The following is a 228,413-nucleotide window of genomic DNA, read 5'->3' as shown; positions in this document are numbered from 1 at the left end:
TCTCGTCTCCTCACGGTTCAATCGATGGTCAGGACGATCTTGCCGAAATGCCGACTCTCCATCATGTAGGCATGGGCTGCATGGATGTCGTCCAGCGCAAAACTGCGGTCGATGGCCCAGCGGATGCGGCCGTCCTTCAGGAACGGGAGCATGTCGCGCGCGCAGGCCTGCACACACTGGATTCGCTGCTGTTCGGAGCGGGTGCGGAAGGTGACGCCGATCAGCTTCAGGCGCTTGAGCCAGAGCTGTTCGAGGTCGAGCTGCGCGTTGCGCCCTCCCAGCCTGGCAATGTTCACGTAACGCCCCCCTACCGCCATGCTCTGCACGTTGGCTTCGAACACCGGCGCGCCGACCTGGTCGATCACGACATCGACGCCGCGCTTTCCGGTTGCGGACATCACCTGCTCGACCTGCGACTGGCTCGACGAATCGATGCCCACATCGACGCCGAACTGCGCCAGGCGCGCCAGTTTTTCTGCCGAGCGGGACATCGCCATCACGGGACGGGCCGGCCAAAGCGCAGCGATCTGCAGCGCCGCCCAGGCCACGCCGCCTGATGCGCCATTGACGAGGATCGACTCGCCCGGCTGCAACTGTCCGTTGGTGATCACCGCATCGTGCGCGGTGATGAATGCATTCGGAAACGACGCCGCCTCGATCCAGGAGACGGTGGACGGCACCGGCATGATGGCCAGCGGATCTGCAAGGACGAATTGCGCCTGGCACGCGCGCCCATGTCCCATGACGCGGTCGCCCTCGCGCCATGCAGTGACTTCGCTGCCGACTTCGGCGACTTCGCCGGCAAATTCCACGCCGACCGTCATCGGGTCGCCGGCGCGCCTGTCTCTGGCCTGCGTGATCTCGCCGCGGTTGAGCCCGGATGCGCGTGCGCGCACGAGCACCTGGCCAGGCCCGACCGTGGGCCGGGCGATCTCCTGCACTTCGATGCGCCCGCCATCGGGATGCGCAATGACTCTGACTGCTTTCATGTATTTCTCCAAGGGTTGCAGGTTGCCGGCGTCACGCGGCGCGAGCGCGGGCACGTATCGATTCGAGCAGCGAGAGGGCGCGCTGCGCGGCCTCGCTTGCGCCCGCGTGCGCGCCCCGCACATAGGCCGGGCGCAGGTCTTCGATGGCGCCGAGGGCCGCGACCGCCTGCGCGTCGGCCACACTCAGCCGGCGCAACTCGTTCACGACGAGAAGGTAGGTGTGCACCACATCTTGCGCGGGCTGCGTGGCGCCCAGCCGGTGCAGATGGGCATTGAGCCAGTGTGAGCCGGCGAGCATCGCCGCCTCGATGAGGATTTCATGCTCGTCCAGGCCGCACTTGCGCATGGAGCGCTCGATGCGCCGTGCTGCTGCTTCATGGTCCTCGGGCTTCATGGCTTACTCCAAAGGGCAGAGGTCCAAAGGGCAGAGGCGGTTCAGGACGGCCATGCATTGCCCGTGCGCCTGCGCGCAGGCGTCGATGATTTCCGGTGTCGGCTTGCAGCCCTCGCGCACGCACGGATCGCGGTGCTCTTCGATGCGCTCCATCGCGTGCATCATCTGTGCGACATCCTCGGGAACCGGGGCCTCGATCACCGGGCGCCCGACATGCAGCACATCGCCGAGCGCGCCGAACTTCGGCACCAGGCGGCCGTCGGGCTGCGGCACCAAGTAGACACCCGGTTGCATCGCGTAGGCCTCCACGGGATCGGTCACGCCGCAGCGATGAAGCGCCGCATTGACGGCATGCGTGCCCGACATCATGGTGGCCCAGAACCAGAGCTCGAAATCATCCAGCGGGTCGAGCCGCGCCCGCAGCCGGTTCAGCTTGACGACCTTGTTCAGATGACCCGGGATCTGCATGACTTCACTTTCAGACGATGGCGGCAACTGTAGTCGGCCGATTCGACCGAGTCAACAAGTCCTATATAGGACAAACACCTATGTACCGATACGAAGTTCCTCTGTTTACTTGCCATAGAGTGAAGGCGCTGTGCCCATGCTTACCTCATCCTATATAGGAGTATTCAACATCATGCCAAGAGGCATCATCCTGCACACGGCCGATAACGTCGCCACCTTGATCGACCCCGCCAGGGACGGCCAGACCTGCACACTGCAAGGCGAGGTTGCTGGCCAGGTCATCGCGCGGCAAGACATCGCGTTCGGCCACAAGATCTGCATCGCGCCGATCCCCTTGGGCGCCAACGTGCTCAAGTACGGGCAGGTCATTGGCCGTGCCACGCGGGCCATCGCTGCGGGAGAGCACGCCCATGTGCACAACGTCGATTCGGCGCGTGCCCGCGGCGACCGGCAGGAACGCCAGGAAGTTCGGCCATGAGCAAGACATTTCTCGGCTTTCGGCGCGGACACGGTCCCGCCGGCGTGCGCAACGGGATCGCCGTCATCTCTGTGATGGACAACTGCAATCCGGCGACGCGCGCGATTGCGCAAGCCGTGGACGCAACCCTTGCCGTCACCACGTCGTTCGTGCGCGGCCAGTTCGGCGCCGATCTCGAGTTCGCTCTCGATTCGCTGGCGGGACTGGGGCGCAATCCGAACATCGCAGGCGTTCTGCTGGTGGGTCTCGAAGAATCGTCCACGGAAGAAGTGGCGCGCCGCATCCGTCCGGCGGGCAAGCCGGTGGAGGTCGTGCACCTGCAGCCCAATGGCACGATCGAGTGCGTGGCGCAGGGAACGCGCCTTGCGGCGCGCATGGTGCGGCAGGCTTCGCAAATGAGGCGCCAGCCCTGTCCGATGTCGGACCTGGTCATGGGCGTCGAGTGCGGAGGGTCGGACACCACGTCCGGCCTGAGCTGCAACCCGACGATCGGGCGTGCCGCCGACCGGCTGATCGATGCCGGCGGGACGGTCATCATCTCGGAAACCTCCGAGTTCATCGGCGCCGAGCATCTGTTCGCAGCCCGCGCGGTGGACGCCACGGTCAGGCAGGCGTTCCTGAATGCCGTGCAGGGCATGGAAGCCATGGCGGTGGCGCGCGGCGTCGATATGCGCGACTCGCAGCCCGCGCCCGACAACAAGCGCGGCGGGCTTAGCACCGTCGAGGAGAAGGCGCTGGGCGCATTGGCCAAGGCGGGCAAAAGCCCGCTCGTGGGCGTGCTGAGCTATGGCCAGGCGCCGGCGCGCAAGGGGCTGCACTTCATGGATGCGCCCTCGGGCGCGGTCGAGAACCTGACGGGCCTTGCCGCCGGCGGCTGCCAACTGATCTGCTTTGGCACCGGCGTCGGCAACCCGATCGGCAACATGGTGGCGCCAACGATCAAGATCTGCGGCAACGTCAACACCGTGCATTCGATGCGCGACAACATCGATTTCGATGTCAGTGCGATCTTCGAGTCCTCGGCCAAAATTGCGGACCTGGGCGACCAGCTCTACGACTACGTGGCCGAGGTCGGCTCAGGCACCCGCATCAGCAGCGAGATCCTGAACATCCGCGAAACGGCCGTCAGCCGGTTCGAACGCAGCCTCTGAGTGTGCCGGCATGACCAAGCTCGAGCGCATCTCCAACGCCATCATCGAAGCCATCGAATCGGGCGCATTGCGCGAGGGCCATCGCCTGCCGTCCGAGGAAGAGCTCGCCGTGCAGCACCGGGTGAGCGTGGGCACCATGCAAAAGGCGCTGGCGCGGCTGGCCCACGTCGGGCTCATCCGCCGCGAGCATGGGCGCGGGACTTTCATCTCCGGGCACAAGGTGGCCCCGGCCGACGTGCGGCACCTGCGCTTTCTCGACGAGCAAGGCCATCCGCTCACGTCCTACGTCCACGCCCATGGCGTCAAGCGCATGAAGCGCAAGGGGCCCTGGTCAGATTTTCTGGAAGGCCAGGCGTTCGTGCGCGTCGATCGCACGATCAACATCGGCGGAAAGTTCGACCTCAGCAGCGAATTTTGGCTGCGCGAGGAAGATTTCGACAAACTCGGCGGCGTGGAGCGCCAGGAACTGGAAAGCAATCTGCGCGAACTCCTGCTGCATCGGCTGGCCCTGCCCACGCTGCGGGTGGATCAATGGATCCGCTTTGCGCCGCCCACGGCGGTTGCGGTCCGCGCGCTCGGTCTGGACCCGGAAAAGCCGGGCTTTCTGATGGAACTGCGCGGCTACACGCTCAGGGACAAGCCGCTGTACTACCAGCGCGTCTGCGCAGGCCCCTTTTCCGAGCGGCTGGTGATCGTGCGCCAGGGTCCTCAGGTCGATGGCCCGCCATGACGAACCATTCCATCGCGACCTTGACGGACTGGAGCGCCCAAATCCTGGCGTCGTGCCAGGTCCCGGCCGAGGATGCGCTGCAGGCGGCGCAACTGCTGGTGCGCAGCGAACTGCGCGGCTACGCGACCCACGGCATGGCGCGCCTGCCATCGTATGTCGAGCGCCTGCTGGCCCAGGATTTCAACCCGAGCGCGCGCTTGCGCCAGCGCGAGTTTCCCGGCGGGGTCGTGCTCGATGCCGACGGCGCGATGGGCCAGATCGCCGGCGCCCGCGCCGTGCGGCTCGCGTTGCAGGGGCTCGAGCGCAGCGCCAGCGTGCTGGTGGCCATCCAGTCCTGCGGCCACATGGGCGCGCTCGGTGTCTACGCGCTGCTTGCCGCCGAAGCCGGCGCGATGTGCCTGGTCGGACAACGCACGCCGCCGCTGCTCGCGATGGAGGGCTTCACCGGCGCAGCGATCGGGCATAACCCGATCGCGTTCGGCTGTCCTGCGCCGGGCGGGTCGCCTATCGTCTTCGACATCGCCTGCAGCGTGGCGGCGCGCGGGCATGTGCTGGTGGCCGAGCGCGAGGGGCGCGACATTCCCGCTGGCTGGGCTCTCGATTCCCAAGGGTGCCCGACCACCGATCCCCAGGCGGCGCTGGCCGGCGCGCTGCTGCCGATGGGGGGGCACAAGGGCATCGGCATCGCGATGGTGGTCGAGTGCCTGGCCGGCGCACTGGCGGCCAGCGCCGCGTCGTTTGCGCCGCAGTGGCAGCAGGTGCCGACTTCAGGCGCCGTGGGCCGGCAAAGCGCATTCATCTGGATGCTCAGGCCGCAGGCGTTCGCGCCACAGCCCCTGCGGGACGACTACATGCGCCAGTGGATCGACCACTACCGCGCTTGCGGCGGCGCACACGCGCGCCTGCCGGGGCAGCGCGCTGCCGAACAGGAGCAGCGGGCGCAACGGATGGGCATCGAACTGCCCGAGCGCCTGGTGCATCAATTGCGCGCGCTCGGAACGAGTCGGCAACTGGCTTTTCCCGCCTGAGCGTCCCATCCATACGAGACATGGCCAGCGAGACATCCCCATGAACGCACCGGTTTCCCCACTGCATCGCCAAGCTATCGAGACAGCGACCCTCGACGACCGCTACACCCTTGCCACCGGGCGCGCGTTCATGAGCGGCGTGCAGGCCCTCGTGCGGCTGCCCATGCTGCAACGGATGCGCGATGCGAACGCCGGCCACCACACCGCCGCGTTCATTTCCGGCTATCGCGGATCGCCGCTGGGCGGCTATGACCTGGCGCTGTGGCAGGCGAGCGAGCATCTGGCCAACCACCATGTGGTCTTCAAGCCCGGCGTCAATGAGGAACTCGGCGTCACCGCCGTGTGGGGGTCGCAACAACTGGAGTTCGATGCGGCCAGCAAGAAGTACGACGGCGTGTTCGGCATCTGGTACGGCAAGGGACCGGGCGTGGATCGCAGCGGCGATGCGCTCAAGCACGCCAACCTGGCCGGCACCGCGCCGCTGGGCGGCGTGATCGCCGTGGCTGGCGACGACCATGTGTCCAAGAGCAGCACGCTGGCGCACCAAAGCGACCATACGTTCATGGCATGCGGACTGCCGGTGTTCTTTCCCGCCAACGTGCAGGACATTCTCGACCTTGGCGTGCATGCCTTCGCCATGAGCCGCTTCAGCGGACTGTGGGCCGGCATGAAGACGGTGCAGGAAGTGGTGGAGTCGGGCGCATCGGTGCTGACCGGCGCAGACCGTGTCCGCATCGTCCTGCCGGAAGACTGCGCCATGCCCGAGGGCGGCATCCATATCCGGTGGCCCGACGACCCGCTGGGGGCGGAGGCGCGCATGATGGAGTTCAAGTGGCCGGCTGCGCTGGCCTATGTGCGGGCGAACCGCCTGAACCACGACGTGGTGGCGAGCCAGAACGACCGGCTGGGAATCATTGCCAGCGGCAAGGCCTATGGCGACACGCGCCAGGCGCTGCTCGACCTCGGTCTGGATGACACGGTCTGCCGTGCGCTCGGCATCCGGGTGCACAAAGTCAGCGTGGTGTGGCCATTGGAGCCGGCCAGCGTGCGCGGGTTTGCCCACGGCCTGCGCGAAATCCTGGTGGTCGAAGAAAAGCGGCCCATCATCGAGCAGCAACTCAAGGATGAGCTGTACCACTGCCCGCCGCAGAATCGCCCCGCCGTGTTCGGCAAATACGGCCACACGGAAGGCGTCGGCGGCGAATGGAGCCACGGCAGGCCCGCCGACAGTTGGCTGCTGCGCGCCAAGGCCGACCTGTCGCCGGCGCTGGTGGCGCAGGCCATCGCCCAGCGCCTGAAACTTCTTGGCGTGCCGCCCGATGTGGCCGCCCGCATGGACATGCGCCTGATGGCAATCGAGGCCAGGCAGCAGCAGTCCGCCGCGCAGGGCGACAGCCGCAGCACCGACCGCCTGCCATGGTTTTGCCCCGGTTGCCCGCACAACACCAGCACGCGCGTGCCGGAAGGCTCCATCGCCATGGCCGGCATCGGCTGCCACGGCATGGTGACGTGGATGGACCGCTCGACCACCTCGTGGACGCAGATGGGCGGCGAGGGCGTGCCCTGGATCGGCCAGGCGCCCTTCAGCAAGCGCAAGCACATGTTCGCCAATCTGGGCGACGGCACATACCACCACTCGGGCCTGCTCGCAGTGCGCCAGTCGATCAACGCCGGCGTCAACCTGACCTACAAGATCCTTTTCAACAGCGCCGTCGCCATGACCGGCGGCCAACCGGTGGATGGCGGCCAGCTCGGCGTGCCGGCCATGTCGCGCGAACTGGCGGCCGAGGGCGCGCGCCAGATCGTCGTGGTGACCGACGAGCCGGCCAAGTACCGGGGCGTCACCGATCTGGCGCCGGGCGTGACCATCCGGCACCGCGACGAGCTCGACACCGTGCAACGCGAACTGCGCGAGGTGGACGGCGTCACCGTGATCATCTACGACCAGGCATGCGCGACCAAGAAACGCCGTGAGCGCAAGCGCGGCACCATGGCCGAGCCGGTCAGGCGCGTGCTGATCAACGAACTGGTGTGCGAAGGCTGCGGCGACTGCTCCGTGCAGAGCAACTGCCTGGCTGTGCTGCCGGTGGAGACCGATTTCGGCCGCAAGCGCAAGGTCAACCAGAACACCTGCAACAAGGACTTCTCCTGCGTCAAAGGGTTTTGCCCGAGCTTCGTGACGGTGGAGGGCGGCCAGTTGAAGAAGCCGGCCGCCGCCGGCAACGGAAGGGCCTTGGTCCCGGACGCCATTCCCATTCCCATGCCCGACCTGCCGGACGCCGCCACGCCGCGACGCATCGTCGTGGCTGGCATCGGCGGCACCGGCATCGTGACCATCGGCGGCGTGCTCGGCATGGCCGCGCACCTGGAAGGCAAGGGCGTGATCACGCAAGATGCCACCGGCATGGCGCAGATGGGCGGCGCTACCTGGAGCCATATCCAGATCGCCGCCAGTCCGGATGCGCTGCATGCCAGCCGCGTCGATGTCGCCATGGCGGACCTGGTGATCGCCTGCGATACGGTGGTTGCCGCCAGCAAAACCACGCTGGCCACGATGTCGCCCGGACGCACCTGGGTCGTGCTCAATAGCCATCCCACGCCAACCGCGGCCTTTGTCAAGAACCCGGACTGGGACGCGCAGGCCGATCAGGCCGTCGCAAGGATCGCCCAGGCTGTCGGCCACGGCCAAGTGGCCAGCTTCGATGCCGAACAGGTGGCCACGCAACTGCTGGGGCAGTCGATCTATGCCAACCTGCTGCTGCTCGGCTTCGCTTGGCAAAAGGGCAAGGTACCGCTGTCCCTGGCATCGCTGATGCGCGCCATCGAACTCAATGGCGTGCAGGTGGAGAGCAACCAGGCCGCCTTCGAGTGGGGGCGCCAGTGCGCGCACGACATGTCCAGGGTGCCCTTGCCAGCGGCCAACGCCCACGTCATCGAATTCACGCGCCAGCCGTCGGTGGGCGAGCTCATCGGCAAGCACGCGCAATTTCTTGCCGGATACCAGAGTCGCGCCTACGCCGACCGGTATGAGACCTTCATCGCCAGCGTGCGCAGCAGCGAGTCGGTCGTCGGGAACACGCGCCTGACCGAGGCGGTCGCCCGTTCGCTGTTCAAACTGATGGCCTACAAGGATGAGTACGAGGTGGCGCGCCTGCATACCGGCGCGGCATTCCGCAAGCAGATCGAATCCATGTTCGAAGGCAAGGTGCGCCTGGTGCACCACTTGGCACCGCCGATGTTCGCCCGGAAGAAGCGCGACGGCGAACCGCTCAAGGGCGAGTACGGCCCGTGGATGCGCAGTGCGTTGCGCGTCCTGGCACGGCTCAAGGGCCTGCGCGGCACGGCCTTCGACCCCTTCGGCTACGCGCAAGAGCGCAGGCGCGACAGGGCGCTCATCGTTGAATATCGACGCAGCATCGAGGAACTGTTGCCAACGCTGTCGGCGCAGAACCTGGACCTGGCCCTGGAAGTTGCCAGGATACCGGAGGAGATTCGTGGCTACGGCCATGTCAAGGCGCGCAACGCCGCCGCTGCGAACACCAAGCGCGAGCGCCTGATGGCCCAGTGGCGCGACCAGGGGGCGCAGCCTCAGCGCAGGAAGTCGAACGCGGCGGCCTGAACGGGGCAGCCATGCAGCACGCCATGCCTGGCCGCAACGACGGCCCGGCGAGCGCCCCATCCCTCCAACACCGACCCGCGCAGACCCACACCGACCCACCGACCCACCGACCCACCGACCCATAGTGCGGCGAACCAGACCGCACCAGCAACCATCTTGAATGACAAAGTCAAACCGCTTCAGCAAGCTCGTTGCGCCAAGGCGACTTGGTGCGAGCGATGGCGTTCAAGATGACCAACAACTTGTGCATGCAGGCGACCAGAGCGACCTTTTTGGGCTTGCCGGCGGCCAGCAGCCTTGCATAGAAGGCTTTGAGCACGGGATTGAAGCGCGTGCCTACCAAGGCGGCCACGAACAGCACGCGGCGCACGTCGGCGCGACCACCGAAGATGTGGCGCTGCCCACGCAGCGTGCCCGAGTCCCGATTGATGGGGGCCAAGCCCACCAGCGAGGTGATCTGCTTGCGATTGAGCTGGCCCAACTCGGGCAGTTGCGCCAGCAGCGTGCTGGCCGTGGTGGGACCCACGCCCTTGACCGAGGTCAGCAAGGCCGCCAGATCGGCGTGGTGTGCCAGGACATGCTCCTTGAGCTGCCCGTCCAGGTCGTTGAGTTGCTCGGCAATGGTAGCCATGATCCGCAGGATGCTGGGCTTGGCCTTGGGATGTGCCAGGGCCAGTCGCTGGCGTTCGGCCACCAGCATGGCCACGAGTTGGCGGCGGCGCACCACCAGGGCGGTCAACTCGCGCTGCTGCTCGTCGGCCAGCATGCGCGGCTCGTGACCCTGGGCGTCCAGCAAGGCTGCAAAGCCGCGCAGCGCCTGCGCATCGATGCGATCGGTCTTGGCCAGTTTGCCCATGCAGCGGGCAAAGTCGCGTGCTTGGCGCGGATTGATCACCGACACACGCAAGCCTGCCGCGGACAAGGCAAGCGCCAGGTCCTGCTCGTAGCCGCCAGTGGCCTCCAGCAGCACCAGGCGCGGCGACAGCGGCGCCAGCAGTTGGCACAACTGGGCATGCCCGGCCTCATCGTTGCCAAGACTGAAGGTCTGTGCTTGACCAGTGGTGGCCACCTCGAAGGTGCGCTTGGCCACGTCGATACCTACATAAACGGGTTCACTCATACAAGTCCTGTGGCTCCCAGCCTTATGAATACGAAATGTGTTCGGTCAACCATTCGGGATGCGGCAGAACAAACAGACCACCACCGTGCGCCCTGGGCTGAAATTCGAGCTCGGGCTCGCAGGAGACACAGGCTGCACGGTGGTGAGTCAACCAGTTCAGCAATCAAGGCTGGCAACCACGCCTTGACCACTGAAGTTTGAATGATCTGAAAGATATAAGGAGACAACGATGTTCATCGCCCGCGCCCCATGCCTGACCATGCTGTGCCTGGCTCTTTGCGCGATTCAGGTACCGGCCCAGGAGGCGGTCCCTTATCCCAGCCGGCCACTGAAACTGGTGGTCCCCCTCACACCCGGGACGACGACCGATCTGGTCGCCCGGGAATTTGCCGACCGCATGTCCAGGAAACTCGGGCAACCGGTGGTGGTGGACAACAGGCCCGGTGCGGGCGGGATCATCGCCGCGCAGGCAGTGGCCAAGTCGGCGCCCGACGGCTACACCATCCTGATGGTCAACTCTCAGCACGCGATCAATCCCGCCGTGTATGCCTCGATGCCCTACGACACCTTGCGCGACTTCACCGGCATCGCCCTCATCGGGGACGCGCCGGCAGTCATCACCGTGCCGACCGCGCTGGGCGTGCGCAACCTCGCCGAGTTCGTCGCCCTGGCCAGGCAGCACCCGGGCGCGATCAACTACGGCTCGTCGGGAATCGGCAGTCAGACCCATCTGGCCGGCGCCTATTTCGCAGCCCAGGCCGGGGTGGTGATGACGCATGTCCCGTATCGGTCTTCGGAAGTGATAACCGACCTGGTCACCAATCGGATCCAGTCGGTCTTCACGCCCTCCGCATTCGTGCTCGGGCAGATTCGCGAAGGCAAGCTCCAGGCCCTGGCCGTCACCGGGCACGAGCGACTGAGCCTGCTCCGTGACGTTCCCACCACGAGCGAAGCCGGCCTGCCGGCGTACCAGTTCGCGATGTGGTTCGGCTTCGTGGCGCCCGGCAAGGTGCCGGCACCGATCGTGGGCCAGTTGGCGCGAACGATGCAGGCGGTGCTCGACGAACCGACCCTCAGGCAAAAGTTCGCCGAGCAGGGCCTCACCCCGAGGCTTCTCATGCTTGCGGAATTCGACGCATACATCAAGTCCGAGATGGAGCGCCTGGGCCCGATCGTGAAGGCCTCCGGCGTCCATGACAGGCCCAGGGAGAAGCGTTGACATGCCGGCGCCGAGGGACAGGGGCAATTGAGGGCGCGCGCGCACAAGCTCGCCGGCAAGGGCATCACCGTGCAGCACACCATTGACCCGGTGGCGGACATGATGGTCTTGGGCGACGCCAGGAAGGTCGCCGAAAAATGGCCGAGGCGATCGCGTGGGCAACACCAACGCACCAATGCACCGACGCACCAACGCGCCGACGCGCCGACGAACGATCGAGAGACAAAGGAGCCGTCATGAGAAACCCGATACGCCGTGCGCGCCTGGCATGGGCCGCCCTGTGCTGGGCCGTTGCCAGCGCGGGCGCCTGCGCACAAGCCGTGTACCCACAGCACGCGGTCAAACTGATCGTTCCGTGGCCTGCCGGCGGCAGCGTGGACATCGCTGCGCGTGTCATTGCCGAGCAGTTGTCGGTCAATCTGGGGCAGCCTGTCATCGTGGACAACCGACCCGGCGCCGCCGGAAACATCGGCGCGACGATGGCGGCCCAATCCGCCCCCGACGGATACACGCTCCTGATGGCGACGACGCCGATGATCATCAACCGCAGTCTCTACCGCAATCTGCCGTTCGATCTGGCGCGAGACTTCACGCCGGTCAGTCAACTCGTCACGCTGAGCTACGTCCTGGTGGCCCACCCTTCAGTGGCCCATTCGGTGCCGGAACTGATCGCAAAGGCCAAGGCGAGTCCCGGACAACTCAGCTATGCATCCTCGGGGCCCGGAACGCAACTCCACCTGATCGGCGAAGGTTTCAAGCGACAGGCCGGCATCGACATCGTTCATGTGCCTTACAAGGGGGCGCCGCCGGCGCTGGCAGACATGCTCGGCGGCCATGTTCATTTGATGTTCCCGGGCTTTCCCGTGGTCGAGCCGCTGCTCAAGTCTGGTCAGCTCAAGGCGCTCGCGGTGGTGAGCAAACGCCGGCTGGCGCTGCTGCCCAACGTTCCGACATTGGCCCAGGCAGGTGTGCCGAACCTTGATTTCACCGAGTGGTACGGCGTGGTGGCGCCTGCGGGCACGCCCGACAAGATCGTGGCGCAGCTCAACGGCGAGATCGTGAAAATCCTCAAAATGCCGGACGTGCGGCAACGCCTCGCGGGCCGTGGTTTCGATCCGGTCGGCGGCACATCGCAGGAATTTGCCGAACTGATTGTGGAAGAGCAAAAGAAATGGGCTGCCACCGTCGCGCAATCAGGCGTCCGTGTCGATGAATGAGTGTGCGGAAAATGACCGGCCGACGCGGACGTTCCATGGGTGATCGCCGGCACGGCTGCGGCAGACGGCATCACCGGAACCACTGGCGACGACGTGATCGATGGCCAGGCAGGAGCCGACGTCATCGATGGGGGGCATGGCAACGACACCTCGAGCGGTGGTGCACCAGCACGCGCGATGGAGCGACCATCTTGTTTGACCATGATGCCGATGGCGTCAAAAATACCGCTCATCGCACATGGCAATCAATGATCTCGATCTGGCATCGACCGACGATACAAAGGAAACATGTGCCATGCCATGCGCGGGAAGGTTGGGCAATATCATCGCGAAGTCAAACAGACGCCCGGAATGGAGAAATGCCAATGCAGATCGATCAGAGCGCAGCGCAATCATATTGATTGGAATAGGTACTGGCTTGGTTGTGTAAATTGTGTTTTGTAAGGAGAGAACCGTGAATCAATTAAAATGCACTGTCTTTTCATTGATTTTTACCATTTGTGGTTACGTACATGCGCTCGATTCTGATTCTGTAAGTCACCCCGTCGAACAGGCTTCTGCCGGCGATCGAATCGCGTGTCCTTCGCAGGATTTTGATAAATTCATACAAGTATTTTCCGAAAGCAAGGACGTTCAAATGAAATTCATAAAATATCCGCTCAAGCAGCTACAATTGAATCTAGCTGCAGAACCTGAGCCAAAGCCTATTGTGCGAGAACTTTGGCGTGATCAAGTTCTATTCCCAGTTATGCCTAACGAGATCGAGAGAAAGCAAAAATCGCTCGTTTTGCGCATCGACGATCGTAAGTCAAATCATGTCGAATTAATTCTAGAGAAGAACGATACTGATTATAAGATTAATTATTTCTTTAACCGAAATTCGTGCTGGTACTTGGAACGAATTGAAAATTGGTCGCTTTAAAATGGCACAGCACCACACGTTACTGGCAACTATGGTGAGAACCGAGGTAGTTCGAGTCCTCACGGCGGAGTTGATTTTAATTACCAAGGTGGACAATCAGGAATTAACCTGACAAACCCGACAGTTTACTCTCCTATTGGTGGAACAGTAACTTTCGTGGGCGGCCGATACGGCACCATCAGGATTCGTGATGCAGGTGGGAATAGTCACGAGATTCTCCATACTTATTCACAATATGTCACAGTCGGGGATGCGGTGAAGGCAGGTGATGCCATTGGCACGATGGGCGGCAGGGGTCCAAAAGGTGCCAGTGAGTTCAGACAGCATGTGCATTACCAAATGAAAGATCCACAAGGTCGACAAATCAATCCCCAAGATTGGTGGGATAACCACCACCAGCCTGGCGGTGGCGGCGATGCTGCCGATGGTGCGAGCGGCTCCGGCGGTGCTGCCGATGGCGCGGGTGGCTCCGGCGGCGGCGGCGGTGCTGCTGGTGGTACAGGCAGGACTGGTGGCAACGCAGGCGCAGATGGAACCACGCCCCCGCGCCGCGACCCGCTGGTTCTCGACCTCGATGGCGACGGCATCGAAACCACAAGCGTCCGCGACGGTACCGTCATTGTGTTCGACCACGATGCCGATGGCGTCAAAACCGGCACCGGCTGGGTCAGACCTGATGACGGCTGGCTGGTATTGGACCGCAATGGCAACGGCACCATCGATTCGGGCCGTGAACTCTTTGGCGTGGACACGCTCCGCTCAAGAGCAACGGTCAATGGGCCACCGACGGCTTTGACGCACTCAGAGACCTGGACGCCAACCAGGACGGCAAGATCGATTCCGCAGACAGCGTCTTTACCAATCTGCGCATCTGGCGCGACCTGAACCAGGACGGTATCAGCCAAACCAACGAGTTGACCACGCTCAGCGCCAACGATGTCGTTGCGATTGGCGTCAACACGAGCGTAATGCGCACCGACTTGGGCAACGGCAATGCACAGACAGCGGCAGGCACCTTCACCCGATTCGACGGCACAACGGGCCAGACCAACGGTGCAGCAGCCAATCTGGACTTGATGGTCAATACCTTCTATCGGCAGTTTACTGATCATATTCCGTTCACCGACCAAGCCAAGGGGTTACCGACGCTGCGCGGCTCCGGCCAGGTGCGCGATTTGAACGAAGCCATCAGCCTCTCGACCGATCTCGGCGATTGGGTACAGACCTACACCCAACAAACCACCCGCCAAGGGCAGATCGACAAGCTCGACGGCTTTATCGAAAAATGGGCCGACACATCCGATCTGCAATCGCTGAAGGCGCAGGCCGATGCCCTCGCCGGCAGTGGCGTCAGATTGACTTAGCACTTGACGGGGCTGACCGCAGGCACGCAGGCCTACGACGAATTCGTCCGCAAACTGGGCGTGATCGAGCGCTTTATGGGCTTCACCTACGGCGGTGCCAACGGACAAGCCCGGCTCACGCCATTGGATGCCAGTTCCGGCAATATCACGGTAACGCTGGCCGCCGAGCAGATCGCCAGCATTTCCTTGGCCTATGACCGATTCAAGACGGACATTTATGAGTCATTGTTATTGAGAACGAGGCTGAACCCATATTTCAATACGATTGATATCGTAGTTGCTGATGGGAGCATGTCATTGTCCTATCTGCGACTTGAGGCAGCCTTCGAGCAGGCAGTTGCAGCCAGTCCACGCGATGGAATCATTGATCTGGTCGAATTTCTGAGCGCTGCGGGAGAAACCCGGCTGAAGAATCTTGGCTGGAACGCCATCGACTTCCTGATCACCCAAATCAACGCCACCCCCGACCTGGGCGCATTCAGCGAAGAACTGAGCAGTTGGACAGTCCGCTTCGCTGCGTCCACCGAACACAACCTCACCGGCACCTCGCGGCCGGATTTATTGGTGGGGACGGCGGAGGTGGATTACCTCTATGGCCGCGATGGCAATGACATCTTGTCAGGCAAGGGCGGTGACGATCACATCCATTCCGGGAACGGAGATGACACGCTGGACGGCGGCGCCGGCAGCGACACACTGAACGGTGGCTATGGCAACAACATCTACCAGTTCGGCAAGGGTGACGGCCAAGACCTGATCTCCGGCAACACCAACGACACCACGGCAGGCAAGCGCAGTACGCTGCAGTTCAAGGAGGTGTGTCCACGGGAGAGATCGTGCTCAGGCGGGTCTACGACAACTACTGGGGCGGTAACGGTGCGCTGGAAGTCTCGATCGCGGGCACCACCGACAAGATCGTCATCAACGGGTTCTTCTACAGCAATGACCCGGCGAACGCCTACAACCCGGTGCAGCAGTTCAGGTTTGCCGATGGCACCACCTGGAACCTGGCCGCGATCATGGCCAGGATCCCGGGTGGAACCAATGCCACCAACGGCACCACGGGCACCAACACGGCCCGCAGAGGGGAAAGCAATGACATGCCGCAGGGTCAGGGAGGCGATGACGCCCTGGGCGGTGACGAAAGCAGGGCATCCACTGAGGGCGCCACCGACAAGTCCGCCAACGATGGCGCCTTGCATGAAAGCGACCCGGCCAACGACGACATCGCCGCGCAGTTCCCGCTGACCGATGGCGGCATTCTGGACATCACGGAAATCCTGGCCAAACTGGGCAATGCAATCCATGGTTCCAAGAGCAGCAACGGCACCACGGGCAATGGCACGCCGAGCGCTCCGGGGGACTATGACAACCTGTACCTCCGGGACGCAGTCGCTGATGGTGCCAGCGCTTGCGGCACCACCGCTGATCCGCCCTGGCCCGGCAGGGCAGGCCCGGAACTGGGCTTCGTCGGCGTTCCGGATTCCACGGGATCCGACGCATGGCTGCTTTGACAGCAGCGCACACCATCTGAGGGTAGGCCCGACAGTCGTGTCACCAACCGCCATCTGGCCGTAAAACGATCGGGCAGGGCCGGGCGGACGACGCGATGGCGCTGCGGCACGCCAGCCGCTTGGCGCATCGCCTGCGTGCACAGGGGCTGATCGGCTGCGCGGCGCCCGAGTGCCTGCCGGCAGTGCGCGATCTGCGCAGTCTGTGCCAGGCCATGGGGGGGCAGGCGAGCTGGCCAATCCGCGCGCCGAACCCGTCAGCGCGCCGTTGCGCTGTCCGTTCGGGCCGCGATCAGCACCACCAGGTCCTGACCGGCGACTACGGTCGTGCCTTCGGCACAGCGGATCTGCCAGACATGGCCGGCGACGGGGGCGCAGACGGCAAACTCCATCTTCATCGACTCGACGACCACGAGCAGATCGCCGGCGCTGACCCGCTCGCCTTGTTTGGCCGCGACCTTCCAGACGCTGCCGGGCAGCGGGCTGACCACGCTGTGGGCCTCCGGCGGGAGCGCGGCTGGCGCATCAGGCAGCCCGGCGTGCTCCTGCGGCGCGGCGCAGACTTCGGGCGCGGCAGAGTGCCCGGACTGCTCCGGCCCGTGCCAGCGCTCGCGCTCGGCGTCGAAGGCCCGCTGCTGGGTCGACTTGAATCGGGCGATGCTGGCGCCGTTGTCTTGCAAAAAAGCCCGGTATTCACGCATGCTGAACCGGCCGTCCTGGATGCGCAGCGCGTGGCGTCCTGCGGGAAAGTCGCGGCGGATTTGCAGCAGTTCCTGCTCGCTGACCGGATAAAAACGGATCTGGTCGAACAGGCGCAGCAGCCATGGCCGGCCCGGCTCGAAGCCGGATGCGCCGGCGCCGGCATCCGGCCAGCGGTTCCACATTTGCAGCGTTCGCCCGACGAACTGGTAGCCGCCCGGGCCTTCCATGCCGTAGATGCACATGTAGGCGCCGCCGATGCCGACGGCGTTCTCCGGCGTCCAGGTGCGTGCCGGGTTGTATTTGCTCGTGACCAGGCGATGCCGTGGATCGACCGGCGTGGCCACCGGCGCGCCGAGGTAGACATCCCCCAGGCCGAGCACCAGGTAGCTGGCGGCAAAAACCACGCGGCGCACTTCGTCGATGCTTTGCAGGCCGTTGATGCGGCGGATGAACTCGATATTGTCCGGGCACCATGGCGCGTCGGTGCGCACCGACTGCATGTACTTGGCGATGGCCATGCGCGTTGCGCTGTCGTCCCAGCACAGCGGCAGATGAATGGTGCGCGAGGCAAGCACCAGATCGTCGGTATCGCCCAGCGCCTGATCGGCGGCCAGCAGCCGGTCGATCAACTGCTCGCGCCGGACCAGCGCCGGGTCGAAGTGGATCTGCAGCGAGCGGATGCCCGGGGTCAGATCGATGATGCCGTCTTGCGCGCTGTCGCGCAGCGACATTTGCATTGCGTGGATGCGCATGCGCAGCATGATGTCCAACTGCGGCCCGCCCCACTCGACCAACAGGTAGCAATCTCCCGCCTGGCGCATGACCATGCCGCAGGGGTCTGCTGCGGCCCGGCGGGCGCAAAGGATGGGCGTGCCGGGGTGCGTCAGCGGCGTTCGGTCGACCGGCGCCGCAGCGGTCAAGGTGGCGATGTGCCGTTGCTGCGCCGCCTGGAGTGCGGCCGCCACCTCTGGCGCAACGCAGCGCAGCCGGACTTTGTCCCCCGGGCACAGCTGGCCCAGTTTCCAGCGCTCGGCCGCGACGACCACGGCCGGGCAGACGAAGCCGCCCAGGCTCGGGCCATCAGGCCCCAGGATCACCGGCATGTCGCCGGTGAAGTCGATGGCCCCGATGGCGTAGGCGTTGTCGTGGATGTTCGACGGATGCAGGCCCGCTTCACCACCGTCGGGCCGTGCCCAGACCGGCCGGGGCCCGATCAGACGCACGCCGGTGCGGCTGCAGTGGTAGTGCACCTCCCAGGCGCTGTCGAAGAGCATGCGCATGTCGGCGTCGGTGAAAAAGTCCGGCGCGCCCTGCGGGCCGCAGAGCACGGCGATGTCCCATTCCTGCCCCGGCCCGGCGTAGCGCGCAATGGCGTCGGCCGGCAGCGCTGCGCCGATGCTGCCCGGCGGCTCGGCGCCGATGTGCAGCATGTCGCCGACCTGCAATGTGCGCCCGGCATGCCCGCCAAACCGGCCCAGCGTGAAGGTGGCGCGGCTGCCCAGGTAGGCGGGCACATCGATGCCGCCGCGCAGCGCCAGATAGCAACGGCTGCCGCCGCCGCCCTGAACGGCGCCGAGCGCCAGCACGCTGCCGGCGGCGACGCTATGCGCCCGCCACAGGTCCAGCGGCTTGCCGTCGAGCGTGCACTGCATCGCCGCGCCACACAGGGCCACCACCGCAGCGTGGTGAAAGCGCAGGGTCGGGCCTTTGAGCGTGCATTCCAGGCCGGCCGCCGCGCTGTCGTTGCCCACCAGGCGGTTGGCCAGCCGAAACCCGAGATCGTCCATCGGGCCCGATGGCGGCACGCCGACATCCCAGTACCCCTGGCGGCCTGGCCAGTCCTGCACCGTGGTCTGCAGGCCCGGCTCCAGCACCTCGAAGGCGCGGGGGCGGTAAGCGAAGTCCGCCAGCGACCCGGTGGCGATTCGGCCCGCGCAGAACATCGGCGATGCGGCAAGCGCCCGCAGGTAGCGCAGATTGGTTTCTATGCCCGCCAGCCTGGTGGCTGCCAGCGCGGCCTGTAGTTTGCGCACCGCATCGGCACGGTCGGCGCCGGTGACGATGAGCTTGGCCAGCAGCGGGTCGTAGTGCGCGCTGACTTGGCTGCCGCTGGCCACCCAGGTCTCGGTGCGCGCTTCGGGCGCGAAGTGCACATCGGTCAGCAAACCCGCGCTGGGCTGAAAATTGCGCGCCGGGTCCTCGGCGTACAGGCGCACCTCGATCGCTGCGCCCCGGGGTGTCGGCAGCGGCATCGGGAACCCGTCGCCGCAGGCCCGCTGCGCCAGTTGCACCATGGCGCGCACCAGGTCGATGCCCGTGACCTGCTCCGTCACGCCATGCTCGACTTGCAAGCGGGTGTTGACTTCGAGAAAGTAAAACTGCTGGCTCGCCGCGTCCAGCACGAACTCCACCGTGCCGGCCGAGCGGTAGTTGACCGCCCGTCCCAGCCGCAGCGCCGCATCGATCAGCGCAGCGCGGGTGCCGGCCGCCAGATGTGGCGCCGGCGTTTCTTCGATGACTTTCTGGTTGCGCCGCTGGGCCGAGCAGTCACGCTCGCCGAGCGCGACCACCCGGCCTTGGCCGTCGCCGAACAACTGCACTTCGATGTGGCGCGCCGGTTCGACGAATTTTTCCAGAAACAGGCCGGCGTCGTTGAAGTGGGCGCGCGCCAGGTGCGCGACGGCCTCGAACGCGGCAGCCAGTTCCCCGGCGTCGCGCACCAGCCGCATGCCGATGCCGCCACCGCCGGCGCTGCTTTTGAGCATCACCGGATAGCCTATGCGCCGGGCTTGGGCGACGGCCTCGGCAAGGTCTGCCAGCAGGCCCGTGCCCGGCAGCAGCGGCACGCCATGGGCCTGCGCCAGCGCGCGCGCCTGGTGCTTGAAGCCGAAGGCCCGCATCTGCGCGGGCGTCGGGCCGATGAAGACCAGGCCGGCGGCTTCGCAAGCCTCGGCGAAGTCCGGGCTTTCCGACAAAAAGCCATACCCGGGGTGGATCGCGCCGGCGCCCGATTCGCGGGCCGCCGCCAGAATGCGGTCGGCATCGAGATAGCTGCGCGCCGCCGCTGCCGGCCCGATGCACAGCGCCTGATCGGCCTGCGCCACATGGGCCGAGTCGGCATCGGCTTCGGAGTACACGGCCACCGATCCGAGGCCCAGGCTGCGCAGGCTGCGGATGATGCGGCAGGCAATGGCGCCCCGGTTGGCAATCAGTACCTTGTCGAAGCCAGGAGGGGTGGGCATGGGGGTGGGGGTGTTTTCTCGGGGCGGGGGGGCGTCCTGCCGGTCCGCGCGTCAGGCGCAGGGATTCCAGACGATGAGTTCGATCGCCGTCGGCTCGTAGGCATTGCAAGGGTTGTTCAGTTGCGGGCAGTTCGAGAGCAGCATCCAGACATCCATCTCGGCGCGCAGTTCGACATACTTTCCGGGGCCGGACACGCCGTCGGCAAACTGCAGCCCGCCTTGCGGCGTGACCGGAACGTTCATGAAGAAATTGATGTTCGGCACCAGGTCCCGCTTGCCCAGACCGATGCCGGCATCGGCGATGGCCAGCAGATAGTTGTCGCGGCAGGAGTGCATGAATTTCTTTTGCAGCGCGTAGCGGACGGTGTTGCTCTCGGCGGCGCAGGCGCCGCCGAGCGTGTCGTGCCTGCCGCAGGTGTCGGCGACGATGGTCAGCATCGCGCGCCCTCGTGACGACATCAGCATCGAGTCGCTCGTCAGGTAAACGCCGCCCTGGTGCAAGAGCGTTTCGGCCATGCTGTAGTGCTCGGCCAGGTCATGCCGGTTGTAGAAAAGCGCATCGACCGCCTGATTGCCTTCGAGGTCGACGATGCGAACGATCTGGCCGGCCCCGATCTCGGCCAGATAAGGCTCGCCCGCAGGCTGCCGATGCCGCGTTGCGGCGCTGGCCACATCGAGGCGGCTTTCCCGAAGGGAGGCCGTTGCCGCGCAGGCAGGGGATGGGAAAGCGGTGGGTGTTGCCGTGTGCATGGTGTGCATGGTGTTTTCCTGGGGGGTGTGGCGCCGTCAGCAGCGTGCAAACACATCGCTGTTGTGCATTGCGCGCGCGCATTGCGGGCGCCAGTTGCGGCAAAAGTCCTCGGGCGCGGCCGGCCCCGAGCGCCAGGCGGCGATGCCCAGCGGGCCTGGCGCGTAGTCCGGGCGCGGGTCGAGCGGATGGGGCGCGCAGGACAGGGCGACGATCAGGTCGATGTCGCATCTGAGTTCCACCGAGTGCCCCAGAACCCTGCGCCGGGCATCGAAGTCGAACCGGCCTTCGGGGTCCACCACCACGCGGCTGAACAGGTTGACCGGCGTGATCAAGTCGCGCGCCGACAGGCCGTATTTGCCGATCTCGATCAGCAGTCCGTCGCGCCCGCTGCGGTGCATCGCATTGCGCTGCGTCTCGAAGCGCTGCCGGCCGTACTTGGCCTGCATCCGTGGCGTGTCCAGCAGTGCGCCGAAGGGGTCATGCCAGCCCAGCGAATCCTGTGTGATCGACGCCATCGCGCGCCCCATGTCGCTCATCAGCACATGGCCGCGGGTCAGGTGCGCGGTATGCAGCGCCTTGCAGGTGTCCGGCATGTTGTAGCGCTCCAGATGATCGTGCGCCGCATACAGCACCAGCGCGCAGTTGGCGCGTTCGCCCAGCGCGCCAAAGCGCAAACGGGTGCCCCGCGACAGCCGCCAGCTCCAGTGGCCGCCGCCGGGAATGATCTCGCTGCACAGCACGCTCCCGGGCGCGAGATCGGGGGCAAAGCGCTGCCACGAAGGGGGGGCATCCACGGCCTGATCAGCGGCCTGATCGACGGCCTGATCGACGGCCTGGTCTTCGGTGCTGGCGTGGCGGTTTGGCATGGTTTTTTCACAGGTGGGGGTGGTCGTTCGTTGGCGCGGGGTCAGTCGCCCTGCGGGGCACTGGCGCCGTTGCGGCTGAGTTGGTCGAGCAGATCGAGGTCGGTCTCGATGCCCGAGGTGTCCCGGATGCGGTCGAGCAGTTCGCGCTTGAGCGCCAGAAACTGCGGCGCATGTTTCATGTCCCTGGTGCGCTCGCGCGGCAGCGGCACCTCGTAGATGCTGTCGATGCGGCCGGGCCGTGGCGCCATCAGCACCACCCGGTGGCCCAGGTAAATCGCCTCCTCGACATCGTGCGTGACGAAAACGATGGTGCTTTGTTCGAGCCGGTGCACATGCAGGATCAGGTCGTGCATCACTTCGCGGGTCTGCGCATCGAGCGCGCCGAAAGGCTCGTCCATCAACAAAATCTCGGGCCGGCCCATCAGCGCGCGGGCAATGGCCACGCGCTGCTGCATGCCGCCGGACAACTGGTTCGGGTAGGCGTCGATGCAGGCGGCGAGCCCCATCAGCCGCACCAGCGCATCGGCACGGCCGGACGCGGCCTCTACGCTGGCACTGGTGCTGTGCCGGCGATGCACATCGAGCCGGCGGCAGAACTTGATGTTGTTCAGCACCGTAAGCCATGGGTAGAGGCTGTAGTGCTGAAACACCAGCGCGCGGGCAATGCCGGGGTCTGTCACATGGCGGCCGTCGATCAGCAACGCCCCCTGGTCTGCGCGCTCCAGCCCGGCGAGCATGCGCAGCAGGGTCGATTTGCCGCAGCCCGAAGCGCCCACCAGCGTCACGAATTCGTTGTGCTGCACCTGCAGCCCGATGTTGTCGAGCGCAGTCAGGCGCTGCGCCCCGGCGCCAAAGAACTTCGACAGGTTTCGACACTGGATTTTCATCGCTCAACCCCGGGCGTGCAGCCATGGAAACGCCCGCCGGTGCGCCAGGCGAAAGAGCTGGTCGCTCAGCAGTCCGATGGCGCCGATGAGCAAGATGCCGGCAAAAATCTTGTCGGTCTGCAAAAAGCGCTGGGCCTTGAGAATGGCAAAACCAAGACCCGAATTGGCTGCCACCAGTTCGGCCACGACCAGGTAGGTCCAGGCCCAGCCCATGGTGATGCGCAAGGTGTCGAGCAGCGCCGGCTTGGCCGCAGGCAAGATCACGTACTGGACAATCTCGCCACGGCTGGCCCCCATGGTCTGCGCCGCCTCGATCTGCGCCATCGGCACCAGCCGCACATCCTCGGCCACCATCAGCACCATCTGAAAAAACGTGCCGATGAAGATGATGGCGATCTTCGCGCCCTCGTCGATTCCGACCCACAGCATCACCAGCGGCACGAAAGCCACCGCCGGCATGTAGCGGATGAAGTCGATCAAGGCTTCGAGCAGGGCCTGCACCGAGCGCCAGGTGCCTATGCACAAGCCCAGCGGCAGCGCCACCAGGGCCGACAGCGCCCAGCCACCGACGACGCGCAGCACGCTGATGCCGGCATCGGCCAGAAGAGCGTCTTGCGTCATCCAGGAAAAGAGTTGGCCCAGCACCGCCGCCGGGCCGGGCAGGAACACGGGGTCTGCCAGACCGCTGCCGGCGGCCAGCACCCAGCCGAGCAGCGGCACGAGCAGGCCGGCGACGGCGAGCGCCCCGGTGAGCCGGCGCCCCAGGTTTTGGCGGATGGCCCAGATGGAGCCAGCGCGGCAGGCTATCGATCCCGGTGAAGATGATTCAGACATGGCAGGCTCCAAACGGATTCGACGAAGGCAGGGAAACCACCTCGAAGCGAAGTGCATCTCCCGGGCTTTTGTCCCGCCGTGGAGCCTGGGCGCGGTCGTGCGCGCCTGAGGCCGGTTGCTCTCGGACCAGCGCCGCATCGATGTGTGCGACCGGAACCCTAGCGACCCTTCTGGTCGTTCACCTGAGCAAGCACGATGCCAGGCTGGCCCTAGTGTCGCGTCACCGGTCGCGTCACCGATCAGATGTCGTAGGCTGCGCGCAGCCATCGGAGCGCAGCGCAAGGCGCATCGCGCAGCCCATACCGAGCTGTATTGGCAAGCGATGCAACGCCGCGATGCGCTTCGATGGCCAGCGCAGACCGACAGATGATCGGTGACGCGACACCAGGCCCGCCGAGGCATTGGCGCGCCCGTTGGCACCCATTGGGGCGTTGCGGCCGCCGCTGGCGCCGGTCCGGCATTTCTTTGGTGCATCGATGCGCCAAAGACGGGCGCGCGGGCCACGAGGTGTGAGGCCAAGGCCCCGGACCAAGCCCGGGACCAGGCCCGGGATCAGGCCCGGGATCAGGCCCGGGACCAAGCCCGGGACTTGAGGCTCGGCGCGGCATTCGCGGTGGCGCAAGTACACTGCGGCCTCCAATACCGTAGCGCTTGCTGATTACATTTTTGAGCCATGGCTCTCGCCGCCGAACGACCTGCCACCCCCGATGCGCGCCCACGCCCGCGCAGCCCCTCCGATCTGTTTTGGTCATTCACCTGGCTCGCGTTGCAGGGCTTCGGTGGCGTGCTGGCCGTGGTGCAGCGCGAGTTGGTCGAGCGCAAGCGCTGGATGAGCAATGAGGAGTTCGTCGAGGACTGGGCCGTGGCGCAGGTGATGCCCGGCCCCAACGTGGTCAACCTGAGCATCATGATCGGCGACCGTTACTTCGGCCTGCGCGGCGCCTTGGCTGCGCTGGCAGGCATGCTGACATTCCCGCTGGTGCTGGTGCTGGTGCTGGCCGTGGTGTATGCCAGGTTCTCCAGCCACCCGGCCGTGGCCGGCGCGCTGCGCGGCATGGGCGCCGTCGCGGCAGGGCTGATCGCCGGGACCGGCGTCAAGCTGTTCATCTCGATCCGCCAGCACCCGCTGGGCCGCCCGCTGTGCGCCGTGCTGGCGGCGCTGACCATCGCGGCCATGGTGCTGCTGCGCTTGCCGCTGTTCTGGACCCTGCTGGCGCTCGGGGGCGCGGCCTGCGTGCTGACCTGGAGAAAGCTCGCGCCATGACCGCCGCCGTGCAGGCAGCGCAGGCCGTGCACACCGCGCAAACCCTGCCCTTGGCCGCCTTTGCTGCGACCGACTGGATCAATCTGCTGCTGTACTACATGTCGCTGTCGCTGCTGACCGTCGGCGGCGCCATCGGCACCACGCCCGAGATGCACCGGTTTCTGGTCGAGCGGCAGGGCTGGCTGACCGACTTGCAGTTCAACGCCTCGGTTGCCATCGCGCAGGCCGCCCCTGGCCCGAACGTGCTGTTTGTCGCCCTGCTGGGCTGGAACGTGGGGATCAACGCCGGCGGCGCGGGCCTCGAGGGCTGGCTGCTGGGGGGGCTGGGCATGGCGCTGAGCATGGCGGGGGTGATGCTGCCCAGCAGCTTGCTGACCTGGAGCGCCACCCGCTGGGGCCAGCGCAACCGCGAGCGGCGCGCGGTGCGGGCCTTCAAGCAGGGCATGTCCCCGATCGTGATCGGCCTGCTGCTGTCCACCGCCTGGGTGCTGGTCCGCGCCCATGGCACGCCGATCACCAACTGGCCGGTGTGGCTGCTGACCGCTGCCACCACGCTGCTGGTGTGGCGCACCAAGCTGCACCTGCTGTGGCTGCTGGGGGCGGGGGCCGTGCTGGGGGCACTGGGGTTGATCTGAGCATCGGGCGAGCAGGCGCCGGGCCACCCGGGCGCCCGATGGCGGCGGCTGCAGGTCGCTACAAACCGATGCAAACCGCTACAGGCCGCTACAGGTCTGGCCGAGCGCATCGGCCTGCGTTGCCTTCTGCCCAGGGTCCGAACGACGCCCGTTCAGCGCCTGTCTCAGGCCCTCAACACCCGCCCCGGGTTCATGATCCCCTGCGGATCCAGGGCCTGCTTGATCGCGCGCATCAGCGTGAGCGCCACCGGCGATTGGTAGCGTTCGAGCTTGTCGACCTTCAGCGAGCCTATGCCGTGCTCTGCCGAGAAGGAGCCGCCGAACTCGGCCACGGCGGCATATACCAGTTGGTTGATGGCCGGCTCATGCTCGCGCAGGAAGGCTTGGGGGTCGCCGCCGGCGGGGGCCTGCACGTTGTAGTGCAGGTTGCCGTCGCCCAGGTGGCCGAAGTTGACCAGGCGCACGCCCGGGATGCTGCGCTGCAACAGCGCGTCGGTGTGCGCAACGAATGCCGGGATGCATGAAATCCGTAGCGCGATATCGTGTTTGACGTTCGGGCCTTCTTCGGCCTGGGCCAGCGGAATGCTTTCGCGGATCTGCCACAGTTGATTGGCCTGCGCCAGGTTTTCGGCGACCACGGCGTTGCTCACGCAGCCGGCGTCGAAGGCTGCTTGCAGCAGCGCTTCAAAGCCCGCCCGGGCATGTTCTTCGGATTCGCTGTCGCAGTTTTCCAGCAGCACGCACCAGGGCGCGTTGCGCTCGCCCAGGAAGGGCACGCGCAACTGCGGCATGCGCTTGCCCACCAGGCTCAGCGCGAACTGGCCCATGACCTCAAAGCCGGTCAGGCCCGCAGCCAGCCGCTGCCGGGCCAGGCCCAGCAGGGCCACGGCTTGTTCCAGCGCGGGCACGGCGGCCCAGGCGGTCAGGCGGGCTGCGGGCTGCGGGTAGAGCCGCAGCGTGGCGGCGGTGATGATGCCCAGCGTGCCTTCGCTGCCGATGAACAGGTCGCGCAGGTCGTAACCCGTGTTGTCCTTGCGCAGGCCGCGCAGGCCGTCCCAGCACTGGCCCTGCGGCGTGACGACTTCCAGGCCCAGGCACAGCTCGCGCGCATTGCCATAGCGCAGCACCTGCGTGCCGCCGGCGTTGGTGCCCAGGTTGCCGCCGATGGTGCAACTGCCCTGGGCCGCCAGCGACAGCGGAAACAGCAGCCCCGCGTCGTGCGCCGCAGCTTGCAGGTTGTGCAGGATGCAGCCGGCTTCTGCGGTCAGCGTGAGGTTGTCGGCGTCGATGCTGCGCACGGCGTTCATGCGCGTCAGGGCGAGCACGATCTGCGTGCCCGAGGCGTCGGGGATGGAGCCCACGGCCAGCCCGGTGTTGCCGCCTTGGGGCACGATGGCGGTGCCCGCTGCGGCGCAGGCCTGCACCACCGCAGCCACCTGCTGCGTGTTGGCCGGGCGCACCACGGCCAGGGCTTTGCCGCGCACGCGGCGGCGCCAGTCCTGCTCCCAGGCGCAAAGATCGCCGTCGGTGATCACATGGGCCGGGCCGACCAGGGCGGCAAGGGTGTCGAGCAAGGGGGTCATGGGCGGGGTTCTTTTCTTCAGTGGGCGGGCGGCGCGGCGCGCTCGGGTGTCTCGGCCTGCGAGCGGGCCGGCGCCACCGGCGCGTGATTGCGCTGGCGCAATCGCACATGCGCTGCGCAAGCGGCAAACAGCACCAGGCACAGCGCCGCCTCGCCCCAGGCCAGCCATTGCGACGGGGGCCTGTCCCCCCAGCCGCGCACCACGCCTTCGGTGAAGTAAAGCCAGACCACCAGGCTGACCCAGCGGTAGGTGTACATGCGGTTCTTCAGCAGGCCGGCCAGCGGCAGGCACAGTGCCAGCGCCTTGAGCGCCAGCCATGAGCCGCCGGGCCGCAGCGGCGCCAGCACCAACTCCCAGGCCAGGCACAGGGCGATCAGCGCCAGCAAACTGCCGCTGGCCAGCCAGCGTGTGGCGGTGACGCCGTGGTTGCAGCGGGCCGAATGCGGGGCAGGGCGTGGGGCGGCAGGGGATGCGGTCATGGTGTGGTGGCATCATATCGGTCATGTCCTTGCCTTTTTCGTTGTCGGTGGCGGCCCGGCGCATCGAGGCGCTGCTCGGCGATCTGTCGCGCTTTCCCTGGAAAACCACCGCCCAGACCCTGCGCGAGCGCTTTCGCGCGGACCATCTGGGGCTGACGGCCAGCAGTCTGACCTTTACCACCATCCTGGCGCTGGTGCCGTTTTTCACGGTGGCGTTGGCGGTGTTCACTGCGTTTCCGATCTTTGGCCAGTTGCAGGATGCGCTGCAGGGCTGGCTGGTCAGCAGTCTGGTGCCCGACAGCATCGCGCGCCAGGTGCTGGGCTATCTGACGCAGTTTGCGGCCAAGGCCAGCGGCCTGGGCCTGGCGGGTTTCAGCGTTTTGCTGGTCACGGCCCTGGCGCTGATCCTGACCATCGACCGCACGCTCAACGACATCTGGCGTGTGCAGCGCCTGCGGCCGCTGGGGCAGCGGGTGCTGATCTACTGGGCCGCGATCACGCTGGGCCCGTTGCTGTTGGGCGCGAGCCTGGCGCTGACCTCGTATGTGATGTCGGCCTCCGGCGGGCTGGTCAAGCGCCTGCCGGACGGGGTGCGGTTCCTGTTCGATTCGCTGCAGTTCATGGTGCTGGCCGCCGGCATGGCGCTGCTCTACCACTATGTGCCCAACACCCCGGTGCGCTGGCGGCATGCGTGGAGCGGGGGCTTGTTCGTCGCGCTGTGCATCGAACTGGCCAAGAAGGCGCTGGCGCTGTACCTGGGCCGGGTGCCCACTTATTCGGTGGTCTACGGGGCCTTTGCCACCTTGCCGATCCTGCTGGTGTGGATCTATATGGCCTGGGTGATCGTGCTGCTCGGGGCGGTGGTCACGGCCTATCTGCCCAGTCTTTTGGCCGGGGTGGCGCGGCGTGGCACGGTGGCGGGCTGGACGTTCCAGTTGGCGCTGGAGGTGTTGCAGCAGTTGCACCGCGTGCGCCACGATGCGGGCAAGGGCTTGCGTGCCGGCCAGTTGGCGCAGTTGCTGCGGGTGGATGTGCTGCAACTCGAGCCGGTGCTGGAGTCGTTGACGGCGCTCGATTGGGTGGGGCAGGTGAGTGCGGTCGTGGTGGCTGCGTCGGACCCGCCGGAGCCCCGCTATGTGCTGCTGGCGGACCCGCAGAGCACCCTGCTGGAGCCGCTGGTGCACAAGCTGCTGCTGGAGCGCTCCGAGAGCCTGGGGCCGCTGTGGGACAAGGCCGGGCTTGGGCGCTTGCAGATGGCGGATGTGCTGGCGCGGTGAATGCCACGGGTGCCATGGGTCATGGGCACCATCGGCGCCAGCGGCACCAGCGGCACCAGCGGCAGTCCGCTCTCCCGGGTGCGCCACTGCATGGCTGCCCCGCGCGTCGATCCGGTCAGAACAGTCAGAACAGTCAGAATTTACCCGGCCAGAAAAGCGCGCAGCGCGCACAGCGTTTCTTCCGGCGCTTCGGTCATCGGGTGGTGCCCCACGGGCAGATGGGCGATCTGCACCCGTTGGCCGGCGGCTTGCGCAGCACGGATCAAGCCCTGGGCCGCCTGGGGCGGGGTCATCCGGTCTTGCGCGCCGAGCGCAAACAGCACCGGGCAGCGCAGTTGCGCGATGGCGGCCGCGCCGTTGGCGTAGCTGTCGCAGGCCAGCAAACCACGGTGGAAAAGGTTGACCGCCGAATGGTTGCGCAGCAGCTTGCGCCCCAGGGCCATGCTGGCGCCGAACACCCAGGTGCCAGGCCCCAGGGCCGACGGCGGCGCTGCCAGCGTGCTGCGCGACAGCAGGTTGACCATGCGCAGCGCCTGGTGCGGGTCATCGAGCGCGGCCGCCATCAGCGCCGGCGCGACCTTCATCGGAAAGGCCGTGCCCACCAGCGCCAGGCGGCTGATGCGCTCGCGCAGCCGCGCCGCAGCCTCCAGCGCGATCAGCGATCCCCAACTGTGGCCTACCAGGGCGGCGCGCTGCGCACCCATGCCGCCCGGCAGCGCGCCCACTGCGTCCAGCAGCGCCAGCACAAAGTCCGCCCCCTCCTCGACCGTGGCGGGCGCAGCGCCAGCGCTGCGGCCATGGCCCGGCAGGTCGATGGCCAGCACGTTCCAGCCATGGTGGGCCAGGTAGCGGCTTTGCAAGGCCCAGACGCTGTGGTCGTTCAGAACGCCGTGGATGAAGACCACGGTGGGCTGGGCCGCAACCAGGGCCTTGCCGCCGGTGTAGCCATAGATCGGGTGGCCGTCGACATCGATGTGCATGGTCAGGCCCCTGCTTTCTCGGCGGCCCTGAGGGCGCGCTGCAGGTCGTCGATCAGGTCGTCGGCGTCTTCCAGCCCGATCGACAGGCGGATCTGGCCCTGGGTGATGCCGGCGTCTTGCAGCGCCTGGGCACCCATGCGCGAATGGGTGGTGCTGGCCGGGTGGATCACCAGGCTGCGGCAGTCGCCGACATTGGCCAGGTGGCTGAAGACCTTCAGAGTTTCGACGAATTTCTTGCCCTGCTCGCGGCTGCCCTTCAGGTCAAAGCTGAACACCGACCCCGCGCCGCGCGGCAGCAGCTTTTGCGCCAGCGCATGGTCGGGGTGCGATGCCAGCATCGGGTGGCCCACGCGCGCGACGAAAGGCTGCGCGGCCAGAAACTCCACCACCTTCGCGGTGTTGCGCATATGGCGCTCCATGCGCAGCGGCAGGGTTTCGATGCCTTGCAGAATCAGCCAGGCGGTATGCGGGCTCATGCACGCGCCGAAGTCGCGCAGGCCCTCGCGGCGCGCGCGCAACAGGAAGGCCCCGACGCTGCTTTCTTCGCCAAACACCATGCCGTGAAAGCCATCGTAGGGCTGGGTCAGTTCGGCAAACTTGCCGGCCGAGCGGGGCCCGTCCCAGTCAAAGCCGCCGCCATCGACCACGATGCCGCCGACCACCGTGCCATGGCCCGAGAGGAATTTGGTGGCCGAGTGGCAGATCAGATCCGCGCCATGCTCGAACGGCTGCATCAGCCAGGGCGAGGTCAGGGTGGAGTCCACCAGCAGCGGCACGCCCGCCTCATGCGCGATGGCGCTCACGGTGGGGATGTCGAGCACGGCCAGACCGGGGTTGCCCACCGTCTCGCCAAAGAACAGCCGGGTGTCGGGGCGCACGGCCGCGCGCCAGGCGTCGATGTCGCCCGGCTTGACGAACGTGGTCGCTATGCCAAAGCGGCGCAGCGTGTAGTGCAGCAGGTTCTGCGAGCCGCCATACAGCGCGCTGCTGGCCACGATATGGCTGCCAGCGCCCATCAGCGTGGCCAGCGTCAGATGCAGCGCCGCCTGGCCGCTGGCGGTGGCGATCGCGCCGGCGCCGCCTTCGAGCGCGGCGACGCGCTGCTCGAGCACCGCGTTGGTCGGGTTGCTGATGCGGCTGTACACATGCCCGCCGCGTTCGAGGTTGAACAGCGCGGCGGCATGGTCGCTCGACGCGAAGACGAACGCGGTGCTCAGGTGAAGCGGTACGGCGCGCGCGCCGGTGGCCGGGTCGGGGCTGGCGCCAGCGTGCAGCGCCAGCGTGTCAAAACCGGGGTCGAAGTAGCCGGGCATTTTTGTCTCCGAGCGGGCCAATAATCGCCCACAATGCACTAGTGTCGCGTCACCGATCATCTGTCGGTCTGCGCTGGCCATCGAAGCGCATCGCGGCGTTGCATCGCTTGCCAATACGCTCGGTATTGGCTGCGCGCAGCCTACGACATCTGATCGGTGACGCGACACTGGCTGCCATTGTGGGCGATAAGTGAACCCCCTCCCGTTTTGCCTGCGCCCCGAGGGGGCGGCGCCCGCATGTGCCATGAGAAACTACAACCCTTTTGGAGACTGGCCATCATGAAAGTCACCGACATTCTTCGCGTCAAAGGAAACACCCTCTACACCGCCGCGCCGGACGAGCCATTGGCCGGCGCCGTCGAACTGATGGCCGAGCGGGACATCGGCTCGCTGGTGGTGATGGAGTCGGGCGACCTGGTGGGCATGCTCACCTTTCGTGAGGTGATACAGGCCATGGTCAAGAACGCCGGCAGCGTGGGGTCGCTGCAGGTGCGATCGGCGATGAACGCCGCGCCGCTGATCTGCACGCTGGAGACCGACATGGACGAAGTGCGCCGCATGATGCTCGAGCGCCATGCCCGCTACATGCCGGTGATGGAGCAAAAGATGCTGATGGGCGTGATCAGCTTCTACGATGTGGCCAAGGCCGTGGTCGATAGCCAGAACTTCGAGAACAAGATGCTCAAAGCCTATATCCGCGACTGGCCCGAAGAAAACTGAACCGGGCGGCAAACGGGTGGTTACCGTTTCGTTTTTCAAAAAAACAAGCGCGCAGCAAAAACCGTCGGCGTTTGATTAAAGTCGATGCCTTGCTCCATCGGCTCCCCTGATGGCGCGCACGCCACGACGGCATGGATGACAGGTATCCGGAGACAACGGCCATATGGACATACTCACCATCGATGCAGGGACCACCAACACCCGCTCGACCCTCTGGAGAAATGGTATCCCTTCGTGCCAGGCCGAACGCCCCGTGGGGGTGCGCGACACGGCCGTCACCGGTGACAAGAGCGCGCTGCAAAACGGGGTGCGCGAGAGCATTGCCGAGGTTTTGCAGCAGGCCAGGATCGGCATCGCCGACCTGGGCCTGTTGCTTGCGTCTGGGATGATCACGTCGAATGTCGGCCTGTTCGAGCTGGCGCATTTGCCGGCGCCCGCCGGCCTGAAGGAACTGGCTGCCGGCATGCAGCAGGCGTTGCTGCCGCAGGTCTGCGCCAGGCCGATCTGGTTCGTCCCGGGAGTGCGTAACCCGGTGGCGGACGTCGGCCTGCACGACTGCGAAGCCATGGACATGATGCGCGGTGAAGAGGCCGAAACCATGGGCCTGATCGAGCGCCTGAAGATCGCCGCGCCGGCGCTCATCGTCTTGCCCGGCTCGCACACGAAATTCGTGCTCCTCGATGCGCAGCAGCGCATCGCCAACTGTGTCACCACGCTGTCGGGCGAACTGCTGCAGGTGATCACGCACGACACCATCGTGGCCGATTCGCTCGGCAGCGATTTCGCCGACCGGATCGAGCCCGAAATGCTTTTCGCTGGCGCCCGTTCGGCCCGCAGCCTGGGTCTGGGCCGGGCGTGCTTCATGGTGCGCACCCTGGGGCAATTCACGCGCCATGACCGCAATGCGCGCGCGAACTTCCTGCTGGGCGCGGTGTTGGGCGCGGACCTGCTGACGCTCGAGCACAGCAGCGCGCTGCGCCTGCGCCCCGAAACCCGCTGCATCGTGGCCGGCAAGCCCACGCTGCGCCAGGCGTACAGCCTGCTGCTGGCAAACGACGATTTCTTCTCGGCGGCGGTGACCACCGTCTCCGATGACGAGCAGCACAGCCTGGCTGGCTTCGGGGCCATCCGGTTGGCGCAGGAGCGGGGCTTGGCTGGAGGCGGTCCGACCTTGGCCGCCTCGGGGCGGGTGCCCGGGTAAGAAAGGTGAAATTTGGCAACGCAACAGGAGAGACAGATGGCATCGAAGATTCACAAGTGGGTGGGAGCATTGGGCATGGTGCTGGCATCGATCGGCACGGCGGCGCAGGCTGCGGACGAGCCCAAGATCGGTTTTCTGGTCAAGCAGGCAGAAGAGCCGTGGTTCCAGGATGAGTGGAAGTTTGCCGAGCAGGCGGCGCGGGAAAAGGGTTTCAAGCTGATCAAGATCGGGGTGCCCGGCGGCAGCGAGGTGTTGACGGCCATAGACAACCTCGGCGCGCAACAGGCGCAGGGTTTCATCATCTGCGTTCCCGATGTCAAACTCGGCAGTGCCGTGGTGGCCAAGGCCAAGCAGAACCGTCTCAAACTGATGACGGTCGATGATCGGCTGGTCGATGGCGCCGGCAAGCCGATCGAAAGCGTGCCCCATATGGGGATCTCGGCGCAAAAGATCGGCGAGTTGGTCGGACAAACCCTCGCCGACGAGATCAAAAAACGCGCCTGGAAACCCGAAGAGGTCGGCGCCATCCGCATTTCTTATGACCAACTGCCCACGGCCAAGGAGCGTACCGATGGTGCCAGCGCCAGCCTGACCCGGGCGGGCTTTCCCGCCGCCAATATCCTGAATGCGCCACAGTCCAAGACGGACACCGAGGCGGCCTTCAACGCAGCGGCCATCGCGCTGACCAAGAACCCCAGGTTCAAGCACTGGATCGCGTTCGGCCTCAATGACGAGGCCGTGCTGGGCGCCGTGCGTGCCGCCGAAGGGCAGGGCATCAAGGCCGACCAGATCATCGGCGTCGGCATCGGCGGGAGCAAATCGGCGCTGAACGAGTTTGCCAAGCCTGCGGTCACCGGATTTTTCGGCACCGTGCTGATCAGCCCCAAGCGCCACGGCTATGAAACTGCGGTGAACATGTACGACTGGATCAAGTCCGGAAAAGAGCCGGAAAAACTGATTCTCACCGCGGGCAGTCTGATGACCCGGGACAATATCGCGGCAGTCAAAAAGGAGATGGGGTTGGACTGAACCATGACCCCGGGCCGTGCCGCTGGCGCGGCCCGGGGCCGGATGACCGGAAAAAATACCATGCCGCCCGTACTTGAGTTTCGCAATATTGGAAAGAATTTCCCTGGCGTCCGTGCGCTTGCCGATGTGTCGTTCAGTGTGCCGGCGGGAACGGTGCATGGCTTGATGGGTGAAAATGGTGCCGGCAAATCAACGCTGCTGAAGATCCTCGGCGGCGTTTACCAGCCCGACGCCGGGGAAATACTGCTGCACGGGTTGCCGCAGCGCTTCCAGAATGCCCGTGCCGCCATTGACCAAGGGATTGCCATCATCCATCAGGAACTGCAATATGTGCCCGAAATGAGCGTGATGGAAAATCTGATGCTCGGCCACTTGCCGCACCGCCTGGGATTCGTCAGGTCGCGGCAGTTGCAAGCCGGGGTGCGTGAGCAGTTGCAAAAGATCGGGGTGGACTTCGATCCTCTGGCGAAATTGAAGCACCTGTCGATTGCGCAGCGCCAGATGGTCGAGATATGCAAGGCGTTGTTGCGCAATGCCCGGGTCATCGCTTTCGATGAACCCACCAGTTCCCTGTCGCATCGGGAAGCGCAAATCCTGTTCGGTCTGGTGGCATCGCTGCGCTCACAGGGCAAGGCGATCATTTATATCTCGCACCGGATGGATGAGATTTTCCACCTGTGCGACGCCTGCACCATCTTTCGCGATGGACGCAAGGTGGGCGAGCATCTGCAGATGCAGGAATTGACCCGCGACACCCTGATCAGTGAAATGGTCGGGCGCGAGATCGGGGATATCTTCGATTACCGCAGCCGCACCCTGGGCCCAGAGCGGCTGCGCGTGATCGACATCGAGGGGCGCAAATTGTCTGCGCCTGCCAGTTTTGCCATCCGCAGCGGGGAAATCCTCGGCTTCTTTGGTTTGGTAGGCGCAGGCCGCAGCGAGCTGATGCGCTTGATTTATGGTGCCGACCGCTGCCGCAGCGGGCGCTTGGAACTCGATGGCCAGGCGCTGCCACTGTGCGGCATTCCTGAATCGATTCGCCGGGGCATCATGTTTTGCCCGGAAGACCGCAAGGAAGAAGGCATCGTGGGCTGTCGCCCGGTGTCCGAGAACATCAATATCAGTTGCCGCCGCCATCACCTGCGTTGGGGGCTGTTCGTCGACCAGCGGGCCGAGTCCCGCATTGCCGATGAATTCATCGGGCGCTTGCGTATCAAGACGCCCCACAGGGAGCAGAAAATCCGCTTTCTCTCGGGCGGCAATCAGCAAAAAACGATTCTTGCGCGCTGGCTTGCCGAAACCGGGTTGAAGGTGCTCATCATCGACGAGCCGACACGCGGCATCGATGTCGGGGCGAAAAACGAAATCTACCGGATTCTTTATGAACTGGCCGATCGAGGCGTCGCCATTGTGCTGGTCTCCAGCGAATTGCCGGAGGTCATGGGAATATCGGACCGGTTGATCGTCATGTGCCAAGGGCGGATCAGCGGCGTGCTGACACGCGCCGAAGCGACCGAGGCCAAGGTGCTGCAACTGGCGTTGCCGGGCAGTGCTCCCGTGGGGGCGACGGTGGGGGCGCCGGCATTGGCGGCACGGCGGGCCTGAATGTCACTGAAAAACCGGAAATCAGATGAAAGACACGAAACTCTTGCGCTTTGTCGAAGACTTCAGCCTGCCGCTGATCTTCGTGTGCCTGTTTGTCGGCCTGTCGCTGTCGGTGAAGTATTTCTTTTCGATGCAAAACATGATCGGCCTGGCATTGTCGGTTTCGCAAATCGCGATGGTGGCATGCACGATGATGTTTTGCCTCGCCGCGCGCGACTTCGACCTGTCCATTGGCTCGACGGTCGCATTCGCCGGCGTGCTGTGCGCGACCGTCATCAACGGCACCGACAGCGTTGCGCTCGGGGTGGGCACCAGTTTGCTGGCAGGCGCAGCGATCGGCTTTGTCAATGGCGCCGTGATCGCCAAGCTCAGGGTCAACGCATTGATCACGACATTGGCGACGATGGAGATCGTGCGCGGGCTGGCTTTCATCACTTCGGGGGGGCAGGCGGTCGGTGCGTCGACGCAGGCTTTTTTTGCACTGGGCAACACCGTTTTGTTCGGCATTCCCAGCCCGGTCTGGATCGCTGCGCTGTGTTTTCTGGTGTTTGGCGTGCTGCTGAACAAGACGCTCTATGGCCGCAATACCTTGGCGCTGGGCGGCAATCCCGATGCGGCCCGGCTGGCGGGCGTTGCGGTGGATCGCACGCGCATCATGATCTTTCTGATCCAGGGCCTGGTGGCTGCGCTCGCTGGCGTGATCCTGGCGTCGCGCATCACCAGCGGACAGCCGAATGCGGCCATCGGTTTCGAGCTGAACGTGATTTCGGCCTGCGTGCTCGGCGGCGTGTCCTTGATGGGTGGCCGCGCCAGCATCAGCGGGGTGCTGGTCGGTGTGCTGATCATGGGCACGGTGCAGAACGCGATGAATCTGCTCAATATCGATGTGTTCTACCAATATCTGGTGCGTGGCGGCATCTTGCTGGCGGCGGTGCTGGTCGATCAGTTGAAAAGCCGTGGCGAGCAGGAGTGAATCCACGATGAAACCCCGCCTGGAAAACAAGGTGGCCCTGGTCACCGGCGGCGCGCAGGGCATAGGCGCTGCCACGGCGGCCTTGTTTGTCGAGCATGGCGCGCGCGTGATCGTCAATGTGCGCGAGCACACGCCGGCGGCACAGGCTTTCGCACTATCGCTCGGCGCACCGGACGAGGTGCTGCTGCTGGCCGCCGACGTCAGCCGACGCGCCGAGGTCGAGGCCATGGTGGCGCAGGCGGTCAGCCATTTCGGCCGACTCGATGTGCTGGTCAACAATGCCGGAATCAACGTCTTCGATGACCCGCTGCACTTGAGCGATGAAGACTGGGCCCGGTGCTTTTCGGTGGACCTCGAAGGCGCCTGGCATTGCGCGCGTGCGGTGCTGCCGCATATGCTGGCGCAGCGCGCAGGCAGCATCGTCAACATCGCCTCGGTCCATGGGCACAAGATCATCCCGAACGCCTTCCCCTATCCTGTCGCCAAGCATGGATTGATCGGCCTGACCCGTGCGCTGGGCATTCAGTACGCAGCGCAGGGCATTCGCGTCAATTCGGTCTCGCCGGGGCTGATCCTGACAGCGCTCGCAGAAAGCGTCTTTCTGGCCAGCCCCGACCCGCAGGCCGAGCGCCGTCGTCAAGAGCAGTTGCTGCCATGCCAGCGGATCGGCGAGGCATCCGAGGTGGCCTACACCGTGCTCTTTCTGGCCAGCGACGAAGCGCGCTTCATCAATGCGACCGACATCTTGATCGATGGCGGCCGCTCCCATCTCTACCACGAATGAAGGTACCCCTTGGACGCTACTCAACTCCCGTTCCGGCTACCGCTCATCGCCATTCTTCGGGGCCTGCGGCCGGATGAGGCGCTGGCGCATGTGGCCGCGCTGGTCGAGGCCGGATTTGACGCCATCGAGATCCCGCTCAATTCCCCCGACTGGAGCAGCAGCATCGCAGCGGCAGTCAGCGCCTTCGGCAGCCGCGCGGTGATCGGTGCCGGCACGGTGCTACAGGTCCGGCAGGTCGAGGCTTTGCAGCGTATTGGCGCGCGGATGATCGTCACCCCGAACACCGCGCCACCGGTCATCGCCCGCGCCCGCGCGGCAGGCATGTGGACCTGCATCGGCTGCATGAGCGCCACCGAAGCCTTCGCCGCACTCGATGCGGGCGCCCAAATGCTCAAGATATTCCCCGCGTCGGCACTGGGGCCGGCCTATATCCGGGCGCTGAAGGCCGTCTTGCCGCCGGCTGTGCCGGTGTTTGCGGTGGGCGGAATCAGCACCGGAAACTTGCCCGACTACCTTGCTGCCGGCTGTGCCGGAGCCGGTCTTGGCGGGGAACTGTACCGGGCCGGACAGGACGTGCAGCGCACACGGGAACAGGCGCAGGCTTTCGTTCAGGCTTTTCGGGAGCTGCCGCGATGAAAATCACGCAACTGACGACCTACCGGGTGCCGCCGCGTTGGATGTTCCTGCGCATCGAGACGGACGAGGGCCTCATCGGCTGGGGCGAACCGGTGGTCGAAGGCCATGCGCGCGCCGTTCAAGCGGCAGTGCATGAATTGGAGCCTTACCTGATCGGGCAAGACCCGGCACGCATCAATGACCTCTGGCAAGTGATGTACCGTGCGGGCTTTTACCGTGGCGGAGCGGTCTTCATGAGCGCCATCGCCGGCGTCGATCAGGCCCTGTGGGACATCAAGGGCAAGGCGCTCGGCGTCCCGGTATACCAGTTGCTCGGCGGCTTGGTGCGCGACCGGATGCGCACCTACGGCTGGGTCGGCGGCGATCGCCCCGCCGACGTGATCGACGGCATTCGGCAGCGGGTCGATGCCGGCTTCACCCACTTCAAGCTCAACGGTTGTGAAGAACTGGGCATCATCGATTCGTCCCGGGCGGTCGATGCTGCCGTAGCGCGGGTCGCGCAAATTCGGGCCGCGTTCGGCAACACGGTGGAGTTCGGCCTCGACTTTCATGGCCGGGTATCGGTCGCGATGGCGGCCGTGTTGATCAAGGAACTGGAATACTTGCGCCCGCTCTTCATAGAAGAGCCGGTGCTGGCCGAACAGGCCGAGCATTACCCGAAACTGGCCGCCAAGACACATCTGCCGCTGGCGGCTGGCGAGCGCATGTACTCCCGCTTCGAGTTCAAGCGGGTGCTTGCCGCCGGCGGAATCGCCATCTTGCAGCCGGATTTGTCCCATGCGGGCGGCATCAGCGAATGCTTGAAGATCGCCGCCATGGCCGAAGCCCATGACGTGGCCATCGCGCCCCACTGCCCGCTGGGGCCGATTGCGCTCGCGTCCTGCCTGCATGTCGACTATGTCAGTTGGAACGCCACGCTACAGGAACAAGGCATGGGCATGCACTACAACCGGGGCGGCGAAGTGCTCGACTATGTGCTGAACCCGCAAGACTTCCGGCTCGACAACGGCTTTATCGCGCCATTCACCAAGCCCGGCCTGGGCGTAGAGATCAACGAAGCGCTGGTGCTCGAACGCAGCCGCGATTGCCCCGACTGGCGCAATCCGGTGTGGCGCCATGCTGACGGCAGTGTGGCGGAGTGGTAGGCCGCTGCGGCGCGTTCCACTGGGGGCTTCATTCATCGACAGGGAAGATTCATGACACCGGCACGACTGCGCGGACAACAGACCCCGCGCACCTGCGCGGATATGCACGCTGGGCTACACTGGCCGGGCACATTCAAACCCACGGATCCACAGCGGGTTCCCACTGTGACCCGAATCATTACCTGAGGTACAGGGGAAAACCATGATCGACATATACAGTTGGGCCACGCCGAACGGCCACAAGGTCCACATCATGCTGGAAGAATGCGGGCTGGACTATCGTGCCCACGCGATCGACATCGGTGCCGGCGAGCAGTTTGCCAAAGCATTTCTGGAAATTTCGCCGAACAACAAAATCCCTGCCATCGTCGACTCCGATGGGCCGGACGGCAAGCCGATGTCGCTGTTCGAATCGGGGGCCATCCTGATTTACCTGGCAGGCAAGACCGGCCAGTTTCTCGGGGCCAGCGACCGCGAGAAATTCAATGTCCTGCAATGGCTCATGTTCCAGATGGGCGGTCTCGGCCCGATGCTCGGTCAGGCGCATCATTTCCGCATCTACGCACCGGAAAAAATTGATTACGCCATCAACCGCTACACCAACGAAGCCAAGCGCCTGTATGGCGTGCTCGACAGGCAATTGTCCAAAACGGCCTACCTCGCCGGCGACGAGTACACCATCGCCGACATCGCCTGCTTTCCGTGGACGCGCTCGTGGAAAAATCAGGGCCTGGAACTGAGCGACTTTCCCAGCGTGCAGCGCTGGTTCGACGCCATCGATGCCCGCCCGGCGGTGCAGCGTGGCGTCACCGTGCTGGCCGACAAACGCCGGGCGATGACCGACGACAAAGCCAAGGACATCCTGTTCGGCAAGACGCAATACGAAAAGCGCTGACACCAGCGCTGCATCGGTCTTGGCGGACAACGCAATATGGGGGCGCTTCAGAAAACGGAAAACAAAGCACGCTCGCCGCTCATCCCATTTCGAAATCGTCCGTGAAAGCGAAGGCGGGGCGCAGACAGTACAAATGGACGGCAAGCGACACCGACAAAGTGCACGGATGATTCAGGAACGGCATCAGGCCAGGCAAGCCCATTCGTGACTCAGCAAGGGAATACGGGATCCAGGGGCAAGGTCACCTGCCTTGCACCACCGCTTGAAGATACGCGGCTGCGCCGCGAGCGCCAAGGGCATTTCGAGCAGGACCCGGGCGACATCGGGATTGGCCAACGTGCGGGTGCGATGCTGGTGGTGAACGCACCAAGTGCGCCGCCTTCACCCCGCGCTACACGGCACTGCTGGAGCATTACGACATGGCCGGCACGCGCAACAACCGAGGCGTGGGCCACGAGAACGGCAGCGTCGAGTCCTCGCACCGATTCCTGAAGGATGCGATCGAGCAGGCCCTGTTGTTGCGTGGGCACCGCGACTTCGATGACCGGGTGGCCTACGAGGGCTTCGTGCGCGAGGTCGTGATGCGCCGCAACCGGCGCAATGCGGCGGCGTTCCGCATCGAGCGCGAGCATCTGAAGGATCTGCCCGTGCGGCGCACCACCGACTTCGTCGAGGAAGAGGCGCGCGTCACGCGCTGTGGCACCTTCACCGTGCGCTCCATCCTGTAGAAGCCCGGCCATGCCCCGGTGATCGACAGCATCACGAAGAAGGGCACGATCATCTACCGCGCCGGCAGCTCGGCCGTGCGCGATGACGGCGAGCGCCTGGCCGTGTCCAGCCAGGCCGACCGCGCCGGCGTGGTGGTGTGGTGGCGGCGCTGCGCCTGGCGAAGGAACGCTATGGCGAGCGCATTACCAGTCAGCGGCAGCGTGGAGTTCAAGGCCGCCGCGATCCGGGCGGCCGTCGATGTCCAGCGACCCATCACCTTTGCCGATCCGGCACTGGAAAGCCGGCGGCAGGCCGAGACCACAAGGCCCAGGCCAAGCGCCGGCCTGGCGTGTCACCCGTCGGCCAGAAGCCACCACCAGGTCGCCGGAACGGCCTGCACACACTCGGCCAGCCCGACCAGGTGCGCATTGAGGCCCAGCGGCCGGTGCAAGCGCCGACCCAGTCCACCCCGACGCCGCCGGCGGCCAAAGTGCAGCAGCCGACCAGGCCCGCGCCGTCCGAACTGGAACAGCGCGAGGCGCGGCTACGGGCGCAGATGGAGGCCAAGAAGGCGAAACGCCAGGACAAGGGCAATGGGTGCGGTCGATGATTGCGCGGTTGCTTGCATTCTTCTAGAGTGCAATAATCTGCATCACAATGAGGTTTTGAAACATGCCATCCGTTACCGTCCGAAATGTGCCTGATGAAGTGCATCGCGCTATCCGTGTGCGGGCCGCTCGACACGGCCTCAGCATCGAGGCCGAGATGCGTGACATCCTGGAAACTGCCGTGAAGCCGCAGGGCCGGATCAAGCTGGGTTCGCTGCTGTCCGAGATCGGCCGCAAGGTCAAGCTGACCGAAGAAGAGTTCGCCATCTTTGAGAACGTGCGCGACAAAACCCCGGCCCGTGCTGCGAGATTTGAATGATCCTGCTTGATACGAACGTCATTTCGGAGCCGCTGCGCCCATCGCCAGAGGCTCGCGTCAGTGACTGGATCGACGCGCAGCCGTTGGAAACGCTGTACCTGTCGGCGATGACTGTGGCCGAACTGCGCGCCGGTGTCGCGCTGATGCCGACCGGCAAGCGCCGGACGGCGCTGCATGAGCATCTGCAAAAGCGCGTTCTGCCGATGTTCGCGGGGCGCGTTCTGCCTTTCGATCTGGCTTGCACAAGCGCCTATGCCGAGCTGATGGCGAAGGTTCGCAAGGCAGGCATCGGCATCGAGACTGCCGATGCCTGCATCGCAGCAGTCGCCTTTGCCAACGGATTTACCGTTGCTACACGCGACACAAGCCCTTTCCAAGCTGCCGGCTTGGACGTTATCAACCCTTGGGAGGACGCATAAGGCCAGGGGCACCCCATAAGGGCCAAGGACAGAACCACCGAAGTCCGGACCGCAAGGTCACCCGAGCCTGTCGCGGAAGCTCCGAAGCCCGTAGCCCCCGATCAACGGCCGCCTCTGACTCATGCCGACAAAAATTTGACCTTCTGCCGCCCAGCCTCCGAGGCCAGAACGCATCCGGCAACAGCAGCTCAGGCCTTCTGGCTGCCGAGAAACCGTGCGACAAGGGGACGTACGGTTTTCCTTGTCACCCTGAATATCTGGGCTCTCATGGGAAATGAGGATGGCAGCGGGCGCAGCACGATTCCCCTGCGAGGCGTCTTGCCAAGACTTTGCTGAACGATCGCGAGTCCAACTCCTGCATCCACGAGTCCAAGCACGACGGACGGCTCTGCCGCTTCGAACCGAACGTTGGGGATGAAGCCGGCGCTTGCGCACGCGCCCATCAAGCTCAGACGCGCCTCCGGGGAGTCTTTCTCGGGAAGGGCGATGAATGCCTCCCCATCCAACTTGCGTGGATCGAAACGCCCCTGGGCAAGCGGATGATTTCTGGGCATCGCGACAGCAAATCCTTCATCCGCGATCTGTTGCGCGACAAGCGTGCTGCTGCGCACGGGCGGTGAATAGGTGAAGCCGACATCGATTCCGCCGAACTGCAATGCCTCGAACTGCTGTCGCGAGCGCAGGTTCTTCAGTTCGATCCTGGCTTGTGGCGCGACATTCAAGAAGCGTTTGATGGCCGTCTGCAGGGCCCCCACATGAATGGCACCTTCCACGAAGCCAAGCGTCATGGCGCCCGTCTTCCCCTCCGCCTCATCCCGGATGCGATCTTCCAGTTGCTGCGCATGCTCGATCAGGGCCTTTGCCTCGTCCAGAAACTGCCGACCCGCATCCGTCAGTTGAAGCCGCTTTCGCTCGCGGGAGAAGAGGGCCGTTCCCAGTCGCTCCTCCAGGGCAATGATCTGACGACTCAGCGGTGATTGCGATATGTGCAGCAGCGTTGCCGCTTTTCCAACGTTCAGCGTCTGTGCAACGGTGACGAAATAGTGGAGTTTCTGGAGCTCGATCATCAGACCTTCTACGTCTCATAAGATGCAAAAACAGACATAGACAATCTTATCCATTACGCAAAGAATCGTTCGAAACAAGGTTACTCAATTGAATTCGCCGAGCCGGCCGCCCCAATGCGGCGACCCTAGTGTCGCGTCACCGATCATCTGTCGGTCTGCGCTGGCCATCGAAGCGCATCGCGGCGTTGCATCGCTTGCCAATACGCTCGGTATTGGCTGCGCGATGCGCCTTGCGCTGCGCTCCGATGGCTGCGCGCAGCCTACGACATCTGATCGGTGACGCGACACTAGGAATTGTCTTGAGGTAGGCATGATTCGGAAGGAGTTTTCGCGTGAAGTTGAGAAGCAATGCCGTGGACATCGACGGCGGATGTCGATCGATCTGTGACTGCGTCAGGCTGAGAGGAGTGAACGACCAAGACCGGGTTGCCTATACCTTCTTGCACGACCCGGACGACAAAAGCTCGTACCAGAGGATCACATACGGAGAACTGCTGGAGCGCGTGATCGCGTTCTCGGCACGGCTTGAGCAGGCGGCCATGCCGGGCGACCGCGCGATTGTTCTATACCCCCCTGGAATCGACTACATCGTTGCTTTCAGCTGTCGGAAAACAGTCCCAGTTCCTCCCCTTCACCGTCGTCATCGTGGCGCCGGGCAGAACGCTGAAGACTTCCAGCGGGAAGGTCCAGCGACGCCTCGCTCGCCAATTGCTGGAGCGTCAGGAGATGGAGGTGTGGGCGCAGTGGACGCAACCTTCGAGTGAAGGCAACCACTCCGAACTCCACGATTCCCTCGCAATTGCCGTCGAAAGCTAGACAAATGCTCACTCCAAATGCCCCGAGCCAAGCGCTCCTGAGACAACGCGTGCGCACCAGCAGGCGGGAACTGATCTTGGCGCTGACAGCCAACATGGTGCCGCTGCCGGGAACCGTTTGCCTGCTCGTCTCGATCTTTGCATTCAGGATGCCGGTCCATCTGTTCGACATCGCGCTGTTCGCAGCGTGCTATTTCCTCGCGATGCTCGGGCTGGAAGTAGGCTTTCACCGGTACTTCGCCCACAGGTCGTTCAAGACATCGAAGCCCATGGAAATGCTGTTGGGCATCCTTGGGTCGATGAGTTTTCAGGGAGGGGTGATTCTCTGGACCGCGACCCATCGGCGTCATCACGGAAACACGGATGAGCCCAGCGACCCTCATAGTCCCGTTGCTCCGGCTGGCAGTAGCCCTGGCCGCCGCTTCGCCCAATTCATGCATGCGTACATCGGCTGGATGTTCGACCCGAATTCGCTCAAACCCAAGGGCTGGGAGCGCATGACGCCCGACATCAGCGCAGGAGTTGCTCGCCCATGATGTTGCCGACGCAATGGCATTCGGTCGCCTGTACATCGCGAATCCGGATCTCGTGGCCCGCTTTGCCAGCGCCGCTGGCTTGAACCCGGCCGAACCGTCGACCTTCTATTTCGGCAATACCAAGGGATACACCGACTATCCGGCAATGAGCGAGCCGTTCGCTGCAGCAACAACCACGCCGCAACCACTCGAAACTTCTTCAGTTCGTGGCTAAATGCCCTCACGAGATGCAAAACGACCCGGGCACACGAGGTCGATTCCGTCCCCGCATGCTTTCTGAAATCGAGAAGCAGCGGGGCCTGAGCGGGCCGAGTTTCTGCGAGAGCGGATCGAACGGTTATGGCCCCGGCGGAAATCGTGCATGGAGGTTGCAGGGGTGCTACCCATCAGCGATTGCGGCTCCAGCAGTCGCGACTCTTGCAGGCAGGACGCCTGGCGCGGTGGTCCGCTAAATCGGAAGCAAGCAGTCGCAATTGGCGCCTCTTGTTCCAAAGCTCTCATTCAACGCACACAAACGGAGAACAAGCTCATGGCCCTCACCAAATTCGGATTCATCGTAACCGGAGACCGCTTCGTTCAGCATCAGGGAACCGATAAATTTCAGATGAAAGTGGTGGGCGTCGCAACAGCCTCCGAGGGCATTGAGGTTGCCCAGGAGATGGTTCGGGAGGGCGTGCAGCTCATTGAGCTCTGTGGTGGATTCAGCCCGGTGTGGGCGGGCAAGATCATCGAGGCCATTGATTACGCCGTGCCCGTTGGCGTTGTCGCGTACGGGCCGGAGTCGATCGACTCCATGCACCGACTGTTCTCCTATTGATTCGGCATTGAAATATTGAACTATTTGCGTCCATCGAAGCCACGTAAGGTATGGACACAATTGACTCTCGAACCTTGTCGGTGGATGCGCTCGACGAGCGGCGCCGGCGCGCAGTGAAGATGAGGCTGGATGGCGTGAGCCTGAAGGACACGGTGGCGCAATGCGAGATGTCGCGCACGACAGTGATCGCGGCGCTCAAGGCGCATGCCGAAGGTGGCTGGAGGGCAGTACATCACGCGCCCCGGCCGTCCCGCAAGCACGGGGCGCACGCTGACGGCCAAACAGGAGCGCGAAGTGCAGCGCTTGTCGAAGTCCACATATTCGGCCAGGAGTCTGCGCGGTAGAACGTTTCCAAGCTTGCGCGGTATCGGCATGGTGTGTTTTGGACAATGATGGACGACATCTCCAAAGAAAAAGCCCCGGCGCGTATACGGCGCGGGGCTTTGGTGGACTGGCTTGGGCCACTTCTGGCGGAGAGGGTGGGATTAAAAAACTTATATAAATCAATGGTGTTCTTAAAAAATACCATTTTCAATCCCATTGAATGCATTCCCGGCAGCATGAAGGCGTTGTTATGCAAGGCAGTGGGGGTAGTCAGGACGATCTTGGCCTGCGGGTTCAGCGCGGCATGGGTGACGTCGTAGCTCAAGGTGCCCAAGCCCTTGAGCAGGGTACGGGAACTGTGCAAGCAGGAGGCCGTCGCGTCCATGCTTGCAGCCCCGCCGCAATGGCTGCACAGGCCAGCGCCGTGCGCCGGTCGTTGGCGGCAGGCACCGGTGACCAACTTGGCATAGCCCGAACGGGACATGCCCAGGGCCTCGGCGGCGCTCTCGTAGGTAAAGCCCACGGCGGCCTGCCAAGCGCGCAGGTCGGCGACGGTCATAGCTCGACGAACGCCCAACCGGACAACATGCCCATGTGCACGCTGCCCAGGGCCTGCAGGTGCCGCACCGTGGGCGCGAGTACAGGCTCGTCGATGGCAGTCTGCGCATCGGCTCGGGTGGGACCGTCTTGGCCGCCGAAGTCCGGCAGCATGTCGGCCAAATAGACGATGTCCACCAACTGCCCGGCCACCGTGGCCGCCAGGGCGTAGCCAGCGCCGTGGTACTTGTCGGCCAGGCTTTGCGGTACTTTGAAAACATTCATGGTGTTGTGCCTCACACGATCGACGATCCAGTCGGTCAGCGTCACGCCTGGTTGCGGCCATCGCGCACCCACCATGCCTTGAGCGCAGCGGGCACACGCAGGTGGATGAAGGCGTCGCCGCCCCTGCCTGGGGATTCGTCGAATTGGTCGCGCCCGTTTGGCCGATCGTTCAATCATCCCCCAGCAATTCAGATGCGCCACATTCGCGGACGAATTCCAGGGTAGTGCGGTTCAGGGATAGCGTCAGCCGTGGGCGAGTCAGGGCAACGTACAACAGGTTCACTTCCTGGCGATCGAGTTGATCTGCTTGCAGCGGGGCGCCGGCCGCGTCCAGCAGTTCGGGAAAGTCGTCGGCCAACTCCACATGGTCCAATGTCAGACCCTTGGCTCTGTGGGCCGTGGCGAGCACGATGAAGGCTTTGCTCAGATCGGTCTGGGCCGACTGGTGGATGCTCGGTATCAGGGTTTCGAGTTCGTCGCCATAGGCCAAGACGGCCTCGATCTGGCGCTTTGCCTCCAGGTCGCCGCTTTGTTTGCTGTACTCCATGAAGTGAGAAAAGCTCGGGAAAGTCCGGATCAGGTCATCGCGGATCCGATCGTGGCGCTCTTGCGCCAAGTGATTCACGTCGAGCAATTTCTCGAAGCCGTAGGCGTTGACCCCTCCCGCGAAGCCGAGGCTTTGCCCGCAACGGATCGCTTTGACGGCGTGTTGAAAAACCGTGGCATTGGTGCGGGCCAGGATTGCGCGGGGCGAGCCCTGCGGTGTGGCCGTGATCAGCGTGTCGGGGCCGAGACCTTCGATGGCAGCCTGCTCACGGTAGAACATCCGCAGCAGATCGGTGGCGATGCGTGCAACGCGCGGACCGAACCGGAAGCTCTGTGTGAAAGGGTACTCGCGATCGGCCTTTGCGATCTGCATGGCGTTGATTGCGCCACGGAACTGAAAAATCGACTGGTAGCGATCGCCGACGATGACCAGCGGGCATGCCTGGCAGCGCACGATGGCCCACGTCACGGGATTGGTGTCCTGGCCTTCATCGAGCATGATGAGGTCGGCGTCGATGCGAGGCTGGCTCAGTTGGAACAGCTTGAGATAGCCGTCGTGCGACATGGGCATATCACCGGCCGGGTCGCACATGCGCTGCCATGCCTGCTTGGCGATGCCTGCCGCCTGCGCGAGCATCGAAGGCGTGCCCGTCAGGGTGCCATTGACGGCGCATGCGCTCTTGGGAAACTCCTCCCAGTCGCTCACGCACCATGCACCGATGGTCTGCACCACCGCATCGGCGAGCTGCCAGTTCCAGGGGATCCCCATCCGGCGGATGATGTCGATGCTGCGGGGTTGGCCGAGCTTGTGGACGTACTTCTTGCCGAAGCTGGCGAATGCCAGGCCGTGGATGGTCAGGCACCGTGCACTGCTTGCGAACCTCTTGGACGCATCCATCTGGGCGGCCTTGGAAAAGGCCAGGTAGAGGCAGCGTTTGTCGGCATGGCGGGATGCGAGGGCGCACAAGGAAGTGGTCTTGCCAGCGCCAGCGAATGCGTTGACTTTGATGATGCCTTCAACAGGCCCATGAACGAGCGCTGCTTGCTGGGCGGTGATGGGCGGCAAGGCTTTCCGGACGGCCTGCGCCCGGAGGCGCCCGCTCGTGATTTCTTTGAGGTAGGACATGGATCCATCCTGCATTGAAAGTGCGCGATTTCAAGTTTGAATGTGAGGCATTCGATGAACGCCTCGCAGAGCCGAAGCAAGGCAGGCGATCACGGCGTTGCGCTTGGGGAAAGGGGATCACCTGCTTCGGTATCACTTGAGGCCGGCCAGCACCGCGTCGCGCGAAGGTGCGCCCGGGAATCGCTCGATGGCCGCGAGCATCGCCTCCTGGTGCGGGCGAGAAGGTCTGGCCGAAGCCACAAGCCGGGCACAGCACTGCAGGCACTGCATCCGGTAGCAGCCCCAGCCCTTGTTCGTTTGGGCCCGTTGGCATTGCTCACACTCTGTGGTGGAGGTCATTGGCGGCCCCTTGTGCAACCCCGGCAGCGGGCGGGCGTTGTCGCGGACAATCGGCAGACTTTGCGCGCTCATGCAATCAACCTTTGTTGCGCCTGCTGCCCGATCAGCGCGGCACTGCAAGGCGGATTCAGCCAAAGGCACTCGACGCGCTGTCTGGCGCCATCGGCAAACACATGGCGTTCGATGCACTGCCAATCCGGAAAAAGCCGCGCATAGAGCCGATTCGGGTAGCCGCTGAGAACCACGAAGCCTTTGACCCGATGCAGGGTTTGCGCCAGGCTCTCGTGATCTGCATCGGTCATCTCGTGCCGGTAATCGTGGCCCTTGTCCCGGGTGGATAAGACATAGGGCGGATCCACGTAGAAAAGAGTGCCATCTCCATCCATCTGCCCGATGAGCGAGACGGCATCCTTGCTCTCGATGACAACACCGCGCAGCCTGTCGATGACCTGCTCGAGGGCCTGCGGGTAGTTGGCCCAGTCGTGCGCTGGCGTGGTGCCGCAGCGGTTCGAGTTGTTTCTGAAGCCCGAGCGCTTGTTGTGCGAGTTCGAGCCAAACCCCATGAACGAGCGCACAACCGTGCGCCGCGCCTGCTCCAGACAATCACTGCTCGGCTGATAGCTGTCGATGAATTCGCGCCGGGCAAACGGCGTCAAGCGCAGGGCTTGACTGAGCGCCGGACCTCGGTCGCGGGCCACATGGAACAAGTTGACCAACTCGCCATCCAGATCGTTGTAGACCTCGGCGTATGCGCGCGGCTTGCGCAGCAACACCGAGCCGGCGCCACCGAACGGCTCGACATAGACCCGGTGGGCCGGAAAATGACCGATGATCCACGGCGCCAGGCGCCATTTGCCGCCGTGGTAGCGCAGCACCGGGCGGGCAGGCGCAGTCATTCGCAAAGCCCGTAAGCCGATGCGCAGGCCGCCGGGGCGTCCAAGTCGGCGAGCAGATCAAACTGGCGCCCGCCGCGGGTGGTCTTGGACCACTCGACGCGCGCCCAAATATTCAAATCGGCAAACACCTGGCGTCGATCTGCCGCATCGTGCGCGTCGGACAGGAACGTGCTGAACCCGCGCTTGCTGGCCTGGCCGACCAAATGCTCCCACTCGGCGATGCGCTCGATGTGCGCAGGAAAGCGGCTGGCGATCTGGCGCAACTCGGCTTTTTTGACGTTGATGCAGGGCATGCAACCGACCCGGCTCATGCCCTGTTTGTACAGCGGATTGGGCTGTATGCCTTTGGCCGAGCAGAATCTGAAAACCTCATCGGACGTCCACGCAACGATGGGCCTGAACGCCCACAGCCCGGGGCCGATGCGCTCGGACAATTTAGCTCCCCGCCGCTGGTGCGACTCATCACGACGCACTCCTTGCCATGACAACACGCGAAAGCCTTGCTCGATCAAATCGAGCTGGAATGCCACCGCCATATCGCGTTTGAGTTCCTGCGTGCAGAACCGCGCGGTGCTACTGGGAAAGCGCCCCTTCCACAAGCAAAGGTCGAGAAACGGGTTGCCGGTGGGCATCAACACGGCGAGCGCCCTGCGCTTGGCCTTGTTGCTCCAGCGCAGGCGCCGCCCGCTGCCGACCTTTTTGGTCTTTTGCACCGGCTCGGCGACCTTCACACCATTGCGCGTGACCGTGCGCATCACGATGTTGCCGCGTGTATCGCGCTTGGAAACTGGATTGCCGCAGGCATCAAAAACGACGGCGCTTTCGTACACCCGGCCCGTGCGCTGGTCACGGGCAATGAACATGCGCTTGGTCGCAAGCTGCGCAGAAAACTCCGCCTTCAGGCGATGAATCCTGATATCCAGCGCCTGCTCCAGATAGGCCAGGTATTCGTAGGTCTGCTCGTGCTCGTTGCCGGTGTCGCAGAAGATCGCGATGATGTCCTCGCGTCGGCAGCGTTCGAGGGCGATCAACAATGTGGCGGTGCTGTCCTTGCCGCCGGATACGCTGATGACGTGCTTGAGGCTCACAGCAGCACCCCCTGCCCGACGACCGGCAGGCCAGGCAATGGCTGCGCCAAAGTCAGGCCGCTCCCGCTCGGGACCGAGCAGACCCATCGATCATCTGCGCCGCTCATGCTCACGCCATCCACCCACCCACCATGTCCCAGGCACGGTTGATGTAGTACCCGGCATCATTGGTGTTGCCCACCAGCCGTTCCGCAGCGTCGTGCAGCTTCTTCATGGCGTCATAGCCGTCGTAGAACGCCGCCGTGGCGCCGATCAGGCGCAACTGCGCATACAGCTCATCGCGGCGGATTTCCGCCTTGGGGTTGCGCTGGCCGCACAGCTTGTTCAGCTCGCGCGTGATCTCCACGATGGTTTGCTCGATGGGTTGTTCCATTTCAAAGTCCTTCACGTCCTCATTCGAATTTGCGATATCGCCATCCACCAAGTTCACGTCACCTGCGCAAAAAGATCCCCCGCACAGCCACTGAGGGCGCGCTCGCAGGTGGGGTTGAGCCACACCACCTCGGTGCGCAGGGCAGTCCCGCGTCCACTGCTGATACGCGCCCGTGTCCTGAACGAGCGCCAGCCGGGCAGGCGCGCTTCGTACAGCGCACAGGGATAGCCGGACAACACGATCATTCCTTTGAGTTTCTGCGCCATGTCCAGTAGTTCGCCGTGGTCAGCGGCGCTCATCTCGTGTGCGTAAGCGGCATCTGTCACCCTGGTGCTGGGAACATATGGTGGGTCGATGAAGTGCAGCGTGTCGGCGCTGTCATGCTGCTCCAGCACATCGATGGCCGGGCGGTTCTCGATCAGCACCGCCTGGAACCGTTCGGCAACCTGCAGCAGCACACTCGGGTACTTCGCCCAATTCATCTGCGCAGTGGTGTATTTGCGCATGGTGTCAATGCGCAGCCCTACGCGGCCCTTCGTGGCGCCGCCAGAGCCAAAGCCCATTTGGGCGCGTATCACCGTGCGACGGGCCTGCTCGACAATGTCCTGCTCCGGCGCCGGCTCCCATGCCAGCTCGAACTCGGCGCGTGCATAGGGCGTCAGCGTGATCGCCTGCACCAGTTCGTCGCGCTTGTTCGGCTCGCGCAGGCAACGAAAGAACGCCACGATGTGGCCGTCCAGATCGTTGTACACCTCGCCGTGGCTGCGTGGCTTTTGCAGCAGCACCCCAGCCGCACCGCCATAAGCCTCGGTGTAGACATTGTGGGGCGGGAAAAACTTCATGATCCACGGAGCGAGCCGGAATTTGCCCCCGTGGTAGCGCAACGCCGGTCGGCTCGGGTGTCTCATGGGAGTTCTCACATCACCATCAGCACAAGGGGCCGGCATGGATCTCTCGACAGCATTGAGGTGGGGCATGGGTCCATCCTGCAATGAAACGCAGACAGTTCAAGCTCGAATGGCGCTGCGTTCCGTCGATCTGCGATTGGGCATGGCCTCTGATCTGTCTGGCCATCAAACAAAGAAACCGCCCGAAGGCGGTTTGATGGTTGCAAAACAGAAATCACTTCTTCTGTGCCACGCAAATTGGACATTTGCTACTGACTTCTTCGACATGGCCCAGATAGAGCGTGCCGCAGGACTTGCAGCGCCGAGTCTGGAGATTGCATTTGCGCTGTCCATCCGACAGTGTTTCGTCGGTGTAGAGAAGCGTCAGGAAATGCGCCCGCAAAAACGGAATGACATAATCGTCCTCGCTCTGCCGGAATGCGGGGTCGCCTTGCCAAGTCGAGCGCGGCGCCAAGCCGGCCGTCAACCGGGCGTAATGGTAGTAAGCGTGGGTGAATGCGGCATGCGGTGGCATGGCTTTTTGCGCGCGCGCATACAACTGAAGAATCAGTGCCCCATGCATACGCCGGAGAGGCGATTTCAGGAACCACTGATCATCGTTGGGCTGCTGCCCGCTCGGGGAGCTTCGCCCCATTTCGTCGTGCCAGATTTTCCGGGTATCGGCGATTGACAGGCCGGTGATGCGGCTGATGACACAAGCGCGAGCCTGCATCTTGGCCATCACCTTTGCCGTCTCGTAGAGTTGGAGATCGACTCTGCGGGCCATCAGCGCCTCCTTGCCTTCGTCATCAATTCCAGCGGCATGGACTTCAGGACGATCGATATTGCTTCCTGTGATCCGAACCCGGACTGAACGATGCTTTGAAGGGTCTTGGCATCCTTGATGCGCAACTCGACCAGAGGCAGGCCCATGGCCTGGGCCGCGAGCATCTGGGTCGCGCCCGCATTGCGCAACTCCTGAATCGCCTCATGGCTCAGGCCCAGGATGACCTCGGCCAGCGGCTCGCTCTCGCCAAGAATGGCCGCCAGGTTGATCAACTTGAGGAATTCGCGATTGACGACTTCGATCTGCTCCTGAAACGCCGGGCCGACAAGACCCTCACGAATGGGTGAAATGGGTGAAAGATTTGCGTTTGCTGTGGTTTTCTCGTTCGCGACCATGGCGCCCTCCCTAGACCAGGGTCGCAGAGAGTTGGTCGGCCAGAGCGCGCAAGCCGTTGGCGAGCCTGTCGAGCGTCTGGATATTGTTCCGGTCGGCGCTACGGATCTTCTCGACCAGCACCTCGGTGTACTTCATAGTCAGTGCCTTGAGGTCACCTTCGAGGGATTCGAGTGCGTTTTGCGCATGGGCGCGCAGCGCGGCTTGCTGCTGCAAACGCTGGTGCTGATCGCGCAGTTTGGTGATCTCGGCATCGGTGCGCATGAGTTCGTCGCGCTTGGCCGTGATTTCATCTTCGATCTGCTGCCTCAGCGCTTCTGCGTCCTTGACGCCCTTGGGCAGTTGATGAACGACTTCCTGCGCCTGGTTCTGCAGGCGACGATGGAGGCGGTCGATTTCTTCGCGCGCTTGCGATGCTTCGGTTTCTCGCGCCTGGAGCGCCGTGTTCAATCGGTAGATCGCGGCGTCTTTTTCTTTCAGCAGCCCGGCCTTGTCGGAGACTTCAGCGGACAGTTCCTCGACGCGCTTTTTGATTTCATCCGCCGTGGGTCCCTTTCCCCGGTCGTGAATCGTCTCTTTTACGTCGGCCAGGAGTTTTTCCTGCACATCCACCGGGGCATCGCCAAAAGCAAAAAGGGCTGCGCGGCTCAGTTGAGCCAATTCGGTCGAATCGTGCCCTTTGTGCCCAAGGTTCGCCAGGACTTTCCCCGTGCGGATTGCAGCGCGGATGCCGGATTCGTGAAGCCCATATTTCTTGAAATTGCGCTCGCAAAACATACCCCAAGTTTTGTCGCCGACCACATCAAATTCCTGGCGCAACAGGAACATGTGCAGACACATGGCCATGGCGTTGGCCTGCATCGCTTCCAGATGAGTAATCACCGATGTGGTGTGCTGGATGATGTTCAACTGATTCAGACGCGCGTCTTCGAATCCAAAGAGATCCAGCGTCATGTTCCCGTGAATCGCGGGCAGTGGGCTGCCGGGTCGAAGTTTGCTCATTTTGTCGTCTCCTGCGGTAAGATGGAATGAGCAAGGAATTGCCTTGCTTTTTGATTCTTACAGTGGGATAACAGATATCAAATTCAAAAACTTCGCCATTCCGCAAAGCATTTGAAAAAAGCAAGCGTGCAGGCATGGGCAGTCTGCCCGGATGCACTCGAAACCCACCACGCCCAAGACTCTTTTCGAAAAGCTTGTCGGCCCCAGGCACTTCCCGGAACTGCTGGTTGCCACGTCGCTGGGCAGAGCGCAGTTCCTTGGCGAATATGTGCCCGTCGCAGAGCGCTTGGCCATGTGCGTTCAGGACTTGCCGCTCACGCCGGATGTTTTCAAGCAACCCGGGGGAGCGTTGCAATGCGGGCTGCAGGCCGGGCTGCTTGCCGTGCGCGCCAGCGATGCCACGATCTTCCTGCCCAAGGCAACGGCCCAGGAGCGCCAGAAAAACGATCCGATCTTCCGCTGGCTGGCCTACTGCGCGGCGCTGGCAAGCACCTACCTCATCTGCTTGGGGCAGGTCGAGGTTGTGCTCGACGGCGGCGAGACGTTCTCGTTTGCCAGTCATGTCCCGCTGTCCCAGGCAGGCAAGGGTTTCACAGCGAATTGGAAGGCAAGCCCTTCAGGGGTGAATGAGGCAGGACTGATCTATCTGCAGTCGTTTTTCTATTCAGGCCAGTTCGCGCATCTGGAGCCACCGTCCATGGTGGCCGCCCTGGGCGGGGCCATCAATCCCCTGCTTGCCGCGACGCCCCATGAATCCCCGTTGGGACGGGTGGTCAGGACTTCGCTCGCCCTGGTGATCGAGGCGCAGCGCCAGCGTGAGGCTGCGTCGATTGCCGATGCCGAGCCGGTGGCCATGGGCGATGTTCCTGTGCAAGGCAAGGCCGTGGCAAGCGCTCGCTTGGCGCAGGCCGATGCGCTTCGTCCTGCGCAGGCACCGGCAAGTGAGGTGCAAGCGGCGGTTGCGGCTCCAGCAGTTGCTTTACGGACATCTCAAGCTGCCACGAAGCAGGCCCCTCTGACAATCAATTCAAAGGTCGTGGAGTGGGCGCAGGCATTGGCCCTGATCGAGTCGATGGACGGGGAGATCACGGTCGATGACAAGGGTATCCGCTTGAGCCGCAAAGCGCTGGGATTCGGTGCAACGCCCAAGGAGAACTACACGGCACTGTACGAGGCCGGCGTGGTGATCGAAAAAGGCGCTGACTTCGCGCTTTGCAACAGGGCGCTGGCGGACGTGTACGCACAAGCGAAGAAGAAGGTGTCCAAAGCATGAAACACATGGGCTTTTCTCGATCTTTCGACCGGCTAAATTTAGCCGGTCACTTCGGCGCCCGTGAAGGCCGACCATGAGCGTGCGCAAGTACGAAGACTTGTTTCGCAAGGCTTACGAGGGCTACGCGGCCATGGCCTGGGGTGCGGGCGCTGTGCTCTTGATGGTGCATCGGCCGCCCTGGTGGCATCTCATCGTGCCAGTCCTGGTGCTGTTGTCGGTATCCCGGGCGTTACAGGTCAAGCGCCTGTGGTCGTTCCGCTTGGCGCTGTCACTCGCGCGCGGGCGCACGATCACCTTGGCAGATTTGATGCAACGATCGCGCTTTTACTGCAAACGCGGCATGTTGTCCCTGGGGCGCGGATATTCGTGGACGCAGCGGCACGCGGAAATCGCTGACCAGATCCTCAACCGGAACGTCGATGAGCTTCCGGATTTGCCGCTGTTCGTTCGAGAGGCGATGCTGGAGCTGGAGCACAAGCCCAGGGATGCGTTGACCAAGATCGATAAGATGAAGCTCGCGGTGATCAGGAAGATCCTTCCGTCGAACACGAAACCTGTGCTCGATTCGGATATCGGTGCGCCATGGATTCACGGGATCGGCATCGAGCAAGAGCAGGACCTGGGTATCCCGTTCACATCGTTGGCGGGGCATACGCTGATCACAGGAACCACGCGCGCAGGCAAAACGCGCCTTTACGAGAGCATCACTGCGCAGATCGTTGATATTGGCAGTGCGCTGATCGTCATCGACCCCAAGAAGGATATCGATTGGGTGTCGATGCTCAAACTGATGTGCCGGCTCAAAGGGCGCAAGTTTCTATATTTCGACCCGGCCCAGCCCTCCAAGTCCATCCGGCTGCAACCACTGCAGAACTGGAACACCAAATCCGAGCCGGCCACCCGCATCGGCCAACTCGTCGATGCCGATGGCTCGTTCGCTGCGTTCGCCTGGAAAACCCTGTACCGCGTGCATCGCGCCCTGATCGCGACCGGTCAGCGGCCCACGATTCGCAACACCAAGCGCTATGTGCAAATGGGCGTGGAGGGGCTGGCCGAGAAATTGCTGTCCATACACTTTGCGGACAAGCACGGCCCCGAGTGGGATCGCGATTTGAAGAACTTGCCCAAGGACGGCAAGACAATGACCCGCCTGGATTGGTGCATCGCCAAGTTCATTGCCGATGGCGAATCCGATGACATCATCGAAGGCATCATCTCGATGGTCAAGCACAGCAAAGAGCATTATTCGAAGATGGTGCAAGTGCTGGAGCCCATTTTGGAAATGCTGGGATCCGATGAACTCGGGGATCTGCTCTCGCCGGATCACCAGGACTTGACTGACAAGCGTCCGATCTACGACATGAGGCGCGTCATCGACGAGAAGGCCGTCTTGTACATCGCGCTCGATTCGCTGTCCAACAAGACCATCGCCTCGGCCATCGGCTCCATCTTGCTGGCTGATCTGTCGAGCACGCTCGGGGCCATCTACAACTTCAGCACTCCCACTGATGCCTACCTTTTCGTCGATGAGGTGGCCGAGGTGGCCAACGATCAGTTGATCCAGATACTCAACAAAGGCGGCGGCGCGGGCATCAAGTGCTTCCTGGCGATGCAAGCCATCGCCGATCTGACCGTGCGCCTGGGAAGCAAGGACAAGTGCGAGCAGGTCTTGGCCAACTTGAACAACATCATCAGCTTGCGCATCCGCAGCGCCGAGACCGCAAAGTACGTCTCGGAGTTGTTCGGTGAAGTCAAGACGCGCACGATGGACGTGTCATACAGTTCGGGTTCGGAGTCCAGCGCGGCATTTACCGAGTTCCGCAGCAACACATCGCGGTCGTTGAAGGCGGAACGTTCATCGCTGATACCGGCCACGCTGCTCACGCGGCTGCCGCCACTGCACTACTTTGCATTCCTGGCCGGGCGCGGCATCTACAAGGGCGCCCTGGAGTTCATCGAGGCCGACCGGGAGGCCCCATGATCGAGATCAAAAACCAATTCGCGCGCCACAGCCTTTTGTGGATCTGGGTGCTGCCGTTGGCACTGGTTTTCCTCACACCGGCTGTCGTCGATCGCGAGCAGATGCGTGTTCCGCGTGAGGAGGTGAAGACGATGCTGCTTCTGGGTCAGGATGCCGAGCGGGTGACGAGGCGGGCTGATGCGCTGTACCAGTCAATGTTCGTTGCGACGGGCGCCGTTGGATGGACGCAAAAACTGCTCACCAGCCAGGGCAAGTCCACCGATCCGGTTTTCTTTCGCAACCTCGCGCGCGAGACCCGCAAGTACCACGACAACCTTTGGAACATGGTCTATCGGGCGGTATGGAGGCTGGCCGGGCTCTGGCCGACCTTCCTGGCATTGATGCTGGCGCTTGCGCTGCCGGCGTTGATAGATGGGCTGGTGGTGCGCGCGAAGAAGGTGGACATGTTCAGGTCGCACAACCCCGTGTTCTTCTGGTCGGCCGGGCATCTGTTCGTGATGGTGATGGGGGTGTTCCTCGTGCTGCCGCTGTTGCCCTTCACGATCAGTATCAGCATCCTCTACGGGGCCGTTGCGGCCATTGCACTGGCCCTGTGGGTGACTGCCTCGAACTTCCAGACGGGCGTCTGACTGGTCAGGTCAGAAGTGTCTTGGTCGAGGACATGACGGGCGGGAAAGCGGTCGGTCACCCAGGGCAAGGGAGGGTCGCGGGGTGCGCAGTGGGTCAGTGCAGAGCCGCACCGGGAGGTGAACACCTTCGCGGGCAAGCCTTTGGCGGTCAATCCGATGCCATGATTTCGTCGATACCTCGCCTGATGGGAGTATTTTTTGACCGGCTAAATTTAGCCGGTCGCTGCCAAACGTGTCCGACAAGCAGCAGGGCGCCGATCTTTCCAGACTGGTGTCTGAGTGACGACCGACCGGCTAAATTTAGCCGGTCGAAAACTCGTCAATTCCATGAAGGATTTAATCGCCGCGCTCAGAGGTTGGCCTGGATCAGCAGTTCACCCGGTCCGGATCGTTGGAGGCGAGATAGCCTTCAAGCCGATGCGGTTTGAGTCCGTGCTTGGCCCAGATGCGCGCCACGGTCATGTGCGAGATGTCGCCACCAAGTTCGGCAGCGAGCTTGCGCGTGGACCAGTGCGTGGAGCCATCGGCGGGCTTGTGCTTGGTCGTGCGCGCCAACACACGCGCCTCAAGGCGGTCGGTGACCTTGTAGCGCTGGCGACCGGCATGGCGAGAAAACAAGCCTGCCAAACGGTCCGCAGCGAAGCGCTTGCTCCAGAGAGCAATGTAGCTGTCATTGCAATCGAGCTTGGCCCTGATGGCGCTCCAGGTCAGTCCCTCGGCAAGCAGCAAGATCAGACGCGCACGACGCGCCAAATCCGCTCGAACGGCCCTTCCATTGGCTTGCTGCCGCAGTTCCACGATTTCGGCTTCGGTCAAGTTCATCGTGTCTTCCAAGGAGGTAATTTTACTATCTATTTAAACGTTATGGTCCACTAGCCCCGCAAGTGTCTGTGCATCTGCGTGATGGTAGCAGGACGCCGAGACGCGCTTCTTATGGGTTGCGCGCGGCCACTGCAGTCCCACATGTCCCGGCAATTACCCGATGGCTAACGTCTCAGTGACTTGGCTTGAATCGCGCTACGGCTTGAATCTTGCCGAGCTTGCCGCTGTCCACAGTGAACTCGCTCTCGCCGAGCCATTGCGCGCTATGCCATGACGGGCCGGCGATGATTGCTGCAGCAGGGGCCAGCGTTCGCAAGATCACTCCGCCCTTGCCGACGGCGTTGAGGCCCTGGGCGAACATGTCCGCCGTCTCGAGCTTGTCGCTCCACGCGGTGCCGATCCGGCCGGCTTCAAATCGGTCGATGTTCTCGCCGCGATAGAGGACCATGTCCGGGCCTTCGTAGCGAGGCAGCCAAACCCTCAGCATCGGCAGCAACAGGTCGTCGTCGGCGACGAGCTCGCGCAGGAAGTGGTGGCAGACGTGCCACTGCGTATGGAAGCGTTCGGCGAGCTCGGCAGAGGAGGGCGGCATGGCAGCCAAGGCGCGGATCAGATCGCGCCATTCGGCTTGATGTTTGGCCCTTGCGCGACTGCGAAGTAGCGGCCCAAATTCCTTGCGTGAAAGGATGTGCCCCTGCAGCTTTGGATAGGCATCAAGGCCTGGTTCGTCAGCCATGTTTGGACCCCTTCATTTGCCTTCGTTTGCCTCGCTCCAGGTCTGAGGTTTCCCCACAACTCCGCACCGCAGGCCAGCGCAGGCTTGAAGGGGGTTGTAAGCGGTGTCGGACGATGTTAGCTTTGTATGATGACAGTTCACGAGCGAGGGATGAAATTGACGGCCAGAACGCAAAGCAACGATTGGGCAGATGACGAATTTGGAGAGGCCGACTTCGGGGATGCCCGGCCCACACAACGCCTGGCGGTGCTGGCCAGAAAAATATCGCAGGCCCCGCACTGCTCGTTTCCGCAAGCCCTCGACGCAGCGACCCTGAAGGCAGCTTACCGGTTCTTCGACAACCCGAAGGTCGACGCCAAGGGCGTGCTGGAGCCGCATATCGGACAAACGCTCGAACGCATCCGGCAACTGCCTGTGGTGCTGGTTGTGGTGCTGGTGCCGCAGGGCACGAGCGAGTTCAATTTGACGCATTTGCCGGCCACCGAAGGACTGGGGCTCGGCACCGGCGGTAACCGGCATGGTTTCATGATTCACAGCCAATTGGCCGTCAGCCCCGAGGGCCTGCCCCTCGGTGTGCTGGGCATGAAGACCCGGGTTCGACCAGCCGAAGAATCGGGCAAGAGGACAAAGCGCAAGAAACTGCCCATTGCGGACAAGGAAAGCGTGAAATGGCGCGCAGGCCATGAACGACTGGTAGCCCTCGAGGCCCACTGCAAAGACACGCACATCGTTGGCATCAGTGATCGGGAAGGCGACATCTACGACGTATTCATGGCGCAGCGCGTCGAAGGTGTCGACTGGCTGGTCCGGGCGGCCTGGAACCGGCGGGTTGAGCATGAAGAGCAGTACCTGTGGCAAACCGTTCTGGGCACACCCGTGCTGGGAGAAACCGACTTGCTGGTGCCGGCGAGTGCGAACACCCGGAAACCGGCACGCACTGCACGGCTGGCGCTGCGCTGCACGAAGGTGCGCTTGCAGGCACCGCGGCACCGGATCGCAGAGAAACTGCCATCGATAGAAGTGTTCGCCATTCACGCGCTGGAGATCGGCGCGGACGATGGAATCGAACCGCTCGAATGGTTGCTGTTGAGTTCGGTGCCCACGCACACCTGCGAACAAGCGCTGGAGCGCCTGGCATGGTACGCGCGCCGCTGGACGATCGAATCGTGGCACCGCGTGCTCAAAAGCGGCTGCCGCGTTGAGGCCCGGCAGTTCGGCAACTACGATCGGTTTGTGCGCGCCACGGCATTGTTTGGGGTCATCAGTTGGCGCATTCTGTATGCGACGCTGGTAGGCCGGCTCGATGGAGACCTGTCATGCGAGACACTGCTGCAACCGCTCGAATGGCGCGCCTTGTACTGTCGGGCAAACGGCACGGCCAAACCGCCGGACACGCCACCGACGCTGGCCCAGGTTGTGCTATGGATCGCCCAACTCGGCAGCTATCTGAACCGCAAGCATGCCACCCTCCAGGGCCCACGGCCATGTGGCGTGGATTTCTTGCCTTGCACGAGTGCACTGAGATGTATCGCATCTTCAGGCAAAACGAATGAGCTTGTATTTGTGGGTAAACCTCAGGCTTTGGACCGGGGCGGAAAGCGTGCGTCTCTTACCGGCACCACTCGATCACGCCCTTCTTCACCCAAAAGTGACAGGAACATGCCCGATGCTGGTGGATGGAAGGCGACACGGTGGGACGCCCCCAGAAGTCTGTTTCAACAGACCAGCGAGGCCGTCGATCCGGGTTAAGTGAAAGCGCGATCTGCACCCCGCAACCGCCCGGGCAGCTCATGCAAGCCCACTTCTTGACGCCGGTGTCGATGACCAGCCACAGCTCGCCCGGCGGCACGGCGTTCTTGCCCGGATGCTGCGCGACCGGAGAAATGAGCAGGTCGTAGCGCAGCCACCCGAGCCGGCGCAGCGCGCGCGCGATAAGTCGCTTCATGGTTATCCGATCACGCCGAGGAAAGGGTTGACATCGCCGCGCCCCCAGCTCGCCTGGCTGGCACAAACCGGGCAAGAAGCGACAGGTCGGCAGGTCATGGAACGATCTTCCACGCGGTCGAAGCGGCGAATCCTGTTGTGTGTCATGCCCCCGGGGCCGCGAAAGCTGGTCAGGCCCTGAATGAGCTCATCGACGGCCGCGCAGGCGATGGCAGTGGTGAACGTGACCACGGCGGGCGAGGGGTCGCCGCCGCCATCCACATAGGCTTCCGCCTTACGCCGCTCGAACTCGGCCGGGTCGCTGCGCCGGAGCCCTTCGGCCGCAGCGCGGCGAGTATCGACCACCCCCAGACACATGAGACAAGGGTTGCCGGGGCGAATCATCGACACGCGGCCCGTCATGTCGAAGTCCGCGCCACTGCGTGCCGCGCGCATGCGCAGGCCGACATCGATCAGCGGGATGCCGTAGTAGTGCGCCAGGCGGTTGAGCGTCAGCCGCCCCTGATGGTCGTCGGTACAACCGAACAGCACATCGCAGGAGCGCAGCAGGTCGCGCAGATCAGGGTGGCCGACCCATTCCTTCTTGGTGACGACCTGGGTGCCGAGACCCGCCGCGCGAGTCTCGCGCGCGAGGATGTCCACCTTGGCTAGGCCGGCGGCAACGTCCGCGGCACGCGAGCCATGCACGCGGTTGAGATTGGTGACATCGATGGTGTCTTTGTCCATTAGCCCCAGAAAGCCGACGCCCAGTCGCGCCAACAGCATCGCGACAGCACTGCCCGTGCCGCCGCCCCCTACGACGCCGACCCGCAGCCCGCGCACGACTGTATTGAACCCGCGGCCGAAGAGCGCGGCCTGCCGCGCCAGGAATTGGCCTTCGTCAGCTGCCGCTTCCGCGCGGGCGATCTTGATCTGGCTGCCTACCAGCGAGATCGATGAGGCTGTGACGGTCTCGCCGGGTGCGATCCAGAGCCTGCCCGCCATAGCATCGTCGCGGCCGAAAACCATGCTGGCCAGGCCGGAAACGCCCTTGTTGAACGTCGTCCGGGCCAGCTCTGCCTCGTTTCGATCATCTTGGTCGGAGAAGAACGCTGCCGCGTTCGGATGCGTGTGCACCAGGCCCGCGACCAAGCCGCGTTCCTTCGCGACGCCGAGAACGCGCATGAAGCCTCGGGTGGACCACGTGACGTGGACCGGGGATGCCGAGACCATCTCATCGGCCGCGACGGGGATGACCTCGTGCGAGATCAGCCTGGCGCGGGGCAGGCCCGACCAGGGGTCTGCCGAGATGTCGGCCCTGCCGAACAGCACATAGGCGGACGCCTCGGCCCCGTCATCCCTGTGCAGCAGCGAGCGCAGGGCCGCCTCGTGCGGCTCCAGCAAGACAATGTCCAGAGCAGCCGCCGACATCACTTCGCCTCCGCCATGGCGTGCTCGATGCGCTTGAGCATGGTGTGCAGGCCGTCGATGCCCGGCCGCCACGCCGTGTTGTGGCGCGACCAGCGCTGCCAGCTGTGACCCTGGAACGCGTGGGCCTGGTCGGCGCAGGTCGGGCAGCGCCCCACGCTTTGCAGCGTCAGCCAGGGGTCGCAATAGAACATGTCCGGCGCGACATCGGGATAGCCGGGCGGCAGGAGAACGAGCACGTCGGCCGCGGCGTGGTTGAACTTTCCGGCGGGCAGCGGCAGCTGCTTGAAGATGACGCCCGTGTGCGCACCGTCGCTCACTGTCTCGAAGACCACGCCGTGGCTGCTCAGATAGCGCTCGTCCGCGTCGGGCAGCGCGAGCAGGCCCTCCGTGGTGTCTCGGATCAGCGTGATGAAGCGCTCGATGCCCGGCTTGCCCAGATCGATCAGGTCGCCGTCGCGGATCAGGACATCCTGACCGCCGCCGCGCACTTCGAGGTAGACGTCGTAGGTCTCCGGCGGGACGCCGGCCAGCGCCTTGAGCACGCGGCCGCTGATGCTGGGCTTGCCCCACTCCAGTTGGCGGTCGTCGATCGTGAACTTGAACGAGCGGTCGGTCTGGAAGATGACGAAGCGCTCCGCGCCGCGGCCGCGCAGATCGTAGGTTTCGTCCAGGCGCAGGTCCTCGAACTCGCCGGAGGTCAGGATCGCGTAGACACTGTAGCCGTCGCCCGGGCGCAAGCCGGCGGCCTGGAGGATCTGGCGCGCGGTCGGCACCGGATCGGTGAGATCGATGTTGCGCTCATTGAGCTGGTCGTCCAAGACGACGATCCGGTAGAGCGCCGCCGCGCGCAGGCTGCGGCCTTCGCGGATCGCCGCCGCGACATCTTCGACATCGGAACGGTCATCGCCGTTGTGGGTTTTGGTTTGCATTTGATTGCCTTTCTTGGGGAGCCATCACCTGCTGGATTGCAGGCTTTCTGGCCTCCTTACTCAGTCAATCGCAGCCCAAAGCCAGACCGGAAAGGCCGGTCAAAGTTTTTCTTGCACCCACGCCCCTCCGGGCAAGTCGCCGCAGAGGAAGAAGCTCGGGCAGCGCGGACAGCTGCGCGCCTCGGGCTTCGCCGGGAACTGCCCAGCCTGCATCGCCTGAAGGAAGGACCGCAGCTTCTCGCGCCTGGTCTCCAACTTGCGCGAGGAGATCTCCATCGGCTGGATGGTTTCGCTGGTCAGGTAGGTCACCTCGACTTGCGCATGCGGGCCGTAGGCTTGGACGGCAGCGAGATGAAGAACCGTGTACTCGATGTCATCGAAGGCGTTCGATCGCTGCTTGCCCGTCTTGACGCGTCGCACCGTGACGCGGCCGCCGTCTCCGCGGGCCACGCCGTCGGGGCTGACAAGGATCTCGCCCTCGGCCCACCCCAACGAAATCGGAGATGCCGGCGCGGATACTCCACGGCTGCGGCTCTCGATGAGAAAGTCGACGAGCCGTCTGCCGATGCGCCGGTAGTCTTCCGCGTAACCATGCTCCGCCGCTCCCTTGGAGCGCCACGCCTCCTCGAAGCGCGCCGCCAACTCGTCGACGGTTGGACTCGTCGTCTCGTGCTCGCGCTTCAGCCACTCGAACACATCGTTCACGACGTTGTGCATCTTCATGAACGCCGTTTCGGTTCGCCGACCGCCCAGCCTCAGCACGTGCGTGTACAGGAAACGGCGCGGGCAACGCTCGAAGAGGTTGACCTGGATATCGGTCCATTGAGGACGCCCTTGCCATGTGATGGAAAGCGGCACGCCCGTCGATGGCGGGCCGGCTCGCAACGGCACGAAGGCAGGGCGGGCGAGGAATCGCTCGATCGGGGCGACGAATCTGGAGGGGCTGCGCGCACGTCCATCCGCCTGCTTGGCGTAGGAATACAACAGCAACCTATCGCGCGCTCGCGAGAGCGCGACAAAGAACAAGCACTCTTCTTCCTCGTCATGGCCGGCCTTCACGGCCTCAATGCCGGTCAGGCCCTCCGAGCCATGGATTAGGCCATCCGGTGGAAGACAACGCGGCGGCACGTTGTTGCGCGGCAGGCCGGACGTCACCATGCCCGGCAGATGAACGGCATCGAACTCCAGCCCCTTGCTTCCGTGGATCGTCATCAGGCGCACTGCGTCGATGCTCTCGGCGCTGCGGGGCAGCTGGCTCAAGCCACGATCCTCCGAGAGCAGCACCAGGCGCCGGATGCGATCAAGCAGCCGAAGCACTGGCACGCCCTGACCTCTTGGTTGCCGGCGACAGAAGTTCAGGAACTGCCAGATGGCCAGACCTTGCATGCGGCTCTGCGCATCATCAGCCTGATACAGCGTCTTCGCGAGTCCGAGACCATCTATCGTCCATCCGGCTAGCAGAGTCCAGGGGTTCGTCGATGCGCTCACGCCCGCGAAAAGCGTGGACAAGCGCGAGAGTGCTTCCCGAGTGTCATCTGCCAGGCCGTCCACCTCGGCATGCATGGCCGACCATGCCAGCGAGGCCGGATTCGCCGCTCGCAGGTGCTCGATGACCCGCATGACATCCTGCAGCGGCATTTGATGCCGGGCCGTGGTTGCCACGCGCACCATCGCGGCGGCTCGCGGGTCGGTCGCCAGCGACAGCAAGGCCAGGAGATTCTTGATTTCTGGCCTCTCGAACAGGCTACCCAGGTGCAGCGCGGGAATGCCTCTGGCCTCAAGACCTTCGGCAATGGCATTCAGGCGCGCGTTGGACGCGCACAGCACCGCCTGGCCACCGTAGCGAATGCCCTGCGCGTGCAAGGCGGTAATCGACGCGGCAAGCGCGGAGATTTCGTCGTCAGCCGAGTCAGCAACGCGAAGCTCTACCCGGTCTCCTTCGGTGCCGCGGTCAGCCGTCAGCTTCAGCGGCAAAGCTCCGCTGGATGCCCGCATACCGCGCGCGAACTCGGTGAAAACATCGACAATGCGCTCGTCGGAGCGATAGTTGACGCCCAGCTGTGCGGCCTGCGCGCCGGGGAAGTCGATCGCAAAGCGCGCGATGTTCGTCGCAGAGGCGCCGCGGAAGCGGTAGATGGACTGGCGTGCATCACCGACGACCCACAGGTTGCGGCCGTCGCCGACGATGGCCTTCAGGAGCCGCACCGAGGCGCGGTTCACGTCTTGGTACTCATCCACCAGCACGTGCTCATGGCGAGCACGCAGGGCGTCCCTGACCTCGGCGCTGCCCTCCACCAGACGGACCGGCAGCGCAACCAGGTCGCCAAAGTCCAACAACTGGTGCACGGTCAACAGCCGCTCGTATGCCTCGAAGAGCGTGGCGACCTCCAGGCACTTCTGCGCGCGGACCTTCGCGTCCTGGTCGGTTCCCGCCCGGACAGCCATCGACTGCGCGAGGGCGCGATAGCCCGCAGCATCGACAACCTCATCCTTGGCGCGCGAGATGGCGCTCAGCATGTCGCTCAAATCCAGGGCCGGATCCCAGAGGTTGCGATAGTGCTTCAGGTCGAGCCGCGGAAACTCGTCCTCCAGGAGTTCAATGGCCTCCGTCCGGTCGATCAACCTTGGGTCCGGCAGCAACGCCAGTCGGTCGTGAAAACGGCGAACGATGTCCAGGCCGAATGCGTGGAATGTGCCGATCCACATCGCCGCCGCCGCGACAGGATTGCTGGCGGCAATCCTCTCGCACAGTTCATTGGCCGCCTTGTTGGAGAAGGTGAGGACAAGAATCGTGGTTGGATCGACGCCGTCCGCAAGCAACCCTTCGATGCGACGAACAAGTGTCCTCGTCTTGCCGGTACCGGGCCCTGCCTGCAGTTGGAACGCCAAGCCACGATGTGCGGCCGCCTGAGCCTGCGTGGGGTCAGGGGTGAGCGGGCCTGCCACCGCGACTGCGCCCACGGGGTGCGGCTCTTCGGCGGGTGGCAGCAGCAATGCATCCAGCAACTGTTGCTGTACCACGACGCGCGGCGCGCCGAAGCGCATCGCGATCGCGTCGGATGTCAGCCCTTCGTCGACATGCAACTCGCGCAAGACAGGGCGCGGCAGCAGGAACTCGCGCGCGAAGAGGTCCATTTTTACCTCACGTCGCTCGCGCGCCCCGTAGTCAAGAACGCGATCGACACCGACCGGCGCGTCCTCCATCGATCGGTCGGGCTCGACGTCCACCGTCACCACGTCCAGCGTGCCACCTTCCAGCACGACATGGCCGAGTTCATGTGCGATCAAGAAGGCGCGCTCGAAGTCCGATCCGCAATCCTCGTAGAGGATGCATCCAGCCTGACTGTCGAAGGTGGCTTTACCTCCCTTGAGCTGTGGATCTCCTTCTTGCAGCGCGTACACATCCAAGCCGCAACCCGTGGCCTCCCGAAGCGCAAACGCCAGAGGTCGGGTCGGATCGCCGCCGGCCGCGACGTTCGCCCGGTGCAGACGTTCTGCTTCCCGGCGAGCGGCCTCGGTGGCGTCCATCGCTCAGTCCGACAACGCCTTCAGCGTCGCCTGCTGTTCCGGCGTCAACTGAGAAGTCGCAACCGCATGGTCGAAAGTGATCTGTTCACCCACGCTCGGCTTCACGCTGGACCGAAAGGCATGTCCGGAGACCATGCCCGGTGGACCCTGCAGGTACGCAGCCACAGCTTGCGCTGTGGCGCCCAACTCCGACGCAAGCTTCTCGATGAATCGGGCGGGGATGGTGGCAGCACTGATGGCTCGATCACGCACGCGCATCAGAAAGAGATTGCTGACATCCAGGCTGCGTGCGAGCGACTTGAAGCCGCTCGTATTGAGTTTGGCGAAGGGGTTCGCGACCTCCACGTCGAGCTGCTGGACAGCCCGCTCAAACCGCTGCCAGGCCTTGTCCACCGCACTGTCCGGCACCACGGTCGCCGGGACATCTTCCGCCGGTGGCTCATGACGCAGATCGATCGAACAGTCGATCAGCGCAGTCGCGTGCTGCGGGTACTCTTTGATGTAACGCACAAGCGTTTCCCGGCCATGGCTGGGCTCCATTGAGAACGCCATCAGCACGGATTCCTCGTCCGCGGCGAACGGCTTTGAAGTGCTCATGCGTCCTCCTGCAGAGCAGACCTGAGGGTCTTGTATGCACGGTCGCGGCGATTCCGTACGGTTCTTTCATCGCACTTCAGCATCTTGGCGATAGTCATGATGTTCGAGTCCTTTGAGTCGATCTGGAAACCTTGCCGCAGCAAGCCCACGACCCGTCTTTGATCATCTGGTAACGCATCAATCGCAGCATCCAACTCCAACCGGAAAGCCGGATCGTCAATTTTTTGAGGGTCACCTCCGAGGAAGTCGGCCGCTGCTGCCTCGACCTCCGGAGAAATGTCCTGACCCTCATCGCCATCCGTGGACAGCGGCACGGTAAGAACCGAGGCCGGACCAATCTGCCTCAGCACGGTTTTGCGGAATCGGGCGAATGCCAGGTCGAACCGCACCTCAAAGAAGTCCAGCATGGCGAAGCGGCCTTGACAGTCCTTGGCGATTCGCTCGGCGAAGCGGCCCATGATCTCTTCGCGTATGCCTTGCGCCCCAGTCATGCGGGAGTCGGCGACCGTTGAATACAGGGACTGCTCCACGCGCTTCATGAGCAGTTCGAAGATCTGCTTGAACTCGTCCCGGGCATCGGCAGCCCAGGCACGCCGCAGGAAATACGTCAGCGCTTCCGACGGCACATAGCCGCTGCTCTTCCTCGACGCGACAGCGAAGGCCTGCAGGCGTGCCGCAGCATCGACCGCCTCCAGCCTTCCCAAGGATGCCTCGATCTCGGGCGGCCGTGTGAACGGCGCCCCGTGTTTGTCTTTGCTCTTCAACGGTTCCGGCATCGATCTCCTCCTTTCCCGTCAGTCCGTTCTGTACATACGTTTGCCCTTCCACCGTCACCGGATGCGGATCGGCAAGGACACCTGCGGCTGGATCGGCACGAGGGTCTTGGCATAGGTGCGCAGGATCTCGTTGTAGAGATCGGCGTGCTTCGGGGCTTCGACCGAGAGGATCAATGCGTAGCGGATCTTCTCAGGACCAGTGGCCCGGCCGCCGCCGTCGCGGGCGTTGTAGTGAATGTCGAATACGGGGTTCTTGAGGCTAGAACCACGGAAGGTCTTGGCCCCGTGCAGCACGGTTTCCCACTTGCCCTGATCAGAGCGGCGCTCCTGCTCGGTGGCGAACTTCTTCAGGTCGAAAAATCCCTTGGTGTCGGCGTTGCTCTTGCCATCCTTGATCTTCTCGTCGTTGGGACGGAAGACAACTTCGAGACCGGCCTTGGTGTAGGCCGCGGCATCCTGCGGATCAGTAGGAGATGCGTAACAGAAGGTGGCCTTCATGCGAACATTGCCCGTCAGACCCTCCTTCGGCAGCGGCAAGCTGGCGCGCAGGTATTTGCTGGGTTTGAGCTCGCCCTGATAGACCACCCGGGCCACGCCATCCGGGCAGGTGATGATGTCCAGGGTGTCCTCGGGAATCTTGCCCCAGCCAACTTCGATCGGATCATGCTCGCCGGGATCGGCCGCATGGACCAGCAAGGCCTTGATGGCGAGAGGCGTCAGGTTGCCGCCCAGGATTGCACGGATGCCGATAGCACTGCGCAGCAGGTACGGCGCCGCAAAGCTGGTGCCGAGTTGGGGCGTCAGCACCGGCCTCGCGTTCGGCGCCAGGACGTGGAAGTATTTGGACGCCGGGTTGCCGCCGAAGGCCATCAGGTCCGGCTTGACGACACCGGGGCTGCGGCCTGGCCCGATCGCACTGTAGGGCGCGCGAGCCCAACCCGTGCCCGTGTCATCGGCTGCGCCGACCGAGAGCGCATTCACGCAGTCCGACGGAACCTGCACACGGCTGTAACCAAGTTCGCGGTCGCGTTCTCCGTTATTGCCCACAGCCACGGTCATGAGCGTGTCGCCGTCGCTGAGCAGTTCGTCGATGACGGATGTCCAAGCATGAACTTCCTGATCCTCAACCTCCAGGTCCGGCCCCAAGCTCAGGTTGATGAACTCATAGGATCGCGACAGCAGAACCTGTTCGATGAGACCGAGCGTGCGATACAACTCCAGCGGGTCTTCGCCGCTCGAATCTTGGTCGAGCACGCGCAAATGGTCCACCGGTGCGAAAGGCCTGCCGGCCATCCCGTTGGGCTGGATCGGGCCGAACAGCACGGCCGATGTCACGCCCAGACCGTGCTCCGGGCCGTCCGGGTCATCGGCGGCATCTTCGTCGAGCTTGCGGTATAAGTGCAGCCAGGGACCGATGGGGTGGTGCTTTGGGAGGCCGCCGTCCAGGATGGCGACTCGAGGCTCGGACGACAGGGCCTGCTCGGTGGGAAGGCTGCACCCCACCGAGGGGCCGCCGCTGCGTTGCAACGGGCGAATGCCGCGCAGCTTGGGCACCGGCCGGATCACCCGGACGAAGGCGAAGCCGGCCAGCCTCTCGACTTCGCGCGGCTTGCCCTCGACCGGCACAAACCACAGGTTGCCTGCGACGAAGTCGACTTCAGTGTGGACCTTGACCTCCTCCCGCCTGGCAAACTTCACGAAGGCCCTCTGGATCAGGCCAGGATCTTCGTCCGGCAACAAATGCAAGCCCACCTCGAAGAAGCGATCCTTTGGGCCGCCCAGGTTCACGATGCGCTCGGCCGCCGCGAACGCGGCAAACTGTTCGATGTGGGTCAGGTCTTCGCCCTCGTCGGACTGCGCGTCGATGGTTTCCGTCCACTGCGAGAGCTTACGGAAGGCTTGGCGCTTGCCGGCGACGAACAGCTCGGTCGTTGTGGTCTCCTGCGGCTGCCCCTTGCGGGTCCAGGCCTGCGGCTTGACCTTGACGGTGCGGCTGCCGATGGACTCCAGCCCCGTACTGCGCAACAGCCCGGTCGGGAAGTAGGAACGAGCGATGAAACTGGGGTTCATCATCAGCCGGGCCACTGCGAAGTCGCCCGGACAGGCATCAGCAGGCAGTTCGTCCAGCGCCTTGGCGGCACTTCGAAACTGAGGAACCATTCGTTCCCGCGCCTGCGCGAAGGTGTAAACCTCGGCCTTGCCGGGCATGCGTCTCGGGCCGACGATGTCATGGGTCAGCAGTTCGCCACGACCGATCAGGAAATTGGTTTGGCTCATGCGTCAGCCTTTCTCCGGGGCGCGGCCTTTCGTGCCGCAGGTGTCTCGTTGGTGTACTTGCGGATCGTGTCCCGGCTCACCCCGGTGATGTCGGAGACGGTGTGCTGGGACAAGCGGGTCTGCTTGGCAAGCATCACCGCCAGATCGATGCGGCCCTGCCTGTCGAGCGCCAAGGCGCGTGCCTTCATAAAGTCCTCGACCAAGTCGGCGTCGGTGGTCGTGCCCAGAGCCACGGCACGCCGGAAGCGCTGCACATCGCGCTCGATGTCGCTGAACGAGTGCCCGGCGAATGCAAACACCAGGATGTCGATCCAGCGCGCAAAGAGGGCGTAGTCCGGTCCGAGGAAGCGCTTGACGGCTTCCTTGAGGGCCTGCTCATCGGGTGTCTTGAACTGGACCACCAAGTCGAAACGGCGCCACAACGCCGGATCGATCAACTCCGGGTGATTGGTGGCCGCCAGCAATACGCTGCTGGAAGGCCATTCGTCGACCTCCTGCAGGATCACCGTGACCAGGCGCTTGAGTTCGCCCACGTCGGTGTCATCGCTGCGCCGCTTGGCAATAGCGTCGATCTCATCCAGCAGCAGCACGCAGGACTCGCGCTTTGCGAAGTCGATGGCCGCCCGCAGGTTGGCGCCGCTCTTGCCCAGCAGGCTGCTCATCACGGCGGTCAGGTCGAGCACGTACAGCGGCACCTTCAACTGCGTAGCCAACCAGCGGGCCGTAAGCGTCTTGCCCACCCCAGGCGGCCCCACAAAGATGGCTGAGCGGGTCGGCGTCAGCCCCATGGCCCGCAGCCGATCACTCTGCCGGCGCTCGGCGATGAGTTGTCCCAAGACATCCTCGACATCGCTGGACAGCAGCGGCGCGTCTTTCGTCGGCGTGTCCTTGAACACCTTCAGGAGCGAGAGGCGGGATTCGTCGTCTACCGGCAAGGCGTGGGTCGCCGACGGCTGGGGCGACAGCTTGCGCATGGGAGAAACTCTGCGTGCCGGCTTCGACTTCAGGAACAGTTTGAGCTGTTCGGCGAGGTCGGGCGCCGTCCCACGGTACTTGCGGACCAGCCGCGCCGCGAACAGGCGCACATCTTCCGTCTGCTCGGTCAGAGCCAAGCGAACCATCTGGGCTAAATCTGATTGCTCTTCCTTCATTTCGCCCATCACTTCCTTAACTCATTGATTTGTATAAATAAAACCAAAAACATGGTTGGACTAGATCTATTCTCTCACAAATCAAAGTAAAGTTGGCGAACGAAGCCAGTGCCAGCAGGGCCGGAGCATCAAATTTCCCGCAGATGAAGGATATTGGCGCGGTAGTCCGGGTTCCAGGCAGCGGCCTTGCGTTTTTTTGGCAGGCTCATGGCGCGAGAGTGGTCAGCACGAAACAGGTTCATGGCGGCACGGCGCAGCAATGAGAAGTTGAGTGCGGCATTGCGTAGCCGGATGGGGCAGGCGTCCTCTCCAAAGGTCACATCCAGGCACCAGTGCAAGCCATTTTCAATGCTTCTTCCAGCGTTCCTTGAGCCCCAGGGTAGCCAGCCAATCCAGATCGCCCACCGCCGTGCAGCGACGGGTTTCAATGCGGCCATGGCCCTTGTCCAGCGTTTCATGCACGCAGGTCTGTCTGACCGGGTCGCCGGGCGCGTCGAGCGTGCCAAAGAAGTCGCGCAAGGCGTGGGCCAGATGTGGTTGGTTGTCCTTGACGGCAAGCACGTAATCGCCACCACCGTCCACGATCTGCTCGGCAATCGCGCTCTGGCAGCCGATGGCATCGATGGTGACAACCGCTCCCTCGGGCGCCAGCGTTGGCAGCAACTCGCCAATGGCCGTGATTTCGTTGGACTTTTCTTGGCAGGCCAATTGTCCCAGCGTCAGGCCATATTCGGCGGCGTAGGCCGATACCTGATGCAGTGCGCGCAACCCGCAGGCCGGACGTGCCGCCCCGCGCAGACTCTTGCCATCGATGGCGATGACCAGGCCACCCACCGCAGGACAGACTTGGCGCCATCCAGGAACTCAAGCAGGTCGACAACTGCCTTGGCGAGAGCGCCTCAAATACCCGACGGATGGTGTCGGGCCCGGGAATGCCGTTGCGCAGTTTCAGATAGCGACGCAGCCAGCCTTCGCGCGCTCGCCCCCAATCTTCAATGTCATCCCACCCTTGTGCCCCTGACATGACCGCGCACAGTGCCAAAACCAGTATGTCGAGCAGGTTGTGGTCGGTGCGACCCTCGACCCGCGGGTCCTTCAACTGGCGCAACTGCTCGATGAGCTCTTCTATCGTGTCTTTCTCCGCCATCTCTTGCTCCTGAAACCCAAGAGTAGACACGATTTTTTCTGAGCCGCTTTTACAACGGCTTATCGTAAGTCGTTGAATGTAAACAAACTTTGATGCTCCGGCCCTGCCGCATGAAGGACTACTTCGATCTCTGGATACTGCTGACCGAGGATGTTTTGGAAACCGCCGAATTGCGCCGCGCAGTCGAGACCACGTTCGATCGACGGAAACTGGCGATGCCCAGCACCCTCCCCTCGGGCTTGAGCGATGCATTCGTGCAGGATGCCGCCAAGCAAAGGTAATGGGCCGCCTTCCTGAAAAAGAATCGACTAAAGGCGCTGAACCTCGCCGAGGTCGTCGCGCTGCTACGCGGCGAGTTCCAGAAACTGACCGGCTAAATTTAGCCGGTCGCTGCCAAACGTGTCCGACAAGCAGCAGGGCGCCGATCTTTCCAGACTGGCGTCTGAGTGACGACCGACCGGCTAAATTTAGCCGGTCGAAAACTCATCACTTTCATGAAGGATTCAATCGCCGCGCTCAGAGGTTGGCCTGGATCAGCAGTTCATCCGTGCAGCGCAATTGCATCTTCATGGCCCGTGGCCTTGAAAGCCATGCAGGAGAGCTGGCAGGGCAACAGCAGGGCGTGGCGCTTGCGTAGCGTGATAGTCTGAGCGCCGACACCGACCGGCTAAATTTAGCCGGTCACTGACAAACGTATCGGACAGGCAGCAGGGCGCCGATCTTCCCAGGCTGGCGTCTGAGTGACGACCGACCGGCTAAATTTAGCCGGTCGAAAACTCGTCAATTCCATGAAGGATTTAATCGCCGCGCTCAGAGGTTGGCCTGGATCAGCAGTTCATCCGTGCAGCGCAATTGCATCTTCATGGCCGTTGCCTTGAAAGCCATGTAGGAGAGCTGGCAGGGCAGCAGCAGGGCATGGCGCTTGCGCAGCGTAATCATGCCGGCTTTCTCGGCACATATCAGCTTTGCGTACATCTCGTCCATAGCGACCATGGAGCGCAGCCAGGCGGCAGTGATGGGGTGGACTACCTGCACCTGCATGCGGCGAGGGTGCAGCCAGCTGGTGTCGAGTTTCTCGAAAGGCATGGCGCGAACCTGGTCGGCGGTGTCATCCATCTGCCAGGTCATCTCGATCATGTCCGATTCGATGCGCTGGCGATAGTCTTGGGCCAGGGCGTTGACGTACAGCTTGCTGCTGACGATGTTCCAGTCGCGTCGCATCACGCGGGCCACAGGGGACGCCTGGAACGTCACATCGACATGGGCACGCATGCGGGTGCGAAGCGCATTCATGCGGTGTTCGTTTTTCAGTTCAACGCAGGCCTCGGCGATCGCATCCTCGATAGATGAGTCGCAGACATCGAGGGTTTGGGTGGGTGGTGTTTGCACCCTTGCGATTATTCCGGGGGGGTGTGGCGCCAACGGTCAAATGCTCGGAGTTCGAGGATTTCATTCGGCGCTCATCCGCCCCCGGAGAGGGAGCATCATGAGCCTGCTCGACACCGCAATTTGCGGAATTCACCTCAGAGACCATGCGGTCTCACTTTCTGGTCTGACCCGCCAGAATTTATGTCCCTCCAACGGGAATTTGCTCGGGGTCAGCGAAGGGTGAGCCTGCCCGCATCAGCATTGCTTGACCGCAGTGTGTGCCAATGGTCCGTAGGGAGCCGCAAGCGCTGTGATCCCTTCGGGTCAGCGCTTGCCTTTTGCCTCCCCTTGGCGACTTCGCTCGCCGTCGTGGGCACCCATGCACTTTCATGTGCATGGGTGCCCTGACCAAGAGTGTCTTGGGCTGCATTGAAAGTCCGGACAGGCCGATCGAGCCTGCGCGCAAGCCAACGCGCAGGCTCGATCGGCTTGTCAACACCCCTGCTGGGGAAACGAAAGGACTGCCATGAAGCAAATCCGGCTCGCCCACATGAGCGATCTCCACTACTCGCCCGGCAACCTCGAAGAGTCCGACCGCTGCCTGACTGCTGCGGTCACGGGCGCCATCGAGGCCAAGGTGCAATGCGCCATCATCACCGGCGACAGCACGGATCACGCGCTCGAAGCGCACCAGCCAGCGGTTCGCGCTCTGGCCCGGCAGGTTCAGCGTCTGGCCGATCACTGCCCGGTGCTGATGCTGCAAGGCACACTCTCCCATGAGCCGCCCGGCTTCCTGCGCATGCTGTCCATGCTGGCCTCGCGCCATCCGATCACGATCGCCGAGCGTGTCGGCAGTTTCGGCCTGCGCCTGGACGGCAAGGCCATCGAACCGGTACAGGCGCAGGCGCAGTACGCCGTGGTGTTTCACACACTGCCGACGCTCAACAAGGCGGACATCGCCGCGATGGGCAAGGGCACGATGGATGAATCGCCCCATGTCCTGGCCCGCCGCGTCGTCGCCGATGTGCTGGAGTCCTGGGCTGCGGTGAATCGCAAGTTGCGCGCGTCCGGCATTCCATCGATGGTCCTGGGCCATGGCACGGTATTCGACTCGGTGAGCGAACATGGCGTTCCCATGGCAGGCACGGACCACGAGTTGGGCCTGGGCTCGCTGTTCGCATCCGAGGCGGTGGCAGTGGCCCTGGGGCACATCCACAAGCAGCAGCAGTGGCGCGAGAGCATCCATGGTGTCGAGCAGATCGTGGCCTACGCTGGCTCGATCGGTCGATTTCACCACGGTGAGCAAGGCGACAAGTTCTGGCTAGAGTGGGTGCTGCAAGCCAATGCGGCCCAACTCGTCAAGCACGCAACGCCGTCCAAGCGCACGGTCGATCTGGAGTTCGAGGGCATTCCTGACCTGGACTGCCTGCGTGCGCGCGCACGCGACTGCGAAGGCGCTTGCGTGCGTGTCCGCTACCTGGTGGACGAAGAGCAGCGCCAGAAGGTCGATCGCAATGCCATCCGGGAGATTCTGCAAGCGGCAGGCGCGAAGGACGTGCAGATCGAGGGCAAGACCGCGATCGTGCAGCGCCAACGCGCAGCGGGTATCTCGACCGTGGGCCTGGAGCAAAAGCTGGGCATCTGGTGCGAAGCCACCAAGACCCCGGGCGCGCAGGAGTTGCAGTCGCGGCTGGCAACGCTGCTGATCGATGAGCCCGAGCAGATCGCTGCCGGCCTGCTGGCGACATTGACATCGCCAGAGACGCTCGCACAGGCCGCGCCTGTTGCCGGCACAACCCCGGTGCGTGTCAAGGAATATGGCTCGTCCGGCTCGTCCAGCGTGGATGACCGGCAAACCCTGGACATGTTCTGAACGAGCGCGCACGCGGCGCCCAAACCCGCTACGGCGGGTTTTTCAATGCCATCGCAAGGCATCGAAAAACCAGTCGGACCCGCTTTCATGTCACCCCTTTTGGGGGAAAGGAGATAGCAAACATGAGGCCGCTGAAAATCAGACTTGCCGGTTTCGCCGGCATTGCCTCGGGGCGCGCAAAGGAGGTCGTGGAAATCGACTTCGGTGCGGTGGACGCCGACGCGCAAATCGTCGCCCTTGCCGGCCCCAACGGCGCGGGCAAGACGACGATCATGGACAACCTGCATCCGTACCGGGTGATGCCCTCACGCGCGTCGAGCCCGACGCCTGGCGCCTTCTCTTTCTACGATCACCTTGTGAACGGGGACAGCGGCAAGGACCTGGACTGGGAGCACGAAGGAATCAGGTACCGCTCGGTGCTGAAGTTCAAAACCACGGCCAAGACGCGCAAGCAGGAGGCATTCCTGTTCGTGCTCGATGGCGCTCAGGCCGTGCCATGGCAAGACAAGGCCACGGGCCTGATCAGCGATGGCAAGACCGACACCTATGACCGCGCCATCGAAGCCATCCTGGGCAAGCCGGAAGTATTCTTCACGGCCCAGTTCAGCGCCCAGGGCAAGCAGCCCATCGGCAAGATGACGGCCGGCGAGGTCAAAACCTTGCTGGGCCAGATGCTGGGGATGGACAAGACCGCAGCGCTGGGCGCCAAGTCGCAGGCCCTGGTCAAGGAACTGCGACCCCACCTGAACATCGCCCATGACACCGTGGCACGCTTGCAGACCCAGGTCGGCACTGAAGATGCGGGGCATACGATCGCGTCCCTGCAGGCCAACGCCCAGAGCACGGCGCAAGGGCGCCAGGCGCTGCGCAAGCAGCGCGATGAAGCCATTGCCGCATGGGGAGTTGCCAAGCGCGAATTCCAGATGCAGGAGCAAAACCGCGCAGCACGCGCGGCGCTGCACAAGCAGATCGAAGAGGCCAGGGCGGCGAGTGTCGCCAAGCGGTCGGAAATCCAGCAACGGCACGAGTCTGAGAGCCGCAAACTGCGCGAGCAGCTCGCACAGTCGAATCGGGCGGTGCAGGTCGCAGCGGGCGTCGAGCAGGATCTCGTCAGGCGCATTGCCGACCAAGAGCTTCTGGCCTCCCAGGCCGGTCAACTGGCCGCTGCTGAAGGGCAGTGGCAGGCACTGACGGCCAGGCGCGAACCGCTGCAGCAGTCGATGGCCGCGCGGCAGCCGGCGATCGACAAGCTCGGTGGCATCCGTGCCGCCATCGCCGAACTGCAACAGGAACTGGCCCGAACCCAGTCCAGCGGCGAGCACATCGCGGTCGCGCTGGAGAAGGTCAAGGCCACGGCGGCATTGCTCGGTGAAGTCCCATGCCAAGGCAGCGCCATGGCGCGCCAGTGCAAACTGCTGGCACAAGCCAACAGGGCGGCCGCAGAGATGCAATCGGTATCGGTCAAGCTGGAAGACGTGCGCCGGGCCTGGAAAGAGGGCAGGGCGAGCGTCAAGAGCAAGACCGCTGAACTCGATGCACTGCTGGCGCAAGAGGCGCACGCGAAAAAAGAGGGTGAAGAACTCGCCGGCCTGGAGCGCAGCATCGCGCAGCTTACTGCCCAGATCGCAAAAAAGCAGTATGTCGATGCGGCCATCCTGGAGCTGCCTGCGCTGCGCGAGAAGCTGAGGCAGGCCCAAGCAGAACTGGCCAGTGCCCGTGGCCATGTCGCGCCATTGCAGGCCAGGCTCGATACCTTGGCCCAGTCGCAGGCGGCGGATTTGCGGGCCTTCGATGACGCGGCAGCGCAAGAGGGCAAACGCTTGCGCGAGCAACTCGACAACCTGCCGCAGGTGCTCGGGCAAGGCGATCTCCAGGCCGCCGAAGACCGCGTCAAGGACATCGATGCGCTCGATGCCCAGGCCAAGGCGAGCGAGGATCGGCTTGCCCAGGCAATCCGTGATGAGGCATCGAAAGCCGAGCGCATCGCCCAAGCCAGGCAAGACTTGAACCGGGCCCAGGCTGCCGTCAATGCGATCAGCGCGGAAATCGCCTGGTGGACCCTGCTGGGCAAGGCGCTGGGTACGGACGGAATCATCGCCATGGAAATCGACGATGCCGGCCCGGCCATCGCGCTGCTGGCCAACCAGTTGCTGCAGGACTGCTACGGCGGGCGGTTTCAGATTTCGCTGCAGACCCAGGCCAAGACGGCAGCCGGCATCCGCAAAGAGGCGTTCCTGATCCAGGTCGAAGACACCCATCGCGGCGAGAGCAAGCTGCTCGATGCGATGTCCGGTGGCGAGAAGGTGTGGATCAACGAATGCCTGGTGCGGGCCATTGCGCTGTACATGGCGCAGAGCGCCGACACGAAGTTCGAGACGCTGTTCTCCGACGAAAGCGACGGCTCGCTCGACCCCGAACGCAAGCGGCAGTTCATGCAAATGAAGCGGGCCGTGCTGGAACGCGGAGGCTATTCGCAAGAGTACCTGATCACGCAAACGCCGCAGTTGCTGGATATGTGCGATGCCGTCATCGACGTGGGCGCGATTTGAGAAAGGAGGTAAAGGAGGGGCTGCAAAGCCTTTCCAGTTGATCCACGCGGGTCAATTGGAAAGGCATTCGTCTTGTGGAAAGGCATTCGTCTCATCAACACCGCTGTTTGCGGCAAAGGACGAAAGATGCTTGATCTGTTTGGACAAGAAGTGCCGCCAAAGCACACGGCCAAGGCGGTTTTCAGCGATGTCGAGATCGACGGGATTTTCGACAACATCCTCAACGAAGGTGAGCTGCTGAAAGACCTGGCAGTGAACCTCAAAAAGCTGCGCAGACTGAAAGACAAGGCGCAGATCACTGCGGCGCGCAAGACGGCATGGATCGACCTGGTCTGGGTTTTCGGGCTGGACGAGCCTTCCAATGTCCCCTTCGAGGTCGCCTGCTGCGTGTGCGGCGCCAACGACGAAAACATCCGGGCTGCCATCAGCCGGGAATTCGCCAATGAAATCCGGATGATGCATGGCGTCATCACGGCCCGGTTGCCGCATCTCCATGAAAAATGGACGCGGCATTTGGGACGCTACGTCTGCCTCGGGGTTCATTGAAAGTTCCCAACCGAAAGGAATTGGGATTGGAAAACCTTCTGGAATCCCGTCTGGAAAAACCGTTCACGAAATGGCTGGCCAGGGGCTCTTGGGCTGGGGTGGTTTTCATCCCGATGGCCTTGTCCTATTTCTGCGGATTCATCCTGGGTCTGATTTGTCGTCCGTTCGGGCGGCAGTGAAAACCCTCATCCATCGAGGAGCAAACCATGAAAAACATCACAGGTGCAAACCTGTTGGCGGGCGGGCTCTTTCGTGGATTTTTCGATGTCTTCTTCAAGGAAGTCGAACCAATCTACGAAGGAAACCCCCATACGGGAAAAAAGGAACCATCTGAAACCGGGGACGACAACGAGGCCTTTGCCGGCTACGTTGAAAGAATCGGCGACAAGGTGGTCGAGATGGTGGTGTACAAGAATCGCATCTGCCGCGCGGTCATCTTGGCCCAGGATAAACCCAAGGGCGCGCCCGAGCCGGGTGTCAAGGGACTGAGTGATTTCACGGCGCACTTGGCCGACCGATTGGGCGTGCCGTTCAATTTGGGGGAGGCCATCAACTTCACCCATGAGGAACTGGGGTCCGCGCGACGGCATCACGCAGCGCCGCCGCAACGATCTGGCGCTTCAGCGGCGGTTGACCCACCGGGGCAGCCTGACCCGCCGCCTTTGCAAGCACCGGTGCAAATGGCGGTGCAAGTGGTGGAGCAAGTGGCGGCACCAATGCCGAGTCCACCTGCCGCTCCCAAGCCCAGGCCATTTTCGGCACCCGCGCCGGCGATAGCGCCCAAGCCCAGGCCATTGCGGACGCCGGCTCATGCAATGGCGCCCGAGTCTGAACCTCGTGCCCATGCGTCCTCGCCGACCGAGGCGACCGGGCAGATCGTGCAAGCGGGCATGACGCAAGTGCTCGGGCGCGACGATCGTCCCATCGAGATTTTCTCCATCAGCCTCCAGACGGAAGACGGTGCAGTCAATTTCAATGGAGTGGATCTGGCAAAGAAATTCAGCGAAGGGGCATTTCACATTGGCGACTGGGTCTATGTGAAGAAAACCGTCGTCGATTTCACTGTGCAAAGAAATGGTGTGCCAGAAGAGCGCACCAAGAACGTGTACGTGGTCAAGATTCTCAAAAGCCGCTGACCGAGTGCAATTTTTCAACAGCCCCCGAGCGAAAGCCGGGAGCAGAATTTTCAACCCGAAAGGAATCGACATGGCATCCGTGAACAAAGCCATCATCGTCGGCTATCTGGGCCGCGACCCCGAAATGCGCACCTTCCCCAGCGGGGACCAGGTCGCCACCGTCAGCATTGCCACCACCGACAGGTGGAAAGACAAGCAGACCGGTCAATTGAAGGAGGCCACCGAGTGGCACCGCGCGGTCTTCAATGGCCGCCTGGCCGAGATCGCCGGCCAGTACTTGCGCAAGGGCGCGCAGGTGTACGTGGAAGGCAGTCTGCGTACCCGCAAGTGGACCGACAAGGACGGCGTGGACAGGTACAGCACCGAGATCCGCGCGGATCAGATGAAGATGCTCGGCTCTCGTGACCATGGCGCCTCGTCTGCCGGCTCTCCCGCTGGCCCTGCCGATAACGGCAGCAAATATCCGGGTCAACACGGCAAGAGTAGTGAATCGAACGAGATGCAGGCCGCTGCGGCTACGCATTCGTTCCAGAATGGCAATCCCGAAGATTACGACGACGATATCCCGTTCTAGATTCGAATGACCAGGTTTTTTCCTGGAAGCTGCTTTTGCAGTTCAAGCCTGAAAGGGCTTGCCCATGGGTCCTTTGATCCCATGGGCAAGCATTTACGGGTGGTTTCTCAACTCCTGAATAGGGAAGAAACCGATGCAAGGCAAAATTGATTTTTCGAGAATCGATTGGCAAAACGTGCTTGCCCATTTGGGCGTTGAAGCGCGTTTGATTGAAAACCCGAAGCGGCGCGGCCCTTGCCCGATCGAGCAGACCGGCTCGACCCGTTTCCGCTTCGACAACAAGGACGGTCGCGGCACCTGGGTCTGCAATTGCGGCGCTGGCGATGGTGTTCGTCTGGTGGCGCTGGTCAATGGAATCGACGATGCCGAGGCTGCAAGGCGGATCAGGCAGGTCATCCATGGCTATCCGGCATACCGCCAGGCGCCACGGCAATTCGTGCCTGCTGGCAAGAAGACGCCCGAGGCCATCGAAAAGGCGCGCAAGGGTCTTGACAGGGTGCGCTCGGGCAGCAAGCCAATCACCGCAGAGACACCGGCCTGGAAGTACCTGTGCAAGCGCGTGCGTGGCCTGGAACTGGGCTGGTTGTCGAAGGCGCTCCGGTACCATCCACACCTCAAGCATGTGGACGAGGACTTGGGCGGCTGCGTGACGTACCGGACTGCCATCGTCTGCGATGTGGTCGATGCCTTCCGGCGCGATCGCATCGTGACGATCCACCGGACCTACATCACGGCCGACGGCGAGAAGGCCCCTGTGTCTGCGAAGCAGGTCAAGAAGGTCATGACGGCCACCGTGGACAAGCTCTGCGGTGAGGTCATCGCGGTGAACACGGCAGGCACGAAGTTCGTGATCATCGCCGAAGGCTTGGAGGCTGCGCTGGCATGGGTTGCGGCAACGCAAAACCGCTACACGGTCTTTGCGGCGCTCAACTGCTTCAACATGAGCCAGTTCCAATGGCCCGGGGGCACCGAGGCGATTTTGGTCGCGGCGGACAACGATCCACCGAATCCAAGGTCGGGCGTCTGCACGGGGCAGCACTACGGCGCCATCCTCAAGGATCGGGCCATCGAGGCGGGTCTGCGGGCGCGCATGTTGCCCTCGCCTGTGGTGGGCGTCGACTTCGATGACTTGTGGAATGAAGGCAATACCGAGATGTTTGATCTGCGCCGCCTTGCGATGGCGTCGAATGAGCATTGCGGTGTTGCCTCGGTTGCATGAAAAAACCCGCCTCGGCGGGTTTTTCTTGTGGCCGCAGATTTTTTTACAGCAATATGTCCGGATTTTGCTGCGTGGCCATCGCGCCGGTTGCGTCTTCGACCTTGCCGCCTTTGCCGAGCATGTCCACCACGTCGGTGATCTTGGCGACCTCGCAGCTGTAGTTGGAGCCGATGACATGCGCCAGTGCGGCCGACTTGCCTTTGGCGAGAACGAGGCGCTTTGCACCGGATTTGCTGGACACGATGAAATGCTTTGGGTTTGCCATGGGATTTGCTTTCCGGGTGGTTTCCTGGTGGGTGAGGATTCGATGGTAGGAAAAATGACTCTGCAATCAAATTGAAATGGGGCGCTGGAACGATTATGTTTTCGTGCGCGCTGTCATTGGGTGTCGATAGACCCGTCATCCATCCGCCGCCCTCTGTCGCCATCCGCCGCCCCCCGTGGAATCAGTTTCCACCGATCGATGGTTTTGCCCATGGTCATTGCGTGTGCCCATCGGCAAGGTCGTCGAATTCCTTTCCTTTTCCTTTCTTTGTCGCCCGGTTTCGGGCATTTTTGAAAGGAAATCTCATGAAAACCACTATTGGCGCACTCAAAAGGGCCATCAAGAAGGTATTGAAAGCTGTCGATTGCGCCTCTTGCGCGATCAAGGTCGAAAGCGGTGCACTGTCCGTGATTGCCATGTCGGCGCAGGCTAGCGTGAAGATCCTCGTGCCTGCCCAAGGCAATGCCGGGGATTGCTGCGCAGTCATCGGCGCCAAACAGGCCGGGGCCATCCTCGGCAGCGTTCTCGATTGCACCGAGTGCACGATCGAGGCCATCGAGCAGGGCGCGCAACTCGTGTTCGGCGGCGCCAGGATCAAGCTGATGCGGCCCGCTGGCGCAAACGATGGCATCGACCTGTTCGATGCCCCAGCCGATGGCGACAAGCGCGTGGTGTTCGAGACCAGCGGCCGGGACTTCGCGGGCCTGATGGCGGGGCCTGTCCAGTACGCCGCGAAGTCGGATGTGCGCTACTACCTGGTGGGCGTTCATGCGACATGCGATGCGGGTGCGCTGCGCCTGACCGGTAGCAATGGCTTCATGCTCTGCACCGCCGCCGGCGCCATCGACGCGAGCGCGTCCATGGTGGACTGCATCGTGCCCCATACCGCAGCCGACAGCATCGGCGCAGTCTTCGGGGCGGATGAACGAATCACCGTGTGCCAGCTCGGCAAGGACGCCAACCTGAGGCTGCTCATGCACAGCGAGACGATCCAGTGGAACACGGCGCTGGTGGCTGGAAAGTTTCCCGACTTCCGTCGCGTCATGCCCGGCCCGAAGCGCATCGGGCAGTGCAAGCTGTCTCGCGATGCCCTCTCCGCTGCGGTCAGCCGTGTGCTTGCCGCTTCGGGCGATGTGTTTGTGGCGCTGCATTTGACTCGCAAAGGCTTGGAGGTGCGCTCGGTCGATGGCGAGCAGTGCGAGGTTTTTGCCACAGACACGAGCGTTGACAAGGATGTCCGCGTCACTGTCACGGGCCAGCTTTTGGTGCAGGCCATCGATGCGCTCGAAACGCCTGCGGTGCAACTGTCCCTCGATGGCAAGGACCAGCACGCCAAGATCGTGCTCAACCCCGTCGAAGGTACCGTCAAGGACTGGCTGGGCTTTCTGATGCAGGCGAAGGTCTGATGCAAGCCTGGAGGTGGCCAATGTTCCAGTTTGACGAAAGGGATGCTGGCCGGGCCGTGTATTTCACGGTGCCTTGCCGGGTGTTCGATACGACGGCGCAATACAAGGGGTTCCTGAAAAAAAGGAGTGCTTTGGGGATACTGAACCGAAAATGAACAAACCCCGCTTCGGCGGGGTTTGTTCATTTCATCATGACTCCAGCACCGAACTTTGCTGGACTACGCCCAAGCCAGATACAGCAGGTTTATCAACGACTTAGGCAAGTTCAACATATGCCGGTGCTTTCCGAAACTTGACCCGGCTTTCCCTCTGCTGGCCCCTAGAAGGCTCCTGAGAACTGGGTCTTTCCGAGGAGTCATCATGGCAAAGATCAAGCTCACCAAGTCAGCAGTCGATGCGGCGCAACCCAAGGCGCAGGCCGTCGAACTCCGGGACACGCTGGTGCCCGGCTTCCTGTGCAAGATTACCCCGTCGGGCCGCAAAGTGTTCATGCTCCAGTATCGGACGAACGCCGGGGAGCGCCGCAAGCCTGCCTTGGGCCAGTACGGGGAACTGACCGTCGAACAGGCCCGATCCTTGGCACAGGAGTGGCTGGCCCAGGTACGTCGGGGCAGTGATCCCGGCGCGGCCAAGGCCGAAGCGCGCAAAGCGCCCACCGTCGAGGAGTTGTGCAAGAAGTTCATGGGGGATCACTCCAAGAAGCGCAACAAGCCCAGCACCCAGCTCGGCGACCCGCGCTGCTGCCGTGAGGTCTTGTCGGCGAGGAGATCGAGGTATTCGGCGCGCAGTTGATCGAGCGACGCCGTGGGTTGCTGGCGAGCTGCCTCCTGCGCAGCTCTGCGCTCGCGATCGGCCTTGATCCTGGTGTCTCGAATTTCCTGCAGTTGGCGGAGATGCTCCAGATTCTTGTTGGCTGTGCCGCGGTCCAGCTTGCGCAGCTTGTCGAAGTAGTACGGGTCGAAATGCGACCAGTTCAGCAGTGATTGCAGCATCGCCCGGCGGGCCAAGGCCGTTGTCGGGACGTGCTGCGAGTGCGGAGAACAGCGCATCGACCACTTCATGCCGCTTGAGCGCATTCTCGCCCTCGATCTGCAACGGCACGATCTCCGCCTTCGTGCATCCGTGCTTCTCGAAGAAGCCCACGATGTCCTTGCGTGGCCAGAACAGGGACAGGATGCAGTCCTTCATGCAGCCTTTGATGTCGGCGGGAAAGCTCATGTCGCCGATCCTCAACCGATCCGGGCCAGCAGTTGCTCTATCACGTCACAGGCCTGCCGCTGCCGCAGTGCCCGTGCTTCACGCAGATCTGGCTCGTCGCTTTCGCCCAGCTCGAACCTGGCGACCGATACGGGGCCATCCTTGCGGTAGCCCTCGGTCTTCTCGTCGCCTGCGAAACGGTTGCGCACGATCGCCAGCGAGGCATCGATGACGGCACCGTGCTTGCCGCTCCGCTCGTTGCGGAAGGCTTCGGCCACGGTGGCCATGCCTTCGGGCGCGTGCTCGATGCAATAGATCAGATCGTGCGCGTCCTTGCGCTCGAAGCGCTGATCGAACGCGAAGGACTTCAGGCAGGTGAAGCTGACGAGATTGGCGTGCTTGATCTTCTCGGTGGCGACACCATTGCCGCCCAATAGTTCGGCCTGGATTTCGGTGACTTGGTGCAGGTCGAAGACGATCGACGAGTGCGGGATGTTCAGGGCCGAGATCGTCCCTTCGGTCGGCAACGGCTGTACCTTGCCGCCGGCAAGGTCCGGTGCGTCGGCCAGCAGTTCTAGCACCATCAGAGCGCCGTGTTCGGTGCGGGTTTGCCAACGCCACGAGAGCTTCTTCCCGGCTTCGTTCTCGGCACGCTCGAAGCCCATCTTCTTGAGGTTGTCCTCCAGCGTGTGATAGGCCTCGGTGTCAGCCAGGATTTGCAGATCGATCACGATGTCCACATCCAGCGTGCCGGCGTGCGCCGGCACCGCGGGTGGCCGTGCGGCGACGAGATACCGCGGCGTGAGCCCGCCAACCAGGTAGACCGAATCCTTCCACGGTCCGAGACCGCGCAGCAGCGTCACGAGGACACGTTCGCAGTCCACGGTGTACTGGTCGCTGTAGCCGTCGAGCGTTGCGGGCTTGGCCATCAGAAGCCGATCCTTTCTTTGCGGAAGTGCTCGGCCATTTCCTTGGAGCGGCCTTCGCCACGCAACAGGTCGAGATAGATCTGGATTGGGCTCGCCAGCCATAGGCCGTCGATCTGCTCGCGAAACAGCAGTTCGCCTGACGACTTGGCTTCGATGACCCCCAAGTTAGCGCCCTCGTTGACGACACGCGCATCCAGGTCACCGATCGCGGCATCGGCGTTCGCGCCGATCAGCACGCGCACCCGCACTTGGGAGACATGAGAAATGAACGGCGCATAGCGCTGCGCGGCGGCTTCGTGGCTGATCGCGTACTGGACCTCGTGCGCGTCGAAGACCTGGTCGATCCGCGTCGCCAGCGTGTCTGCCTTCGTGCCCGGCACGTAGTACCGTCGCACAGGTGACGGACGGATGGTGGCGAGTTGCTTGGCCCATGCGTCCAGCAAGGCCGCCGGCTCGCGAAGGTGGCGCTCCTTGCCCGGGCCTTGCCCACGCGCTACCAGCCAGTCGAAGCGCTCCAGTTCGGTCAGCACTTGGGAGGCGGTGGCGGGCGACACCGTCGCCTGCTGTGCCAACTCGGTGACGCCGAACCAGTTCTGATGCTGCACCAGCAGGGCGTGAAGCACCTGGGCACGTCGCCCGGTGAACAGCGTCCGCACCGACTTCGCCAGGGCTTTGGGCGGCGGCTTGTCGATATAGAGGTACGCACCGGGGGCGGATAGGTACAGGCTGCCGCCGCTGTCGTAGTAGCCGACGCGCTCGCTTCTGAGCAGTTCCTTCGCGCCGGGGGAGATGGACTCGGCGACGAGGAGTGACAAGGGGTTCTCCGGCTGCCCGGTGGGCCTCCCGTGGCTCGCCGCCCGGAGTTGCCAGATCACTTGGCGGACATCTCGCGGAAAGACGGCCTTCTTGGCTTCGAGCAGCAGGACGAAGGACTTCCCAGCGACGTGCAGATCGACCTGGGCGTCGTACCTGCGGTCGCTGTGCTGGCCGACTGGCTCCTGGGCGAGGTCGGCCTCTACCTCGGGAAGCTCCCGCAGGGCGTCAACCAAGCGCGCGATCAACTCTCGTTCAGTCAGGGTGGACTCAAGCATGCAGCGTCGAAGCCTTGTTCACTGTTCAGTAAATATGCGAACTCTAGCGAAAATTTAGCCAAATGGCAATTTTTACTGTGCAGTGAAAGAGCGACGGCAGCCTACAGCCCATGCCGAGCCCCTGTCGGGCGTCCCGGCGTTCCATCGTCGAGCTCGCGTCGAGCTCGCGGGCTGCGCCCCGCGCTTCGTGCCAAATCTCGGCCATCCGGCTTTGATCCCTGACGCCTCCGGCCCATGCGGGCCTGCGCGCTCCGCTTGTCTATCCGTGCCTTCGATGGAGGTAGATAGGCGGTCTTGCTGTCCCCTTCACCGTATCACGGCGTTCTCGCCGTCAAGGGCTGCGCGCGCCTTGCGCGCTTGCGTCCTGGCGGCCGTCTGCGACCCCTGACTGCTTGCGCTGCGCTGTGCTGGCGACGGTTCCGGGCAATTCCGCCCGTGCAACCGGAGATCGTCATGAACGACAAATCACACGTCTCGATGGAACAACGCGTCTGCCTGGTCTGCGGCGTGGCCTTCGACACCGGCGCCATCCTGCTCGACAAGCGCCTTCGCGCGAGCATGGAGCGCCACACGACGACAGGCTGGGGTCTGTGCGCCGAACACCAGAAACTGGCCGACGATGGTTTCGTCGCGCTGGTCGAGTGCAACCCGCAGCGCAGCGGCTCGCCGGGCGGCAGCGTGAAGCCCGAGCAGGCTTATCGCACGGGCCGGCTGGCGCACCTGAAGCGTCATGTGTTCGCCAAGGTGTTCAACGTGACGATTGAGGCGAGCCAGCCTTGCGTCTTAGTCGAACCGGGCGTGATCGAACAGCTTGAGGCGATGGTGTCGCCGGCGGCGAGCTGATCGCACGCTGACAACCTGGCGCGTCGTCTTCTTGGGCGACGCGCCTTTTCTTTTGCTGCGCCCGATGTCGATGCCTTCGCGCCTGCGCTTGCCTCCAGGGGAAAGCCCTGCGGGCTATCCCCGCCGCGCGATGCTTGGCTCCCCTCAAAGACCGCCGAACCGGCTGCGCCGGCTCGGCCAGACCACGGCAGTCGCTGTCGAACCTGTTTCCCGATGACTGGCGCATGAGCTTGTGCATCGAGCCTTGAAGGCTGGGCGTCCCCGGCCAAGAAACATGGCCGGTCGCGCTGTCGTGCGCGTTGCGCATCGAGCCGCCTGCGGCGTCTCGCCCCTGACGGGCTTCCATCGTTCCCTCGCTCCGCTCGGCTGACGCCTCCGGCCCGGCTTCCAGCTTCGGGCCTGCGCGCTTCGCTTGCGGTGCGGTCAGCGCATGGGGAAGGCCGTTGCCATATCCAGCCGTCTTCCCTGACTCCATCACCTTGTCCGCGACTGTAGCTCGCGGCCGTGTGCCGTCAAGGCGCGCAGGGCCGTGTCCTCGACTTCGCCTGCGGGCCGCACCAACCCTGCGCTTGTCTCCTTGACGGCCCCCGTCCGCGCGCTCCTGACCGTCGCGGGCGATGAACTCAGGAAAGACGGTGGCAACAGGGCCAACCGGGTTCCTCGTGCCGACCGCACCGAACAGCCACAAAGGCTGGGCTCCGAATCTTGGAATCCGGTGTGCGGTGAACAGCAAACCTTCTTTCACTTAGGAGCATGACATGAGCCGCATTGTTCTCGGAAACTGCCTGACTGTTCTTCCCACGCTGCCCGATCGAGCCGTGGATTTCGTTCTCACCGATCCGCCCTATCTGGTGGACTATCAAGACCGCGAGGGGCGCCGCATCGCCAACGACACGGACGATAGTTGGCTGCTACCCGCCTTCCGGGAGATTCACCGCATCCTGCGCGATGATGCCTTTTGCATTTCGTTCTACGGCTGGAGCCGCGTTGATCGGTTTTTCAGCGCGTGGCGTGCCGCTGGCTTCCGTGTGGCCGGGCATATCGTGTTCGCCAAGCCGTACTTGGTGCCTCGACCGACCGGCAGAAATCCAACCGGGCCTTCGCCGCAGAATTCCTTGCACCCATTGAAGGCATCAAGGACAAATGGTCTATGAATAACCCCACGGAAACCAACATCGACAACATTGCCAAAGAATTCGGCATATCGTCCTCCATTGTCAGCTACCAGGTTCAAAATCAAGCAGAGAGCCTGCTCCGTTAGAGTATTTTTATTTAAGTAGAAGCATATCCAGAAGATGCAAAGTAGTTCGCCAGTTCCTGTGGAGCAAAGCCATCGAGCAAGCGCCCGATGGCCTTCCAAAGTCCATCGACAGTACGATGCGCAGCTTTCCTGAGTAGGGATCAAATGGCATGGCGTCCACGCCATTCCTTCGTCTTTTCCTGCGTTTTTCGGCACCCGCAGGTCATCAGATGCGGTCAAGAATCCCCCATCGACTACATGGGAGATATACCGTGCTCGGATTCTTGAAGCGATTTTTGACGGGCGCCGTCGTGGCGCTATCGTTCCTCGGCGGGGGAGGTGCCTTCGCGGGCGTCACCGCTGAGGGCAAGTGGACCTATGACCCCGCCAAGGAAGGCATGGCCGACCTGCGCGCGATGCTGCCCATCGAGGGCTGCAATGTGCCAGGAGGTCTTCAGCGCATTTCTGATCGGGATGAGCCCAGTTCCGTGCCGTTCTGGTGTGGCACGCCGCCGCACTGTTTGAACGTGGGCCTGGCCTATGCGGACAGTTGCGTCTTCATCAAGCATTGCCGCCGCGATCCTCGGTATGACCCGAATGGTGCGCCTGGCGCCAATGGCTGCCGTGATCCCGAGGATTTGATTTGCGTCGGCTCGGGCGCTCATCCGGAGGGTGGCTATTGCCTGCAGACATGCTCGGACGGCTCGCGGATTCCTTTCTCGCAGGCGTGCCCGCCTCCCCCGCAGCCACCGGCACCTCGTCCGCCAACACCAACACGGCCAGCACCACCGGTGACCCCACCTGCTACGCCGGATCCCGTACCACCGCCCGTTCAAATTTGCTCCGATGGCTCGATCATGACGCCAAGTGGGTGTCCGCAGTATTGCTCGGATGGGCGGTCGATGCCTCCTGAGGGGTGTCCTCGGCAACGAGAGCCAAAGGTGTGCGTTCGAACACTCCATCAAACCTGTGGCGGCGCTACATGGTCGGAGGGCCAATGGGAGGGTTGCGATAGTTTCATTTGGCTCGGTCCCATCGATGATGCCATAGGTGATTGCGGTCATCCTTAATTTCATTCCCTGCAAAAAACCGCCCGAGGGCGGTTTTTGCTTTGTGGGGCATGGCTCAGTTCGACGGCACTGTCTCCCCGACCACGGTGCGCCAAGTGCAAGTCTTCTCGAACGGCACGCCATTGTTCTTGCCTTTGAGGACGCTGGTGTAAGTGGTCACGGTACGGGGCAATGCGTTCAACGGAATCAAGCTGGCTTGGTTTGCGAGAATCATCTTATTCGCATCGTTGGCCTTCGTCATCAGTGTCGTTGGAACCACATTCCCGCTTGCATCACGAAGTTCCCATGAACTGACTTCGAGAGTTTGTCCCATGCGAACGAGTGCTACGCTGCTGTAGCCAAAATCTTCCTTGCCATTCAGAACAGACGGCTGCGGCGTCTCATATCCCTGCCCCTGCACGTTGACCTGTATGTCATTGCATGGATATACCGCCACAAAGGATCCATCCAAAAGTTGTGCGAAGTAATTTCCAGGATTCATCACCAGGATCACCTTCGGCCAAACACCCACTCCAATGTCTGCATAAGTATCCAGCATGTTGATGGAGTGATACGGCACTCCAAGTAAACTCCAAAAAGATTGCATGTCGTTAACGCCACCAGACAATACTTCGGATGCGCCATACGTATAGCCAAAATGCCGAGCACGCTCGTCCGGTGTTTTGCCTGTGAAGCCTGCATACCCAGGATTCTCGGTATGTTCAACATCAACAGGATTCAGTCCAGCCAGTCTGCCGTAATCCGCATGCGCCTGCGCCGCCTTGTCCAGCGCCTCGTTCTGCTTGAGAAAGCCCACGCCCGTGATGCCGCGCACCTGATTGAGCGCGTCGAACGCATACTTGCGCGCGCTGTCGGCATACACGCCAGGGGTGTTGGTGCGGTTCAGGGTGTCCGCAGCAGGCGGTGTGCCCGACACGCCGGGGTTTTGGCCTTCATTGCTGCTGCCACCGCCACCACAGGCGGCCAGCATCGCGGCAGTTGCTGCCATCGCCAGCGTGATCTTGATGTTCTTCACATCGGTCTCCTTCAGTCATCAATGGAAGTCATGTCGAGGGCGGCCGGTGCGTTGGCCTGCCCTCGAATGCACATTATGCTGAAAGAGTTCGAAGTCAAATCCTGGTGGTTTCGTCCGGGCGTGCAAAAAAACCTGTCATCGATGATGAGGAGGGATCGCGCAGACTGGCGTCTTCATCAAGCATTGCCGCCGCGATCCTCGGTATGACCCGAATGGTGCACCTGGCGCCAATGGCTGCCGTGATCCCGAGGATCTGATTTGCGTCGGCTCGGGCGCTCATCCGGAGGGTGGCTATTGCCTGCAGACATGTTGGGATGGCTCGCGGATTCCTTTCTCGCAGGCGTGCCCGCCTTCGCCTTCACCTTCGCAGCCCACGCCTGCGCCCACGCCGCCATTAATCAACCCTATCGAGTATTGCCCCGATGGTTCGGTAAAGAATGGCAGCACTTGCCCCGAGCAGCCTCTGGTGTGCTCAGATGGCTCGATCATGGGGCCAAATGGGTGCCCGCAGTATTGCCCGGATGGGAAGTTGATGCCTCCTGGGGGGTGTCCTGCTGAAACGCCCATCACACCACCCCCCACAACGCCCATCACGACGAAGGTGCCGAGGGTGTGCTACGTGATTCGGGGTTATTGCGCTACTGTTTACACCTCGCCCCATACCGATTCCTGTGACATCGTGGTCGATTTTGGTTATACCGATCCTAATGGTTGCACCGGTATCGGGCCTTGATCGAAAGGCGCGTCAAACCTCGTCTTTCAGGATGGGCAAGCGCACAAAAAAACCGCCTGAGGGCGGTTTTTGCTTTGTGGGGCATGGCTCAGTTCGATGGCACTGTCTCACCGGCCACGGTGCGCCAAGTGCAAGTCTTCTCGAACGGCACGCCATTGTTCTTGCCTTTGAGGACGCTGGTGTAAGTGGTCACGGTACGGGGCAATGCGTTCAACGGGATCAGTGCGGCCTCGTGATTCGAGAAATACTTGAGCGTATCGTTGGCCCCCGTCATCACCACGGTCGGAACCAGATTACCGGCCGCATCGCGCAGTTCCCAGGAGTCAACCACCAAGGTCTGACCGCGACGAACAATGGCCATGCTGCTGTAACCGAAATCCTTCTTGCCATTCAAGACGACTGGGTTTGGTCTTTCGTTACCTTGACCCTGCACATTCACTTGAATGTTGTTGCATGGATACATTGCAATCTGATCGCCGGCGAGTTTTTGGAGGCTATTCCATGAATTAGTACCAGTAACCACGGTATGAGCACCACTGGATACTCTGCCAGTACCGAGGTCGCTATCGTCCTCCAGCAAGTGTCTGGCATGGTAGGGCACTCCAAGCAGTCCATTGATGGCGCCCATGGCAGTAATACCGCCTGACAAGGATTCACCTGTATACCCTGCATATCCGAAGTGTCTGGCACGGTCTGCAGGAGTTTCTCCAGTGAATCCGGCATAGCCGGGTTTTTCAGTATGACTCCATTCACCGGGATTCATCTTGATGTATTCCACATGCGCCTGGGCAGCCTTGTCCAGCGCCTCGTTCTGTTTGAGAAAGCCCACGCCCGTGATGCCGCGCACCTGATTGAGCGAATCGAACATGTACTTGCGTTCGTTGTCGGCATACACGCCGGGGGTGTTGGTACGGTTCAGGGTGTCCGCTGTCACCGCAGGCGTATCTGAACCACCGCCACCACAGGCGGCCAGCATCGCAGCAGTTGCTGTCATCACCAGCGTGATCTTGATGTTCTTCACATCGGTCTCCTTCAGTCATCAATGGAAGTCATGTCGAGGGCGGCCGGTGCGTTGGCCTGCCCTCGAATGCACATTATGCTGAAAGAGTTCGAAGTCAAATCCTGGCGGTTTCGTCCGGGCGTGCAAAAAAACCTGTCATCGATGACGAGGAGGGATCGCGCAGACTGCATTGCTGGTGCCGATGCTCTCGCATCACAAGGACTTCTTTGCCAAACGAGCCATGTTCCTGCGCTTGAAGCGCAAAGGCCAGGGCGAGAGTTCTCGCTACCTGTCGCCTTGCGACCAAGGGTGGGCTGGGCCAGGCATCCACCGCCAAGTCAATTCGATAGATAGCTGATGCCGTGATTGAGACCCCGATGCGGCCTTTTTTGTGTGGATTGCTTTTGATACCGGCGCGGCTACATCGAGCAGCGCCGCCAGGCCCGCGCATATGACGACTACCTGCGGCGCAAGGTCGAAGCCGCCCGCGCTTCGATGCGTGCCGGCCGTGGCCGGTCGAATGATGAAGTTCAAGCCGCGTTCGCTGCCAAGCGCAACCAGGCAGCGGCAGGCCAGGCGTGATCGTCGTCTGGACGCCAGAGGCGGAACAAGACCGCACCGACCTCAGTGGATGGCGTGGCCTTCGGTCCTGGGCTTTTTGTGTGTCGCAAGGCAGTTCTGAATGTGTTCTTCCATGGTGTGGCCCTCGGCGAGCATCAGGATGGAATCGGCAATGTCGTTGACCGTTGTGACGGTGAGCAGCCTGTCGCGGCGCTTGGCATCGGAGCGCAGCACACGGGGCAGGTAGCTCAGGTCGGCCGTAGTCACCACGTCGGCAGAGATGTCGGCGGGGATGGTGATGCGCTCGCTGGTGAAATATACGAAGCCGCGAATCTGGCAGTTGGGGATCGACTGGCGCAGGTAGCGGATCTTGCGGCCACCTTGGGCTATCGGGTTGGGAATATCGACCGGGCCGCTGATTTTGTTGATCTTCCAAAGCTGCATGCCATCGGGGCCTTTGTCGATCACGATCCGGCCTTCATCATAGCCCTTGATCTCGAAGAGATACACACCGGCCATGCAGACCACGATCACGTCGAACTCGGCCGTGGGACAGGCGCCAAAGTTATCCAGCGGCAGGATGACATTCTGCAGCACCCGGGATTCGGGATAGGTGCGCCGGAACGCCCGGAGAATTTGATTGGTTCCGAATGCCTCGGATTCATTAGACCTTTTACTCATGATTTTCGTTGACGGTGGCAACGCAGCGGCCGTTCAGATACACGTTCCATTCCTTCATGGCGGCGGCTGCGAGGCGAGACAATCAGGATACTCATCGAATGGCCAGATTCAAGCGCCGGGTCGGCTTGCCGGGGTATCGGTGCAGGGCCGGGTGCCCGGGTCTGCGGTCAGTATGGCCTCGATTCGCACTGCCCCCAAAGACATTCCTGGGGAAACACACCTATCTTTCGCGTGACCGGCTAAATTTAGCCGGTCGAATCCTTGCCGATTTGACACCGCTTTCGGTTTTGGGCGGTTCATGCGGGCGCTGATGATTGCCGGCAATGATCAACGCGGAAATCGTCAACGGCATCATCGAGAGAGCGCTATCGCCAATCTCTCAAATCATGCGCGACAGGAGCGTCACCGAAATCATGGTGACGGCCGACGGTCGTGTCTGGGTGGAGCGCCAGGGGGTCATCGATAAAACGGAATTGGTGCTCCCGGAGGCCGATCGCCGCATTGCACTGACTGCCGTGGCCAAGGCCAGTGGCGTCAACGGCACGGGCATCGATCTGATCGCCGGCGGCAAGGATGCGGTGGTAAGTGCGGCGGTGGGCGGCCTGCGGTTTGCCGGCGCACTGATCGGTGTCGATTCCCGTGGCACGACGATCACCATCCGCAAGCACCTGGAGCCGCAGGAGCGCCCGACCAAGGATGTATTGATCGAATGGGGGATGCTCCGGCGCGATCAAGCCGACCTGCTCACGCGCCTGATCATCGAAGACAAGAAGAACTGCGTTTTTGCCGGCCCCACGTCAGGCGGAAAAACGACGCTCGCCAACGCCATTTTGATGGACCTGCCTGGCAATGAGCGCATCGGCCTCATCGAAGACGCGCGCGAGATTGCGCTGCGCGTCGAGAACAAGGAATGCATGCTGGCGAGCCCGCAAACCGGGCTGACGGCCAAGGTGCTGATTCAGCATGCCATGCGTTCGCGCTTCGATCGCTTGATTCTTTCCGAGACGCGCGGCGACGACACCTTCGATTTGTTGCGCGCACTTTCCTCCGGCCATGGCGGCAGCGTGACGACGCTGCACGCCGCATCGGCTGCGGGGGCCTTGAGCACCCTGGAGATGCTGTTTCAGATGTCCTTGCCGCCCGGGGTGCAGATGTCGCCGGCGGCGGCGCAAAGGTACATCACCAATTGCATTCATTTGATCGTGTATTGCGAGCGCCGGTATTGCATGGACAGCGGTGTGGCCAAAAGTGTGCGCCGTGTGGCTGAAATCGCCCTGGTTCAGGGAGTGAAAGAGGGTGAATATGCTCTTGAATATCTTTGCCAGTGACCTGGCGCTCCGGCTCTGCAAGTCGTTTGGCTGGTTCATGCTGATGGCATTGGCGCTGAGTCCGGAGGTTTTTGCGCAGACGGGCGGCGCAGGCGCGAGCCAATCGGCATCGGGCCTGTGCGAGGTTGCGGGGTGGATCAAGACGATTCTTACCGCAGCGGCCATCATCTCGGTGCTGGTGTACATCATCAACAGCTTTTTCGTGAAGTCGTCCGTGGTGGGCGACATCATCTTGTACGTGATCATCGGCTGCTCGATTGCCGCCGCCGTGGTGTACCTGATCGGTCTGACGGGCCTGTCGCCGACCTGCTCGATCTGAGCCGTGCAAGCAGCAGTCGATTACCCGGTTCTGCGGCGAGCGCGCATGACGGCGGGAGTCGGGGCGCGCTCGGCGAGCCTGATCTGGTCGCTGTGCCTGCTCGCCATGCTGACCGTGGGATTGCCCTGGGGCCTGGTGTGGCTGCCGGTGGCGGCGATGGTCCACAAAGCCCTGTCCTGGTTCTTCCGCATCGACCCCGGGATCGTCGATCTGTACCTGCTGCACGAATGCGTGCCCAACGACTTGAAGGCGGGCGTGCCCAGCCACGGCGAGAGGTTCGACTCCCGCCCGGCGGGCCATGCCCGGGGGGTTGCGCTGTAATGGCTTTGCGCGCCCGCTCGCCCGAAGGCTGCACCGAATCCCTGGCCCAGTTTCTGCCGTGGCTGGTGCATGTGACGCCGGATCTCGTGCTGTGCAAGGACGGCTCGCTGCTCGCGGCGTTCGAGTACACGGGCGTGGACATCGATGAGGACAATCCGCTCGTCATCGACAGCGCCGTGCTGCAATTGCAAAAGGCGCTGCAGGCGCTCGATGAGCGGTTCTACATCTGGTGGGTGATCGACAAGCGCAAGAAGCTGGCCCCGGATCAGTGGGAATCGGACGCGCATGACGGCCTGCACGCGGCGATGGCGGCCCGGCGCAAGCTCCAGTACGACAGCGGCCGGGTCTTCACGATCGACTTTCGGGCGTTCATCTCTTACACCGGCGAGACTGGCGTGTATGCCTTCATGGACCAGGTTCGCCGCAGGATGACAGAGCAAGGGCAGTCGCTGCCTGCGGCGCTGCTGTCGGGGCTCGATCCGGCGCGCAATTTCAGGAACGCCGTGCTGCATGACGCCCGGCAGCTCGATGAGAACATCCGGCAAGCCGAGGGCGGCATCCGTCAATTCATCGCGGCCAACAGCGTCGTCTCCTTGCGCCGCATGGGCGGCTGGAAGTTGGACAACTGCCTGGTGCGGATGGCGAACCTCAGCCACCGGGCCGAGCCGGATCACCAAGTGCTGCCCCACTCGATGCTCGACGCAGCGGCGGCGCTGTCGGATGTGAAATTCGGCCGGGAGGTGTTGATCAGCTATGGGCCCGATCGCCATGTCTTCGGTGTTGCCTTGACCCTGAAGGATTACCCGGCGTCTGCGGCCACCTTGCTGGGCATCCTGGGCCTGCACATGGAGTTGCGCCTCGTGCATGTGATCAAGTGCATGAGTGCGGCCACGGCGCGGGCCACGCTCGATGAGGTCACGCGCTACTACCGCATGACCCAGAGCACGCTGCTGCAGCGGGTGGGCGCATACCTGAACGGAGCGCAGCCCGAAGTCGATCCGGGCAAGGCCGATCTGTATGCGCAATGCCTGCAAGCGATGCGCCGGCAACTGGCAGAAAACCTGGGCTTCGTGCACCACTCGATGACGCTCATCGTGCTCGATGAGAGCGCCCGGGCGGCCGAGCAGCGTGCCGATGAGGCGCTGCGCTCGCTGAGCAAGATCCCCTTGATTCGCGAGCGTGTGGGCCTGAAAGCGTCCTACCTGTCCATGCTGCCGGGGCAGTGGGCCACCAACCGGCGGCTGATGCTCGCGAACGCCGAGCTGGTGGCCCAGGCGGCGCCGCTCGTGACCGCCGAGGCTGGCTCGAACTACTGCCAGCATCTGTCCAGCCAGGTCTATGGCAAGCATGTTCCGCCGCTGGCGACGTTCCAGTCGATGCTGGGCACGCAGGTGCATTTCGATCCGTTCGTCGGGCAGGTCGGACACACCCTGCTGGTCATGCCCACGGGCGGCGGCAAGACGACGTTCGTCAACTACTGCCTGTCCCAGTTCACGCGCTACGAGCGCGGCCAGGTCATCATCTTCGACCGCGATCGCTCATGCCGGATCATCACCGGGCTTGCCGGTGGCACGCACATGGACATGCGATCCAACGGCATGCGGCTCAATCCCCTGTCGAACCTGCGCCATGGCGACCTGGGCAAGGTGCAGGCGCGCGAGTTCCTGTTGCGCCGCATTGCCGAGGCCGGTGATGGCGTGCTCGCCGAGGATCGCCAGGAGCTGTACCGCGTGCTGGACAACGTCGCGCAATCCTCGCAGGAGCTGCGCCTGTCCACGGTGTGGACGCTGCTGCCCCGCAAGCTGCAGGTGCTGCTGTCCGAGTGGGTCGAGGGCGGGCCTTTCGGGTACTTCGATTCGGTGCAAGACGATTTCGAGGTTGCGGATTGGACCTGCATCGAGATGCGCGGCATCATGTCCGTGGAGCGGCTCGCGCGCGCCTTCCTCGACCATGCCCTGACGGTCATCGAGCGGCAACTGACCGGGCGCCCGACGCTGATCTACCTGGAGGAGGCTTCCTTTGTGCTGAACGACGGCGCGTTCCTCGACGCCATCGACGGCTGGCTCAAGACATTCCGCAAACTCAACGCGATGGTGTGGCTCACGGTGCAGTCGCCGCAAGCGGTATCGGGCATCGAAAGCGAGAAGATCCGGGCCACCCTGGCCGACAACGTGCCGAACCTGATCCTGGGCTACAACCCGCGCCTGGAAAACCACCGCCCGTTGTATCGAAGCATGTTCGGCATGACGCACGAACAGGTGTCCCTGATCGGCGAGCTGACCCCCAAGCGCGATTACCTGCGGATTTTCAGCGGCAATTGCCAGACGCTGCGCACGGATTTCGATGACTATACATTGGCCCACCTGCGCTCGGAGCCGGCCTATCAGGATCTGTTCGACCAGGCCAAGGCCAGCGGCAGGCAAGACTGGCGCGGGTGGTACATCGGACAGGCTCTGCGGAGAAAGCAATGAAAAGATTGCATCGAACATGGCTCGCTTGTGGCGCGCTCGCCTGCGCAGCGGCGCTTCCGACAACCTCCGTATTCGCTCAGCGTCTGGTCTATGACCCGCTGAACCATGTCGAAAACATCATCACGGCAGTCAAGACCACGGCCAGCCTGATCACCCAGACCCGGCAACTGGAGCAGGACATTCGATCGAACGCGGCTTCCCAGCCGCTGTTCGATTCCTTCGCGGCATCGGCCGAGATGCAGGAACTGCTGGGCATCATCCAGGCAGGCCAGCAACTCCAGGGTGCGTTGCGCCAGAGCAAGACGGCCATCGAAGACATCCAGAACGTCTTCGGCGCATCGCCTTACGGCCACTGGCAGGAGTTCGCCTCCGGGATTGCCGAACGCAAGGATCGCGGCGACGAGCAGGCAACGATGCTGTTGGACTCGGCCTACGCGGCCGACCAGCAGGTCCGGCAGGCCTACGAGGCGAACCGGAAAATCCTGCTGAACCTCAAGAGTGTCAGCGGCCCGACGCAAGCGCTCCAGGCGGCCGTCAATGCGGTCGGCACGCTCATCGACCAGAGCTCGAGCATGCTGTACACGATGAGTGCGGCGAACAAGATGCATGCGCAAAAGGTCGAGGACGAAGCCCTGCAGCGCAAGAACTACGACAGCTATCTGGACAAATACCGCCGCAGGGAAAAGCAGGCCTTCGAGCGGGACGCTGCCATCGTTCGTTCGCTGTCGAACCGCCATCAAGGCGATTGAAGGATCCAGGGGCTCCCATGGGTGTTGGCAAAGGAAAATCCGCTGTCTGGCCATTGGCGCTGTCGATGATTTCGGGCGGTGCATATGCGCAAGGGCAAGAACCAGGCCCTGCCGATTCGTTGGTTTTCATTGCCGACATCATCAACTCCATCCTTGGGAAAAACCTGATTCAACTCTTTGTCGATTCGGCAATGACGATTGCGGACAAGCTCGATCCCCTGGCGATGGGGTTGGCGGCCGGGCTGGCGCTGATTGCCATGCTGTGGGCATTGCTGGTGGCGATGATCGACAAGAGTTCGGCGCTGACAGCGATGGTCGAGCCGCTGATTTTTGCCGTGCTGACGGCGCTCCTGCTGGCCAATTACGGCATGCTCGTCAACGATATCGTCCAGCTCGGGCAGGAGGTCATCGAGGTCACCGGAAAAAGCGTGGGGGAGGCATTCATGGGTTTCGTGAATGTGTTTCTGAGGACGTTTTCCAAAATGTTTGCCGCAAGTGTGAAAGAGGCGGGATTTACCCTCAAATTTGCAGAAGTGCTTGGTGAAATGCTGATCACCCTGCTGTTTCTGGCCATCGCTTTTGTTTTCATTTTGCTGGCCTGCAAGGAGTTGATCGGCGTGTTTCTGATTGGCCCGGTGGCCCTGGGGATTGGCGTTGCGCTCGGGCCGCTGTTCATCGCCACCCTGCCACTGCCCAAAACCCGCAGATGGCTCGATCAATGGCTGAATTTCCTGATCAACGCCGCCATGCTCACGGCCCTTGCAATCATTGCGATGGTGTTGGTGCAGGAACTGGTCATCGATGTGGCGGACAAGTTTCAAACCCCGAACGACAAGGCAACCATTGGCAAGGCCATCGCCATTGCCCTGGTGGCGGCCGGGCTGGGCAAGGTGTTCAGTGCGATTCCCGGATTCGCCGACGCGCTGCTGCCCGGGCGCACGGGTGCTGGCAATGCCATGAGTGGCAAGGCTGGCGAAGGTGTGGCCAATGCGGTGAAAGGCGCAGGCGCCATGGCCGCTGGTGCCATGGCAGCCGCTGGTGCGGGTTCCGTGATGTCGAGAGTGGGCGGCGCAATGGGTAGCGCAATGGGCAGCGCCGCGCAGGCCGGCTTTGATCGCGGCTCGGCCGGAGGCGGTGAGGCCAAGCAGGCCATCAGGCAGGCGGCTGATTTGACGGATGGCGCGCAGAAGTGACTTGTTTTTGAATCGGGAGAACCCATGAAACTGAACCATCTGTCCGTCATCGGGCTGGCCCTGTGCTGCGCTGGCCCTGTGCCCGCCCAATCGAATGTGCAATGCAGCATGAACACTGACGGTGTGTTCGAGGCCGCGCTCGTCTGGCGCAACACGCTGGGCGCCGAACGCGCCAATGCCCTGTGCCGGACGGCAACGGCTGGGCGCATCCAGGATTTGGCCGATGGCGACCATGCTGCGCCTGCACCGGCCAGCTATCGGCCCCTGTATCCGCAGGAATCACACAATGGCAAGCCCGAGGAATACGTTCCCCTGTTCCAGCGCTGACACCACTGCTGTCCCAACGCAAGCGACCGGCCAAATTTGGCCGGTCTTTTTTTGGGTGAAGCACCTTTTCGCCAAGCGCGATCGTACCGATCCGTTGGTGAATCCGTTGGCGCATCAGAACGGGCTGATGCGGTAAAAGCTGCCGGGTCAGATCAAACATTCACTCGGGACACCAGGGGTTGGCAGTTTGTAATCTGCCGATGCGCTCAGGTTGTCTCCATTTCTTTGTCACAGCAGCCATTGCCACATTCGCTTGCCCGATGGATGCGGATGCAGGCCCGTCCGATGGCTGGTTGTCGGTTTATTCCTGCGCCAACGGCAAACTGGTTCAATCCCGTGTGGACGGCAATGATTCATCGAATGCAAGCCGGCTGCTGCGCGCGGGGCACGCTGTCTGGACGAATGGACGGCTCGATGAAAACATCATCGATGCGATGGCCGAGGGCCGGGGAATCTGGTCTGCAGCGCCGTTGACGACGCTGGCGCGCATCACGGGCGCGCCAATTCCCGCTGAAATCCTGACGGCCATCGCGCTCAAGGAAACGGGCCTGAATGGCCGCTTCTGGCCCTGGTCGATCCATTGGAGCGGCCGCAGTTACCGCCTTCCATCGCGGCAGCAAGCCGTGGCTGCGGCGAAATATCTGCTGGCACAGGGCATCACGAACTTCGATGTCTCGGTGATGCAGGTGAACTGGCGCTGGCATTCCGGAAAGTTCGCAAGCATACAAGCCGCGTTCGATCCGGTGGCCAACATCCAGGTGGCCGGCCAGATCTTGAACGAGCATTTTCTGGCCACCGGCAATTGGCGCTCGGCCATCGCCCGCTACCACAGCCGCACCCCGGCGCTCCATCAGCCCTATCTGGCCGATGTGCTGGGGCATTTGAGGCGCATTCAGACATCCACCGTTGAACCCCCCGAAAAGCACCTATGCTGAAGACAATCGCCCGCTGCATCATTTTGGTTGCGGTTGCGCAGGTTCATGCGCAGCCGCGTATCGAGCATATCGGCCAGGCATCCCGCAGCGAAGCCGCGCCGTCCATGGTCGATATGCGCACCGACCTGATGACGGCGGCACGAACGATATTCCCGCCCGGCTGGGATGGCTTTGCGCACAAGGACATGGATGTCCGGCGCCCGAGCCAGTTGCACATGTCAGCAGGCGAGCCTTGGTTGATCGCGCTCGATCGCTGGCTCGCCCAGGAGCGCATGACGGCGCGTATCGACTGGAACGAGCGCAAGTTCTTCCTTCGCGGCGCCCCGGGGGGCGTCCAGGCGCCTCAAGCCGCGCCCGGTCAACAGGCGGCCTATCCGGGCCAGTACGCCGGGCAATACCAGGGTGCGCACCCCGCGCAGCCCTCTGCGGGCCTCGACCAGGGATTGCAACAGGCCGCTGGCACCCCGGTGCAGCACTGGACGATCCTGACCTCGGATGTGCGTTTGGAGGCCACCTTCGACCGCTGGGCGAAGCAGGCCGGCCACAAGCTGGTCTGGGATGCGGATCGCGACATCCTGATCTCGGCCGCCGATGCCTTCACCGGCACCCTGCCCGATGCCATCGACCGCGTGCTCGCTTCGCCGGCCATTCGCGACAGCGATTACCCGCTCGAAGCCGTCTTCTACGCCAACACGCCCCCCGTGGTGCGCATCACGCGCCTGGGCGATCAATCCGTCAAGGAGTAAGCACGCATGTTTTCCCGCTTTGCGCCATCTGTCCTCGGCAGCGCCGCATCTGTGTTCATGTCCGTGCTCGCGTCCGGCTGCGCCACGGATCTGGAGCGCCGAGTCGATCGCTCCATGGTGGGCATCCCGACGCAAGCCCTGCCCGCTGCAATGGCCGCGCACGAGCGGGCCTACGGCGCCCCGGCGCATGTGGCCGAGCGCGGCGGGCAGTTGCAGCGCAGCCGCCAACTGGTGCGCTTCGTGCAGTCTCCCTGGGTCGGGGGCATACAGACGGTCGCGCGCACCGAGCGCCGGTTGCCGGCCATCTTCGATGAGAACTTCGTGCTCGACTTCGGCGACAGCCAGGTGCCCATCAGCGTCGTGGCGGCCCGGCTGACCCGGCTCACCAACATCCCCGTTCGCGTGCGCATCGACGACGGCGGCAAGGGCGCATCCGGCGCTGCTGGCGCGACGACTGTCAAGGCCGTGCTGCCCACGCCCCTGCCCACACCCATTACCGGCCTCCCGATGGCCGGCGGCAATGCGCCGGGCACCCCGGCGGCCGCGCTTGCCGTGGGCGGCCCGCCGGCCAGTGCGGTTTCCTCCGACACCGACATCTCGGTCAACGCAGTGGGCATGAAGTGGAACGGCCGTCTGCGGGACTTCCTGGACCACCTGAGCAATACGCTTTCCCTGTCCTGGGAGTACCGCGATGGTGCCGTGGTGCTGATGCGGCTGGTCACGCAAAGCCATGAAGTGGCGGCATTGCCCGGCGCGCAGGACTTCAGCACCACGATGGGTGGCGGCGGCTCCGGCACTGCGGGGGCCAGCAATGCCAGCATGCTCAGTCAGGCCACGACGGCGGTCACCCAGAAGGGAGCGATGGATGTGCGCCAGTCGCTGCTGCGGGCGGTGCAGGAATTGATCTCCAAGGTGCCGGGCAGCAGCGCCACCTGGGCCGATGGCTCCGGCCGGATGCTGGTGGTCACCAGCAAGGAGGCGCAGGCCCAGGTGCGCGAGTTCCTGCGCCAAGAAAACAAGTGGCTGCGCACCATGGTCAACGTGACCTTCGACCTGTACTCGGTCAAGACGAGCGACGCCGATGAGAAGGGCCTGGATTGGAGCAGCGTGTTCCAGTCGCTGAGCCGCAAATACGGCCTCACGTTCTCCACGCCCAGCCTGTCCACGGGCGCCACCGCCGGGAGCATCGGTGCCAGCATGGTCTGGGGCAACGGCACGGCCACGACGAAGGCCATGCTCGCGCTGCTGAACCAGTATGGCGAGGCTTCGCAGCACCGGCCGATCAGCATCACGACGCTCAATGGCATGTGGGATACCAAGTCCCGTCTTGCCACCGAAGGCTATCTGAAGGAAACCGTGCCCGGCCTGTCGTCCGGCTCCGGCGCTGCCGGCGCCCCGGGCCTGAAGACCGACACCATCACGACGGGCGACCAATTCGCCGTGCTGCCCTATGTGCAGAACGACAACACGGTGCTTCTGCGCTACTCCATCGGCCTGTCGGATCTGCTGGGCATGTTCGATGTGACGACCGGCAGCGGCGCCACTTTGCAGAAGGTGCAGACGCCGCGCACCGAGTCCCTGAACGCCTCCTCGACCATCGCGCTGGCGCCGGGCGAGGCGGCCGTGATCACGGGCTTGTCGCGCCTGGTCGCCAAGCGTGACGATACCCGTCTGGCCGAGAACCTGCCCCTCGTGCTGGGCGGCACGCGCCGGCTTGCGTACCAGCGCGAGCATTTCCTGATCCTGGTTCGCGCCACGCCCCTGTGAGGACGGCATGAGCACCATCGTCCATGTGCACCAGGGACTTGGACTGGCCTGCGGGCTGCGCTGGTCCGTGCTGGACGCGGCGGGCCGCAAAGCCAATGCCTCCATCCGGACGGCGGGCCGCGCGATCGGCGCCTCGCGCTACGCGATCGACGACTTCGGGGCGGGCAAATACCTGGGCCTGTACACCCCGGGTGCGCTGCCTTCGGCGACGTCGGTGACGTCGGTGACCATCGGCGGCCACAAGGCCCGACGGATCCATTCGCTCGCGCTGGTCTTCATTGCTGCCATCGTGCGCTCCTCGAATGTGCAGCGCGAACGGGTCAACGCCATCTTGTCGGCCGCGCCCGATGGCGCTCAGGGCCAGACCCGGGCGCTGGTCATCATCGAAGGCGGCCGCATCGTCCATGACAGCCTGCAAGCCCGTGGCCGGGCGACGGACATCGTCGATGAATACCGAGCGCGCGGCGAGGACTTCCAGTTGTTCGCGGATCGCCCGGAGTATGACGAAGCCAGCCTCATCGATCTGTCGGAACTGGCGGCCCACGCCGGCAAGGCATCGCTGACCCGGGCCATTGCGCGCCATCCGGCGCAACGCGTGTTGGCATGGGCGGCACTGACCGCCGTGGCTCTCTACGGCGCGCACCACCGCATGGTGGTGATGCCGCACCAGCGCGCACAGGAGGCGCGCAAGAAGGCCGAGCAGGATCGAACGCCGCTGTACCTGCGGGCGCTGGGGGAGGCCATGGGCAATGCCGGCTGGTCCGCGCCTTCGCTGGCGCAGCATCTGGAGCGGTTGGCGGCGAGCCCGTTTTTCTACCGCGGCTGGGCGCTCAAGTCTGTGGACTGCAACGTGATGACCTGCACCGAAAGCTGGTCGCGCCATGGCGGGATGGTGACCGACCTGATGGACATGCGCTCGGGCGGGCGCTATGTGCCCGAGCGATCCATGGGCGACAAGGAGGCCGTCATCGAGATGCCTTGCGGGGGCCAGGCGGCCGTGCTCACCGGTGCCGCGATTGCTGGCGCCGGCATTGCGCTGCACAAGGCCGTCAAGCCGCCATTGAACCTGTTGGAAAACGCTGGCGCGACGGGGCAGTTCGGTGAAACAGGCACATGGCCCGTGATGCCGATGGCGGGCGTTCGCCCGGATGTGGTCGTCAGGCGCACCCGGCTGGACATCCATTTCAAGCTCCCGTTCGCCGTGCAGGCGCTGCAGGCAATGCCGCCGAACTGGGTGCCGGACAGCTACGTCCTTGCGACAGAGCAGGGCATGTCGATTTCGATCAAGGGGTTCCTTTATGAAAAGTAAGTCCGCCTCTGCCGCCACCTCTGCCGCCGTGTTTGCTGCCATGCTTTCTGCCGGCTTGCCCCCGATCGGAGCCTTGGCCCAAACCACCACGGTGGGCCAGCTCAAGGCCATGGCCATGGTGTCGGGCGCCCCGGTGCCAGACAAGGGCAAGGATGAAAGCCCCAAGCTCAAGCACTGGGATGGCAGCAGCCCACTGACCATTGGCCAGATGTCCGAGATGCAGCGCAAGAAGCTGGCCGAGGACTTTCTGGCCAGGCATGGTTTCACTATGCAGGAGCCAGCCATCGTGGCCGCTGCGCCAGCCAAGGAGCAGGCGCCACCTGCGCCTGCGCATCTGCTGAGCTTTGTCGCCATCTATGGCCCCCGGGCGCTGCCGTCGGTGGATCTGACACTGAACGGGACCTTCATGACCAGCAAGGTGGGCGCCCGGGTGCAGACGGGCAATCTGGCGATCCTGATCAAACCGGCGGAGATGGACGGCACGGTGCATGTCGAGATTCCCGAGCGCCTGCCCCATGGCTGCACGGCGAAAACCGCCAAGCGCAAAGCCTGCCGGCCCATCGAGCCCGTCTCCACCGTGATGCGGGTCGGTGAGGCGCTGGAGTTGCCCCGTTGAGCGCTCCGCCAACTGCCTCGTTCAAGCAAAGGGCCGTATGAATCTGCTGCACCGTCTCGCCCGCACAGCGGAGCAACCAGAGGAAGCTGTTTCTCCTCAACCGGTCTCTGGCCGGAGTTTCCGGGTGGACATGAAGGCGACGCTCGAGCCGCAAGACGATTCCATGAGCGCCGCACGGCCGCCCGAAGGCGAAGGTACCCCAGTGAGCGCCAAGTCACCCGAGGTGATTCGGCAGATCGCCGATTTTCCGCCGCACAAGGATGTGCTGACCAGCCCCCGCTCGCCGAACATCGGCCTGCGTATTCCCGCCGAGTTCCAGGACATGATCATCGCGATCGGGCTGGAGGCCACCCGCGCGCGCGTAGCGCTGGATCCGCAATTCGAGGCGCAGGTGGCGCGCTACATCCCGCCGATTCGCTCGGCCCTGGGCGCGGCCGGGGTGTGGGTGCACCGGACGCCGCTGCTTGCCGATGCGTCGGTGATCCGGGCGGTGCGCCTGAATGCCGAGCGCGGCGCGGACACCACCTCTTGCCTGGGCGGCAAGTCCGATGGCGCCAATCTGTTTCGCGAATGGGTGACGCTGGCCAAGGAGGAAAAGGCAACCGACCTGCACATCCGCATTCTCGACGGCGGCCTGGCCGAGGTGCTGATGCGCGTGGACGGCGAGTTGGAGCCCATCACCGGCTCCGACCGGGGCTTGTTCACCAAGTTCGATGCGCTCGATGCGATGAAGTCGGCCTACGAGATGCTGTCTGATCGGCACAGCAACAGCAGCGGCACTTTCTCCGAGTCGGAGACCCTGTCGTCGATGATCGACACCGCGCTGGGTATAGCAAATATCCGGCTGCGGTTTTCTTGCCTGCGCGGGTTGTATGGCCCCAAGGCCGTCGTGCGCTTGCTCGCCTCCAGCGCGGCGGACAGCGCCATGACGTTTGCGAGCATGGGTTTTGCCCCCAGCCACATCGAGCTGTTCGAGCGGGCCCAGCGCCTCGATTGCGGCGCCATCGGGCAAATGGGCATCACGGGCTCGGGCAAAACCACGACGGCAAAAACCTTCGTCGAAGCGCATCCGAAATATGGCCGCTCGGCCATGTACCAGGTGGCCGACCCGATCGAGTATCCGATGCTGCACATGCACCAGATATATGTGCAGCGCAGTTTGCTCACGCTCAACGAACACGGCAAGAAGGACCCCTATAACGTGGCCATCGAAAGCCTGATGCGCTCCGATCCGGATCTGGTGGATGTCGGCGAGGTGCGCGACATCCTGAGTGCCCGGGCCATGGCCAACGTGGCCAAGTCCGGGCACCTGTCGATGTTCACCCTGCATGTGGGCTCGATTGCCGGCGCCATCAACCGTTTGACCGATCCGCACATCGGCCTGACGCGCCAGGAACTGACCGGCGCGGGCCTGCTGGGCTTGCTCGATTACCAGGCCCTGGTGCCGATCCTTTGCCCCCGGTGCTGCATGGATCAGGCAGGGATCGTGGATTGCTTGCATCGCGCCGGCGATGGGCAGTCGCTGCGGGAAGCGCGCTACATCAGATACCTGGCACGCACCATCAACGAAAGATTCGATATCGAGCCGCGCATTCTGCGGTTTCGCAATCTTTCGGGCTGTGAACATTGTCGCCGGCGCGGAACCACCGGGCTGACGATTTGCGCGGAGATTCTGCTGCCCGACGACGATTGGCTCGATTTGAGCGCGGCGGGCAAGGATCGGGAAGCCATGCGCGATTGGCGGCTGCGGTTTTCCGACAAAAACCCGACCTCGGAAAACATGAACGGCAAACTGGTCATCGAGCATGCCTTGTACAAGGCATGCAAGGGCGTCATCGACCCGCGCAACATCGAGCGATTCGGCCAGCTTGCCACGCTGGAGATCCTGCCATGAGCTGGATTGCCGATTTCCGCAGGTGGCTGCAATTTGGCTGCAGCGGCTTTTGGGCACGGCGTGCCGAGCTGTACCGGGACATTGCCCGCAGCGTCCAGGCCAAGGAACTGCTGCGCGATTTCGTGGAGGGCGAGTTGGCGATTTCGCTGTCCCCGAAGACGCTGGACAAGCCGCGCGCCCAGGGCCTGGCGTTCATGCGCGGCATTGTCGACATGGGCAGCCATTCGCTGGCCGATCTGCTCATCGCCACGATGCCGGCGAAAGACCACATGGCCCTGGGCGTGCTGCGCCATGCGCCCGATCAGGCGGAGGCGCTGGGCAACCTGGCCAACAACGTGGACGAGCAGCAGGCCATGACGAAGCTGGTCATCAAGAGTCTGGCCTCGCCGATGCTGCTGATTCCGGTGGGCTTCGTCTTCGCCTATGTGCTGTCGGCGGTGTCCATTCCGGAATTCGTCAAAACGGCGCCGCCGCAGGTGTGGACGGGCTTGAACAGGTTCGTGCGCGTTGCCGCCGAGAGCTTTGCGGGCATCGGCCCCTGGGTGTTCGCCTTCCTGCTGGCGTTCACGCTCTGGCTGATCTGCTGGGGGCTGGCCCATCTGACGGCCAGGTGGCGCTTGGATGCCGAGAGCGCGACCGGCACGCGGCGCCTGATCTGGAACCTCGCGTTTCCTTTCCGGCCTGTCTTGCAGTTGTACCGGGACATTCAGGGCACCCGCATGCTGTCGGACCTGTCGTGCCTGCTCAAGTCGGGAATGCTGCTGCAAGACGCGCTGCTGACGATGGCCCGGGATGCGACGCCGTGGATGCGCCGGCACCTGATCGGGATCATCGAGCACCTGCAGACCTATCCCGGCGACCACATCGGCGCTTTCGGGCACGGCGTGCTTTCGCCATTCCTGGCCGGGCGGCTGCACAGCGCCGTTCGCCGCGATGCGGGCCAGTTCTCCTCGGTGCTGGTGGACATCGGCAGCCAGGGCCAGCGCCAGGCGCAGGAGGCCCTGGGCAAAAGCGCTACCCGCTTCAGCGCCATGCTGCTGGTCAGCGTCTTTGCCGTGATCGTCTTTTTCTACGCCGGACAGGCCGTGATCATCAAGTCCATCGAAGAGGCCAACAGCCCCTCGGCGGTCATGAAACGCGAAGCCGCCCGGCGTCAGCAGCAACTGCTGCGTCTCGATCACGAAAAGCGCCAGCCGAGTGCCCCTTCTTCCCCTGCCTCATCCACCCACCGTTCCTGATCACCGGTTCATCAAAGGAGTTGTCCATGTCCCCATCTCCCGCTCACCAGTGCGCTTTGAGCCAGCGCGGCGCCAAGGGCTTTCTCAGTCTCGAAATGGGGCTGGTGCTGCTCGTGGTTTCGATCGCGATCGTCTCGGCCGTTCTGTACTACCGCGACAACCTGCGCAAGATCGCCATCAACGACTCGACGCAGCATATCCTGGGCAGTGCGGCCAACCTGCGGGCCAAATATGGCCAGACCAACCGCTACGGGGCCGTCACCACGGCCTTGGCGGTGCGCTCGGGTGCGATCCCGCAGACGCTGCGTGATGGCACGGCCGCAACCGCCACGAACAGCTATGGCGGCGCGGTCACGGTGGCCCCGGCATCGCTCAATGGCGCGAACGATTCGGTGGTGATCACCTGGCCCAACGTGCCCACGGCGCAGTGCTCGGACATCGTGAGCAACGCCGAGCGCGAGATGCGCCAGGTCGCCGTGGGCTCGAGCACCGTCAAGCCGAACAACGGCGCCCTGGATATCGATGCGCTGGAGACCGCCTGCGAATCGGCGTCGGCCGTCGCCATCCAGTTCTGGGTCGGCCGTTCCTGATCGGCCGCCAGATCCAACCCTCAACCAAGGAAGTCCATGAACAAGGATGCCCTGCGCATTGCAGCCAGCACTGTCCTCGTGTCTTTGCTCGTTGCCTGTGGTGGTGGCGGTGAAGGCCCCGGGAACGTCATCACGCGCCACGAGGTGTTGCCCGCCAGCGATGTGACCGTGCTGGCCGGCGCGTCGGTGCCGCTGCGCGCGAGTGCCGAGACCTTCGGCCCGAAGCTGCGCGCGATGGTCTGGTCAAGCGCTGCGGCCACGGGCGACACCGCAGGCAGCCTGAGCATCGAAGATGCGGCATGTGCCCATGGCGCGCTTTCTGCGCGTGATGTGCCAGGCAGCACCGGCCTGAGCGTGGGCTCGGGCATCTGCGAGACCAGCGCCCGCGTCCCGGCCAACGCCGAGGGCCAATTCACGATCTCCAGCACGGTGATGGCGGCCGATGAAACCCGCAGCGCCGCGCGGATTCTCGTCAACGTGCTGCCCAAGCCCAGGGTGGACTACGACTTCACGCTCGCCGCGCGTGTCGATGGTCATGCCGATGGCACAGTGGCTCTGAACCGTCCGCTGCGCATCGTGGCCGACGTGAAGTTCGACAAGCCGATCCCCGCCGCCGCCAAACTTGAGTACGAATGGTCGTTCCTCGTCGGGGGCGGCAACTTCACGTCCGGCAGCGGCCTGGCTCTGAACGGCAGCGAAGTCACGCTCGTCCTGCCGGCGCAGGGCCTTTACGTCATGCTCGTCAAGGCCAAGTTCACCCATGGCGCCGAGGTCAGGACCAAGACGGCGACGGTCACACTGAATGCCGAGCCCGCCTCGGCGTCGAGTGCCCAGCGCCAGCTCGACTTCACGGTGTCGGCCGCCACGGCCCAGCCCGAGGTGTTCGTCGGCTCGCCGGCGAATCTGCGCGCAAGCTACACGGTCTCCTCGGCCGTGGCGACGGGCAAGCCCAGCTTCAAGTGGAGCCAACTGTCCGGCCCCAGAGCCGCTTTGTCGAACCCCGCGCTGGCTTCGGTGTTCGTGGTGCCCGGCGAAGCCGGAACGCTCGTGTTTGTGGTGGAGGCGACCATCGCGGCAGGCGCCATCGAGGAAACCAGATCCTCGGCGGTCACCGTGCGCGCGAATGCCGTCAGGGAACGGGGCGCTGGCGGATAAGCGGTGCTGGCCGGGGCGTTTTTTTGTGGAGAGTTCGATGCCTTCCAGATTCCAACAGCGCCACCGCGCGCGGGGCTGGTTCCTGATCAGTGCCATGCTGGGGCTGACCATCCTCTCGCTCGCGGCGCTGTACCTGTTTCGCGAGCAGCACGCGAGAACCCAGGCAGCGCTGGCGCAGGTGCAGGCCGATACCATCGGGGCGATCCGCACTGCCGCAGAGATCCTGGTGTTCGAGCACTACGCGGACTACCAGCAGGGCAATGGCCTGACGCGCGGCAGCGTGAGCCTGGCCTGGGGCAATTCTCCGGGCCAGGCGCTGCGGCCCACCGTGGCGCAACTCGCCCAGATGAACCTGGGCATCGATGGCATCTCGGATGTGGGCAGCTACCAGTCTCTCGCCCAGGCCGGCTACGACATCTCGATCCAACGCGCGCCCGCAGGCTGCGAGCTGTCGCCCCATGGCGTTGACTGCAGCATTACTGGTCTGGTCTGCACGGACAGGCCGGTGAGGGATTTGAACGACCGCGCTGAAGTCGATAGCTTCGGCATCGGCAAGATGCTCCTTCGCATCGGCGGCAATGCCGGCACGAGTGTGCTGGGCGGCACGGGCGAGATCATCGGCAGCGGCGGCGGCTGGAGCCAACCGAACCCCATCGCGGGCGCGCCTGCCGGCATCGTCTGCGCCCGCTTCGGCTATGGCGTGGCCGAGTATTGGAACTTCCTGCGCGTGCGCGACACCCGCGACCCGCAGTTCATGAACGACGTGACCTTGCGCGGCGCGCTGCATGTGCGCTCCACCGCTGTCCAGGGCGCCACCTGCACGACGCCGGGGATGGCGCTGTGGGGCCAGACCGAGGGCAAGCCGGTATGGCTGCAATGCTCCAATGGCCTCTGGCAGCCTGGCAACGGCTTGGCCTATGCCGCCGAGGGCGACTCCTGCGCCGAGGATGCGGACTTCGGGCTGACCACGGGCAACGTGGCACTGGTGTGCTCGAACGGCAAATGGGTCTCGCAGGCGCAGATCGGCTTGCGCAGCGCCGCGTATTACCAGCACGGCGCCACCGTGCCCCATCCTGCTTGCCGCGCGGGCCTGTCACCCTCGGCGGTGCTTGCAGCGGTGTCGGCGTCCAACATCATTGGCGCGAACAACACCGGCAACAACACCGGCAGCTTCCAGGCCAACATCGACCCGTCGTGGCGCGTGACGATCACCGGCTCGGATGGTGCGCCAGCCGGCAACAACGCGATGGCGCTGGTTCTGAGCTATTGCAATCCCTGATTCAATTGATCCGGTTTTTTCTGCCGTCCAGGCATACCGGAACGGAAATGCAGCGGGTTATTGCGCTCATTCGTTCCTGCAAGGAGGGCAAGGGCCAGAAAAATCACCCGTATGAAACCGAAAGGCAGCAGGCTCGCACCGCCCGATCATGTTCCAGGCCCCATGGAGCAGGCGGCGGCGCAGGCTTACTTCGAGCGCGGCTCCAGCCAGGCCATGGGCGCGCTCTATTGGCGCATGACGGCCATCGTCTGCCTGCTGATCGTGCTGGTCATGGCTGCGCTGGCCACCGTCATCGCTTCACGCCAGGAAGTGGCCGTGATGCAGGTGAGCAAGGATATGTCCGGGGAGTTGCAAGTCGTCGGGGTCGCCCGCGCTTTCAGCCCGGATGAGGATTCCAAAATGGCCTGGGCCGCCAGCTATGCCCAGACCCTCACGGAAGTCACCCCGGCGATCTGGCGCCGCAACGTGGATCGCTTGGTCAGGCTGTCCACTGGAGTGGCGCTCGATCAGGCGCGCTCGTACCTGCACCAGCAGGATACGAACCCGGCCGCTTTGCTCGACAAGAACCCGCTGTACGTGCGCGAGTTCCATCGCAAGTCGGTGAACAAGGTGACCGACGACACCTACCTCGTGCGCTACGACCTGGTATCGCGTCCGCAGCCGAACACGGCGCCATCGACGAAGTCCTTCTCGATGTCGCTGACGCTGACCTCCGTGGGCCACAAGAGGCGCGAGGACGTGTTCAACAACCCCGCAGGTCTGGCGGCGCTGAACTTCTCCATCTCCGAGGAAACGGGCAACCAATGAAACTGCGCACCTTCGCCATCACTGCATCTGTTCTGGCTGGCAGCGCCCTGGCGCAGGCCGCGCCCGAGAGCGAAATCTCCGTGCCGATCCCCGGAAATCTCGATCCGCGCATCGTGACGTTCGCCTATACGCCCGATGTGGTCTATCAACTGCCGGTGACGGTGGGCATGCACACCCACATTCCTTTCACGGCCGATGAAGAGCTGTCGGAGCCGCCCTCGATCGGCGAGAAGGTGCGCTGGCGGCTCGAAGGCAATGAGAAGAACATCTACATCAAGGCGCTGCAGCCGGGGGTGCGCACCTCCCTGACGCTGGTCACCAACAAGCGGACATACCAGTTCGAGCTGATCGCCACGACAAAGCCGAACGAGCGCATCCAGAAGGCGCAGTTCACCTACCCCGATGAGCAAGCCGGCATCCAGATGGCCTGGCGCAACAAGACCGAGCGTGCCGCCGAGCAAGCCGCGCAGATCGAGCGCCACCGCAAGGCGCAGAACCTGTCGGACGCCCCCATGGACGCCAGCCAACTGGCGTTCTATTCGGTGCGCACGGACAACACGCAGTACCAGCGCATGCATGTCTATTCCGATGGCGTCAAGACCTGGATGCGGCTGCCCCCGGGAGTGCAGGACCTTCCGGCGGTTTTCATGGTGGACAAGGACCAGCGCGGCCGTGAGCAACTGATGCCGGTGAACTACACGGTTGCCGATCGCGAAAACCTGCGCGACCGGGACGTGATCATCATCGACCGTACGGCAGCGCTGTGGATGCTGCGCATCGGCCAGTCCATCGAGGTCCGTGTGGCACGCGATTGAGGGCGCTACGACATGCAGCAGACCCCCCACTTGCCACCTCCTGGCAGCAATCCGCTGGACATGGATGAAGACATCGCGCGTCCACCAGCGCCTCCACAAGTGCCTCCACCAGGCCGCCAGCCCAACCCCAGGGCCGAGCTTCCTGCCGATGACGGGCATGAGGCGCTGCAGCGCGGGATGCCAAGCCGCCATCTCAAGACCTGGGCCGTGGCCATCTTCGGCACCGTGGTCATCATCGCGCTGCTCTGGCCGCGCCAGCCCCATCCGGGTGGCGGCTCCAAGGTTGCGACTATCCCGAATCAGGACATCGCCGATGAGCTTGCGCGCCGCGTCCCCGCAGCGCCAGAGATGCGCGTCGACGAGCCGAAGGCCCCGCCTGCGCCGGTCGCCAAGACGCCCGAGCAAAGGGATGACGCCGCCGAGCGCATGGCGCTGATCCTCGCCTCGCCGATGCGAGCTGATGTGGAGTTGCGAAACCACTCTGCCGGGTTGCAGCCGTTGCGTGGCTCTGGTGCAGCGGGGCCGCCCGATGATTCAACCCTGCTGCGGGACATGCTGGCTCGGCAGGGCGAGGCGATGCGCTCCCTCGGCGAAGAAGGCGCTGCCCAAGGTCAGGGCAAAGGCCAGGGTCAGGGCCTGCACGACGATTTCCTCAAGGAATCCCGCGAGCGCAAGATTGCGCCTGCGCTGGGCATGGAGCCTGCCCGGGCTGCGCACACCCTCTACGAGGGCACGCTGATCCGCACGGTGCTGACACGCTCGCTGCGCACCGATCTGCCCGGCCGCGTGACGGCCAAGGTCATGAGCGATGTGTTCGACAGCGTGACGATGGACACGCTGGTGATTCCGCGTGGCTCGGAGGTGTCCTGCACCTACCAGTCCGGCTTGCTGGTCGGCCAGGAGGTGGTGCTGGCGGCGTGCGATCGCTTGCGGCTGCCCAATGGCAAGAGCTTTTCGCTCACGGGCACCCCTGCGGGTGACTTGCAGGGCGCGTCCGGGTTGCCCGCCGATGTGAACAACCATTTCTGGAAGATGTTCAAGACCTCGTTCATGCTGGGCGCGGCATCGCTGCTGCTGCCCAAGGATGAGCGCCAGATCTCGATCGACACCACCCACGGTGCCTCGCAAACGGGCGGCAGCATCATCGGCTCGGCCCTGCACGACACGATCGGGCAGGTGCTCTCGCGCAACACCAAGATCGCGCCAACCGGGCATGTGGAGATCGGCACACCGTTCACGCTCACGATCGCGCGCGACGTTGAAATGGAGCCGTACCAGGGGCGCGAATGACGAAGATCGTGAGATCGCTTCCGATGACCATTGTCTTGTCGGCGGCTGCGGTGTCGATGTTGTCGGGCTGCGGTGCGCTCAGGAATTTTGTCGAACTGTTCCGAACCGCCGACCATTCGATGCGTTTCGTCCAACAGGTGCCTGGCCCCGTCTCGGTGGCTTGGCGCAATGAGCGCGGCGATGTCTGGCTGGTGCCCAAGAGGGATGTTTTGATCGAGCAGATTCGCACGGACGCAGGGCCTGCCGATTGGGGTCCCTACGGCGCCTATGTCGTCATCCGTGGGCACCACCGGGGCATCCGCCTGCTGGTCGATGGCCGTTGGTGGGATTTGCAGGTTCCCGAAGATGCCCAAAGAATTTCCTATCGGCACGAAGCATCTCGTTAGCCTGAAGGCTTCGGCCCGGGCGCTGGTCAACAGCCATGCCGGCAGGCGCGTCAACGGGGCGGTGGCCTCCATTCGCACCCGGCAACTGACGCTCGATGTGGTGCACTCGGCCTGCGAGCGCCTGTGGGCAATGGGCTATCAGTTGCGCGATATTCGCCAGTTGTCGCGCACGCATGTGCAGGCGCTGGTTCGGCACTGGATGGCCAATGGCTACTCGCTCAAGACGATCCAGAACCACATCAGCCGTTTGCGCCGGGTGGCCGAGTGGATCGGCAAGCCCGAGATGATCACGCATCGCTTCTTGCAGCAGTTGTATCCCCACCTGCCGGCCGACGCCTTGTCCGTGAAAGTCGATGCCACGCGCTCCAAGAGCTGGAGCGAGCGTGGTATCGATGTGGTTGCCAAAATCCTGCAGGCAGACGCGCTGGACTTGCGGTTCGGCGCAATGCTGCGGCTGGGCGTGACTTTCGGGCTCAGGCGCAAGGAGCAGCTACGGGCCAGGCCACATCTGATGGATGCAGGGACACTGCTGTTGATCCGCCAGAACATGGCCAAGTCGGGCAAGGATCGCGATGTTCCGATCGAGCATCCATTCCAGCGGGTGTGCCTGGAGCATGCCAAGCGGCTGTGCCAGAGCAGGGATGATTTCCTGGGCTGGCCGGAGCGCAGCTACGAGCAGAACGTCGAGCGCTACAAGTACCTGATGAAGAAAATCGGCATCACGGGCCGTGACAGCGATTGCGTTGGCCACGGACTGCGGGCCGAGTATGCGGAAAACATTGCCCTGTTGCATGGTCTGGTGCCGCCCGTGCTGGGCGGGCGGATCTCGCAGATCGACGAGGCATCGCGCTTGCAGATCCAAAACATCGTCGCGCGCAACATGGGCCACCACAGGCCCGAGGTCACCTGCGCGTACTACGGGCAGTTCAGGAAGGAGCCTGACAGCGGCTGCGGGGGGTGAGGCGGTGCAGTCCGGTTGGCTTCGATCCGGCTTGGCTCTTCGTGCCCGTGAGTTGCCACGCACAAAGTGATGGCCCGGTGTCTCGCGGGCCGGCCAGCAGGCTACAAACTTGGCCGCACGCTGGCGCAGGAAGTCGCCGCCTGTCTGCTGGGCGGCCACGGCATCCCGGCTCCGGTCGGCCTGGCGGCTTACAAGCGACTGCATGAGCGCGGTGCCTTCGGTCCGCCACTGCCCTCGCAGGCGATGATCGAGGAATGGGATGTTCGAGCCTCCGAACTCGATGCGGTGATCTGGTGCGAGATGGCCTCGTCACCGAAGGCAGCACGCGCGGTGATCGGGCAGTTGGAATCACCATCGACCGATTCGGTGCGCTGGCGCTCTCCAGGAGCAGCCCGCCAGCGTGAACTGAGTCTGGTCTGATACGAAAGCGTCGAATTGGGCAGCGAGATCCGGGCTCGCCTTGGCGAACTTCATGGCCAGCAAGAGCTCGAGGCCGGGATCGGCGACGAACTCCGGGTGTTGGTTGGCGAAGGCGGCCATGTCCTGCCGGACGGCAGCGTCCACCAGTTTGGCCAGGCCCGCACCGTCCTCGGCGAGCTCGGGGTGGACTTGCAGCAGCCGGCGCGCGTCGTAGAGGTGGCGCACAAGCGAGGAATCCCCATCGGCCTCGCACCCGAGCGCCCGGGCAGGATCGGAATGCCTGGCCAGCAGCATCGAGAGTCGGCGCGGAAAGCTCACGAGTTTTTCCGTCAATGCTTCCTGCAGGGCGATGCACTCGACCTCGAACGGGTCGGTGTAGGCGCCGAGAGCCAACTTGTCGAGCAGCAGGCCCACCAGGCGCTTGTCGGGCTCCAGACGCAGCGGGCTGTGGTTGAACTCGACGAGCAGATGCCCGCGCAGCGCCGCAGGCTTGGAGAAGGCCGACTCGTAGGACACGTCCAGGCGCGTGTAGGCGTTGGCGTTGCGCGACCTGCGTTCCACCGAACCTTGGCCGAACCTGCCGGCTTGCAGCGCGTCGATCGCGGCCTTGGCGAAGTCGCCCAGGGCGGCTCGCCTCTTGCCGTTGGAGAGCACCATCGTCTCAGGAGTGGGGACGAGCTTGTAGTCCACATCCTCGGACATCCGGTCGAGGATCCCGTAGGCCTTGGACAGGCATGTGCCCCCGCAGAAGACCCAAGCGGAACGGGCTGTCGCGCCCGACCCTCTCGATCAGCCGCATGGCTGCGAGGATGTGGGCGTCTTTTTCGAGGGCGTAGGGCGGCAGCAGTTCTCCGGCTTCTGCGGCGAAATCGACGATCTTCTCGATGTCGGCGGCCGGCAACCTCCTCAACGCTCGAACCTCACCGTTTTGCTTGCAAAGCCGATCTTGCGGCGCACGCGTGAACTGCCGACGCAGAGCGCGTCGCCCATGGGCATCTGGGTGGAGCGGCCGGCCATGTAGGTGGCCGCAGCCGAGCTCGGCTGGGCCTGCCCCCCGAGCTTGGCCAGCGCTGCGGCGCCGACCTCGATCAGTGGAGCGACTGGCACCGGGTTGCCCGTGATGCTCGACTTCTTGGCCTTGACGTAGATGCCATACCCCGCCTTGACCAGCAGGCCCTTGGCGATGATGCCGCGCAGGGCGCGCCCCACTTGGTCGTAGCCGCCGAAGCGGTCGAATTCCTTGCGCAGGAACACCTTGGCCTCCGAGCGGGAGAGGCTCGATTCGATCCTTTCCTGGAGAGTCATCGAAGGCATGGAGGACAACCTTGTGCGTGGCATACAGCATGACCCCGCGTAGCCATCCCCAGCCGTGCTCGAACTGGCCGCCTTCTTTCAGACCATCGGCGCAGACGGTTTTTCCAAGGCTGTTGCACAGCAGGCCATTTTGAGGACATGACCATGCCAGTTTGGTATGGGGTAGAGCACATGTGGCAAATTGAGAATTAGTGCCTGTAGATTGCAAATTATGTTGTGTGAATACATCTGATATGCTTGCTTGGCTTGCAGCCTTGGGCGCCTCGGCCCAGCCTCGATGGGCGTTTTGATCATGCTCACACAGCACACGCGCCAAGCATTATCGAGTGCTCCCAGTTACGGCAAGTCCGCCCATCATGCATCCACAAAAATATCGACCCAATGGTGAAGAAGCAATGAATAAACCAGATTCAGAAGGCGATCCCCTTGCACCAACTGGCGACAGACAAGGAACGAGCACTGCTTCTAGCGGACCGGCAGGCGCCCATTTTGAAGGCCAGGTAGCAGCGTTCTACCTGCTCGCCATGCTCAGTGGGGCTCAGGCGTGTGGCCTGCCCGGAGCCACGATCAAGCGGGTTGCCCTTCAACAGGCGAATATCGGCCACCCACTCGACGATGTCATCGTTCACGCAACCGATGGTTCTGGCAAACCTGCGGTACTGGCGATTCAGGTCAAGCGCACGATTTCGTTCAGCCCTTGCGATACAGTTTTTCAGGAGGTTGTCGGCCAGATTGTTGAGACTGTGGGTCAGCCTGACTTTTGGTCGATGCAGTACGAAATGGCGATTGCCACTGCGAGGAGTTCCCGCAAGATCGACGGACCATATCAAGATGTACTGACACGGGCGCGGCAGATTGGCGACGCAACAACCTTCATGGCGCAGATCAAACTTGCGGGCGCTGCGAACGCTGACATGCGCGCCTTTGTCAAGACGTTCCAGAAGCACCTGAAAGACAAGGGCTCACCTCACGATGAAGAAACGATCTGGAAGTTGCTACGCCGTCTTCAGATTCTCACATTCAACTTTACTGCACCAGGCTCTGCGATCAAGGAACTCGCGCGGGAGCGCGCACTCCACACGCTACATGCCGACGATGCCTCCCGAGTTGACGCGCTTTGGGGAAACCTTGTTGAACTCGTCATCAGCGTGGCCACGAACGGTGGCGACAAAACCCGTACCACTCTTCTGGAGTCATTGAGGGGGTTCCGGTTTGTCGGAGACCGGCGGCACGCAAATGCCCGCGCCGCTCTCGCTGAGATCGCCTGCTCGGCGCTTGCCGACATTGACAATCGGGTAGGCAAAGTCGTCCTTGCGCGACATGAGCGTGTTGCGGCAGTGCACGAGGCACGCGGCTGTGGGCGTTACGTCGAGATCCGTGGCGACGCTGGCGTGGGCAAGTCTGGTGTTCTACGTCAGGTCGCCGAGTCTCTACAGACAGAGGGCCAGATTCTCGTTTTCAGTCCCGGCCGATGCATTCCCCGTGGATGGTCTGCCATGCGCGCTCAGATCGGGTTCGACGGAACACTGCGTGAGCTTTTGGTCGAGCTTGCGAGTGATGGTGGTGCCGTCGTGTTTCTGGACAACCTCGATTCCTTTAGCGACGAGGAACGCCTCACGGTCAAGGACATCCTCCGAGAGGCCGCGAAGGTCCCAGGCGTGTCGATTCTTTCAACTGCAAGAACTGACTTTGGTGTCGATGAACGCAGTTGGTTGCCGGACGAAGCTCTTGAGCTTCTGGGGCGGACATCGCCAATATCAATCGATGAATTGAGCAATGCAGAAGTTGAACAACTCAGAACGAACGATCCTGCGTTGATACCGTTACTCGGCGACAACCATCCCGCACGGAAAATCACCAGAAACTTGTTTCGGCTTGCGCGTCTCGCAAGCCAGAAGGCGACTGATTCTTGGCCACGTACAGAAGTCGAAATGGCCAATCAGTGGTGGGCCACAGCCGACGGCCAGTCGGACGGATGGCGGGATCGAGCCCGTTTGCTACGCAACTTGGCACAACAGGCACTTGTTGACTCCGATATTCTTGATGTTAGTGCGCAGCCTGCCCAATCAATTGAAGCGTTGGTTGACAGCGGAACATTGCGCAAATTGCCGGTAGACCGTGTGTCTTTCCGCCATGATGTGCTGCGCGAGTGGGCGATTGCATGCACGCTGCATGAAGATGCCAGCCTGATCGACGAATTAGACCTGAAGCGCTCTGCAACCGCAGTGCTTGCTCGCGGCATGGAACTGGCTGCCAGAATGGCGATTGAGCGGGCCGCAGATGGCATTGCATGGCGCAATCTTCTCAACCGCTTGAGTGGTGAAGGCATCCACAAGTCATGGAGACGTGCTGTACTACTCGCGCTTGCCCGTTCTGAAGCGGCGGATGCCATACTCCCGCTGGTTCAGCCAGTCCTGTTTGCCGACCACGCATTGCTGCTTTGTGAGCTCATTCGCACGGTGATGGTCGTCGATGTCGTTCCAGCCTCGAAGGCGTTTGCCGCTGCGGGTGTCGATCCCGCTTTCATACCTCTCATACCATCTGACATGATCCTGCCGAGGGGCCCTGCTTGGATCGCTCTAATCCTCTGGCTTCTAAACGTCGGCGATGGCGTTCCCGGCGAAGCGATTCCAGAGGTGGTTGACTTATACAAAATCTTTTCGTTCGCGGTTGGTTCACACGGATTGATGACCATAACACCACCCATGACACGACAGTTGTATCGCTGGCTCAGGTTGATGGAACCGCGAAGTGCATTGCCTGAACCAAGTGAAGGGCCAAAATTTTGGAAAAACCTCGGGAACGACCAAGTGCAATCCTTGCAATCGGCTCTGCGAAGCAGTTTCTTCGCGTTCGCACGCACAACACCGGATTTGGCAGCCGAATATCTTCAGGCGGTGGCACGCAGCGAGCACAACGATGATCTTGTCCGAAGCATCCTGACGATGAGCGGAACCTTGGCACAAGCAGCACCTGCTGAACTGGCCCGACTGACCGAACAATGGTTGATTCAGAAGCCGCGACCGCGCCATCGGCGCTCTGGCTACGAGCGTGTAGAAGCCTTTACGTTCGTCGATCATGAATTTTTGCCAGCCTCTCCAGCACAAGGGCCGTTCTTCGAACTGCTGGTGAATTCTCCAAAGGATGGGCTCGCACTCATCCACCAGTTGGTTGGGCATGCTATTGCGCACGACAGCCAAGGCCGCGATGCCGAAACCAACGTAATTACGCTTGTGTATCCAGATAGTGTGCGAATCTTCCCTTGGACAGAAACCTATCGCTGGTCCAGAGGCAGCTACAACACCATAACGTCAGCACTGATGGCGCTAGAGGCCTGGGCTCATCGCCGTATCGCAGCCGACGAACCGTTCGAGACTGTTCTCAACGATGTGCTTGGACCACCAGGATCGTGCGCGGCCTATCTGCTCGTAGCGGTGGATCTGATCATTTCGCATTGGCCGAAGTCCGAAGCATCAGCCACAGAGTTTCTCGGGTGCCCGGAACTCCTGAGCCTTGACCATACGCGACATGCCTACGATCGGAGACCGGATCTCTCTGGGCTGCCGCCCGAACCACAGGGCGCAGTTAGCGCTGCCGAACTCAAGAAGCGAGTGTCGAGGCGCACCACGCTCAGTGGATTGATCAGGCACTACGCATCGACTGCACCAGAGCAACGGAACAAGCTAACGTCGCTACTGCGTGATGCGGCTGACCGATTGGGGCCGGTCGGCACCCAGGCCAACTTCAGTGACCCTGAGTTCATGGTCCGGCATGCATTGAACTTTGCTGATCCAGCAAACTGGCACGAAGACGATGCAGAGCACGAGGATGGTTCGACGGTGAGTGCCCGCCAGTACATTTCACCAGCCTCGGAACAGAACCACCTTCAAGCGCTGAAGAACGCTGCAGCAGATAAGCGTTCGGACCTCGAAATGCAATGTGCGATTACTCTTGCAATTGACGATCCTTCCCGTTTCTCGTCGGAGCAACGGCTCGCTGCGGTAGCGTGGGCGAGTGGTCCGACACCGGAAGTTACATCAACAACGGAAGATGACGGGGATGATAGTTTGTCGCGTATGCGGCGGGTAGCGGTACTCGCCGCCGCCATGATCACCATCCGAGATGGGGATGAGAACTTGCGGACACAGTATGGTGAATGGGCATGTGCGCAATTGAAGGACGCACTCAAGTCCAATAATGACGATATCGCGCTTCAAATTCGGGGTGGCCTTCGTTCCAGTCCGATTGCAATTGCCTACGCCGGCTTGTGCTACGCACTCGCGCGCCAGAAAACATCGGACGGTGTTCGAGCCTTGCTTGAGGTAGCAGCAGTGGGTCGCCATGCGGCCGCTCATGGTTTCGGTGTAGCAGTTGATGCCCTCCATGCGGTCGATGAGAGATTGCCCTGCTCACTCCTGCGATGCGCTCTCCGCACATGCATTGCGCCTGTCCGCAAACGGAGCCTCTCTGACGAGGAGAAATCAGCCCATGCAGCGCGGCGCAAGGCCGCAGCAATGGCTGCCATCGACGCTGAAATGGCATGGCTGGAAGGAACCGGGCCGGAACCACAGTGGCCCACCTTTCCAAAAAAGCGCGCCCAACAGGTCTACCACCAAATGGCGGCGCTGTGGCTTCGGCAAGTGCAGACGCTCGGCGACGCAGCCAAGTGCCCGTGGCTGCGCGATGTGTTCATCACCTACATATCGTGGACGATTGAAGCCAATGGTGGTGAATTGTGTGACGAAGAAGAAGCTAACAACCCACCCGCTGAATGGAACGACGTGTTTTTTGCATTGGCAGCGCGTTGCGTGGTCAGACTGACTTCAACTGAGGTCTCGAACCTGGTCATAGAACCGATTGCTGCACTACCGGACCAGAACTTCTTTGATGTTCTCGCCTGCTTCTTGCGCAGCGTGGACGAAGTCTATTTTTGGGGATGCGACGTGCAGACATCAGTGGCTGTCGAAATCCGATCGGCACTTGCGGATCGCATGCTGGCCAGCAGGGAATGGAAATACCTGAGCGGAAGCAGGGATCTGCGCATTGAAAGACACATCGGGTCAGCGATTGCCACGTTATTCTTCAACAGTCATCACTCTCTACAAGGCACGAAGTGCTATCTCCGTCAGAAGGGTGTAGAACGAATCGCTCCGTTCCTTCCGATATTGGATCGACTAGCTCAGTCCGGCCCGTCTCCTTTCATCGCGCTCGTACTGCTGAATCTCTTGGAAGTAGCACCGCGTGCTGAGCATCTTGGCCTGATCGTGCAAACAGGTAAGACTTGGCTTGACACATACCCTGACTTCCGGTTATTTTGGATTGACCATGAAATCGGCAAGCGATGGTGCGAAATCACCAAGAGAATTTACATCCAGGACTCTGCGGCTGCAAGGACTGACACGGCTACTTACTCAGATATTGGGAACATCGTGGCAGAGCTGATTCACCTCGGCGTACCCGAGGCAGGTCAGTTGGAAGAGTTGCTTAGCAGTTCACAGAAGTGACATCGACGGTAGAGGATAAGTGCTGAAACCACCTCAGCAAAGCATTCTTGTCGTGCTAATTCAGCGAGTTGGTGGCCCATGGTTACCCCTATTGACACCTGCCAAGGTCATCAAGAGCTTGCATCGCGTCGTCTCCTCTCGCGTGGGACAGCTACCGCAACGGCAGTCTTCGGGGCAGTCTTCGGATAAGTCCGTTTATGAGTCGGGCCATGAATACTGCTTCATTCAAGCAGCCCCGTGATCGGTGGTTTTTGAAAATCCCCCCATGAACAGGCGACAACTCTTGCGCCAGGCGGCAGCATTGCCGGCAATCTTGGCCTCATCCGTTGGGGCGCAAGGGGATTTCTGGCGCCAGCCCCGATCCATATGGCTGCAACGCATGACGCACTTGGGCCGTGAAGAGGTCAAAGCCGTGTATTTTGCGGACGGCCGGGTGGTCGCCGATGGGTACCTGGCGGCTTGCCGGCTGCTGCGCGACGTGCGGGCAGGCCAGGCGGTGCAGATGTCGGTGGTGCTGCTGGACATACTGTGCGGCATCCAGGGCTTCTTGCGGGCCTACGGCCATTCGATTCCATTGCTGACCACTTCAGGCTATCGCAGCCCGGCAACGAACGCATCCATCGAGGGCGCGGTGCGCAGCAGCATGCATATCCAGGGCCGGGCCTGGGATGGGCGCATGCAGGGCGTCCCCGCCGACCTCCTCGCCCGGATCGCCACGTACCTCCAAGGCGGCGGTGTGGGCCTGTACCAGGGGCGTGGGTTCCTCCATGTGGATGATGGACGGCTGCGCTTCTGGCGCGGTTAGCCGGGTTCGGTGGCGCCCGATTTCCGGAATCACCGACCAAATTTAGCCGGTCGAAAGCCGCAGTTTTTCAAGGAATATTCCCAACCAGCGCAATCCGGCGCCTGGGGAAAATGACCTCGCCGGTCATCCGGCAATGCATCGATCGCATTCGATTGCATCCCCGGCCAAGCCATTCGGGCCGGGGCGCCCCGGTTTGCATCGCTGTCGGCACCGTGATTCCCTCGTGCTGGCATTGCCAACCCATGTCGGTAGATTTTTCCATGGAACCCCTTCCCATGGAAAAGCCTATCGGGCTTGCTCTTTCTCAACACCCTTTTGGGGGAATTTTGGAGAGTAAACATGGCACACGAACTGAGTTTGAACATGCTCGGCGAGGCTGAAATGGCCTATTGCGGAGCCAAGCCCTGGCATGGCCTCGGCCAGGAGGTTTGCGAGGGCGCAAGCCTCGATGAGTGGATGGACCAGGCGCGCATGAACTGGCGCATCCTGCGCGCCCCGGTGCAGTACACCAACGCCAATCTGCACGACTTCCCGGAGCACCATGTGCTGTACCGCAGCGACAACGACCTGCCGCTGTCGGTCGTGTCGCCGCGCTACAAGATCGTGCAACCGAAGAAGATGCTCGAGTTCTACCGCTCGCTTGTCGAGCGCGAGGGCTTTGCCATCGAGACCATCGGCAGTCTCAAGGGCGGTCGTCGCATATGGGCTCTGGCGCGCACCCACATCGAAAACGACGTGCTCGGCAGCGACCGGCTCAAGGCCTACGTCCTGCTGATCACCTCTTGCGATGGATCGCTGGCCACCACGGCGAAGTTCACCTGCGTGCGCGTAGTCTGCTGGAACACGCAGGCCATCGCCTTGAACGAGTCGGGCAAGCAGGTCAAGGTGCGTCACAACACCGCGTTCAACCCCGATGCAGTCAAGGGCGAAATGGGCCTGATGGGCGCGAAAGCGTTCGACGCATTCTTGGGCAAGATGCGCAGCCTGACCCGGGTGAAACTGACCGAGCCTGATGCCCAAGGCATCGTGGCGTGCCTGCTTGCCAGTCCGATGGACGAGCGCAAGGGCGTCGAACACAAGGGCATCGAGCAGACCAAGGGTTTCCAGAAGATCATGGCGCTGTTCAACGGGGCGGCCCAGGGCGCGCACCTGCCGGGCGTGCAGGGCACAGCCTGGGGGCTGCTCAATGCGGTCACCGAGTATGCCGATCACCATGCGCGGGCGCGCAATCCCGAGAACCGTCTGTACAGCCAGTGGTTCGGCGTCAATGCCAATCTCAAAGAAGCGGCGCAATCGTTGCTCTGCGAAATGGCCGACTGATCAGGAATCCGAAGGATCCCCTGCCGCGAAAGCGGTGGGGGTGATTTCTTGTCGCGCGTGCAATGTCTTTCGGGCCATCGCTCATTGACCGATCCGCCAAGAACCGATCTGCCAAGAATGGGCATCCATGCTGACGAGAGGCCATGGCCTGTCGCCAGCAGCGTTGCTGAACTCCTTGTCACACCGCCATTGCGGCAATAGGAGAAAGTCAAATGTTGCAGATTCTTGAAGCACTGGAAATCGGCCCCGTGCCATCCGAAGAAAACTGCGCCCAGGCGGGCGATGAGGATTACCAGAAGAAGGCGCGCGCAGAATGCCGGGCATATGCCCGGCAGGTCGAGCGCCATTACCCGGTACCCGAAGGCGCAAATGTCCAGGTGAAACGCTTCCCGCATGATTTCGGGTGCTATTTTGAAGTGGCCATCAGTGGCCCGGCCGAATGGGTTCATGAGGTCGAGGAAGACCCCAAGCGGGCATTGCGCAACTGGGACGAACAGGCGCGAAGTGCCTTGGGATTGGAAAAGATCGAACCCTGAAATCTGAAATCTGACAGGTTTCGAAATGGCATTCGTGCCATTTCAAAGCCCGTCGGGCCCCATGCTTTATCAACTCTTGAGTGGAGAAAGCATGAAAAAGACAAGCTCCCTTGCCGTGCTCAAAGAACGTCTTTGCCTGGCGGCGATGAGCAATTGCCGCGCGGGCGGCCAGCGTGGCATCAATATGCTGGCCCTGGCGCAATACGTTGGGGTTTATCGTGAGGATTGCGACCTAGAAAAAGTCCTGTGCACGTACATCAGGGACAAGATCGACGCGCGCCATGCGCGCCACTTTCTGATCTGGATGAGCGCGCGGGCCGGCCATGCCGACGAACCGGCAAGGCCGCCGCCGATGGGCATCCCCAAGACGCAGCAGCGCGCAGTGGAATTGCAGGTGCAGGGATGAAACCCTGCATCATTGCGGCGCTGCTGCACTGCATGGCGGCCGTGGCATCTGCGGCGACGGGCCGGGTGGTCGGTGTCTCCGATGGGGACACCATCACGGTGCTGACAGCGGCCAAGGAGCGTTTGCGCATCCGTCTTGCCGAGATCGATGCGCCCGAGTCCGCACAGGCTTTCGGTGCACGAGCCAAGCAATCCCTGTCCGGGATCTGCTTTGGCAAGACGGCCACATTCACCCGCGCCAGCACCGACCGGTACGGGCGTGTGGTCTCGCGGGTCTATTGCGACGGTGTGGATGCCCAGACGCACCAGGTGGAGAACGGCTTGGCCTGGGTGTATGACCAGTACGTCCAGGACCGGAGCCTGTATCGCATTCAGCGCCAGGCCCAACGCGACAAGCGCGGGCTGTGGAGCGATCCCAGGCCGATTGCACCGTGGAACTTCCGGCGCCATGGGTCGTAGTGGCGGTGGCGGGTTTCCCGGTGGGACAGCCCGTCGGCAAACCTGTCCCCGCGCTACACCCCTGCGGGCTTGGTGAAATCCGCCACTTGCAGGCGCGGCAGTTTGAAGGTGGCGCTGGACTGGCCCGACTGGAGATCGCCGAGCACATCCCCGAAGCCGCGAAGCTCCATGTCGCGCTCTGCCAGCGAGAAGCCATCGGCATGCTGGCAAACGGCCCGCAGCCGCAACTCGGTCAGCTTCGACGGCTTCTTGTCGAGCATCATCACGAAGTGGGCCTTGCCGCCGTTGCGCGCCAGCCGCCCGCGCAGTTGGTGCAACTGGGCCACGGCGAAGCGATCGGCGCCGCTGACGACCATCAGGCCAATGTCGGGCACATCGACGCCGACCTCCACGGCCGTGCTGGCAGCGATGATCGGGCGCTCGCCGCTGGCAAACGCCTTCAGGGCCGATTCCTTGGCATCACGGCCCATCTGTCCGTGCACGACGGCCACCTTGCCCTGGAAGTGCTTGTCCAGCCGTTCGCCGGCAGCGCGCACCGTTGCGCCTTGGCCGTCCACCTTCGGGTAGAGGAAGACAACCTTGTGGCCACGCTGCAAGTGGGCATGGGCCAGCGCAACCACTTTGCGCCGGCTCTCGGGCATGGCGATGCGTGAGACGATGGTTTTTTGCACCGGGCAGTTGACGATGCGCACCTGCATCCAGCCGTCGAAGATGGCCAGGGCCAGCGAGCGCGGGATGGGCGTGGCGCTGGCCTCGATCACATGGGTGTGGCCGCGCGCGAGCACGGTGCGCTGCGCCACCGAGAACTTGTGCTGCTCATCGACCACCAGGGCCTCGAGCTCGAGATGCTCAGCCCGATGGAACAGGGCCTGTGTGCCGATCAGCATCAGGCTGTCATCGGGCACATCGCCGCTGCCGGCCATCACCAGGCAGGGTTGCAGTTGCGGAAAGCGCGCCTGGGCCTGGGCGTGGATCTGTCGGGCCACCAGGTCGCTGGGAACGACCACGGCAACGCGCTTGCCGCTGGTGCTGGCGATGGCCGCGAGCGCGAGCAGAAACACCAGGGTCTTGCCCGTGCCCACATCGCCATTGAGCAGGATGCGGGCGCCCCGCCGGTCGTTGACCTGCAGGCGAATGGCGTTGAGCGCCCGGCGCTGATCCTGGCTGAGCGTTTCCTTCTGCGCGGCCACGAGGGCGATCAGGTGCTGGTCGATGTCGTAGGGGCAGGGCGCGGCGACCACCCGACTGGCAACGGCCGCGCTGCGGATCTCGCGCACCACGCAGGCGCGGGCGATGGCAAGCGCCGTGTCGCCGGCACGCAGTGTGGCTGGCCGGTGCAGGTCTTGCAGCAGCGCGCGGGCCGTGATGCCGTGCTCGTGCAGCACGGACTCGATGGGCGCATTGCCTTGCAGCAGCAGCGCCGCCTGATCCAGACTGCCCTCGATGCCCAGCGCGGCATGGACTGCGCACCGGATCTTCTGGCCGGAAATCCCGCCGGGCACGCCGACATACTGGGGCTCGATGCAGCCGGTGACGGCCGCGAGCGTGGCGCCGTGCAGGCTCGTCGGCCCGTTTGCCAACGGGCGCGCGCAGGCTTGCAGCACGATGGTCTGATCGACGAGCGCGGCGAGTTCCTCGATGCGCGCGCCGAAAAGCCGAACGCGCATCGCGCTGGCGTCGGCAAAGTCCACCGTCAATTCCACCGAGTGCGCAAATCGCGCAAATCGAGCAAAGGGGCTGCGCGTGGCTTGCCCATCGGCGTTCAGACCACGGCAACGGACCAACTTGCCCTGAAAAAGCGCTGCGCGCTCCGCTGGCGCCCGGTGAATGCGCTCGTGCGCACGGGTTTTATCGATGTAGGTCTTGGGCAGGCACAGCAGCGCCTCGGCCGCATTGCGGCAGCCGAGACAGGGTAGTGCGAAAAAATCGGCCCGATCCCCCATGCCCAAACCATACACCAGACAGAGCGTGATTCAAGAGCGATAAATCATGCCTCGAACAGACAGGCATTCGCACGGCCGGCGATCCATGGCCGCATGTATCGTTGCAGGCAATGCAGTCTTTATCGGTTTGGCGGCTGTGGACGGCGCGCTCGCCCTGACAGGCGTTCATCTGGCGCCAAACCCATAAAAGAAAAAAGAAGGTGCTGCACCATCCTGTTTCGACTTCCAAAGCCGCGCATGTGGCAGTGAAGTTCGCAGTCGATACCGAATGCGAAAACCCTTCATGCGGGAAACCGCTGGAGTACAAGGATGACATCTTTTCTGTCCGACATGGTCGCAAGGCAATCGGCCGGGTTTTCCATCTCCGGAAAAATCCGCGCCGGCATCAAGGTTCCGACCAAGAGGACCTTGGACAACCCGAGCGCCATGGAGATCGTCGCGCGCGTGAAGAAGGGGGAAATCTCCTTTCAGAATGCGCAGGCGGAAATCCTCAAGAAGACGGGTCTCAAGAACCCGTTTTATCCGCGCAACTCGCGCTGCTTCTTTGCCCATCCGTGGGACATGGAAAGCGGCAAGATCGCCAGCGATCAACTGCTCAAGCTCTATGGCCAGGTGCGCGATGGCGATCCCGAGCCGCGCCTGTATCGCTTCCCGGTGGTGTTTGCCGACATCCATCGCGGCGGGATCGACGCCGCCCTGGGCTCTGGCCTGGCCGTGCGCGGTGGTGGTGCCCAAACCATCCACTACCAAAGCCGGTATGGCGACGATGGGGTGCGCCGCTGCGTGTACCTGCCGCCCGTGGTGCCGAGCAAGGACGCGAGCCGCAAGCAGTTCTCGCGCCGCGAGTTCGTGGTGCGCGGTGTCTGCGACACCGACCTGTGCCCGCAGTTCGCCTCGGGGGAATGCCGGTTCGCCGGCACCCTGCGGTTCTACATCCCTGGCATGCCTGGCGCAGGCCTGTACTGTCTGGAAACGGGCAGCACGCAGGCGGCGTCGGAGATATACTTGCGCCTGAGCTCGCTGCTGGACGAGTGTGGCTACCTGCCGAACTTCATTCCGGACGGGCGCCCGGTTTTTTGGCTCACCAAAGCCTTGAAGAACAGGGTGTACTACGACGAGGAAGGCAATCAGAAGAAGGGCGAGCAGTGGGTGCCGGTGCTGGAAACTGAAATCGACCTGACCAAGGTGAAGATGCTCCGGGAACACAAGCGCATGCTGCTGGCGGCACCTTCGGCACAACCGGCGGTGTCCGGCCTGCCGGCCGCGTGGGTGATGCCCGATCCGCAAGAGGCCGGCGCTGGCCACTGCGCCGCCGAGTCCGCCTGCCAGGTGGACAACGATGGTGTCGTGCTGGAAGGCGCGCCGGAACAGGTGACTGCTTCGGATGCTTCGGATGCTTGGCTTGTTGCCACGGCCGCTGCCGACGCCGGCGCGACCACTGGTGCCGCCACGGAGGCCAGTGCCACTGGCGCATCGCATGGCGTTGCAGTGGACCTGCTGGCCAAGGCCAGGGACATGGGCATCGAGCACAAGGTGACGGAATGGGCCGCGCTGCGCTACGGCGCTCAGTGGGACAAGGAACTGGCAGGCACTGCGTTGGAGGGTTTCCGTGCCATCCACTCGCGATTTGGCCAGCACACCGGCTCCTTCCTCGATCTGCAGATCCGGCTGCTGGCCAACGACATCCCGTTCCAGAAAGTAGCCCTGCCGTATTTCAAGGCGAAGTTCGGCGGCATTGGGCTGGGCGCCAACCTCGCAGCCATCATCGCGCACCTGGATGAACTGTTGGATCAGGGTCCGTCCGTGGCGCGCTCGTTCATGCAAGCCAACGGCGTTTGACCGTAAAAAAATAACCCCCCGCTCTCCATGATGGAATGCGGGGGGGTTTCTTTTTTGGGGGGTGGTTTTAGCGCGATGCGAATACTGTCTCGCTGAAAACCACACGCTGGCGCTGAACCTGGGTGGCCAGGGCGGCGATCGTTGCGGCCACTTGTTGCGGCAAGCCCAGGTTGGGGATTTCCAAGGTGCGCATGTCGGTGCGTTCCTGGGCTGCCTCGATGACGGCCCCCAACTGCCGGTCACGACGGCTCTCGGCGGCATCGGCGCCCCACTTGCGGCGGGTCGTTTCGCTGCGGGCGGCCAGGCGTTGCATGCGCTCGGGATCGGGGCATGTCAGGTGGATCAGGGTGCATCCGGCCGGCAGCCCCATGACCTGGTAGGGCTCGGCGGGAAAGCCGTCCACGACCAGCGGCACATGTGCATTGTGCTGCCCGATCTCGCCATGCAGGGCGTCAACCAGCTTGGCGGACATGCGCTCGCCCGGCTCGTGGGCTGCCAGCAGGCGCAAAAAGCGCAGGGTGAAGCCATCGGGGATGCGTCTGCGCCGCAGCAGACGGCCGAGATCGCCCAGGCTGATGTGGCGGTAGCCATGGGGCACCAGGGCTTGCCCGATGGTGGATTTTCCCACTCCGTGCAGGCCGATGAGGAAGATCAGGCAATGGGCCATCGATGCACCGTCCTGGCGCTCATGGCCTGCGCCCACAAGCATTCGCGTCGCGCAGGTGTTGCACCATATCCAGTCGGACCTGCGAAATTCATTTCGCTATCGCAGCGAACCGCGCGGCGGCGCGTGATGGCGTGATTTCGTTGGATGCGAAGAAGTGGGGGACGCCGATGAGCGTGCGCAGCAAGGCGATCAGGCGCAATAAAAGGCCCTTGAGCCCGAGGCGCATGATGGCGCGCAGCAGCCAGCGGATGTTGTAGCCCGCCGCACACAGCACTGCATGCAGCGCGTCACCGGTGGCACCCTGCAGCCAGCACCGATCCATCCCGTTGTCGTGCTTCAGGTGTCCGATGGTGGGCTCCACCGCCTGCCTTCGCTTGAGCCAGCGGCGCTGGGCATCGGTCAAGGACTTGAAGCGCCCCCGATGAATGATCTGGATGCCCGGATTGGCTGCGTCCACGCCCCGGAACCCCAGGTCCACCACTGCCTGCTTCGGGCTGGCGCCCGTGTCCTCCGTCAGGATCTTGACCTGCTCGAGTTGCTCGGCCAGCGTGTGGCCGTCATACGGGTTGCCCGTGAAGCTGCGCGCACCCACCACCAGCCCCTGCTTGTGCGTGACGGCCACGCTGACCTTCACGCCAAACTCGTAAGGCCGGCGCGCCTTCCCCTTGCCGATGCACTCAACTTCGGGCGCGTGCAATGCATAGAGTTTGTTCTTGTCCTTCGGGCGCTGGGTGCGAATGCGCTCGGCGCGGCCCATCAGTGCGCGCAAGCGATCGACGGCAGGCACCGATGTCGCAGGCAACTTGCAAAGCTTGCGCTGCACTTCGCGCAGCACGATACCCAGTACCGTGCGCTGGCGCTTGAGCACCTTCTTCAAGCGCTTGAACTGCTTGGCGTGGGCGTAGCCGCCAGCCCTGCGGCGCAGGTTCTTGCCTTCCTTGGCGAAGGTCTGCTTCAGCGCGATGCCCGCGCGCTTGGCGGCAGCCACCACCTTGGCGCGGGCGATCTCCAGCAGGCGGGAGTCCACGGGGTGGGCGATGGCCTTCTCCTGGACGGTGGTATCCACGATCACGCGCTCGAACTCGGCCGGCTTGATCGCCTTGGAGGCCACCGCAGTGTCGATGGTGGCCTTCAGGAGTTCCTCGACACCGGCCTCGCCCAGGATCGAGCGGAAGCGCCCGATCTGGGTGGCGTCGCAGGGCAGGCGTGGCTCGTAGAAGGTCATGCCGCTGAAGAACTGCCACTGCACGTTCTCGGCCCAGCGCTCGACCAGTTCCTCGTCGCTGAGCTTGTAGACGTGCTTCAGATACAGCAGGCTGGCCATGAGGCGCAGGGGAAGACGCGGGCGGCCCGCGGCGGCGACACCGGCGCCCGCGACCTGGAGCGAAGGGCCGAAGAGATCGTCGTGTTCCAGAACTCGACCGGCACGGACCCGACGCGCGAAATAAGGTGCCAGTGCCGCTTCGATCTGCGTCCAGGGAAGACGGCTCGCCAGCACCGCCAGCGGGTGGCGCAAGTCGATCATCTCGGCCAGACGGGAGCGGAAGAAATCAGCCGTGTCGGTGGGCTCGGGCATTGCGCAAATCTCTCAGGAATCAGCTGCCTGTTCAACGAATCCTGGGAGATTCGGTGGACCACAAAGAGCCAAAAATCCAGCATTCATGCGGGTCGCAGAGAATTTGCAGGGCCGACTATCCATGGCTCCAGTCTCGGTCATCATTGCGGTCATTCAAGTTGCGTAGGGGGCGAGGTGTTCGCGTTTGGCAACCGGGCATGATGGCTGTTCCTGCGGGCCAGGAATCAGGGAAATCTTCCAATGAGAGGTGAGTTTTTGAGCGGCTAAATTTAGCCGGTGGCGAGGTTTCTGGCAGGGAGAATGTCTGTTCAGGGCTGGGGCAAGGTGGTCATCGGCCTGGGCCTGCAGGCTGTCGGTCGCAACCAGGCCATGTGCCGGCAGCTTCACGCGCCCGGTGCGACCGGGCTTCGTGTCAAAAGCTCTGCGCTCGGCGCAATCATTTGACCGGCTAAATTTAGCCGGTCAGAAGCGTCTTGGTCGAAGACATTCGCGGGGCGAGCAGCGGGCTGGTGGAGAGCCGCACCGGGAGGAGATCACCTTCGCGGGCAAGCCTGCGGCGGTCAATGCAATGATGCTTCTTGATCGGCAAACAGCAGGAAATTTTTAAAAATTTCCCAATTTTCCTTGAATATCATTGATGTTTATAAAAGAAATTAAAACAACACCAATCAATCCCATATCAATGAAATATCATCATATGATTTATTTGCATATGAAATAAAATTATACTATTTACCCTGGATCAATGAACACATTGCTGTGTAAATGATTCATGAATGAAATTTTTCCGTATTTATTATCATGAATTTTAAAAAATTATCATCTGATATTTTCTATTATAAGATATCAGGAATTTTTGAATTTTGCGATTGTTGCGCATTCTGACCGAGGTTTCGTGCAAGGTCTCGTGGTCTGTCGTTTGGGCCTGGTGTGGGTCAATGGTTTCGATTGCTCTGCGTTGGATGTTGTCTTTCGATCGATTTCAACCGTTGCACCGACACAGAATCGGCCTGACGATCACTTCACCGAAGCACAGCATGACGACTGCCCTGACCGAAACCATGCAAGCCAGCGCGCAGGCCCGCCAGGTGCTGGAAGAACTCGACGAAGCAGCGAAACTCGCGCAAGAGGCTGTAGAGGCTGTAGCGCCCCATTCCGGCGCCCGCAACGCCGACGCCGCTGAACCAGCGCCAGCGCAGGCCAGCGAAGCCGATCGCATACGCCTGTTCATCCAGCGCGCTGCGCGCCAGCGCAATCAAGGCCGCGAGGAAATGAAGCGCCAGTATGCGGCCACGATGGTGGTCGAGCGGGAGCTGAAAATCTTCGACCCGCACATCGCTTCGTCGGTCACGCGCTTTCTGGCCCTGACCGACAAGACCCTGTACCTGCTCGGCCGCATCGGCGGCCAGTACATGACCGAGGCGCAGATCGACAAGGTGCGCGCATCGATCCAGGAGCGGGTGACCGAGTACGCCAACGAAGGCCGGCACTCGCTCGATGCCGCCGCCGAGTTGAACCGCAAGGGCCGCGACAGCCGCCCGATGTGGATCGAGCCCCACTACACCGGCGCAGCGCTCGATGAAAATTTCCAGGTCAAATCCCGCCTGACGCTGGCCCTGGTGGATGCGGCAAAGCACTGGGATGAAGCCATTCGCCTGATGTGCGAGATGGAGTTCAACGCCTGCGCCAGCGAGTCCCAGATCGGCGAGATGCGCATCCGCGAACGGCGCCAGTTCGCTGGTCTGAACCGTTTGTGCGCCAGCGTCGTCATGGGCATGAGCCGCCGCTCCCACGCTGGCACCGCACGGCGCAGCACCTCGGGTGCCAACGGGCTGGAGGGTGAGGGTTCCACTGCGGATGGTTCTTTCGACGCTGCTGATACCTCGCAAAAGGAGAACCCCGACTCCGCCACGACCTGATTTTCTTTGCTCCCCGTTGTCTCCGTGCACTTCACCCGGCTCAGTCCGGGTGTTTTTTTGGGGATGTGGATTTGCCCATGAACGAACTGCAACAGCAATTGGATGGTCTCGCTCCCCAGCAGAAGGCGGTGGCGCTGCATGACGGGCACTGCCTTGCCATCGCGGCACCGGGCTCTGGCAAGACCAAGACCCTGGCCGTCAAGGCTGCGCTGAACCTCTCGCGTGGCCGCACTGTGGCGGCCGTGACATTCACGCGCGATGCGGCGCTGGAGTTGCGCGAGCGGATCATCCTCATTGCCGGCAAGCAGGCGCTGCCTTCGCTGCTGGTGGGCACGTTTCACAGCATCGCCCTGTCGATGGCCTTTCCCGGCAAGCAGCGCACGCCGATGGGATCGAACATCCTGCGCAAGGGCTTCTCGCGCTTGCAGCGGCCCTGGGAGATCGTGCGCGAGGGCAGCCGCAGGGGATTTGTCGCGCGGGCGCTCAAGCACGCAGAGCTGGAGATGACGATAGACGAAGCGACGGCGGTCGTCGAGGGCATCAAGTCCGGGCAGAAAGAGCCCGATTCGCATCGCCATGCCGAGTTGGCCCGCATGTACCAAGAGATCCTGCGCCGGCATGGCGTGATCGATCTTCAGGACATTGTGCTCCATACGAACCGGGCGATCGCCGAGGGCGTCATCAGCCCCTTGCCGTGCGACTGCCTGTTGATCGACGAATACCAGGATACCGACCTTGCGCAGTACGAGTGGTCGATGCTCCATCGCCAGGCGTCGACGCTCACGGCGGTCGGCGATGATGACCAGAGCATCTACGGGTTCCGGCGGGCCTTGGGCTACAAGGGCATGACGGACTTCGCGCGCCAGCTCAACGCGCAGGCCATCGTCCTGGGCATGAACTACCGCTGCCATGCCGAGGTTCTGGCGCCTGCCGCCCGCCTGATCGCGTGCAACATGCAGCGGATGGCCAAGGCGCTGCTGGCGCACAAGGGCGCGGGCGGCGTGGCGCTCTGGGAGCGCTATGCAAGCCGCCAGCGCGAGGCCCAGGTGTGCTGCGAGCGGGCCAGAAAGTCCTTGGCCGCAGGGCGCAGCATGGGTGTGCTGGCGCGCACGAACAAGCGCCTCGATGACATGGAGGTCCAGTGCCTCAAGCACCGCGTGCCGTACACGCGCAGCGAAGGGGGCTCGGTGCTCAAGTCCCACGAGATGGCGGTGTTCCTGGCCGCCCTGTCGGCGCTGCTGGGCATGGATGCGCGCGATGGGGATGTGCTGCTGGCCTGGTGCGGTGTGGGCGAGGATGAATTGAAGGCGCTGCATGCGGCGCATGGGGCCGATCTGCTCCAGCCCAAATCGAAGGCCGCCCTCGCTGGCGTGGATCTGTCGCCGAATGCCAGGAAGGCTTATGCCCAGGTGCAGCGGCGATTTGAGGAATGGGGCCAGTTGCTGGCGGCCGGTGCCGTGGCCTATGTGCTGGACAAACTGCTGGGGTTGCTCATCGAGCACACGGATGACAAGCGCAGCGTTGCGGCGCTGGAGATCGTGTGCGAGGTGTTCTCCAAGCCGGTGGGCGGGGCCGGCGATGATGGCGTGGTCGATGGCACCGTGCAGATGCGCGCGCGCGTGCAGCGCACCAAGGACATGTCCGCACAGCCGGACAAGGACAAGAAGCCCGAAGGCAACCCGGTGGTGCTGCTGACGGCCCACGGCGCCAAGGGCCTGGAGTGGGATGAGGTGTGGTTGCTCGGCGCCGAGGAGGGGCGCTTTCCGGACGAGGCGAGCAGTATCCAGGAGGAGCGCCGGCTGTTCTACGTGGCGATGACGCGAGCGCGCACGACGCTGATCATCAGCGCGGCCGGCAAAGCCGCGATCTCGCCGTTCGTGCATGAGGCCGGGGTTGAGCGGATCGGCGAGGGTGCGGATGTGGTTGCGCTGCCGTAGCCGGTTGGGCGTACCTGGGGTTTCTGGCGTTGCTTATGGCGCTGGCCACTGGCGGGCCGCGTGCAACACGCGCAGTACGGTCAGAGTGCCGCCATCGTCATCGATGCGATGGATCATGGCGTGGTTGGGGCGCACCACGATTTCGCGGGCTTGCAAAGGGAGGACGGACCAGCGGCAAGCCGCACAGAAGGCGCAGGAGGCGATGCAGCGGGCGCGACAACAGGGGGGCGGGGCCAAGGTCACCGAAGAGCTTGGCGGGGCTTCTGGTGGCATTGGTGAGGCTTATTTGTCCCCCGTGGACGCCATGTGCCGGAGACTTTGGGTCACGGGCCACACACAGGCACAAGGACAAGGGCCGCGACTGGAACGACTGCGCGCAGCGCACCACCCGTTATGCCGACAGCGCGGCAGGCGACCGGCGCCGCCCAACTGAGTGGTTTCTGCTTGAGCGCGCATGGGAATCAGCGTCTTTCCTTCGTCATTCGACACTCGCAAGTCGTCAGCGGCGGTCAAAAATTCTCCATCGGCTACATGGGAGATATACCGTGCTCGGATTCTTGAAGCGATTTTTGACGGGCGCCGTCGTGGCGCTATCGTTCCTCGGCGGGGGAGGTGCTTTCGCGGGCGTCACCGCCGAGGGCAAGTGGACCTATGACCCCGCCAAGGAAGGCATGGCCGACCTGCGCGCGATGCTGCCCATCGAGGGCTGCAATGTGCCAGGAGGTCTTCAGCGCATTTCTGATCGGGATGAGCCCAGTTCCGTGCCGTTCTGGTGTGGCACGCCGCCGCACTGTTTGAACGTGGGCCTGGCCTATGCGGACAGTTGCGTCTTCATCAAGCATTGCCGCCGCGATCCTCGGTATGACCCGAATGGTGCGCCTGGCGCCAATGGCTGCCGTGATCCCGAGGATTTGATTTGCGTCGGCTCGGGCGCTCATCCGGAGGGTGGCTATTGCCTGCAGACATGCTGGGATGGCTCGCGGATTCCTTTCTCGCAGGCGTGCCCGCCTTCGCCTTCACCTTCACAGCCCACGCCTGCGCCCACGCCGCCATTAATCAACCCTATCGAGTATTGCCCCGATGGTTCGGTAAAGAATGGCAGCACTTGCCCCGAGCAGCCTCTGGTGTGCTCAGATGGCTCGATCATGGGGCCAAATGGGTGCCCGCAGTATTGCCCGGATGGGAAGTTGATGCCTCCTGGGGGGTGTCCTTTTGAAACGCCCATCACAACGCCCACCACAACGCCCAGCACACCACTCCCCACGACGAAGGTGCCGAGGGTGTGCTACGTGATTCGGGGTTATTGCGCTACTGTTTACACCTCGCCCCATACCGATTCCTGTGACATCGTGGTCGATTTTGGTTATACCGATCCTAATGGTTGCACCGGTATCGGGCCTTGATCGGAAGGCGCGTCAAACCTCGGCCTTCAGGATGGGCAAGCGCACAAAAAAACCGCCTGAGGGCGGTTTTTGCTTTGTGGGGTATGGCTCAGTTCGACGGCACTGTCTCACCGGCCACAGTGCGCCAAGTGCAAGTCTTCTCGAACGGCACGCCATTGTTCTTTCCTTTGAGGACGCTGGTGTAAGTGGTCACGGTACGGGGCAATGCGTTCAGCGGGATCAGTGCGGCCTCGTGATTCGAGAAATACTTGAGCGTATCGTTGGCCCCCGTCATCACCACGGTCGGAACCAGATTACCGGCCGCATCGCGCAGTTCCCAGGCGTCAACCACCAAGGTCTGACCGCGACGAACAATGGCCATGCTGCTGTAACCGAAATCCTTCTTGCCATTCAATACGGCTGGGGTTGGCGTTTCGTAACCTTGACCCTGCACATTCACTTGAATGTTGTTGCATGGATACATTGCAATCTGATCGCCGGCGAGTTTTTGGCGATCATTCCATGAATTAGTGCCAGTAACCACGGTATGTAAGCCACTGGATACCCTGCCAGTGCCGAGGTCGTTATCATCCCAAAGCAAGTGTCTGGCATGGTAGGGCCCTCCAAGCAGCCCATTGATGGCGCCCATGGCAGTAATGCTGCCAACCACGGATTCAGATGCATACCCTGCATATCCGAAGTGTCTGGCACGGTCTGCAGGAGTTTCTCCAGTGAATCCAGCGTAGTCGATTTTTTCAGTATGACCCGATTCTCCGGGGTTCATCCAGAGATATTCCGCGTGCGCCTGCGCCGCCTTGTCCAGCGCCTCGTTCTGCTTGAGAAAGCCCACGCCCGTGATGCCGCGCACCTGATTGAGCGAATCGAACATGTACTTGCGTTCGTTGTCGGCATACACGCCGGGGGTGTTGGTACGGTTCAGGGTGTCCGCTGTCACCGCAGGCGTAACCACCGCAGGCGTATCTGGAGCAGGCGTAACCACCGCAGGCGTATCTGAACCACCGCCACCACAGGCGGCCAGCATCGCAGCAGTTGCTGCCATCGCCAGCGTGATCTTGATGTTCTTCACATCGGTCTCCTTCAGTCATCAATGGAAGTCATGTCGAGGGCGGCCGGTGCGTTGGCCTGCCCTCGAATGCACATTATGCTGAAAGAGTTCGAAGTCAAATCCTGGCGGTTTCGTCCGGGCGTGCAAAAAAACCTGTCATCGATGATGAGGAGGGATCGCGCAGACTGGCGTCTTCATCAAGCATTGCCGCCGCGATCCTCGGTATGACCCGAATGGTGCACCAGGCGCCAATGGCTGCCGTGATCCCGAGGATCTGATTTGCGTCGGCTCGGGCGCTCACCCGGAGGGTGGCTATTGCCTGCAGACATGCTGGGATGGCTCGCGGATTCCTTTCTCGCAGGCGTGCCCGCCTCCCCCGCAGCCACCGGCACCTCGTCCGCCAACACCAACACGGCCAGCGCCACCGGTGACCCCACCTGCTACGCCGGATCCCGTACCACCGCCCGTTCAAATTTGCTCCGATGGCTCGATCATGACGCCAAGTGGGTGTCCGCAGTATTGCTCGGATGGGCGGTTGATGCCTCCTGAGGGGTGTAAGTCCACCATAACGCCCATCACACCACCCACCACAACGCCCAGCACACCACTCCCCACGACGAAGGTGCCGAGGGTGTGCTACGTGATTCGGGGTTATTGCGCTACTGTTTACACCTCGCCCCATACCGATTCCTGTGACATCGTGGTCGATTTTGGTTATACCGATCCTAATGGTTGCACCGGTATCGGGCCTTGATCGAAAGGCGCGTCAAACCTCGGCCTTCAGGATGGGCAAGCGCACAAAAAAACCGCCTGAGGGCGGTTTTTGCTTTGTGGGGTATGGCTCAGTTCGACGGCACTGTCTCACCGGCCACAGTGCGCCAAGTGCAAGTCTTCTCGAACGGCACGCCATTGTTCTTTCCTTTGAGGACGCTGGTGTAAGTGGTCACGGTACGGGGCAATGCGTTCAGCGGGATCAGTGCGGCCTCGTGATTCGAGAAATACTTGAGCGTATCGTTGGCCCCCGTCATCACCACGGTCGGAACCAGATTACCGGCCGCATCGCGCAGTTCCCAGGCGTCAACCACCAGGGTCTGACCGCGACGAACAATGGCCATGCTGCTGTAACCGAAATCATCCTTGCCATTCAAGACGGCTGGGGTTGGCGTCTCGTAGCCTTGGCCCTGTACATTCACTTGAATGTTGTTGCATGGATACATTGCAATCTGATCGCCGGCGAGTTTTTGGCGATCATTCCATGAATTAGTGCCAGTAACCACGGTATGTAAGCCACTGGATACCCTGCCAGTGCCGAGGTCGTTATCATCCCAAAGCAAGTGTCTGGCATGGTAGGGCCCTCCAAGCAGTCTATTGATGGCGCCCATGGCAGTAATGCTGCCAACCACGGATTCAGATGCATACCCTGCATATCCGAAGTGTCTGGCACGGTCTGCAGGAGTTTCTCCAGTGAATCCAGCGTAGTCGATTTTTTCAGTATGACCCGATTCTCCGGGGTTCATCCAGCGATATTCCGCGTGCGCCTGCGCCGCCTTGTCCAGCGCCTCGTTCTGCTTGAGAAAGCCCACGCCCGTGATGCCGCGCACCTGATTGAGCATGTCGAACATGTACTTGCGTTCGTTGTCGGCATACACGCCGGGGGTGTTGGTACGGTTCAGGGTGTCCGCTGTCACCGCAGGCGTAACCACCGCAGGCGTATCTGGAGCAGGCGTAACCACCGCAGGCGTATCTGAACCACCGCCACCACAGGCGGCCAGCATCGCAGCAGTTGCTGTCATCACCAGCGTGATCTTGATGTTCTTCACATCGGTCTCCTTCAGTTATCAATGGAAGTCATGTCGAGGGCGGCCGGTGGGTTGGCCTGCCCTCGAATACACATTATGCTGAAAAAATTGAAAATCAAATCCTGGCGGTTTCATTCGGGCGAGTGAAACAACGGGCTCGCGAGTTCGACGCCCTTTGCCCGCCTCTGGTGCGCAAATCGAGCACCACAGACACCAGGCGGCTACGGGAGGAACTGAAGTTCAGCCGGCCGATTCGTGCCCGCAGCGTTATGGCGTCACAGCGCCTCGGCACAGAGCTTGGGTGTTGCCCTGGCAATGCCAGACGAGCCAGCGCTGTACGGCGGCCGATGTCCCTGGGCTTGCCCGTGATACGGGAAACCCGTATAGTTGAACTCATGCGCACCGTGATCGAAACCCCGACATTCCAGAAACAGGCCGACAAGCTCTGGTCAGAAAACGAGCGGCTGGCCTTCATCGACTCGATTGCTGCGAACCCGCTGGCGGGTGACGTGATCCCCGGTGAGGATGGAGCGCGCAAGGTTCGCTGGGGCCGTGCCGGGTCTGGCAAGTCCGGCGGTGCGCGGTTCAATCTGACCGAGCAGGAAGTGGTGTTGCTGGCGGCGGTGTATGCCAAGGCCGAACGCACCAATATGCTTGCCGCTGAAATCAAAAAGGTGGTGTGAAATGGGCATTGGGAAAATCGACATCGAGAAGGTGGCGACGGCTATCGAGGCCGATGCCGGTGAAGTTCTGCCCGATTTGCGTCAGGCGCTCGCAGAGGCGAAGGCGGGGATTGGGCGTGTCACTACGCCTGAGCAACTCCTTGTGCGTCGAGCGCGGGAGAAATCCGGTTTGACGCAAGCCGCCTTCGCCGAGCGCATCGCAACCCCTGTGGCAACTCTGCGCGACTGGGAGCAAGGGCGGTTTGTACCGCCGGGTGGGGTGTTGTGTCTGCTGCGGCTCCTCGTCAAGCATCCCGAGCTGTCCCAGGAGTTGAGCGCAGCATGAAATTTGCTGAACGCGGTATTTTTCATCGCATTGGCGGCGTCAGCCGCCTCAACCCATCTCCATCGTCCGGAAAGGAGTGCTCTTGACGATCTGGGCACCATAGCGCTTGGATCTCAAGCGTTTGTCGAGCACGTAGAACTCGCCCCAGTCCTGCTCGCGCCGCATCAGGCGTCCGGCAACCTGGGCGAACTTCAGCCCGACCTTGGGCATGGTCAGAATGTGAAACGGATCCTTGCCTTTGCTGCGCAGATATTCGGCGTGGGTGCAGAGCACCGGATCATCGGGGCAAGGAAACGGCAGGCGCGTCATGATCACCCGCGTGCAATACTCGCCCGGCAGATCGACGCCCTCGCCGATGCTGTCCAGGCCGAAGATGATGCTGCGCACACCTGCGTCGATGCGGCGCTTGTGCTCCTCGAGCATGGCCCAGGGCTGCCATTGCCCCTGCAGCAGGATGCAGCCGCGCTGCGCTGTCGGGATGGCCGCCATGCAATCGAGCATGAGCTTCTTGCTGGTGAAGTACACGAGCACGCCCCTGTGTTTGGCGGCACCCAGGGCATGGTCCTTGAGGAAAGCGGCCACCATGCGGGAATGCGCCGGGTCGGACGCTTCCACGCACAGCCTGGGCACGATCAGCCGGGCGCGGCCGTAATCGAAAGGGCTGTCCAGCTTAAGGGTGCTGGTTTCGGCGGGCAGGCCCAGGGCGATGCGCATGGGCTCGAAGCTGCCCAGGGTGGTCAAAGTCGCCGAGGTCAGCAAGCCGGTCTTGACGACGGGCCACAGGTGCTTGCGGGCCTTCCTGGCGCCGTCGAAGGGCGAACAGTTCAGGTCGATGCTGTTGCGCCCGCGCGCGAGCCAGCGGGCCACCAGATCGTCGCCGGTGAATTCCTCGATGCAATCGATGGCCTCCTGCACGTCACCGGACAACTGCCCGATGCGCGAATCGGCCAGCATTGCCACGGCCTTGTTCCTGAAACGCGCGTTCGACTCCTTGACTTCCTTCAAGGTAGCGCGCATCCCGCTCAGTTGCGCCTTGAGGTCGAGCAAGAGTCGCCGGAACTGGGGCGGTACCTCGTTCAAGGTAAAGCGGTGCTGGCTGCCATCGCCCAGCATGGTCAGGGCGGCGTCCTCGCATGCGCGCCAGATCCCCCGCACGCGCTCGGCCGCAAAATCCAGGCCGACCATTCCAGGGCAGAGCTGGGCGATGGCCTCGATGACCTCGCTCGGGAAAGCGGCCAGGTCGAGACGCCGGGCGAAGGCGTTGAGCAGCTTGTCGCTCAGGTGATGGGCCTCATCGAACACGAAGAGGCACTTGTGGCCATCGGAGAACACACTGTGGGGCACGTTCGACAGGGTGGACAGCAGATAGTCGTGGTTGGTGATGATGACGCGGGCGGTTTTGAGCGCAGCCTGGGTTGCGTAGTACGGGCACAGATCGAACTCGGGGCATTTCTGGCCCGGGCAGCTTGCGGCCGTGTTGGCGATCCTCATCCACGCCCGCTGGTGCAGGCGAACAGGCAGATCGTCGCGCACGCCGGCCCATTGGCCCTGGCGCCAGAGGTCCACGGCCTGGGTCAGCGCCGTGTGGTCGTCGCCAGCGGCGAACAAGTCCTGGGTGCCCCCCGCGAAGGCATGCATCTTCATGGGACAGGCGTGGCGCTCGCGGCCCTTGGCGACGACGACATCGATGCCACACACACCGGCCAGCGCGAAGGCGCGCAGTGCCAGAGGCAGGTCCTTGCTGGCCAGTTGGTCCTGCAGCGATGCGGTGGCCGTGGAAACCACCAGCACCTTGTCTTCGGTGACCGCCGAAGCGATGCCGGCAATGAGGTAGCCCATGCTCTTGCCGATGCCCGTGGGCGCCTCGATGACGCCCAGCGCCTGGCGGGTCATCAGGCCCAGGGTTCGGCTGATCATGGTTTTCTGCTGCGCCCGGGCAACGAAGCCTGGCATGACACTGGTGAGGGCGCGGTATACCTGCGCCACGAGATCGGTCTGGTGGTGGTTGGCCATCGTTGTCTGCGGTTGGAGGAGTTCATCCATGCTCCCACCCGATGGCGTCGGATCAAGTCTGAATGCGGGATAGGCGCAAGAGGATTCAACGCTTGGCGCCAGCCTCGATGAAGCGCACCTGATTTCCGATGCGCACCAGCAAACCATCGGGCTGCTGTTGGATGATGCGCAAATCCGGCGTGGATTTTTGCGGGGCCTGCACTGGTTCGACCGGCGCTGCTTGCAACTTGACGGGGCCAGCCGAGGGTGTTGCCTGATCCAGTGGTTCCTGGCTTGTGGCTTGGGCGGGTTTTTCAGCAGGATTCGCCTCGATCGCTGGAGCGACAGTCTGCGGGACTTGCCTCTTGCGGATCACGACATGCACACCGCCGGCGTTGGCGTCATCGACTTTTTTCTCCTGCACGGCTGCCTTGGTGTCCTCGATCGACAAGGCAACGGCATGTGGTGCAGGAAGAACCGGCAAGCCCGGCGAGGTATCGATGATCTGCTGGTACTGAGCAGGGATGGCGGCTTGGGCGGGCGCCTGTCCTGGAGCGATGGCGACCTCGGCAGGAAGGGCTTGGCCAGCGTTCAAGCCCGTGGCGTTCTGGTAGAGCACCGTCAGAGCAATGCCCGCGACGATGCCCACGATCAGGGTTCGGGCCTGGCCGTGCAGATCGATGCCATCGGGACGGAAGGCGAGTGGGGCGGGCATTTCATGGCCCCGGATCCTGGCCGATCGGCGCATACCACTTCAGCGCCATTGCCAGAGCCATCGTCAGCAAGAAAGCACACAAGACCGACAGGTAAGGGCCTGCCGTGGTGCCGTCTCCAAGCATGCGGCGCAGCCCCATGAGAGCCGCGCCAGCGCCGGCGTAGGAGCCGATCACCGTGTGGCGCCATTTCCTGATGAGGACTGCGAGCCAGGCATGCGCATCGGCGGGGGTATTTCCCTCCCTGCTGAGCCGGTCGATGAGGGCCGATTGCGCCCCTTTGGCGCCCGTGGCCAGAAACACCACGACCATGGGCCGCAAGCCGGGCGCTATTTCTTGTCCTCCTTGTCCCTCCAGGCATGTGCCAGCGCCCAGAAGATCGCCGAGAACAGGCCGGCGATCATGAACAGGTTTTTCATGGTTGTTCGCCTTCATGGGAAATGCTCCAGTTCAAAGTGCCAGGATTTTTGGGGGTTGCAACTCCCCGAAAGAGAACAAAACCGCTAAACATCGAAATCGTCATATCCCGATAACCAGAACCCTCGGGCGTTGCCCATGAGGCCGTTGTCCAGCATCTGAATCTGGTAGCCGGGGAGCTTTTCCGCCAAGGCCAACTTGTAGTAGGAGGCGCCGCCCCCGGTGAGGAACACCCTGCGCAGCCGGGCCTTGTTGGCGTCGATTCGACCCAGGAACGCCATGACTTCCTTGCGCGCGGCATCCAGCACCACCGCTTGGTAGGGCCTGGTGTCAATGACCTTGTAGCCCAGGTTGATGGCGCCGCGCAGCAGACCTTCCTCCACCTGGTCGAACTCCAGGCTGCCCGTGCCATGCTCATAGCCGATCTTCTGGCTCACTTGGCGCAGGATGTTCGAGACACCGCCATCGAAAGAACCCGAGAGTTTCATTTCCGGGCGCATGCCATTTGCCACGAACCAATCGAAGGTGCGATAGCCGGGATCAATCACCATCGACAATGCCCGGTCGGAAAACAGTTCATCCGTGTCCGGCAGATTCTGCGCCGCATAACGCAGACTGCCGAAGGGCTGGGGCAGGACCTTGACCTGTTTGGCACGCACCGTGATGACCGCAGGAACACCGGAGGTTTGCAGCACCCGGGGCACGGGAACATCGCGGGGCGCCAACGCTATGTCCCGCAGGCGTTTTCCGCGAGCGCTGAAACCGGAGACGGGCAGGCCCACGACCAGCATGTCGATCGCAGGCAGCAGTGCGCGTTTTTCGCGCATCGCCCAATGGATTGCCGCCCGCAACAAAACTTCGTGATCGTCCGATTCGATGTAATCCGGATCCAATGTCCGCGCCTCGATTCCCATGCTGGCGGCAGGGCCGGCGTAATAGCCCTTGTTGCGCACCGTGATCAGAATCCGGTCGGGGTTGTATGCACCGCCCGTGCTTTCTTCATCCACCATGGCCATTGGCGTAATGGATGGAAAGCAAGCCTCGCCCCAGCGTTCCTTGCCGGATTTGTCGGGATCGTGACTCCAGACAGGCTTGGTATTTCCGTAGCCGACATCGATTGCGATCACATCAGGCATGAGATTTCCTTTGATTGTTGGCAGTGGGGGTTTTCAGACTTCGAGCATGCGCGCTGCTTCACGCATGCGGTTCTTGAAATGGATCGATTTGGCCGTGCGATTGGCTTTGTCCAGACAAACATCTGCCGGGGGGATGCTCGCAGGCGCGATTGGCGTCATCTCTTGCAGCGTGCGATCGGGCGGTTCTTGCGAGGCTGGATCGGCATGTCGCTGCCGGGGTGTCGCCCGTGCCGGGACGACGGTGGATGGCTGCAGTGATGGCTGTAGTGCTGCAATGGCCGTTGGTGCCCAGGGGCCGCCCAGTTGGATCGTCTGGAGGACGCTCTTGAGGTAGCCGCCTCGCTGTCCCGAGGGCAGCGACCGCAGGGTCTGGCGCAATTCATCCAGCGCGGCATCCCGTTCGCTGATGCTCACGCGCACGCTGATCGCCGGGCGCGCTGCTGCTGAGGGGGTGGAGCGCGAAACCCCTTGATTTCGCATCAGGATTTTGCGCAGCAGTACAGCGCGCGATTTTTCGTCAGGCAGATCGGCCAGGTGCTCGTACACGGCATCCAGGCCCCAGTCCCCGGGGCGGATGGCGATGCGCACGCGCATCGTGCCGGAGGTTTCGAGGTCGCGGTGGCTGGTCGGCATTTCTTTTGGTACACTTTCTCGTGTCCAGAAATTGGACTAAACTGGCCAATTTGGACTAATTAGTCCATAATTAGGACTGATCAGTCCAAAAATTGGACACGGCACAGGGCAAAGTGTGGGCCTTGAACGGCGCATCTTCGTATCGAAAGAGGCGTCAAAGACAGCCGCTTTGGGTCTTGCGCTTGTCGATCGCTGGATATATGCTCGCCAGCACGCGGTGGCACTAGGCGCCGCACAACTTTCCAACACCGCTTTTGCGGAATTCAACCAGCCGGACGGCTGGTTTGTAGCTTTTGACCTGTACGCAGGGCGACGACGGCAGCCTCTGGCCTGTCCGTTTTTTTGTTGCCCTCGCACCCCTGCAGGGATGGGGCGCCAAAACGGGATTCCCGACAGTTCCACACAGAGTGTCGAAATCGGCACGATTTCCTCTTGTGCGACAAGGACTTACGCGATTTCGTCCACACAGAGCGGGACACAGAACCTGATTGGGGAATGTTTTTTGGGCCATATCTGCTCAATGATTAGGCAACTGCGGTGCGTCAACTGCGGGCAAGACAGGGCGACTGGTGGCGGCCCGAGAACTGCTGCGAAGGCGGCTGTCGAGGCGATGGTGTAGGAAAGCGCCATGGCATCGACGGGGGCTGGAGCGGCGGGGATCAGGGCTGGCTTGCCAGGCAAAAGGAGCGACGGCCTGTGCTGCTCGCAGGAACACGAACCATTGATTTGAAAAGGAAAGGAGTTGAACGGCCACCGAGGTGGCCCACTGCGCGTGAAGTGTGAAAGAGGCCGCTGGCTCGCGACCAGTGCGTGTGGGATGCACCCTGAATGGAGGGTGAGCAAGCACGCAGGCGGACAAGACTACGGTTTTGCGACCGAGGGGGTATGGCGCTCCCGAAACCAGCACGTGGCCCGCGTAGGGTGTCACTCCAATGCGACTGAACGTTGTTCCGGTATTGGAAGCTGTCTTGGCGTAAGCGGGCGGGTTCGTAGCTCTGACACAGGCTACGGATGGCAAACATCTTCTTCAAGTGTTGTGTCGGGGGTGCAAATCCCCTGCCTTTTCTCCGGGTTCAGGAGACGTGGGGCCAGCGGCGAACTGCTGGCGCAGGGGAAGGTGCGCCTGTGGTGCGCACTATTGGAGATGGGCGCGCTGCTTTCCCATGCACCGATGGTTGGCCCAATGGGAGGCTTGCCCGCGAGTGAGTGGCGCGAAGCGCTGCAGGCTGGCGACTACTCGAATGGCCGCAGTGATGGCCAGATGCTCGACCGCACCCACTGCCGAGTCAAACGCAGGCTCCTGAACTGCAACCAACGCGCCAAGGCAAGCCGCTACGGCGGCACCCATGCTCGCCGCGACATTGCTTTCGAGTGCGACACTTGGCTCAACCCCAAGTTCAAGCTGTAAGCGTTTGCCGCCATGACTGAATCGCCGCAGAAGCCTTTGTTGGATTGCAAACCCGCCAGAGCATTTTGAATGGGTTACTGATCATTACGCCACTGAATTATGATGGGGCCTGGACGTGAGCCATGGACGGAATCCCATCCATCAGGCAAGCATTCATTTTCGTCAATGTGCGTTGGCCAAACATGGTTGTTTCTGGCGCCGCAGTTCATGCACCCGGTATGCGTCGGTTTGAAGAACGGCCCTTTCCAGACAACTTCACCGTTGCAGGTTGCGCAGATCATGATTCACTTTCTCGTGCGTATTCAGGTGAATGAAGTCGTAGATGGTGCTGTCATGATTGTCGCCCAGCCACTGGCCCATGTTGAGAATCGCCAGACAGTCTTCAAACAATCTTCGGTCAAGCCGCCGAAATTCAGTGATATCAAACGGAAAGCGGCATCCGTTATATAAACCGAGCAAGAATCCGGCGACCACTCTGGATTGCCCGGTGTCGCCTTGGGCAATGTTCAAAGGGCCAAGGAGCAATTCCCCTTTCTCGGCTTCATTCATGGTATTGCTCCTGATTGACAATGACACTGGCAATGTCTTTTCCGAAGATGATCTGCAAAAAAAAAGCCGGACATGAGCCCGGCCGGTGATGGTGGGTCAGCCCCGCGCCTTGTTGACCAGACCCTGGAGCGCTGCGGTGCCACCCAGGCCCAGCGTGGTGCTCACCAGTGCCAGGAACGGGTATTCGTCGGCCGGCCCGGTCTCTTGCGCGATCCACTTGGCTGCCCGCCGCATGGCTGCCATGGTGGCGTCATCTACGGCAGTTGCCAAGGACAGGGACACGGCCTTGGCCTCGGGTTTGTGCGTTTGAGCGGGCGCGGCAGCAGCGAAGGTGCTCTTGGCCTCGGGCTTGCTGCCCCGACTCGCAGCAGCGCGCAGATGCTTGGGCGTCACCTTGTCCTTGCCCTTGGCCTTGGCGACCTCCAGGCCCGCCTTGAGCACTGCGCCGGCCTGCTTGCCGTGTTCCTTGACGGTCCCGACGGCCACTGAAGCGGCGACTTTGCCCTCCTGCACCATTTCGCGCACCTCGCGCGGCGCTTCGAGGATGGACAGCAGGCTTTTGACGTAGGCCAGCGTATAGCCCAGGCGGCGGGCGATCGAGCCCAGCCCGACATTGCACCCCTGCAGTTCGCGCACGATGCCGGCCTTCTCGATGGGGGTGAGCGGCGCGCCTTCGTTGCCGGTGATGGTGGAGACCAGCAGGTCTTCCATCGTGGTGCCGCGATCGGTGGTGACGCACGGGATCACCTCCATGTCCTTGCCTTCGGAGACAGCCAGGTCGAAGGCATCCAGGCGGGTGTGGCCCTGCACGAGGTACAGCACGTCTTGACCATCCTCGCGGGCTGCGAACACCTTCAGGGGGAACGAGCGGTCGTAGCCGTTGGCGTGCATCAGGTCGGCCAAGTGGCGCACGCGCTCCTTGTAGTGCTCGGTGGTGTTGTCGCGGGGTTGGAGCTTGGGATGGCGGCGGATGAGGCTGCGCTGGAGCATCCACAGGTCACCGGAGCTGGCGCCGCCGACGGCCTTCTTGACGTTGCCGGGCAGGAGATCGAGTTCTTGGCTATCGGTCATGGGTTTCGTCCGTTCAGTGGCACCGCAATTACCTCTGCGGCGCAGGTAAGTGCAGAATGCCGGACGAAAAAGAGAAATCAAATTCGAGTCGGCGCGCTCGATGGATGTTTTTCATTGCCTGTGCGCTGGGGCAGTGGATTCCCCTGCGGGACGATGTGGAGCCGTTGCACGCACATCAGCCAGGCGGGCTTCCTGCGCTTTGACGATCCGCACCTGGGCAGGCCGACAAGGGTGCGCCTGGGAACAGATCCACCTCGGTTATGCTGCGGGTTCAATAGCGCGAAAAGCGGGAAGTTTTCGAGTTCACCCAATCAAAGTGCGTCGCAAGTGTTGTGTCGTCGGCGACAACGGGAGAAAAAGCTGACCCGCATCGCCCGTCCTTGGCACGCCGCTGGCCGCTTCGCGAGGCAATCTGACGATGCAATTCATCTCCAACGGCCCCGACATTCCAGAGGCACTCTTGCAGGCGCATGAGGATGGCCGCGTGGTGTTTTTCTGCGGAGCAGGTATCTCCTATCCTGCGGAGTTGCAGGGCTTCGAATGGTTGGTGGACGGCATTTATCAGCGTTTGGGAACCGCGCGCGAGCCCATTGAGGAGGATGCATTCGAGCGCAAGCAATTCGATGTAACGCTCAATCTATTGGAGCGGCGCATCCCCGGTCAGCGCGATGCCGTCCTTCAGGCGCTGGCGCAAGCCCTGCAACCCAAGCTGGATCTCGAAGGGGCCACTGATACGCACACTGCCTTGCTGCAACTGGCCCGTAGCCGTGAAGGGGAATTACGGCTGGTCACCACCAATTTCGACCGCATTTTTGAGCACGCTGCCAAACGAAGCAAGCAGCCGCACAGCGTGCATGCTGCGCCTATGCTCCCCATTCCCAAGGATAGCCACTGGAACGGGCTGGTCTATCTGCACGGCTTGCTGCCCGACAAGCCCGATGACAGCGCACTACACCGGCTCGTGCTCACCAGTGGTGATTTCGGCAGGGCCTACCTGACCGAGCGTTGGGCTGCACGCTTCGTCAGCGAACTGTTCCGCAACTATGTGGTCTGCTTCGTCGGCTACAGCATCAACGATCCGGTGCTTCGCTACATGATGGATGCCTTGGCTGCCGACCGGATGTTGGGTGAGGAGACACCGCAGGCTTACGCACTGGGGGACTACGAGTCTGATGATCAGAAAGGCAAGACCATCGAGTGGGAAGCCAAGGGTGTCACACCGATTCTGTACAAAGTACCTGCGGGTGACAGCGGCCATTCGGCCTTGCATCAGACACTGAAAGCCTGGGCAGCAACCTACCGCGATGGCGTCCTCGGCAAAGAGCGCATCGTGCTCGCGGCCACCCTTGCGGGGCCGTCCGCGAGCACGCAGCAGGATGACTTCGCCGGGCGCATGCTTTGGGCACTATCCGACGAATCAGGACTTCCCGCCAAGCGGTTTGCTGAACTCGATCCGGTGCCGCCACTGGAGTGGCTGACCGCGTTTTCAGAGGAGCGTTTTCAGCACGGCGACTTGAGTCGCTTCGGCATCCCTGCGCGTGCCCCAATCGATCCCAAGCTGCGGTTCAGTCTCACTCGCCGTCCCACGCCTTACAGCCACGCACCGTGGATGGTGTTGGTCGGTCGCAGGTTCGGTAGCGAGTGGGACGAAGTGATGCTTCAGATAGCGCACTGGCTGACGCGGCATCTCGACGATCCCCGGTTGATTCATTGGCTGTTGGAACGGGGTGGTCAACTGCATGATCGCTGGCATGGCTTGCTTGAGGGCCGGCTCGACCACCTTGCCAGTTTGGAGCGCGACGGCAAGACCAGAGAACTGGACGAGATTCGCGCCCACGCACCGAATGCCATTCCCCGGCCGATGATGCGCACGCTGTGGCGCTTGTTGCTGGCAGGCCGTGTCAAATCTCCTTCGCCTAACAGCCTTGATCTTTACAACTGGAAAGACCGGTTTGAACGCGACGGCCTGAGTGCCACGCTACGCTTGGAACTGCGCAAACTGCTTGCACCCATGATTGCTTTGGAATGGTCGTTTCGCCGGGGCGATGAAAATGCGGCTGTGGAATCGCCCGGAGGCTTGAACCAACCTCCAAACCAGAAACTGGTGCTTGCCGCAGATCACGCGCACGACGCGCTGCAAGATTTGGCCGATGATGAGCATTGGCAGCAGGCATTACCCGCGCTGCTAGATGAATTTCAGCAACTGTTGTGCGATGCCCTGGGCCTGCTGCGCGAGATAGGCGAGGCCACAGACCGCAGCGATCGCTCGCATTGGCACTTGCCGTCCATCAGTTCGCATTGGCAGAATCGGGGGAGCCACGACTGGGTGACGCTGATCGAGTTGCTGCGCGATGCCTGGCTCAAAGTTCGACCTGTTGACCCTGCGCGCGCTACTCGGGTCGCGCAGGCATGGTTCGAACTCCCGTACCCCGCCTTCAAGCGTCTGGCTTTCTTTGCCGCCAGCCAAGATGGCTGCATCGCTCCGGAGCAATGGGTGGATTGGCTGCTGGCCGATCGCGCTTGGTGGCTATGGCACGAGGGTACGCAACGCGAAGTCCTGCGGCTCTTGGTGCTGCAAGGTCGCCACATATCGTCAGTGCAGGATCGGTTCGAGGCTGCCATTTTGCTCGGCCCACCCCGCGAGGTGTATGAGGACGAGCTCAAACCGGAGCGCTGGCAGAACCAGGCAGAATGTGAGCAGTGGCTGCACCAGGAGGTAGAACGTTCGGTGTGGTTGCGCCTGGCGAAACTGCAAGAATCCGGGCTTGGCTTGGGGGATGCCGCACGGGAGCGCCTAGCGGAATTGTCTGCAGCGCATCCCCAATGGCAATTGGACGCCAACGAACGCGACGAGTTTCCCCACTGGATAAGTGCTACCGGCGATCCAGATTACGAGGAAAGGCGACACATCGACGTCGCACCTCGCAAGCGGCGCGAATTGGTGCAGTGGCTAAAACAACCTCCGGCAGAATCGCGCCCATTTTATGGGTTCTATGAGGATACTTGGCATGAAACCTGCCGCACACGGTTTTTTCACAGCCTTTTAGCCTTGTGCGACCTCGCCCAAGAGAAAATTTGGCCATCAGGCCATTGGCGAAGAGCACTGCAAGTGTGGAGTGAGGAAAAGCAGGTGCAGCGGTCGTGGCGCTATGCCGCACCGCTGGTGCAGACCATGCCCGACGATGCACTGAACGAGATAGCGGATGGCGTCACTTGGTGGTTGAGGAATGTTTCCCAATCCATTACACGGCACGAAAGCATTCTGCTGAATCTGTGCCATCGTGTCTTGGAACTGCCGCTGGAGCCAGGTTCCGACAACAATAGCGAGACGATCAAACAGCCACTCATCAAGGCCATCAACCATCCGATTGGACATGTCACCCAGGCGTTGCTCAATCTGTGGCTCAAGCGTGCGCCCAACGACAATGATGGTCTGCCCGCAGATATCAAGCCATTTTTCACTCAAATCTGCAATACCCAAGTAGACCGGCTCCGACACGGCAGGGTGTTGCTGGCTTCCCGTTCGATCGTGCTCTTTCGTGCAGATAGATCCTGGACGGAGCAGCACCTCTTGCCATTGTTCCGATGGACAGACAATCCGGTGCAAGCAAAGGCGGCCTGGGAGGGCTTCCTCCAGTCGCCACGCCTGTACTGGCCATTGCTGATTGCCTTCAAACCGCAGTTTCTTGAAACCGCGCACCATTACGACGAAATGGGTGATCAGATCAATCGACAGTTCGTAACGCTCCTGACCTATGCGGCGCTGGAACCTATCGAGGAATATACGGCGCAAGAGTTCCAGTCAGCTATCATGGCGCTGCCGCAAGAAGGACGGCAGGAAGTCGCGCAAGTGCTTGTTCGGGCACTGAAAGGTGCAGGTGAGCAACGAGAGAATTACTGGAGAAATCGCATCCTGCCTTTTTGGCAAAACATCTGGCCCAAGCGGCGTAATCTTGCTTCCAGTCACATTGCAGACTCACTGGCGCGGATGAGCATCGCTGCCGGAGGGGAGTTTCCTACGGCTCTGGACACCATCAAAGATTGGCTTCAGCCGATTGAGTACCCGCACTACGTTGTGCATCAACTACATGGATCCGGTCTTTGTCGCAGGTTCCCGAAGGAGGCGCTGGATCTGTTGCACATCGTCATCCGTAGTCAGCAGTCGAGGGACCATGAATTAGAGAAGTGCTTGAATGAAATCAAGCAAGCAGCACCGGAACTGGAACGGGATCCCCGTTACCAGCAACTCCGAGCGTACTTGTTGTGAAGACGATGCATTCAAGGCCGATGCAACTGATTCCCGCACCAGCCATCCAGATGGACTTCGCCACCACTATTTATGCATCCTGTGCCCGTACCCGGGCCAAACGTATTCGTCCGGGCATCCGTCATTTGCCATTTCAGCCAAGCATGACGAATTCAGGTGGATGATCCCCGGGCGGGGAAAGGGTATGGATTCAGGCCCGCCCCATGCGCTCCATCACTTGAAGAAAGAGCTGCATGGCGTACTGCTCAGGCCCATCCGATTGCACACATCTTGAAGATTCGGCGGTAAGCTGTTGATTTTTCGAAGAGAAGATGGAACGGATGAGCTGGGCACAAGAGGAGTTCGCGGACCTGGACCTGGGCGACAAGCGCCTGAACCGGCGGCAGGTGAAACTGGCCGAGACCTTCAGCCGGCAGCCCACACCCAGCATCCCGGCTGCCTGCGGGGGCTGGGGCGACACCCGCGGTGCCTACCGCTTCTTTGCGCACGAGGACATTGACTGGCAGGACATCCTCAAGCCGCACTGGCAGGCCAGCGCCCAGCGCATGGCCGAGCACCCGGTGGTGCTGTGCCTGCAGGACACGACGGAGCTGGACTTCAACGGTCAGGGCATTGCCGGGCTGGGCCGGCTGAGCTACGACGCGCAGCGCGGGATGTACCTGCATCCGACCTACGCGATCACGCCCGATCGCGAACCGCTGGGCGTGATCGATGCGTGGATGTGGGCGCGTTCGGCCAAGAAGGGGCAGGCTGCGAGCGATGAGGTGCTGGAGAGCACGCGCTGGATCGAAGGCTACGAGCGCATCGCCGAGCAGGCGGCCAGCCTGCCTGGAACCCGGCTGGTCTATGTGGCCGACCGCGAAAGCGACCTGCTGGCGCTGATGCGCCGCGCTGCAGAATTGGGCCATCCGGCCGACTGGCTGGTGCGCGCCAAGCACAACCGGGTTCTGCCCGAAGACGGCAAGCTGTGGGCCACAGTGACAAGCGGCCACCCTCTGGGCCAGATCGTCTTCACCCACGCGCCGCGCGGCCAGCGCGCCCGGCGGGTGCACCAGACGGTGTGGGCCAAGTCGGTGCGGCTGGCCCAGGGCGTCACCGTGACCTGTGTGATCGCTCGCGAAGAACACCCGCCGAGCGGCGTCAAACCCATCGAATGGCGCTTGCTGAGCAACCGCCCAGCCGGCGACTTGCAGGCAGCCACGCAGTTGATCGAGTGGTACCGCGCCCGCTGGGAGATCGAACTGTTCTTTCACGTCGTCAAGAACGGCTGCCGGATCGAGGCACTGCAATTGAGCCGCATCGAGCGGCTCGAGCGCGCCATCGCCCTGTACCTGGTGATAGCCTGGCGCATCGCGCGCTTGATGCGCCTGGGGCGCAATGGCCCGGATCTACCCGCCGAACTGTTCTTCGAGCCCGACGAATGGCGCGGCGTGCACTTCCTGCTCAAAAAGCCCATCCCCAAGCAGGCGCCGCGCCTGAACACCGTCATCCGGATGGTTGCCACGCTGGGCGGCTTTCTGGGGCGCAAGTGCGATGGCGAGCCCGGCGTGAAGACGTTATGGATCGGCATGCAGCGCGTGGCCGACTTCGCTGCCGGACTGGACTACGCCAGGGAAATCCAGGCGCTGTGAGATGTGTGCAATCGGATGGCTCAGGCCCCGGCCGGCATCACTTGCGCACGAGCGCCCGCACTCTGGCCTCAACGACCTCAAGAGCCATCTCTGGCAAGAACAGGTGTGGGTTCATTGACCTGGTCTTGAACCAGTCTTGCCGCGCGAAGTGCAGTAGCAATCGAGGCAGTTGCTCGTCTGATGCGACCACTGCTTGGGATCCATTGGCGGTGGACATCAGTGCTACCTTCTCATTTGCGCCATTCAACCAGCACCGAGGTTGCGTCAGGTGTATCGAGCAAATGCCCCTCGTTGGCAGCCCGAGCGATCTTGCCGAGTACGGCGGCTTCCATGCCGAGTACAGTGGCCTTCAATTGGGTAGCCGTTGCTGCAAGCCAGGCCGATGGAAAAAAAGCGCACGCAATGGCACACAAAGGACCGTGCACCCCAATGAGGCGGTCGCCCTGGCGGTGATGGACGCCATCGCCGCAGAATAGTCAGACCTGACCCTGCAGCCCAAGCACCTGGCGCAGCACTGCATGGAGCCAAGTTGCCAGCCCTTGCCGCTGGCACGGCAGTTTTTCCAACACATCGGGGCCAGCCGCATGGAGAGCATGGGGCGGTTGGCTTGTGCCGACGGACGGCCACGGCCAATGGTCTGGGCTTGCTCTTTGGCGACAACCCGCTTCGGCGGGCTTTTTGTTGCCTGGAAATCACCCATACGAAACCTTCGCAAATCTCTTCCACATTTGCCTGATCTGTGATTTCGCCTTTACTAAAGTCAACTCATCACCACTCCCCCGGAGAGACCGATGAGCCAGACGGCAAACGTCCCCCAAGGCCCCATACCGGGCCTGTCTGCACGCGGCTCGGCCTGCATGACGCGCGATGCGCTGGGCGGCCATGCAAGGCAGACCATGAGCGACGCCTTGGCCGCCACCCCCATCAAATGCCGCGTGACCATCAAGACCGAGAGCGGCCAGCAGACCTACGACGGCCTGTTTGCTTCGACCGGCGCTGCCGCCATCGATGCGCAAGAGCGCATCGGCATGCGCTGCCAGGTCAGCGTGCGGGCGCTGCCATGAGGCAGTTTCTGCGCCACTTCCTCTACTGGAAACGCCGTGGCTATTCCATCCGCCGAGCCTGGCGGTTGGCAGGCACAACCTTTTGACCAAAACCACCCCCCGCAGGAGGCACCCGATGACCGCCCTCATCTTCGGCACCAAGACCACCGGCCTCCACGAGCCGGCCATCGTGCAAGCGGCCTGGCTCATGGTCAAAGACCCGTTCACGCTGACCGTGGTGGAGCGGTTCGAGCAACGCTACAACCCCGGCAAGCCGATCGAGCTCGGCGCGCTGGCCACGCACCACATCCTGGACGAAGAACTGGCCGACTGCCCGCCTGCATCCGGGTTCAGCCTGCCGCCGGGCACCGAATACCTGATCGGCCACGACGTGGACTACGACTGGCGGGTGATCGGCGCACCGCCCGTCAAGCGCATCTGCACGCTGGCGCTGGCGCGCTGGCTGCTTGCCGACATCGATTCGCACACCCAGGCGGCCATGCTCTACCTGTTCGAGCGCGGCAGCGCCAGCAGCTTGCTGCAACATGCGCACTCGGCCCGGCACGACGTGATGCACTGCGCCATCGTGCTCGAACACCTGCTGGCCAGGATGGGCGACATCACCGAGGCCACGACATGGCAGACGTTGTGGCAGCGCTCGGAGCAAGCGCGCATCCCCAAGACGCTGACCTTCGGCAAACACAAAGGCCTGGCCACCAGCGCTGCGCCGTCGGACTACAAGCACTGGTTGCTCAACCAACCGGACGTTGACCCGTACCTGGTCAAGGCATTGCGCGGGGAGGCGCAATGAGCCGCCTGCTGTACTGGCTGTCCGGCTTGCTGCCGTGCCGAATCATCAGCGACAACTGCAACCCATACCTGGAGCGGTACTACGTCGGCACGGCTTTGGGCGTTCGGTTCCATCTGCACCGATTCGTCGGCAGCGACCCCGCCAGGGGGCTGCATGACCACCCGTGGCCGTGGGCGCGCTCGCTCGTGCTGTCGGGCTGGTACTACGAGCAACTGCGCACCGGCACGCGCAAGGTGCGCTGGTTCAACCGGCTCAGCGGCGACACCTTCCACCGCGTGATCCTTGGGCCTGGCCATTGCTGGACGCTGTTCTGGCACCGGGCGCAGTACGTCAAACCCTGGGGCTTCCTGCGCAGCCTGGAAGGCGAAACGGCGCTGATGTGGGTGCCCCACAACCACCCGAAGGACGGCAGCGGCACACCCGGCGCATGGTGGCAAACCGCGCCCAACGGCAAGAACGAGCCACACAGGGTGCCCCGCCATGGCTGAAAACTCCCCCATCGAATGGACACACCATACCTTCAACCCGTGGGAAGGTTGCCAAAAGACAGGCCCCGGCTGCGAGCACTGCTATGCCGAGGCACGCAATGCGCGCTTTGGCGCAGGTCTGGCGGTCAATTGGGGCCCTGGCGCCCCGCGCCGGCGCACCAGCGCTGCCAACTGGCGCAAGCCGCTGGCCTGGAATGCGAAGCATGAAGCCTTCTTTGCCGCGCATGGCTGCCGCCAGCGAGTGTTTTGCGCCAGCCTGGCCGATGTGTTCGACAACGCGGTGGACAGCGCATGGCGTGCCGACCTGTTGCGCTCGATCATGTCAACGCCAAACCTTGACTGGTTGCTGCTGACCAAGCGCATTGGCAATGCCCCCGCAATGCTAGATGAGGCCGTGTTTAGCGCCACAAAAGGCTGGTTTAAATGGAGATCAGGCGGCGGGCGCTACGGCGGGTATTACCTGAAAAACATCTGGATCGGCGCAACGATATGCAACCAGGAAGAGGCCGATCGCGACATCCCGAAGCTGCTACGGCTACCAGCGGCAAAGCGGTTCCTGAGCCTGGAGCCCTTGCTCGGCGCGGTCGATTTGAGCCCGTGGCTCAACATCGTCGAGTACGAAGAAGGCGCCCCATGGGGGCGGCGCAACATAGGCCACCTGCGCGACATGCCAGACTGGGTGATCGTCGGCGGCGAAAGCGGCCCCGGCGCGCGCCCGATGCACCCGGACTGGGCACGCAGCCTGCGTGACCAATGCCAGGGCGCCGGGGTGCCGTTCTTTTTCAAGCAATGGGGGCAGTGGCGCCAGCACGCCGGAAAAACCTTCATCGAGGTAGGCAAAAAAGCCGCCGGCCGCCTGCTCGATGGCCGCGAGTGGAACCAGGTGCCGGCATGCTGAGCCCTCGATACATCCTGCCCCTGCACGACGAAATGGTGATCGACCTGTTCGCCGGCGGTGGAGGCGCCTCCTGCGGCATCGCGCAGGCCATCGGCCGCAGCGTGGACGTGGCCATCAACCACGACCCCGAAGCGATCGGCCTGCACCAGGCCAACCACCCGCAGACCAGGCACTACTGCGCGGACGTTTTCGAGGTCGATCCCGTGGCCGTGACGCACGGGCGCCCCGTGGGCCTGCTATGGGCCAGCCCGGACTGCAAGCATTTTTCCAAAGCCAAGGGCGGCAAACCGGCGAGCAAGAAAATCCGCTCGCTGGCCTGGGTCGTGGTCCAGTGGGCCAAAGCTGCCCAGCCGCGCATCATCTACCTGGAGAATGTCGAGGAGTTCCAGACTTGGGGGCCGCTGGGCCCGGATGGCAGACCGTGCCCGCAACGCAAAGGCCGGACCTTCCGGCAATGGGTCGGCAGCCTGCGCAATCTGGGCTACGAGGTCGAATGCAAGGAACTGCGCGCCTGCGACTTTGGCGCGCCGACCATCCGCCGGCGCCTGTTTGTCGTGGCGCGCTGTGATGGCCAGCCGATTCAATGGCCGGCCCCGACCCATGGCGACCCCCGGCGCCTGGAAACCAAGGCCCGGGGATTGATACCGTGGCGCAGCGCCGCCGAGTGCATCGACTGGACGCTGCCGACGCCGAGCATCTTCGAGCGTGCGCGGCCCCTGGCGGATGCCACGCTGCGCCGGATCGCGCGCGGCATCGTCAAGTACGTGATCGAGGCACGGCAACCCTTCCTCGTCAGCTTGGCGCACGGCGAACCATCCCCGTCGGGCGTGAAACCTTGGGGCAGTGGCAACGGCGCGGCACGGGTCGCGGCATTCGTGTCGAGCTACTACGGCCACAAAACCGAGCAAGGCCAGGCGCGCGGGGCGTTCATCGATGAGCCGGTCAAGACCCAGACCACGGCCAACCGGCATGCGCTGGTCGCCGCATTCCTGGCCAAGCATTACGGCGGCGTGCTGGGCACCACGTTGGACCAGCCGATCAGCACGGTGACGAGCGTCGATCATCACAGCCTTGTCCTGGCCCGTGCGGTGGCCAAGGCATCGAAGGTGCACGGCGCGGGCCAGCCCGAAGCGGTCGCGGCACTGCTGGTCAAGTACTACGGCAGCGAACGCGACGGCGCAGCACCGACCGAACCGCTGCACACCATCCCCACGCACGACCGTTTCGGCCTGGTGACGGTGCAGATCGGCGGCGAACCCTACCTCATCACCGACATCGGCATGCGCATGCTGCAACCGCATGAACTGTTCAAGGCGCAGGGCTTTCCGGCGCACTACCGCATCGACCAACGTGCCGATGGCAAACCGCTGACCAAGACCGCACAAATACGCATGTGCGGCAACAGCGTCTGCCCACCGGTGGCACGGTTGTTGGTCCAAGCGAACTACATCACACAGGAACGCAGGAAAGCAGCGTGAGAAACATCAGCTTTGCCCTGACCACGGAACAGGTGAGGAATCAAACCAAGGACGTGACACGCCGCCTGGGGTGGTTGCGCCTGAAACCCGGGGATGTTTTGCAGCCAGTCATCAAGAACATGGGGCTTGGTGCGGGCGAGAAAATCGAAAAGATAGGCACCCCCGTGACCGTCGTCGCCACGCGCCAAGAGCCACTGCGCCGCATGACAGACGAGCAGGAATACGGGAGGAGGGAATGCCAGCGCGAAGGATTCCCGCACCTCACCCCCGCCGAATTCATCACGATGTTCTGCGCCACCCACCGAGGTTGCACACCGGAGACCATCATCACCCGCATTCAAATCAGCTACCGGGCAAGCATCAGCGCCACAGGAGGCAGAGCATGAGCAGCATCGAAAAAATCCTGATCCCGGCCGCAGAGGCCGCAGCGCTGCTGAGCATGGGCAAATCCACCTTCTGGCGCGAAGTGGCCCGGGGGACATTGCCCGAACCGATCAAAATCGGCGGACTCACGCGCTGGCGTGTCGAGGATCTGAAGAAGTTTGTGCAGCAGCAAGCCACTGAGCCCACCACTGCATGAGCTCGCGCCGCTGCGGCAGATACTGCGCACGGTTGTACGCAGCGCGCACCGCATCGGTTTCCTTGTGCGCGAGCTGGCGCTCGATCACATCGTGCGCAAAGCCCGACTGCTCATTGAGCACGGTAGAGGCCAGCGCCCGAAAGCCATGGGCCGTCATGCGGCCACGGTAGCCCAGGCGATACAAGGCAAACAGGAAAGTGTTTTCAGACAATGGGTGGCCGGGACGCAACGGCGAATCCATGACGAACTCCCGCTCAGCGTTGAGCAGGCGCAACTGCCCGACGATGGCCTGCGCCTGCAGCGACAAAGGCACGACATGCGGCAAGCGCAGCTTCATGCGCTCGGCGGGAATGACCCACACCGCACCGTCCTCCTTGAACTCGCTCCAACGCATCGCGCGCAGTTCCCCGACCCGCACGAACGTGTGCGCCAGCAGTTGCAATCCCAGCCCGGTCACAGGCTCATCGTAGTCGGTGATGGCGCGCATCAACGCCCCGGCCTCGGCAGGGGCAATGCTGGCCATGGGTTTCTTTACTTTGCGTGAGTGCAGCACGCGCACGAGATGGGATGCCGGATGGCTCTCGATCAGGCCGGCATCCTGGGCATAGTCAAACACCGCCGCGATGCGCCCGGCCACCCGGTGGGCCGTCTCCACGCGCCCATCGAGCTGCACAGCCTGCACCACATCCACCAGTTCGGGGCGATGGATGGTATCGATGGGGCGCTTGCCGATTTTGGGGAAAACGAAACGCTCCAGCGTGTTCGCCACCTGGGATTGGTGCTTGCCATTGGACAGGGTAGGCAGCTTGAGTTTGAGCCAGGCCCTGGCGATCGTCTCAAAAGAAGGCACAGCGACCGTCGCCGGAACCACACCATCGCGCGCTGCGGCGTGGGCTTTGCGGGCCTCGGCCAGGCTGACATCCGGCCATCGGCCATAGGTGCGCGTTGCCTGCTTGCCCTCGCGCAGATAGTTGGCGCGCCAACTCTTGCCACCGGCCGGGGTGACGAAAAGGTACAACCCCACACTGTCGGCCAACTTGTAGCCCTTGTGACGCGGCTTTGCCGCCTCCACTGCACGCACGGTCAATGTCATGGTATCGCCCCGTCAAATACCACGCCAGATACCATGATTGACACTTGGCTTGCGCGGTATCGGCATGGTGTGTTTTGGGCGATTATGGACGACATCTCCAATGAAAAAGCCCCGGCGCGTATACGGCGCGGGGCTTTTGGGGGCTGGCTTGGATTGATTCTGGCGGAGAGGGTGGGATTCGAACCCACGGTAATGTTGCCACTACGCCTGATTTCGAGTCAGGTACATTCGACCGCTCTGCCACCTCTCCTGGTGCTCGTGCCCAAGCCCGCAATTATAGCCACGATAGCCACGGTCTTCAGGGTCTGAGCGCGGCGATGCCGGCCATGTAGGGGCGCAGCGCGGGCGGGATGGTTACGCTGCCGTCGGCTTGCTGGTAATTTTCCAGCAGCGCCACCAGCGTGCGGCCCACGGCCAGGCCCGAGCCGTTGAGGGTGTGCACGGGCTCGTTCTTGCCTTGCGCGTTCTTGAAGCGCGCTTGCAGGCGGCGCGCCTGGAAGGCCTCGCAGTTGCTCACCGAACTGATTTCGCGGTAGCTGTTTTGTGCCGGCAGCCAGACTTCCAGGTCGTAGGTCTTGGCGGCGCCAAAGCCCATGTCGCCGGTGCACAGGCTCATCACGCGGTAGGGCAGGCCCAGCTTTTGCAGCAGGGCCTCGGCGTGGCCGGTCATTTCTTCCAGGGCCTGGTAGCTGGTGGCCGGGTGCACGATCTGCACCATCTCGACTTTGTCGAACTGGTGCTGGCGGATCATGCCGCGTGTGTCGCGGCCGTAGCTGCCGGCTTCGGAGCGAAAGCAGGGCGTGTGGGCGGTGAGCCTGATGGGCAATTCGGCCTCGGTCAGCACCAGGCCGCGCACGAAGTTGGTCAGCGGTACTTCGCTGGTCGGGATCAGGTACAGCGCTGTGTTGTCGGGCACGGGCTCGCCGTCCTGGCCGCCTTTTTTGGTGGAGAACAGGTCGCTTTCGAATTTGGGTAACTGGCCGGTGCCTTTGAGGGATTCGGCGTTCACCGCGTAGGGCACGTAGCATTCGGTGTAGCCATGTTCGCCGGTTTGCACGTCGAGCATGAATTGGGCCAGGGCACGGTGCAGGCGGGCGATCTGGCCTTTCATCACCGCAAAGCGCGCGCCCGAGAGCTTGACGCCCAGGTCCAAGTCCAGGCCCAGCGGGCGGCCTATATCGACATGGTCTTTCAGGGCGAAGGCCGGGCTGGCCGGCTGGCCCCAGCGGCGCAGTTCGATGTTGCCGGAGGCGTCGGCGCCGACCGGCACGCTGTCGTGCGGCAGGTTGGGCACGGCTTCCAGCATGGTTTGCAGTTCGGCCTGGATCTGCTCCAGGCGGGCGGCCGATTGCGCCAATTCCAGTTTCGAGGCCGCCACCTGTGCCCGGGCGGTGTCTGCGCTGCCCGGGTCGCCCTGGCCCAGGCTGATGCCGATTTGCCTGGACAGTTGGTTGCGCCGCGATTGCAGTTCCTCGGTGCGGGTTTGCAGTGTCTTGCGCTCGGCTTCCAGGGCTTGGAAGGCTGACAGGTTCAGGAAGGGCTGGGGCTTTTGCCGGGTTTCCAGGCGCGCGATGGCGCTGGCCGGGTCTTTGCGGAGCAGGAGGATGTCGAGCATGTCGCGATTTTAGGGGCTCGGGTCAGGCTGGCCGGGGCGTGGCCGGGGCGGCAGGCGTCGCACCGGACAGATGCCGATGCGCGCTGCTGGCCGCTTTCACTTGCGCGCAGATTCGTTGGCAAACGCCAGCGCTGCTGCCAGCATGCGCCGCAGGTGCGGCTCGATGCCCGCAGCGAGCTGTGGCTGGTAGTCGAAGGGCGGGGCTTCCTGCATGTAGCTGCACTGCGTCATCTCCAGTTGGACTGCATGCAGGCCCTGCGCTGGCTGGCCGTAGTGGCGCGTGATGTATCCGCCGGTGAAGCGGCCATCGAGCACGGCGCTGTAGCCGGTGGCGGCCCGGGCGATGGCCAGCAGTCGTTGCGCCAGGGCGGGGGCGCAACTGGCGCCGTTGGCCGTGCCCAGGTTCAGGTCGGGCAGTTTGCCGGCGAAAAAGCGCGGCAGCACCGAGCGGATCGAATGCGCGTCCCACAGCACGGCCACGCCATGTCGGGCGCGGATGCGCTCGAGCTCGGCGCGCAGTTGGGCGTGGTAGGGGGCCCAGACGGCCTGGCGGCGCGCGGCGGTTTCGGCGGCATCCGGTGTGTCGCCGTTGGCATAGAGGGGGCGAGCGTCGAAGTTGTCCACCGGGCACAGGCCGGTCACGCTTTGCCCGGGGTACAGGCTGCTGCCATCGGGCGGGCGGTTCAGGTCGATCACGTAGCGCGAATGCGTAGCCACCAGCACGGAGGCCCCCAGGTCGTGGGCAAAGGCGTACAGGCGCTCCATATGCCAGTCGGTATCGGGCACCTGGCGCGCCTCGGGGGTCAGGCGCTCGGCCAGTTCGGGCGGTATGTGGGTGCCGGTGTGCGGCATGGAGATCAGCAGCGGCTGCCGGCCTGGGTGCAGGATGAACGCGGGTGGGGCGGTGGTGGTCGTCATGGCGTGTCCGGCGAGTGGCAGATGGTGGGCGGCAAATGGCGAGTGGCAGATGGCAGAGCGGCGCACAGCTTAGCGGATCGCTCCGGCGCGTTGCGCCGCAATGATGGCGCTGCGGGCGGCGATGAAGTCCTGGGCCGCCGCCTCGTGCAGCGCGTGCCGGCCTTGGGTGACGCGGCGCACGCCGGCCACCCACAGGCTGTCCAGGGCTGAACTGCGCTGGCTGCCGAATACATGGGCCGAGAGCATGCTGTGCGCGGGCAGGCCGCGCAGCGCCAGATGCTGCGCGTCGAGCACCACCAGGTCGGCCTGCCGGCCGACGGCGATGCCTGCCAGGCCCGCACCGATGCCGTGCCCGGCGGCCTGTGCGCCGCCCTGCACGGCCTGCAAGCTCATCGCGGTGGCTACTTCGGGCTGCGTGGCATGGGCCAGCACGTTGCGCTGGCGGCGCGACAGGCGCTGGCCGTATTCGAGCAGCAGTAGTTCTTCGGCCGCATTCACGCAGATATGGCTGTCCGAGCCCAGGCCCCAGCGGCCGCCATGCTGCAACCACAGCGGCAGGTCGAAGATGCCGTCGCCCAGGTTGGCCTCGGTGCTGGGGCACAGGCCGACCACGGCGCCGGTGCGCGCGGCGGCGGCATGTTCGTCGGGCGTCATCCGGGTGGCGTGCACCAGGCACCAGCGTGCGTCCACCGGGGCGTGATCGAGCAGCCATTGCACCGGGCGCTGTCCGCTCCAGGCGATGCAGTCGTCGACTTCTTGCTGCTGCTCGGCGATGTGGATGTGGATCGGGGCCTGGGGGTCCAGCGCCGTGATGCCCTGCACGGCGGCCTGCAGGCTGTCCGGCGGCACCGCGCGCAGCGAATGCAAAGCCAGGCCCAGCACAGCGCCCTGCGCTTGTGCGATGGGCCTCAGGCGCTCCAATAACGAGAGCATGCTGGCGGTGCTGCGGATGAAGCGCGCTTGCTGCGCGTGCGGCGGCCGGGCGCCAAATCCGCTGCTTTGGTACAGCGCCGGCAGCAGTGTGATGCCGATGCCGGCCGTGCGCGCGGCGTGCAGCAGCGCCAGCGACATCCGGGCGTCGTCGGCATAGGGCTGGCCAGTGTGGTCGTGGTGCAGGTAGTGGAACTCGCACACCCGGGTGTAGCCGGCCTCCAGCATCTCCACGTAGAGCCAGGTGGCGATGGCTTGCATCTGCCCGGGTGTGATGTGCGCTGCAAAGCGGTACATCAGTTGGCGCCAACTCCAGAAGCTGTCCTGGCGTTCGGCGCGGTATTCGGCCAGGCCGGCGAACGCGCGCTGGAAGGCATGCGAGTGCAGGTTCGGCAGGCCCGGCAGCAGCGGCCCTGCGGCCACGGGCCGGCCGGCCGGCGCCCTGGCATCGGTGTCCACGCCGGTGATGCGCCCGGCCGCATCCCATTGCACGAGCACGTTGCGCGCCCAGCCGCCGGGCAGCAGGGCCTGTGCCGCAAACAGGCTGCGCTGCGCGGTCTGCTCAGGCGCCATCGCGCAGCACCGGCATTTCCGGCCTGTCGAGCAGGCCCAGCCCGTCGCGGACCACGCGGCCCTGGCGCACGATGGTGCAGGCGGGCTTGTGCCCGAGCCAATAGACCAGTTCGGCGGCTTCTTGCAGGGGCCACAGCACGAAGTTGGCCGGCCGGCCGGCGGCGATCAGGCCGTGCGAGTCTTGCAGGCCCAGCGCGCGTGCCGCATGGGTGGTGATGCCTGCCAGCGCCTCGGACAGGCTCAGGTGAAACAGGGTGCAGGCCATATGGGCCATCAGCAGCAGGCTCAGCGCCGGCGAACTGCCGGGGTTGTGGTCGGTGGCCACGGCCATCGGCACGCCGGCTGCGCGCAGGGCCTCGATCGGCGGGCGCTGTTGCCCGCGCAGCGTGTACCAGGCGCCGGGCAAGAGCACGGCCACGGTGCCGGCCGCTTGCATTGCGGCAATGGCGTCGGCAGACAGGTGCTCCAGGTGGTCGCATGACAGCGCGCCGTAGCGCGCCGCCAAGGCGGCCCCGCCCATGTCCGACAACTGCCCGGCGTGCAGTTTGACGGGAAGGCCCAGTTGCTGCGCGGCCAGGAAGACCTGCTCGGTCTCTGCCAGCGTGAAGGCAATGCGCTCGCAAAACATGTCCACCGCATCGACCAGCCCCTGCTCGGCCAGCGCGGGCAGCATCTGCTGGCAGACCAGATCGATGTAGTCCTGGCTGCGGCCTGCATATTCGGGCGGCAAGGCATGGGCGCCGAGGAAACTGGTGCGCACCGTCACCGCGCAAGCCTGGCCCAGACGGCGGGCCACGCGCAACTGCTTGCGCTCATGTTCGAGCGCCAGGCCGTAGCCGGACTTGATTTCGATGGCGCCCACACCTTCGGCCAGCAAGGCTTGCAGGCGCGGCATGGCGAGCGCGAACAATTGGTCTTCGCTGGCTGCGCGCGTGGCCTGCACCGACGCCAGGATGCCGCCGCCGGCCTGCGCCAGTGCTTCGTAGCTGGCGCCTGCCAGGCGCAGCGCGAATTCGTCGGCGCGCTGCCCGCCGTACACCAGGTGCGTGTGGCAGTCGACCAGCGCCGGGGTGGCCAATGTGCCAGGCGCTCCGGGCGCTGCGCCGTGCGCGCCCGTGCGCGCCGCGTCCCGCGCATCGAATCGGCGCAAGGCGCTGAACGCCGCAGGCAACTGCGCCTGTGGCCCGACCCAGCGCAGCATGCCGCCTTGCACCACCAGGCAGGCCGGCGCATCGGCGGGCAGGGGTTGGTCGGCCTGCGTCAGTTCGGCCACCAGCCGCAGGCCGCACCACAGGCCGTCGGCCGGCGGGGCCAAGCCCAGGTCCCAGTTCAAGCCGCTCGGGGTGTCGTGCATCGTCATGGCGGGGCGTGCCTGTCATCGCTACAAAAATAATGGCTGCAAGCAAATGTGAAGCCTGCGCCCGTGGCCGACGGGGTTCATGTTTTTTCCCCGGCGCCGGGGCGGCACACGAGCGCCGCACGGCCGTCCGAAGGCGCTCGTACCGCAGCCGCAGGCGAAGGTACCCCAGTGAGCGCCACCCAGGCCAGTGCTGCACCGGCATGCTGCGCAGCGCTGGCAAGGCCCGGTGACTCGATGCGCTGGTCCATCCACCCAAAACCCTGCCCGGCCTTCAGCGCGCGTGCGGTGTCCCCGTCACCGCTGCTGCTGCTGCTGCCGCGCCATTGCCACAGACCTTGCAGCACCATGCACAGGCCCGCAGCCGGCGTTTCGGGCGCTGGCGCAGCGTGCAGCACTTGCAGCGTGCCACTGCACAGGCCATGGCGCAGCATCAGGTTCAGGGCGGTCGATGGGCCGCCGGCGAGGCGGCATTCGAGCGGCTCATCGCCGTCGAAAGCAAAGGGCTGCCAGCGCTGATCGAGCAGGTGCTCCCAGCGCCCCCGGGCATGGCGCAGGTGCACGCCGTCACCGCCGAGCAGCATGATCTGCCGCTGTACCCCGGGGAACACCGAGAACGGCCCGGACCGGGCAATGGTGGCCACGCTCAGGCGCCAGGCGAAGTGGTCCATGCCCGCACCGGGCGGCCAGCAGGCCAACTCCTGCGTGCTGCCAGCGCCGTTCTTCCAAGGCTGGCCGGGGGTGGTGGCCAGGTCAAAAAACGCCATCATGGGGTGACTCATGGATCAGTGCGGCTGGCCGGCATCGTTGCCTGCGCGCAGCAAATCGTCTCGTGCCGGGGGCAGGAGGGCAGGGGGGCGGGATGAAGGGAGTGCGGCCGATGGCGGGCGCCAGGCGGGGCGGGTTCATGGGCGGGGGTTCTTGGGCGGGGTGGGGAAACCGGTTTCTCATCGTGCTGCGCCGTCGGCGCAGGCCGAACGGGCCATCGGCAGTTGCAGCCCTTGCTCGTTGGCCGTTTGCAGCGCCAGCGCGTAGCCGGCATCGGCATGGCGCATCACGCCGCTGCCGCTGTCGTTGACCAGCACGCGCGCCAGGCGCCTGGCTGCGGCATCGCTGCCGTCGGCCACGATGACCATGCCGGCGTGCTGCGAGTAGCCCATGCCGACGCCGCCGCCATGGTGCAGGCTGACCCAGGTGGCGCCACCGGCGGTGTTCAGCAGCGCGTTGAGCAGCGGCCAGTCGCTCACGGCATCGGTGCCGTCGAGCATGCCCTCGGTCTCGCGGTTCGGGCTGGCCACGGAGCCGGTGTCCAGGTGGTCGCGGCCAATGACGATCGGTGCCTTGAGTTCGCCGCTCTTGACCATGGCGTTGAAGGCCAGGCCGGCGATGTGGCGCTCGCCCAGGCCCAGCCAGCAGATGCGCGCGGGCAGGCCCTGAAAGCGGATGCGTGCGCGCGCCATGTCCAGCCAGCGGTGCAGATGCCGGTTTTCCGGGAACAGGGCCTTGATCCTGGCGTCGGTCTTGTCGATGTCCTGCGGGTCGCCCGACAGCGCCACCCAGCGAAACGGCCCTTTGCCTGCGCAAAACAGCGGGCGGATATAGGCCGGCACGAAGCCGGGGATGTCGAACGCATTTTTCACGCCCTCATCGAACGCCACCTGGCGGATGTTGTTGCCATAGTCGACGACCGGAATGCCCATGGCCTGAAAGTCCAGCATGGCCTGCACATGGACGGCGCACGAGCGCGCCGCTGCCTGTCTGAGCTGCGCATGCCGGCCCGCATCCTGCTGTGCGGCGTGCCACTGCGCCAGCGTCCAGCCGCCGGGCAGGTAGCCGTTGACCAGGTCGTGCGCCGAGGTCTGGTCGGTGACCAGATCGGGCTTCAGGCCCCCGGCCTGCGCCCGCCGCAGCAGTTCGGGCAGCAGCTCGGCGGCGTTGCCCAGCAGTGCGATCGACACCGCCTCTTGGGCCGCCAGGTGCTGGCGCAGGCATTCGATGGCGTGGTCGATATCGCGCGCCTGCCGGTCCAGATAGCCGGTGCGCAGCCGGGCGTCGATGCTGCTTTGCCGGCATTCGATGGTCAGCGACACTGCGCCGGCAAAGCTGGCGGCCAGCGGCTGCGCGCCGCCCATGCCGCCCAGCCCGGCGCTCAAAATCCACCGGCCTGCCAGCGAGCCGCCGTAATGCTGGCGTCCGGCGGCGGCAAAGGTCTCGTAGGTGCCTTGCACGATGCCTTGGCTGCCGATGTAGATCCAACTGCCCGCCGTCATCTGGCCGTACATGAACAAGCCCTTTTGGTCGAGCGCGCTGAAATGCTCCCAATTCGCCCACCGGGGCACCAGGTTGGAATTGGCCAGCAGCACGCGCGGCGCGTCGGCATGGGTCTGGAAAACGCCCACCGGTTTGCCGGACTGCACCAGCAGGGTCTCGTCGTCGTTCAGTTCCCTGAGCGTGGCCAGGATTTGGTCATAGCACTGCCAGTTGCGCGCGGCGCGGCCGATGCCGCCGTACACCACCAGGTCTTGCGGGCGCTCGGCCACTTCGGCGTCCAGGTTGTTCTGGAGCATGCGGTAGGCCGCTTCGGTGAGCCAGCTCTTGCAACTGAGCTGGCTGCCGCGCGGGGCGCGGATCACGCGCGTGGCGTCGTGGCGGGGGTCATTGGCGGTCATGGCGGGCCTCATGGGGGGGCTGGTGGCGGGTCTCATTGGGCGCAGGTGGCCGATGCAAGGCTCAGGCATGGCTGGGCAGGCACTGCAACAGCGGCGCGGGCCACCCGGATTGCTGCGCCCACAGCCGCATGGCGGCTATATCGGGCGCCAGGCAGCGGTCTTGCTCCAGAAAGGCCACGCGCTCGCGAATCGCGGCCCACTGCCCTTCGAGCAGCGGCGTCGAGCGCAGGCTGCGATCGAACTCCATGCCCTGCGCCGCCGCCATGGCCTCGATGCCCACCACCGTCGCCGTGTTGTCGATCATCTCGGCCAGGCGGCGCGCGCCGAAGGTGGCCATGGACACATGGTCTTCCTGGTTCGCCGATGTGGGCAGGCTGTCGACACTGGCCGGGTGGGCCAGCGATTTGTTCTCGCTCGCCAGCGCAGCGGCGGTGACCTGCGCCATCATGAAGCCCGAGTTCATGCCGCTGTCGCGCACCAGAAAGGCCGGCAGTGCCGACAGGCCGGTGTCGAGCAGCAGCGCCAGGCGCCGTTCGGACATGGCGCCGATCTCGGCCACCGCCAGCGCCATGATGTCGGCAGCAAAGGCCACCGGCTCGGCGTGGAAGTTGCCGCCGGAGATCACCTCGTCCGCACCCGGGCCGCCCTGCGCTGCGGCAAAGACCAGCGGGTTGTCCGATGCCGCATTGGCTTCGATGACGAGCACGCGCGCCGCGTGGTGCAGGTTGTCCAGGCAAGCGCCCAGCACCTGCGGCATACAGCGGATCGAGTAGGGGTCTTGCACGCGGCCACAGTGCGGGTGCGAAGCGGCGATGGCGCTGCCTTCGAGCAGCGCGCGCAACGCGGCGGCCACGGCGATTTGCCCGGCTTGGCCGCGGGCTTCATGGATGCGCGCATCCAGCGGCCAGACCGAGCCTTTGATGGCCTCCAGCGATAGCGCGCCGGCCACCAGCGCAGCGGCCAGCAGGTTCTCGGCGCCGAACAGGCCCGCCAGCGCCAGCGCGGTCGACACCTGCGTGCCGTTGAGCAGCGCCAGCCCCTCCTTCGGGCCGAGCACGAAGGGCTGGCAACCGATGGCGCGCATCGCCTCGGCGCCCGGCACCAGCGTGCCGTTGCATTGGGCCTGCCCCTGCCCGATCAGCACGCAGGCCAGATGCGCCAGCGGCGCCAGATCCCCCGAGGCCCCGACCGAGCCTTTGGCCGGAATCACCGGCAGCACCTCGGCACTGGCCAGCGCCAGCAGCGCATCGACGATCTCGGGGCGGATGCCGGAGTGGCCGCGCGCCAGGCCCACGGCCTTGGTGGCCAGCACCAGGCGCACCACCGCGTCGGGCAGCGCCGGCCCGGTGCCCGCGCTGTGCGACAGCACCAGGCGGCGCTGCAACTCGGTCAGGTGCTCGGCAGCAATCCTGGTGCTGGCCAGCTTGCCAAAACCGGTGTTGATGCCATAGACCACCCGGTCTGCCGCCACGATGCGCTGCACCGCCGCCTGCGCGGCCTGCATGGCCGCCCGGGCCGGTGCGTCCAGCGCCAGTCGTACCGGGCCGGCATGGATGCGGCGCAGCCCGGCCAGGGTGACATGGCCGGGTTGCAGCAGCAGTGGGGAAGTGTTGGATTCGGTCATCGCATCGATCCTGTCCTTACGCGCCATGCCAGGCAACTGCGGCCACCCGCTCAGCCGGCCAGCGGATTGCCGTCCGCGCGAAAGCGGCTGCCCAGGCGGTAGCGGGTGGCCGGATGCAGGCAGCGCACCACGGTGATCGGCACCGCGCGCGACCAGGTGCGCCGCGTCAGCAGCAGGCAAGGCTCCTGCGGCGACATTTCCAGCAGCGCAGCCTGCCTGGCGCCGGGCATCACGGCATCGACCACATGCTCGATCTGGTCGAACGGCACGTTGCGCACCAGGTATTCGGAGGGCGGCATCCGGGCAAAGTCCTGCGCGGCGAACCCGGGCACCTGGCGCGGGTTCACATGGCGGTCTTCCAGTTGCACCGGCACGCCGTCCTCGCGGTGTATGCACAGCGAGTGGAATACCGACGCTCCGGTGCGCAACTCCAGCGCCGCAGCCACCTCCAGCGTGGCCGGGACGCGCTCCACGGCCAGCAGGTCGCAGCGGTAGTCGTGGCCGCGCTGGCGGATCTCGCTGGCCAGGTTGGCAATTTGCAGCAAGGTCGACTGGGGCCGGTCTTCGGCGACAAAGCTGCCCACGCCGGCCACGCGCACGATGCGGCCCTGTTGCACCAACTCGCGCAGCGCGCGGTTGACCGTCATGCGCGAGATGCCGAACTGGCTGACCAACTCGTTCTCGGACGGCAGGCGGTCGCCCGTGCGCCAAAGGCCCTGCTGGATCCTGCGCGCAATGAAGTCCTTGACCTGCTCGTACAGCGCCATGGCGGGCGCCGGGGCAGCGCGGCGGCGGGAGGAGTGGGAGGGGTGGGTGCTCATCGGCGAAAGCTGAAAAAGGGCCCAACCTCAGTGCCAGCCCGCCGCCATGGCCTCGGCGCGAATCTCTTCGGTCAGGCGCGCCTTGAGCGCAATGAATGCGGCGCTGGTCTTGGCACGGTAGTGGCGCGGGTACGGCAGGTCCACCGCCAGATCGGTCTTGATGCGGCCGGGCCGGGCGCTGAACACGGCCACGCGGTTGGCCATGAAGATGGCCTCGTCGATGTCGTGCGTGACGAACAGCACCGTCTTGCGCTCGGCCTCCTGGATGCCCAGCAGCAATTCCTGCATCAGCGCCCGGGTCTGGTGGTCGAGCGCGCCGAAGGGCTCGTCCATCAGCAATATCTTGGGGTCATTGGCCAGCGCCCGCGCAATCGCCGTGCGCTGCTGCATGCCGCCGGACAGTTGCCGGGGAAAATGCTGCTCGAAGCCGCGCAGACCGACCTGGGCGATGAAGTGGGCCGCGCGCTCTTTTTGCTGCGCCTCGGGCAGACCGCGCTCGCGCAGGCCAAAGCGGATGTTCTGCTCGATGCTCAGCCAGGGGAACAGCGTGTAGCTCTGAAACACCATGCCGCGCTCGGCGCCCGGCCCCTGGACCGGCACGCCGTCGAGCAACACCCGGCCGCTGCTGGCCTGCTCGAGCCCCGCGACGATGCGCAGCAAGGTCGATTTGCCGCAGCCCGAGGGGCCCAGGATGGTCAGGAAATCGTTGTCCCGCACCGTGCAATCGACCGGCAGCAGCGCCTGCGTGCGCTGGCCCCCGGCGCTCTCGAAAACGCGCGTCACGGCCTCGATCGAGACGTGGCTCATGGCAGCAGGCTCCAGGCAAACAGCCGCTGGTTCAGCGCCTTGAAAGCCAGATCCGACAGCAGTCCGATCAGACCGATGGTGATGATGCCGAAGATGATCTGGCCGGTGTTGAGCAGCGCCTGGCTGTCGGTGATCATGTGGCCGATGCCCGACGAGGAGCCGATCAGTTCGGCCACGATCACATAGGTCCAGGCCCAGCCGAGCACCAGGCGCAGGGTCTCGGCGATACCGGGCGCGGCGCCGGGGATCAGCACCCGCGTCACGATGCCCCGGTGGCCCGCGCCCAGCGTGTAAGCCGCCTCCACCAGATCGCGCCGCGCGCTGCCCACCGTCACCGCCACCATCAGCGTGATCTGAAACACCGAGCCGATGAAGATCACCAGGATCTTCTGCGCCTCGCCAATGCCCGCCCACAGGATCAGCAGCGGAATGAACGCCGACGCCGGCAGGTAGCGGCAAAACGAAACGAAGGGCTCGAAAAAAGCCTCGATGCCCTTGTAAGCGCCCATCGCAATGCCCAGGGGCAGGGCGACCGCAGCGGCCAGCACGAAGCCCGCCAGCACGCGCCACACCGTCATGCCGATGTCCTTGACGAACCCGTACTCGGTCAGCAGCAACCATGCTTGCCGGAGCATCGTCGGCGGGCTGGCCAAAAAGGTCGGCGAGACCCAGCCGCCCAGCGTGAACCACGTCCACAGCGCCACGAATATGACGAAAAAGGCCAGGCCCAGCAGCCAGCGGCTGCGGGCACTGACGGGCGCCAGCGGGGTCAGCGCACGCCGCAGCGGCGCTGCGGCAGACAGATGCCGTGGCACGGGCCTCATTGCACGAAGCGTGCGTCGAACAGCGCGGCCAGATCATCCGGCGCTTTGTGGATGATGCCGGTCGCCAGCAAGATGGCCGTGGCGTCCTTCATGAACGCGGTCAGCTCGCCGGCGAAAAACCGCTGGTTCGCGGCCCGATCCTGCCAGCGCAAAAACGACGCCGACCGGGCAAACTGTGCGCCCGTCTGCTTGACCGCCGCGCCCATGATGTCGTTGGACTTGGCGGGATCGGCCCGGATCATGTCCAGCGCCGCAAAATAGGAATCGGCCAGCGCCTGTGCGGCCCGGGGGTTGGCCTTGAGCCAGGCGGGGTCGCAGCCGACCGTGTCGATCACCATCGGATAGTCGAGCGTGGTGGCCAAAATCTTGCCCGCAGCCGGGTTGTCGCGCACGGTGGAAAGATACGGCTCGTAGGTCATCGCCGCATCGCCTTGCCCGGTCACGAAAGCCTGGGCCGCAGCCTGGGGCGACAGCGTGGTGAGCTTGACATCCTTGAGCGTCATGCCGTTCTTGCTGAGCATCCAGGCCAGGCCAAAGAAAGGCGCGGTGCCCGGCGCATCCACGCCAATGGTCTTGCCGCGCAGATCGGCAAAGCCCTTGATATCGCCGCGCACCGCCAGGCCGTCGGCGCCGTAGGACTTGTCCGTCTGAAAAATCTGCACGATGGGCACGCCGTTGGCATTCCAGGCCACATGGGTCTCGACCGTGGTCGCAGCGCACTGAATCGACTTGGCGGCCAGGGCCAGATGGCGGTCCTTTTGCGCAATCATCTTGATCTCCACATCCAGGCCATGCTTGCTGAAAAGGCCCGCCTTGTCGGCCAGCGTCAGCGGCGCAAAGCCCGTCCAGCCGGACATGCCCAGCACCAGTTTGGTGTTTTGCGCCTGCGCCTGTGCGGCCAGACCCGGCACGCATGCTGCGGCCAGCACCAGCCATTTCACAACCGATCTGCTCATCATCTGCTCCTGTCTGAAGAAAAATTGCGTTGCCCGCCCGCGCTGGCGCGCGCCGGCGCGGGCATGATGACTGCCAGTGTATTCCTGTCTATACAGGTTGACCATGGTGCCGCCGACGCACCTGGCAGGCGCCAACACCGAGCAAGAAAGAGGCCACGGAAAGTCGTCCGATACAAACAAGAACAATTCGCATTACAATGCGACATCTTGCCAGCCAGCGTCCGGAAAAACGCCAGCCAACGCCCAGGTCGCACGGCATTGCCGATCGCTTGGGCGCCGACCCCGGCAGCCTGCCCGTCACGCCACGGCCGACCACCGGCGTGACGTTCATGGTGCCGGTCGGCCAGCGCCCGGGTTTGGTGTCGGCGCATGCACCGGCACGGCTCGACCGAACCGCTTTTCCCCCTCGGGGCGTTGGAGCGCCCGATTTTTTTGACCCTTGCTTCTTCCACGGAACTTGCATGCCTTCTCACCCCCGACATCAGCCCCTTGCCACCGGCAAGGCGTGGCGCCTGGCCGCCGGCAAGGCGTGGCGCCTTGCCGTTGCGCCGCTGGCACTGTGCCTGGCGCAGGCCGCGCCGGCACAAACGGCGACCGAAACAGCGACCGAAGCCTCTGCCACGACACCACCCCGGTTGCAGGAGGTGCGCATCAGCGCCGACACCGACAATGGCATGGGCTTTGCGCCTGACCAGGCGCAGACGGCGGGCAAGGCCCCCATGCGGCGCCTGGAAACGCCGCAGTCCGTGAGCGTGGTCACGCGCGAGCAGATGGAGTCGCGCCAGATCACCAACTTGCAGCAGGCGCTGCAGACCGTGGCGGGCGTAAGCCCGGTCAACTTCGGCCGCCGGGGGTTTGACGACATCCACATCCGCGGCTTTCGCTCCACCGAATCCGTCCTGGTGGACGGCCTGGTGCAAAACACCGGCATGTGGGCCAAGCTGCAACCCTATGGCTACGAGCGCTTCGAAGTGCTCAAGGGCGCCGCCTCGGTGCTCTATGGCCAGGTGCAGCCCGGCGGCATCATCAACGCCGTGAGCAAGCGGCCCGGCACGCAGGCGATCAGCGAGGTCGGCGTCGTGCTGGGCAGCTTTGGTTTGCGCACGCTGCAGGCCGACGTGAACCGGCCGCTGGCCGAATCCGGCAAGACCGCGCTGCGCATCAACGCGCAGGTTTCCGACAGCGGCGACCCGACGGACTTCGTCTACCGCAAGGACCGCTGGCTGGCCGCCTCGCTCGCGCTCGATGCCGGCCCCCGGACCGACGGGGTGCTGTTTGCCACCTACAACCGCAGCCAGTGGCTGCGCCAGCAGGGCCTGTCGCCCTACGGCACGGTGCTGCCCAACCCCAACGGCAGGCTGCCGCGCACGCTGTTCACCGGCGACCCCGGCTTTGGCGCCTACGACGTGCAAAGCAGCACCTTGGGCTATACGCTGGAACACCGGTTCACGCCCGCCATGGTGCTGCGCCAGAACCTGCGCTACGAAAGCCAGCAAGGCACGGGCCACTTCATCTCGAACCAGGCCCTGCAAGCGGACATGCGGCTGCAAAACCGCGAGGCTTCGCGCCAGTCGATGGACTACGACATCCTGGCCACCGACACCTCGCTGCTGTCGCGCTTTGCGGCCCTGGGCATGCAGCACCAACTGGTCACGGGGCTGGATCTGCGCAGCGGCCACAGCCGGTTCATCCGCCGTGTCTGCCGCATCGGCGCGCTGGATTTGTTCGCGCCCCGCTACGGCATGGCGACCACCTGCCCCGCGACCCCCACCGGCGATGCGCCGGCCAAGCTCACCGTGGCGGGTCTGTATGCCCAAGACCAGATCAAGTTCGGGCCGGGTTGGACGGCGCTGCTGGGCTTGCGCCGCGACGCTTCGATGAACCACATCGACGACCGCGTGAAGGACGTGCAGACGCGGCAAAAGGACAGCGCCACCACGCTATCGGCCGGGCTGGTGCACGAATTCAAGCCCGGCTGGGCCACCTACGCCAGCTATGGCGAGTCGTTCCTGCCGGTGTCGGGGCTGACGTTCGAGGGCCAGCCCTTCGTGCCCGAAACCGGCAAGCAGTGGGAAGCCGGCCTGAAGTACCAGGCCATCGGTGGCCGGATGACCGGCGCGCTGGCCCTGTTCGACCTGGTGCGCGAGAACGTCGGCACCGCCGACCCGGCGCACACCGGCCACCGGGTGCAGACCGGCGCGCAGCGCGCCCGTGGCCTGGAGGTGGAACTGGGCGCCGACCTGCAGCGCGGCGTGAAACTGAGCGGCGCCTACACCTGGACGCAGGCCCGGGTCACGCGCGACAACAACGCCGCCATCGTCGGCCGGCCGCTGAACCTCACGCCACGCCACACAGTCGCGGCCTGGGCCAACTACCAACTGGCGCAGTACCAGCGCGTCACGCTGGGCCTGGGCGGGCGCTACGTGAGCGAGCAGATCGGCTCCTACCCGTTCACGCTGCCGGCGTACTTCGTGGCCGATGCCTCGATCAGCTACGCCGGCCAGGACTACCGTGTGACGGCCGGGGTCAAGAACCTGTTCGACCGGGCGTATTACGACGGCGCAATCAATGCCAATGTGGTGTCGCCGGCCGCACCGCGCAGCGTCAGCGTGGGCCTGACATACTTCTTTTGAAAGCCGCACCGATGCCCGCCCCGCGCACGCTCGGCCGCCTGTCGGTACTGCACTCCTGGGCGGGCATCGTCACCGGCCTGCTGCTGTTCATCGTTTGCTTGTCGGGCGCGGTGCTGGTCTTCAGGCATGAGATCGACCTGTGGGCCAACCCGTCACTGGCCCGCCTGCCCCGATCGGAGCGGCCGGCGCCGCTCGACACCGTGCTGGCGCAGTTGCACCAGCGCTACCCCGGCGCCACGGTGGAGTCGATTGCGCTGCCCGATGCCGTCAACCCGAACTACTTTGCCTGGGTGCGCGAGCCTGGCACCCCGGCCCACAGGCGCACCAAGGTGGCCCTGCGCTCGGACAGCGGCGCCGTGGTCGGCCCGGTGGACAACCAGCTCGGCCAGTTCCTGCGCATGCTGCATGTGTTTCTGTTTTTCGGGCCGCGCACCATCGTGGGGTTCCTGGGCGCGGTGATGCTGGTGCTGATCGGCACGGGCATCGTCATCCACCGCAAGATCCTGGCCGAACTGTTCACGCAGCGCTGGGGGCGCAGCCCGCGCGTGGTGCTGTCGGACCTGCACAAATGCACCGGCATCTGGGGCCTGGGCTTTCATCTGCTGATCGCCACGACGGGCGCGTGGATGGGCCTGGCACCGTTGTTCGAGCGCGGCTACCAATACCTGAGCCTGGGCACCGCTGCCGAGAGCATGGCCAGCGCCGCCGCGCGCCAGAGTGCCGCCGCCGCCGCTGCCGCCATTGCGGCAAGCATGCCATCGCTCGATGCATTGCACGCCGCAGCGCAGCGGGCGGTTCCGGGGCTGCGGACGCGCCAGGTGTCGCTGCGCCGCTGGGGCAGCAGCACCGCCGAAGTGGGCTTTGGCGGCCATCTCGACAACCACCTGGGCAGCACGGCGCGGGTGGAGTTCGACGCGGCCACGGGCCTGTTGAAAAACCTGCGCGACCCGCGCTCCCGGGGCTTTTGGTCGCAGGTCGACAGCCTGATGGAGCCGCTGCACTTTGGCGACTTCGGCGGCCTCGCGCTCAAGTGGCTGTACTTCATGCTGGGCCTGTCGGCCGCGCTGCTGGCGCTCTCCGGCACGCTGATCTGGCTCGATATGCGCCAGCAGCGCCAGCGCGCAGCCCAGGCCCGGGTTGCGGCGCCGGCGCATGGCCCGCCGGTGGCCGGGTGACGGCGCGCGCCTGTCATGCAAGGATTCTTCCTGGCCCTGCACGCCAGCACGCCCGCAGCGCTCGGCCTGGCCGTTTTGCTGCACCTGTGGGCGCCGGCCTGGCTGGCCCCGCTGGCGCAGCGCCCCGCATGGCCCATGTGGGCGCTCATCGGCGCGTGGCTGCTGATGTCCGCGCTGGCCAGCCTGGCACTGCGTCCGCTGGCGCTGTGGCGGGTTGCACTGGGCGGCACCGCTGCACTGCTGGCGCTGGCCGGCGGTGTGGGCCTGGCGCGGGGCGCGGCCTTGGCGCCGGCCATGCTGGCGAGCATGGCAACGCTGGGGCTGGCATGTCTGGGACTGGCCGCCTTCATCGGCCCCCGCCGGGTGCATGCCGGCAGGCGCAAGACGCCGCAGCACGGGCCGGCCCCGGCCATGGGCCAGACCATCGGCCACGCCATGGATCACACCACGCAGCACACCACGCAGCGCAGCGCAGGGCGGCGCAGAGGGCCGCTGCGCTGCGCGTCGGTGCTGGCGCATTGGCCCTTTTGGTTGACGGGCGCGCTGGCCGTGGAGTCGTTTCGGCTGGCCTACATCGTGGCCATCGAGCCGGCGCGCTCATCGGGCATGCTGGGCCTGCTGCTGGCGTTCTTCATGGCACTGCCGGGCGCCACATTGCGGGCCTGGGCACCGGGCAGCAGCAGCGTGCTGTGGGGCGTGGCGGCGCTGGCCTATGGCGGCCTGGCGCTCAAAGCCGGGCTGGCGCAGTGGCCGGCGGCAGCCGCCCTGTGCGCCATCGCGGCCTGTGACAGCGCCTGTGGCAGCGCCTGCGGCTGGACGCGCTCCTTGCGTGCCCGCCCGGCGTCCATGCGCCAACGGCAGGAGAGCCGGTGAACGAACTGCTCGGCGGCAGCGCCGCGCTGACCTCCCTGGTCGCGCTGACCCACTGGGCCCGGACGGTGCCCACCCGCGCCTGGGGCAACGGCGCCCCGGACGCCCGCCGCGCACGGCCACGCGCATGGGCCGTCGCACTGGCCACCGTGCTGCTGCAAACGGCGGCGGCCACCGTCGCCACGGGATGGGCTGCCGGCGTGGCACTCGTGCCGGCCTCGTGGATGGTGCTGGGCTGGCTGTTGGCGCAGTCGATGAACCAGTGGCCAGGGCCGAGCCTGCGCTGGGCCTGGCGCCTGGGGCTGGCCGGCGGCGGCGTCTGCGTGCTGGCGCTGGCGCTGCATGTGCTGCATGTGTTGCCGACGGCGGTCTGTGATCGCTGAGGCAGGGCGGTCCGTTCGACACGCTGCCAAGCCCGTCCCTCTGCGCGACCGAATGGCGCCCTGAAGTTGCTGGCTGAAGCCCGGCTGGAAATCCTGCGGCCCCTGTTGGAATGGGGCCGCCAGAAGATAGGGGTAATCATCTGTTCATACACCCCTGTTTTCAGTAGCATGGGCGCATTTCCTGCTGCCAGGATGCTGCATGCCATCGCTCTCTCCCGACTACCTCGCCAGACTGCGTTTCGATGGGCAGCAACTGGCGATGTTGCGCGCACTGGGGGAGCACCGGGGCAAGCAGCAGTTCCACCTGGCCCAGCCGCCCGAGGTCTTGAGCGACCTGCGCCAGATCGCCGTCGCCGAGTCCGCCGCAGCGTCCAACCGCCTCGAAGGCGTGGTGGTCGGTGCGCAGCGCCTGAAATCCCTGCTGCACAAAAATGCCGCGCCCCGGAGCCGGTCGGAGCAGGAAGTGGCCGGCTACCGCGATGCGCTGGGCTGGATCCATGACAGCGGCGCGCAGAGGCCCTTCTCGGAGGCCGGCATCTTGCAATTGCACGGCATTTTGTGCCGCTACAGGGCGCAGCCCGGCGGGCACTGGAAGAGCGCCGCCGACGACATCATCGAGCGCCGCGCGGAGGGCAACGCGCGCATTCGCTGGCGCCCGGTGGCCGCGCACCGCGCGCCGATGGTGCTGTCGGACATGGTTGCGCGCCATCGCAGCGCGCTCGATCGGCATTGGGCCGACCCGCTGGTGCTGGTGCCGCTGGCCATTCTCGATTTCTTCTGCATCCACCCGTTCCCGGATGGCAACGGCCGCATGGCGCGGCTGCTGACGCTGCAATTGCTGAGCCACTGTGGTTACGCCGTGGGCCGCTTCATCAGCCTGGAGCGCATCTTCGAGGAAGCGAAAGCGGGCTACGGCGAGACGCTGCAGGCCAGCGCGCAAGGCTGGCACGAAGACAGGCACGACGTCGCCCCATGGCTGAACTACTTTTGGCGCGCGCTGCTGCGGGCCTACGGGGAGTTCGAAGAGCGCGTTGGCAGCATAGTGCGCGGGCGCGGCGCCAAAGGCGAGCGGGTGCGTGCCGAGATTCTTGCGCGCCACCGGCCGTTCTCGATTTCCGGGATCGAAGCCGCCTGCCCCGGCATCAGCCGCGACATGGTGCGCGTGGTGCTGCGCAGCATGAAGGCGCAAGGGCTGATCGCCCCCACCGGCAAAGGGCGCGGCGCCAAGTGGCAACACACCGGGGCCAAGGATGCGGCATGAAGCCCCGTCCGCGCGCCCAGACCGTCAAGAGCGCCATCGGGCCATGCCGCCGCAGGGCGCCTGCCGTGATGACACGCCAAGGGCCCCAGGGACCAAGGGCCGCTGAATGACCAGGGACAGGCGCAAGGCCAAAGACCTGCGCCTTCTCGTGCCCGATGATGATCGGCCACCTGCCGTGGCAGGCACTGCGTCAGGCGTGCCTTGGTGGCTGCTCCGGGCCGTGGGCCTGATGGACTGCGCAGTGGCCCTGCAATGGCAAAGCGCCGGGCCTGCGCAGGGCAACCCGGCCCGCACCCGGCACGGCACAATGGCGCCCATGGATTCGCTGCCATGACATCCCCCGCCACTGACACCCCGCCACTCGTCCAATGACCGACCAACCCACCCCCGCCACCCTGCGCGCCACCGCGCTGATCGACAGCGATGCGCCCGCAGTGCGTGCCTTTGCCGACGCGCATGCGCGTGGTGACAGCGAACGCGAACGCGCCGTCGCCCTGTATTTGGCCGTGCGCGACGGCTTTCGCTACGACCCTTACCGCGTCGACCTGTCGCCCGAAGGCATGGCGGCCAGCCGCGTGCTGGGCAATGGCCATGGCTGGTGCGTGCCCAAGGCGGCTTTGCTGACGGCGGCCTGCCGCGCTGCGGGCATCCCGGCCCGCATGGGGTTTGCCGATGTGTGCAACCACCTGAGCACCGAACGCATGCGCCAGACCATGCAGACCGACCTTTTCATCTGGCATGGCTACACCGACATCTGGCTCGACCGCCGCTGGGTCAAGGCCACGCCCGCCTTCAACATCGAACTGTGCGAGCGCTTCGGGCTGCTGCCGCTGGCCTTCGACGGACGCAGCGATTCGATCTACCACCCCTTCGACAAGGCCGGCCAGCGCCATATGGAATACGTGAACCAGCGCGGCACATTCGACGACCTGCCCCTGGCGCAGATCACGGCCGATTTCCGGCGCATGTACGGCAACTGGCTGAGCGCCGGCAACAGCTTGCAGAGCGCCAACTTTGCCCGCGATGTGGAGCAGGAGACGCAATGACGACGCAGCAGCACACCCCGCCGCCCGGCCCCGCGCCGATTCCCCCCGGCTTCGTGGCGCTGGCCGACTCGGGCGGCCCCTACATGCACCACATCGGGCCGCTGTACAGGCTGCGCCAGGGCGATCTGGTCAAGTTCGGCTTTCGCGTCGAACGGCGGCATGTCAACCCGCTGGACATCCTGCACGGCGGCATGATGGCCAGCTTTTGCGACATGCTGCTGCCGCTGTCCGTGCACGACAAAAGCGCCGAGGTCGCCGACCGCTTTTTGCCCACCATCAGCCTGCAGATCGACTACCTGGCCGCCGTCCCGCTGGGCGCATGGGTGGAAGGCCAGGCCCAGCCCCTGCGCGTGACCCGCTCGCTGGTGTTTGCGCAAGGGCTGGTGAGCGCCGATGGCATACCCTGCGCCCGCACCAGCGGGGTGTTCAAGATCGGGCCTGCGCTGTCGGGCTTGGTGGCGCAGTGAACCGGCCTGGTGTCGCGTCACCGATCATCTGTCGGTCTGCGCTGGCCATCGAAGCGCATCGCGGCGTTGCATCGCTTGCCAATACAGCTCGGTATGGGCAAGCGATGCGCCTTGCGCTGCGCTCCGATGGCTGCGCGCAGCCTACGACATCTGATCGGTGACGCGACACTAGCGCCCGGCGTGCGATCCGGGCGCGGCCAAACTGCGCCCCGGGCCGGTAGCGCGGCGGTTGCTGCCCGTGCCGCACGGCCGCTCGCCGTGTCCGATGGCGTGCGCATCGCCCGGGACGGGGTCGCCCGGCAAAAGGCGCTGCCCCATCGATCTGCGGGTGCGCCCCGGCTGCGCATGGCGCAGGCGCCGGGCAAACGCCGGGTAAGCGCCGGGCCAGGGCGCGGGCGGCGAAGCACTGGCGAACCACAGGCGATCCGGGGTGCACAGCGCGCCGACCGCGCCGAGGCCCTGTTCCATGAACCTGCCATGAACCCGGCCTTGCCGCAAGTCCGGCCGGGGCGGCCGCCGGCAGCTACTTGCGCAGCAATGCCTTCAACGCCCGTTGCAGCCGGTGGGTGTTGGCGGCGTCGTTGGCACTGGCCAGCACCAGGGCCGTGTCCTGGCCCCAGGTCTGGGCGGGGCCCGGGTCGTTGCGGCGCGTGAGCAATTGCAGTTGCAACATCCGGCGCGCGTCGATGTGCTCGGCGGGGGTGGGCGTTTGTGCCGCTATCTCCAGGCGCAGCAGCGCTTCGGACGCATCGCCCCGGGGTGGCGCTGACAGCGCTTGCGTCCAGGCGCTGCGCATCGCGGCCGGCACGCCAAGCTCCTGCGTGCCGGGCACCTGGGTTGCGTCGCGCTGTTGCCAGGCCGTGAGCAACTGGGTCAGCGCCTCGCCATGGGCCAACGCGGCCAGTTTCTTCAGCGCCAGTTGGGCCTGCTCCATCGCGTCGCGCTGGGCGCGGAAAGCGGTGTCGCCCAGGCGCGGACCGCGCTCTTCGGGCAGCGGGCGGTCGGCGCCGTGGCCAGCACGCTCGCTGCGCTCGCCCCTGCGGCCATCGGCACGCGGATTGCGGTCGCGCTCTCCCGGCCGGTCGGCGCGGCGCTCGCCGGGACGCCCACCCCGGCCCGGGGCGGGCAGCATGTCCTTCTTCATGCCGGGGCGGTCATCGCCACGCACGGCCACCACCGGGCGTGGCGCAGGCTTGGGCGCGGCGGCAGGCGCCGCCGCCGCACTGGCCGGGTCAGCCCCTTCTTCCGGTGTCTGATGGGCTACGCTTTTCGTCGCATCCTGTGCAGATTCTTCCTGCACCTGCACCTGTACCTGTACCTGTACCTGATCTTGTGCATCCTTGGGCGCCGAGGCCAGCACTTGCGCCGCCTGGGCCTGGCCGCGCAAGGCGGCTTCGAGCGCCTGCATCGCAGCGCGAATCTGCTGCGCGTCAGCGCTGGCATTGGCCGCTTGCAGGGCATTGGCCGCGTCGAGGACCATGCGGTCGCGCGCGCTCAGTTCGGAGACGGCGCGCTCGCGCTCGGTCGACTTGCGCTGGAAGGCTTCGTCCAACGGTTTGCGGAAAGCCTCCCAGAGCTTTTGCTCATGCTTGCGCTCCAGCGGCACGGTCTGCGCTTCGGCCTGCCAGCGCTGCTGCAGGGCCTTGACGGCGTCGATGCGCAGCGTGGCTGCGGCGCCCAGCGCGTTGGCCTCTTCGATCATCGCCTGGCGCCGGGCCAGGCTCTCTTTTTGCGCCGCTTCCAACGGCGCGGCCGCCAGGGCCAGGGCCTGCTTCCACAGCGGCTGCAACTCGGCGAAGATCTTCTCGCCCACATGGCCGCCTTCGCGCCAGCGCTCGCCAAACTGCTGCAGCGCGCGGTGGACGGCTTTCCAATCCCCCGAGGCGGCCGGCTGCTGCGCCCAGTCCTTGAGCTCTTCGATCAGGGCCAGGCGCTGCGCCTTGTGCTCGGCGGCTTCGCTGCGGATATTGTCCAGCCAGAGCTCGACCACCTTGTGCGCGGCGTTGCAAGCCTCGTCGAACCGCTTCCACAGCGCGTGGTTCGGCGCGCCGCCTTGGTCGGCCTGTTTCCATTGGTCGCGCAGATGGCGCAGGGTTTCCTGCATCTTGCGTCCGCCCAGGGTCTGGCCTTCGGGGCGGGTGAGCAGCGCCTCGGCCTTGGCCACCAGGTCTTCGCGCACTTGGTCGGTGCTCCAGCGCTGCCAGCCTTCGAGTTCGCCGGCTGCCACCAGCGCGGCATGCACCTGCTGCTCCAGTTTGTCATCGATATGCTTGCCCTGCGCCTTGAGCACGGCGCGCAGCGCCGCTGCGGCGCCGGCGCTGGCCTTGCCATGGCCTTCGGCGGTTGCCTTTTCCAGCGTCGCCAGGGCTGCGCGCACCAGTTCGGTCGCTTGCGCCAGCACTTCGGGGTCGGGCTTGGGCCGGGCGGCGCGGGCGGGTTTGGCAGCGGCCTCGGCGAGCAAGCCGCGCGCGGCGCGCAACTCGTCGGCCCACACGGGCACTGGCGGCAGCGGCGCAGCGGCGTCTTCGGCGGCCGCAGCGGCCTGGGCCAGCGCCGGCTGGAACGCCTCCCACACCACCAGCAGTTGGCTGCGCGATGCCTCCAGCAGCGGCGGAAAGCGCAGGTCCACGCTGGCCCAACTGGCATCGCTGCTCAGTTGCAGGGCCTGCTCCTGCCAGTGGGCGACATCGGCGCGCAGCGCGTCGAGCGCGGCCAGCGCATCGCGCCAGGGCTTGGTGGACAGCACCTCGATGCGCTGGGCCAGCAGCACCGCCGCTTCGCGCTGCACCTGCACGCGGTGCTGCAGGTCTTCGATGACCTGCACCCGCTGCGCCACCTGTATCTTGAGCAGCGACAGCGGCTCGCGCGACAGCGGGGCGCCGGCCTTGGCGGCATCGCGCTGCCAGGCCATCGCATCGGCAATGTTGAGCTTGGGGGTCGCCAGCAGGGCCTGGGCCTTTTCCGCCCATTCGGCAGCGATGGCTTGCTGCCCCTTGGCGCGGCGGATTTCGTCCAGGCGCTCGCGCACTGCACGGGCGGCGCCCTTGTCACGCCGGCTCAGTTCCTTGAAGACTTCCTGCAATTGTTCCGGCGCGGGCTCGGTGAGCAGCCAGTCGCGAATGCGGGCGGCGCGCTCGCCGGAGGTGGCGGCGGAAAAGGCGCCACCGGTCAGCGCATCGAGTGGCTGCGGCTCGTGGGTTTTGGCCGGGGCCGGATTCACTTCAGGTGCTTCGGACATTTTGCTGCGGGGAAAAAATGAAAACATGGTATCCAGTGGATGGACGAGGGCGCCCCCGAACTCATTGCCTGAGGGCAAGCCATGGTGCCAGACCGGCTGACGCTGCGATCCCTGGTCAGGGCGACACCGGGGAGCGCCCATTATCTATAACCGCGTATGACCGCGATCGATGACCGCGCCCAACCATCGGCCCGAATGTCGGAGCAGGGCATCGAGCCTGCGAAAAACCGAAGAAAGCCCGGCGGGCAGTGCCTTGCGGCCTGTCCGCCGGGCTTGACGGCTGACACAACGGTCTTTGCCATCGATGGCCCTGCGCAAATGCGGCTGCGCAGGGCAGGGAGGCAAGGGATTGCCTCCAGGGGGGTGCCATGCAAGCGTCATCTACAACCCTTGGCATTGCCTGCCTTCGGCGGGAGATTCGGCTTCGTCCGGCGCGGCCTGCAATCTTGCAGGCCAAGCGCACCTTAGCAAAGTCGCCGTGACAACTCAAACCGGATTTCCAATGGGCGCCAGACGGCCGATTGACCGATTGGATTGGACCGGGGCCGGTCACGCCGGCGCCGCCCACTACGGGCATGCCGGGGTCTTGCAAAACCACCCTAGACCGTGGTTTTTCGGTATTTTTCATGACTTAAATATCTCAACGTCAACTTCGTTATTGTTGACTAAGCATTAAGAGGGCTTTTAGAATCCGCCGAACTCTCCAACGGGCCTGAACTAGTGTCGCGTCACCGATCAGATGTCGTAGGCTGCGCGCAGCCATCGGAGCGCAGCGCAAGGCGCATCGCGCAGCCCATACCGAGCTGTATTGGCAAGCGATGCAACGCCGCGATGCGCTTCGATGGTCAGCGCAGACCGACAGATGATCGGTGACGCGACACTAGGTAAAAACCCCAGGTCGGCTTGAGTCCCACCAGGGCAACCCGGCGCTCCAACGGCGCGCCGCCCGATTTCGATGGCGAACTGCCGGCCTCCAAGCGAGCTGCCGGGAAGGCGCCGCCCCGAACGGCGACGGCGCTTTTCCGTTGCGCTTGACAAAATAAGGAGGATCCATGACCGCTTCAGGAAAGATGATCTCCGGCATGATCGCCGCTTGTATGGCCGCCGCCCGGCACAGCCTGGACTTTGTCGGCCTGGCCGTGGCCTTTGTCGTCATGGCCTTGGTGGCCCGCCCGGACCTGCGCGAAGCGGGCGAGGCGCAGTTGATGAACTGGCTGCAAGCCCGCCAAATGCCCTCTGGCCCGCTCGACGCAGCAAAAGCCGGCGCGCGCGCCAAGGCGGGCAAGCCCGAAGACCTGCCCAGGGATCAGGCCGCCGTGACCTTCTGGCTCAGCAAGAAGTACCGCGTGGCCCCCGAGCCGCTGAGCGTGTTGGTGGCCCGGGCCTATGACGCCGGCACGCAATCGGGCATCGACCCGACGCTGATCCTGGCCGTCATGGGCATCGAATCGGGCTTCAATCCGTTTGCCCAAAGCGCCGTCGGCGCCCAGGGCCTGATGCAAGTGATGACCCGGGTGCACACCGACAAGTACCAGAACTTCGGCGGCCAGTTGGCGGCCTTCGACCCGGTGAGCAACCTGCGCGTGGGGGTCGAGATCTTGCAGGAATGCATTGCGCGCGCCGGTTCCATCGAGGGCGGCCTGCGCCATTACGTGGGCAGCGCCAACATGGTCGACGATGGCGGCTACGCCGCACGGGTCATGGCCGAGCATGCGCGTCTGCGCCAGGTGGCCAGCGCGCGGGCGCTGCCCATCTCCGGATGGGGGCAGTCAGGTGCTTGCAGCGCCTGCGCACCCCGGCCGCCGGCTTGAGCGCCCGGGGCCAGGCATCGTTGCCGCGCAGCACGGGACACAGACAGCGGTCTTGCCATGGGCCTGCCCCGCGTCGTCATCCAGACCCAGGACTTTGACCTGTCCAGCGAAATCGCTGCCTTGCGCCGCGACAACAGGGGCGTGGGCGCCGTCTGCAGCTTTGTCGGCGTGGTGCGCGACAGGAATCCGCCTTCCCGGGGCGGCCTGCCGGTCGAGGACGCGGGCGATGCCGTGCTGTCGATCGAGTTGGAGCATTATCCCGGCATGACTGAAAAATCCATCGAGGCGATGGTCGATGAGGCGGTGCGGCGCTTCGACATCGTTGGCGCGCGCGTCATCCACCGCGTCGGGCGGCTGCAACCGCTCGAGCAGATCGTGCTGGTGGCCGTGGCCAGTGCCCACCGGGGGCAGGGCTTTCAGGCCTGCGAGTTTCTGATCGACTACCTCAAGACCCAGGCGCCTTTCTGGAAAAAGGAACACACTCCCCAGGGCGTGCGCTGGGTGGACGCCCGGGTCAGCGACGACGCGGCGTTGGCGCGCTGGGGCATCATGGCCGGCAATGCCTGAGGACAGGGGACGCCGTTCGATGGTTGCGGCAAGCGCGGTCTGTGCTACATTGCGCGTCATGAACGAGTTGGCACTGGCCCTATTGCTATCCCCTTACGGGCGGAGACGGTAGGCGCACGCGCACACTTTTCCAAAAGGCCCGTATGCACCCGCAACGGGCCTTTTGTTTTTTCGGCGCCAGAGTTTTTATGTTGCGGGCCAACCCAGGTAGTACCAGGAGAGACGTCATGGCTGACAAATTGATCATTTTCGACACCACCTTGCGCGACGGCGAGCAGTCCCCCGGGGCCTCGATGACCAAGGACGAAAAACTGCGCATTGCGCGCCAACTCGAGCGGCTGAAGGTGGATGTGATCGAGGCCGGCTTTGCCGCCAGTTCCAACGGCGATTTCGACGCGGTTCGGGCGATCGCCAGCACCATCCGGGAGGCCACCATCTGCTCGCTGGCCCGCGCCAATGACCGTGATATCGCCCGTGCTGCGCAGGCGCTCGAAGGGGCGGCCAATGCGCGCATCCATATCTTCATTGCCACCTCGGCGCTGCACATGGAAAAGAAGCTGCGCATGACGCCCGGGCAGGTGCTCGAGCAGTCGCTGCAATCGGTCCGTTTCGCCCGCAATCTCGTGGCCGACATCGAGTTCAGCCCCGAGGACGGCTACCGCAGCGACCCGGATTTCCTGTGCCGCGTGATCGAGGCCGCGATCGCCGAGGGCGCCACGACGATCAATGTGCCCGACACCGTCGGCTACGCCATTCCCGAGTTGTATGGCAACTTCATCAAGATGCTGCGTGAACGGGTGCCGAACAGTGACAAGGCGATCTGGTCCGTGCATTGCCACAACGACCTGGGCATGGCGGTGGCAAACTCGCTGGCCGGCGTGAAGATGGGCGGCGCGCGCCAGGTCGAGTGCACGATCAACGGCCTGGGCGAGCGCGCCGGCAATTGCTCGCTGGAAGAGGTGGTGATGGCCGTCAAGACGCGGCGCGACTACTTTGGCCTGGACCTTGGCATCGCCACGCAGCATATCCTGGCGGCCAGCCGCATGGTCAGTCAGACCACGGGTTTTGCCGTGCAACTGAACAAGGCGATCGTGGGTGCGAATGCGTTCGCGCATGCCAGCGGAATTCACCAGGACGGCGTGCTCAAGGCCCGCGACACCTACGAAATCATGCGCGCGCAGGATGTGGGCTGGAGCGCGAACAAGATGGTGCTGGGCAAGCTCAGCGGCCGCAGCGCCTTCAAGCAGCGCCTGCAGGAGCTCGGTGTGAGCCTGGACAGCGAGGCCGAAATCAACCTGGCGTTCGCGCGCTTCAAGGAACTGGCCGACCGCAAGAGCGAGATTTTCGACGAAGACATTCTGGCGCTGGTCAGCGACGAGAGCGTCAGCGGCGACAACGAGCAGTACGGCTTTGTCTCGCTGTTCCAGCAAAGCGAGACCGGCAAGCAGCCGCACGCGCGCATCGTGTTCACGGTCAACGGACAAAATGTGCACGCCGAGGCCCAGGGCAATGGGCCGGTCGATGCCTCGCTCAAAGCCATCGAGGCGCATGTCCACAGTGGCGCCGAGATGGTGCTGTATTCGGTCAACGCCATCAGCGGCTCGACCGAGAGCCAGGGGGAGGTGACCGTGCGCCTGCAAAACAGCGGCCGTATCGTCAATGGGGTGGGAGCCGACCCGGACATCGTGGTCGCTTCGGCGAAAGCCTATTTCAGTGCGCTGAACAAGTTACAAAATAAAGCCGATCGGGTGGCGGCGCAGGGTTGAATGATCTATCTATAATTTCATGCACTTTCTTGGAAGGTCGCGCAAGATGTTGATCTTGCGCGATTTTTTTGCGGATTTCATGAACAGACCCGGCAGCGATTGCCGTTGGGGAACCACTTTGATGCGCCTTCGCCCCGTCCACCGCCACGCAGTGAACCGTTTTTTTCGCCCGATGGGCCGGGCGCTGACGAGCGTGGCCCTGGTTGCGGCCTTGATCGCGGCCCTGCTGGCGCCCGCTGCACAGGCCGGCGGGTCCCAAAAGACCCTGAGCAAAAAGCAGTCACAGAGCGCAACCGGCAGCAAGGGCAACAGGGGCAGCACCAAGGCCACGGCAACGCGCAAAGCGGCCGCGCATGCCAGGGTGGCGCGCGCCAGCGCCAAAACCGCCAGGATGCCGGCCCGGGGGGTGGCCTTCGTGCCCGCCCGGCCGTCGTTCGGGCAAATCGCGGGCCTGCACGAGGTCAGTGATCCGCTGGCCCTCCGGTCCAGTGTGGCGCTGGTGGTAGACCAGGACACGAACGAAGTGCTGCTCAGCAAGAACGACCACGCCGTGCTGCCCATTGCGTCGCTGACCAAGCTGATGACGGGCCTGCTGATCTCCCAGGCCAAGCTGCCGATGGATGAGCTTTTGACGATCACCCAGGACGATGTGGACATGGAAAAAGGCAGCCGCTCGCGCCTGACGGTAGGAACCACCCTGACGCGCGGCGCGATGCTGCACCTGGCGCTGATGGCCAGCGAAAACCGGGCGGCGCATGCGCTGGGCCGCACCTACCCCGGGGGGCTCGCGGCTTTCGTCGCGCAGATGAACGCCCAGGCACGCAGGCTGGGCATGACCGACACGCACTATGCCGAGCCTACGGGCTTGTCCAGCCGCAACCAATCGAGTGCCCGCGACCTGGCCACGCTGGTGAATGTGACCCATGCCGACCCGCTGCTGCGCGAGCTTTCCACCTCGCCGGACTATGAAGTCGAGGTAGGGCGCAAGACCCTGCAATACAACAACACCAACCGGCTGGTGAAGAACCCGACCTGGGATATCGGGCTACAAAAGACCGGCTACATCTCCGAGGCCGGGCGTTGCCTGGTGATGCAGGCACAGGTTGCCGGGCGCAAACTGATCATGGTGTTCCTGGATTCGGCCGGCAAGTTCAGCCGGATCGCAGATGCCGAGCGGGTGCGCCACTGGATCGAATCCATGCCGTCATTGACGGCGCCTGCGCGCAATTCCAGCGGATGAAGTGCCGCCGGGCTCATTCCGCGCGCACATCGGTGCGCCGGCCGGCTGCCGTTTCGCTGCGGGCCTGGGCGCCGGGCGTGTAGCCCAAGGCCAGTGATATTGCGCTGGCCGTGGCCTGCAGTTTGGGCAACCAGCTTTCATCGAGTCGGTCAGCGGGCGCGGATATCGACAGGCCGGCAATCAGCTTGCCCTGGTCGTCATGCACCCCTGCGGCCATGCAGCGCACACCCAGTTCCAGTTCCTCGTTGTCGCGTGCGATGCCGGACTGCCGCGCTTTTGCCAGTTCCCGCTCCAGCGCCGGCAACTGGGTAATGCTGTTGCGCGTGTGGCCGGCAAGCCCGGTGCGCATGGCATAGGCGCGCACCCGCTGCGGGTCGTCGAGCGCGAGAAACAGCTTGCCGGTGGAGGTCAGGTGCAGCGGCGCCCGCCCTCCGATGGCGCGCACCACCTGCATGCCGGAGCGCTCGCTGTAGGCGCGCTCGACATACACGATTTCGTCGCCCTGGCGCAGGCTCAGATTGACCGGCTGCTGGATCGATCGATGCAGGTTGCGCATGGGGATCAGTGCGGCATCGCGCACGCTCAGCCGGGCCTTGACCAGATTGCCCAACTCCAGCAAGCGCATGCCCAGGCGATAGCTGCCGGACTCCGGGTGGTCCACGAAGCGGCCCAGCGCCAAGTCGTTCAGGATGCGGTGTGCGGTCGACGGATGCAGGCCGGTCTTGGCGCTGATCTCCTTCAGCGAGATGGCCTCCTCGCGCGAGGCCAGCACATCGATCAGCGCAAACATGCGCTCCAGCACCTGAACGCTGGGTTTGACGGGGACACCGGGAACCAGTTTTTTCATGAGCGGCAAGGGGTCGGATGCCGCCATCGGCGGCCATCAGCGGCAAAGGGTCGGACGCCGCCGCATCTTAGCTTGTGAAATGCGCGCGCGGGTTCACAGCGGCATGTCCACCCGGTGCCAGCGCCCGTCGGTGAGAATTTCGTGCGGATGGAAACCGGCCTTGTAGTTCATCTTCGGGCTGACGGCGATCCAGTAGCCCAGGTACACATGGGGCAGGCTCAGGGCGCGCGCCTGCGCAATCTGCCACAGCACGTTGTAGGTGCCATAACTGCAACGCGGCTCGGGCTCGTAGAAGGTGTAGACCGCCGACAGGCCGTCGTCGAGCAGATCCAGCAGCGACACCATCTTCAGCACGCCCGGCCCGCCGGTGGCGCCGGTGTCGTCGACCTCACGGAACTCCACCAGGCGCGAGTTCACCCGGCTTTGCAGCAGGAACTGCGTGTACTGGTCGATGCTGTCATGGTCCATGCCGCCGCCGGCATGGCGCCCGTTCTGATAGCGCAGGTACAACTGGTAATGCTCGGGCACGAAGCACAGGCGCAAAACCCGCGTCTGCAACTTGCCGTGGCGGGCGACGGCGCGCTTTTGACTGCGGTCGGGCCGGAACCCATCGACGACGATCCGCAACGGCGTGCAAGCCTGGCAGCCATCGCAATACGGCCGGTAGGTGAACATGCCGCTGCGGCGAAACCCCTTGGTGACCAGGTCGGAGTAAATATCGCTTTGAATCAGGTGACCGGGCGTGGCGACCTGCGAGCGCGCCTGCCGCTGCGGCAAGTAACTGCAGGGGTAGGGGGCCGTCGCATAAAACTGCAGGGACTGCAGCGGAAGGTCGTTCAGTTGCGTCATGCCGTAAGAGCCGTCGTCAATGTCGTAAGGGATCGGCAAGGGAGCCAAGGGAGCGCGGCCCGAGCAGCCCGTCCCAGTATACGGGCTCGAAGGTCCAGGCCATTGGGTGCTGCTGGCGGGCTTTTTCGACATGCCGCAGGAACTGCGCGCGCGGTATTTCGCGCGCGCCCAGCGAGGCCAGGTGCGGCGTGTTTTGCTGGCAATCGATCATCCCGATGCCATGGTGCAGGCACAGGCCCACCAGCGCCGAGAGTGCGATCTTGGAGGCATCGGTGGCATCGGCAAACATCGATTCGCCAAACACCGCGCGGCCCAATGCCACGCAGTAAAGACCGCCGACCAGTTCGCCGTCGACCCAGGTTTCCACGCTATGGGCATGTCCTGCGGCATGCAGGTCGATGTAAGCCGCCACCATCTCGGGCACGATCCAGGTGCCGGCCTGGCCTTTGCGCTGCTGGCTGGCGCAGCGGGTGATGACCTCCTCGAAGGCACAGTCCACCCGGATCGCGCAAGCGGCATCGCGGCGAAAAGCCTGCAACGTCTTGCGCAGCGAGCGATGCAAGCGCAACGCCGACACCGGCAGCACCATGCGCGGGTCGGGTGTCCACCACAAAATGGGTTGGCCCGGGCCATACCAGGGAAAGCAGCCCTGTCCGTAGGCCGCGCACAGGTAGGCAATGCTGAGCGCCCCGCCTGCGGCCAACAGACCCGGCGCCGGGTCGTTCGGCCCCCATGCGGCGGCCGGCAGCGGCAGCGGATCGTCAGGCTCCAGCCAGGGCAGTTGCGGGGGTGTCATGGAACAGAGGGGCCAAAGACGTCGATGCGCCGATTGTCCGGCATGCGCCGCAGCCGCGATGGCAGCGGCTGCGCAATGAAAAAGCCCTGCACGGAACATGGGGTGCAGGGCTTTGCAAATGGCTCCTCGACCTGGGCTCGAACCAGGGACCTACGGATTAACAGTCCGGCGCTCTACCGACTGAGCTATCGAGGAACAAGCCCGCGATTATATACACGGAACATGCGCCGCAGATGCTCAGACGCCAGCCTGCGCCGAGCGATGCAGCAACGCCCAACGCGCCCGAATCGCAGGCAGAGACGGGCGCAACCCCCATCCATGCATTCCGGGCTAGTGTCGCGTCACCGATCATCTGTCGGTCTGCGCTGGCCATCGAAGCGCATCGCGGCGTTGCATCGCTTGCCAATACAGCTCGGTATGGGCTGCGCGATGCGCCTTGCGCTGCGCTCCGATGGCGGCGCGCAGCCTACGACATCTGATCGGTGACGCGACACTAGCGCGTGAGATTCGTTTTTTACGATTCTGAGTCGGAAAATTTTGCGGTTTCGCTGACCAATGCCGACGCCTATCATTGGCCTCGGCATGAATTCCCGTGCTGCCACAGGGCCTTGCCGTGGCTCCTTTTTCCGTCTTCCGGATTCCCCATGTCGAACCTCAGCCCCGAGCAACGCACCCTCCAACGCCATGCCCGCGCGCTTGCGCAGGACGCGATGCTGCCGCGCGCTGCCGAGGTCGATCGCACCGAGGCTTACCCCTGGCACACGGTTCAGGCGCTGCGCGGGCATGGGTTCATGGGCATGACCATGCCGGTCGAATATGGCGGCAAAGGCGCCAGCTACCTGGATGCGGTGATTGCGATCGAGGAGTTCGCCAAGGTCTGCGCTGCCTCCGGCCGGATCATGGTCGAGTCGAACATGGGTGCGATCGGCGCGATCATGAAGTACGGCAGCGACGCGCAAAAGCGCCTGGCCGCCGCGCTCGTGCTCGACGGCGACAAACCCGCCATCTGCATCACCGAGCCCGAAGCCGGCAGCGCCGCGACCGACATGCGCACCACGGCCACGCGCCGCGGTGACAGCTACATCCTCGATGGCGCCAAGCACTGGATCACCGGCGCCGGCGTCTCGCGCCTGCATTTCGTCTTCGCGCGGGTCATCGAGGACGGCGTCGACCGAGGGATTGGCGGCTTCATCGTGGTGGGCCCCGATGTGCCCGGCATGAGCATCCGGCGCCTTTTTGCGATGGGCATTCGCGGGGTGCCGGAGGGCCATATCGGCTTCGACCGGGTCGAGGTGCCTGCCGCGATGAGGGTGTGCCCTCCGGGCGGCGTGGAACGCGGTTTCGCGGGCCTGATGAACGCCTACAACGCGCAGCGCGTGGGTGCCGCGACGGTGGGCCTCGGCATTGCCCAGGGGGCCTTCGAACTCGCCGTCGCCTATGCCAAGGAACGCCAGCAGTTCGGCCGCCCGATTGGCGAATTCCAGGGGGTGCAGTGGATGCTGGCCGACATGTCGGTGCAGTTGGAGGCAGCGCGCGCACTGATCTACCGCGCAGCCACCAGCGGCGACGAGTTTCCCGACATGCAGGCGGCGGCGCAGGCCAAGGTCTTTGCGGCCGATACCGCCATCGCGGTGACCAACGATGCGCTGCAAATCCACGGTTCGGCCGGCTATGGCCGCGATCGCCCGCTGGAACGCATGGTGCGCGATGCCCGCATGTTCACGATTTCTGGCGGCACCGCGCAGGTGCTGCGCACGCAGGTGGCGAGCAGGATTTTGGGCGAGAAACTGCCGCAGACGCGCGATGGCTATGTGCGCCAGCCCTTCGGGCAGCGCTGAACCAATGCCTGCCACCTCAGGGCGCCGCCACAGCGGTGATTTCTTCGAACGAGGCCAGCACCGTGGCCGTGAGTGCCGAGCGCAGATGCTGCCTGCGCTCGATCAGCGACACCGGCCGGTCGAACCCGGACAAGCGCACGATGCGCAGCGCCGGGCTGGTGTGCCAGTTCGCGCCGAGGATCAATGGCACGATCGACACGCCCAGCCCATGGCTCACCACGGCGATGATGGCGTCGAGCGAGTTGACCTCCATCGCCGGGCGCACCCGCAAACCGCGCGCGCCGAGGTACTCGTCGATCAACTGTCCTGCCCATGCGCTGCGGTCGAACGCGACATAGGGCGCGGCGCCCATGCTCGTCGCCAGGTCGCTGAACTCCATCTGCGCCGGCGCGATCAGCACAAAGGGCTCGGCATAGAGGTGGTGGGCGACGAGATGGGTCGAAAAGTGCCGTGGCGGCTGCGTCACGATGGCGGCATCGACGATGCCGGCATCGACCTTGGCGACCAGATCGCCGGAGATGCCCGCCGTGACCTTGATCTCCAGGTTCGGGTGCCCGGCCGTGATCTTCTTGAGCAAGCGCGGCAGCACACCGGTCCAGGCGCTGTTGATCACGCCCAGCGAGAGCAGCCCGGCCACCGGGCCGTCCTTGTCGAGCCGTTTCATCTGCTCGTAGATCGAGACCATCTGCTCGGCCAACGGCACCAGTTGCCGGCCCGTCGGTGTCAGGCAGAGCGAGCGCTTGGTGCGCGCAAAAAGAGACAGCCCGAGCTCGGTCTCCAGATTCTTGAGCTGGACGCTGACCGCCGCTTGCGAGAGGTGGACATCCTCGGCCGCCGCAACCACCGTGCCCGCGCGATGCAAAGCCAGAAAAGCGCGCAGTGTGCGGATGAACATGAAGTGCCGGGACGGTGGGGTCGGAACAGCGCACCATAGCGCAGATCGCCGCGATGAATCAACACAACGGAGACAACACCATGGCCCCCCACTTTGAAGACTTCAGCCGCGCATTGACCCGGCTCGTCGATGCGCACAGCGATGAGCCGCGCATCCTCGACCTCGGCCGTGCCCTGCTGGCCAAACTGGTCGCGCGCGACGACTGGCTGCCCGCCGAGTTCGCGCAACCGCATCCGCAGTACTACAGCCAATACCTGCTGTACTGCGATCCACGGCAGCGCTTCTCGGTCGTCAGCTTCGTCTGGGGGCCGGGCCAGAAGACGCCGATCCACGATCACACCGTGTGGGCGCTGATCGGCATGTTGCGCGGAGCCGAATATGGCGAGCGCTTCGCCGTGCCGCAAGAAGGCCGCCCCATGCACAGCCTGGGCACGAACATGCTCCGGCCCGGCGAGGTCGACTGCGTCTCGCCTTCGATCGGGGATATCCACCGCGTGTCCAATGCTTTCGAGGACCGCGTGTCCATCAGCATCCATGCCTACGGCGGCAACATCGGCCGCATCAACCGGCATGTCTACGACGCGCAAACCGGCAGCCGCAAGTCCTTCATCTCCGGCTACACCAACGAGCCCCCAACCATCGGCTGATCCTCGGCTGATTCGGCTGGACGCCGTGCGTGCGGCCAGGTGGGCGCAGTTCTACGCGGTGCCGGTGCCGTCGCCATTGGTCCCGATGGCCGCAGCAACGAGGAGTACCTCCAGGAAAAGCCCCATACACTGCTGGCCAACCGAATGAGTTACAAGCCACACATGCACATACACACCGGCAACGGCCGCGCACGCCGCGCCGCGCCGTCCCTGCCGCCCGGTCGCGAAAGGATTTGCAGATGTCCGTTTCTCTTTTGTCCCTTTCCTCGGCAGGCATGCCATGAACCCGATCGTCAGCATCGATGACATCGCGCGGGCCATACCCTCTGGCTGCCGGCTCGCACTGCCGGCGGACTATGCCGGCGTTGCCATGGCCGTCACACTGCCGCTGATCCGCTGCGCGCCCCGCGACCTCTGCCTGGTCTGCGTGCCGACAGGCGGCATGCAGGTCGACATGCTGATCGGCGCCGGCCTGGTTCGCACCATCGAGACCAGCGCCGTGAGCCTGGGCGAGGCTGGCGGCGCGCCTTGCTTCAACCGCGCGGTATCGCTCGGCGCGATCGAACTGCTCGACAGCACCTGCCCCGCTGTCCATGCGGGCCTGACGGCAGCCCAGAAAGGCGCGCCCTTCGCGTCGATGCGCGGGCTCATCGGCACCGACGTGCTCAAGCACCGCGCCGACTGGCGCGTCATCGACAACCCCTTCGCCGAAAGCCCGGACCCGGTCGTCCTGGTGCCTGCGATCCGGCCCGACATTGCGCTTTTGCACGCGCCGATGGCGGACCGCGAGGGCAACGTCTGGATTGGCCGCCGGCGTGAGCTGGCCACCATGGTCTATGCCAGCCGCCGGGCGTTCGCGACGGTCGAGCGCATCGTCGAACGCAGCCTGCTGAGCGACGAGACGGTCGCCGCCGGCGTGCTGCCTGCGCTCTACGTCGAAGGCATTGCGCTGGCCCCGCGCGGCGCGCTGCCCTATGGCTTGTGGGGCGAGTACGGCACCGACACCGCCGAACTGATCCGCTATGCGCGCGCGGCACGCACCGGGCAAGGGTTTCGCGCCTACCTGGAAACCGCCGCTGCCGAGTGCGCCACATCATGAGCACTGCCCGACTGCCCGAAGGCGCCGATACCGCAGCCGAAGGCGCAGGCACTCCAGTGAGCGCCGCAGCGCCACGCGAACTCCTGATCGTCACCATCGCCCGCCTGCTCAAAGGCGTGCGCCATGTGGCCGTGGGCGCTTCGTCGCCGATCCCCGCTGCCGCAGCGATGCTGCTGCGCGCCCGCAGCGAGGCCGAGGGCGCGCCGCCGGTGCGGCTGTCGATCCTCGGCTCCGTGCAGCACAACTTTTTCACCAACGGCTCGGGCGAACTGTTCGACTGTGCTGGCCAGGGCCGCATCGACGCCTTCTTTCTGGGCGGCGGACAGATCGACGGCCACGGCAACGTCAACCTGGTCGGCACTGGCAGCTACCCCGAAAGCAGCGTGCGCTGGCCCGGCTCCTTCGGTTCGGCCTACCTGTATTTCGTGGTGCCGCGCGTGATCCTTTTTCGTGAAGAGCATTCGCGGCGCGTGCTGGTCGATCGGGTCGATTTCGTGAGCGCGCCGGGCAGCAGCGCCAAGGGCATCTACCGCACCGGCGGGCCCCATGCGCTGCTGACGTCGATGGGAGTCTTCATGTTCGACCCGCAGCGCGCCTGTTTTCGGCTGGTCAGCATGCACCCGGGCCGCTCGCTGGCTGATTTGCGCGCGGCGACCGGCTTTGACTTCGATGTCGATCCTGCGCTCGGCGAAACCCCGCCGCCCTCTGCCTCCGAGCTGGCGCTGCTCAGGGGCTGCGTGCTGACCGAACTCGCGCAGACCTATCCGGACTTCGCAGCCCGGTTCCACACCGACCTGGCCCGCAAAGGCGCGGCCGACCCGCTCGACCGACCGACCCGCTCGACCGACCCACTTCCCGCTCCGAGGACCTGACACCGTGACTGCCCCCCACCCAACCGCCTGCCTGCGCGGCGCTCTCAACGGCCTGCGGGTCATCGACGCCAGCCGCGTGCTTGGCGGCCCCTACGCGGGGCAGATGCTCGCCGACCATGGCGCCGATGTGATCAAGGTCGAGCCCCCCGGCGGCGACGAGACCCGGGGCTGGGGCCCTCCCTTCGACGGCGATGCGGCCAGCTATTTCGTCGGCGTGAACCGCAACAAGCGCGGCATCGCCATCGACTGCGCGCAGCCGGCCGGCCAGCAACTGCTGATGGAACTTCTCTCGGATGCCGACGTGTTCATCGAGAACTTCAAGATCGGCACACTCGAGCGCTGGGGGCTGGGCAGCGAGGCCCTGCGCGAGCGCTTTCCCCGGCTCATCCATTGCCGCGTGTCGGGCTTCGGCGCCGATGGCCCTTATGGCGCACAGCCCGGCTACGACGCCGCTGTGCAAGCCCTGTGCGGAATCATGAGCGTCAATGGCGAGGCCGACGGCGGCGCGCTGCGCGTCGGCGTGCCGGTGATCGACCTGGCCACCGGCCAGAACGCCGTCATCGGCATCCTGCTCGCGCTGCAGGAGCGCCAGCGCAGCGGCCGGGGCCAGCTGATCGAGGCCACGCTCTACGACTCGGGCATCGCGTTGCTGCACCCGCAGCTTGCGAACTACTACCTCAGCGGCAAGACGCCCCGGCGCAGCGGCAACAAACACCCCAACATCTGCCCCTACGATGCGTTCGACACGCGCACCACGCCGATCTTCCTGGCCGTCGGCAACAACCGGCAGTTCGCGATACTGTGCCGCCTGCTCGGCCGCGACGACCTGCCACGGGACGAACGCTTTGCCAGCAACGCTGCGCGCAACAGCCACCGCGCCCTGCTATGCGCCGAACTCACGCGCCTGCTCGCCGAGCGCGACTGCGAGGAGGTGGCACGGCAACTGATCGCGGCCGGTGTGCCCTGTGCGCCCGTGCGCACCATCGACCAGGTCGTGGCCGACCCGCACACGCGCCACCGCCAGATGATCGTGGAGGTGGACGGCTACCGTGGCACGGGCAACCCGATCAAGCTGTCCCGCACGCCGGCCAGCTACATCAGCCGTCCGCCGGCTTTCGCCCAGCATACGGACCAGATCCTGCGCGAGCGCGGGATCGATCCCGAGGCTTTCGCCGACGTGCTGCCCCGCCACCCGGGCGTCTGATGGCGCAGTGCCGCCGATGGCTGCCGGATTACCGCCGATTGCCGCCGATTGCCGTCCATTGCCCGGAAACTCCCGCCCGTGTCCGATTCCAACCTGAACATCGGCATCGCTGGCGACGGTTTCATGCCGCCCGCGTTCTTCGGGAAGGCGTTGCGCGCATGCCTGGCCAAGCATTCCTTCGCACTGCGCAGCATGCAACTCGACGGGCCCCTGCGGCTGGTATCGACGAAGAAGGAGTCGTGCTTGCCGATCGCCGAATGCGTGCGGCGGCCCGAGGACGACTTCGACATCGTCGCCGGCCTCGACATCCTGATCACGCACCTGGCCCCGGTCACCGGGCAGACCATGACGCGTGCGCCGCGGCTGCGGCTGATCGCGGCCCACCACCTAGTGTCGCGTCACGGATCAGATGTCGTAGGCTGCGCGCAGCCATCGGAGCGCAGCGCAAGGCGCATCGCGCAGCCCATACCGAGCGTATTGGCAAGCGATGCAACGCCGCGATGCGCTTCGATGGCCAGCGCAGACCGACAGATGATCGGTGACGCGACACTAGGCCACGGCAGCTTGTGCGACCTGGCCCGGACTTGGCGGGCGCGTCAGGGCCGGCTGGGCGCACCAGAATCAGAGGACGCGCCGCAGGCGGCTTTCTTGCAGCGCAAATATGCACTGCATCTGCGGCTTCTCGAAAGCCTGGTGTCGCGTCATCGGTCAGATGTCGTAGGCTGCGCGCAGCCATCGGAGCGCAGCGCGCAGCCCATACCGAGCGTATTGGCAAGCGATGCAAGGCCGCGCTGCGCTCCGATGGCCAGCGCAGACCGACAGATGACCGATGACGCGACACTCGCCCCGCTGTGGCCGGACATCTCTGCGCTACAGGCCGAGGCCGAGCGCCTCGACAACCTACGAGGAGACAGCCGATGAATGGCACACCCCCCTTCTTTGTGCAACCCCGGCCGGCCATGCTGCCGGCATGTGCTTGGCGCCTGCCGGCGCCGCGCCGCTGCACTTCGTCGCGGCGCCAGACCGGCATCCGCTGCCTGCCGGTCCGTTGTTCGGCGCCGGCGCAACCCCCGCTGCCCACCGGCACGCGCCGGATGCCAGCGCCCAGGCGGCTGCGGCGCTCCGCCGTCGCGGCCCCTGGCATGATCGAGGCGGTGATGTGATGCCGCCGTCTGCCGATTCCGTGCGCCGCGTGTCCCACTGCAGTCACTGGGGCGCCTACACATTGCTGGTCAAGGACGGGCGCATCCAGGGCGTCGAGGCATTCGTCGACGACCCCGCCCCTTCGCCGATCATCCACTCGGTGGCGACATGGGCCGATTCCGCGCACCGCATCGCGCAGCCGATGGTGCGCGCCTCGTGGCGCGCACAGCGCGGCCCCAACGCGCGCGCTCCGGGCAAGGAGGCCTTTGTGCCGGTCAGTTGGGACGACGCCCTGCAACTGGTGGCGGACGAGATCGAGCGCGTGCGCAGCACGCATGGCAACGCATCGATCTTTGCCGGCTCCTACGGCTGGACGAGCAGCGGGCGCTTTCACCATGCGCCGTCGCAGCTCAAGCGCATGCTCGATCTGGTCGGCGGCTACACCGGCCATGCCGAGACCTACAGCCTCGCGGCCGGGACGGTGATCCTGCGCCATGTCCTGGGCAACGCCGAGGTTTGCCGCGGGGAGTCGAGCACGCTCGACACGGTGGCCGAGCACACCGAAACGCTCGTGATCTTCGGCGCACTCTCGCCCCGCACGGCGCAGAGCGAGGCCGGCGGCATTGCCCGCCACACGCTCGAATCGCACCTGCGGCAATTGGTCGCGCGCAAGGTGCCGATCGTGCTGATCTCGCCGTTGCGCGATGACCTGCCCGAATGGGTGCCGGCCCAGTGGTGGCCGGTGCGACCGAACACGGATACCGCGCTGATGCTGGCGCTGGCCGGCGAAGTGGTCGCCGCCGGCGCGCACGACGCAGACTTCCTCGCGCGCTGCTGCAGCGGCGCCGACGGCTTCCTGCGCTATTTGCTCGGCGCGCAAGACGGCGTGCGCAAGGACGCAGACTGGGCGGCGGGCATCACCGGCATCGATGCGCCCCGCATCCGCGCGCTGGCACGCCAGTTGTCCGGCACCCGATCGATGCTTTGCGTGAGCTGGAGCCTGCAACGTGCCGACCATGGCGAGCAACCCTTTTGGGCCGGCCTGGCGCTGGCCGCCACGCTGGGCCAGATCGGCCTGCCCGGCGGCGGCATCGGCTACGGCTATGGCTCGCTGGGCGGCGTGGGCGCCCCGATCGCAATGGCAAAGTCACCGGCGCTGCCGGCGCTGCGCAAGCCGAATGCACCATTCATTCCAGTGGCGCGCATCGCAGACCTGCTGCTGCACCCGGGCGACAGTTTCACCTACGAGGGCAAGGTGCTGCGCTACCCCGACACGAGGCTGGTGTACTGGGCGGGGGGCAACCCGTTCCACCACCACCAGGACCTGAATCGGCTGCGGCGCGCATGGGCGCGGCCCGAGACCATCATCGTGCAGGAGCCGATGTGGACCGCGACCGCGCGCCGCGCCGACATCGTGTTGCCGGCCACCACCTCGATCGAGCGCAACGACATCGCCGGCAATCGGCGCTCCAGCCATCTGATCGCGATGCAGAAGGCGATCGAGCCGCTGGGCCAGGCCCGCTCCGACTACGACATCTTTCGCGCGATTGCGCAACGGCTCGGCGTGGAAGCCGCTTTCAGTGAGGGCCGCGACGAGATGGACTGGCTGCGCCATCTCTACGAGGTGACGCGCGAGGATGTCGCCCGGCGCTTTCAGCAGCAGATGCCGGACTTCGACACCTTCTGGGCCGAGGGTGCCGCCGAGGTGCCGACCCGCCCGCACTTCACCTGCCTTCAGAGCTTTCGCGCCGACCCTGGCGCGCATCCGCTGAACACGGAAAGCGGCCGCATCGTCCTCTGGAGCCAGGCGCTGGAGGCCCTGGGTTTCGACGACTGCCCGCCACACCCCGCCTGGATCGAGCCGGCCGAATGGCTCGGCGCCGCTGGCGCGGGCGAGCGCAACGCGCTGCACCTGATTTCGCGCCAGCCTGAAAGCAAGCTGCACAGCCAGCTCGACGATGCGCCCGCCAGCATGGCGGCCAAGCGGCATGGTCGCGAGCAGGTGCGCATCCACCCCCGCGACGCAGCGCTGCGCGGCATCGTCGACGGCGCCACCGTGCGGCTCTGGAATGCGCGCGGCCAGTGCCTGGCGAGCGCATGGCTGACGGACACCGTGCGCCCCGGCGTGCTGATGCTGCCCACCGGCTCCTGGTACGACCCGCAGGACGAGGGCAGCAACGCGCTGGACCTGTCGGGCAACCCGAACGTGCTCACGATCGACAAGGGCAGTTCGCACTTCGGCCAAGGTTGCGCTGCCCATACCTGCCTGGTGTCGATCGAAAATTTTGCCGGGCACGCCTGAATGCACAGGCAGGCTTTTTTCGTGGCGGGGGACTGGGACTGGCCCCTCGACCCGGGCTCGAACCAGGGACCTACGGATGAACAGTCCGGCGCTCTACCGACGGAGCTATCGAGGAACGAGGCGCGGATTCCATGGCGCTGCGCAGCGGTTATGCTGCCCTTGGTTGTCATCGGCGGCCATCGGCTGCCATCGGCGGCTGCCGGCCGGCATGCATCTTTGTGGAGATTTTTTGTCCCATGACCATCCACCGCATCCTGAAAATGGGCGACCCCCGCTTGCTGCGCATTGCCCGGCCGGTGACCGGGTTTGACACCGAGGCCCTGCATGGCCTGGTGCGTGACATGCTCGACACCATGCATGACGCCAATGGCGCCGGGCTTGCGGCGCCGCAGATCGGCGTGGATTTGCAGCTCGTGGTCTTTGGCTCCGGCGAGCACAACCCGCGCTACCCGGGCCGGCCACCGGTGCCGCTCACCGTGCTGCTGAACCCGGTGATCACGCCCTTGGGCCAAGACGAGAAAGAGGACTGGGAGGGCTGTCTTTCCGTGCCCGGTTTGCGTGGCATGGTGCCGCGTTGGTCGCGCATCCGTTACACGGGTGTCGATCCGTATGGCCATCCGATCGATCGCTCGGTCGATGGTTTTCATGCCCGCGTGGTGCAGCATGAATGCGATCACCTCGTTGGCAAGCTGTACCCGATGCGGGTGCGGGATTTCAGGCAGTTTGGCTTCACGCAGGTCCTGTTTCCGGACACCCGGGCCGCCGAAGACGATGGCGTGGAGGCGCTGGATGGCTGAGGGCTGGCCGGGCAGCGCTCATGCAGACAATTCGCGCAGCAGCTCGGTCTCGATCTGGATTTGGCGGGCGTTGTTCTGTAGCTCGGGGCCTTGTATCAGGAAGCTGTCTTCGACGCGCTCGCCCAGCGTGCTGATTTTGGCCAGTTGCACGCTCAGATGGTGTCTGGCCAGGATGCGCGCCACCAAGTAGAGCAGGCCGGCGCGGTCGCTGGCCGATATCGCGAGCAGCCAGCGCTGCGCTTTTTCGTCCGGCCGCAGGCTCACGCGCGGCGCGACCGGAAAGCTCTGGACCCGGCGCGATACCCGCCTGCGGGCAGGCTCGGGCAGCGGGCCGTCTTCTTCGAGCACATGCCTGAGGTCGCTTTCGACCATGTGCGTGAGTTCGCGGTAATGCCCCGGCTGCGACGAGGCCACGACCTGGAAGGTGTCGAGCGCATAGCCGTTGTGGGCGGTGTGCACCCGCGCGTCGAGGATGCTGAAGCCCGCGCGGTCGAAGTAGCCGCAGATGCGCGCGAACAGGTCGGTCTGGTCGGCGGCGTAGACCATCACTTGCAGCCCGTCGCCGGCCAGCGACTGGCGCGAGCGCACCACGGGCTTGGCCGTGCCTACCTGGCGCGACAGGTGGCGCGTATGCCAGGCAATGTCGGCGGCGTCGTGGCGCATGAAGTAGCTCACGTCCAGCGTTGCCCACAATGCTTTGTGCGCCTCGAACGGCAGGGCGCTGAGCGCCAGTTGGACCAGCGCCTGGCGCTTGCGGGCCTCGATCTCGGCGGCGGCGTCGGGCGCCCGCCCGCCCAGGACGCGCAGTGTGGCGCGGTACAGGTCTTCCAGCAGTTTGCCCTTCCAGGCGTTCCAGACCTTGGGGCTGGTGCCGCGGATGTCGGCCACGGTCAGCAGGTACATGGCCGTGAGGTTGCGCTCGTTGCCGACTTGGCGCGCAAAGGCGGCGATCACGTCCGGGTCGCTCAGGTCTTGTTTTTGTGCCACGGTGCTCATCGTCAGGTGCTCGCGCACCAGGAATTCGATCAGCCGGGCCTGCGCGCGGGCCACGCCGTGCTGGCGGCAAAAGCGCTGCACTTCTTGCGCCCCGATGCGCGAATGGTCGCCGCCGCGGCCCTTGCCGATGTCGTGGTACAGGGCGGCGATGTACAGGACCCAGGGCTGGTCCCAGCCGCCGGCCAGTTGCGAGCAAAAGGGGTATTCGTGCGCATGCTCGGCCATGAAGAAGCGGCGCATGTTGCGCAGCACCATCAGGATATGCTGGTCTACCGTGTACACATGGAACAGGTCGTGCTGCATCTGCCCCACGATGCGGCGAAACGGCCACAGGTAGCGCCCGAGCACCGAGGTCTGGTTCATCAGCCGCATCGCGTGCGTGATGCCCGAGGGCTGTTGCAGGATGCGCATGAAGGTCGCGCGGTTGACCGGGTCGCGCCGGAAGGCGCTGTCCATCACGCTGCGGGCGTTGTAGAGCGCGCGCAGCGTGCGGGCCGACAGGTCCTTGAGCCCGAGCGTGGTCTGGTAGAGCAAAAAGGTCTCCAGGATGGCGTGCGGGTCGCGGCTGTACAGGTCGTCGCTGGCCACTTCGATGAGGCCGGCCTTCTCGAAAAAGCGGGCGTTGATGGCGCGCGGTTCGTGGGTTGACGGGGCCAGAGATTCTTCAATGTTCAGCAGCAGGATCTGGCTCAACTGCGACACCGCCTTGGCCGCCCAGTAGTAGCGGCGCATCAGGGTTTCGCTGGCGCGCATCGGCAGGCGCGAGCCGTCGGGGGCTTGCGAGCGGTAGCCGAACGACTCGGCCACTGCCGTTTGCAGGTCGAACACCAGACGGTCTTCGCGCCGGCCTGCGGCGGCGTGCAGGCGCGCGCGGATCAGGCACAGCAGCGCCTCATTGCGTTCGATCTGGCGCAGTTCCAGCGCGGTCGCCATGCCGTTGGCGGCCAATTCCTTCCAGCCGCTGCCCAGGCCGGCGGCCTGCGCCACCCACAGGATCATTTGCAGGTCGCGCAGCCCGCCCGGGGATTCCTTGCAATTGGGCTCCAGCGCGTAGGGGGTGTTTTCGTACTTGGTGTGGCGCTGGCGCATCTCCAGCGTCTTGGCCAGCACGAAGGCTTCGGGGTTGAGCTGCGCGCGGTACTGCCGCTGGAATTGGCCGAACAGCGCCGCGCTGCCGCACAGCAGGCGCGCTTCGAGCAGCGAGGTCTGCACGGTGACGTCGCCGGCGCTCTCGGCCAGGCATTCGGCCACCGTGCGCACGCTCGATCCGATCTCCAGCCCCGCGTCCCAGCAACTGCCGATGAAGCCCTCGATCTGCGCGCGCAATGCGTTGCCGGTCTCGGGCGCCAGGGCCTCGGGCAGCAGCAGCAGGACATCGACGTCGGAGTAGGGGAAAAGTTGCTCGCGCCCGAAGCCGCCCACCGCCACCAAGGCCATGTCGTCGGGCAAGCGGGCGCGCTGCCACAGCGTTTGCAGCAGCTTGCCGGCCAGCGTGGACAGCTTGCGCAGCAAGACGCGGATACCGCGCGCGGATGCGCCGGTGGCCTGCAGCGCGGCCAGCAGCGTGGCTTTGTCGTGGCGATAGGCGGCGCGCAGGGCAGGCAGTTCGGTCATGGTCGTGGTGCGCATGCGCTCCGGTGTGTCGGCTCGGGGTTGCCTGGGTGCCGCACCGGCGTCGTGTCGTTGCGCTCGGGCCGAGGCCATAGACTGCGCTCAGGTCGCAGTGGCCGCGACGAAGTTCGGCAATGGCGGCGAGCCTGCCGACAGGGTCAACACCTCATACCCGGTGGGCGTGACCAGCACGGTGTGCTCCCACTGTGCCGACAGGCTGTGGTCTTTGGTCACGATGGTCCAGCCGTCGTTGCCGAATTCTTTGACCTCGCGGCGCCCGGCGTTGATCATGGGCTCGATGGTGAAGACCATGCCGGGCCTGAGCTCGGCCAGCGTGCCGGGGCGGCCGTAGTGCAGCACCTGAGGCTCTTCATGGAACTTTCTGCCGATGCCGTGGCCGCAGAACTCGCGCACGACGGAGCAGCCCTGGCTTTCGGCGAACTGCTGTATCGCATGCCCCACATCGCCCAGATGGGCGCCGGGCCGCACCTGCACGATGCCGTGCCACATCGCGTCGTAGGTGAGGGCGCACAGGCGCCGGGCGGCGATCGAGGCCTCGCCGATCAGGTACATGCGGCTGCTGTCGCCATACCAGCCCTCGGGGGTGATGACGGTCACGTCGACATTGACGATGTCGCCCTTTTTCAGCGGCTTGTCGTTCGGGATGCCATGGCAGACCACATGGTTGACCGAGGTGCACAGCGACGCCGGGTAGGGCGGATAGCCGGGCGGCTGGTAGCCGACGGTGGCCGATACCGTGCCCTGCCGGGCCATGCACTCGGCCCCGATCCGGTCGATGTCGCGGGTGGTGATGCCCGGCTGTATATGCGCAGCAATCGAGTCCAGCACTTCGGAAGCCAGGCGACACGCCAGGCGCATGCCGGCAATGTCCTGTGCGCTTTTGATGGTGATGCTCATGGCGCGATTATCCATAGCCATCCCGTTCCTGTCCGCGCCGGCACTTCGATGGACACCGCCGGCGCCCGCCTACGGCCCAATGGCCCGACGGCCCGAACGCCGGGGCGCGGCACCCGCCGGTAAAATGCCGCGCTCTGACCACCCTGCTTGCGGCCCCCATCGGCCCGGCGCCCTCCCACCCCCCTACAGGCCGCTTCCGTGACCTTGCACATGACCACGCTGGCGGGCGGCAACGCCCTCAGCCCCTTTCGCGCCCGACAACTGCAATCCGCGCTGGCGGACATTCACCCCGGCATCACCGGCATCGCAGCGCGCTTCGTGCATCTGGTGCTCACCGATACCGCCCCTGCGCCCGCGCAGCAGCAGCGCCTGGCGGCCTTGCTGCGCTACGGCGACCCTTACGCCGGCCCCGTCGATGGCTGCGCCATCATCGTCACCCCGCGCCTGGGCACCTTGTCGCCCTGGGCGTCCAAGGCCACCGACATTGCGCGCAACTGCGGCCTGGCCGTGCGCCATCTGGAGCGCAGCACCGAATACCGCATCCGCCTGCGGGCGGGCCGGCTGACCGATGCCGAGCGCGACCGGATAGCCGCCTTGCTGCATGACCGCATGACCGAGTCGGTGCTGTTCGACCCGGCTGGCCTGGCGGCGCTGTTCACTGCGCTGCCACCGGCCCGCATGGAGCATGTGGATGTGCTCGGCGCCGGCCTGGCGGCGCTGGCAGCGGCCAACACCCGCTTGGGCCTGGCCCTGGCCGATCAGGAGATGGAGTACCTGGTCAGCGCCTTCACCGGCCTGGCGCGCAACCCCACCGAGGTCGAACTGATGATGTTCGCGCAGGCCAACAGCGAGCATTGCCGGCACAAGATATTCAACGCGCGCTTTGCCATCGACGGCGTGGCGCAGGAGCCAAGCCTGTTCGACATGATCCGCCACACGCACCAGCGCGCGCCCGGGCACACGCTGGTCGCGTACTCGGACAACGCCGCCGTGATGCAAGGCCACCTGGTCGAGCAATTTGCCGCAAAAATGACCGATGGCGCAGACCCATCATGCGCCCATACATACGCCTACAGCTATCAAAAAAGTAGCTCCACCGAGCATTTGCTGATGAAGGTGGAAACGCACAACCACCCCACGGCGATCTCGCCCTGGCCCGGCGCAGCCACCGGCGCCGGCGGTGAAATCCGCGACGAGGGCGCCACCGGCCGGGGCGCCCGGCCCAGGGCGGGGCTGACGGGCTTTAGCGTGTCCCGGCTATGGGGCAGCCAGATCGGCCGACCCGGGCACATTGCCAGCGCGCTGCAGATCATGCTCGAAGGCCCCTTGGGCGCTGCCGCGTTCAACAACGAATTCGGACGCCCGAATCTGGCGGGCTACTTTCGCGAATACGAGCAGCGCGTGGGTTGCGGCGCTGACGCCGTGGTGCGCGGCTACCACAAGCCCATCATGCTCGCCGGCGGTCTGGGCGTGATCGATGCCGCGCTGGTCAGAAAAATTGCCTTTCCCGCCGGCACACTGCTGGTGCAACTGGGCGGGCCGGGCATGCGCATCGGCATGGGCGGCGGCGCGGCCAGTTCGATGGCCACGGGCAGCAATGCGGCCGGGCTGGACTTCGACTCGGTGCAGCGCGGCAACCCCGAGATCCAGCGCCGGGCGCAAGAGGTCATCAACCACTGCGCGGCGCAGGGCGCGGCCAACCCCATTTTGGCGATTCACGATGTGGGCGCGGGCGGCCTGTCCAACGCCTTGCCGGAACTGATCCACGACGCCGGCCGTGGTGCGCGCCTCGATCTGCGCGCCGTGCCGCTGGAAGACAGCGGCATGTCTGCCATGGAAATCTGGAGCAACGAAAGCCAGGAGCGCTATGTGCTGGCCATCGCGCCCGAATCGCTGGCGCAACTGCGCTCTTTTTGCGAGCGCGAGCGCTGCCCGTTGGCCGTGCTCGGCAGCGCCACCGAAGAGCGCCAACTGGTGCTGCACGACAGCGCCGCCACGGCCGCCGACCAGCAACTGCCGGTAAACCTGCCGATGGGCGTGCTGCTGGGCCAGCCGCCCCGGATGCAGCGCAACGCAAGCAGCCTGCGGCGCCGCTTTGTCCCGCTCGACCTGAGCGGCCTGCCACTGCACAAGGCGGTGACCGACGTGCTGGCCCACCCCACGGTCGCGTCCAAGCGCTTTTTGGTCAGCATCGGCGATCGCACCGTGGGGGGGCTGGTGCACCGCGACCAGATGGTCGGCCCCTGGCAGGTGCCGGTGGCCGATTGCGCGATCACGCTGGCCGACTACCAGGGCTTTGCCGGCGCGGCCATGGCCATTGGCGAGCGCACGCCGCTGGCCGCGCTCGATGCCCCGGCCTCGGGCCGCATGGCGGTGGCCGAGGCCATCACCAACCTGCTGGCCGCCCCGATCGAACTGGCGCGCGTCAAGCTCAGCGCCAACTGGATGGCCGCCTGCGGCGAACCCGGCGAGGACGCGGCGCTGTACGCCACCGTCGAGGCCGTGGGCCTGGAGCTATGCCCGGCGCTGGGCCTGGCCATCCCCGTCGGCAAGGACAGCCTGTCGATGCGCACGCAGTGGCGCGAAGGCGCCGGGCAGACGACGGTCAGTTCGCCCGTGAGCCTGATCGTCAGCGCCTTTGCCGCGCTGACCGACGTGCGCGGCAGCCTGACGCCGCAGCTCGACGCCACCGAAGCCGAGACCACACTGGTGCTGATCGACCTGGGCCGGGGCCGCAACCGCATGGGCGCCAGCATCCTGGGCCAGACGCTCGAGCAAAGCGGCTGCCCGGAAAAAGACGGGGTGCCCGATCTCGATGCGCCGCAAGACCTGCTCGCGCTGGTCGACGCCGTCAACGCCCTGCGCGCCCAGGGCCGGCTGCTGGCCTACCACGACCGCAGCGACGGCGGCTTGCTGGCGACGGTCGCCGAGATGGCCTTTGCCGGCCAGGTCGGCGTGGCGCTGAACGTGGATCTGCTGGTGACCGAGGGCGACGGCATCGGCGACAGCCGCATGGACACCGGCGATGCGAAAAACTGGGCCGGGCAAGTGCACGCGCGCCGTGAAGAGCGCACGCTCGAGGCGCTGTTCAGCGAAGAACTCGGCGTGGTGCTGCAAGTGCGCACGGCCGAGCGCAACGAGGTGATGCAGACCCTGCGCGCGCATGGCCTGGCGCGCTGGAGCCACTTCATTGGCAGCACGCGCCCGGCCGGCCCGCGCGTGTTGCAAGTCTGGCGCGATGCGCAGCCCGTGTTCAGCGCGCCGCTGGCCGATTTGCAGCGGGCCTGGGATACGGTGAGCTGGAAGATTTGCCGCCAGCGCGACAACCCGGACAGCGCCGATGCCGAACATGCCGCAGCCGGAGACCCCACCGACCCTGGCCTGCACCTGCACCTGCAACCGACGTTCGACGCGCCAGAGCCCCCGGCCGCGCCCGGCCTGCGCCTGGCCCGTCCCCGGGTCGCCATCTTGCGCGAGCAGGGCGTGAACTCGCATGTCGAAATGGCCTATGCCTTCACCGAGGCCGGCTTTGCCGCCTGCGACGTGCACATGACCGACCTGCAAACCGGCCGCGTCCGGCTGGCAGACTTCAAGGGCCTGGTGGCCTGCGGCGGGTTCAGCTACGGCGACACGCTGGGCGCCGGCATCGGCTGGGCGCGCAGCATCAGCTTCAACCCGGCGCTGGCGGCGCAGTTCCAGGGCTTTTTTGCGCGCGGCGACACCTTCGGCCTGGGAGTGTGCAACGGCTGCCAGATGTTTGCCGAACTGGCCGACATCATCCCCGGCGCGCAGTACTGGCCGCGCTTTACGACCAACCAGAGCCAGCGCTTCGAGTCCCGCCTGTCGCTGGTGCAAGTGACCGAATCGCCCAGCCTGTTCCTGCAAGGCATGGCCGGCAGCCGCCTGCCGGTTCCCGTCGCGCATGGCGAGGGCTACGCCGACTTCAGGCAGCGCGGCGATGCCGCGCAAGCGATCGCGGCCCTGCGCTTCGTCGACAACCACGGCGCGGTCACCGAGCGCTACCCGTTCAACCCGAACGGCAGCCCCGGCGGCCTGACGGGCGTGACCACGGCCGACGGCCGCTTCACGGCGCTGATGCCGCACCCCGAGCGCGTGTTCCGCAACATCCAGATGAGCTGGACCCCGGGCGAGCGCAGCGCACTCAGCCCCTGGATGCGCCTGTGGCGCAATGCGCGCCGGTGGGTGGGGTAGCCACCCATTGCGCACGAACCAGTGTCGCGTCACGGATCAGATGTCGTAGGCTGCGCGCAGCCATCGGAGCGCAGCGCAAGGCGCATCGCTTGCCCATACCGAGCTGTATTGGCAAGCGATGCAACGCCGCGATGCGCTTCGATGGCCAGCGCAGACCGACAGATGATCGGTGACGCGACACTAGCCTGCTGCCTGGGGTCCATCTGCCAACGCGCATTGCGGCCGACCCGCCGGTGGGTGCTCGCCGGGTGACGGGTTGCCGCTGGGCTATATTCCACGCAGCGGAATTTGTTTCACCATTGTCAGCAATGCAAGCCGTTGCGCCCCACCGGGCGGACGACGGGCATCGCTGACACCCCCGTCCGCCGTGGCACTGGCCACGAGGGGCGAACGAAACCCGATCAAGCTCCTGCATCCATCCATTTCATTGAAAGGAAAGCACCGTGGCCACCGCCCACCCATCCCCTGATCAGCGCATCAGCGCAATCCTCGCCCGATCGAAAGGATAGCGCCATGGCCACCATCACGCTTGACAAGACAACCATCAAAGCCGGCGAGACCGCCGTAGTCACCTTTACTGTCGAGAAGACCCACTTCATGGGCACCACCAATAGGTCTGGCGTCAGGACAGTCAATGACGTGACCATCACTGGCGGCACCATATCCGCCGGCTACGACTTCCGATACGTCGAGGCCCTCAGCACCCCCACCACCCAGGTCTATCAAGCCGACTTCACGCCTACCCCGAACCTGGACAGAACCGAGTGCACCATCCGCTACAACCCTGACGGCACCGCCAACGACGCCACCAGCGCCATCTTCATCGTCGACACCCGGGCGCCCACCATCACGGGCACCCCGACGATCAGCAACCCCAACCTGATCCGCGCCAACCAAGTAAGCACCATCACCTTTGTCTTCTCCGAGCCGTTGAATCAGGCCAGCTTCACGACGGCTGACCTGACGATACCGGCGGGCATGGGCACGCTGGAGAACCTGCGCACCACCGACGGCGGCAGGTCTTGGCAGGTAGACCTGAGGGCGCCGGCCAACCTGGCGGCCAACACCGAAGCGAAGGACCTGCAGATCGGCATCAACATGGCCGGCATCACCGATGTCGCGGGCAACCCGGGCACGGGCAACGTCAACCTCGCCACCTACACCATCGACAACAAGCCGCCCAGCGCCACCATCGCCGTGACCCCCAACCCCGTCACGAGCAGCAATGACAGACTGGTCACCGTCACCATCACCTTCGACGAGGCAGTCACCGGCTTCACGGTAGACAACATCGATTTCAGCAACGCCCATGTCACGCCCTATGGCACCAACCGGATAGGAACGCTGAACCGCTCAGCCGACGGCCGCACCTACACCATCACCTACACGGCCAGTCCGGACACCGAGGATGCCACCAACACCATCAGCCTGCGCAACCTCAATACCATCCGTGACGCCGCAGGCAACGCCGCAACGGTCAGCCCCACCAGCAACAACTTCGAGATCGACACCAAGGCTCCCGTTCCCATCAGCGCCACGTTTGACAAAACCCACCTTGCTGCCGGAGAAACCGCCACCGTCACCGTCACCTTCAACGAGAGCGTCAGTGGCTTCACCGAAGCTGCCATTCAGATCGCCAACGGTTCAGTGAGCAACCTGAGGCAGGACACGACCGACGGCAGAATCTGGAGGGCCACCTTCACACCCACGGCGAACCTGCCGAGCACCAGCAGCTCGATCAGCATCAATCTGAACGGCCTCAGGGACAGCGCCGGCAACGTCAACAATGGCTCTCAGCCGTTCGACCAATCCACCATCAGCATCGACACCAAGCGCCCCGAAGTCACGGTAGCGATCAGCGACAACCGCCTCACCGTTGGCGAAACCGCCACCATCACCTTCACCTTCAGCGAGCGCGTCACCGGCTTCGTCGGTTCCGACGGCATGGGTTTCGAATACGCTCAGGCTCAGTACGACGCCAGCAAAGGCACGCTGGGCGCTCCGACGGCGGTCGGCACCGACGGCAAGGTCTGGACCGCCACCTACACGCCCCGGACCGACATCGAGAGCGCCGAAAACACCATCCGCGTGAACCTCAGCGACGTCCGGGACGCGCAGGGCAACGCCGGAGAGGGCACCGGCACCAGCGGCAACTTCAGCATCGACACCAAGCCGCCCGAGGTCACGGTGACGATCAGCGACAACCGCCTGACCGCTGGCGAAAGCGCCACCGTCACCTTCACCTTCAGCGAGAGCGTCACCGGCTTTGGTACCGAGGACATCCAGTACGACACCAGCAAAGGCACGCTGGGCGCTCTGACGGCGGCCGGCACCGACGGCAAGGTCTGGACAGCCACCTACACGCCCCGGCCCGACACCGAGAGCGCCAACAACACCATCCGCGTGAACCTCGCCGGCGTCCGGGACGCGCAGGGCAACGCCGGATCGGGCATCCCCAGCAGCGGCAACTTCAGCATCGACACCGTGCGCCCCACGGTCAACGTGACGATCAGCGATAACCGCCTCACCGCTGGCGAAAGCGCCACCATCACCATCACCTTCAACGAGCGCGTCACCGGCTTCACGAAAGATGCCATCGACCTGTCCCAGGCCAACGGCACGCTCGGCGACCTGACGGCGGTCGGCACCGACGGCAAAGTCTGGACCGCCACCTTCACACCCACGGCCAACCTGGCGCGCACCACCAACCACCGGCTCACCCTGAACCTGGCCAATGTCAGGAATGCCGCAGGCAACACCGTCGCCAACAACACCTACGCGTTCAACCAGTACACCGTAGACACCATGGTCTTTGCGCTCAGCAGCGCCACGGCGAACCGCGACCAGTTGGTGCTGAGCTACAGCGACGCAACGGCGCTCGACGGGAACGCGGACCGTGCCCCGACCAACGAGTCCTTTACCGTGCTGGTCGATGGCACGCGCATCGATGTCAGCCGGGTGACGGTGGATGCAGCGGCCAGGACGGTCACGCTGACCCTGGCCCGCGCCGTGGCTGCCGGCCAGCAGGTGAGCATCGCCTACCAGGACACCGATACCAGCGACAACAAAGCGCTACAGGAAGCCGGCACCGGCGACGACGCGGCCAGTTTCGCGGCCAGGCCGGTGACCAACCTCACCCCCCCCCCCCCCCCCCCCCGCACCGGATGCGTCGGGCGCACCGGACGCCGACCGCGACGGTGTGCCCAACGACCAAGAGGACCAGACCCCCGGCTTGCTGCGCCCCGATGGCTCGGCCGGCCTGTCTGGTGACGGCAACGGCGACGGCGTCAAAGACAGCCAGCAGGCCGCCGTCGCTTCGACCCGCGACCTGACCCTGGTGGCCGGCAGTCGGGACGGCAAACTGATCCCCGACAGCAACGCGCGCATCACCGAACTGGTGCGCAGCGATGCCCCGGCCAATCTGCCCAAGGGCATGGAGATGCCGATCGGCCTGACCTCATTCAAGGTATCTCTGGCCGAAGGCCGCAGCACCGAGAGCTTCAGCCTGTATGTGGACCCGGCCACCGGCGCCACCGGCTACTGGGTCAAGAACAGCGCCGGCACCTGGGTGAACCTGGCCAGCGAACCCTACGGCGGCAAGGTAAGCAGCGAAGGCGGGCGCATGAGGCTGGACTTTCAGATCCAGGACGGCGGCGAGTACGACGCCGACGGACTGGTCAACGGCAGCATCAGCGCGCCCGGCGCCGTGGCGAAGATGCCGCTGTCCATCGTCGGGCAGGCGTCGGATGCCCATTCGTTTGGCTTTTGGTACTGATGACTGGCACTGAATTGGCGCCAGCGCTCAGGCCGCAGCGGATGCTGCGGTAGATCAGGGCGGCCTTGCCAGCGCCGGGCTGGCCGCCCGGCCCGGCCGGCCGACTGCCGTCTTTCTTGCCACAGGCCATGCACCGGCCTGCGTGCCCCGGTTTCAGCAATGCAATGGGGGGCGCGGATTCAGGACCAGAGCCAAAACATCAGGATCCAGGCGTAGTCCACCCATGCCAAGGAAATGCCAAACACCGCCAAACCGAGTCCCCGCAGCCACGGGGACGGCGAATATTGTTTGGCAATTCCATGGGCCAGGCACAAAGACCAAAGATTGGCGGCGGCCAGCAGCACGAGGCGAACGCCATTGGCCCAATGCACGGGGACGCCGTCAGCCTTCAAAAGCTGGATGGTCAGCGCTGACAAGCCCAGGAAAACGCCGCAGCCGGCCACAGGAATGAGGGCCTGGGCAATATGGTGAAAGCGCTGCGTTTTCCATGGCCCCCATAGGCGGCAGGTTCCTGCGAGGATCAGCGCGAGCACCGCGCCCATGGCCGCGCCCACTCCCAGGATGTACCCGACCACCAGGCCACCATCCAGCCAGGAGAAAACATCCCTTTGCTCCGGGTAATTCGTCAATAGCCACCAGGGCGTGTCGTCATGCAGCGGCCACAGAATATCGTGCTCCACCAGCCATTGCGCAATCCATTGTTTCATCACGACGAAGTGCGGATTGGCGGACCATTGGAATGCGCCGATGGCAATGCCCAACAGGCCAAACAAAATCAGCACGGTTTGCCACCCGTTGGCCAGACGGGCGCCCCGTTGGACAACCTCTTCGTTGGGCGATCTGGCGGTCAACGCAATGGCCTGGCGGTGGCCGCTGCAACGACCGCACATGTGGCAATCGCTGGCGCCTTCCATGTGGCGCAGCGCGACCAGGGGTGCGCAATTCACCGCCTGGATGCGAATGGGTTTCCCATAAGAGCGGCGCCACGCACCCACATCGACGGCAAAATGCAAAGGTGCGAGCTTGCTGAGCAAACCAAATACCCCGTTGACCGGGCACAGGTATTTGCACCAGACGCGCTTTTCACGGCCGTAAAGATAGCCCACGGCCATGGCCGCAGCCGTGGAGCCGCCCAAGACCAGCAGCACCGCCTTCGGGTATTGGTACACACTGATCATTTGCCCGTAAATGGTCGTCACGGCAAAAGCCGTGAAAGGCCATCCCTTCCAGCGCACCCAGTGCGCAATGGCACGGTTGCGGCCTTTGCCGCTGGCCCATTCCGCGAGGGCGCCTTCGGGACACAAAATGCCACACCAGGCGCGCCCGACCAAAATCATGCTCAGAAGAACGAACGGCCACCAGATGCCCCAAAAGACGAATTGCGCAAAAACCGTCAGATTCGACCATATGTGCGCGGTTTCGTCTGGCAAAGGGAGCAGGGCCGGAACGACGAGCAGCACGGCATAGACCAGCACCACCACCCATTGCAGGCGCCGCAGCGCCTGGCCATGCGCCTGCAGCCAATCGCCCGCCGCAGACAATGCGCTGGAATGCATGGAATTCATTGTCGGCCCGGAAATCGCGGCGCCTTCAGCATTCCGGTGATGGCCAGCCAGTAGCCGGAAAATACCAGAAGGCTCATCAGTGCTGGTCTGGATCGATAACCGGTGAAGGACGAGACAATGCCGCCAAAAATGCTTCCGTCATCCAGCCACATCGAGCTGTCCCAGACCTGGGACTTCAAAACGGGCAACAACTGCATGTCCATCAGCTTTTCGACACCGTTCATCAGCAACGCGCAGCCAAACAGCAGCAAAAGAATTTCAGTCAGTTGGAAAAAAATACGCCACGAAAAAAGTTTACCCCCGAGTTGCAACAGATAGAACGTGGTGCCAGCCAACACCACCCCCAGCGCGGATGCCAGCCAGAACCGGGGCGATGCAAAGCCGTTTTCTCCCATTGCCAGGCTCGACAGATACACCACCGTCTCGCTGCCTTCCCGGGCGACGGCAATGGCGGCCAGGGAAAATACGCCCCACCAATGCTGTGTCCGGGTGCTCCTGGACAGCGATTGCTCCAGGTCTTGCTTCAAACGCCGGCCATGCATGCGCATCCAGAACACCATCTGAACGATCAATGCGGCAGCCACCAACAGCATTGCGGCTTGGAAATACTCTTGCCCCTCGTCCGACAAAATGGAACCCATGGCTTCGATACCCAAACCAAGGAGCAACGCCAGGGCCAGGCCAGCCAGGACGCCGAGCCACAGGTATTTCTTGCCGCGCCGACCCGAAGGATCATGTGCCAGCCATGCATGCAGGATGCCGACGACCAGCATGGCCTCGACCGTCTCGCGCCACATCACGAAAAGGATTTGTCCCAGGTTTTGCATGAGTGCTTGGCCCGATGAGAACGCGCAGCGCCGTCACTTGGCGATGATGCTGCCCTGACCTGTCTGGATGTGGAAGTCGTCGAAGAACTTGTATTCACCAGGTTCGAGGGGAAACACCACCACGAAGGAGTTGGATTGGGGGCTCAGTGCCTTTTCCTTGCGCAACTGCCGGCTCTCGAATTCAATCGCCTCGGTGCCGGTGTTGTAGATTTCGATCTTGAATTTCTTGCCTGCGGGCACCAGCAACTGCTTCGGTGTGAATACCCCGTTGTTGCAGTCCAGCCTGAAAACCGGCAAATCCTCCCCGGCGGCCAACGCCGACATTGCCATCGACATTCCAAGGAACGCCAAACACCATCGTTTATTCAGCATGCCGCGCCTTTCGAGAGGATTCACTGCCATTGCCAAGCGGTGCCAGTGCCCGCCCTCACCCTCAGTCAGTACCCGCCTTTTTTGCCCGTGCCCGCGTAGACGAAGTCGTAGTTCAACTCGAAGGGGGCGAACCATGGACCGACCCCGGTTTCTTTGTCGACATGGCGACCAAAGTGCGCGTGGGAGTTGGCCGTCGGCGGCTGGATCGTGAATTTCAGCTTGTACTTGCCGGGACCGGCCAATTTGACGTTATCGCCATAGTGCGGCCCGTCATTGGCAACCATCGGCATCAGTTCGCCATCGAGACGAAAGCTGCTGCCCGGCTTGACAAGCTCGAACTTGACGACCAGATAGGGCATCCAGTCGCCTTCGGCAAATCCGTTGGGATTGTCCTTCGCTGCGTGGATGTCGGCTTCCAGATGGATGTCGGATTCTTCGACCTTCTTCATCATGCCGTCCGGGTCCATTTTGACGGGCTGCAGATAGACGGCACCAATCTCCATCCCTTTGACGATCTGATGCTTGCCGATCGGTGTTTCGGCAGCATGGGCAATGCTCGCTCCGAGGAGCAGCGCAAGCGACGCGGAGAACCATTTGTTCATGTCTGTCATTCCTTGAAAGGTTGGGGAGCGCATCTGATAGCGAATGCGAATCGCTATCATACGCCTGAATCCGTATCCCTTCCTCGCCGCCCGGGCCTGCCGCGAGTGTGCGAGCGCCACTGCCCGCCGGCAGGTGGCGCATGCGCAGCCAACCCGGCCTGTGGCCCGCGCCGGCACCGACCCGCTTCGGGTCCATGCCGGTTTTCCACTTGCGGGCGCTTGCGCCCGATGGCTTTCAGCCTGACTGCGGTGGGCCGCAGTGGCGCTCAAACACCGCAAAGCCTTTGTCGTGGCCCAATCCTGCTGGCGCCATTCGATCATTTGCCGGGGTATCGGGGTGCGCCGGCCAGGCTGCTCTGGCTGTTGAGCGGGCGTTTGAGGCGCACTTCTTCGATCTTCACACCGCCGATCAGCGCCGTCTTGGCGCTGGCCAGATCGCGCTTGAAGCCGGCCAATTCGTGAAAGCGCAGCGCGCGCTCGTTGCGCAGCGGCACCCAGGCCGTGACGTTGGTGCAACCCTCTTCATGCAAGCCGTCACGGGCGGCATCCCACAGGGCCAGGCCCACGCCTTGGCTCCAATGGCTGGGGGCGGCGTAGATGGCCCAGATTTCGCCGGTGGTGGGGCGCGATTGCTCATCGCGCGAGCGGTCGTAGCCGACAAAGCCGACGATCTTCTCGCCGGCGACGGCCACCTGGACCTGGGGCTCGCAATATTCGATGGCCTCGCGCCAGTAGGCATGGCGCTCTTCGAGGGTCAGGGATTTCAACTGCGCGCTGGGCACCAGCTCTTTGTAGACTTCTTGGGAGGCGACGGTGTGGATCTGGGCAATGGCTTTGGCATCGCGCAGCGTGGCGGGGCGAACCTGGATGCTGGACATGGAACAACCGAACGAAAACAGGAAATGAAAAGACCGGCATTGTCGCCGCAAACGCCGGGGCCGGGCCAGGCCGCTACAGCCAGCGGCGCAGCAAGGCCATGACCCGGTCGAAGCGGGCCCCATACGGCGGGTAGCACCAGGCCGCCAGGGACCAGCGCGATTGCTGCAGCACCGCTTTTTGCTGGCACAGGCGGGCAAAGCCCTGCTCGCCGTGGCAGGCGCCCCAGCCACTGTGGCCCACACCACCGAACGGCAAGCCGGGGTGCGCCATGTGCAGCAGCGTGTCGTTCAGCGTCACGCCCCCGCTCACGGTGCCGCGCAGCACCGCCGCGCGCGCTGCCGGGTTCCGACCGAACCAGTACAGCGCCAGCGGGCGCGGCCCGGCGTTGACATGGGCCAGCGCGTCGTCGAGGTGCTCGTAGGGGAGCACTGGCAGGATGGGGCCGAAAATCTCCTCCTGCATCAGCGCCATCGCCGCTGTGGCGCCAAACACCAGCGATGGCGCCATCTGGCGGCTGGCGCCATCGCCGAGCGCCGGTTGGGCCTTGGGTTTGGTTTTCGGCAGCGGCACCGGCGCCACGGTCTGCACATCGGCCCCCTGGGCCTGCGCTTGCTGCAGCAGGGCCTGCAAGCGTGCATGGTGGCGCGCCGTGATGATGGCGGCGTAGTCGGGATTGCCCTCGATGCCGGCGGGGAACAGGCGCGCCACCGCCGCCCGGTAAGCCTGCGCAAACGCGCCCTCGCGCCCCCGGGGCAGCAACAGGTAGTCGGGCGCAATGCAGGTCTGGCCGGCGTTGAGCAGCTTGCCATGGGCAATCTTCAGCGCTGCGTCCTGCAGATTGCAATCGGCGTCGATGATGCAGGGCGACTTGCCGCCCAACTCCAGCGTGGTGGGGGTCAGGTTCTGCGCTGCTGCCTGCGCCACCAGGCGCCCCACGGCGCTGGAGCCGGTGAACACCAGGTGGTCGAACGGCAGCGCGGCAAACCGGGCCGCCAGTGCGGCATCGCCCGGCAGCACACACCATTCGTCGGGCGCAAAAAGCTGCGCCACCAGGGCCGTCAACTGGGCCGCCAGGTGCGGCGTGTGCTCGCTGGGCTTGAGCAGCACGCGGTTGCCTGCGGCCAGCGCCGTGATGGTGGGCGCCAAGGCCCGTTGCACCGGGTAGTTCCATGGCGCGATCACGCCCACCACCCCCAGGGGCTGGCGCTGCACCCAGGCGCTGGCGGGCTGCAGATACAGCGGTGTGCGCAGCTTTTGCGGCTTCATCCACCGGGCCAGATGGCGCAGGGTGTGCGACAGCAGGGCACGCAGCAGCAGGAAATCGGCCATCTCGGTCAGGCGCGGCGAGCGGATGCCGAAGTCGGCCTGCACTGCCGCCGCCAGCACCGGGCCATGCTCGTCGAGCAGCCGGCGCAGGCGCAGCAGGCGCTCGCGGCGCAGTTGCAGCGGCACATCGGGCTGCGCGCGGCTGGCCCGGTGTTGCAGATCGAAGCAAGCCTGGAGTTCGGCGGCGGTCATGGGCGGATCAGCGCACCCTCAGCGCATGTCCCGGGGTTCGACATCCGTCACCTCGTCCGCACCGGGCAGGCCGCCGCCACGGCGTGGCGTGGTCCAGCGCGCGCCCGAACGAAAAGCGGCATGGAACCCGGTGCGCGGATCGACGCGCCCCATGAACCGCCCCCAGGGGCTCATCGGACGGCCCGTCAGCCTGGCCCACAGCGCGCACAGCGCCCACGCCAGCGCCAGCACCATGGCGGCGGCCAGCAGGCTGACAAAGAACACCAGCCCCATGACCAGCAGCAGCGCGCGCAGCAGCCAGCGCAAACAAGTCGTAACGATCTGGTTCAAACGACACCTCTCCTTCAGACAACGCGGAACCCGTCCCCGGCCTCACTGCGGCGCAGCGCCGAACTGGAACACCCCCGGATCGAGCATCGGGTTCACGCTGACCGCGATCACGCTCTTGGGCGGGAATTGCCCTTGCAGCAGCAGCCTGGACAGCGGGTTTTCGATGCGCTGCTGTATCGCCCGCTTGAGCGGCCGCGCGCCGAACACCGGATCGAACCCCACCTTGGCCAACTCTGCCACAGCGGCGTCCGAGACCTGCAATTGCAAGTCCATCTTCGCCAGCCGGGATTGCAACGACTGCAACTGTATCCGCGCGATCGACGCAATATGCTGCGCATCGAGCGCGTGGAACACCACCGTCTCGTCGATCCGGTTCAGGAATTCGGGCCGGAAATGGTTCTTCAGTTCCCCCCACACCGCGTCCTTGATGTCCTGCGGGTCCTGGCCCACCATGGCTTGGATCAGCGGCGAGCCGATGTTGCTGGTCATCACGATCACCGTGTTCTTGAAGTCCACGGTGCGGCCCTGGCTGTCGGTCAAACGGCCATCGTCGAGCACTTGCAGCAGCACGTTGAACACGTCGGGATGGGCTTTGTCCACCTCGTCGAGCAGCAGCACGCTGTAGGGCTTGCGGCGCACGGCCTCGGTCAGATAGCCGCCCTCCTCATAGCCCACGTAACCGGGGGGTGCGCCGATCAGGCGGGCCACGGAATGCTTTTCCATGAACTCGCTCATGTCGATGCGCACCATGTGGTCTTCGCTGTCGAACAAAAAGCCCGCCAGCGCCTTGCACAACTCGGTTTTGCCGACGCCCGTGGGGCCCAGGAACAGAAAACTGCCGCTGGGACGCTGCGGGTCCGACAGGCCCGAGCGCGAGCGGCGGATGGCGTTGGCCACGGCGGCGATCGCCTCGTCCTGGCCCACCACACGCTGGTGCAGCCTGGCTTCCATCTGCAGCAGCTTGTCTTTTTCGCCTTGCATCATCTTGGCCACCGGGATGCCGGTGGCGCGGCTGACCACCTCGGCGATTTCCTCGGCCCCCACCTGCGTGCGCAGCAGGCGGCGGGTGGCCGGCGCGCCGTCCTTGCCCGCTTCCTGGGCCTGTGCTTGCCGGAGCTGCTTTTCCAGCGCGGGCAACTGGCCGTATTGCAGTTCGGCCACCTTGTTGAAGTCGCCCTTGCGGGTGAATTCCTCGATCTGGAACCTGAGCTTGTCAATGGCTTCGCGCAGTTGCGCGCTGCCCTGCGCCTGGGCTTTTTCCGCCTGCCAGATCTCGTCGTAATCGGCGATTTCCTTTTGCAGCCGGGTTATCTCCTCCTCGATCAGCGCCAGGCGCTTTTGCGAGGCTTCATCCTTTTCGCGGCGCACCGCCTCGCGCTCGATCTGTACCTGTATCAGGCGGCGGTCGAGCTTGTCCATCACCTCGGGCTTGGAATCCATCTCGATCTTGATCTTGGAGGCCGCCTCGTCGATCAGGTCGATCGCCTTGTCGGGCAAAAAGCGGTCGGTGATGTAGCGGTTGGACAGTTCGGCGGCGGCCACGATGGCCGGGTCGGTGATGTCCACGCCATGGTGCACCTCGTACTTTTCCTGCAAGCCGCGCAAGATGGCAATGCTCGCCTCGACCGTCGGCTCGTCGACCAGGATCTTCTGAAAACGCCGCTCCAGCGCAGCGTCTTTTTCGATGTACTTGCGGTACTCGTCGAGCGTGGTCGCGCCCACGCAGTGCAGTTCGCCACGCGCGAGCGCGGGCTTGAGCATGTTGCCCGCGTCCATCGCCCCTTCGGCCTTGCCGGCGCCGACCATGGTGTGCAACTCGTCGATGAAGACGATGGTCTGCCCCTGGTCCTTGGCCAGTTCGGTGAGCACGGCTTTCAGGCGCTCTTCAAATTCGCCACGGAACTTGGCGCCGGCCAGCAGCGCCGCCATGTCCAGCGACAGCACGCGCTTGCCCTTGAGCGACTCGGGCACCTCGCCGGCCACGATGCGCTGGGCCAGACCTTCGACGATCGCCGTCTTGCCCACGCCAGGCTCGCCGATCAGCACCGGGTTGTTCTTGGTGCGGCGCTGCAGCACCTGGATCGCGCGGCGGATTTCATCGTCGCGGCCGATCACCGGGTCGAGCTTGCCCAAGCGCGCGCGCTCGGTCAGGTCCAGGCAGTATTTGGCGAGCGCACCGCGCTGGCCTTCGGCCTCGGCGCTGTCCACCTTCTGGCCGCCGCGCACGGCCTCGATCGCGGCCTCCAGACTCTTGCGCGCAAGGCCATGCTCTTTGGCCAGTTGCGCCGCCTCGCCCTTGCTGTCGATCACGGCCAGCAGGAACAATTCGCTGGCAATGAACGGGTCGCCGCGCTTGATGGCCTCTTTCTCGGTGGCCTGCAGCACACGGCCCAGTTCGGGCCCGACCTGCACCTGCTCATTGCCCTGCACCTGGGGCAGGCGTTTGACGGCCGCCTCGGCCGCTGCCAGCAGGCCAGGCACATTGGCGCCGGCACGCTGCAACAAGGCCCTGGGACCATCGGCCTGCCTGAGCATGGCCGCGAGCAGGTGCACCGGCTCGATGTAGGCGTGGTCATTGCCCAGCGCCAGGCTTTGGGCATCGCTCAATGCCTCCTGGAATTTGGTGGTGAATTTGTCGAGACGCATGTTGGGGATCCTCCGAATTGCAAGGCACATGAGGCACGGCCAGCCTGGTTTCAAGGGCCGCGCCCGGGCGCGGGGCGGACTGGCGTTCATCGGACGATGGCGCGTCGATCGCTCTGTGGACCCGCATTGACCACCATTTTGCGAGCCATCGGCGTGTGATCGATCCGTGCATGCAGCGCATGGAATCCGGACTGGGTAACTACCCGTATTTCCCGTTTTTGCCGTAGACCATAATCTGCAACTCGATGCAACAGAGTGCGGCCATCTTGCGTGCGCCAGCCGAGTGACGATGGCCCGACCCGGCAGCCGGCTTTCGACCTGGCGCTCGATGGGCAAGCCCGTGCCGATGAACTTTGACAAGGAGACAATAAATATGAACTGGTCCAAAACGCTGCTGTTCATCCCGGTAGCAGCGGTCACCCTCGCGGCAACCTTTGCGGCCCCGGCGCAGGCGCGGAACATGCCCAGGAAGATCGGCTACGTCACGAACTACGCCACCCATGAGTGGTACCAGAATGTCATCAAGGGCATGAAAGCGCATGGCAAGGACCTCGGCATCGAGGTGGAGGTGCAGGATGCCAATCTCGATATCGCAAAGCAGGTGGCTGCGGCCGAGGATTTCATTGCCAAGGGCGTCGATGTCCTGATCATCACGCCGGTCAACGAAGAGGGCGTGGTGCCACTTTTGCGCAAGGCCAAGGCAGCCAACATCCCGGTGGTGCTGGAAGGCAACCCGGTCAAGGGCATGACGACCATGGTCGCCATTTGCGACTATGACACCGGCTATTTTTCAGGCATCGAGGCCGGCAAATACGCCAAGAAAAAATTGGGCGGGACAGCCAAAGTGATGAATGTCGGTTTGCCGCTCCTGTCGGCCACCGTGCTGCGCTCGAAGGGCTTCATGGATGGGATCAGGACGGTCATTCCCGGCGCAACGATGGTGCACGACCTCGATGGCGGCGGCAATCCGGATCGGGCGCTCGAAGTCTCCTCGGCGGCTCTGGCCAAGAATGCCGACATCAACATCATCTACGGCATCAATGACTCGTCGTCGCTGGGCGGCCTGCAAGCGTGGAAGGCGGCCGGAAAGTCGCAGGACAACCTGCTGACCGTTGGCACCGGCGGTGAGGGGCTGGCCTTCATCAACGCCATCGAGAAGGAACCGTCCTACCGCATCGAGGCGGCCATGTTCCCGGAAAAGGAAGGGTACACAGCCATCGACGCGGCGGTGAAGCTCTTCAACCAGGAGAAGGTGCCGCAGCACATCGTCAGCCCGACCGCGCCGATGAATGGCGACGACTGGAAGAAATATTACAGTTATGACGGCACCACCCGCACCATCAAGTGGGACGCCGTCAATGCGCTGACGCCACCGGCCAAGTGCATGAAGACCGCTGCAGATCTGAAGAAATAGGCATTCCCTCAGGATGCCCCGGCGTTCGATGTCGATACGGTTCGGTCAATCGGGCTCGCTCGTTCTGGCGCTGGTGCTGGCCACGCTTTGCATCGCCATCTCGGCCGCAGAGCCACGATTTCATTCCGGGGCCAACATCATCGCCATCTTGCGCCAATGCGCCTTGGTGTTGATCGCTGCGTGCGCAATGACCATGCTCGTCATTGCCGCCGAGGTCGATTTGTCGGTCGGTGCCTCGCTGGCCTTTGTCGGTTGCATCGGCATGGCCGTGCTCAATGCGACGCATAGCCTTGCGCTGGGCATGTTGGCGGCGCTGGCTTTTGCCGGCGGGGTCGGCCTTGCCAACGGTTTGATCGTCACGCGCCTGAAAGTCAATTCACTGATCGCCACGATCGGCACCATGATGATGCTGCAAGGCGGCGTCTATCTTTTCACCCGCGAGGCGGTGCAGAACCAGCACCAGTTGGCGGGGTTTACCGCGCTCGGCGCGGGCCATGCCGGGGTGGTGCCAATTCCGGTCATCGTCGCGGCGGTGATTTTCCTGATCGCCTGGATGACGCTGCGCCTGACGGTGCTGGGGCGTTTCATCTACGCCGTCGGCGCCAACGAAAGGGCGCTGCGCCTGTCGGGTGTCCGTTCCGAACGGCTGAAACTGTTCGCCTTTGTCCTGACCGGCCTGTGCGTCGGCGTGGCCGGCATGATCCTGTCGTCGCTGATGAATGCCGGTCAGCCGACGGCCGGGCGCGGCTTCGAGCTCACGGTCATTGCCGCTGTCATTCTGGGCGGAACCAGCCTGGCTGGCGGTCGCGGCTCTCTTTTCGGCACATTGCTCGGTGTGTTGGTGCTGAAAGTCATCGACAACGGCATCATCCTCCTCGGCTGGAACCAGGACTTGCAGATGATCGTGCCGGGCGTCGTCATCATTT

General features: G+C 64.1%; 217 protein-coding genes, 3 tRNA genes, 7 pseudogenes and 1 riboswitch (2 of these 228 running past the window's edge). Of the genes and pseudogenes, 128 read left to right on the top strand and 99 right to left on the bottom strand.

What is annotated here, in order from left to right:
* The 4 genes in view from VEIS_RS18435 to VEIS_RS18420 are tightly spaced (at most 31 nt apart) and all read right to left on the bottom strand, a layout consistent with a single transcriptional unit that may run on beyond the window.
* Position 1: a 1-nt sliver of a TauD/TfdA dioxygenase family protein gene (locus VEIS_RS18435; protein WP_011811506.1), read on the bottom strand. Its footprint begins 803 nt before the window's first position; only 1 of the gene's 804 nt is visible here; the start codon is cut by the window's left edge — 1 of its three bases falls inside, at position 1; its stop codon lies off the left edge, out of view.
* A 16-nt stretch (positions 2–17) separates the two neighbouring features.
* Positions 18–989 carry a quinone oxidoreductase family protein gene (locus VEIS_RS18430; protein WP_011811505.1) on the bottom strand — a complete coding sequence of 324 codons (972 nt, stop codon included), beginning with the start codon at positions 987–989 and terminating at the stop codon, positions 18–20.
* 31 nt (positions 990–1,020) lie between these two features.
* The gene (locus VEIS_RS18425) at positions 1,021–1,383 is read right to left on the bottom strand and encodes a hypothetical protein (protein WP_011811504.1); all 363 of its coding nucleotides are present in this window, start codon (positions 1,381–1,383) and stop codon (positions 1,021–1,023) included.
* A 3-nt stretch (positions 1,384–1,386) separates the two neighbouring features.
* Positions 1,387–1,851, bottom strand: coding sequence for a hypothetical protein (locus tag VEIS_RS18420; protein ID WP_011811503.1), 465 nt, complete (start codon positions 1,849–1,851; stop codon positions 1,387–1,389).
* A 136-nt stretch (positions 1,852–1,987) separates the two neighbouring features.
* Here VEIS_RS18420 and VEIS_RS18415 point away from each other — a divergent pair, with 136 nt between their 5' ends.
* From VEIS_RS18415 to VEIS_RS18395, 5 genes are read left to right on the top strand one after another with little or no spacing between them, the layout of a single operon-like run.
* On the top strand, positions 1,988–2,329 hold the full coding sequence (locus tag VEIS_RS18415; protein ID WP_011811502.1) for a UxaA family hydrolase: 342 nt from the start codon (positions 1,988–1,990) through the stop codon (positions 2,327–2,329).
* On the top strand, positions 2,326–3,480 hold the full coding sequence (locus VEIS_RS18410; protein WP_011811501.1) for a UxaA family hydrolase: 1,155 nt from the start codon (positions 2,326–2,328) through the stop codon (positions 3,478–3,480). The genes VEIS_RS18415 and VEIS_RS18410 overlap by 4 nt, the downstream gene beginning before the upstream one ends.
* 10 nt (positions 3,481–3,490) lie before the next feature.
* The gene (locus tag VEIS_RS18405) at positions 3,491–4,210 is read left to right on the top strand and encodes a GntR family transcriptional regulator (protein WP_011811500.1); all 720 of its coding nucleotides are present in this window, start codon (positions 3,491–3,493) and stop codon (positions 4,208–4,210) included.
* Positions 4,207–5,238: an Ldh family oxidoreductase gene (locus tag VEIS_RS18400; RefSeq protein WP_011811499.1), complete on the top strand. Its 1,032-nt coding sequence runs from the start codon at positions 4,207–4,209 to the stop codon at positions 5,236–5,238. Before VEIS_RS18405 ends, VEIS_RS18400 begins: the two co-directional genes overlap by 4 nt.
* Before the next feature lie 40 nt (positions 5,239–5,278).
* Positions 5,279–8,857, top strand: coding sequence for an indolepyruvate ferredoxin oxidoreductase family protein (locus VEIS_RS18395; protein ID WP_011811498.1), 3,579 nt, complete (start codon positions 5,279–5,281; stop codon positions 8,855–8,857).
* A gap of 169 nt (positions 8,858–9,026) precedes the next feature.
* On the opposite strand, the gene VEIS_RS18390 is transcribed toward VEIS_RS18395, so the two are convergent.
* A complete protein-coding gene (locus VEIS_RS18390) occupies positions 9,027–9,977 on the bottom strand; it encodes an IS110 family RNA-guided transposase (protein WP_011808093.1) in 951 nt (316 codons plus the stop codon).
* A gap of 229 nt (positions 9,978–10,206) precedes the next feature.
* Here VEIS_RS18390 and VEIS_RS18385 point away from each other — a divergent pair, with 229 nt between their 5' ends.
* From VEIS_RS18385 to VEIS_RS30740, 9 genes and pseudogenes are all read left to right on the top strand, one after another.
* Positions 10,207–11,196 (top strand): tripartite tricarboxylate transporter substrate binding protein, encoded by a 990-nt coding sequence (locus VEIS_RS18385; RefSeq protein WP_011811497.1) that lies wholly within the window; start codon positions 10,207–10,209, stop codon positions 11,194–11,196.
* Positions 11,197–11,333: 137 nt separating this feature from the next.
* The gene (locus tag VEIS_RS18375; protein WP_232287741.1) at positions 11,334–12,413 is read left to right on the top strand and encodes a Bug family tripartite tricarboxylate transporter substrate binding protein; all 1,080 of its coding nucleotides are present in this window, start codon (positions 11,334–11,336) and stop codon (positions 12,411–12,413) included.
* 39 nt (positions 12,414–12,452) lie between these two features.
* On the top strand, positions 12,453–12,665 hold the full coding sequence (locus VEIS_RS29095) for a hemolysin-type calcium-binding region (RefSeq protein WP_011811495.1): 213 nt from the start codon (positions 12,453–12,455) through the stop codon (positions 12,663–12,665).
* Positions 12,666–12,669: 4 nt separating this feature from the next.
* A pseudogene (locus VEIS_RS31820) lies at positions 12,670–12,812 on the top strand (IS701 family transposase); the annotation flags it as partial.
* A 55-nt stretch (positions 12,813–12,867) separates the two neighbouring features.
* The gene (locus VEIS_RS29090) at positions 12,868–13,335 is read left to right on the top strand and encodes a hypothetical protein (RefSeq protein ID WP_157048591.1); all 468 of its coding nucleotides are present in this window, start codon (positions 12,868–12,870) and stop codon (positions 13,333–13,335) included.
* 102 nt (positions 13,336–13,437) lie between these two features.
* Positions 13,438–14,220: a M23 family metallopeptidase gene (locus VEIS_RS30750; RefSeq protein ID WP_407831846.1), complete on the top strand. Its 783-nt coding sequence runs from the start codon at positions 13,438–13,440 to the stop codon at positions 14,218–14,220.
* Between the two features lie 29 nt (positions 14,221–14,249).
* Entirely contained in the window at positions 14,250–14,699 is a 450-nt protein-coding gene (locus tag VEIS_RS30745; RefSeq protein ID WP_157048590.1) for a hypothetical protein, read from the top strand.
* Positions 14,700–14,774: 75 nt separating this feature from the next.
* Positions 14,775–15,401 (top strand): annotated as a pseudogene (locus VEIS_RS31360) (calcium-binding protein); the annotation flags it as partial.
* 116 nt (positions 15,402–15,517) lie between these two features.
* On the top strand, positions 15,518–16,213 hold the full coding sequence (locus VEIS_RS30740) for a calcium-binding protein (RefSeq protein ID WP_083758671.1): 696 nt from the start codon (positions 15,518–15,520) through the stop codon (positions 16,211–16,213).
* A gap of 254 nt (positions 16,214–16,467) precedes the next feature.
* Here the strand turns inward: VEIS_RS30740 and uca are convergent, their stop codons facing one another.
* From uca to VEIS_RS29085, 6 genes are all read right to left on the bottom strand, one after another.
* Positions 16,468–20,154 carry an urea carboxylase gene (uca, locus tag VEIS_RS18365; RefSeq protein ID WP_011811493.1) on the bottom strand — a complete coding sequence of 1,229 codons (3,687 nt, stop codon included), beginning with the start codon at positions 20,152–20,154 and terminating at the stop codon, positions 16,468–16,470.
* Between the two features lie 51 nt (positions 20,155–20,205).
* Positions 20,206–20,913, bottom strand: a complete 708-nt coding sequence (locus VEIS_RS18360; RefSeq protein ID WP_011811492.1) for an urea amidolyase associated protein UAAP2 — start codon at positions 20,911–20,913, stop codon at positions 20,206–20,208.
* Between the two features lie 27 nt (positions 20,914–20,940).
* Entirely contained in the window at positions 20,941–21,771 is an 831-nt protein-coding gene (locus tag VEIS_RS18355; RefSeq protein ID WP_011811491.1) for an urea amidolyase associated protein UAAP1, read from the bottom strand.
* Between the two features lie 41 nt (positions 21,772–21,812).
* Positions 21,813–22,658 (bottom strand): ABC transporter ATP-binding protein, encoded by an 846-nt coding sequence (locus VEIS_RS18350; protein ID WP_011811490.1) that lies wholly within the window; start codon positions 22,656–22,658, stop codon positions 21,813–21,815.
* Between the two features lie 3 nt (positions 22,659–22,661).
* Entirely contained in the window at positions 22,662–23,492 is an 831-nt protein-coding gene (locus VEIS_RS18345; RefSeq protein ID WP_011811489.1) for an ABC transporter permease, read from the bottom strand.
* A 55-nt stretch (positions 23,493–23,547) separates the two neighbouring features.
* A riboswitch (guanidine-I (ykkC/yxkD leader) is annotated at positions 23,548–23,665 on the bottom strand.
* 59 nt (positions 23,666–23,724) lie between these two features.
* Entirely contained in the window at positions 23,725–23,916 is a 192-nt protein-coding gene (locus VEIS_RS29085) for a hypothetical protein (protein WP_157048589.1), read from the bottom strand.
* Between the two features lie 249 nt (positions 23,917–24,165).
* On the opposite strand from VEIS_RS29085, the gene VEIS_RS18340 reads away from it, so the two are divergent.
* Complete coding sequence (locus VEIS_RS18340) at positions 24,166–24,756, top strand: chromate transporter (RefSeq protein ID WP_011811487.1); 591 nt, start codon at positions 24,166–24,168, stop codon at positions 24,754–24,756.
* Positions 24,753–25,391 carry a chromate transporter gene (locus tag VEIS_RS18335; RefSeq protein WP_011811486.1) on the top strand — a complete coding sequence of 213 codons (639 nt, stop codon included), beginning with the start codon at positions 24,753–24,755 and terminating at the stop codon, positions 25,389–25,391. Before VEIS_RS18340 ends, VEIS_RS18335 begins: the two co-directional genes overlap by 4 nt.
* A 164-nt stretch (positions 25,392–25,555) precedes the next feature.
* Here VEIS_RS18335 and VEIS_RS18330 read toward each other — a convergent pair whose 3' ends face one another.
* A complete protein-coding gene (locus tag VEIS_RS18330) occupies positions 25,556–26,974 on the bottom strand; it encodes an FAD-binding oxidoreductase (protein ID WP_011811485.1) in 1,419 nt (472 codons plus the stop codon).
* Positions 26,975–26,991: 17 nt separating this feature from the next.
* Positions 26,992–27,453: a DUF2069 domain-containing protein gene (locus tag VEIS_RS18325; protein ID WP_011811484.1), complete on the bottom strand. Its 462-nt coding sequence runs from the start codon at positions 27,451–27,453 to the stop codon at positions 26,992–26,994.
* 23 nt (positions 27,454–27,476) lie between these two features.
* Between VEIS_RS18325 and VEIS_RS18320 the strand changes: the two genes are divergently transcribed.
* On the top strand, positions 27,477–28,730 hold the full coding sequence (locus tag VEIS_RS18320) for a YihY family inner membrane protein (RefSeq protein ID WP_011811483.1): 1,254 nt from the start codon (positions 27,477–27,479) through the stop codon (positions 28,728–28,730).
* A 140-nt stretch (positions 28,731–28,870) separates the two neighbouring features.
* Here VEIS_RS18320 and VEIS_RS18315 read toward each other — a convergent pair whose 3' ends face one another.
* Positions 28,871–29,710 (bottom strand): alpha/beta fold hydrolase, encoded by an 840-nt coding sequence (locus VEIS_RS18315; RefSeq protein ID WP_011811482.1) that lies wholly within the window; start codon positions 29,708–29,710, stop codon positions 28,871–28,873.
* Positions 29,711–29,712: 2 nt separating this feature from the next.
* Complete coding sequence (locus VEIS_RS18310) at positions 29,713–31,023, bottom strand: O-acetylhomoserine aminocarboxypropyltransferase (RefSeq protein WP_011811481.1); 1,311 nt, start codon at positions 31,021–31,023, stop codon at positions 29,713–29,715.
* Between the two features lie 41 nt (positions 31,024–31,064).
* Here VEIS_RS18310 and VEIS_RS29080 point away from each other — a divergent pair, with 41 nt between their 5' ends.
* From VEIS_RS29080 to VEIS_RS18245, 15 genes and pseudogenes are all read left to right on the top strand, one after another.
* Complete coding sequence (locus VEIS_RS29080; RefSeq protein WP_157048588.1) at positions 31,065–31,217, top strand: hypothetical protein; 153 nt, start codon at positions 31,065–31,067, stop codon at positions 31,215–31,217.
* Between the two features lie 85 nt (positions 31,218–31,302).
* Positions 31,303–31,743: a CBS domain-containing protein gene (locus VEIS_RS18305; RefSeq protein ID WP_011811480.1), complete on the top strand. Its 441-nt coding sequence runs from the start codon at positions 31,303–31,305 to the stop codon at positions 31,741–31,743.
* A 163-nt stretch (positions 31,744–31,906) separates the two neighbouring features.
* Positions 31,907–32,944, top strand: coding sequence for a 2-dehydro-3-deoxygalactonokinase (locus VEIS_RS18300; protein ID WP_011811479.1), 1,038 nt, complete (start codon positions 31,907–31,909; stop codon positions 32,942–32,944).
* Positions 32,945–33,019: 75 nt separating this feature from the next.
* Positions 33,020–33,973, top strand: a complete 954-nt coding sequence (locus tag VEIS_RS18295; RefSeq protein ID WP_049773961.1) for an arabinose ABC transporter substrate-binding protein — start codon at positions 33,020–33,022, stop codon at positions 33,971–33,973.
* Between the two features lie 60 nt (positions 33,974–34,033).
* Positions 34,034–35,578 (top strand): L-arabinose ABC transporter ATP-binding protein AraG, encoded by a 1,545-nt coding sequence (gene araG, locus VEIS_RS18290; protein WP_011811477.1) that lies wholly within the window; start codon positions 34,034–34,036, stop codon positions 35,576–35,578.
* Positions 35,579–35,603: 25 nt separating this feature from the next.
* Positions 35,604–36,551, top strand: a complete 948-nt coding sequence (gene araH, locus VEIS_RS18285) for an L-arabinose ABC transporter permease AraH (RefSeq protein WP_011811476.1) — start codon at positions 35,604–35,606, stop codon at positions 36,549–36,551.
* A gap of 7 nt (positions 36,552–36,558) precedes the next feature.
* Positions 36,559–37,335, top strand: coding sequence for an SDR family oxidoreductase (locus VEIS_RS18280; protein ID WP_011811475.1), 777 nt, complete (start codon positions 36,559–36,561; stop codon positions 37,333–37,335).
* A gap of 9 nt (positions 37,336–37,344) precedes the next feature.
* Positions 37,345–37,971, top strand: a complete 627-nt coding sequence (locus tag VEIS_RS18275) for a 2-dehydro-3-deoxy-6-phosphogalactonate aldolase (RefSeq protein WP_011811474.1) — start codon at positions 37,345–37,347, stop codon at positions 37,969–37,971.
* A complete protein-coding gene (dgoD, locus tag VEIS_RS18270) occupies positions 37,968–39,116 on the top strand; it encodes a galactonate dehydratase (RefSeq protein WP_011811473.1) in 1,149 nt (382 codons plus the stop codon). Before VEIS_RS18275 ends, dgoD begins: the two co-directional genes overlap by 4 nt.
* Before the next feature lie 202 nt (positions 39,117–39,318).
* Positions 39,319–40,011 carry a glutathione binding-like protein gene (locus VEIS_RS18265; protein ID WP_011811472.1) on the top strand — a complete coding sequence of 231 codons (693 nt, stop codon included), beginning with the start codon at positions 39,319–39,321 and terminating at the stop codon, positions 40,009–40,011.
* Between the two features lie 380 nt (positions 40,012–40,391).
* Positions 40,392–40,736, top strand: a pseudogene (locus VEIS_RS18260) (IS21 family transposase); the annotation flags it as partial.
* 21 nt (positions 40,737–40,757) lie between these two features.
* A pseudogene (locus VEIS_RS31705) lies at positions 40,758–41,021 on the top strand (LPD7 domain-containing protein); the annotation flags it as partial.
* Positions 41,022–41,068: 47 nt separating this feature from the next.
* Complete coding sequence (locus VEIS_RS30735; protein WP_232287740.1) at positions 41,069–41,329, top strand: hypothetical protein; 261 nt, start codon at positions 41,069–41,071, stop codon at positions 41,327–41,329.
* A 62-nt stretch (positions 41,330–41,391) separates the two neighbouring features.
* A complete protein-coding gene (locus VEIS_RS18250) occupies positions 41,392–41,646 on the top strand; it encodes a FitA-like ribbon-helix-helix domain-containing protein (protein WP_011811469.1) in 255 nt (84 codons plus the stop codon).
* Positions 41,643–42,065 carry a type II toxin-antitoxin system VapC family toxin gene (locus VEIS_RS18245; RefSeq protein WP_011811468.1) on the top strand — a complete coding sequence of 141 codons (423 nt, stop codon included), beginning with the start codon at positions 41,643–41,645 and terminating at the stop codon, positions 42,063–42,065. Before VEIS_RS18250 ends, VEIS_RS18245 begins: the two co-directional genes overlap by 4 nt.
* Positions 42,066–42,253: 188 nt before the next feature.
* Here the strand turns inward: VEIS_RS18245 and VEIS_RS18240 are convergent, their stop codons facing one another.
* Entirely contained in the window at positions 42,254–43,132 is an 879-nt protein-coding gene (locus VEIS_RS18240) for a LysR substrate-binding domain-containing protein (protein ID WP_011811467.1), read from the bottom strand.
* 128 nt (positions 43,133–43,260) lie between these two features.
* Between VEIS_RS18240 and VEIS_RS26830 the strand changes: the two genes are divergently transcribed.
* The 5 genes from VEIS_RS26830 (at position 43,261) to VEIS_RS18220 (ending at position 45,300) form a co-directional block, all read left to right on the top strand.
* Entirely contained in the window at positions 43,261–43,440 is a 180-nt protein-coding gene (locus VEIS_RS26830; RefSeq protein ID WP_157048587.1) for a hypothetical protein, read from the top strand.
* A 24-nt stretch (positions 43,441–43,464) separates the two neighbouring features.
* Entirely contained in the window at positions 43,465–43,896 is a 432-nt protein-coding gene (locus VEIS_RS29075) for an AMP-binding protein (protein ID WP_011811466.1), read from the top strand.
* A gap of 101 nt (positions 43,897–43,997) precedes the next feature.
* Positions 43,998–44,483 carry a fatty acid desaturase gene (locus VEIS_RS18230; protein ID WP_198137896.1) on the top strand — a complete coding sequence of 162 codons (486 nt, stop codon included), beginning with the start codon at positions 43,998–44,000 and terminating at the stop codon, positions 44,481–44,483.
* A complete protein-coding gene (locus VEIS_RS18225) occupies positions 44,470–44,697 on the top strand; it encodes a hypothetical protein (protein WP_198137895.1) in 228 nt (75 codons plus the stop codon). Before VEIS_RS18230 ends, VEIS_RS18225 begins: the two co-directional genes overlap by 14 nt.
* 315 nt (positions 44,698–45,012) lie before the next feature.
* Positions 45,013–45,300 carry a DUF6506 family protein gene (locus VEIS_RS18220; RefSeq protein ID WP_049773960.1) on the top strand — a complete coding sequence of 96 codons (288 nt, stop codon included), beginning with the start codon at positions 45,013–45,015 and terminating at the stop codon, positions 45,298–45,300.
* Positions 45,301–45,532: 232 nt separating this feature from the next.
* Here the strand turns inward: VEIS_RS18220 and VEIS_RS29900 are convergent, their stop codons facing one another.
* The 12 genes from VEIS_RS29900 to VEIS_RS18165 all read right to left on the bottom strand — a co-directional run bounded on the left by VEIS_RS29900 (position 45,533) and on the right by VEIS_RS18165 (position 53,883).
* Positions 45,533–46,183 (bottom strand): helix-turn-helix domain-containing protein, encoded by a 651-nt coding sequence (locus VEIS_RS29900; protein WP_041950175.1) that lies wholly within the window; start codon positions 46,181–46,183, stop codon positions 45,533–45,535.
* Positions 46,180–46,446: a hypothetical protein gene (locus VEIS_RS18210; protein WP_086014401.1), complete on the bottom strand. Its 267-nt coding sequence runs from the start codon at positions 46,444–46,446 to the stop codon at positions 46,180–46,182. The genes VEIS_RS29900 and VEIS_RS18210 overlap by 4 nt, the downstream gene beginning before the upstream one ends.
* A 41-nt stretch (positions 46,447–46,487) precedes the next feature.
* Positions 46,488–46,619 carry a hypothetical protein gene (locus VEIS_RS31245; protein ID WP_265259701.1) on the bottom strand — a complete coding sequence of 44 codons (132 nt, stop codon included), beginning with the start codon at positions 46,617–46,619 and terminating at the stop codon, positions 46,488–46,490.
* Entirely contained in the window at positions 46,616–48,118 is a 1,503-nt protein-coding gene (locus tag VEIS_RS18205) for a UvrD-helicase domain-containing protein (protein ID WP_011811460.1), read from the bottom strand. The genes VEIS_RS31245 and VEIS_RS18205 overlap by 4 nt, the downstream gene beginning before the upstream one ends.
* Before the next feature lie 132 nt (positions 48,119–48,250).
* Positions 48,251–48,529, bottom strand: coding sequence for a hypothetical protein (locus tag VEIS_RS18200; RefSeq protein ID WP_041950173.1), 279 nt, complete (start codon positions 48,527–48,529; stop codon positions 48,251–48,253).
* Positions 48,526–49,353 carry a DNA adenine methylase gene (locus VEIS_RS18195; protein ID WP_011811459.1) on the bottom strand — a complete coding sequence of 276 codons (828 nt, stop codon included), beginning with the start codon at positions 49,351–49,353 and terminating at the stop codon, positions 48,526–48,528. The genes VEIS_RS18200 and VEIS_RS18195 overlap by 4 nt, the downstream gene beginning before the upstream one ends.
* On the bottom strand, positions 49,350–50,441 hold the full coding sequence (locus VEIS_RS18190) for a phosphoadenosine phosphosulfate reductase domain-containing protein (protein WP_011811458.1): 1,092 nt from the start codon (positions 50,439–50,441) through the stop codon (positions 49,350–49,352). Before VEIS_RS18190 ends, VEIS_RS18195 begins: the two co-directional genes overlap by 4 nt.
* Positions 50,442–50,550: 109 nt before the next feature.
* Positions 50,551–50,814, bottom strand: a complete 264-nt coding sequence (locus tag VEIS_RS18185; RefSeq protein ID WP_157048584.1) for a hypothetical protein — start codon at positions 50,812–50,814, stop codon at positions 50,551–50,553.
* A gap of 53 nt (positions 50,815–50,867) precedes the next feature.
* Positions 50,868–51,722: a DNA adenine methylase gene (locus VEIS_RS18180; RefSeq protein ID WP_041950171.1), complete on the bottom strand. Its 855-nt coding sequence runs from the start codon at positions 51,720–51,722 to the stop codon at positions 50,868–50,870.
* Between the two features lie 214 nt (positions 51,723–51,936).
* Positions 51,937–52,488, bottom strand: coding sequence for a FlhC family transcriptional regulator (locus tag VEIS_RS18175; RefSeq protein WP_011811455.1), 552 nt, complete (start codon positions 52,486–52,488; stop codon positions 51,937–51,939).
* Positions 52,488–52,883, bottom strand: coding sequence for a hypothetical protein (locus tag VEIS_RS18170; RefSeq protein WP_011811454.1), 396 nt, complete (start codon positions 52,881–52,883; stop codon positions 52,488–52,490). Before VEIS_RS18170 ends, VEIS_RS18175 begins: the two co-directional genes overlap by 1 nt.
* 10 nt (positions 52,884–52,893) lie before the next feature.
* The gene (locus VEIS_RS18165; RefSeq protein ID WP_011811453.1) at positions 52,894–53,883 is read right to left on the bottom strand and encodes a hypothetical protein; all 990 of its coding nucleotides are present in this window, start codon (positions 53,881–53,883) and stop codon (positions 52,894–52,896) included.
* 151 nt (positions 53,884–54,034) lie between these two features.
* On the opposite strand from VEIS_RS18165, the gene VEIS_RS18160 reads away from it, so the two are divergent.
* The 3 genes from VEIS_RS18160 to VEIS_RS18150 all read left to right on the top strand — a co-directional run bounded on the left by VEIS_RS18160 (position 54,035) and on the right by VEIS_RS18150 (position 57,766).
* On the top strand, positions 54,035–55,156 hold the full coding sequence (locus VEIS_RS18160; RefSeq protein ID WP_011811452.1) for a TraI domain-containing protein: 1,122 nt from the start codon (positions 54,035–54,037) through the stop codon (positions 55,154–55,156).
* Between the two features lie 73 nt (positions 55,157–55,229).
* The gene (gene traD, locus VEIS_RS18155; RefSeq protein ID WP_011811451.1) at positions 55,230–57,137 is read left to right on the top strand and encodes a conjugative transfer system coupling protein TraD; all 1,908 of its coding nucleotides are present in this window, start codon (positions 55,230–55,232) and stop codon (positions 57,135–57,137) included.
* Positions 57,134–57,766 carry a DUF4400 domain-containing protein gene (locus VEIS_RS18150; RefSeq protein ID WP_011811450.1) on the top strand — a complete coding sequence of 211 codons (633 nt, stop codon included), beginning with the start codon at positions 57,134–57,136 and terminating at the stop codon, positions 57,764–57,766. Before traD ends, VEIS_RS18150 begins: the two co-directional genes overlap by 4 nt.
* A gap of 366 nt (positions 57,767–58,132) precedes the next feature.
* On the opposite strand, the gene VEIS_RS18145 is transcribed toward VEIS_RS18150, so the two are convergent.
* Together VEIS_RS18145 and VEIS_RS18140 are read right to left on the bottom strand one after the other, a co-directional pair.
* Positions 58,133–58,588: a helix-turn-helix domain-containing protein gene (locus tag VEIS_RS18145; RefSeq protein ID WP_011811449.1), complete on the bottom strand. Its 456-nt coding sequence runs from the start codon at positions 58,586–58,588 to the stop codon at positions 58,133–58,135.
* Between the two features lie 172 nt (positions 58,589–58,760).
* Complete coding sequence (locus VEIS_RS18140; protein WP_011811448.1) at positions 58,761–59,324, bottom strand: hypothetical protein; 564 nt, start codon at positions 59,322–59,324, stop codon at positions 58,761–58,763.
* 126 nt (positions 59,325–59,450) lie between these two features.
* On the opposite strand from VEIS_RS18140, the pseudogene VEIS_RS18135 reads away from it, so the two are divergent.
* Positions 59,451–60,740 (top strand): annotated as a pseudogene (locus tag VEIS_RS18135) (IS4 family transposase); the annotation flags it as partial.
* 193 nt (positions 60,741–60,933) lie between these two features.
* On the opposite strand, the gene VEIS_RS30730 reads toward VEIS_RS18135, so the two are convergent.
* The 11 genes and pseudogenes from VEIS_RS30730 to VEIS_RS31235 form a co-directional block, all read right to left on the bottom strand.
* Entirely contained in the window at positions 60,934–61,116 is a 183-nt protein-coding gene (locus VEIS_RS30730) for a DUF6527 family protein (protein WP_232287961.1), read from the bottom strand.
* Positions 61,117–61,271: 155 nt separating this feature from the next.
* Positions 61,272–62,678, bottom strand: a complete 1,407-nt coding sequence (locus VEIS_RS18125; RefSeq protein WP_011811446.1) for a ThiF family adenylyltransferase — start codon at positions 62,676–62,678, stop codon at positions 61,272–61,274.
* The gene (locus VEIS_RS18120) at positions 62,678–63,607 is read right to left on the bottom strand and encodes a multiubiquitin domain-containing protein (RefSeq protein ID WP_011811445.1); all 930 of its coding nucleotides are present in this window, start codon (positions 63,605–63,607) and stop codon (positions 62,678–62,680) included. The genes VEIS_RS18125 and VEIS_RS18120 overlap by 1 nt, the downstream gene beginning before the upstream one ends.
* 99 nt (positions 63,608–63,706) lie before the next feature.
* Positions 63,707–67,135 (bottom strand): UvrD-helicase domain-containing protein, encoded by a 3,429-nt coding sequence (locus VEIS_RS18115; protein ID WP_011811444.1) that lies wholly within the window; start codon positions 67,133–67,135, stop codon positions 63,707–63,709.
* A gap of 3 nt (positions 67,136–67,138) precedes the next feature.
* Positions 67,139–67,732, bottom strand: coding sequence for a hypothetical protein (locus VEIS_RS18110; protein WP_011811443.1), 594 nt, complete (start codon positions 67,730–67,732; stop codon positions 67,139–67,141).
* Positions 67,729–68,508, bottom strand: a complete 780-nt coding sequence (locus VEIS_RS18105; RefSeq protein WP_011811442.1) for an RNA polymerase sigma factor — start codon at positions 68,506–68,508, stop codon at positions 67,729–67,731. The genes VEIS_RS18110 and VEIS_RS18105 overlap by 4 nt, the downstream gene beginning before the upstream one ends.
* Positions 68,509–68,562: 54 nt before the next feature.
* Positions 68,563–70,785, bottom strand: coding sequence for a S8 family peptidase (locus VEIS_RS18100; protein ID WP_011811441.1), 2,223 nt, complete (start codon positions 70,783–70,785; stop codon positions 68,563–68,565).
* The gene (locus VEIS_RS18095; protein ID WP_232287739.1) at positions 70,782–71,906 is read right to left on the bottom strand and encodes an AAA family ATPase; all 1,125 of its coding nucleotides are present in this window, start codon (positions 71,904–71,906) and stop codon (positions 70,782–70,784) included. Before VEIS_RS18095 ends, VEIS_RS18100 begins: the two co-directional genes overlap by 4 nt.
* Positions 71,907–72,064: 158 nt before the next feature.
* Positions 72,065–72,274: a hypothetical protein gene (locus VEIS_RS30725; RefSeq protein ID WP_049773958.1), complete on the bottom strand. Its 210-nt coding sequence runs from the start codon at positions 72,272–72,274 to the stop codon at positions 72,065–72,067.
* A gap of 7 nt (positions 72,275–72,281) precedes the next feature.
* Positions 72,282–72,770 carry an ISAs1 family transposase gene (locus tag VEIS_RS31240; protein WP_011811439.1) on the bottom strand — a complete coding sequence of 163 codons (489 nt, stop codon included), beginning with the start codon at positions 72,768–72,770 and terminating at the stop codon, positions 72,282–72,284.
* Between the two features lie 76 nt (positions 72,771–72,846).
* Positions 72,847–73,083, bottom strand: a pseudogene (locus VEIS_RS31235) (transposase family protein); the annotation flags it as partial.
* Between the two features lie 92 nt (positions 73,084–73,175).
* Here VEIS_RS31235 and VEIS_RS26820 point away from each other — a divergent pair.
* The gene (locus VEIS_RS26820; protein ID WP_011811438.1) at positions 73,176–73,364 is read left to right on the top strand and encodes a nucleotidyl transferase AbiEii/AbiGii toxin family protein; all 189 of its coding nucleotides are present in this window, start codon (positions 73,176–73,178) and stop codon (positions 73,362–73,364) included.
* A gap of 529 nt (positions 73,365–73,893) precedes the next feature.
* On the opposite strand, the gene VEIS_RS18085 is transcribed toward VEIS_RS26820, so the two are convergent.
* A complete protein-coding gene (locus VEIS_RS18085) occupies positions 73,894–74,376 on the bottom strand; it encodes a hypothetical protein (protein WP_157048582.1) in 483 nt (160 codons plus the stop codon).
* A 193-nt stretch (positions 74,377–74,569) separates the two neighbouring features.
* Between VEIS_RS18085 and VEIS_RS31230 the strand changes: the two genes are divergently transcribed.
* The 8 genes from VEIS_RS31230 (at position 74,570) to VEIS_RS18055 (ending at position 82,348) form a co-directional block, all read left to right on the top strand.
* On the top strand, positions 74,570–74,695 hold the full coding sequence (locus tag VEIS_RS31230) for a hypothetical protein (protein WP_265259698.1): 126 nt from the start codon (positions 74,570–74,572) through the stop codon (positions 74,693–74,695).
* A gap of 282 nt (positions 74,696–74,977) precedes the next feature.
* Positions 74,978–76,324, top strand: coding sequence for a metallophosphoesterase family protein (locus tag VEIS_RS18080; RefSeq protein ID WP_011811436.1), 1,347 nt, complete (start codon positions 74,978–74,980; stop codon positions 76,322–76,324).
* A gap of 122 nt (positions 76,325–76,446) precedes the next feature.
* The gene (locus VEIS_RS18075; RefSeq protein WP_011811435.1) at positions 76,447–78,873 is read left to right on the top strand and encodes an AAA family ATPase; all 2,427 of its coding nucleotides are present in this window, start codon (positions 76,447–76,449) and stop codon (positions 78,871–78,873) included.
* A 72-nt stretch (positions 78,874–78,945) separates the two neighbouring features.
* The gene (locus tag VEIS_RS18070; protein ID WP_157048581.1) at positions 78,946–79,419 is read left to right on the top strand and encodes a hypothetical protein; all 474 of its coding nucleotides are present in this window, start codon (positions 78,946–78,948) and stop codon (positions 79,417–79,419) included.
* A gap of 26 nt (positions 79,420–79,445) precedes the next feature.
* Entirely contained in the window at positions 79,446–79,598 is a 153-nt protein-coding gene (locus VEIS_RS29895) for a hypothetical protein (RefSeq protein WP_198137894.1), read from the top strand.
* A gap of 27 nt (positions 79,599–79,625) precedes the next feature.
* Complete coding sequence (locus VEIS_RS18065) at positions 79,626–80,555, top strand: hypothetical protein (RefSeq protein ID WP_011811433.1); 930 nt, start codon at positions 79,626–79,628, stop codon at positions 80,553–80,555.
* 70 nt (positions 80,556–80,625) lie between these two features.
* Positions 80,626–81,129: a single-stranded DNA-binding protein gene (ssb, locus tag VEIS_RS18060; protein WP_011811432.1), complete on the top strand. Its 504-nt coding sequence runs from the start codon at positions 80,626–80,628 to the stop codon at positions 81,127–81,129.
* A gap of 133 nt (positions 81,130–81,262) precedes the next feature.
* Entirely contained in the window at positions 81,263–82,348 is a 1,086-nt protein-coding gene (locus VEIS_RS18055; RefSeq protein WP_011811431.1) for a DUF7146 domain-containing protein, read from the top strand.
* Positions 82,349–82,391: 43 nt separating this feature from the next.
* Here the strand turns inward: VEIS_RS18055 and VEIS_RS18050 are convergent, their stop codons facing one another.
* A complete protein-coding gene (locus tag VEIS_RS18050; protein WP_011811430.1) occupies positions 82,392–82,613 on the bottom strand; it encodes a hypothetical protein in 222 nt (73 codons plus the stop codon).
* A 305-nt stretch (positions 82,614–82,918) separates the two neighbouring features.
* Here VEIS_RS18050 and VEIS_RS18045 point away from each other — a divergent pair, with 305 nt between their 5' ends.
* The 3 genes and pseudogenes from VEIS_RS18045 to VEIS_RS26815 form a co-directional block, all read left to right on the top strand.
* Positions 82,919–84,019 carry a beta clamp domain-containing protein gene (locus VEIS_RS18045; RefSeq protein ID WP_011811429.1) on the top strand — a complete coding sequence of 367 codons (1,101 nt, stop codon included), beginning with the start codon at positions 82,919–82,921 and terminating at the stop codon, positions 84,017–84,019.
* A 20-nt stretch (positions 84,020–84,039) separates the two neighbouring features.
* A complete protein-coding gene (locus VEIS_RS31225) occupies positions 84,040–84,174 on the top strand; it encodes a hypothetical protein (RefSeq protein WP_265259697.1) in 135 nt (44 codons plus the stop codon).
* Between the two features lie 205 nt (positions 84,175–84,379).
* Positions 84,380–84,748: pseudogene (locus VEIS_RS26815) on the top strand (Arm DNA-binding domain-containing protein); the annotation flags it as partial.
* Here the strand turns inward: VEIS_RS26815 and VEIS_RS29060 are convergent.
* From VEIS_RS29060 to VEIS_RS18025, 3 genes are all read right to left on the bottom strand, one after another.
* Positions 84,709–85,080, bottom strand: a complete 372-nt coding sequence (locus tag VEIS_RS29060; protein ID WP_157048579.1) for a hypothetical protein — start codon at positions 85,078–85,080, stop codon at positions 84,709–84,711. The pseudogene VEIS_RS26815 and the gene VEIS_RS29060 sit on opposite strands and share 40 nt — an antisense overlap.
* 168 nt (positions 85,081–85,248) lie before the next feature.
* Complete coding sequence (locus VEIS_RS18030) at positions 85,249–86,145, bottom strand: hypothetical protein (RefSeq protein WP_011811427.1); 897 nt, start codon at positions 86,143–86,145, stop codon at positions 85,249–85,251.
* Entirely contained in the window at positions 86,145–87,236 is a 1,092-nt protein-coding gene (locus VEIS_RS18025) for a hypothetical protein (RefSeq protein ID WP_011811426.1), read from the bottom strand. The genes VEIS_RS18030 and VEIS_RS18025 overlap by 1 nt, the downstream gene beginning before the upstream one ends.
* 453 nt (positions 87,237–87,689) lie before the next feature.
* Here VEIS_RS18025 and VEIS_RS18020 point away from each other — a divergent pair, with 453 nt between their 5' ends.
* The 3 genes from VEIS_RS18020 to VEIS_RS29890 all read left to right on the top strand — a co-directional run bounded on the left by VEIS_RS18020 (position 87,690) and on the right by VEIS_RS29890 (position 90,232).
* A complete protein-coding gene (locus VEIS_RS18020; protein ID WP_011811425.1) occupies positions 87,690–88,079 on the top strand; it encodes a hypothetical protein in 390 nt (129 codons plus the stop codon).
* Between the two features lie 758 nt (positions 88,080–88,837).
* A complete protein-coding gene (locus VEIS_RS18015; RefSeq protein ID WP_011811424.1) occupies positions 88,838–89,233 on the top strand; it encodes a DNA methyltransferase in 396 nt (131 codons plus the stop codon).
* Positions 89,234–89,998: 765 nt separating this feature from the next.
* Positions 89,999–90,232 carry a hypothetical protein gene (locus tag VEIS_RS29890; RefSeq protein ID WP_198137893.1) on the top strand — a complete coding sequence of 78 codons (234 nt, stop codon included), beginning with the start codon at positions 89,999–90,001 and terminating at the stop codon, positions 90,230–90,232.
* A gap of 212 nt (positions 90,233–90,444) precedes the next feature.
* On the opposite strand, the gene VEIS_RS24925 is transcribed toward VEIS_RS29890, so the two are convergent.
* From VEIS_RS24925 to VEIS_RS17990, 3 genes are all read right to left on the bottom strand, one after another.
* Positions 90,445–91,404 carry a CAP domain-containing protein gene (locus VEIS_RS24925; RefSeq protein WP_011811422.1) on the bottom strand — a complete coding sequence of 320 codons (960 nt, stop codon included), beginning with the start codon at positions 91,402–91,404 and terminating at the stop codon, positions 90,445–90,447.
* Between the two features lie 821 nt (positions 91,405–92,225).
* Positions 92,226–93,158, bottom strand: a complete 933-nt coding sequence (locus VEIS_RS17995; RefSeq protein ID WP_011811420.1) for a CAP domain-containing protein — start codon at positions 93,156–93,158, stop codon at positions 92,226–92,228.
* Positions 93,159–93,761: 603 nt separating this feature from the next.
* A complete protein-coding gene (locus VEIS_RS17990) occupies positions 93,762–94,400 on the bottom strand; it encodes a nuclease-related domain-containing protein (RefSeq protein ID WP_157048578.1) in 639 nt (212 codons plus the stop codon).
* Between the two features lie 302 nt (positions 94,401–94,702).
* Here VEIS_RS17990 and VEIS_RS17985 point away from each other — a divergent pair, with 302 nt between their 5' ends.
* The 23 genes from VEIS_RS17985 to VEIS_RS29870 all read left to right on the top strand — a co-directional run bounded on the left by VEIS_RS17985 (position 94,703) and on the right by VEIS_RS29870 (position 117,295).
* Positions 94,703–95,707, top strand: coding sequence for an ATPase, T2SS/T4P/T4SS family (locus VEIS_RS17985; protein WP_011811417.1), 1,005 nt, complete (start codon positions 94,703–94,705; stop codon positions 95,705–95,707).
* On the top strand, positions 95,682–96,026 hold the full coding sequence (locus tag VEIS_RS17980; protein WP_011811416.1) for a hypothetical protein: 345 nt from the start codon (positions 95,682–95,684) through the stop codon (positions 96,024–96,026). The genes VEIS_RS17985 and VEIS_RS17980 overlap by 26 nt, the downstream gene beginning before the upstream one ends.
* Before the next feature lie 45 nt (positions 96,027–96,071).
* Positions 96,072–96,347, top strand: coding sequence for a hypothetical protein (locus VEIS_RS17975; protein WP_011811415.1), 276 nt, complete (start codon positions 96,072–96,074; stop codon positions 96,345–96,347).
* Complete coding sequence (locus VEIS_RS17970; protein ID WP_011811414.1) at positions 96,347–98,818, top strand: VirB4 family type IV secretion system protein; 2,472 nt, start codon at positions 96,347–96,349, stop codon at positions 98,816–98,818. Before VEIS_RS17975 ends, VEIS_RS17970 begins: the two co-directional genes overlap by 1 nt.
* Positions 98,815–99,567 (top strand): hypothetical protein, encoded by a 753-nt coding sequence (locus tag VEIS_RS17965; protein WP_011811413.1) that lies wholly within the window; start codon positions 98,815–98,817, stop codon positions 99,565–99,567. The genes VEIS_RS17970 and VEIS_RS17965 overlap by 4 nt, the downstream gene beginning before the upstream one ends.
* Before the next feature lie 17 nt (positions 99,568–99,584).
* Positions 99,585–100,760 (top strand): type IV secretion system protein, encoded by a 1,176-nt coding sequence (locus VEIS_RS17960; protein WP_011811412.1) that lies wholly within the window; start codon positions 99,585–99,587, stop codon positions 100,758–100,760.
* Positions 100,761–100,784: 24 nt separating this feature from the next.
* Positions 100,785–101,087 carry a hypothetical protein gene (locus tag VEIS_RS17955; protein WP_041950165.1) on the top strand — a complete coding sequence of 101 codons (303 nt, stop codon included), beginning with the start codon at positions 100,785–100,787 and terminating at the stop codon, positions 101,085–101,087.
* A 260-nt stretch (positions 101,088–101,347) separates the two neighbouring features.
* A complete protein-coding gene (locus VEIS_RS17950; RefSeq protein ID WP_049773956.1) occupies positions 101,348–102,022 on the top strand; it encodes a lysozyme family protein in 675 nt (224 codons plus the stop codon).
* Positions 102,016–102,768 (top strand): toxin co-regulated pilus biosynthesis Q family protein, encoded by a 753-nt coding sequence (locus VEIS_RS24920; RefSeq protein ID WP_011811410.1) that lies wholly within the window; start codon positions 102,016–102,018, stop codon positions 102,766–102,768. The genes VEIS_RS17950 and VEIS_RS24920 overlap by 7 nt, the downstream gene beginning before the upstream one ends.
* 6 nt (positions 102,769–102,774) lie before the next feature.
* Complete coding sequence (locus VEIS_RS17940; protein ID WP_011811409.1) at positions 102,775–104,535, top strand: hypothetical protein; 1,761 nt, start codon at positions 102,775–102,777, stop codon at positions 104,533–104,535.
* A 7-nt stretch (positions 104,536–104,542) separates the two neighbouring features.
* A complete protein-coding gene (locus tag VEIS_RS17935; protein WP_011811408.1) occupies positions 104,543–105,844 on the top strand; it encodes a hypothetical protein in 1,302 nt (433 codons plus the stop codon).
* On the top strand, positions 105,834–106,460 hold the full coding sequence (locus tag VEIS_RS17930) for a hypothetical protein (RefSeq protein ID WP_011811407.1): 627 nt from the start codon (positions 105,834–105,836) through the stop codon (positions 106,458–106,460). Before VEIS_RS17935 ends, VEIS_RS17930 begins: the two co-directional genes overlap by 11 nt.
* 163 nt (positions 106,461–106,623) lie before the next feature.
* On the top strand, positions 106,624–108,354 hold the full coding sequence (locus VEIS_RS17925) for an ATPase, T2SS/T4P/T4SS family (RefSeq protein ID WP_198137892.1): 1,731 nt from the start codon (positions 106,624–106,626) through the stop codon (positions 108,352–108,354).
* Complete coding sequence (locus VEIS_RS29885; protein ID WP_011811405.1) at positions 108,351–109,592, top strand: type II secretion system F family protein; 1,242 nt, start codon at positions 108,351–108,353, stop codon at positions 109,590–109,592. The genes VEIS_RS17925 and VEIS_RS29885 overlap by 4 nt, the downstream gene beginning before the upstream one ends.
* 26 nt (positions 109,593–109,618) lie before the next feature.
* The gene (locus VEIS_RS29880; RefSeq protein ID WP_011811404.1) at positions 109,619–110,182 is read left to right on the top strand and encodes a type 4 pilus major pilin; all 564 of its coding nucleotides are present in this window, start codon (positions 109,619–109,621) and stop codon (positions 110,180–110,182) included.
* A gap of 36 nt (positions 110,183–110,218) precedes the next feature.
* Positions 110,219–111,337, top strand: a complete 1,119-nt coding sequence (locus tag VEIS_RS17910; RefSeq protein ID WP_011811403.1) for a hypothetical protein — start codon at positions 110,219–110,221, stop codon at positions 111,335–111,337.
* A gap of 37 nt (positions 111,338–111,374) precedes the next feature.
* Entirely contained in the window at positions 111,375–112,616 is a 1,242-nt protein-coding gene (locus VEIS_RS17905) for a hypothetical protein (protein ID WP_011811402.1), read from the top strand.
* A gap of 111 nt (positions 112,617–112,727) precedes the next feature.
* Complete coding sequence (locus VEIS_RS17900) at positions 112,728–113,423, top strand: type IV secretion system protein (RefSeq protein WP_011811401.1); 696 nt, start codon at positions 112,728–112,730, stop codon at positions 113,421–113,423.
* Complete coding sequence (locus VEIS_RS17895) at positions 113,420–114,238, top strand: TrbG/VirB9 family P-type conjugative transfer protein (RefSeq protein ID WP_011811400.1); 819 nt, start codon at positions 113,420–113,422, stop codon at positions 114,236–114,238. Before VEIS_RS17900 ends, VEIS_RS17895 begins: the two co-directional genes overlap by 4 nt.
* A gap of 177 nt (positions 114,239–114,415) precedes the next feature.
* Positions 114,416–115,528: a TrbI/VirB10 family protein gene (locus VEIS_RS24915; protein WP_049773955.1), complete on the top strand. Its 1,113-nt coding sequence runs from the start codon at positions 114,416–114,418 to the stop codon at positions 115,526–115,528.
* 23 nt (positions 115,529–115,551) lie between these two features.
* The gene (locus VEIS_RS29875; RefSeq protein ID WP_198137891.1) at positions 115,552–115,914 is read left to right on the top strand and encodes a hypothetical protein; all 363 of its coding nucleotides are present in this window, start codon (positions 115,552–115,554) and stop codon (positions 115,912–115,914) included.
* Positions 115,874–116,875, top strand: coding sequence for a phage integrase N-terminal domain-containing protein (locus VEIS_RS17880; RefSeq protein WP_049773954.1), 1,002 nt, complete (start codon positions 115,874–115,876; stop codon positions 116,873–116,875). The genes VEIS_RS29875 and VEIS_RS17880 overlap by 41 nt, the downstream gene beginning before the upstream one ends.
* A gap of 69 nt (positions 116,876–116,944) precedes the next feature.
* On the top strand, positions 116,945–117,295 hold the full coding sequence (locus tag VEIS_RS29870; protein WP_198137890.1) for a hypothetical protein: 351 nt from the start codon (positions 116,945–116,947) through the stop codon (positions 117,293–117,295).
* Here the strand turns inward: VEIS_RS29870 and VEIS_RS17875 are convergent.
* Together VEIS_RS17875 and VEIS_RS17865 are read right to left on the bottom strand one after the other, a co-directional pair.
* The gene (locus VEIS_RS17875) at positions 117,224–118,009 is read right to left on the bottom strand and encodes a nucleotidyl transferase AbiEii/AbiGii toxin family protein (protein WP_232287960.1); all 786 of its coding nucleotides are present in this window, start codon (positions 118,007–118,009) and stop codon (positions 117,224–117,226) included. The two genes, VEIS_RS29870 and VEIS_RS17875, sit on opposite strands and share 72 nt — an antisense overlap.
* Positions 118,010–118,201: 192 nt before the next feature.
* Positions 118,202–118,609 carry a DUF6088 family protein gene (locus VEIS_RS17865; RefSeq protein WP_157048577.1) on the bottom strand — a complete coding sequence of 136 codons (408 nt, stop codon included), beginning with the start codon at positions 118,607–118,609 and terminating at the stop codon, positions 118,202–118,204.
* A 356-nt stretch (positions 118,610–118,965) separates the two neighbouring features.
* Between VEIS_RS17865 and VEIS_RS17860 the strand changes: the two genes are divergently transcribed.
* The 6 genes from VEIS_RS17860 (at position 118,966) to VEIS_RS17835 (ending at position 127,638) form a co-directional block, all read left to right on the top strand.
* Positions 118,966–124,113 (top strand): NACHT domain-containing protein, encoded by a 5,148-nt coding sequence (locus VEIS_RS17860; RefSeq protein ID WP_232287738.1) that lies wholly within the window; start codon positions 118,966–118,968, stop codon positions 124,111–124,113.
* A 265-nt stretch (positions 124,114–124,378) separates the two neighbouring features.
* Positions 124,379–124,918, top strand: a complete 540-nt coding sequence (locus VEIS_RS17855) for a YcbK family protein (RefSeq protein ID WP_011811393.1) — start codon at positions 124,379–124,381, stop codon at positions 124,916–124,918.
* A 339-nt stretch (positions 124,919–125,257) separates the two neighbouring features.
* Positions 125,258–126,238 carry a DUF932 domain-containing protein gene (locus VEIS_RS17850; RefSeq protein WP_041950157.1) on the top strand — a complete coding sequence of 327 codons (981 nt, stop codon included), beginning with the start codon at positions 125,258–125,260 and terminating at the stop codon, positions 126,236–126,238.
* A gap of 212 nt (positions 126,239–126,450) precedes the next feature.
* On the top strand, positions 126,451–126,774 hold the full coding sequence (locus tag VEIS_RS24910) for a hypothetical protein (RefSeq protein ID WP_011811390.1): 324 nt from the start codon (positions 126,451–126,453) through the stop codon (positions 126,772–126,774).
* 25 nt (positions 126,775–126,799) lie between these two features.
* Entirely contained in the window at positions 126,800–127,180 is a 381-nt protein-coding gene (locus VEIS_RS17840; RefSeq protein ID WP_157048576.1) for a hypothetical protein, read from the top strand.
* A complete protein-coding gene (locus VEIS_RS17835; RefSeq protein WP_011811388.1) occupies positions 127,177–127,638 on the top strand; it encodes a thermonuclease family protein in 462 nt (153 codons plus the stop codon). Before VEIS_RS17840 ends, VEIS_RS17835 begins: the two co-directional genes overlap by 4 nt.
* Positions 127,639–127,691: 53 nt before the next feature.
* Here the strand turns inward: VEIS_RS17835 and VEIS_RS17830 are convergent, their stop codons facing one another.
* Positions 127,692–129,581, bottom strand: a complete 1,890-nt coding sequence (locus tag VEIS_RS17830) for a helicase-related protein (protein ID WP_011811387.1) — start codon at positions 129,579–129,581, stop codon at positions 127,692–127,694.
* 309 nt (positions 129,582–129,890) lie between these two features.
* Here VEIS_RS17830 and VEIS_RS17825 point away from each other — a divergent pair, with 309 nt between their 5' ends.
* A complete protein-coding gene (locus VEIS_RS17825) occupies positions 129,891–131,420 on the top strand; it encodes a recombination directionality factor (protein ID WP_011811386.1) in 1,530 nt (509 codons plus the stop codon).
* A 67-nt stretch (positions 131,421–131,487) separates the two neighbouring features.
* On the opposite strand, the gene VEIS_RS17820 is transcribed toward VEIS_RS17825, so the two are convergent.
* Positions 131,488–132,129, bottom strand: coding sequence for an AAA family ATPase (locus VEIS_RS17820; protein ID WP_041950153.1), 642 nt, complete (start codon positions 132,127–132,129; stop codon positions 131,488–131,490).
* Between the two features lie 46 nt (positions 132,130–132,175).
* Complete coding sequence (locus VEIS_RS17815) at positions 132,176–133,663, bottom strand: IS5-like element ISVei5 family transposase (protein ID WP_011807917.1); 1,488 nt, start codon at positions 133,661–133,663, stop codon at positions 132,176–132,178.
* A gap of 1,037 nt (positions 133,664–134,700) precedes the next feature.
* Here VEIS_RS17815 and VEIS_RS17810 point away from each other — a divergent pair.
* The 3 genes from VEIS_RS17810 (at position 134,701) to VEIS_RS29050 (ending at position 138,922) form a co-directional block, all read left to right on the top strand.
* A complete protein-coding gene (locus tag VEIS_RS17810) occupies positions 134,701–135,582 on the top strand; it encodes a hypothetical protein (RefSeq protein WP_157048575.1) in 882 nt (293 codons plus the stop codon).
* 77 nt (positions 135,583–135,659) lie between these two features.
* A complete protein-coding gene (locus VEIS_RS17805) occupies positions 135,660–137,519 on the top strand; it encodes an ATP-dependent helicase (protein WP_049773953.1) in 1,860 nt (619 codons plus the stop codon).
* Positions 137,520–138,064: 545 nt separating this feature from the next.
* A complete protein-coding gene (locus VEIS_RS29050) occupies positions 138,065–138,922 on the top strand; it encodes a hypothetical protein (protein WP_157048574.1) in 858 nt (285 codons plus the stop codon).
* A gap of 88 nt (positions 138,923–139,010) precedes the next feature.
* Here the strand turns inward: VEIS_RS29050 and VEIS_RS24905 are convergent, their stop codons facing one another.
* Together VEIS_RS24905 and VEIS_RS17785 are read right to left on the bottom strand one after the other, a co-directional pair.
* Positions 139,011–139,988 (bottom strand): CAP domain-containing protein, encoded by a 978-nt coding sequence (locus VEIS_RS24905; protein WP_011811381.1) that lies wholly within the window; start codon positions 139,986–139,988, stop codon positions 139,011–139,013.
* A gap of 821 nt (positions 139,989–140,809) precedes the next feature.
* The gene (locus VEIS_RS17785; protein ID WP_011811379.1) at positions 140,810–141,787 is read right to left on the bottom strand and encodes a CAP domain-containing protein; all 978 of its coding nucleotides are present in this window, start codon (positions 141,785–141,787) and stop codon (positions 140,810–140,812) included.
* A 374-nt stretch (positions 141,788–142,161) separates the two neighbouring features.
* On the opposite strand from VEIS_RS17785, the gene VEIS_RS17780 reads away from it, so the two are divergent.
* Positions 142,162–142,449: a hypothetical protein gene (locus tag VEIS_RS17780; RefSeq protein WP_011811378.1), complete on the top strand. Its 288-nt coding sequence runs from the start codon at positions 142,162–142,164 to the stop codon at positions 142,447–142,449.
* 1 nt (position 142,450) lies between these two features.
* Positions 142,451–142,774, top strand: a complete 324-nt coding sequence (locus tag VEIS_RS17775) for a helix-turn-helix domain-containing protein (RefSeq protein WP_011811377.1) — start codon at positions 142,451–142,453, stop codon at positions 142,772–142,774.
* Positions 142,775–142,822: 48 nt separating this feature from the next.
* Here VEIS_RS17775 and VEIS_RS17770 read toward each other — a convergent pair whose 3' ends face one another.
* The 5 genes from VEIS_RS17770 to VEIS_RS17750 form a co-directional block, all read right to left on the bottom strand.
* Positions 142,823–144,787 carry a helicase C-terminal domain-containing protein gene (locus tag VEIS_RS17770; protein ID WP_198137889.1) on the bottom strand — a complete coding sequence of 655 codons (1,965 nt, stop codon included), beginning with the start codon at positions 144,785–144,787 and terminating at the stop codon, positions 142,823–142,825.
* A gap of 85 nt (positions 144,788–144,872) precedes the next feature.
* Positions 144,873–145,481, bottom strand: a complete 609-nt coding sequence (locus tag VEIS_RS17765) for a hypothetical protein (RefSeq protein ID WP_011811375.1) — start codon at positions 145,479–145,481, stop codon at positions 144,873–144,875.
* A 1-nt stretch (position 145,482) separates the two neighbouring features.
* On the bottom strand, positions 145,483–145,791 hold the full coding sequence (locus tag VEIS_RS17760; protein WP_041950150.1) for a hypothetical protein: 309 nt from the start codon (positions 145,789–145,791) through the stop codon (positions 145,483–145,485).
* A 191-nt stretch (positions 145,792–145,982) separates the two neighbouring features.
* Positions 145,983–147,032: a ParM/StbA family protein gene (locus VEIS_RS17755; protein ID WP_011811373.1), complete on the bottom strand. Its 1,050-nt coding sequence runs from the start codon at positions 147,030–147,032 to the stop codon at positions 145,983–145,985.
* Positions 147,033–147,065: 33 nt separating this feature from the next.
* A complete protein-coding gene (locus tag VEIS_RS17750; protein WP_011811372.1) occupies positions 147,066–147,665 on the bottom strand; it encodes a hypothetical protein in 600 nt (199 codons plus the stop codon).
* A gap of 1,144 nt (positions 147,666–148,809) precedes the next feature.
* Here VEIS_RS17750 and VEIS_RS29865 point away from each other — a divergent pair.
* Positions 148,810–149,073, top strand: coding sequence for a KilA-N domain-containing protein (locus VEIS_RS29865; RefSeq protein WP_198137888.1), 264 nt, complete (start codon positions 148,810–148,812; stop codon positions 149,071–149,073).
* Positions 149,074–149,328: 255 nt separating this feature from the next.
* Here the strand turns inward: VEIS_RS29865 and VEIS_RS29040 are convergent, their stop codons facing one another.
* On the bottom strand, positions 149,329–149,622 hold the full coding sequence (locus VEIS_RS29040; RefSeq protein WP_157048573.1) for a DUF7673 family protein: 294 nt from the start codon (positions 149,620–149,622) through the stop codon (positions 149,329–149,331).
* 96 nt (positions 149,623–149,718) lie between these two features.
* A complete protein-coding gene (locus VEIS_RS17740) occupies positions 149,719–150,693 on the bottom strand; it encodes a ParB/RepB/Spo0J family partition protein (RefSeq protein ID WP_011811368.1) in 975 nt (324 codons plus the stop codon).
* Positions 150,694–151,111: 418 nt separating this feature from the next.
* On the opposite strand from VEIS_RS17740, the gene dsr1 reads away from it, so the two are divergent.
* Together dsr1 and VEIS_RS17730 are read left to right on the top strand one after the other, a co-directional pair.
* Positions 151,112–154,960, top strand: coding sequence for an anti-phage defense-associated sirtuin Dsr1 (gene dsr1, locus VEIS_RS17735; protein WP_011811367.1), 3,849 nt, complete (start codon positions 151,112–151,114; stop codon positions 154,958–154,960).
* Positions 154,961–155,271: 311 nt separating this feature from the next.
* Positions 155,272–156,591 carry an IS4 family transposase gene (locus VEIS_RS17730; RefSeq protein WP_011809967.1) on the top strand — a complete coding sequence of 440 codons (1,320 nt, stop codon included), beginning with the start codon at positions 155,272–155,274 and terminating at the stop codon, positions 156,589–156,591.
* Between the two features lie 37 nt (positions 156,592–156,628).
* Here the strand turns inward: VEIS_RS17730 and VEIS_RS29035 are convergent, their stop codons facing one another.
* The gene (locus VEIS_RS29035) at positions 156,629–156,808 is read right to left on the bottom strand and encodes a hypothetical protein (RefSeq protein WP_157048572.1); all 180 of its coding nucleotides are present in this window, start codon (positions 156,806–156,808) and stop codon (positions 156,629–156,631) included.
* Positions 156,809–157,382: 574 nt separating this feature from the next.
* Between VEIS_RS29035 and VEIS_RS17725 the strand changes: the two genes are divergently transcribed.
* From VEIS_RS17725 to VEIS_RS26760, 7 genes are all read left to right on the top strand, one after another.
* Positions 157,383–157,655 carry a hypothetical protein gene (locus tag VEIS_RS17725; RefSeq protein WP_011811365.1) on the top strand — a complete coding sequence of 91 codons (273 nt, stop codon included), beginning with the start codon at positions 157,383–157,385 and terminating at the stop codon, positions 157,653–157,655.
* Between the two features lie 115 nt (positions 157,656–157,770).
* Positions 157,771–158,445 carry a 3'-5' exonuclease gene (locus VEIS_RS17720; RefSeq protein WP_011811364.1) on the top strand — a complete coding sequence of 225 codons (675 nt, stop codon included), beginning with the start codon at positions 157,771–157,773 and terminating at the stop codon, positions 158,443–158,445.
* Entirely contained in the window at positions 158,442–158,933 is a 492-nt protein-coding gene (locus VEIS_RS17715) for a hypothetical protein (RefSeq protein ID WP_011811363.1), read from the top strand. Before VEIS_RS17720 ends, VEIS_RS17715 begins: the two co-directional genes overlap by 4 nt.
* Positions 158,926–159,831, top strand: a complete 906-nt coding sequence (locus VEIS_RS17710) for a phage Gp37/Gp68 family protein (RefSeq protein WP_011811362.1) — start codon at positions 158,926–158,928, stop codon at positions 159,829–159,831. Before VEIS_RS17715 ends, VEIS_RS17710 begins: the two co-directional genes overlap by 8 nt.
* The gene (locus tag VEIS_RS17705; protein ID WP_011811361.1) at positions 159,825–161,309 is read left to right on the top strand and encodes a DNA cytosine methyltransferase; all 1,485 of its coding nucleotides are present in this window, start codon (positions 159,825–159,827) and stop codon (positions 161,307–161,309) included. The genes VEIS_RS17710 and VEIS_RS17705 overlap by 7 nt, the downstream gene beginning before the upstream one ends.
* Positions 161,306–161,695, top strand: a complete 390-nt coding sequence (locus VEIS_RS17700; protein WP_083758662.1) for an ASCH domain-containing protein — start codon at positions 161,306–161,308, stop codon at positions 161,693–161,695. Before VEIS_RS17705 ends, VEIS_RS17700 begins: the two co-directional genes overlap by 4 nt.
* The gene (locus VEIS_RS26760) at positions 161,692–161,889 is read left to right on the top strand and encodes a helix-turn-helix transcriptional regulator (RefSeq protein ID WP_083758661.1); all 198 of its coding nucleotides are present in this window, start codon (positions 161,692–161,694) and stop codon (positions 161,887–161,889) included. Before VEIS_RS17700 ends, VEIS_RS26760 begins: the two co-directional genes overlap by 4 nt.
* Here the strand turns inward: VEIS_RS26760 and VEIS_RS17695 are convergent.
* From VEIS_RS17695 to VEIS_RS17635, 13 genes are all read right to left on the bottom strand, one after another.
* A complete protein-coding gene (locus VEIS_RS17695) occupies positions 161,819–162,982 on the bottom strand; it encodes a tyrosine-type recombinase/integrase (RefSeq protein WP_011811359.1) in 1,164 nt (387 codons plus the stop codon). The two genes, VEIS_RS26760 and VEIS_RS17695, sit on opposite strands and share 71 nt — an antisense overlap.
* A 160-nt stretch (positions 162,983–163,142) precedes the next feature.
* A tRNA-Ser gene (locus tag VEIS_RS17690) sits at positions 163,143–163,232 on the bottom strand.
* A gap of 48 nt (positions 163,233–163,280) precedes the next feature.
* Positions 163,281–164,597 (bottom strand): serine--tRNA ligase, encoded by a 1,317-nt coding sequence (gene serS / locus VEIS_RS17685; protein ID WP_011811358.1) that lies wholly within the window; start codon positions 164,595–164,597, stop codon positions 163,281–163,283.
* A gap of 96 nt (positions 164,598–164,693) precedes the next feature.
* Positions 164,694–165,515 carry an N-formylglutamate deformylase gene (gene hutG, locus VEIS_RS17680; RefSeq protein WP_011811357.1) on the bottom strand — a complete coding sequence of 274 codons (822 nt, stop codon included), beginning with the start codon at positions 165,513–165,515 and terminating at the stop codon, positions 164,694–164,696.
* Positions 165,516–165,584: 69 nt separating this feature from the next.
* Entirely contained in the window at positions 165,585–167,018 is a 1,434-nt protein-coding gene (locus VEIS_RS17675; RefSeq protein ID WP_011811356.1) for a formimidoylglutamate deiminase, read from the bottom strand.
* Entirely contained in the window at positions 167,008–168,378 is a 1,371-nt protein-coding gene (hutI, locus tag VEIS_RS17670) for an imidazolonepropionase (protein WP_011811355.1), read from the bottom strand. Before hutI ends, VEIS_RS17675 begins: the two co-directional genes overlap by 11 nt.
* A 77-nt stretch (positions 168,379–168,455) precedes the next feature.
* Positions 168,456–169,142 (bottom strand): HutD/Ves family protein, encoded by a 687-nt coding sequence (locus tag VEIS_RS17665; RefSeq protein WP_083758756.1) that lies wholly within the window; start codon positions 169,140–169,142, stop codon positions 168,456–168,458.
* Positions 169,143–169,322: 180 nt separating this feature from the next.
* Complete coding sequence (hutU, locus tag VEIS_RS17660) at positions 169,323–171,044, bottom strand: urocanate hydratase (protein WP_011811353.1); 1,722 nt, start codon at positions 171,042–171,044, stop codon at positions 169,323–169,325.
* A gap of 61 nt (positions 171,045–171,105) precedes the next feature.
* On the bottom strand, positions 171,106–172,668 hold the full coding sequence (gene hutH, locus VEIS_RS17655) for a histidine ammonia-lyase (RefSeq protein WP_011811352.1): 1,563 nt from the start codon (positions 172,666–172,668) through the stop codon (positions 171,106–171,108).
* A gap of 50 nt (positions 172,669–172,718) precedes the next feature.
* Positions 172,719–173,489, bottom strand: coding sequence for a histidine utilization repressor (gene hutC, locus VEIS_RS17650; RefSeq protein ID WP_011811351.1), 771 nt, complete (start codon positions 173,487–173,489; stop codon positions 172,719–172,721).
* Positions 173,490–173,516: 27 nt separating this feature from the next.
* Positions 173,517–174,296 carry an ABC transporter ATP-binding protein gene (locus VEIS_RS17645; protein WP_011811350.1) on the bottom strand — a complete coding sequence of 260 codons (780 nt, stop codon included), beginning with the start codon at positions 174,294–174,296 and terminating at the stop codon, positions 173,517–173,519.
* A complete protein-coding gene (locus VEIS_RS17640) occupies positions 174,293–175,120 on the bottom strand; it encodes an ABC transporter permease (protein WP_011811349.1) in 828 nt (275 codons plus the stop codon). Before VEIS_RS17640 ends, VEIS_RS17645 begins: the two co-directional genes overlap by 4 nt.
* On the bottom strand, positions 175,117–176,076 hold the full coding sequence (locus tag VEIS_RS17635) for an ABC transporter substrate-binding protein (protein ID WP_011811348.1): 960 nt from the start codon (positions 176,074–176,076) through the stop codon (positions 175,117–175,119). Before VEIS_RS17635 ends, VEIS_RS17640 begins: the two co-directional genes overlap by 4 nt.
* Before the next feature lie 461 nt (positions 176,077–176,537).
* Here VEIS_RS17635 and VEIS_RS17630 point away from each other — a divergent pair, with 461 nt between their 5' ends.
* The 8 genes from VEIS_RS17630 to VEIS_RS17595 all read left to right on the top strand — a co-directional run bounded on the left by VEIS_RS17630 (position 176,538) and on the right by VEIS_RS17595 (position 183,911).
* A complete protein-coding gene (locus VEIS_RS17630; protein ID WP_157048571.1) occupies positions 176,538–178,709 on the top strand; it encodes a TonB-dependent siderophore receptor in 2,172 nt (723 codons plus the stop codon).
* Between the two features lie 11 nt (positions 178,710–178,720).
* Positions 178,721–179,884, top strand: a complete 1,164-nt coding sequence (locus VEIS_RS17625) for a PepSY-associated TM helix domain-containing protein (protein WP_011811346.1) — start codon at positions 178,721–178,723, stop codon at positions 179,882–179,884.
* A gap of 15 nt (positions 179,885–179,899) precedes the next feature.
* Positions 179,900–180,757, top strand: coding sequence for a hypothetical protein (locus tag VEIS_RS17620; RefSeq protein WP_041950145.1), 858 nt, complete (start codon positions 179,900–179,902; stop codon positions 180,755–180,757).
* Entirely contained in the window at positions 180,754–181,137 is a 384-nt protein-coding gene (locus VEIS_RS17615; protein ID WP_011811344.1) for a hypothetical protein, read from the top strand. Before VEIS_RS17620 ends, VEIS_RS17615 begins: the two co-directional genes overlap by 4 nt.
* Before the next feature lie 199 nt (positions 181,138–181,336).
* Positions 181,337–182,398, top strand: a complete 1,062-nt coding sequence (locus tag VEIS_RS17610; RefSeq protein WP_011811343.1) for a Fic family protein — start codon at positions 181,337–181,339, stop codon at positions 182,396–182,398.
* A 106-nt stretch (positions 182,399–182,504) separates the two neighbouring features.
* Positions 182,505–182,732 (top strand): hypothetical protein, encoded by a 228-nt coding sequence (locus tag VEIS_RS17605; protein WP_041950144.1) that lies wholly within the window; start codon positions 182,505–182,507, stop codon positions 182,730–182,732.
* Positions 182,733–182,766: 34 nt separating this feature from the next.
* Entirely contained in the window at positions 182,767–183,444 is a 678-nt protein-coding gene (locus tag VEIS_RS17600; RefSeq protein WP_011811341.1) for a transglutaminase-like domain-containing protein, read from the top strand.
* A complete protein-coding gene (locus tag VEIS_RS17595; RefSeq protein WP_011811340.1) occupies positions 183,441–183,911 on the top strand; it encodes a PaaI family thioesterase in 471 nt (156 codons plus the stop codon). Before VEIS_RS17600 ends, VEIS_RS17595 begins: the two co-directional genes overlap by 4 nt.
* On the opposite strand, the gene VEIS_RS26755 is transcribed toward VEIS_RS17595, so the two are convergent.
* The 4 genes from VEIS_RS26755 to VEIS_RS31220 form a co-directional block, all read right to left on the bottom strand.
* On the bottom strand, positions 183,871–184,080 hold the full coding sequence (locus tag VEIS_RS26755) for a hypothetical protein (RefSeq protein WP_157048570.1): 210 nt from the start codon (positions 184,078–184,080) through the stop codon (positions 183,871–183,873). The genes VEIS_RS17595 and VEIS_RS26755 overlap by 41 nt on opposite strands.
* Entirely contained in the window at positions 184,080–184,379 is a 300-nt protein-coding gene (locus VEIS_RS29030; RefSeq protein ID WP_041950143.1) for a hypothetical protein, read from the bottom strand. Before VEIS_RS29030 ends, VEIS_RS26755 begins: the two co-directional genes overlap by 1 nt.
* A gap of 55 nt (positions 184,380–184,434) precedes the next feature.
* Positions 184,435–187,149, bottom strand: a complete 2,715-nt coding sequence (locus VEIS_RS17585; protein ID WP_232287736.1) for a DUF349 domain-containing protein — start codon at positions 187,147–187,149, stop codon at positions 184,435–184,437.
* Between the two features lie 845 nt (positions 187,150–187,994).
* A complete protein-coding gene (locus VEIS_RS31220; RefSeq protein ID WP_265259926.1) occupies positions 187,995–188,126 on the bottom strand; it encodes a hypothetical protein in 132 nt (43 codons plus the stop codon).
* A gap of 93 nt (positions 188,127–188,219) precedes the next feature.
* Between VEIS_RS31220 and VEIS_RS17580 the strand changes: the two genes are divergently transcribed.
* From VEIS_RS17580 to VEIS_RS17565, 4 genes are all read left to right on the top strand, one after another.
* Positions 188,220–188,960 (top strand): lytic transglycosylase domain-containing protein, encoded by a 741-nt coding sequence (locus VEIS_RS17580; protein ID WP_232287959.1) that lies wholly within the window; start codon positions 188,220–188,222, stop codon positions 188,958–188,960.
* A gap of 57 nt (positions 188,961–189,017) precedes the next feature.
* Positions 189,018–189,527 (top strand): molybdenum cofactor biosynthesis protein MoaE, encoded by a 510-nt coding sequence (locus VEIS_RS17575; protein ID WP_011811334.1) that lies wholly within the window; start codon positions 189,018–189,020, stop codon positions 189,525–189,527.
* 227 nt (positions 189,528–189,754) lie between these two features.
* Positions 189,755–191,293 (top strand): 2-isopropylmalate synthase, encoded by a 1,539-nt coding sequence (locus VEIS_RS17570; protein ID WP_011811333.1) that lies wholly within the window; start codon positions 189,755–189,757, stop codon positions 191,291–191,293.
* Positions 191,294–191,414: 121 nt separating this feature from the next.
* Complete coding sequence (locus VEIS_RS17565) at positions 191,415–192,533, top strand: serine hydrolase (RefSeq protein WP_011811332.1); 1,119 nt, start codon at positions 191,415–191,417, stop codon at positions 192,531–192,533.
* Between the two features lie 13 nt (positions 192,534–192,546).
* Here VEIS_RS17565 and VEIS_RS17560 read toward each other — a convergent pair whose 3' ends face one another.
* The 4 genes from VEIS_RS17560 to VEIS_RS17545 form a co-directional block, all read right to left on the bottom strand.
* Entirely contained in the window at positions 192,547–193,380 is an 834-nt protein-coding gene (locus tag VEIS_RS17560; protein WP_041950988.1) for an IclR family transcriptional regulator, read from the bottom strand.
* Between the two features lie 93 nt (positions 193,381–193,473).
* Positions 193,474–194,229, bottom strand: a complete 756-nt coding sequence (locus VEIS_RS17555; RefSeq protein WP_011811330.1) for an arginyltransferase — start codon at positions 194,227–194,229, stop codon at positions 193,474–193,476.
* 16 nt (positions 194,230–194,245) lie between these two features.
* Positions 194,246–195,025 (bottom strand): leucyl/phenylalanyl-tRNA--protein transferase, encoded by a 780-nt coding sequence (aat, locus tag VEIS_RS17550; protein WP_041950141.1) that lies wholly within the window; start codon positions 195,023–195,025, stop codon positions 194,246–194,248.
* Between the two features lie 119 nt (positions 195,026–195,144).
* Positions 195,145–195,220 (bottom strand) — tRNA-Asn (locus tag VEIS_RS17545).
* Positions 195,221–195,358: 138 nt separating this feature from the next.
* Here VEIS_RS17545 and VEIS_RS29025 point away from each other — a divergent pair.
* Together VEIS_RS29025 and acdA are read left to right on the top strand one after the other, a co-directional pair.
* Positions 195,359–195,511, top strand: coding sequence for a hypothetical protein (locus VEIS_RS29025; protein WP_157048376.1), 153 nt, complete (start codon positions 195,359–195,361; stop codon positions 195,509–195,511).
* A gap of 158 nt (positions 195,512–195,669) precedes the next feature.
* Complete coding sequence (gene acdA, locus VEIS_RS17540; protein WP_011811328.1) at positions 195,670–196,863, top strand: 3-sulfinopropanoyl-CoA desulfinase; 1,194 nt, start codon at positions 195,670–195,672, stop codon at positions 196,861–196,863.
* Positions 196,864–196,879: 16 nt separating this feature from the next.
* On the opposite strand, the gene VEIS_RS17535 is transcribed toward acdA, so the two are convergent.
* Positions 196,880–197,758, bottom strand: a complete 879-nt coding sequence (locus VEIS_RS17535) for a LysR family transcriptional regulator (protein ID WP_011811327.1) — start codon at positions 197,756–197,758, stop codon at positions 196,880–196,882.
* Positions 197,759–197,838: 80 nt separating this feature from the next.
* Between VEIS_RS17535 and VEIS_RS17530 the strand changes: the two genes are divergently transcribed.
* From VEIS_RS17530 to VEIS_RS17505, 7 genes are all read left to right on the top strand, one after another.
* Positions 197,839–198,405 carry a cysteine dioxygenase family protein gene (locus VEIS_RS17530; protein WP_011811326.1) on the top strand — a complete coding sequence of 189 codons (567 nt, stop codon included), beginning with the start codon at positions 197,839–197,841 and terminating at the stop codon, positions 198,403–198,405.
* 280 nt (positions 198,406–198,685) lie between these two features.
* On the top strand, positions 198,686–199,504 hold the full coding sequence (locus VEIS_RS17525; RefSeq protein ID WP_011811325.1) for a CoA transferase subunit A: 819 nt from the start codon (positions 198,686–198,688) through the stop codon (positions 199,502–199,504).
* Positions 199,501–200,376: a CoA-transferase gene (locus VEIS_RS17520; protein ID WP_011811324.1), complete on the top strand. Its 876-nt coding sequence runs from the start codon at positions 199,501–199,503 to the stop codon at positions 200,374–200,376. Before VEIS_RS17525 ends, VEIS_RS17520 begins: the two co-directional genes overlap by 4 nt.
* Positions 200,377–200,380: 4 nt before the next feature.
* Positions 200,381–201,580: a CaiB/BaiF CoA transferase family protein gene (locus VEIS_RS17515; protein WP_011811323.1), complete on the top strand. Its 1,200-nt coding sequence runs from the start codon at positions 200,381–200,383 to the stop codon at positions 201,578–201,580.
* Between the two features lie 78 nt (positions 201,581–201,658).
* Positions 201,659–202,501, top strand: coding sequence for a hypothetical protein (locus VEIS_RS29020; RefSeq protein WP_041950140.1), 843 nt, complete (start codon positions 201,659–201,661; stop codon positions 202,499–202,501).
* Positions 202,498–202,743 carry a hypothetical protein gene (locus VEIS_RS29015; RefSeq protein WP_157048569.1) on the top strand — a complete coding sequence of 82 codons (246 nt, stop codon included), beginning with the start codon at positions 202,498–202,500 and terminating at the stop codon, positions 202,741–202,743. The genes VEIS_RS29020 and VEIS_RS29015 overlap by 4 nt, the downstream gene beginning before the upstream one ends.
* Positions 202,743–205,025: a molybdopterin-dependent oxidoreductase gene (locus tag VEIS_RS17505; RefSeq protein ID WP_011811321.1), complete on the top strand. Its 2,283-nt coding sequence runs from the start codon at positions 202,743–202,745 to the stop codon at positions 205,023–205,025. The genes VEIS_RS29015 and VEIS_RS17505 overlap by 1 nt, the downstream gene beginning before the upstream one ends.
* A 39-nt stretch (positions 205,026–205,064) precedes the next feature.
* Here VEIS_RS17505 and VEIS_RS17500 read toward each other — a convergent pair.
* Positions 205,065–205,140, bottom strand: a tRNA-Asn gene (locus VEIS_RS17500).
* A 121-nt stretch (positions 205,141–205,261) separates the two neighbouring features.
* On the opposite strand from VEIS_RS17500, the gene def reads away from it, so the two are divergent.
* Complete coding sequence (def, locus tag VEIS_RS17495) at positions 205,262–205,822, top strand: peptide deformylase (protein ID WP_011811320.1); 561 nt, start codon at positions 205,262–205,264, stop codon at positions 205,820–205,822.
* 18 nt (positions 205,823–205,840) lie between these two features.
* On the opposite strand, the gene VEIS_RS17490 is transcribed toward def, so the two are convergent.
* Complete coding sequence (locus VEIS_RS17490; RefSeq protein ID WP_083758755.1) at positions 205,841–208,432, bottom strand: [protein-PII] uridylyltransferase; 2,592 nt, start codon at positions 208,430–208,432, stop codon at positions 205,841–205,843.
* 99 nt (positions 208,433–208,531) lie between these two features.
* On the bottom strand, positions 208,532–209,347 hold the full coding sequence (gene map, locus VEIS_RS17485; RefSeq protein ID WP_041950138.1) for a type I methionyl aminopeptidase: 816 nt from the start codon (positions 209,345–209,347) through the stop codon (positions 208,532–208,534).
* A gap of 198 nt (positions 209,348–209,545) precedes the next feature.
* Between map and purL the strand changes: the two genes are divergently transcribed.
* Complete coding sequence (gene purL, locus VEIS_RS17480; protein ID WP_041950137.1) at positions 209,546–213,559, top strand: phosphoribosylformylglycinamidine synthase; 4,014 nt, start codon at positions 209,546–209,548, stop codon at positions 213,557–213,559.
* Here purL and VEIS_RS29010 read toward each other — a convergent pair.
* Positions 213,510–213,740, bottom strand: coding sequence for a hypothetical protein (locus VEIS_RS29010; protein WP_157048568.1), 231 nt, complete (start codon positions 213,738–213,740; stop codon positions 213,510–213,512). The two genes, purL and VEIS_RS29010, sit on opposite strands and share 50 nt — an antisense overlap.
* Positions 213,741–214,072: 332 nt before the next feature.
* On the opposite strand from VEIS_RS29010, the gene VEIS_RS17475 reads away from it, so the two are divergent.
* Together VEIS_RS17475 and VEIS_RS31815 are read left to right on the top strand one after the other, a co-directional pair.
* On the top strand, positions 214,073–216,829 hold the full coding sequence (locus tag VEIS_RS17475; RefSeq protein ID WP_011811316.1) for an Ig-like domain-containing protein: 2,757 nt from the start codon (positions 214,073–214,075) through the stop codon (positions 216,827–216,829).
* A complete protein-coding gene (locus VEIS_RS31815) occupies positions 216,759–217,334 on the top strand; it encodes a choice-of-anchor U domain-containing protein (RefSeq protein ID WP_041950136.1) in 576 nt (191 codons plus the stop codon). The genes VEIS_RS17475 and VEIS_RS31815 overlap by 71 nt, the downstream gene beginning before the upstream one ends.
* 179 nt (positions 217,335–217,513) lie before the next feature.
* On the opposite strand, the gene VEIS_RS17465 is transcribed toward VEIS_RS31815, so the two are convergent.
* The 8 genes from VEIS_RS17465 to clpB form a co-directional block, all read right to left on the bottom strand.
* Positions 217,514–218,899: a 4Fe-4S binding protein gene (locus VEIS_RS17465; protein ID WP_011811314.1), complete on the bottom strand. Its 1,386-nt coding sequence runs from the start codon at positions 218,897–218,899 to the stop codon at positions 217,514–217,516.
* Positions 218,896–219,717 (bottom strand): FTR1 family iron permease, encoded by an 822-nt coding sequence (locus VEIS_RS17460; RefSeq protein ID WP_041950985.1) that lies wholly within the window; start codon positions 219,715–219,717, stop codon positions 218,896–218,898. The genes VEIS_RS17465 and VEIS_RS17460 overlap by 4 nt, the downstream gene beginning before the upstream one ends.
* A 42-nt stretch (positions 219,718–219,759) precedes the next feature.
* Positions 219,760–220,128 carry a cupredoxin domain-containing protein gene (locus tag VEIS_RS17455; RefSeq protein WP_265259692.1) on the bottom strand — a complete coding sequence of 123 codons (369 nt, stop codon included), beginning with the start codon at positions 220,126–220,128 and terminating at the stop codon, positions 219,760–219,762.
* A gap of 35 nt (positions 220,129–220,163) precedes the next feature.
* On the bottom strand, positions 220,164–220,700 hold the full coding sequence (locus tag VEIS_RS17450) for an iron transporter (protein WP_011811311.1): 537 nt from the start codon (positions 220,698–220,700) through the stop codon (positions 220,164–220,166).
* Between the two features lie 317 nt (positions 220,701–221,017).
* The gene (locus VEIS_RS17445) at positions 221,018–221,578 is read right to left on the bottom strand and encodes a GNAT family N-acetyltransferase (RefSeq protein WP_011811310.1); all 561 of its coding nucleotides are present in this window, start codon (positions 221,576–221,578) and stop codon (positions 221,018–221,020) included.
* Between the two features lie 73 nt (positions 221,579–221,651).
* Complete coding sequence (locus VEIS_RS17440) at positions 221,652–223,097, bottom strand: aldehyde dehydrogenase family protein (protein ID WP_011811309.1); 1,446 nt, start codon at positions 223,095–223,097, stop codon at positions 221,652–221,654.
* 18 nt (positions 223,098–223,115) lie between these two features.
* Positions 223,116–223,427: a hypothetical protein gene (locus VEIS_RS17435; protein ID WP_041950133.1), complete on the bottom strand. Its 312-nt coding sequence runs from the start codon at positions 223,425–223,427 to the stop codon at positions 223,116–223,118.
* A 42-nt stretch (positions 223,428–223,469) separates the two neighbouring features.
* Positions 223,470–226,073, bottom strand: coding sequence for an ATP-dependent chaperone ClpB (gene clpB, locus VEIS_RS17430; RefSeq protein ID WP_011811308.1), 2,604 nt, complete (start codon positions 226,071–226,073; stop codon positions 223,470–223,472).
* Between the two features lie 289 nt (positions 226,074–226,362).
* On the opposite strand from clpB, the gene VEIS_RS17425 reads away from it, so the two are divergent.
* On the top strand, positions 226,363–227,487 hold the full coding sequence (locus VEIS_RS17425; protein WP_011811307.1) for a sugar ABC transporter substrate-binding protein: 1,125 nt from the start codon (positions 226,363–226,365) through the stop codon (positions 227,485–227,487).
* Between the two features lie 120 nt (positions 227,488–227,607).
* On the opposite strand, the gene VEIS_RS30710 is transcribed toward VEIS_RS17425, so the two are convergent.
* Complete coding sequence (locus VEIS_RS30710; RefSeq protein ID WP_232287991.1) at positions 227,608–227,745, bottom strand: hypothetical protein; 138 nt, start codon at positions 227,743–227,745, stop codon at positions 227,608–227,610.
* Between VEIS_RS30710 and VEIS_RS17420 the strand changes: the two genes are divergently transcribed.
* Positions 227,681–228,413, top strand: the 5' portion of a protein-coding gene (locus tag VEIS_RS17420; protein ID WP_232287958.1) for an ABC transporter permease. 47 nt of this gene lie beyond the right edge of the window; only the first 733 of its 780 coding nucleotides appear in the window; it begins with the start codon at positions 227,681–227,683; its stop codon lies off the right edge, out of view. The genes VEIS_RS30710 and VEIS_RS17420 overlap by 65 nt on opposite strands.

It is taken from the genome of Verminephrobacter eiseniae EF01-2 (genome assembly GCF_000015565.1).
Classification (GTDB): Bacteria; Pseudomonadota; Gammaproteobacteria; order Burkholderiales; family Burkholderiaceae_C; genus Acidovorax; species Acidovorax eiseniae.
This window is presented reverse-complemented; position numbering and strand designations above follow the sequence as displayed.

Coding starts and splice junctions, on each gene's coding strand:
- VEIS_RS18180 (WP_041950171.1), bottom strand. CDS start 51,722: ATGAGACACCCGAGCCGACCGGCGTTGCGCTACCACGGGGGCAAATTC.
- VEIS_RS17440 (WP_011811309.1), bottom strand. CDS start 223,097: ATGACCGCCGCCGAACTCCAGGCTTGCTTCGATCTGCAACACCGGGCC.
- VEIS_RS30710 (WP_232287991.1), bottom strand. CDS start 227,745: ATGCAACCGACAAAGGCCAGCGAGGCACCGACCGACAAATCGACCTCG.
- VEIS_RS17985 (WP_011811417.1), top strand. CDS start 94,703: ATGATCAACGCGGAAATCGTCAACGGCATCATCGAGAGAGCGCTATCG.
- VEIS_RS18170 (WP_011811454.1), bottom strand. CDS start 52,883: ATGGTCGCGAACGAGAAAACCACAGCAAACGCAAATCTTTCACCCATT.
- VEIS_RS29875 (WP_198137891.1), top strand. CDS start 115,552: ATGACCATTGTCTTGTCGGCGGCTGCGGTGTCGATGTTGTCGGGCTGC.
- VEIS_RS18050 (WP_011811430.1), bottom strand. CDS start 82,613: ATGGCAAACCCAAAGCATTTCATCGTGTCCAGCAAATCCGGTGCAAAG.
- VEIS_RS17980 (WP_011811416.1), top strand. CDS start 95,682: ATGCTCTTGAATATCTTTGCCAGTGACCTGGCGCTCCGGCTCTGCAAG.
- VEIS_RS29900 (WP_041950175.1), bottom strand. CDS start 46,183: ATGACCGTCGCCGACCTGCGCGCTTGGCAGGCCGCCGTGGGCTTTACC.
- VEIS_RS18360 (WP_011811492.1), bottom strand. CDS start 20,913: ATGCACACCATGCACACGGCAACACCCACCGCTTTCCCATCCCCTGCC.
- VEIS_RS17665 (WP_083758756.1), bottom strand. CDS start 169,142: ATGGCGTTTTTTGACCTGGCCACCACCCCCGGCCAGCCTTGGAAGAAC.
- VEIS_RS17450 (WP_011811311.1), bottom strand. CDS start 220,700: ATGAACAAATGGTTCTCCGCGTCGCTTGCGCTGCTCCTCGGAGCGAGC.
- VEIS_RS18295 (WP_049773961.1), top strand. CDS start 33,020: ATGGTGCTGGCATCGATCGGCACGGCGGCGCAGGCTGCGGACGAGCCC.
- VEIS_RS29885 (WP_011811405.1), top strand. CDS start 108,351: ATGAGCTGGATTGCCGATTTCCGCAGGTGGCTGCAATTTGGCTGCAGC.
- araG (WP_011811477.1), top strand. CDS start 34,034: ATGCCGCCCGTACTTGAGTTTCGCAATATTGGAAAGAATTTCCCTGGC.
- VEIS_RS17750 (WP_011811372.1), bottom strand. CDS start 147,665: ATGCCGACCAGCCACCGCGACCTCGAAACCTCCGGCACGATGCGCGTG.
- VEIS_RS17805 (WP_049773953.1), top strand. CDS start 135,660: ATGAACGAACTGCAACAGCAATTGGATGGTCTCGCTCCCCAGCAGAAG.
- VEIS_RS17580 (WP_232287959.1), top strand. CDS start 188,220: ATGATCTCCGGCATGATCGCCGCTTGTATGGCCGCCGCCCGGCACAGC.
- VEIS_RS17620 (WP_041950145.1), top strand. CDS start 179,900: ATGCAAGGATTCTTCCTGGCCCTGCACGCCAGCACGCCCGCAGCGCTC.
- VEIS_RS18335 (WP_011811486.1), top strand. CDS start 24,753: ATGACCGCCGCCGTGCAGGCAGCGCAGGCCGTGCACACCGCGCAAACC.
- VEIS_RS17815 (WP_011807917.1), bottom strand. CDS start 133,663: ATGCCCGAGCCCACCGACACGGCTGATTTCTTCCGCTCCCGTCTGGCC.
- VEIS_RS18330 (WP_011811485.1), bottom strand. CDS start 26,974: ATGACCCCCTTGCTCGACACCCTTGCCGCCCTGGTCGGCCCGGCCCAT.
- acdA (WP_011811328.1), top strand. CDS start 195,670: ATGTCGAACCTCAGCCCCGAGCAACGCACCCTCCAACGCCATGCCCGC.
- VEIS_RS17910 (WP_011811403.1), top strand. CDS start 110,219: ATGAACAAGGATGCCCTGCGCATTGCAGCCAGCACTGTCCTCGTGTCT.
- VEIS_RS17835 (WP_011811388.1), top strand. CDS start 127,177: ATGAAACCCTGCATCATTGCGGCGCTGCTGCACTGCATGGCGGCCGTG.
- VEIS_RS17505 (WP_011811321.1), top strand. CDS start 202,743: ATGCCGCCGTCTGCCGATTCCGTGCGCCGCGTGTCCCACTGCAGTCAC.
- VEIS_RS17775 (WP_011811377.1), top strand. CDS start 142,451: ATGGGCATTGGGAAAATCGACATCGAGAAGGTGGCGACGGCTATCGAG.
- VEIS_RS17695 (WP_011811359.1), bottom strand. CDS start 162,982: ATGACATTGACCGTGCGTGCAGTGGAGGCGGCAAAGCCGCGTCACAAG.
- clpB (WP_011811308.1), bottom strand. CDS start 226,073: ATGCGTCTCGACAAATTCACCACCAAATTCCAGGAGGCATTGAGCGAT.
- VEIS_RS17880 (WP_049773954.1), top strand. CDS start 115,874: ATGCCCAAAGAATTTCCTATCGGCACGAAGCATCTCGTTAGCCTGAAG.
- VEIS_RS18390 (WP_011808093.1), bottom strand. CDS start 9,977: ATGAGTGAACCCGTTTATGTAGGTATCGACGTGGCCAAGCGCACCTTC.
- VEIS_RS17830 (WP_011811387.1), bottom strand. CDS start 129,581: ATGGGGGATCGGGCCGATTTTTTCGCACTACCCTGTCTCGGCTGCCGC.
- VEIS_RS18120 (WP_011811445.1), bottom strand. CDS start 63,607: ATGCAAACCAAAACCCACAACGGCGATGACCGTTCCGATGTCGAAGAT.
- VEIS_RS17730 (WP_011809967.1), top strand. CDS start 155,272: ATGGAACGGATGAGCTGGGCACAAGAGGAGTTCGCGGACCTGGACCTG.
- VEIS_RS17955 (WP_041950165.1), top strand. CDS start 100,785: ATGAAACTGAACCATCTGTCCGTCATCGGGCTGGCCCTGTGCTGCGCT.
- VEIS_RS29865 (WP_198137888.1), top strand. CDS start 148,810: ATGGGCGCGCTGCTTTCCCATGCACCGATGGTTGGCCCAATGGGAGGC.
- VEIS_RS17715 (WP_011811363.1), top strand. CDS start 158,442: ATGAGCCGCCTGCTGTACTGGCTGTCCGGCTTGCTGCCGTGCCGAATC.
- VEIS_RS18405 (WP_011811500.1), top strand. CDS start 3,491: ATGACCAAGCTCGAGCGCATCTCCAACGCCATCATCGAAGCCATCGAA.
- VEIS_RS17465 (WP_011811314.1), bottom strand. CDS start 218,899: ATGAATTCCATGCATTCCAGCGCATTGTCTGCGGCGGGCGATTGGCTG.
- VEIS_RS17825 (WP_011811386.1), top strand. CDS start 129,891: ATGACATCTTTTCTGTCCGACATGGTCGCAAGGCAATCGGCCGGGTTT.
- serS (WP_011811358.1), bottom strand. CDS start 164,597: ATGCTCGACATCCTCCTGCTCCGCAAAGACCCGGCCAGCGCCATCGCG.
- VEIS_RS18195 (WP_011811459.1), bottom strand. CDS start 49,353: ATGACTGCGCCTGCCCGCCCGGTGCTGCGCTACCACGGCGGCAAATGG.
- VEIS_RS17560 (WP_041950988.1), bottom strand. CDS start 193,380: ATGAAAAAACTGGTTCCCGGTGTCCCCGTCAAACCCAGCGTTCAGGTG.
- VEIS_RS18140 (WP_011811448.1), bottom strand. CDS start 59,324: ATGGCTGACGAACCAGGCCTTGATGCCTATCCAAAGCTGCAGGGGCAC.
- VEIS_RS17850 (WP_041950157.1), top strand. CDS start 125,258: ATGGCACACGAACTGAGTTTGAACATGCTCGGCGAGGCTGAAATGGCC.
- VEIS_RS18420 (WP_011811503.1), bottom strand. CDS start 1,851: ATGCAGATCCCGGGTCATCTGAACAAGGTCGTCAAGCTGAACCGGCTG.
- VEIS_RS18250 (WP_011811469.1), top strand. CDS start 41,392: ATGCCATCCGTTACCGTCCGAAATGTGCCTGATGAAGTGCATCGCGCT.
- VEIS_RS17710 (WP_011811362.1), top strand. CDS start 158,926: ATGGCTGAAAACTCCCCCATCGAATGGACACACCATACCTTCAACCCG.
- VEIS_RS17535 (WP_011811327.1), bottom strand. CDS start 197,758: ATGTTCATCCGCACACTGCGCGCTTTTCTGGCTTTGCATCGCGCGGGC.
- hutH (WP_011811352.1), bottom strand. CDS start 172,668: ATGACCGAATCCAACACTTCCCCACTGCTGCTGCAACCCGGCCATGTC.
- VEIS_RS17445 (WP_011811310.1), bottom strand. CDS start 221,578: ATGTCCAGCATCCAGGTTCGCCCCGCCACGCTGCGCGATGCCAAAGCC.
- VEIS_RS17765 (WP_011811375.1), bottom strand. CDS start 145,481: ATGCCCGCCCCACTCGCCTTCCGTCCCGATGGCATCGATCTGCACGGC.
- uca (WP_011811493.1), bottom strand. CDS start 20,154: ATGCCCACCCCTCCTGGCTTCGACAAGGTACTGATTGCCAACCGGGGC.
- VEIS_RS17640 (WP_011811349.1), bottom strand. CDS start 175,120: ATGAGGCCCGTGCCACGGCATCTGTCTGCCGCAGCGCCGCTGCGGCGT.
- VEIS_RS17905 (WP_011811402.1), top strand. CDS start 111,375: ATGCCTTCCAGATTCCAACAGCGCCACCGCGCGCGGGGCTGGTTCCTG.
- VEIS_RS18055 (WP_011811431.1), top strand. CDS start 81,263: ATGCAAGGCAAAATTGATTTTTCGAGAATCGATTGGCAAAACGTGCTT.
- VEIS_RS18340 (WP_011811487.1), top strand. CDS start 24,166: ATGGCTCTCGCCGCCGAACGACCTGCCACCCCCGATGCGCGCCCACGC.
- VEIS_RS18030 (WP_011811427.1), bottom strand. CDS start 86,145: ATGGCCAAGCCCGCAACGCTCGACGGCTACAGCGACCAGTACACCGTG.
- VEIS_RS17585 (WP_232287736.1), bottom strand. CDS start 187,149: ATGTCCGAAGCACCTGAAGTGAATCCGGCCCCGGCCAAAACCCACGAG.
- VEIS_RS18385 (WP_011811497.1), top strand. CDS start 10,207: ATGTTCATCGCCCGCGCCCCATGCCTGACCATGCTGTGCCTGGCTCTT.
- VEIS_RS17855 (WP_011811393.1), top strand. CDS start 124,379: ATGAACAGGCGACAACTCTTGCGCCAGGCGGCAGCATTGCCGGCAATC.
- VEIS_RS17720 (WP_011811364.1), top strand. CDS start 157,771: ATGACCGCCCTCATCTTCGGCACCAAGACCACCGGCCTCCACGAGCCG.
- VEIS_RS18145 (WP_011811449.1), bottom strand. CDS start 58,588: ATGAACTTGACCGAAGCCGAAATCGTGGAACTGCGGCAGCAAGCCAAT.
- hutI (WP_011811355.1), bottom strand. CDS start 168,378: ATGACGATGCACGACACCCCGAGCGGCTTGAACTGGGACCTGGGCTTG.
- VEIS_RS18200 (WP_041950173.1), bottom strand. CDS start 48,529: ATGAGCGCGCAAAGTCTGCCGATTGTCCGCGACAACGCCCGCCCGCTG.
- hutU (WP_011811353.1), bottom strand. CDS start 171,044: ATGACCGCCAATGACCCCCGCCACGACGCCACGCGCGTGATCCGCGCC.
- VEIS_RS18045 (WP_011811429.1), top strand. CDS start 82,919: ATGAAAACCACTATTGGCGCACTCAAAAGGGCCATCAAGAAGGTATTG.
- araH (WP_011811476.1), top strand. CDS start 35,604: ATGAAAGACACGAAACTCTTGCGCTTTGTCGAAGACTTCAGCCTGCCG.
- VEIS_RS17810 (WP_157048575.1), top strand. CDS start 134,701: ATGACGACTGCCCTGACCGAAACCATGCAAGCCAGCGCGCAGGCCCGC.
- VEIS_RS18095 (WP_232287739.1), bottom strand. CDS start 71,906: ATGGTTCGCTTGGCTCTGACCGAGCAGACGGAAGATGTGCGCCTGTTC.
- VEIS_RS24910 (WP_011811390.1), top strand. CDS start 126,451: ATGTTGCAGATTCTTGAAGCACTGGAAATCGGCCCCGTGCCATCCGAA.
- dgoD (WP_011811473.1), top strand. CDS start 37,968: ATGAAAATCACGCAACTGACGACCTACCGGGTGCCGCCGCGTTGGATG.
- VEIS_RS18430 (WP_011811505.1), bottom strand. CDS start 989: ATGAAAGCAGTCAGAGTCATTGCGCATCCCGATGGCGGGCGCATCGAA.
- VEIS_RS17930 (WP_011811407.1), top strand. CDS start 105,834: ATGAAAAGTAAGTCCGCCTCTGCCGCCACCTCTGCCGCCGTGTTTGCT.
- VEIS_RS18245 (WP_011811468.1), top strand. CDS start 41,643: ATGATCCTGCTTGATACGAACGTCATTTCGGAGCCGCTGCGCCCATCG.
- VEIS_RS24920 (WP_011811410.1), top strand. CDS start 102,016: ATGCTGAAGACAATCGCCCGCTGCATCATTTTGGTTGCGGTTGCGCAG.
- VEIS_RS17530 (WP_011811326.1), top strand. CDS start 197,839: ATGGCCCCCCACTTTGAAGACTTCAGCCGCGCATTGACCCGGCTCGTC.
- VEIS_RS17860 (WP_232287738.1), top strand. CDS start 118,966: ATGCATCCACAAAAATATCGACCCAATGGTGAAGAAGCAATGAATAAA.
- VEIS_RS17965 (WP_011811413.1), top strand. CDS start 98,815: ATGAAAAGATTGCATCGAACATGGCTCGCTTGTGGCGCGCTCGCCTGC.
- VEIS_RS17780 (WP_011811378.1), top strand. CDS start 142,162: ATGCGCACCGTGATCGAAACCCCGACATTCCAGAAACAGGCCGACAAG.
- VEIS_RS18265 (WP_011811472.1), top strand. CDS start 39,319: ATGATCGACATATACAGTTGGGCCACGCCGAACGGCCACAAGGTCCAC.
- VEIS_RS29040 (WP_157048573.1), bottom strand. CDS start 149,622: ATGAATGAAGCCGAGAAAGGGGAATTGCTCCTTGGCCCTTTGAACATT.
- VEIS_RS31225 (WP_265259697.1), top strand. CDS start 84,040: ATGTTCCAGTTTGACGAAAGGGATGCTGGCCGGGCCGTGTATTTCACG.
- VEIS_RS26760 (WP_083758661.1), top strand. CDS start 161,692: ATGAGCAGCATCGAAAAAATCCTGATCCCGGCCGCAGAGGCCGCAGCG.
- VEIS_RS18375 (WP_232287741.1), top strand. CDS start 11,334: ATGGCCGAGGCGATCGCGTGGGCAACACCAACGCACCAATGCACCGAC.
- VEIS_RS18325 (WP_011811484.1), bottom strand. CDS start 27,453: ATGACCGCATCCCCTGCCGCCCCACGCCCTGCCCCGCATTCGGCCCGC.
- VEIS_RS17610 (WP_011811343.1), top strand. CDS start 181,337: ATGCCATCGCTCTCTCCCGACTACCTCGCCAGACTGCGTTTCGATGGG.
- VEIS_RS18425 (WP_011811504.1), bottom strand. CDS start 1,383: ATGAAGCCCGAGGACCATGAAGCAGCAGCACGGCGCATCGAGCGCTCC.
- VEIS_RS17925 (WP_198137892.1), top strand. CDS start 106,624: ATGAGCGCCGCACGGCCGCCCGAAGGCGAAGGTACCCCAGTGAGCGCC.
- VEIS_RS17645 (WP_011811350.1), bottom strand. CDS start 174,296: ATGAGCCACGTCTCGATCGAGGCCGTGACGCGCGTTTTCGAGAGCGCC.
- traD (WP_011811451.1), top strand. CDS start 55,230: ATGAGCGTGCGCAAGTACGAAGACTTGTTTCGCAAGGCTTACGAGGGC.
- VEIS_RS18280 (WP_011811475.1), top strand. CDS start 36,559: ATGAAACCCCGCCTGGAAAACAAGGTGGCCCTGGTCACCGGCGGCGCG.
- VEIS_RS17675 (WP_011811356.1), bottom strand. CDS start 167,018: ATGGCGCCTGAGCAGACCGCGCAGCGCAGCCTGTTTGCGGCACAGGCC.
- VEIS_RS18240 (WP_011811467.1), bottom strand. CDS start 43,132: ATGATCGAGCTCCAGAAACTCCACTATTTCGTCACCGTTGCACAGACG.
- VEIS_RS18320 (WP_011811483.1), top strand. CDS start 27,477: ATGTCCTTGCCTTTTTCGTTGTCGGTGGCGGCCCGGCGCATCGAGGCG.
- VEIS_RS17705 (WP_011811361.1), top strand. CDS start 159,825: ATGCTGAGCCCTCGATACATCCTGCCCCTGCACGACGAAATGGTGATC.
- VEIS_RS29880 (WP_011811404.1), top strand. CDS start 109,619: ATGTCCCCATCTCCCGCTCACCAGTGCGCTTTGAGCCAGCGCGGCGCC.
- VEIS_RS18345 (WP_011811489.1), bottom strand. CDS start 23,492: ATGTCTGAATCATCTTCACCGGGATCGATAGCCTGCCGCGCTGGCTCC.
- VEIS_RS17895 (WP_011811400.1), top strand. CDS start 113,420: ATGAAACTGCGCACCTTCGCCATCACTGCATCTGTTCTGGCTGGCAGC.
- VEIS_RS18185 (WP_157048584.1), bottom strand. CDS start 50,814: ATGGAACAACCCATCGAGCAAACCATCGTGGAGATCACGCGCGAGCTG.
- VEIS_RS18115 (WP_011811444.1), bottom strand. CDS start 67,135: ATGGACGCCACCGAGGCCGCTCGCCGGGAAGCAGAACGTCTGCACCGG.
- VEIS_RS17840 (WP_157048576.1), top strand. CDS start 126,800: ATGGCATTCGTGCCATTTCAAAGCCCGTCGGGCCCCATGCTTTATCAA.
- VEIS_RS18350 (WP_011811490.1), bottom strand. CDS start 22,658: ATGAAAATCCAGTGTCGAAACCTGTCGAAGTTCTTTGGCGCCGGGGCG.
- VEIS_RS18395 (WP_011811498.1), top strand. CDS start 5,279: ATGAACGCACCGGTTTCCCCACTGCATCGCCAAGCTATCGAGACAGCG.
- VEIS_RS18305 (WP_011811480.1), top strand. CDS start 31,303: ATGAAAGTCACCGACATTCTTCGCGTCAAAGGAAACACCCTCTACACC.
- def (WP_011811320.1), top strand. CDS start 205,262: ATGACCATCCACCGCATCCTGAAAATGGGCGACCCCCGCTTGCTGCGC.
- VEIS_RS18315 (WP_011811482.1), bottom strand. CDS start 29,710: ATGCACATCGATGTCGACGGCCACCCGATCTATGGCTACACCGGCGGC.
- hutG (WP_011811357.1), bottom strand. CDS start 165,515: ATGACGACCACCACCGCCCCACCCGCGTTCATCCTGCACCCAGGCCGG.
- VEIS_RS17940 (WP_011811409.1), top strand. CDS start 102,775: ATGTTTTCCCGCTTTGCGCCATCTGTCCTCGGCAGCGCCGCATCTGTG.
- VEIS_RS17935 (WP_011811408.1), top strand. CDS start 104,543: ATGAGCACCATCGTCCATGTGCACCAGGGACTTGGACTGGCCTGCGGG.
- VEIS_RS17570 (WP_011811333.1), top strand. CDS start 189,755: ATGGCTGACAAATTGATCATTTTCGACACCACCTTGCGCGACGGCGAG.
- VEIS_RS18175 (WP_011811455.1), bottom strand. CDS start 52,488: ATGGCCCGCAGAGTCGATCTCCAACTCTACGAGACGGCAAAGGTGATG.
- VEIS_RS17520 (WP_011811324.1), top strand. CDS start 199,501: ATGAGCACTGCCCGACTGCCCGAAGGCGCCGATACCGCAGCCGAAGGC.
- VEIS_RS17625 (WP_011811346.1), top strand. CDS start 178,721: ATGCCCGCCCCGCGCACGCTCGGCCGCCTGTCGGTACTGCACTCCTGG.
- VEIS_RS17770 (WP_198137889.1), bottom strand. CDS start 144,787: ATGGCCAACCACCACCAGACCGATCTCGTGGCGCAGGTATACCGCGCC.
- VEIS_RS18415 (WP_011811502.1), top strand. CDS start 1,988: ATGCTTACCTCATCCTATATAGGAGTATTCAACATCATGCCAAGAGGC.
- VEIS_RS17740 (WP_011811368.1), bottom strand. CDS start 150,693: ATGACCGATAGCCAAGAACTCGATCTCCTGCCCGGCAACGTCAAGAAG.
- VEIS_RS17755 (WP_011811373.1), bottom strand. CDS start 147,032: ATGCCTGATGTGATCGCAATCGATGTCGGCTACGGAAATACCAAGCCT.
- VEIS_RS18020 (WP_011811425.1), top strand. CDS start 87,690: ATGAACGACAAATCACACGTCTCGATGGAACAACGCGTCTGCCTGGTC.
- VEIS_RS17425 (WP_011811307.1), top strand. CDS start 226,363: ATGGCCCGACCCGGCAGCCGGCTTTCGACCTGGCGCTCGATGGGCAAG.
- map (WP_041950138.1), bottom strand. CDS start 209,347: ATGAGCATCACCATCAAAAGCGCACAGGACATTGCCGGCATGCGCCTG.
- VEIS_RS18205 (WP_011811460.1), bottom strand. CDS start 48,118: ATGTCCTACCTCAAAGAAATCACGAGCGGGCGCCTCCGGGCGCAGGCC.
- VEIS_RS26820 (WP_011811438.1), top strand. CDS start 73,176: ATGCTCCGGCCCTGCCGCATGAAGGACTACTTCGATCTCTGGATACTG.
- VEIS_RS18065 (WP_011811433.1), top strand. CDS start 79,626: ATGAAAAACATCACAGGTGCAAACCTGTTGGCGGGCGGGCTCTTTCGT.
- VEIS_RS18025 (WP_011811426.1), bottom strand. CDS start 87,236: ATGCTTGAGTCCACCCTGACTGAACGAGAGTTGATCGCGCGCTTGGTT.
- VEIS_RS18015 (WP_011811424.1), top strand. CDS start 88,838: ATGAGCCGCATTGTTCTCGGAAACTGCCTGACTGTTCTTCCCACGCTG.
- VEIS_RS29030 (WP_041950143.1), bottom strand. CDS start 184,379: ATGGAACAGGGCCTCGGCGCGGTCGGCGCGCTGTGCACCCCGGATCGC.
- VEIS_RS17900 (WP_011811401.1), top strand. CDS start 112,728: ATGAAACCGAAAGGCAGCAGGCTCGCACCGCCCGATCATGTTCCAGGC.
- VEIS_RS18100 (WP_011811441.1), bottom strand. CDS start 70,785: ATGAGCCAAACCAATTTCCTGATCGGTCGTGGCGAACTGCTGACCCAT.
- VEIS_RS18085 (WP_157048582.1), bottom strand. CDS start 74,376: ATGAATGCGCTTCGCACCCGCATGCGTGCCCATGTCGATGTGACGTTC.
- VEIS_RS18310 (WP_011811481.1), bottom strand. CDS start 31,023: ATGCCCGGCTACTTCGACCCCGGTTTTGACACGCTGGCGCTGCACGCT.
- VEIS_RS17475 (WP_011811316.1), top strand. CDS start 214,073: ATGGCCACCATCACGCTTGACAAGACAACCATCAAAGCCGGCGAGACC.
- VEIS_RS29060 (WP_157048579.1), bottom strand. CDS start 85,080: ATGAAGTGGTCGATGCGCTGTTCTCCGCACTCGCAGCACGTCCCGACA.
- VEIS_RS17970 (WP_011811414.1), top strand. CDS start 96,347: ATGGCTTTGCGCGCCCGCTCGCCCGAAGGCTGCACCGAATCCCTGGCC.
- VEIS_RS17865 (WP_157048577.1), bottom strand. CDS start 118,609: ATGCCTTCGATGACTCTCCAGGAAAGGATCGAATCGAGCCTCTCCCGC.
- VEIS_RS17820 (WP_041950153.1), bottom strand. CDS start 132,129: ATGCTTGTGGGCGCAGGCCATGAGCGCCAGGACGGTGCATCGATGGCC.
- VEIS_RS17975 (WP_011811415.1), top strand. CDS start 96,072: ATGACGGCGGGAGTCGGGGCGCGCTCGGCGAGCCTGATCTGGTCGCTG.
- VEIS_RS29035 (WP_157048572.1), bottom strand. CDS start 156,808: ATGTCCACCGCCAATGGATCCCAAGCAGTGGTCGCATCAGACGAGCAA.
- VEIS_RS17630 (WP_157048571.1), top strand. CDS start 176,538: ATGCCTTCTCACCCCCGACATCAGCCCCTTGCCACCGGCAAGGCGTGG.
- VEIS_RS18165 (WP_011811453.1), bottom strand. CDS start 53,883: ATGAGCAAACTTCGACCCGGCAGCCCACTGCCCGCGATTCACGGGAAC.
- VEIS_RS17575 (WP_011811334.1), top strand. CDS start 189,018: ATGGGCCTGCCCCGCGTCGTCATCCAGACCCAGGACTTTGACCTGTCC.
- VEIS_RS17525 (WP_011811325.1), top strand. CDS start 198,686: ATGAACCCGATCGTCAGCATCGATGACATCGCGCGGGCCATACCCTCT.
- hutC (WP_011811351.1), bottom strand. CDS start 173,489: ATGAGCACCCACCCCTCCCACTCCTCCCGCCGCCGCGCTGCCCCGGCG.
- aat (WP_041950141.1), bottom strand. CDS start 195,025: ATGACACCCCCGCAACTGCCCTGGCTGGAGCCTGACGATCCGCTGCCG.
- VEIS_RS17455 (WP_265259692.1), bottom strand. CDS start 220,128: ATGGCAGTGAATCCTCTCGAAAGGCGCGGCATGCTGAATAAACGATGG.
- VEIS_RS18220 (WP_049773960.1), top strand. CDS start 45,013: ATGGCCCTCACCAAATTCGGATTCATCGTAACCGGAGACCGCTTCGTT.
- VEIS_RS18355 (WP_011811491.1), bottom strand. CDS start 21,771: ATGCCAAACCGCCACGCCAGCACCGAAGACCAGGCCGTCGATCAGGCC.
- VEIS_RS17555 (WP_011811330.1), bottom strand. CDS start 194,229: ATGACGCAACTGAACGACCTTCCGCTGCAGTCCCTGCAGTTTTATGCG.
- VEIS_RS17725 (WP_011811365.1), top strand. CDS start 157,383: ATGAGCCAGACGGCAAACGTCCCCCAAGGCCCCATACCGGGCCTGTCT.
- VEIS_RS31230 (WP_265259698.1), top strand. CDS start 74,570: ATGAGCCTGCTCGACACCGCAATTTGCGGAATTCACCTCAGAGACCAT.
- VEIS_RS29015 (WP_157048569.1), top strand. CDS start 202,498: ATGAATGGCACACCCCCCTTCTTTGTGCAACCCCGGCCGGCCATGCTG.
- VEIS_RS30730 (WP_232287961.1), bottom strand. CDS start 61,116: ATGAGCTGCCCGGGCGGTTGCGGGGTGCAGATCGCGCTTTCACTTAAC.
- VEIS_RS18410 (WP_011811501.1), top strand. CDS start 2,326: ATGAGCAAGACATTTCTCGGCTTTCGGCGCGGACACGGTCCCGCCGGC.
- VEIS_RS18300 (WP_011811479.1), top strand. CDS start 31,907: ATGGACATACTCACCATCGATGCAGGGACCACCAACACCCGCTCGACC.
- VEIS_RS17760 (WP_041950150.1), bottom strand. CDS start 145,791: ATGGTCGTGGTGTTTCTGGCCACGGGCGCCAAAGGGGCGCAATCGGCC.
- VEIS_RS17950 (WP_049773956.1), top strand. CDS start 101,348: ATGGATGCGGATGCAGGCCCGTCCGATGGCTGGTTGTCGGTTTATTCC.
- VEIS_RS17600 (WP_011811341.1), top strand. CDS start 182,767: ATGACCGACCAACCCACCCCCGCCACCCTGCGCGCCACCGCGCTGATC.
- VEIS_RS18125 (WP_011811446.1), bottom strand. CDS start 62,678: ATGTCGGCGGCTGCTCTGGACATTGTCTTGCTGGAGCCGCACGAGGCG.
- VEIS_RS17605 (WP_041950144.1), top strand. CDS start 182,505: ATGACCAGGGACAGGCGCAAGGCCAAAGACCTGCGCCTTCTCGTGCCC.
- VEIS_RS17635 (WP_011811348.1), bottom strand. CDS start 176,076: ATGAGCAGATCGGTTGTGAAATGGCTGGTGCTGGCCGCAGCATGCGTG.
- VEIS_RS17490 (WP_083758755.1), bottom strand. CDS start 208,432: ATGACCGAACTGCCTGCCCTGCGCGCCGCCTATCGCCACGACAAAGCC.
- VEIS_RS29870 (WP_198137890.1), top strand. CDS start 116,945: ATGGCCCGGTGTCTCGCGGGCCGGCCAGCAGGCTACAAACTTGGCCGC.
- VEIS_RS18075 (WP_011811435.1), top strand. CDS start 76,447: ATGAGGCCGCTGAAAATCAGACTTGCCGGTTTCGCCGGCATTGCCTCG.
- VEIS_RS18105 (WP_011811442.1), bottom strand. CDS start 68,508: ATGCCGGAACCGTTGAAGAGCAAAGACAAACACGGGGCGCCGTTCACA.
- VEIS_RS18080 (WP_011811436.1), top strand. CDS start 74,978: ATGAAGCAAATCCGGCTCGCCCACATGAGCGATCTCCACTACTCGCCC.
- dsr1 (WP_011811367.1), top strand. CDS start 151,112: ATGCAATTCATCTCCAACGGCCCCGACATTCCAGAGGCACTCTTGCAG.
- VEIS_RS18160 (WP_011811452.1), top strand. CDS start 54,035: ATGCACTCGAAACCCACCACGCCCAAGACTCTTTTCGAAAAGCTTGTC.
- VEIS_RS29085 (WP_157048589.1), bottom strand. CDS start 23,916: ATGGGTGCCAACGGGCGCGCCAATGCCTCGGCGGGCCTGGTGTCGCGT.
- ssb (WP_011811432.1), top strand. CDS start 80,626: ATGGCATCCGTGAACAAAGCCATCATCGTCGGCTATCTGGGCCGCGAC.
- VEIS_RS18400 (WP_011811499.1), top strand. CDS start 4,207: ATGACGAACCATTCCATCGCGACCTTGACGGACTGGAGCGCCCAAATC.
- VEIS_RS17595 (WP_011811340.1), top strand. CDS start 183,441: ATGACGACGCAGCAGCACACCCCGCCGCCCGGCCCCGCGCCGATTCCC.
- VEIS_RS18150 (WP_011811450.1), top strand. CDS start 57,134: ATGATCGAGATCAAAAACCAATTCGCGCGCCACAGCCTTTTGTGGATC.
- VEIS_RS17565 (WP_011811332.1), top strand. CDS start 191,415: ATGCGCCTTCGCCCCGTCCACCGCCACGCAGTGAACCGTTTTTTTCGC.
- VEIS_RS24915 (WP_049773955.1), top strand. CDS start 114,416: ATGCCAAGCCGCCATCTCAAGACCTGGGCCGTGGCCATCTTCGGCACC.
- VEIS_RS17960 (WP_011811412.1), top strand. CDS start 99,585: ATGGGTGTTGGCAAAGGAAAATCCGCTGTCTGGCCATTGGCGCTGTCG.
- VEIS_RS18210 (WP_086014401.1), bottom strand. CDS start 46,446: ATGAATGTTTTCAAAGTACCGCAAAGCCTGGCCGACAAGTACCACGGC.
- VEIS_RS18110 (WP_011811443.1), bottom strand. CDS start 67,732: ATGAGCACTTCAAAGCCGTTCGCCGCGGACGAGGAATCCGTGCTGATG.